The organism is Pseudomonas sp. NUPR-002, assembly GCF_056322725.1.
Map to the genome: position 1 here is coordinate 507,501 of NZ_CM150476.1, position 226,236 is coordinate 733,736.

The 226,236-nt window shown below is 59.6% G+C and carries 217 protein-coding genes, 5 tRNA genes, 2 rRNA genes and 11 pseudogenes (2 of these 235 running past the window's edge); 129 read left to right on the forward strand and 106 right to left on the reverse strand.

Going from position 1 to position 226,236, the window contains the following annotated elements:
• From ACVWSC_RS02270 to bfr, 52 genes are all read left to right on the forward strand, one after another.
• A 23S ribosomal RNA gene (locus ACVWSC_RS02270) occupies window positions 1–2,243 on the forward strand; it begins 648 nt to the left of the window's first position.
• Window positions 2,244–2,372: 129 nt separating this feature from the next.
• Window positions 2,373–2,488, forward strand: a 5S ribosomal RNA gene (gene rrf, locus ACVWSC_RS02275).
• A 226-nt stretch (window positions 2,489–2,714) separates the two neighbouring features.
• Window positions 2,715–3,674 carry a bifunctional biotin--[acetyl-CoA-carboxylase] ligase/biotin operon repressor BirA gene (gene birA, locus ACVWSC_RS02280; protein ID WP_442114243.1) on the forward strand — a complete coding sequence of 320 codons (960 nt, stop codon included), beginning with the start codon at window positions 2,715–2,717 and terminating at the stop codon, window positions 3,672–3,674.
• The gene (locus ACVWSC_RS02285; protein WP_442114244.1) at window positions 3,664–4,410 is read left to right on the forward strand and encodes a pantothenate kinase; all 747 of its coding nucleotides are present in this window, start codon (window positions 3,664–3,666) and stop codon (window positions 4,408–4,410) included. Before birA ends, ACVWSC_RS02285 begins: the two co-directional genes overlap by 11 nt.
• A gap of 7 nt (window positions 4,411–4,417) precedes the next feature.
• Entirely contained in the window at window positions 4,418–4,846 is a 429-nt protein-coding gene (locus ACVWSC_RS02290; RefSeq protein ID WP_442111840.1) for a hypothetical protein, read from the forward strand.
• Window positions 4,847–4,989: 143 nt separating this feature from the next.
• Window positions 4,990–5,074: transfer RNA gene (locus ACVWSC_RS02295), tRNA-Tyr, on the forward strand.
• A gap of 23 nt (window positions 5,075–5,097) precedes the next feature.
• A tRNA-Gly gene (locus tag ACVWSC_RS02300) sits at window positions 5,098–5,171 on the forward strand.
• A 26-nt stretch (window positions 5,172–5,197) separates the two neighbouring features.
• Window positions 5,198–5,273, forward strand: a tRNA-Thr gene (locus tag ACVWSC_RS02305).
• Between the two features lie 85 nt (window positions 5,274–5,358).
• The gene (gene tuf, locus ACVWSC_RS02310) at window positions 5,359–6,552 is read left to right on the forward strand and encodes an elongation factor Tu (protein WP_442111841.1); all 1,194 of its coding nucleotides are present in this window, start codon (window positions 5,359–5,361) and stop codon (window positions 6,550–6,552) included.
• 53 nt (window positions 6,553–6,605) lie between these two features.
• Window positions 6,606–6,681: transfer RNA gene (locus ACVWSC_RS02315), tRNA-Trp, on the forward strand.
• Between the two features lie 45 nt (window positions 6,682–6,726).
• Entirely contained in the window at window positions 6,727–7,095 is a 369-nt protein-coding gene (secE, locus tag ACVWSC_RS02320; RefSeq protein WP_442111843.1) for a preprotein translocase subunit SecE, read from the forward strand.
• Between the two features lie 9 nt (window positions 7,096–7,104).
• Window positions 7,105–7,638: a transcription termination/antitermination protein NusG gene (gene nusG / locus ACVWSC_RS02325; protein WP_010220294.1), complete on the forward strand. Its 534-nt coding sequence runs from the start codon at window positions 7,105–7,107 to the stop codon at window positions 7,636–7,638.
• 119 nt (window positions 7,639–7,757) lie between these two features.
• Complete coding sequence (gene rplK / locus ACVWSC_RS02330; protein WP_442111845.1) at window positions 7,758–8,189, forward strand: 50S ribosomal protein L11; 432 nt, start codon at window positions 7,758–7,760, stop codon at window positions 8,187–8,189.
• Complete coding sequence (rplA, locus tag ACVWSC_RS02335; protein ID WP_442111847.1) at window positions 8,189–8,884, forward strand: 50S ribosomal protein L1; 696 nt, start codon at window positions 8,189–8,191, stop codon at window positions 8,882–8,884. The genes rplK and rplA overlap by 1 nt, the downstream gene beginning before the upstream one ends.
• A 199-nt stretch (window positions 8,885–9,083) precedes the next feature.
• Window positions 9,084–9,584, forward strand: coding sequence for a 50S ribosomal protein L10 (rplJ, locus tag ACVWSC_RS02340; RefSeq protein WP_442111849.1), 501 nt, complete (start codon window positions 9,084–9,086; stop codon window positions 9,582–9,584).
• A gap of 78 nt (window positions 9,585–9,662) precedes the next feature.
• Window positions 9,663–10,028: a 50S ribosomal protein L7/L12 gene (rplL, locus tag ACVWSC_RS02345; protein ID WP_442111851.1), complete on the forward strand. Its 366-nt coding sequence runs from the start codon at window positions 9,663–9,665 to the stop codon at window positions 10,026–10,028.
• A gap of 218 nt (window positions 10,029–10,246) precedes the next feature.
• Window positions 10,247–14,320 (forward strand): DNA-directed RNA polymerase subunit beta, encoded by a 4,074-nt coding sequence (gene rpoB / locus ACVWSC_RS02350; protein WP_442111853.1) that lies wholly within the window; start codon window positions 10,247–10,249, stop codon window positions 14,318–14,320.
• Between the two features lie 64 nt (window positions 14,321–14,384).
• Window positions 14,385–18,584, forward strand: a complete 4,200-nt coding sequence (gene rpoC, locus ACVWSC_RS02355) for a DNA-directed RNA polymerase subunit beta' (RefSeq protein WP_442111855.1) — start codon at window positions 14,385–14,387, stop codon at window positions 18,582–18,584.
• 210 nt (window positions 18,585–18,794) lie between these two features.
• Complete coding sequence (gene rpsL / locus ACVWSC_RS02360; RefSeq protein ID WP_003186084.1) at window positions 18,795–19,166, forward strand: 30S ribosomal protein S12; 372 nt, start codon at window positions 18,795–18,797, stop codon at window positions 19,164–19,166.
• 121 nt (window positions 19,167–19,287) lie between these two features.
• Complete coding sequence (rpsG, locus tag ACVWSC_RS02365) at window positions 19,288–19,758, forward strand: 30S ribosomal protein S7 (protein ID WP_008089143.1); 471 nt, start codon at window positions 19,288–19,290, stop codon at window positions 19,756–19,758.
• A gap of 30 nt (window positions 19,759–19,788) precedes the next feature.
• Window positions 19,789–21,936 (forward strand): elongation factor G, encoded by a 2,148-nt coding sequence (gene fusA, locus ACVWSC_RS02370; protein ID WP_442111858.1) that lies wholly within the window; start codon window positions 19,789–19,791, stop codon window positions 21,934–21,936.
• Window positions 21,937–21,966: 30 nt separating this feature from the next.
• Entirely contained in the window at window positions 21,967–23,160 is a 1,194-nt protein-coding gene (gene tuf / locus ACVWSC_RS02375; protein WP_442111841.1) for an elongation factor Tu, read from the forward strand.
• Window positions 23,161–23,303: 143 nt separating this feature from the next.
• Window positions 23,304–23,615, forward strand: a complete 312-nt coding sequence (rpsJ, locus tag ACVWSC_RS02380; protein WP_003186070.1) for a 30S ribosomal protein S10 — start codon at window positions 23,304–23,306, stop codon at window positions 23,613–23,615.
• An 80-nt stretch (window positions 23,616–23,695) separates the two neighbouring features.
• Window positions 23,696–24,331 carry a 50S ribosomal protein L3 gene (gene rplC / locus ACVWSC_RS02385; RefSeq protein WP_133210707.1) on the forward strand — a complete coding sequence of 212 codons (636 nt, stop codon included), beginning with the start codon at window positions 23,696–23,698 and terminating at the stop codon, window positions 24,329–24,331.
• Window positions 24,332–24,343: 12 nt separating this feature from the next.
• Window positions 24,344–24,946 (forward strand): 50S ribosomal protein L4, encoded by a 603-nt coding sequence (rplD, locus tag ACVWSC_RS02390; RefSeq protein ID WP_442111860.1) that lies wholly within the window; start codon window positions 24,344–24,346, stop codon window positions 24,944–24,946.
• Window positions 24,943–25,242: a 50S ribosomal protein L23 gene (gene rplW, locus ACVWSC_RS02395; protein ID WP_010220306.1), complete on the forward strand. Its 300-nt coding sequence runs from the start codon at window positions 24,943–24,945 to the stop codon at window positions 25,240–25,242. The genes rplD and rplW overlap by 4 nt, the downstream gene beginning before the upstream one ends.
• A 14-nt stretch (window positions 25,243–25,256) precedes the next feature.
• A complete protein-coding gene (gene rplB, locus ACVWSC_RS02400; RefSeq protein WP_133210703.1) occupies window positions 25,257–26,081 on the forward strand; it encodes a 50S ribosomal protein L2 in 825 nt (274 codons plus the stop codon).
• A gap of 16 nt (window positions 26,082–26,097) precedes the next feature.
• A complete protein-coding gene (rpsS, locus tag ACVWSC_RS02405; protein WP_442111863.1) occupies window positions 26,098–26,373 on the forward strand; it encodes a 30S ribosomal protein S19 in 276 nt (91 codons plus the stop codon).
• Window positions 26,374–26,384: 11 nt separating this feature from the next.
• Window positions 26,385–26,717: a 50S ribosomal protein L22 gene (gene rplV, locus ACVWSC_RS02410; protein WP_003103908.1), complete on the forward strand. Its 333-nt coding sequence runs from the start codon at window positions 26,385–26,387 to the stop codon at window positions 26,715–26,717.
• Window positions 26,718–26,730: 13 nt separating this feature from the next.
• The gene (gene rpsC / locus ACVWSC_RS02415; protein ID WP_010220308.1) at window positions 26,731–27,417 is read left to right on the forward strand and encodes a 30S ribosomal protein S3; all 687 of its coding nucleotides are present in this window, start codon (window positions 26,731–26,733) and stop codon (window positions 27,415–27,417) included.
• Window positions 27,418–27,429: 12 nt separating this feature from the next.
• A complete protein-coding gene (gene rplP / locus ACVWSC_RS02420) occupies window positions 27,430–27,843 on the forward strand; it encodes a 50S ribosomal protein L16 (protein WP_003255479.1) in 414 nt (137 codons plus the stop codon).
• Window positions 27,843–28,034 carry a 50S ribosomal protein L29 gene (gene rpmC / locus ACVWSC_RS02425; protein ID WP_002555481.1) on the forward strand — a complete coding sequence of 64 codons (192 nt, stop codon included), beginning with the start codon at window positions 27,843–27,845 and terminating at the stop codon, window positions 28,032–28,034. The genes rplP and rpmC overlap by 1 nt, the downstream gene beginning before the upstream one ends.
• A gap of 2 nt (window positions 28,035–28,036) precedes the next feature.
• A complete protein-coding gene (gene rpsQ, locus ACVWSC_RS02430) occupies window positions 28,037–28,303 on the forward strand; it encodes a 30S ribosomal protein S17 (RefSeq protein ID WP_133210701.1) in 267 nt (88 codons plus the stop codon).
• 23 nt (window positions 28,304–28,326) lie between these two features.
• Window positions 28,327–28,695, forward strand: coding sequence for a 50S ribosomal protein L14 (rplN, locus tag ACVWSC_RS02435; RefSeq protein WP_002555479.1), 369 nt, complete (start codon window positions 28,327–28,329; stop codon window positions 28,693–28,695).
• A gap of 11 nt (window positions 28,696–28,706) precedes the next feature.
• Window positions 28,707–29,021, forward strand: a complete 315-nt coding sequence (gene rplX, locus ACVWSC_RS02440; RefSeq protein ID WP_009397501.1) for a 50S ribosomal protein L24 — start codon at window positions 28,707–28,709, stop codon at window positions 29,019–29,021.
• Between the two features lie 20 nt (window positions 29,022–29,041).
• A complete protein-coding gene (gene rplE, locus ACVWSC_RS02445) occupies window positions 29,042–29,581 on the forward strand; it encodes a 50S ribosomal protein L5 (protein WP_028944480.1) in 540 nt (179 codons plus the stop codon).
• A gap of 13 nt (window positions 29,582–29,594) precedes the next feature.
• Window positions 29,595–29,900, forward strand: a complete 306-nt coding sequence (gene rpsN, locus ACVWSC_RS02450; RefSeq protein WP_010220312.1) for a 30S ribosomal protein S14 — start codon at window positions 29,595–29,597, stop codon at window positions 29,898–29,900.
• A gap of 208 nt (window positions 29,901–30,108) precedes the next feature.
• Window positions 30,109–30,501 carry a 30S ribosomal protein S8 gene (gene rpsH / locus ACVWSC_RS02455; protein ID WP_045182484.1) on the forward strand — a complete coding sequence of 131 codons (393 nt, stop codon included), beginning with the start codon at window positions 30,109–30,111 and terminating at the stop codon, window positions 30,499–30,501.
• 12 nt (window positions 30,502–30,513) lie between these two features.
• Entirely contained in the window at window positions 30,514–31,047 is a 534-nt protein-coding gene (gene rplF, locus ACVWSC_RS02460) for a 50S ribosomal protein L6 (protein WP_442111867.1), read from the forward strand.
• 10 nt (window positions 31,048–31,057) lie between these two features.
• Window positions 31,058–31,408, forward strand: a complete 351-nt coding sequence (gene rplR, locus ACVWSC_RS02465) for a 50S ribosomal protein L18 (protein WP_038606178.1) — start codon at window positions 31,058–31,060, stop codon at window positions 31,406–31,408.
• Between the two features lie 3 nt (window positions 31,409–31,411).
• Window positions 31,412–31,912, forward strand: a complete 501-nt coding sequence (gene rpsE / locus ACVWSC_RS02470; protein WP_010220316.1) for a 30S ribosomal protein S5 — start codon at window positions 31,412–31,414, stop codon at window positions 31,910–31,912.
• 2 nt (window positions 31,913–31,914) lie between these two features.
• Window positions 31,915–32,091: a 50S ribosomal protein L30 gene (gene rpmD / locus ACVWSC_RS02475; protein WP_009397493.1), complete on the forward strand. Its 177-nt coding sequence runs from the start codon at window positions 31,915–31,917 to the stop codon at window positions 32,089–32,091.
• Window positions 32,092–32,094: 3 nt separating this feature from the next.
• Window positions 32,095–32,529, forward strand: coding sequence for a 50S ribosomal protein L15 (rplO, locus tag ACVWSC_RS02480; protein WP_010220318.1), 435 nt, complete (start codon window positions 32,095–32,097; stop codon window positions 32,527–32,529).
• Window positions 32,530–33,861 (forward strand): preprotein translocase subunit SecY, encoded by a 1,332-nt coding sequence (gene secY / locus ACVWSC_RS02485; RefSeq protein ID WP_133210696.1) that lies wholly within the window; start codon window positions 32,530–32,532, stop codon window positions 33,859–33,861. It abuts the gene before it with no gap.
• Window positions 33,862–33,889: 28 nt separating this feature from the next.
• Complete coding sequence (rpmJ, locus tag ACVWSC_RS02490; protein WP_002555468.1) at window positions 33,890–34,006, forward strand: 50S ribosomal protein L36; 117 nt, start codon at window positions 33,890–33,892, stop codon at window positions 34,004–34,006.
• A gap of 131 nt (window positions 34,007–34,137) precedes the next feature.
• Entirely contained in the window at window positions 34,138–34,494 is a 357-nt protein-coding gene (gene rpsM / locus ACVWSC_RS02495) for a 30S ribosomal protein S13 (protein ID WP_133210694.1), read from the forward strand.
• 30 nt (window positions 34,495–34,524) lie between these two features.
• Window positions 34,525–34,914 (forward strand): 30S ribosomal protein S11, encoded by a 390-nt coding sequence (gene rpsK, locus ACVWSC_RS02500; RefSeq protein WP_002555466.1) that lies wholly within the window; start codon window positions 34,525–34,527, stop codon window positions 34,912–34,914.
• A 15-nt stretch (window positions 34,915–34,929) separates the two neighbouring features.
• Window positions 34,930–35,550 (forward strand): 30S ribosomal protein S4, encoded by a 621-nt coding sequence (gene rpsD / locus ACVWSC_RS02505; RefSeq protein ID WP_133210692.1) that lies wholly within the window; start codon window positions 34,930–34,932, stop codon window positions 35,548–35,550.
• A gap of 22 nt (window positions 35,551–35,572) precedes the next feature.
• Complete coding sequence (locus ACVWSC_RS02510) at window positions 35,573–36,574, forward strand: DNA-directed RNA polymerase subunit alpha (RefSeq protein WP_003186012.1); 1,002 nt, start codon at window positions 35,573–35,575, stop codon at window positions 36,572–36,574.
• Between the two features lie 42 nt (window positions 36,575–36,616).
• Window positions 36,617–37,003, forward strand: coding sequence for a 50S ribosomal protein L17 (gene rplQ, locus ACVWSC_RS02515; protein WP_133210690.1), 387 nt, complete (start codon window positions 36,617–36,619; stop codon window positions 37,001–37,003).
• A 172-nt stretch (window positions 37,004–37,175) separates the two neighbouring features.
• Window positions 37,176–38,624: a catalase gene (locus ACVWSC_RS02520; protein WP_442111872.1), complete on the forward strand. Its 1,449-nt coding sequence runs from the start codon at window positions 37,176–37,178 to the stop codon at window positions 38,622–38,624.
• 155 nt (window positions 38,625–38,779) lie between these two features.
• Window positions 38,780–39,244: a bacterioferritin gene (gene bfr / locus ACVWSC_RS02525; RefSeq protein WP_442111874.1), complete on the forward strand. Its 465-nt coding sequence runs from the start codon at window positions 38,780–38,782 to the stop codon at window positions 39,242–39,244.
• Window positions 39,245–39,378: 134 nt separating this feature from the next.
• On the opposite strand, the gene uvrA is transcribed toward bfr, so the two are convergent.
• Window positions 39,379–42,213, reverse strand: coding sequence for an excinuclease ABC subunit UvrA (gene uvrA / locus ACVWSC_RS02530; protein WP_442111876.1), 2,835 nt, complete (start codon window positions 42,211–42,213; stop codon window positions 39,379–39,381).
• A gap of 134 nt (window positions 42,214–42,347) precedes the next feature.
• On the opposite strand from uvrA, the gene ACVWSC_RS02535 reads away from it, so the two are divergent.
• From ACVWSC_RS02535 to ACVWSC_RS02550, 4 genes are all read left to right on the forward strand, one after another.
• Window positions 42,348–43,742 carry an MFS transporter gene (locus ACVWSC_RS02535; RefSeq protein WP_442111878.1) on the forward strand — a complete coding sequence of 465 codons (1,395 nt, stop codon included), beginning with the start codon at window positions 42,348–42,350 and terminating at the stop codon, window positions 43,740–43,742.
• Between the two features lie 9 nt (window positions 43,743–43,751).
• A complete protein-coding gene (locus ACVWSC_RS02540) occupies window positions 43,752–44,279 on the forward strand; it encodes a single-stranded DNA-binding protein (protein WP_133210680.1) in 528 nt (175 codons plus the stop codon).
• Between the two features lie 328 nt (window positions 44,280–44,607).
• Window positions 44,608–45,078, forward strand: a complete 471-nt coding sequence (locus ACVWSC_RS02545) for a hypothetical protein (RefSeq protein ID WP_442111880.1) — start codon at window positions 44,608–44,610, stop codon at window positions 45,076–45,078.
• 33 nt (window positions 45,079–45,111) lie between these two features.
• Complete coding sequence (locus ACVWSC_RS02550; RefSeq protein WP_442111882.1) at window positions 45,112–45,579, forward strand: hypothetical protein; 468 nt, start codon at window positions 45,112–45,114, stop codon at window positions 45,577–45,579.
• Between the two features lie 106 nt (window positions 45,580–45,685).
• Here the strand turns inward: ACVWSC_RS02550 and ACVWSC_RS02555 are convergent, their stop codons facing one another.
• The gene (locus ACVWSC_RS02555; protein WP_442111884.1) at window positions 45,686–46,129 is read right to left on the reverse strand and encodes a TM2 domain-containing protein; all 444 of its coding nucleotides are present in this window, start codon (window positions 46,127–46,129) and stop codon (window positions 45,686–45,688) included.
• Between the two features lie 323 nt (window positions 46,130–46,452).
• On the opposite strand from ACVWSC_RS02555, the gene fdnG reads away from it, so the two are divergent.
• The 7 genes from fdnG (at window position 46,453) to ACVWSC_RS02590 (ending at window position 55,578) form a co-directional block, all read left to right on the forward strand.
• Window positions 46,453–49,518, forward strand: a complete 3,066-nt coding sequence (gene fdnG / locus ACVWSC_RS02560) for a formate dehydrogenase-N subunit alpha (protein ID WP_442111886.1) — start codon at window positions 46,453–46,455, stop codon at window positions 49,516–49,518.
• Window positions 49,518–50,468 (forward strand): formate dehydrogenase subunit beta, encoded by a 951-nt coding sequence (fdxH, locus tag ACVWSC_RS02565; protein WP_442111888.1) that lies wholly within the window; start codon window positions 49,518–49,520, stop codon window positions 50,466–50,468. Before fdnG ends, fdxH begins: the two co-directional genes overlap by 1 nt.
• Entirely contained in the window at window positions 50,465–51,118 is a 654-nt protein-coding gene (locus ACVWSC_RS02570; protein ID WP_442111890.1) for a formate dehydrogenase subunit gamma, read from the forward strand. Before fdxH ends, ACVWSC_RS02570 begins: the two co-directional genes overlap by 4 nt.
• A gap of 4 nt (window positions 51,119–51,122) precedes the next feature.
• A complete protein-coding gene (fdhE, locus tag ACVWSC_RS02575; RefSeq protein ID WP_442111892.1) occupies window positions 51,123–52,049 on the forward strand; it encodes a formate dehydrogenase accessory protein FdhE in 927 nt (308 codons plus the stop codon).
• 80 nt (window positions 52,050–52,129) lie between these two features.
• Window positions 52,130–53,560, forward strand: coding sequence for an L-seryl-tRNA(Sec) selenium transferase (gene selA / locus ACVWSC_RS02580; protein WP_442111894.1), 1,431 nt, complete (start codon window positions 52,130–52,132; stop codon window positions 53,558–53,560).
• Window positions 53,557–55,476 carry a selenocysteine-specific translation elongation factor gene (gene selB, locus ACVWSC_RS02585; RefSeq protein ID WP_442111896.1) on the forward strand — a complete coding sequence of 640 codons (1,920 nt, stop codon included), beginning with the start codon at window positions 53,557–53,559 and terminating at the stop codon, window positions 55,474–55,476. Before selA ends, selB begins: the two co-directional genes overlap by 4 nt.
• A gap of 6 nt (window positions 55,477–55,482) precedes the next feature.
• Window positions 55,483–55,578, forward strand: a tRNA-Sec gene (locus ACVWSC_RS02590).
• A 3-nt stretch (window positions 55,579–55,581) separates the two neighbouring features.
• Here ACVWSC_RS02590 and ACVWSC_RS02595 read toward each other — a convergent pair.
• Both ACVWSC_RS02595 and ACVWSC_RS02600 read right to left on the reverse strand, forming a co-directional pair.
• A complete protein-coding gene (locus ACVWSC_RS02595; protein ID WP_442111898.1) occupies window positions 55,582–56,574 on the reverse strand; it encodes an asparaginase in 993 nt (330 codons plus the stop codon).
• Between the two features lies 1 nt (window position 56,575).
• Entirely contained in the window at window positions 56,576–58,021 is a 1,446-nt protein-coding gene (locus ACVWSC_RS02600) for an alanine/glycine:cation symporter family protein (RefSeq protein WP_442111900.1), read from the reverse strand.
• 177 nt (window positions 58,022–58,198) lie between these two features.
• Between ACVWSC_RS02600 and ACVWSC_RS02605 the strand changes: the two genes are divergently transcribed.
• Complete coding sequence (locus tag ACVWSC_RS02605) at window positions 58,199–59,017, forward strand: helix-turn-helix domain-containing protein (protein ID WP_442111902.1); 819 nt, start codon at window positions 58,199–58,201, stop codon at window positions 59,015–59,017.
• Here the strand turns inward: ACVWSC_RS02605 and ACVWSC_RS02610 are convergent, their stop codons facing one another.
• From ACVWSC_RS02610 to ACVWSC_RS02695, 18 genes and pseudogenes are all read right to left on the reverse strand, one after another.
• Window positions 59,018–59,863: an alpha/beta hydrolase gene (locus ACVWSC_RS02610; protein ID WP_442111904.1), complete on the reverse strand. Its 846-nt coding sequence runs from the start codon at window positions 59,861–59,863 to the stop codon at window positions 59,018–59,020.
• A gap of 9 nt (window positions 59,864–59,872) precedes the next feature.
• Window positions 59,873–60,607: pseudogene (locus ACVWSC_RS02615) on the reverse strand (TSUP family transporter); the annotation flags it as partial.
• Between the two features lie 285 nt (window positions 60,608–60,892).
• A complete protein-coding gene (locus ACVWSC_RS02620; protein ID WP_033990732.1) occupies window positions 60,893–61,138 on the reverse strand; it encodes a DUF2274 domain-containing protein in 246 nt (81 codons plus the stop codon).
• Window positions 61,135–62,412: a TraB/TrbI/VirB10 family type IV secretion system protein gene (locus ACVWSC_RS02625; protein WP_442111906.1), complete on the reverse strand. Its 1,278-nt coding sequence runs from the start codon at window positions 62,410–62,412 to the stop codon at window positions 61,135–61,137. Before ACVWSC_RS02625 ends, ACVWSC_RS02620 begins: the two co-directional genes overlap by 4 nt.
• 2 nt (window positions 62,413–62,414) lie before the next feature.
• Window positions 62,415–63,419, reverse strand: coding sequence for a P-type conjugative transfer protein TrbG (gene trbG, locus ACVWSC_RS02630; protein WP_023127270.1), 1,005 nt, complete (start codon window positions 63,417–63,419; stop codon window positions 62,415–62,417).
• Complete coding sequence (gene trbF, locus ACVWSC_RS02635) at window positions 63,416–64,120, reverse strand: conjugal transfer protein TrbF (RefSeq protein WP_023127269.1); 705 nt, start codon at window positions 64,118–64,120, stop codon at window positions 63,416–63,418. Before trbF ends, trbG begins: the two co-directional genes overlap by 4 nt.
• Before the next feature lie 30 nt (window positions 64,121–64,150).
• Window positions 64,151–65,524: a P-type conjugative transfer protein TrbL gene (trbL, locus tag ACVWSC_RS02640; RefSeq protein ID WP_023127268.1), complete on the reverse strand. Its 1,374-nt coding sequence runs from the start codon at window positions 65,522–65,524 to the stop codon at window positions 64,151–64,153.
• A complete protein-coding gene (locus ACVWSC_RS02645) occupies window positions 65,521–65,847 on the reverse strand; it encodes a hypothetical protein (RefSeq protein ID WP_023127267.1) in 327 nt (108 codons plus the stop codon). The genes trbL and ACVWSC_RS02645 overlap by 4 nt, the downstream gene beginning before the upstream one ends.
• A 12-nt stretch (window positions 65,848–65,859) precedes the next feature.
• Window positions 65,860–66,597: a P-type conjugative transfer protein TrbJ gene (gene trbJ, locus ACVWSC_RS02650; protein ID WP_442111909.1), complete on the reverse strand. Its 738-nt coding sequence runs from the start codon at window positions 66,595–66,597 to the stop codon at window positions 65,860–65,862.
• Complete coding sequence (gene trbE / locus ACVWSC_RS02655; RefSeq protein ID WP_023127265.1) at window positions 66,594–69,044, reverse strand: conjugal transfer protein TrbE; 2,451 nt, start codon at window positions 69,042–69,044, stop codon at window positions 66,594–66,596. Before trbE ends, trbJ begins: the two co-directional genes overlap by 4 nt.
• A gap of 15 nt (window positions 69,045–69,059) precedes the next feature.
• Complete coding sequence (locus ACVWSC_RS02660; protein WP_034028659.1) at window positions 69,060–69,332, reverse strand: VirB3 family type IV secretion system protein; 273 nt, start codon at window positions 69,330–69,332, stop codon at window positions 69,060–69,062.
• A complete protein-coding gene (locus ACVWSC_RS02665; protein ID WP_004883090.1) occupies window positions 69,329–69,712 on the reverse strand; it encodes a TrbC/VirB2 family type IV secretion system protein in 384 nt (127 codons plus the stop codon). Before ACVWSC_RS02665 ends, ACVWSC_RS02660 begins: the two co-directional genes overlap by 4 nt.
• Window positions 69,709–70,776, reverse strand: coding sequence for a P-type conjugative transfer ATPase TrbB (gene trbB, locus ACVWSC_RS02670; RefSeq protein WP_004883088.1), 1,068 nt, complete (start codon window positions 70,774–70,776; stop codon window positions 69,709–69,711). Before trbB ends, ACVWSC_RS02665 begins: the two co-directional genes overlap by 4 nt.
• Complete coding sequence (locus ACVWSC_RS02675) at window positions 70,773–71,237, reverse strand: ribbon-helix-helix protein, CopG family (RefSeq protein WP_004883086.1); 465 nt, start codon at window positions 71,235–71,237, stop codon at window positions 70,773–70,775. The genes trbB and ACVWSC_RS02675 overlap by 4 nt, the downstream gene beginning before the upstream one ends.
• Window positions 71,234–73,237, reverse strand: coding sequence for a conjugal transfer protein TraG (locus tag ACVWSC_RS02680; protein ID WP_442111912.1), 2,004 nt, complete (start codon window positions 73,235–73,237; stop codon window positions 71,234–71,236). The genes ACVWSC_RS02675 and ACVWSC_RS02680 overlap by 4 nt, the downstream gene beginning before the upstream one ends.
• Window positions 73,238–73,473: 236 nt before the next feature.
• A complete protein-coding gene (locus ACVWSC_RS02685) occupies window positions 73,474–73,752 on the reverse strand; it encodes an EexN family lipoprotein (protein ID WP_023127262.1) in 279 nt (92 codons plus the stop codon).
• A complete protein-coding gene (locus tag ACVWSC_RS02690; protein WP_023127261.1) occupies window positions 73,749–74,693 on the reverse strand; it encodes a LysR family transcriptional regulator in 945 nt (314 codons plus the stop codon). The genes ACVWSC_RS02685 and ACVWSC_RS02690 overlap by 4 nt, the downstream gene beginning before the upstream one ends.
• Window positions 74,694–74,724: 31 nt before the next feature.
• Window positions 74,725–76,278 (reverse strand): MFS transporter, encoded by a 1,554-nt coding sequence (locus ACVWSC_RS02695; protein WP_021018496.1) that lies wholly within the window; start codon window positions 76,276–76,278, stop codon window positions 74,725–74,727.
• Between the two features lie 102 nt (window positions 76,279–76,380).
• Here ACVWSC_RS02695 and ACVWSC_RS02700 point away from each other — a divergent pair, with 102 nt between their 5' ends.
• Window positions 76,381–77,175 carry a helix-turn-helix transcriptional regulator gene (locus ACVWSC_RS02700; RefSeq protein ID WP_021018495.1) on the forward strand — a complete coding sequence of 265 codons (795 nt, stop codon included), beginning with the start codon at window positions 76,381–76,383 and terminating at the stop codon, window positions 77,173–77,175.
• A gap of 30 nt (window positions 77,176–77,205) precedes the next feature.
• Here the strand turns inward: ACVWSC_RS02700 and ACVWSC_RS02705 are convergent.
• From ACVWSC_RS02705 to ACVWSC_RS02730, 6 genes and pseudogenes are all read right to left on the reverse strand, one after another.
• A pseudogene (locus tag ACVWSC_RS02705) lies at window positions 77,206–77,867 on the reverse strand (DUF3363 domain-containing protein); the annotation flags it as partial.
• Window positions 77,868–77,908: 41 nt separating this feature from the next.
• Window positions 77,909–78,697 carry an aminoglycoside O-phosphotransferase APH(6)-Ic gene (gene aph(6)-Ic / locus ACVWSC_RS02710; protein ID WP_031759052.1) on the reverse strand — a complete coding sequence of 263 codons (789 nt, stop codon included), beginning with the start codon at window positions 78,695–78,697 and terminating at the stop codon, window positions 77,909–77,911.
• 38 nt (window positions 78,698–78,735) lie between these two features.
• Window positions 78,736–79,116, reverse strand: a complete 381-nt coding sequence (locus ACVWSC_RS02715) for a bleomycin binding protein BLMT (RefSeq protein WP_000131935.1) — start codon at window positions 79,114–79,116, stop codon at window positions 78,736–78,738.
• A 20-nt stretch (window positions 79,117–79,136) separates the two neighbouring features.
• Window positions 79,137–79,931, reverse strand: coding sequence for an aminoglycoside O-phosphotransferase APH(3')-IIa (locus ACVWSC_RS02720; RefSeq protein ID WP_000572405.1), 795 nt, complete (start codon window positions 79,929–79,931; stop codon window positions 79,137–79,139).
• A gap of 342 nt (window positions 79,932–80,273) precedes the next feature.
• Window positions 80,274–80,552 carry an EexN family lipoprotein gene (locus ACVWSC_RS02725; protein WP_012076320.1) on the reverse strand — a complete coding sequence of 93 codons (279 nt, stop codon included), beginning with the start codon at window positions 80,550–80,552 and terminating at the stop codon, window positions 80,274–80,276.
• A gap of 200 nt (window positions 80,553–80,752) precedes the next feature.
• Window positions 80,753–81,178, reverse strand: a pseudogene (locus ACVWSC_RS02730) (IS91 family transposase); the annotation flags it as partial.
• A gap of 164 nt (window positions 81,179–81,342) precedes the next feature.
• On the opposite strand from ACVWSC_RS02730, the gene ACVWSC_RS02735 reads away from it, so the two are divergent.
• Window positions 81,343–83,043, forward strand: a complete 1,701-nt coding sequence (locus ACVWSC_RS02735; protein ID WP_442111918.1) for an IS1634 family transposase — start codon at window positions 81,343–81,345, stop codon at window positions 83,041–83,043.
• A 63-nt stretch (window positions 83,044–83,106) separates the two neighbouring features.
• Here the strand turns inward: ACVWSC_RS02735 and ACVWSC_RS02740 are convergent.
• Window positions 83,107–83,460 (reverse strand): annotated as a pseudogene (locus tag ACVWSC_RS02740) (transposase); the annotation flags it as partial.
• Window positions 83,461–83,568: 108 nt separating this feature from the next.
• A complete protein-coding gene (locus ACVWSC_RS02745; RefSeq protein ID WP_442111920.1) occupies window positions 83,569–84,228 on the reverse strand; it encodes a hypothetical protein in 660 nt (219 codons plus the stop codon).
• A 382-nt stretch (window positions 84,229–84,610) separates the two neighbouring features.
• Between ACVWSC_RS02745 and ACVWSC_RS02750 the strand changes: the two genes are divergently transcribed.
• Window positions 84,611–84,757: a hypothetical protein gene (locus ACVWSC_RS02750; RefSeq protein WP_442111922.1), complete on the forward strand. Its 147-nt coding sequence runs from the start codon at window positions 84,611–84,613 to the stop codon at window positions 84,755–84,757.
• Window positions 84,758–84,781: 24 nt separating this feature from the next.
• Here ACVWSC_RS02750 and ACVWSC_RS02755 read toward each other — a convergent pair whose 3' ends face one another.
• On the reverse strand, window positions 84,782–85,639 hold the full coding sequence (locus tag ACVWSC_RS02755; RefSeq protein WP_442111924.1) for a LysR family transcriptional regulator: 858 nt from the start codon (window positions 85,637–85,639) through the stop codon (window positions 84,782–84,784).
• Between the two features lie 104 nt (window positions 85,640–85,743).
• Between ACVWSC_RS02755 and bla the strand changes: the two genes are divergently transcribed.
• Window positions 85,744–86,661 carry a class A beta-lactamase gene (gene bla, locus ACVWSC_RS02760; RefSeq protein WP_442111926.1) on the forward strand — a complete coding sequence of 306 codons (918 nt, stop codon included), beginning with the start codon at window positions 85,744–85,746 and terminating at the stop codon, window positions 86,659–86,661.
• Window positions 86,662–86,699: 38 nt separating this feature from the next.
• Here bla and ACVWSC_RS02765 read toward each other — a convergent pair whose 3' ends face one another.
• The 7 genes and pseudogenes from ACVWSC_RS02765 to ACVWSC_RS02795 all read right to left on the reverse strand — a co-directional run.
• A complete protein-coding gene (locus ACVWSC_RS02765; RefSeq protein ID WP_442111928.1) occupies window positions 86,700–87,749 on the reverse strand; it encodes a GGDEF domain-containing protein in 1,050 nt (349 codons plus the stop codon).
• 32 nt (window positions 87,750–87,781) lie between these two features.
• Entirely contained in the window at window positions 87,782–88,027 is a 246-nt protein-coding gene (gene trmB / locus ACVWSC_RS02770) for a tRNA (guanine(46)-N(7))-methyltransferase TrmB (RefSeq protein WP_442114245.1), read from the reverse strand.
• 196 nt (window positions 88,028–88,223) lie between these two features.
• Window positions 88,224–89,012: pseudogene (locus tag ACVWSC_RS02775) on the reverse strand (IS91-like element ISCR8/ISPps1 family transposase); the annotation flags it as partial.
• Window positions 89,013–89,143: 131 nt separating this feature from the next.
• Window positions 89,144–89,524, reverse strand: coding sequence for a bleomycin binding protein BLMT (locus tag ACVWSC_RS02780; protein ID WP_000131935.1), 381 nt, complete (start codon window positions 89,522–89,524; stop codon window positions 89,144–89,146).
• Window positions 89,525–89,544: 20 nt separating this feature from the next.
• Window positions 89,545–90,339, reverse strand: a complete 795-nt coding sequence (locus tag ACVWSC_RS02785; protein ID WP_000572405.1) for an aminoglycoside O-phosphotransferase APH(3')-IIa — start codon at window positions 90,337–90,339, stop codon at window positions 89,545–89,547.
• A gap of 342 nt (window positions 90,340–90,681) precedes the next feature.
• Window positions 90,682–90,960, reverse strand: coding sequence for an EexN family lipoprotein (locus ACVWSC_RS02790; protein ID WP_012076320.1), 279 nt, complete (start codon window positions 90,958–90,960; stop codon window positions 90,682–90,684).
• Window positions 90,961–91,160: 200 nt separating this feature from the next.
• Window positions 91,161–91,586: pseudogene (locus ACVWSC_RS02795) on the reverse strand (IS91 family transposase); the annotation flags it as partial.
• A 164-nt stretch (window positions 91,587–91,750) separates the two neighbouring features.
• Between ACVWSC_RS02795 and ACVWSC_RS02800 the strand changes: the two are divergent.
• The 4 genes and pseudogenes from ACVWSC_RS02800 to ACVWSC_RS02815 form a co-directional block, all read left to right on the forward strand.
• Window positions 91,751–93,451 (forward strand): IS1634 family transposase, encoded by a 1,701-nt coding sequence (locus ACVWSC_RS02800; RefSeq protein ID WP_442111918.1) that lies wholly within the window; start codon window positions 91,751–91,753, stop codon window positions 93,449–93,451.
• Window positions 93,452–93,539: 88 nt separating this feature from the next.
• Window positions 93,540–95,015 (forward strand): ABC-F type ribosomal protection protein Msr(E), encoded by a 1,476-nt coding sequence (gene msr(E) / locus ACVWSC_RS02805; RefSeq protein ID WP_000052512.1) that lies wholly within the window; start codon window positions 93,540–93,542, stop codon window positions 95,013–95,015.
• Window positions 95,016–95,070: 55 nt separating this feature from the next.
• Window positions 95,071–95,955, forward strand: coding sequence for an Mph(E) family macrolide 2'-phosphotransferase (locus tag ACVWSC_RS02810; RefSeq protein WP_000155092.1), 885 nt, complete (start codon window positions 95,071–95,073; stop codon window positions 95,953–95,955).
• Between the two features lie 83 nt (window positions 95,956–96,038).
• Window positions 96,039–96,317, forward strand: a pseudogene (locus ACVWSC_RS02815) (IS6 family transposase); the annotation flags it as partial.
• Between the two features lie 179 nt (window positions 96,318–96,496).
• Here ACVWSC_RS02815 and ACVWSC_RS02820 read toward each other — a convergent pair.
• The 6 genes and pseudogenes from ACVWSC_RS02820 to ACVWSC_RS02845 form a co-directional block, all read right to left on the reverse strand.
• Window positions 96,497–97,286, reverse strand: a pseudogene (locus ACVWSC_RS02820) (IS91-like element ISCR8/ISPps1 family transposase); the annotation flags it as partial.
• Between the two features lie 131 nt (window positions 97,287–97,417).
• A complete protein-coding gene (locus ACVWSC_RS02825) occupies window positions 97,418–97,798 on the reverse strand; it encodes a bleomycin binding protein BLMT (protein ID WP_000131935.1) in 381 nt (126 codons plus the stop codon).
• A gap of 20 nt (window positions 97,799–97,818) precedes the next feature.
• The gene (locus ACVWSC_RS02830) at window positions 97,819–98,613 is read right to left on the reverse strand and encodes an APH(3')-II family aminoglycoside O-phosphotransferase (RefSeq protein WP_476461722.1); all 795 of its coding nucleotides are present in this window, start codon (window positions 98,611–98,613) and stop codon (window positions 97,819–97,821) included.
• Between the two features lie 342 nt (window positions 98,614–98,955).
• Window positions 98,956–99,234, reverse strand: coding sequence for an EexN family lipoprotein (locus tag ACVWSC_RS02835; protein ID WP_012076320.1), 279 nt, complete (start codon window positions 99,232–99,234; stop codon window positions 98,956–98,958).
• Window positions 99,231–100,163, reverse strand: a complete 933-nt coding sequence (locus ACVWSC_RS02840; RefSeq protein ID WP_442111935.1) for a LysR family transcriptional regulator — start codon at window positions 100,161–100,163, stop codon at window positions 99,231–99,233. Before ACVWSC_RS02840 ends, ACVWSC_RS02835 begins: the two co-directional genes overlap by 4 nt.
• 3 nt (window positions 100,164–100,166) lie before the next feature.
• Window positions 100,167–101,027: a DMT family transporter gene (locus ACVWSC_RS02845; protein ID WP_232108967.1), complete on the reverse strand. Its 861-nt coding sequence runs from the start codon at window positions 101,025–101,027 to the stop codon at window positions 100,167–100,169.
• On the opposite strand from ACVWSC_RS02845, the gene ACVWSC_RS02850 reads away from it, so the two are divergent.
• Window positions 101,008–101,739, forward strand: coding sequence for a helix-turn-helix domain-containing protein (locus ACVWSC_RS02850; RefSeq protein ID WP_198421454.1), 732 nt, complete (start codon window positions 101,008–101,010; stop codon window positions 101,737–101,739). The two genes, ACVWSC_RS02845 and ACVWSC_RS02850, sit on opposite strands and share 20 nt — an antisense overlap.
• A gap of 43 nt (window positions 101,740–101,782) precedes the next feature.
• On the opposite strand, the gene ACVWSC_RS02855 is transcribed toward ACVWSC_RS02850, so the two are convergent.
• From ACVWSC_RS02855 to ACVWSC_RS02895, 9 genes are all read right to left on the reverse strand, one after another.
• The gene (locus ACVWSC_RS02855; protein WP_442111938.1) at window positions 101,783–103,756 is read right to left on the reverse strand and encodes a relaxase/mobilization nuclease domain-containing protein; all 1,974 of its coding nucleotides are present in this window, start codon (window positions 103,754–103,756) and stop codon (window positions 101,783–101,785) included.
• Window positions 103,757–104,204: 448 nt separating this feature from the next.
• Complete coding sequence (locus tag ACVWSC_RS02860) at window positions 104,205–104,792, reverse strand: S26 family signal peptidase (RefSeq protein WP_003092304.1); 588 nt, start codon at window positions 104,790–104,792, stop codon at window positions 104,205–104,207.
• Window positions 104,789–105,346, reverse strand: a complete 558-nt coding sequence (locus ACVWSC_RS02865) for a DUF2840 domain-containing protein (RefSeq protein WP_023093372.1) — start codon at window positions 105,344–105,346, stop codon at window positions 104,789–104,791. Before ACVWSC_RS02865 ends, ACVWSC_RS02860 begins: the two co-directional genes overlap by 4 nt.
• Entirely contained in the window at window positions 105,343–105,606 is a 264-nt protein-coding gene (locus ACVWSC_RS02870) for a hypothetical protein (protein ID WP_000147048.1), read from the reverse strand. Before ACVWSC_RS02870 ends, ACVWSC_RS02865 begins: the two co-directional genes overlap by 4 nt.
• Complete coding sequence (gene parA / locus ACVWSC_RS02875; protein WP_003092312.1) at window positions 105,603–106,241, reverse strand: ParA family partition ATPase; 639 nt, start codon at window positions 106,239–106,241, stop codon at window positions 105,603–105,605. Before parA ends, ACVWSC_RS02870 begins: the two co-directional genes overlap by 4 nt.
• Before the next feature lie 241 nt (window positions 106,242–106,482).
• Entirely contained in the window at window positions 106,483–107,328 is an 846-nt protein-coding gene (locus ACVWSC_RS02880) for a replication initiator protein A (RefSeq protein ID WP_022652188.1), read from the reverse strand.
• Window positions 107,329–107,354: 26 nt separating this feature from the next.
• Window positions 107,355–107,639, reverse strand: coding sequence for a helix-turn-helix transcriptional regulator (locus tag ACVWSC_RS02885; RefSeq protein WP_001247107.1), 285 nt, complete (start codon window positions 107,637–107,639; stop codon window positions 107,355–107,357).
• Window positions 107,640–107,750: 111 nt separating this feature from the next.
• A complete protein-coding gene (locus ACVWSC_RS02890) occupies window positions 107,751–108,521 on the reverse strand; it encodes a DUF2285 domain-containing protein (RefSeq protein ID WP_003092318.1) in 771 nt (256 codons plus the stop codon).
• Between the two features lie 342 nt (window positions 108,522–108,863).
• Complete coding sequence (locus ACVWSC_RS02895) at window positions 108,864–109,211, reverse strand: DUF2958 domain-containing protein (protein WP_016487838.1); 348 nt, start codon at window positions 109,209–109,211, stop codon at window positions 108,864–108,866.
• Between the two features lie 287 nt (window positions 109,212–109,498).
• Between ACVWSC_RS02895 and ACVWSC_RS02900 the strand changes: the two genes are divergently transcribed.
• Window positions 109,499–109,792 (forward strand): helix-turn-helix domain-containing protein, encoded by a 294-nt coding sequence (locus ACVWSC_RS02900; protein ID WP_006379425.1) that lies wholly within the window; start codon window positions 109,499–109,501, stop codon window positions 109,790–109,792.
• 312 nt (window positions 109,793–110,104) lie between these two features.
• On the opposite strand, the gene ACVWSC_RS02905 is transcribed toward ACVWSC_RS02900, so the two are convergent.
• From ACVWSC_RS02905 to ACVWSC_RS02920, 4 genes are all read right to left on the reverse strand, one after another.
• A complete protein-coding gene (locus ACVWSC_RS02905) occupies window positions 110,105–110,419 on the reverse strand; it encodes a DUF736 domain-containing protein (RefSeq protein ID WP_001273857.1) in 315 nt (104 codons plus the stop codon).
• A gap of 775 nt (window positions 110,420–111,194) precedes the next feature.
• Window positions 111,195–111,404, reverse strand: a complete 210-nt coding sequence (locus ACVWSC_RS02910) for a hypothetical protein (RefSeq protein WP_022580212.1) — start codon at window positions 111,402–111,404, stop codon at window positions 111,195–111,197.
• Between the two features lie 61 nt (window positions 111,405–111,465).
• Window positions 111,466–113,535: a ParB/RepB/Spo0J family partition protein gene (locus ACVWSC_RS02915; protein ID WP_000994919.1), complete on the reverse strand. Its 2,070-nt coding sequence runs from the start codon at window positions 113,533–113,535 to the stop codon at window positions 111,466–111,468.
• 80 nt (window positions 113,536–113,615) lie between these two features.
• Window positions 113,616–114,443: a DUF932 domain-containing protein gene (locus ACVWSC_RS02920; protein WP_003092327.1), complete on the reverse strand. Its 828-nt coding sequence runs from the start codon at window positions 114,441–114,443 to the stop codon at window positions 113,616–113,618.
• 392 nt (window positions 114,444–114,835) lie between these two features.
• Here ACVWSC_RS02920 and ACVWSC_RS02925 point away from each other — a divergent pair, with 392 nt between their 5' ends.
• Window positions 114,836–117,292: an ATP-binding protein gene (locus ACVWSC_RS02925; protein WP_001223964.1), complete on the forward strand. Its 2,457-nt coding sequence runs from the start codon at window positions 114,836–114,838 to the stop codon at window positions 117,290–117,292.
• Window positions 117,293–117,358: 66 nt separating this feature from the next.
• Here the strand turns inward: ACVWSC_RS02925 and radC (ACVWSC_RS02930) are convergent, their stop codons facing one another.
• From radC (ACVWSC_RS02930) to ACVWSC_RS02945, 4 genes are all read right to left on the reverse strand, one after another.
• Entirely contained in the window at window positions 117,359–117,868 is a 510-nt protein-coding gene (gene radC / locus ACVWSC_RS02930; RefSeq protein ID WP_003092330.1) for a RadC family protein, read from the reverse strand.
• A gap of 351 nt (window positions 117,869–118,219) precedes the next feature.
• Window positions 118,220–119,284 carry a PDDEXK nuclease domain-containing protein gene (locus tag ACVWSC_RS02935; protein WP_003092331.1) on the reverse strand — a complete coding sequence of 355 codons (1,065 nt, stop codon included), beginning with the start codon at window positions 119,282–119,284 and terminating at the stop codon, window positions 118,220–118,222.
• On the reverse strand, window positions 119,281–120,480 hold the full coding sequence (locus ACVWSC_RS02940; RefSeq protein ID WP_001062689.1) for a tyrosine-type recombinase/integrase: 1,200 nt from the start codon (window positions 120,478–120,480) through the stop codon (window positions 119,281–119,283). Before ACVWSC_RS02940 ends, ACVWSC_RS02935 begins: the two co-directional genes overlap by 4 nt.
• 261 nt (window positions 120,481–120,741) lie before the next feature.
• Window positions 120,742–121,785, reverse strand: a complete 1,044-nt coding sequence (locus ACVWSC_RS02945) for a TauD/TfdA family dioxygenase (protein WP_442111941.1) — start codon at window positions 121,783–121,785, stop codon at window positions 120,742–120,744.
• Between the two features lie 296 nt (window positions 121,786–122,081).
• Between ACVWSC_RS02945 and ACVWSC_RS02950 the strand changes: the two genes are divergently transcribed.
• Window positions 122,082–122,966: a sugar nucleotide-binding protein gene (locus ACVWSC_RS02950; RefSeq protein WP_442111943.1), complete on the forward strand. Its 885-nt coding sequence runs from the start codon at window positions 122,082–122,084 to the stop codon at window positions 122,964–122,966.
• Window positions 122,959–123,888 carry an NAD-dependent epimerase/dehydratase family protein gene (locus ACVWSC_RS02955; protein ID WP_442111945.1) on the forward strand — a complete coding sequence of 310 codons (930 nt, stop codon included), beginning with the start codon at window positions 122,959–122,961 and terminating at the stop codon, window positions 123,886–123,888. The genes ACVWSC_RS02950 and ACVWSC_RS02955 overlap by 8 nt, the downstream gene beginning before the upstream one ends.
• 73 nt (window positions 123,889–123,961) lie before the next feature.
• Here ACVWSC_RS02955 and ACVWSC_RS02960 read toward each other — a convergent pair whose 3' ends face one another.
• The 5 genes from ACVWSC_RS02960 to ACVWSC_RS02980 form a co-directional block, all read right to left on the reverse strand.
• Window positions 123,962–124,645, reverse strand: a complete 684-nt coding sequence (locus tag ACVWSC_RS02960; protein WP_442111947.1) for an OmpW/AlkL family protein — start codon at window positions 124,643–124,645, stop codon at window positions 123,962–123,964.
• A gap of 109 nt (window positions 124,646–124,754) precedes the next feature.
• Window positions 124,755–125,270 carry a DUF3299 domain-containing protein gene (locus ACVWSC_RS02965; RefSeq protein WP_442111949.1) on the reverse strand — a complete coding sequence of 172 codons (516 nt, stop codon included), beginning with the start codon at window positions 125,268–125,270 and terminating at the stop codon, window positions 124,755–124,757.
• A gap of 8 nt (window positions 125,271–125,278) precedes the next feature.
• Complete coding sequence (locus tag ACVWSC_RS02970; RefSeq protein WP_442111951.1) at window positions 125,279–126,544, reverse strand: ABC transporter permease; 1,266 nt, start codon at window positions 126,542–126,544, stop codon at window positions 125,279–125,281.
• Entirely contained in the window at window positions 126,544–127,263 is a 720-nt protein-coding gene (locus tag ACVWSC_RS02975; protein ID WP_442111953.1) for an ABC transporter ATP-binding protein, read from the reverse strand. The genes ACVWSC_RS02970 and ACVWSC_RS02975 overlap by 1 nt, the downstream gene beginning before the upstream one ends.
• Before the next feature lie 46 nt (window positions 127,264–127,309).
• Complete coding sequence (locus tag ACVWSC_RS02980; protein WP_442111955.1) at window positions 127,310–127,873, reverse strand: DUF2796 domain-containing protein; 564 nt, start codon at window positions 127,871–127,873, stop codon at window positions 127,310–127,312.
• Window positions 127,874–128,005: 132 nt separating this feature from the next.
• Here ACVWSC_RS02980 and ACVWSC_RS02985 point away from each other — a divergent pair, with 132 nt between their 5' ends.
• Window positions 128,006–128,353, forward strand: coding sequence for a hypothetical protein (locus ACVWSC_RS02985; RefSeq protein WP_442111957.1), 348 nt, complete (start codon window positions 128,006–128,008; stop codon window positions 128,351–128,353).
• A 75-nt stretch (window positions 128,354–128,428) separates the two neighbouring features.
• Here ACVWSC_RS02985 and trxA read toward each other — a convergent pair whose 3' ends face one another.
• Genes trxA through ACVWSC_RS03000 form a run of 3 tightly spaced genes read right to left on the reverse strand, consistent with a single transcriptional unit; the run spans window position 128,429 to window position 130,438 of the window.
• Window positions 128,429–129,301, reverse strand: a complete 873-nt coding sequence (gene trxA, locus ACVWSC_RS02990) for a thioredoxin (RefSeq protein ID WP_442111959.1) — start codon at window positions 129,299–129,301, stop codon at window positions 128,429–128,431.
• A gap of 31 nt (window positions 129,302–129,332) precedes the next feature.
• Window positions 129,333–129,992 (reverse strand): class I SAM-dependent methyltransferase, encoded by a 660-nt coding sequence (locus ACVWSC_RS02995; protein WP_442114246.1) that lies wholly within the window; start codon window positions 129,990–129,992, stop codon window positions 129,333–129,335.
• On the reverse strand, window positions 129,992–130,438 hold the full coding sequence (locus ACVWSC_RS03000; protein WP_442111961.1) for a hypothetical protein: 447 nt from the start codon (window positions 130,436–130,438) through the stop codon (window positions 129,992–129,994). The genes ACVWSC_RS02995 and ACVWSC_RS03000 overlap by 1 nt, the downstream gene beginning before the upstream one ends.
• 107 nt (window positions 130,439–130,545) lie before the next feature.
• On the opposite strand from ACVWSC_RS03000, the gene nrdR reads away from it, so the two are divergent.
• From nrdR to ACVWSC_RS03060, 12 genes are all read left to right on the forward strand, one after another.
• On the forward strand, window positions 130,546–131,010 hold the full coding sequence (gene nrdR, locus ACVWSC_RS03005) for a transcriptional regulator NrdR (protein ID WP_442111962.1): 465 nt from the start codon (window positions 130,546–130,548) through the stop codon (window positions 131,008–131,010).
• Window positions 131,011–131,012: 2 nt separating this feature from the next.
• Entirely contained in the window at window positions 131,013–132,143 is a 1,131-nt protein-coding gene (gene ribD, locus ACVWSC_RS03010; RefSeq protein WP_442111964.1) for a bifunctional diaminohydroxyphosphoribosylaminopyrimidine deaminase/5-amino-6-(5-phosphoribosylamino)uracil reductase RibD, read from the forward strand.
• A gap of 42 nt (window positions 132,144–132,185) precedes the next feature.
• Entirely contained in the window at window positions 132,186–132,851 is a 666-nt protein-coding gene (locus tag ACVWSC_RS03015) for a riboflavin synthase (RefSeq protein ID WP_442111966.1), read from the forward strand.
• Between the two features lie 18 nt (window positions 132,852–132,869).
• A complete protein-coding gene (gene ribBA, locus ACVWSC_RS03020; RefSeq protein WP_442111968.1) occupies window positions 132,870–133,961 on the forward strand; it encodes a bifunctional 3,4-dihydroxy-2-butanone-4-phosphate synthase/GTP cyclohydrolase II in 1,092 nt (363 codons plus the stop codon).
• An 88-nt stretch (window positions 133,962–134,049) separates the two neighbouring features.
• On the forward strand, window positions 134,050–134,526 hold the full coding sequence (gene ribH / locus ACVWSC_RS03025; RefSeq protein WP_442111970.1) for a 6,7-dimethyl-8-ribityllumazine synthase: 477 nt from the start codon (window positions 134,050–134,052) through the stop codon (window positions 134,524–134,526).
• Window positions 134,523–135,023 carry a transcription antitermination factor NusB gene (gene nusB, locus ACVWSC_RS03030; RefSeq protein WP_442111972.1) on the forward strand — a complete coding sequence of 167 codons (501 nt, stop codon included), beginning with the start codon at window positions 134,523–134,525 and terminating at the stop codon, window positions 135,021–135,023. The genes ribH and nusB overlap by 4 nt, the downstream gene beginning before the upstream one ends.
• Window positions 135,024–135,041: 18 nt before the next feature.
• Window positions 135,042–136,007 carry a thiamine-phosphate kinase gene (thiL, locus tag ACVWSC_RS03035; RefSeq protein WP_442111974.1) on the forward strand — a complete coding sequence of 322 codons (966 nt, stop codon included), beginning with the start codon at window positions 135,042–135,044 and terminating at the stop codon, window positions 136,005–136,007.
• Window positions 136,004–136,507, forward strand: a complete 504-nt coding sequence (locus ACVWSC_RS03040; RefSeq protein ID WP_038606274.1) for a phosphatidylglycerophosphatase A family protein — start codon at window positions 136,004–136,006, stop codon at window positions 136,505–136,507. The genes thiL and ACVWSC_RS03040 overlap by 4 nt, the downstream gene beginning before the upstream one ends.
• A gap of 12 nt (window positions 136,508–136,519) precedes the next feature.
• Complete coding sequence (locus ACVWSC_RS03045; protein WP_442111976.1) at window positions 136,520–137,275, forward strand: substrate-binding periplasmic protein; 756 nt, start codon at window positions 136,520–136,522, stop codon at window positions 137,273–137,275.
• 112 nt (window positions 137,276–137,387) lie between these two features.
• Complete coding sequence (gene ribA / locus ACVWSC_RS03050) at window positions 137,388–138,005, forward strand: GTP cyclohydrolase II (RefSeq protein WP_442111978.1); 618 nt, start codon at window positions 137,388–137,390, stop codon at window positions 138,003–138,005.
• Window positions 138,002–138,421 (forward strand): MFS transporter, encoded by a 420-nt coding sequence (locus ACVWSC_RS03055; RefSeq protein ID WP_442111980.1) that lies wholly within the window; start codon window positions 138,002–138,004, stop codon window positions 138,419–138,421. Before ribA ends, ACVWSC_RS03055 begins: the two co-directional genes overlap by 4 nt.
• Window positions 138,421–139,230 carry a cobalamin-binding protein gene (locus tag ACVWSC_RS03060; RefSeq protein WP_442111982.1) on the forward strand — a complete coding sequence of 270 codons (810 nt, stop codon included), beginning with the start codon at window positions 138,421–138,423 and terminating at the stop codon, window positions 139,228–139,230. The genes ACVWSC_RS03055 and ACVWSC_RS03060 overlap by 1 nt, the downstream gene beginning before the upstream one ends.
• Here the strand turns inward: ACVWSC_RS03060 and ACVWSC_RS03065 are convergent.
• Window positions 139,208–140,425: pseudogene (locus ACVWSC_RS03065) on the reverse strand (TonB-dependent receptor domain-containing protein); the annotation flags it as partial. The gene ACVWSC_RS03060 and the pseudogene ACVWSC_RS03065 overlap by 23 nt on opposite strands.
• 98 nt (window positions 140,426–140,523) lie before the next feature.
• On the opposite strand from ACVWSC_RS03065, the gene ACVWSC_RS03070 reads away from it, so the two are divergent.
• Complete coding sequence (locus ACVWSC_RS03070; protein ID WP_442107591.1) at window positions 140,524–141,486, forward strand: IS30-like element ISPsme1 family transposase; 963 nt, start codon at window positions 140,524–140,526, stop codon at window positions 141,484–141,486.
• An 11-nt stretch (window positions 141,487–141,497) separates the two neighbouring features.
• Here the strand turns inward: ACVWSC_RS03070 and ACVWSC_RS03075 are convergent.
• From ACVWSC_RS03075 to ACVWSC_RS03090, 4 genes and pseudogenes are all read right to left on the reverse strand, one after another.
• Window positions 141,498–142,124 (reverse strand): annotated as a pseudogene (locus tag ACVWSC_RS03075) (TonB-dependent receptor); the annotation flags it as partial.
• A gap of 93 nt (window positions 142,125–142,217) precedes the next feature.
• Window positions 142,218–144,116 carry a 1-deoxy-D-xylulose-5-phosphate synthase gene (dxs, locus tag ACVWSC_RS03080; protein ID WP_442111984.1) on the reverse strand — a complete coding sequence of 633 codons (1,899 nt, stop codon included), beginning with the start codon at window positions 144,114–144,116 and terminating at the stop codon, window positions 142,218–142,220.
• A 133-nt stretch (window positions 144,117–144,249) separates the two neighbouring features.
• Complete coding sequence (gene ispA, locus ACVWSC_RS03085) at window positions 144,250–145,137, reverse strand: (2E,6E)-farnesyl diphosphate synthase (protein WP_442111986.1); 888 nt, start codon at window positions 145,135–145,137, stop codon at window positions 144,250–144,252.
• A complete protein-coding gene (locus ACVWSC_RS03090; protein ID WP_133210502.1) occupies window positions 145,134–145,376 on the reverse strand; it encodes an exodeoxyribonuclease VII small subunit in 243 nt (80 codons plus the stop codon). The genes ispA and ACVWSC_RS03090 overlap by 4 nt, the downstream gene beginning before the upstream one ends.
• Window positions 145,377–145,619: 243 nt before the next feature.
• On the opposite strand from ACVWSC_RS03090, the gene ACVWSC_RS03095 reads away from it, so the two are divergent.
• From ACVWSC_RS03095 to ACVWSC_RS03110, 4 genes are all read left to right on the forward strand, one after another.
• Window positions 145,620–147,023 (forward strand): MBOAT family O-acyltransferase, encoded by a 1,404-nt coding sequence (locus tag ACVWSC_RS03095; RefSeq protein ID WP_442111988.1) that lies wholly within the window; start codon window positions 145,620–145,622, stop codon window positions 147,021–147,023.
• A complete protein-coding gene (locus ACVWSC_RS03100; RefSeq protein WP_442111990.1) occupies window positions 147,010–148,116 on the forward strand; it encodes an SGNH/GDSL hydrolase family protein in 1,107 nt (368 codons plus the stop codon). Before ACVWSC_RS03095 ends, ACVWSC_RS03100 begins: the two co-directional genes overlap by 14 nt.
• A complete protein-coding gene (locus tag ACVWSC_RS03105) occupies window positions 148,116–149,321 on the forward strand; it encodes an SGNH/GDSL hydrolase family protein (protein WP_442111992.1) in 1,206 nt (401 codons plus the stop codon). Before ACVWSC_RS03100 ends, ACVWSC_RS03105 begins: the two co-directional genes overlap by 1 nt.
• A 254-nt stretch (window positions 149,322–149,575) precedes the next feature.
• The gene (locus ACVWSC_RS03110; RefSeq protein WP_442111993.1) at window positions 149,576–150,781 is read left to right on the forward strand and encodes an RtcB family protein; all 1,206 of its coding nucleotides are present in this window, start codon (window positions 149,576–149,578) and stop codon (window positions 150,779–150,781) included.
• A 54-nt stretch (window positions 150,782–150,835) separates the two neighbouring features.
• On the opposite strand, the gene ACVWSC_RS03115 is transcribed toward ACVWSC_RS03110, so the two are convergent.
• Together ACVWSC_RS03115 and ACVWSC_RS03120 are read right to left on the reverse strand one after the other, a co-directional pair.
• Window positions 150,836–151,927, reverse strand: coding sequence for a toxin-antitoxin system YwqK family antitoxin (locus tag ACVWSC_RS03115; protein WP_442111994.1), 1,092 nt, complete (start codon window positions 151,925–151,927; stop codon window positions 150,836–150,838).
• Window positions 151,928–152,018: 91 nt separating this feature from the next.
• Window positions 152,019–152,960 (reverse strand): LysR family transcriptional regulator, encoded by a 942-nt coding sequence (locus ACVWSC_RS03120; protein ID WP_442111995.1) that lies wholly within the window; start codon window positions 152,958–152,960, stop codon window positions 152,019–152,021.
• A gap of 87 nt (window positions 152,961–153,047) precedes the next feature.
• On the opposite strand from ACVWSC_RS03120, the gene ACVWSC_RS03125 reads away from it, so the two are divergent.
• From ACVWSC_RS03125 to ACVWSC_RS03140, 4 genes are all read left to right on the forward strand, one after another.
• Window positions 153,048–154,373, forward strand: coding sequence for an MFS transporter (locus tag ACVWSC_RS03125; protein WP_442111996.1), 1,326 nt, complete (start codon window positions 153,048–153,050; stop codon window positions 154,371–154,373).
• A 32-nt stretch (window positions 154,374–154,405) separates the two neighbouring features.
• A complete protein-coding gene (locus ACVWSC_RS03130; protein ID WP_442111997.1) occupies window positions 154,406–155,338 on the forward strand; it encodes a carbon-nitrogen hydrolase family protein in 933 nt (310 codons plus the stop codon).
• A gap of 162 nt (window positions 155,339–155,500) precedes the next feature.
• Entirely contained in the window at window positions 155,501–156,964 is a 1,464-nt protein-coding gene (locus ACVWSC_RS03135; RefSeq protein WP_442111998.1) for a DUF1254 domain-containing protein, read from the forward strand.
• Between the two features lie 64 nt (window positions 156,965–157,028).
• Window positions 157,029–158,516: a DUF1254 domain-containing protein gene (locus ACVWSC_RS03140; RefSeq protein ID WP_442111999.1), complete on the forward strand. Its 1,488-nt coding sequence runs from the start codon at window positions 157,029–157,031 to the stop codon at window positions 158,514–158,516.
• Window positions 158,517–158,667: 151 nt separating this feature from the next.
• Here the strand turns inward: ACVWSC_RS03140 and ACVWSC_RS03145 are convergent, their stop codons facing one another.
• The gene (locus ACVWSC_RS03145; protein ID WP_442112000.1) at window positions 158,668–159,342 is read right to left on the reverse strand and encodes a hypothetical protein; all 675 of its coding nucleotides are present in this window, start codon (window positions 159,340–159,342) and stop codon (window positions 158,668–158,670) included.
• A gap of 323 nt (window positions 159,343–159,665) precedes the next feature.
• Here ACVWSC_RS03145 and ACVWSC_RS03150 point away from each other — a divergent pair, with 323 nt between their 5' ends.
• From ACVWSC_RS03150 to ACVWSC_RS03180, 7 genes and pseudogenes are all read left to right on the forward strand, one after another.
• Window positions 159,666–160,877: a hypothetical protein gene (locus ACVWSC_RS03150; RefSeq protein WP_442112001.1), complete on the forward strand. Its 1,212-nt coding sequence runs from the start codon at window positions 159,666–159,668 to the stop codon at window positions 160,875–160,877.
• A 67-nt stretch (window positions 160,878–160,944) separates the two neighbouring features.
• Window positions 160,945–161,175 carry a helix-turn-helix transcriptional regulator gene (locus ACVWSC_RS03155; RefSeq protein WP_442112002.1) on the forward strand — a complete coding sequence of 77 codons (231 nt, stop codon included), beginning with the start codon at window positions 160,945–160,947 and terminating at the stop codon, window positions 161,173–161,175.
• A gap of 337 nt (window positions 161,176–161,512) precedes the next feature.
• The gene (locus ACVWSC_RS03160) at window positions 161,513–162,484 is read left to right on the forward strand and encodes a hypothetical protein (protein WP_442112003.1); all 972 of its coding nucleotides are present in this window, start codon (window positions 161,513–161,515) and stop codon (window positions 162,482–162,484) included.
• 248 nt (window positions 162,485–162,732) lie between these two features.
• A pseudogene (locus ACVWSC_RS03165) lies at window positions 162,733–165,375 on the forward strand (class I SAM-dependent DNA methyltransferase); the annotation flags it as partial.
• Window positions 165,376–165,472: 97 nt separating this feature from the next.
• Complete coding sequence (locus tag ACVWSC_RS03170) at window positions 165,473–166,435, forward strand: IS30-like element ISPsme1 family transposase (protein WP_442107591.1); 963 nt, start codon at window positions 165,473–165,475, stop codon at window positions 166,433–166,435.
• A 187-nt stretch (window positions 166,436–166,622) separates the two neighbouring features.
• On the forward strand, window positions 166,623–168,692 hold the full coding sequence (locus ACVWSC_RS03175; RefSeq protein WP_442112005.1) for a DEAD/DEAH box helicase: 2,070 nt from the start codon (window positions 166,623–166,625) through the stop codon (window positions 168,690–168,692).
• A complete protein-coding gene (locus ACVWSC_RS03180; protein ID WP_442112006.1) occupies window positions 168,682–169,866 on the forward strand; it encodes a GIY-YIG nuclease family protein in 1,185 nt (394 codons plus the stop codon). Before ACVWSC_RS03175 ends, ACVWSC_RS03180 begins: the two co-directional genes overlap by 11 nt.
• 533 nt (window positions 169,867–170,399) lie before the next feature.
• Here ACVWSC_RS03180 and ACVWSC_RS03185 read toward each other — a convergent pair.
• Complete coding sequence (locus tag ACVWSC_RS03185) at window positions 170,400–170,780, reverse strand: hypothetical protein (protein WP_442112007.1); 381 nt, start codon at window positions 170,778–170,780, stop codon at window positions 170,400–170,402.
• Window positions 170,781–171,048: 268 nt separating this feature from the next.
• Between ACVWSC_RS03185 and ACVWSC_RS03190 the strand changes: the two genes are divergently transcribed.
• A complete protein-coding gene (locus tag ACVWSC_RS03190) occupies window positions 171,049–172,479 on the forward strand; it encodes an IS1182-like element ISPa7 family transposase (RefSeq protein ID WP_023098450.1) in 1,431 nt (476 codons plus the stop codon).
• 327 nt (window positions 172,480–172,806) lie between these two features.
• On the opposite strand, the gene ACVWSC_RS03195 is transcribed toward ACVWSC_RS03190, so the two are convergent.
• Both ACVWSC_RS03195 and ACVWSC_RS03200 read right to left on the reverse strand, forming a co-directional pair.
• Entirely contained in the window at window positions 172,807–173,598 is a 792-nt protein-coding gene (locus ACVWSC_RS03195; protein ID WP_442112008.1) for a hypothetical protein, read from the reverse strand.
• A gap of 132 nt (window positions 173,599–173,730) precedes the next feature.
• Window positions 173,731–174,084, reverse strand: a complete 354-nt coding sequence (locus ACVWSC_RS03200; RefSeq protein ID WP_442112009.1) for a hypothetical protein — start codon at window positions 174,082–174,084, stop codon at window positions 173,731–173,733.
• A 138-nt stretch (window positions 174,085–174,222) separates the two neighbouring features.
• On the opposite strand from ACVWSC_RS03200, the gene ACVWSC_RS03205 reads away from it, so the two are divergent.
• Entirely contained in the window at window positions 174,223–174,570 is a 348-nt protein-coding gene (locus tag ACVWSC_RS03205; protein ID WP_442112010.1) for a helix-turn-helix domain-containing protein, read from the forward strand.
• Here ACVWSC_RS03205 and ACVWSC_RS03210 read toward each other — a convergent pair.
• The 7 genes from ACVWSC_RS03210 to ACVWSC_RS03240 all read right to left on the reverse strand — a co-directional run bounded on the left by ACVWSC_RS03210 (window position 174,557) and on the right by ACVWSC_RS03240 (window position 179,114).
• On the reverse strand, window positions 174,557–174,862 hold the full coding sequence (locus ACVWSC_RS03210) for a hypothetical protein (RefSeq protein ID WP_442112011.1): 306 nt from the start codon (window positions 174,860–174,862) through the stop codon (window positions 174,557–174,559). The two genes, ACVWSC_RS03205 and ACVWSC_RS03210, sit on opposite strands and share 14 nt — an antisense overlap.
• Window positions 174,863–174,912: 50 nt before the next feature.
• On the reverse strand, window positions 174,913–175,122 hold the full coding sequence (locus ACVWSC_RS03215; protein WP_442112012.1) for a hypothetical protein: 210 nt from the start codon (window positions 175,120–175,122) through the stop codon (window positions 174,913–174,915).
• A 13-nt stretch (window positions 175,123–175,135) separates the two neighbouring features.
• On the reverse strand, window positions 175,136–175,633 hold the full coding sequence (gene radC, locus ACVWSC_RS03220; protein ID WP_442112013.1) for a RadC family protein: 498 nt from the start codon (window positions 175,631–175,633) through the stop codon (window positions 175,136–175,138).
• Complete coding sequence (locus ACVWSC_RS03225; RefSeq protein ID WP_442112014.1) at window positions 175,605–176,555, reverse strand: recombination directionality factor; 951 nt, start codon at window positions 176,553–176,555, stop codon at window positions 175,605–175,607. The genes radC (ACVWSC_RS03220) and ACVWSC_RS03225 overlap by 29 nt, the downstream gene beginning before the upstream one ends.
• Window positions 176,556–176,644: 89 nt before the next feature.
• Window positions 176,645–177,649 carry a YqaJ viral recombinase family nuclease gene (locus ACVWSC_RS03230; RefSeq protein ID WP_442114247.1) on the reverse strand — a complete coding sequence of 335 codons (1,005 nt, stop codon included), beginning with the start codon at window positions 177,647–177,649 and terminating at the stop codon, window positions 176,645–176,647.
• A 74-nt stretch (window positions 177,650–177,723) separates the two neighbouring features.
• Window positions 177,724–178,692, reverse strand: a complete 969-nt coding sequence (locus tag ACVWSC_RS03235) for a DUF932 domain-containing protein (RefSeq protein WP_442112015.1) — start codon at window positions 178,690–178,692, stop codon at window positions 177,724–177,726.
• Window positions 178,693–178,784: 92 nt separating this feature from the next.
• Window positions 178,785–179,114 (reverse strand): hypothetical protein, encoded by a 330-nt coding sequence (locus ACVWSC_RS03240; RefSeq protein WP_442112016.1) that lies wholly within the window; start codon window positions 179,112–179,114, stop codon window positions 178,785–178,787.
• A gap of 775 nt (window positions 179,115–179,889) precedes the next feature.
• Here ACVWSC_RS03240 and ACVWSC_RS03245 point away from each other — a divergent pair.
• On the forward strand, window positions 179,890–182,784 hold the full coding sequence (locus ACVWSC_RS03245; RefSeq protein ID WP_442112017.1) for an N-6 DNA methylase: 2,895 nt from the start codon (window positions 179,890–179,892) through the stop codon (window positions 182,782–182,784).
• Entirely contained in the window at window positions 182,781–183,554 is a 774-nt protein-coding gene (locus ACVWSC_RS03250; RefSeq protein ID WP_442112018.1) for a hypothetical protein, read from the forward strand. The genes ACVWSC_RS03245 and ACVWSC_RS03250 overlap by 4 nt, the downstream gene beginning before the upstream one ends.
• A gap of 119 nt (window positions 183,555–183,673) precedes the next feature.
• On the opposite strand, the gene ACVWSC_RS03255 is transcribed toward ACVWSC_RS03250, so the two are convergent.
• The gene (locus tag ACVWSC_RS03255) at window positions 183,674–184,549 is read right to left on the reverse strand and encodes a BrxR family helix-turn-helix transcriptional regulator (RefSeq protein WP_442112019.1); all 876 of its coding nucleotides are present in this window, start codon (window positions 184,547–184,549) and stop codon (window positions 183,674–183,676) included.
• Between the two features lie 119 nt (window positions 184,550–184,668).
• Here ACVWSC_RS03255 and ACVWSC_RS03260 point away from each other — a divergent pair, with 119 nt between their 5' ends.
• The 3 genes from ACVWSC_RS03260 to ACVWSC_RS03270 all read left to right on the forward strand — a co-directional run bounded on the left by ACVWSC_RS03260 (window position 184,669) and on the right by ACVWSC_RS03270 (window position 186,234).
• A complete protein-coding gene (locus ACVWSC_RS03260) occupies window positions 184,669–184,926 on the forward strand; it encodes a hypothetical protein (protein ID WP_442112020.1) in 258 nt (85 codons plus the stop codon).
• Window positions 184,927–185,003: 77 nt separating this feature from the next.
• Window positions 185,004–185,987: an ADP-ribosylglycohydrolase family protein gene (locus ACVWSC_RS03265; RefSeq protein ID WP_442112021.1), complete on the forward strand. Its 984-nt coding sequence runs from the start codon at window positions 185,004–185,006 to the stop codon at window positions 185,985–185,987.
• Between the two features lie 46 nt (window positions 185,988–186,033).
• Entirely contained in the window at window positions 186,034–186,234 is a 201-nt protein-coding gene (locus ACVWSC_RS03270) for a hypothetical protein (RefSeq protein ID WP_442112022.1), read from the forward strand.
• An 85-nt stretch (window positions 186,235–186,319) separates the two neighbouring features.
• Here the strand turns inward: ACVWSC_RS03270 and ACVWSC_RS03275 are convergent, their stop codons facing one another.
• From ACVWSC_RS03275 to ACVWSC_RS03285, 3 genes are read right to left on the reverse strand one after another with little or no spacing between them, the layout of a single operon-like run.
• Complete coding sequence (locus ACVWSC_RS03275; RefSeq protein WP_442112023.1) at window positions 186,320–188,665, reverse strand: dynamin family protein; 2,346 nt, start codon at window positions 188,663–188,665, stop codon at window positions 186,320–186,322.
• Window positions 188,662–190,905 carry a dynamin family protein gene (locus ACVWSC_RS03280; protein ID WP_442112024.1) on the reverse strand — a complete coding sequence of 748 codons (2,244 nt, stop codon included), beginning with the start codon at window positions 190,903–190,905 and terminating at the stop codon, window positions 188,662–188,664. The genes ACVWSC_RS03275 and ACVWSC_RS03280 overlap by 4 nt, the downstream gene beginning before the upstream one ends.
• A 13-nt stretch (window positions 190,906–190,918) precedes the next feature.
• On the reverse strand, window positions 190,919–192,625 hold the full coding sequence (locus ACVWSC_RS03285) for a dynamin family protein (RefSeq protein WP_442112025.1): 1,707 nt from the start codon (window positions 192,623–192,625) through the stop codon (window positions 190,919–190,921).
• Between the two features lie 703 nt (window positions 192,626–193,328).
• On the opposite strand from ACVWSC_RS03285, the gene ACVWSC_RS03290 reads away from it, so the two are divergent.
• Both ACVWSC_RS03290 and ACVWSC_RS03295 read left to right on the forward strand, forming a co-directional pair.
• Window positions 193,329–193,595: a hypothetical protein gene (locus ACVWSC_RS03290; RefSeq protein WP_442112026.1), complete on the forward strand. Its 267-nt coding sequence runs from the start codon at window positions 193,329–193,331 to the stop codon at window positions 193,593–193,595.
• An 83-nt stretch (window positions 193,596–193,678) separates the two neighbouring features.
• Complete coding sequence (locus ACVWSC_RS03295; RefSeq protein ID WP_442112027.1) at window positions 193,679–195,361, forward strand: DUF262 domain-containing protein; 1,683 nt, start codon at window positions 193,679–193,681, stop codon at window positions 195,359–195,361.
• 433 nt (window positions 195,362–195,794) lie between these two features.
• Here the strand turns inward: ACVWSC_RS03295 and ACVWSC_RS03300 are convergent, their stop codons facing one another.
• Both ACVWSC_RS03300 and ACVWSC_RS03305 read right to left on the reverse strand, forming a co-directional pair.
• Complete coding sequence (locus tag ACVWSC_RS03300; protein ID WP_442112028.1) at window positions 195,795–197,000, reverse strand: tyrosine-type recombinase/integrase; 1,206 nt, start codon at window positions 196,998–197,000, stop codon at window positions 195,795–195,797.
• Window positions 197,001–197,376: 376 nt separating this feature from the next.
• Entirely contained in the window at window positions 197,377–198,087 is a 711-nt protein-coding gene (locus ACVWSC_RS03305) for a LexA family transcriptional regulator (protein ID WP_442112029.1), read from the reverse strand.
• A gap of 366 nt (window positions 198,088–198,453) precedes the next feature.
• Between ACVWSC_RS03305 and ACVWSC_RS03310 the strand changes: the two genes are divergently transcribed.
• Window positions 198,454–200,619, forward strand: coding sequence for a M48 family metallopeptidase (locus tag ACVWSC_RS03310; RefSeq protein WP_442112030.1), 2,166 nt, complete (start codon window positions 198,454–198,456; stop codon window positions 200,617–200,619).
• Between the two features lie 57 nt (window positions 200,620–200,676).
• Here ACVWSC_RS03310 and ppa read toward each other — a convergent pair whose 3' ends face one another.
• The 8 genes from ppa to exaC all read right to left on the reverse strand — a co-directional run bounded on the left by ppa (window position 200,677) and on the right by exaC (window position 208,938).
• A complete protein-coding gene (ppa, locus tag ACVWSC_RS03315) occupies window positions 200,677–201,204 on the reverse strand; it encodes an inorganic diphosphatase (protein WP_107024756.1) in 528 nt (175 codons plus the stop codon).
• A gap of 90 nt (window positions 201,205–201,294) precedes the next feature.
• On the reverse strand, window positions 201,295–202,110 hold the full coding sequence (locus ACVWSC_RS03320; protein ID WP_442112031.1) for a M90 family metallopeptidase: 816 nt from the start codon (window positions 202,108–202,110) through the stop codon (window positions 201,295–201,297).
• Window positions 202,111–202,119: 9 nt separating this feature from the next.
• Window positions 202,120–202,767: a DedA family protein gene (locus ACVWSC_RS03325; RefSeq protein ID WP_442112032.1), complete on the reverse strand. Its 648-nt coding sequence runs from the start codon at window positions 202,765–202,767 to the stop codon at window positions 202,120–202,122.
• Between the two features lie 251 nt (window positions 202,768–203,018).
• Window positions 203,019–203,477, reverse strand: a complete 459-nt coding sequence (locus ACVWSC_RS03330; RefSeq protein WP_442112033.1) for a GNAT family N-acetyltransferase — start codon at window positions 203,475–203,477, stop codon at window positions 203,019–203,021.
• A gap of 105 nt (window positions 203,478–203,582) precedes the next feature.
• On the reverse strand, window positions 203,583–204,401 hold the full coding sequence (eutC, locus tag ACVWSC_RS03335; RefSeq protein WP_442112034.1) for an ethanolamine ammonia-lyase subunit EutC: 819 nt from the start codon (window positions 204,399–204,401) through the stop codon (window positions 203,583–203,585).
• A gap of 11 nt (window positions 204,402–204,412) precedes the next feature.
• Window positions 204,413–205,807, reverse strand: coding sequence for an ethanolamine ammonia-lyase subunit EutB (locus ACVWSC_RS03340; RefSeq protein WP_442112035.1), 1,395 nt, complete (start codon window positions 205,805–205,807; stop codon window positions 204,413–204,415).
• A 51-nt stretch (window positions 205,808–205,858) separates the two neighbouring features.
• On the reverse strand, window positions 205,859–207,307 hold the full coding sequence (gene eat, locus ACVWSC_RS03345) for an ethanolamine permease (protein ID WP_442112036.1): 1,449 nt from the start codon (window positions 207,305–207,307) through the stop codon (window positions 205,859–205,861).
• Window positions 207,308–207,417: 110 nt separating this feature from the next.
• Window positions 207,418–208,938, reverse strand: coding sequence for an acetaldehyde dehydrogenase ExaC (gene exaC / locus ACVWSC_RS03350; protein WP_442112037.1), 1,521 nt, complete (start codon window positions 208,936–208,938; stop codon window positions 207,418–207,420).
• Window positions 208,939–209,206: 268 nt separating this feature from the next.
• Between exaC and ACVWSC_RS03355 the strand changes: the two genes are divergently transcribed.
• The 4 genes from ACVWSC_RS03355 to ACVWSC_RS03370 all read left to right on the forward strand — a co-directional run bounded on the left by ACVWSC_RS03355 (window position 209,207) and on the right by ACVWSC_RS03370 (window position 213,455).
• Complete coding sequence (locus ACVWSC_RS03355) at window positions 209,207–211,129, forward strand: sigma-54-dependent Fis family transcriptional regulator (RefSeq protein WP_442112038.1); 1,923 nt, start codon at window positions 209,207–209,209, stop codon at window positions 211,127–211,129.
• A gap of 66 nt (window positions 211,130–211,195) precedes the next feature.
• A complete protein-coding gene (gene mpl, locus ACVWSC_RS03360) occupies window positions 211,196–212,545 on the forward strand; it encodes a UDP-N-acetylmuramate:L-alanyl-gamma-D-glutamyl-meso-diaminopimelate ligase (protein WP_442112039.1) in 1,350 nt (449 codons plus the stop codon).
• Window positions 212,542–213,171, forward strand: a complete 630-nt coding sequence (gene ubiX / locus ACVWSC_RS03365) for a flavin prenyltransferase UbiX (protein WP_442112040.1) — start codon at window positions 212,542–212,544, stop codon at window positions 213,169–213,171. The genes mpl and ubiX overlap by 4 nt, the downstream gene beginning before the upstream one ends.
• Window positions 213,168–213,455, forward strand: coding sequence for a YceK/YidQ family lipoprotein (locus ACVWSC_RS03370; RefSeq protein WP_442112041.1), 288 nt, complete (start codon window positions 213,168–213,170; stop codon window positions 213,453–213,455). Before ubiX ends, ACVWSC_RS03370 begins: the two co-directional genes overlap by 4 nt.
• A 25-nt stretch (window positions 213,456–213,480) precedes the next feature.
• On the opposite strand, the gene ACVWSC_RS03375 is transcribed toward ACVWSC_RS03370, so the two are convergent.
• The 3 genes from ACVWSC_RS03375 to ACVWSC_RS03385 all read right to left on the reverse strand — a co-directional run bounded on the left by ACVWSC_RS03375 (window position 213,481) and on the right by ACVWSC_RS03385 (window position 216,425).
• The gene (locus tag ACVWSC_RS03375; RefSeq protein ID WP_442112042.1) at window positions 213,481–214,122 is read right to left on the reverse strand and encodes an oxidoreductase; all 642 of its coding nucleotides are present in this window, start codon (window positions 214,120–214,122) and stop codon (window positions 213,481–213,483) included.
• A 27-nt stretch (window positions 214,123–214,149) separates the two neighbouring features.
• A complete protein-coding gene (locus ACVWSC_RS03380; RefSeq protein WP_442112043.1) occupies window positions 214,150–215,880 on the reverse strand; it encodes a C13 family peptidase in 1,731 nt (576 codons plus the stop codon).
• An 89-nt stretch (window positions 215,881–215,969) separates the two neighbouring features.
• Window positions 215,970–216,425 (reverse strand): MaoC family dehydratase, encoded by a 456-nt coding sequence (locus ACVWSC_RS03385; RefSeq protein ID WP_442112044.1) that lies wholly within the window; start codon window positions 216,423–216,425, stop codon window positions 215,970–215,972.
• 168 nt (window positions 216,426–216,593) lie between these two features.
• On the opposite strand from ACVWSC_RS03385, the gene ACVWSC_RS03390 reads away from it, so the two are divergent.
• From ACVWSC_RS03390 to ACVWSC_RS03400, 3 genes are read left to right on the forward strand one after another with little or no spacing between them, the layout of a single operon-like run.
• Window positions 216,594–216,956, forward strand: coding sequence for a CidA/LrgA family protein (locus ACVWSC_RS03390; protein WP_442112045.1), 363 nt, complete (start codon window positions 216,594–216,596; stop codon window positions 216,954–216,956).
• Window positions 216,957–216,958: 2 nt separating this feature from the next.
• Window positions 216,959–217,669 (forward strand): LrgB family protein, encoded by a 711-nt coding sequence (locus ACVWSC_RS03395; protein WP_442114248.1) that lies wholly within the window; start codon window positions 216,959–216,961, stop codon window positions 217,667–217,669.
• Window positions 217,670–217,678: 9 nt separating this feature from the next.
• A complete protein-coding gene (locus ACVWSC_RS03400) occupies window positions 217,679–218,269 on the forward strand; it encodes an LON peptidase substrate-binding domain-containing protein (protein ID WP_442112046.1) in 591 nt (196 codons plus the stop codon).
• Between the two features lie 4 nt (window positions 218,270–218,273).
• Here the strand turns inward: ACVWSC_RS03400 and ACVWSC_RS03405 are convergent, their stop codons facing one another.
• A complete protein-coding gene (locus ACVWSC_RS03405; RefSeq protein WP_442112047.1) occupies window positions 218,274–219,590 on the reverse strand; it encodes a bifunctional DedA family/phosphatase PAP2 family protein in 1,317 nt (438 codons plus the stop codon).
• A gap of 4 nt (window positions 219,591–219,594) precedes the next feature.
• On the reverse strand, window positions 219,595–220,287 hold the full coding sequence (locus ACVWSC_RS03410; RefSeq protein WP_442112048.1) for a DNA-3-methyladenine glycosylase: 693 nt from the start codon (window positions 220,285–220,287) through the stop codon (window positions 219,595–219,597).
• Between the two features lie 232 nt (window positions 220,288–220,519).
• Here ACVWSC_RS03410 and ACVWSC_RS03415 point away from each other — a divergent pair, with 232 nt between their 5' ends.
• The 6 genes in view from ACVWSC_RS03415 to rodA are tightly spaced (at most 45 nt apart) and all read left to right on the forward strand, a layout consistent with a single transcriptional unit that may run on beyond the window.
• Entirely contained in the window at window positions 220,520–221,791 is a 1,272-nt protein-coding gene (locus tag ACVWSC_RS03415; protein WP_442112049.1) for a glutamate-5-semialdehyde dehydrogenase, read from the forward strand.
• Between the two features lie 31 nt (window positions 221,792–221,822).
• On the forward strand, window positions 221,823–222,479 hold the full coding sequence (gene nadD / locus ACVWSC_RS03420; RefSeq protein WP_442114249.1) for a nicotinate-nucleotide adenylyltransferase: 657 nt from the start codon (window positions 221,823–221,825) through the stop codon (window positions 222,477–222,479).
• 45 nt (window positions 222,480–222,524) lie between these two features.
• Window positions 222,525–222,953, forward strand: coding sequence for a ribosome silencing factor (rsfS, locus tag ACVWSC_RS03425; RefSeq protein WP_442112050.1), 429 nt, complete (start codon window positions 222,525–222,527; stop codon window positions 222,951–222,953).
• Window positions 222,954–222,962: 9 nt separating this feature from the next.
• Window positions 222,963–223,430 (forward strand): 23S rRNA (pseudouridine(1915)-N(3))-methyltransferase RlmH, encoded by a 468-nt coding sequence (rlmH, locus tag ACVWSC_RS03430; RefSeq protein ID WP_010222895.1) that lies wholly within the window; start codon window positions 222,963–222,965, stop codon window positions 223,428–223,430.
• A 16-nt stretch (window positions 223,431–223,446) separates the two neighbouring features.
• A complete protein-coding gene (gene mrdA, locus ACVWSC_RS03435) occupies window positions 223,447–225,336 on the forward strand; it encodes a penicillin-binding protein 2 (protein ID WP_442112051.1) in 1,890 nt (629 codons plus the stop codon).
• Window positions 225,337–225,374: 38 nt separating this feature from the next.
• Window positions 225,375–226,236, forward strand: partial view of a rod shape-determining protein RodA gene (rodA, locus tag ACVWSC_RS03440; RefSeq protein ID WP_442114250.1) — the 5' portion only. It continues 242 nt past the right edge of the window; only the first 862 of its 1,104 coding nucleotides appear in the window; it begins with the start codon at window positions 225,375–225,377; its stop codon lies beyond the right edge, outside the window.

The window sequence follows — 226,236 nt, forward strand, 5'->3', positions numbered from 1 at the left end:
CGCTGGGTATAGACCCGAAACCGGGCGATCTATCCATGGGCAGGTTGAAGGTTAGGTAACACTGACTGGAGGACCGAACCGACTACCGTTGAAAAGTTAGCGGATGACCTGTGGATCGGAGTGAAAGGCTAATCAAGCTCGGAGATAGCTGGTTCTCCTCGAAAGCTATTTAGGTAGCGCCTCATGTATCACTGTAGGGGGTAGAGCACTGTTTCGGCTAGGGGGTCATCCCGACTTACCAAACCGATGCAAACTCCGAATACCTACAAGTGCCGAGCATGGGAGACACACGGCGGGTGCTAACGTCCGTCGTGAAAAGGGAAACAACCCAGACCGTCAGCTAAGGTCCCAAAGTCATGGTTAAGTGGGAAACGATGTGGGAAGGCTTAGACAGCTAGGAGGTTGGCTTAGAAGCAGCCACCCTTTAAAGAAAGCGTAATAGCTCACTAGTCGAGTCGGCCTGCGCGGAAGATGTAACGGGGCTCAAACCATGCACCGAAGCTACGGGTGTCACTTAGGTGACGCGGTAGAGGAGCGTTCTGTAAGCCTGTGAAGGTGAGTTGAGAAGCTTGCTGGAGGTATCAGAAGTGCGAATGCTGACATGAGTAACGACAATGGGAGTGAAAAACTCCCACGCCGAAAGACCAAGGTTTCCTGCGCAACGTTAATCGACGCAGGGTTAGTCGGTCCCTAAGGCGAGGCTGAAAAGCGTAGTCGATGGAAAACAGGTTAATATTCCTGTACTTCTAGTTATTGCGATGGAGGGACGGAGAAGGCTAGGCCAGCTTGGCGTTGGTTGTCCAAGTTTAAGGTGGTAGGCTGAGATCTTAGGTAAATCCGGGATCTTAAGGCCGAGAGCTGATGACGAGTTGCCTTTAGGCGACGAAGTGGTTGATGCCATGCTTCCAAGAAAAGCTTCTAAGCTTCAGATAACTAGGAACCGTACCCCAAACCGACACAGGTGGTTGGGTAGAGAATACCAAGGCGCTTGAGAGAACTCGGGTGAAGGAACTAGGCAAAATGGCACCGTAACTTCGGGAGAAGGTGCGCCGGTGAGGGTGAAGGACTTGCTCCGTAAGCCCATGCCGGTCGAAGATACCAGGCCGCTGCGACTGTTTATTAAAAACACAGCACTCTGCAAACACGAAAGTGGACGTATAGGGTGTGACGCCTGCCCGGTGCCGGAAGGTTAATTGATGGGGTTAGCTAACGCGAAGCTCTTGATCGAAGCCCCGGTAAACGGCGGCCGTAACTATAACGGTCCTAAGGTAGCGAAATTCCTTGTCGGGTAAGTTCCGACCTGCACGAATGGCGTAACGATGGCGGCGCTGTCTCCACCCGAGACTCAGTGAAATTGAAATCGCTGTGAAGATGCAGTGTATCCGCGGCTAGACGGAAAGACCCCGTGAACCTTTACTATAGCTTTGCACTGGACTTTGAATTTGCTTGTGTAGGATAGGTGGGAGGCTTTGAAGCGTGGACGCCAGTTCGCGTGGAGCCATCCTTGAAATACCACCCTGGCAACTTTGAGGTTCTAACTCAGGTCCGTTATCCGGATCGAGGACAGTGTATGGTGGGTAGTTTGACTGGGGCGGTCTCCTCCTAAAGAGTAACGGAGGAGTACGAAGGTGCGCTCAGACCGGTCGGAAATCGGTCGTAGAGTATAAAGGCAAAAGCGCGCTTGACTGCGAGACAGACACGTCGAGCAGGTACGAAAGTAGGTCTTAGTGATCCGGTGGTTCTGTATGGAAGGGCCATCGCTCAACGGATAAAAGGTACTCCGGGGATAACAGGCTGATACCGCCCAAGAGTTCATATCGACGGCGGTGTTTGGCACCTCGATGTCGGCTCATCACATCCTGGGGCTGAAGCCGGTCCCAAGGGTATGGCTGTTCGCCATTTAAAGTGGTACGCGAGCTGGGTTTAGAACGTCGTGAGACAGTTCGGTCCCTATCTGCCGTGGACGTTTGAGATTTGAGAGGGGCTGCTCCTAGTACGAGAGGACCGGAGTGGACGAACCTCTGGTGTTCCGGTTGTCACGCCAGTGGCATTGCCGGGTAGCTATGTTCGGGAGAGATAACCGCTGAAAGCATCTAAGCGGGAAACTTGCCTCAAGATGAGATCTCACTGGAGCCTTGAGCTCCCTGAAGGGCCGTCGAAGACTACGACGTTGATAGGTTGGGTGTGTAAGCGCTGTGAGGCGTTGAGCTAACCAATACTAATTGCCCGTGAGGCTTGACCATATAACACCCAAGCAATCTGCAGCGCAGATTGTGGTGGTGAAGACGAAAGTCACCGAAAGTTTGCAAAACCACAGAGTCACATACCCAATTCGCTGGAGTGTCTAACAAGACCTTCTGGCAACAGAATTTCTTGACGACCATAGAGCATTGGAACCACCTGATCCCATCCCGAACTCAGCAGTGAAACGATGCATCGCCGATGGTAGTGTGGGGTTTCCCCATGTGAGAGTAGGTCATCGTCAAGATTAAATTCCGAAACCCCTATCTGCGCATGCAGGTAGGGGTTTTGTCTTTCCGCCGACCAAAATCTGCTGGGATGGGCTTCTTCTTGTGGGAGCGGGCTTGCCCCGCGATCTCAATCTGCCTGACACACCGCATCGCGGCTCCAGCCAGGCCGCCGAGCCTACTGTTTTCTATGCAATCCCCGCCTGCATGGCTATCATGCCAGCCTCATTACGATTCGAGATTGGCATGCTGAAGTTGTTGAAGCTCCTCGCGGATGGTCGGTTCCATTCCGGGCAGGACCTGGGGGTCGCCCTTGGCGTCAGTCGTAGTGCTGTCTGGAAGCAGTTGCAGCACCTCGAGGCCGAGCTGAATCTACCTATTCATAAGGTCCGTGGTCGTGGCTATCAGTTGGCGAAGCCGCTGGCCTTGCTGGAGGAGTCGGCAATCGTCGAGCACTCGCAAGGTGAGTGTTGGCCAGCACTTATCTTTGACAGCATCGATTCGACCAACGCCCAGGCCTTGCGCGCAATTGCTGAAGGCCAGGTTGCCCCCTTCCTGGTGCTGGCCGAGCGCCAGACTGCAGGTCGCGGACGCCGTGGGCGGCAGTGGGCCAGTCCTTTTGCTGAAAACCTCTACTACAGTCTGGTGCTGCGTATCGATGGCGGTATGCGCCAGCTCGAAGGGTTGAGTCTGGTTGTGGGGCTTGCGGTCTTGCGTACGTTGCAATCATTTGCAGTCGCTGAAGCCGGCTTGAAGTGGCCGAACGACATCTTGGTCAACAACCATAAGATTGCTGGCATCCTCCTGGAGCTCGTCGGTGATCCAGCAGATGTTTGTCATGTTGTGCTGGGGATCGGCATTAACGTGAATATGTTGGCTACCGAGGAGGTCGATCAGCAGTGGACTTCTGTATGCCGTGAGACGGGTGCCGCAATCGATCGCAACCTATTGGTCGCCAGGCTCAATGACAGCTTGCAGGTTTACCTGGAGAAGCATCGGCAATCCGGTTTCGGCGGGTTACAGCAAGAATGGGAGCAGGCACATGTTTGGCAGGGTAGGCCGGTGTCCTTGATTGCTGGCGTCAATAAGATCGATGGTGTGGTATTGGGTATCGACGGGCAGGGTGCATTACGTCTTGCGGTCGATGGAGTAGAGAAGAGCTTCAGTGGTGGTGAGCTCAGTTTGAGGTTGCGTGATGATTCTTGAGCTCGATTGCGGTAACAGCTTTATAAAGTGGCGTGTTATCCGCAGCGCTGATGCGTCTATCGTTGCGGGTGGGGTAGTGGCCTCTGATCAGGCCCTATTGGCAGAAATCAGCGCTCTTCCTGAGGCCCCTCGACGTGGCCGCCTCGTCAGTGTTCGCAGTGAGGAGGAGACAAGCAGTCTTTCGGCGCTATTGTTCGAGCGCTTTGGGCTGCAGATATTGGTTGCCCAGCCAGCCAAAGAGGTTGGCGGTGTGCGCAACGGATATGAGGACTACCAGCGTCTTGGTCTGGATCGCTGGCTGGCAGTGCTGGGGGCATATCGCCTGGCGGCCGGTGCGTGTCTGGTCATGGACTTTGGCACGGCGGCCAAGGCTGATTTTGTCGCTGCTGATGGCGAGCACCTGGGGGGCTTCATCTGCCCGGGGATGCCATTGATGCGCAGTCAGTTGCGCACTCACACCCGACGGATTCGCTACGACGATGCGTCCGCTGAGCGAGCGTTGTCGAGTATGGCGCCCGGACGCTCAACGGTTGAAGCGGTTGAGCGGGGTTGTGTGCATATGCTGCAGGGTTTTGTGCGCTCTCAGTTGGAGCACGCGCAGGCTTTGTGGGGCAATGACTTCACCGTATTGCTGACGGGGGGCGATGCGCCTCTGGTGCAAGAGGCTGCGCCGCAGGCTCGGGTGGTGCCTGACCTGGTGTTTGTTGGTCTGGCAATGGCTTGTCCCCTGGACTGAGGTGATTATGCGCTGGTTGTTTCTGTTGTTGGTGGTGCTCAATGGCGTCTATTACGTCTGGCATCAGCAGGAGGCGCCCTTGAAGGTTAAAGAGGTAGCGCCGCTATCGCTGTATAAGGGCAGTCAGCAGGATATTCATCTGCTCAGCGAGTCGCAGCAGGGTAAACCGTCTTCCAAGCGGGGGGCGGAGTGCCTCTATATAGGTGGCTTGGACACCCAGGAGCAGCTCAATGCCTTGCGTCAGCGACTCCTTACTCTGGATGTGGTCGCGCGGCAGGTGTCTGGTCGGCTGGGTGATGCGACGGGTTTGTGGCTGCAAATTTCACCTCGGAGCCAGCGTTTGCTGGACCAAACCCTGCTTTCCAGTCTTTCCAACGATTTCAAAGACTTAAAACATAAAATAATGTTGTGCGAGGGTGTTGCAACCGTCGAATAGTTTGCATAGAATGGCGCCCGCTCCACAGGGAACACCACTAGATGGATATCTGTGAAGCGCTGTCAAATTAGCTAACCTCAAGATTTTAATGAGAAAAAGCTTGACAGAAGGACGGCAAGAGTTGAAAATGCCGCCCACGTTCAGGAGGGGTTCCCGAGCGGCCAAAGGGATCAGACTGTAAATCTGACGTCTACGACTTCGAAGGTTCGAATCCTTCCCCCTCCACCAGTTTAGCGAGAGCAGCTAGCTCCGCGGGTATAGTTTAGTGGTAGAACCTCAGCCTTCCAAGCTGATGATGCGGGTTCGATTCCCGCTACCCGCTCCAAGTTTGCTGTTGTTGCACAGTGTTACGCTCTTGTAGCTCAGTTGGTAGAGCACACCCTTGGTAAGGGTGAGGTCAGCGGTTCAAATCCGCTCAAGAGCTCCATATAACAAGGCAGATATGAAAATATCTGCCTTTGTTTTAATGGCTGTACCAACCTGCTTATTTCTTCTTGTTGAGGACTGTCTCGATGGCTAAGGAAAAGTTTGATCGTAGTCTGCCGCACGTTAACGTCGGCACCATTGGTCACGTTGACCATGGCAAGACCACGCTGACCGCAGCGCTTACTCGCGTCTGCTCCGAAGTTTTCGGTTCGGCTGTTGTTGAATTCGACAAGATCGACAGCGCTCCAGAAGAGAAGGCTCGCGGCATTACCATTAATACCGCGCACGTTGAGTACAACTCGAATATTCGTCACTACGCTCACGTTGACTGCCCAGGTCACGCTGACTACGTGAAGAACATGATCACCGGTGCTGCCCAGATGGACGGCGCGATCCTGGTTTGCTCGGCCGCCGATGGTCCGATGCCGCAAACCCGTGAGCACATCCTGCTGTCCCGTCAGGTTGGCGTTCCGTACATCGTGGTCTTCCTGAACAAGGCTGACCTGGTAGACGACGCTGAGCTGCTGGAACTGGTCGAGATGGAAGTTCGCGACCTGCTGTCCACCTACGACTTCCCAGGCGACGACACCCCGATCATCATCGGTTCGGCTCGTATGGCGCTGGAAGGCAAAGACGACAACGAAATGGGCACCACCGCTGTCAAGCGTCTGGTTGAAACTCTGGACAGCTACATCCCAGAGCCAGAGCGTGCTATCGACAAGCCGTTCCTGATGCCAATCGAAGACGTATTCTCGATCTCGGGTCGTGGTACCGTTGTTACCGGTCGTATCGAGCGTGGTATCGTCCGCGTTCAAGACGCTCTGGAAATCGTTGGTCTGCGTGACACCTCCACCACCACCTGCACCGGTGTTGAGATGTTCCGTAAGCTGCTGGACGAAGGCCGTGCTGGCGAGAACTGCGGCGTTCTGCTGCGTGGCACCAAGCGTGACGACGTTGAGCGTGGTCAGGTTCTGGTCAAGCCAGGTTCGGTTAAGCCGCACACCAAGTTCACCGCAGAAGTTTACGTTCTGAGCAAGGAAGAAGGCGGCCGTCACACTCCGTTCTTCAAAGGCTACCGTCCACAGTTCTACTTCCGTACTACTGACGTGACTGGTAACTGCGAGCTGCCAGAAGGCGTTGAAATGGTAATGCCAGGTGACAACATCCAGATGACTGTCACTCTGATCAAAACCATCGCAATGGAAGATGGTCTGCGTTTCGCTATCCGTGAAGGCGGTCGTACCGTCGGCGCTGGCGTCGTAGCAAAGATTATCGAATAAGTAGTTGATTTCTCTCGATCAGGTCGGCATAATGGCCGGCCTGATAAGCTTTTAGGTCAGTAGCTCAATTGGCAGAGCGACGGTCTCCAAAACCGTAGGTTGGGGGTTCGATTCCCTCCTGACCTGCCAGATTCACCTCGTGTGTCTGGCTTTCTTTTCACAGGATCTTCCTAGATGACTCCCAAGGCTGAAGCCCAAGACTCTCGTTTTGATCTGCTCAAGTGGCTGGCTGTTGTCGCTTTGGTAGTTGTTGGTGTTGTAGGTAATCTTTATTACTCTGCTTCGCCGATTCTGTATCGCGTACTCGCTCTGCTTGTTCTTGCTGCGGCTGCTGGCTTTATCGCCTTGCAGACCGTCAAGGGTAAGTCGTTCTTTACGCTGGTGAAGGAAGCTCGCACCGAGATTCGTAAAGTCGTATGGCCAACCCGCCAAGAAACCACGCAAACCACGCTCATCGTAGTGGCGGTTGTTCTGGTGATGGCGCTGCTGCTGTGGGGTCTTGACTCCCTGCTGGGTTGGTTGATTTCCTTGATTGTTGGCTAAGGGTGTCCCGTGGCTAAGCGTTGGTACGTTGTGCATGCTTACTCGGGTTACGAGAAGCATGTAATGCGCTCGCTGATCGAGCGCGTAAAGCTGGCTGGCATGGAAGACGGTTTCGGCGAAATTCTGGTCCCGACTGAAGAAGTCGTTGAGATGCGCAATGGCCAGAAGCGCAAGAGCGAGCGTAAGTTCTTCCCAGGTTACGTGCTGGTTCAGATGGACATGAACGAAGGTACTTGGCACTTGGTCAAAGATACCCCTCGTGTCATGGGCTTCATTGGTGGTACCGCAGACAAGCCTGCGCCGATCACCGACAAAGAAGCTGAGGCTATCTTGCGTCGTGTTGCTGATGGCAGCGACAAGCCTAAGCCGAAGACCTTGTTCGAGCCGGGCGAAGTGGTCCGCGTAATTGACGGTCCGTTTGCCGATTTCAACGGTACTGTTGAAGAAGTTAACTACGAAAAGAGCCGGATCCAAGTGGCCGTGCTTATTTTCGGACGCTCTACCCCGGTAGAGCTCGAGTTCAGCCAGGTCGAAAAGGTCTAGCAGAACAACGCATCCCATACCCCGCAGCCCTATGTGCTGCGGGGTTTTGTCGTCACTGGGATAAAACGCAAGTAATCCGGGGAGCCTTCAGGCGTTCGTACCCGATATTGGAGTAGCTCATGGCTAAGAAGATTCAGGCTTACATCAAGCTGCAAGTAAAGGCCGGCCAGGCCAACCCAAGCCCACCCGTTGGTCCAGCACTGGGTCAACACGGTGTGAACATCATGGAATTCTGCAAGGCCTTCAACGCCCGTACTCAGGGTCAAGAAGCCGGCCTGCCGACTCCTGTGATCATCACTGTTTACAGTGACCGCAGCTTCACCTTCGAAACCAAAAGCACCCCTGCTTCGGTTCTGCTGAAGAAAGCAGCTGGCCTGACCAGCGGTTCTGCACGTCCGAACACCGTTAAAGTCGGTACTGTGACCCGTGCTCAGCTGGAAGAGATCGCAAAAACCAAAAGTGCTGATCTGACTGCCGCTGACCTGGATGCAGCCGTGCGTACTATCGCCGGTTCTGCTCGCAGCATGGGCCTCAACGTGGAGGGTGTGTAATGGCTAAGCTGACCAAGCGCCAAAAGGCCATTGCTTCGAAGCTCGAAGCTGGCAAAGTCTACAACTTCGAAGAAGCAGCAAACCTGCTGGCCGAACTGTCCACCGTGAAGTTCAGCGAATCCTTCGACGTTGCCGTCAACCTCGGCGTTGACCCACGTAAATCCGACCAAGTCGTTCGTAGCGCTACTGTGCTGCCACACGGCACTGGCAAGACTGTACGTGTAGCTGTCTTCACCCAGGGTCCAGCTGCTGAGGCCGCTCTGGCTGCCGGCGCTGACCGTGTAGGTATGGACGATCTGGCTGCCGAAATGAAAGGCGGCGACCTGAACTATGACGTCGTTATTGCTTCCCCGGACGCAATGCGTGTTGTAGGTCAGCTGGGTCAGGTTCTGGGTCCACGCGGCCTGATGCCTAACCCGAAAGTCGGCACCGTAACTCCAGACGTAGCCACCGCGGTTAAAAACGCCAAGGCTGGTCAGGTTCGCTACCGTACCGACAAAAACGGCATCATCCACACCTCCGTTGGCAAAGTCGGCTTTGAAGCTGGCAAGCTGAAGGAAAACGTTGAAGCCCTGATCGCTGATCTGAAGCGTATCAAGCCAGCTTCCTCGAAAGGTATCTACGTCAAGCGCGTTACCCTGAGCACCACCATGGGTCCAGGCCTGGTCATCGACCAGGGCTCGCTGAGCGCGTAAGACAAAACCGGCGCGAGCGATCGCGCCAGTTTGAAAAAATTGGGGTCCCTGCCTGGCGGGGGCTATCCAAGACCGTAGGCGGCGCAAGCCTTAAACCTTAAGCCTACGCAGATGGTGCTCCCGATTCCTTACCGAATCAGACACCAAAACGACATCCGGCTTCGGCCAGATGAAACGGTAACAAGCAGGAGTTTTACCCGTGGCAATTAGACTCGAAGACAAGAAGGCCATCGTCGCTGAAGTCAACGAGGCTGCCAAAGTCGCTCTGTCCGCTGTTGTGGCTGATGCCCGTGGCGTGACTGTAGGCGCAATGACCGGACTCCGTAAAGAGGCTCGTGAAGCTGGCGTATACGTACGTGTCGTACGTAACACCCTGCTCAAGCGCGCTGTTGCTGACACTGAATTCAGTGTCCTCAACGACGCCTTCACTGGCCCGACCCTGATCGCTTTCTCCAACGAGCACCCGGGCGCTGCTGCCCGTCTGTTCAAAGAGTTCGCCAAGGGTCAGAGCAAGTTCGAGATCAAGGCAGCTGCGTTTGACGGCAAGTTCATTGCCGCTAACGAAATCGACGTGTTGGCTACCCTGCCAACTCGCGACGAGGCTATCGCGAAGCTGATGAGCGTCATCCAGGGCGCTACCAGCAAGCTGGCTCGTACTCTGGCAGCTATTCGCGACCAGAAAGAAGCTACTGCTGCCTAAGGCACAGAAAGCGCTTTCTAAATCACATGTTTAATTTGATGGCTGCATAAGCTGTCACCCCAATACAGGATTCAAGTCATGTCTCTGACTAACGAACAAATCATCGAAGCAATCGGCCAGAAAACCGTTCTGGAAGTTGTTGAGCTGATCAAAGCGATGGAAGAAACCTTCGGTGTTACCGCTGCTGTTGCCGCTGCTGGCCCAGCTGCTGCCGCTGCCGTTGTTGAAGAGCAAACCGAGTTCAACGTTGTTCTGGCCGCTGCTGGCGAGAAGAAAGTCAACGTGATCAAGGCTGTTCGTGAAATCACCGGTCTGGGCCTGAAAGAAGCCAAAGAGAAAGTTGACGGCGCTCCTGCTGTCATCGCTGAAGGCGTTTCGAAAGAAGCCGCTGAAGACGCGAAGAAGAAGCTGGAAGAAGCAGGCGCTACTGTCGAGCTGAAGTAATCTCGACTTTGCGACTCCAGCCGGAGCGTTAAGCAAACGGCTGACGGCTGGTGGCTTTTGCCACCGGCCTTTTTCCGTTATTGGTGGTCGATCAGGTCGGCCCCGATAACGAGCGGTAACCACCGAATGGGTGGCGCAAACCATGGGGTTTGCACGATTTTCTGGCTGCTCCCGTCGGGAGAAGCCAAACAAGCAGGTGACCAAGCTGGGGAACGCTGATGGCTTACTCATACACTGAGAAAAAACGTATCCGCAAGGACTTTAGCAAGTTGCCGGACGTCATGGATGTGCCTTACCTCCTGGCCATCCAGCTGGATTCGTATCGTGAATTCTTGCAAGCGGGAGCGACCAAAGATCAGTTCCGCGACGTGGGCCTGCATGCGGCCTTCAAATCGGTTTTCCCGATCATCAGCTACTCCGGCAATGCTGCCCTGGAGTACGTTGGCTATCGTCTGGGCGAACCGGCTTTTGATGTCAAAGAATGCGTCCTGCGCGGCGTGACCTACGCGGTTCCGCTGCGGGTAAAAGTGCGCCTGATCATTTTCGACAAAGAATCGTCGAACAAAGCGATCAAGGACATCAAAGAGCAAGAAGTCTACATGGGTGAAATCCCCCTGATGACTGAAAACGGTACCTTCGTTATCAACGGTACCGAGCGTGTAATCGTTTCCCAGCTGCACCGTTCGCCAGGTGTGTTCTTCGACCACGACCGTGGCAAGACGCACAGCTCGGGCAAGCTGCTGTACTCGGCACGTATCATTCCTTACCGCGGTTCCTGGCTGGACTTCGAGTTCGATCCGAAAGACTGTGTATTCGTCCGTATCGACCGTCGTCGTAAGCTGCCTGCTTCGGTACTGTTGCGTGCTTTGGGCTACAGCACTGAAGAAGTGCTGGACGCTTTCTACACCACCAACGTATTCCACATCTCCGGCGAGAAACTGAGCCTGGAGCTGGTGCCTCAGCGCCTGCGTGGTGAAGTTGCAGTCATGGACATCCATGACGAAACCGGTAAGGTGATTGTCGAGCAGGGTCGTCGTATTACCGCTCGTCACATCAACCAGCTGGAAAAAGCTGGCGTGAAGCAGCTCGACGTTCCAATGGAATACGTCCTGGGCCGTACCACTGCCAAGGCTATCGTTCACCCGGCGACTGGCGAAATCCTGGCCGAGTGCAACACCGAGCTGAACACCGAACTGCTGATCAAGATCGCCAAGGCGCAGGTTGTCCGTATCGAGACCCTGTACACCAACGATATCGATTGCGGTCCGTTCATCTCCGATACTCTGAAGATCGATTCCACCAGCAACCAACTGGAAGCGCTGGTCGAGATCTATCGCATGATGCGTCCTGGCGAGCCGCCAACCAAGGATGCTGCCGAGACCCTGTTCAACAACCTGTTCTTCAGCGCCGAGCGTTACGACCTGTCGGCCGTTGGCCGCATGAAGTTCAACCGTCGTATCGGTCGTACCGAGATCGAAGGTTCGGGCGTGCTGAGCAAGGAAGATATCGTCGAGGTCCTCAAGACCCTGGTTGATATCCGTAACGGCAAAGGCATCGTCGACGACATCGACCACTTGGGTAACCGTCGCGTCCGTTGTGTTGGCGAGATGGCCGAGAACCAGTTCCGCGTTGGCCTGGTGCGTGTTGAGCGCGCGGTCAAAGAGCGTCTGTCGATGGCCGAAAGCGAAGGCCTGATGCCTCAGGACCTGATCAACGCCAAGCCGGTAGCGGCCGCGGTGAAAGAGTTCTTCGGCTCCAGCCAGCTCTCGCAGTTCATGGACCAGAACAACCCGCTCTCGGAAATTACCCACAAGCGTCGTGTCTCCGCACTCGGCCCTGGTGGTCTGACCCGTGAGCGCGCAGGCTTTGAAGTCCGTGACGTACACCCGACCCACTACGGCCGTGTGTGCCCGATCGAGACCCCTGAAGGTCCGAACATCGGTCTGATCAACTCCCTGGCAGCCTATGCCCGCACCAACCAGTACGGCTTCCTGGAAAGCCCGTACCGCGTAGTGAAAGAGGGCGTGGTTACCGACGACATCGTGTTCCTGTCGGCGATTGAAGAAGCTGATCACGTTATCGCTCAGGCTTCGGCTGCGATGAACGAGAAGAAGCAACTGATCGACGAGCTGGTAGCCGTTCGTCACCTGAACGAATTCACCGTCAAGGCGCCGGAAGACGTCACCTTGATGGACGTATCGCCGAAGCAGGTAGTTTCGGTTGCTGCGTCGCTGATTCCGTTCCTCGAGCACGACGACGCCAACCGTGCGTTGATGGGTTCGAACATGCAGCGTCAGGCTGTACCTACTCTGCGTGCTGACAAGCCGCTGGTTGGTACCGGCATGGAGCGTAACGTTGCCCGTGACTCCGGCGTTTGCGTCGTGGCTCGTCGTGGCGGCGTGATCGACTCTGTCGACGCCAGCCGTATCGTGGTTCGCGTTGCTGATGACGAAGTTGAGACCGGTGAAGCCGGTGTCGACATCTACAACCTGACCAAATACACCCGTTCGAACCAGAACACCTGCATCAACCAGCGTCCGCTAGTGAGCAAAGGTGACGTGGTTCAGCGTAGCGACATCATGGCCGACGGTCCGTCCACCGATATGGGTGAGCTGGCACTGGGTCAGAACATGCGCATCGCGTTCATGGCGTGGAACGGCTTCAACTTCGAAGACTCCATCTGCCTGTCCGAGCGTGTGGTTCAGGAAGACCGCTTCACCACGATCCACATTCAGGAACTGACCTGTGTGGCCCGTGACACCAAGCTTGGCCCAGAGGAAATCACCGCGGACATCCCGAACGTCGGTGAAGCTGCGCTGAACAAGCTGGACGAAGCCGGTATCGTTTACGTAGGTGCTGAAGTTGGCGCTGGCGACATTCTGGTTGGCAAGGTCACGCCAAAAGGCGAAACCCAGCTGACGCCAGAAGAGAAGCTGCTGCGTGCAATCTTCGGTGAGAAGGCCAGCGACGTTAAAGACACCTCCCTGCGCGTGCCTACTGGCACCAAAGGTACTGTCATTGACGTACAGGTCTTCACCCGTGACGGCGTTGAGCGCGATAGCCGTGCGCTGTCCATCGAGAAGATGCAGCTCGACGAAATCCGCAAGGACCTGAACGAAGAGTTCCGTATCGTTGAAGGCGCAACCTTCGAGCGTCTGCGTTCTGCCCTGAACGGCCAGGTCGTCGACGGTGGTGCAGGCCTGAAGAAAGGCACTGTCATCACCGACGAAGTACTGGACGGTCTGGAGCACGGCCAGTGGTTCAAACTGCGTATGGCCGAAGATGCGCTGAACGAGCAACTCGAGAAGGCTCAGGCCTACATCGTTGATCGTCGCCGTCTGCTCGACGACAAGTTCGAAGACAAGAAGCGCAAGCTGCAGCAGGGCGATGACCTGGCACCGGGCGTACTGAAGATCGTCAAGGTCTACCTGGCAATCCGTCGTCGCATCCAGCCGGGCGACAAGATGGCCGGTCGTCACGGTAACAAAGGTGTGGTCTCTGTGATCATGCCGGTCGAAGACATGCCGCACGACGCCAACGGTACGCCAGTTGACGTGGTACTCAACCCTCTGGGTGTACCATCGCGTATGAACGTTGGTCAGATCCTCGAAACCCACCTTGGCCTGGCGGCTAAAGGTCTGGGCGAGAAGATCAACCGCATGCTAGAAGAGCAGCGCAAGGTTATTGAACTGCGTAAGTTCCTCACCGAGATCTACAACGAGATCGGTGGTCGTCAGGAAAGCCTGGAAGACTTCTCCGACCAGGAAATCCTGGATCTGGCGAAGAACCTCAAAGGCGGTGTGCCAATGGCCACTCCAGTCTTCGACGGTGCCAAGGAGCGCGAGATCAAGGCCATGCTGAAACTGGCAGACATGCCAGAAAGCGGTCAGATGCAGCTGTTCGACGGCCGTACCGGTAACAAGTTCGAGCGTCCAGTGACCGTTGGTTACATGTACATGCTCAAGCTGAACCACTTGGTGGACGACAAGATGCACGCGCGTTCCACTGGTTCTTATAGCCTGGTTACCCAGCAGCCGCTGGGTGGTAAGGCGCAGTTCGGTGGTCAGCGTTTCGGGGAGATGGAAGTGTGGGCGCTGGAAGCATACGGCGCGGCATACACCCTGCAAGAAATGCTCACAGTGAAGTCGGACGACGTGAACGGTCGGACCAAGATGTACAAAAACATCGTGGACGGCGATCACCGTATGGAGCCGGGCATGCCCGAGTCCTTCAACGTGTTGATCAAAGAGATCCGTTCGCTCGGTATCGATATCGATCTGGAAACCGAATAACACGTGACGCGAATCGGGAGTGTGGCTGAAAAGCCCACTCCCTGCTCCGCCAGGAGGAAAGGCCTTGAAAGACCTACTGAATTTGCTGAAAAACCAGGGTCAAGTCGAAGAGTTCGACGCCATCCGTATCGGATTGGCCTCGCCTGAGATGATCCGTTCGTGGTCGTTCGGTGAAGTTAAAAAGCCGGAAACCATCAACTACCGTACGTTCAAGCCTGAGCGTGACGGCCTGTTCTGCGCCAAGATCTTTGGCCCAGTCAAGGACTACGAGTGCCTGTGCGGTAAGTACAAGCGCCTGAAACACCGTGGCGTCATCTGTGAGAAGTGCGGCGTTGAAGTCGCCCTGGCCAAGGTTCGTCGTGAGCGCATGGCGCACATCGAACTGGCCTCTCCAGTTGCTCACATCTGGTTCCTGAAATCGCTGCCGTCCCGTATCGGCCTGCTGATGGACATGACCCTGCGTGATATCGAGCGCGTTCTCTACTTCGAGAGCTATGTCGTTATCGATCCGGGCATGACCACGCTGGAAAAAGGTCAACTGCTCAACGACGAGCAGTATTTCGAAGCGCTGGAAGAGTTCGGTGATGACTTCGACGCCCGCATGGGTGCCGAGGCTGTCCGCGAGCTGCTGCACGCTATCGACCTGGAGCACGAGATCGGCCGCCTGCGCGAAGAGATTCCGCAGACCAACTCGGAAACCAAGATCAAGAAGCTGTCCAAGCGTCTGAAACTGATGGAAGCCTTCCAGGGCTCGGGCAACCTGCCTGAGTGGATGGTCCTGACCGTTCTGCCGGTTCTGCCGCCAGACCTGCGTCCATTGGTTCCGCTTGATGGCGGTCGCTTCGCGACTTCTGACCTGAACGATCTGTATCGTCGGGTGATCAACCGTAACAACCGTCTGAAGCGCCTGCTCGACCTGTCCGCGCCGGACATCATCGTGCGCAACGAAAAGCGCATGCTGCAGGAAGCTGTCGATGCCTTGCTGGATAACGGCCGTCGCGGCCGTGCCATCACCGGTTCGAACAAGCGTCCTCTGAAGTCCCTGGCCGACATGATCAAGGGTAAGCAAGGTCGTTTCCGTCAGAACTTGCTCGGTAAGCGTGTTGACTACTCTGGCCGTTCGGTAATTACCGTAGGTCCGACCCTGCGTCTGCATCAGTGCGGTCTGCCGAAGAAGATGGCTCTGGAGCTGTTCAAACCGTTCATTTTCGGCAAGCTGGAAATGCGTGGTCTGGCGACCACCATCAAAGCTGCCAAGAAGATGGTCGAGCGCGAGCTGCCAGAGGTGTGGGACGTTCTCGCTGAAGTGATTCGCGAACACCCCGTACTGCTCAACCGTGCACCGACCCTTCACCGTCTGGGTATCCAGGCCTTTGAACCGGTACTGATCGAAGGTAAAGCTATTCAGCTGCACCCGCTGGTCTGTGCTGCGTACAACGCCGACTTCGACGGTGACCAAATGGCCGTTCACGTGCCGCTGACGCTGGAAGCCCAGCTCGAAGCGCGCGCGCTGATGATGTCGACCAACAACATTCTGTCGCCAGCTAACGGTGAGCCAATCATCGTTCCGTCGCAGGACGTTGTATTGGGTCTGTACTACATGACCCGTGAAGCCATCAATGCCAAGGGCGAAGGTCGCGTATTTGCTGACCTGCAGGAAGTCGACCGCGTATTCCGCGCCGGCGAAGCTGCCCTGCACGCCAAGATCAAGGTTCGTATCAACGAAACCGTTAATGATCGTGATGGCGGCAGCGTCAAGAACACCCGTATTGTCGACACCACTGTCGGCCGTGCACTGCTGTTCCAGGTTGTACCACCAGGTCTGTCGTACGACGTGGTCAACCAGCCAATGAAGAAAAAGGCGATCTCCAAACTGATCAACCAGTGCTACCGCGTGGTTGGTTTGAAAGAGACCGTGATCTTCGCTGACCAGCTGATGTACACCGGTTTTGCCTACTCGACCATCTCCGGCGTCTCCATCGGCGTTAACGACTTCGTTATCCCGGACGAGAAAGCCCGCATCATCGGTACCGCTACCGACGAAGTGAAAGAGATCGAGAGCCAGTACGCCTCCGGCCTGGTAACCCAGGGCGAGAAGTACAACAAAGTAATCGACTTGTGGTCCAAGGCGAACGACGAAGTTTCCAAGGCGATGATGGCCAACCTCTCGAAAGAGAAAGTCATCGACCGTCATGGCGACGAAGTCGAGCAAGAGTCCTTCAACTCGATGTACATGATGGCTGACTCCGGTGCCCGGGGTTCGGCAGCTCAGATTCGTCAGCTGGCCGGTATGCGTGGTCTGATGGCCAAGCCGGACGGCTCGATCATCGAGACGCCGATCACCGCGAACTTCCGTGAAGGTCTGAGCGTACTTCAGTACTTCATCTCGACTCACGGTGCTCGTAAAGGTCTGGCGGATACCGCGTTGAAAACCGCGAACTCCGGTTACCTGACCCGTCGTCTGGTAGACGTTGCCCAGGATCTGGTTGTTACCGAGATCGACTGTGGCACCGAGCAAGGCCTGCTGATGACGCCGCACATTGAAGGCGGTGATGTAGTAGAGCCGCTGGGTGAGCGTGTACTGGGTCGTGTTATCGCCCGTGACGTGTTCAAGCCAGGCACCGACGATGTCATCGTTCCGGCCGGTACCCTGGTCGACGAGAAGTGGGTTGAGTTCATCGAGCTGAACAGCATCGACGAAGTGATCGTGCGTTCGCCGATCAGCTGCGAAACTCGCTACGGCATCTGCGCCAAGTGCTACGGCCGTGACCTGGCTCGCGGTCACCAGGTGAACATCGGTGAAGCTGTCGGCGTTATCGCTGCTCAGTCGATCGGTGAGCCGGGTACTCAGCTGACCATGCGTACGTTCCACATCGGTGGTGCTGCAAGCCGTACCTCGGCTGCCGACAGCGTCCAGGTGAAGAACGGCGGTATGGTGCGTCTGCACAACCTGAAGCAGGTTGAGCGTGCTGACGGTAACCTGGTTGCCGTATCGCGTTCCGGTGAGTTGGCGATTGCCGACGAATTCGGTCGTGAGCGTGAGCGCTACAAGCTGCCTTACGGTGCGGTAATTTCGGTGAAGGAAGGCGACAAGGTCGACGCTGGCGCAATCGTCGCCAAGTGGGACCCGCACACCCACCCGATCGTTACCGAAATGAAAGGTACCGTGACCTTCGTGGGCATGGAAGAAGGCATCACCATCAAGCGTCAGACTGACGAATTGACTGGTTTGACCAACATTGAAGTTCTGGACGTCAAAGACCGTCCGGCTGCAGGTAAGGAAATCCGTCCTGCAATCAAGATGGTCGACGCCAATGGCAAAGACTTGCTGCTGCCAGGTACCGACGTACCGGCTCAGTACTTCCTGCCGGCGAACGCTCTGGTTGGTGTGGCTGACGGTGCTCAGATCGGCGTTGGTGACGTTATTGCGCGTATTCCGCAAGAAACGTCGAAAACCCGTGACATCACCGGTGGTCTGCCGCGCGTTGCTGACCTGTTCGAAGCGCGCCGTCCGAAAGAAGCGTCGATTCTGGCTGAAGTCAGCGGCACCATCGCCTTCGGTAAAGAGACCAAGGGCAAGCGCCGTCTGGTCATTACCCCGAACGATGGTAGCGATCCGTACGAAGAGCTGATTCCGAAGTGGCGTCACCTGAACGTCTTCGAAGGCGAACAAGTGAACCGCGGCGAAGTTATCTCCGACGGTCCTAGCGATCCGCACGACATCCTGCGTCTGCTGGGTGTGAGCGCGCTGGCCAAGTACATCGTCAACGAGATTCAGGACGTTTACCGTCTGCAAGGCGTGAAGATCAACGATAAGCACATCGAGACCATCCTGCGTCAGATGCTGCGTAAAGTTGAGATCACCGAGTCGGGTGACTCCAGCTTCATCAAGGGCGACCAGATGGAACTGACCCAGGTACTGGTAGAGAACGAGCGTCTGGCGACTGAAGATAAGTTCATCTCCAAGTTCTCGCGCGTACTGCTGGGTATCACCAAGGCCTCGCTGTCCACCGAGTCGTTCATCTCGGCGGCCTCCTTCCAGGAGACCACCCGTGTTCTGACCGAAGCGGCGGTAACTGGCAAGCGCGACTACCTGCGCGGCCTGAAAGAAAACGTGGTCGTGGGTCGTCTGATCCCGGCCGGTACCGGTCTGGCCTACCACAGCGAGCGTAAGCGTCGCCGTGATGCCGACAAACCGCTGCGCGTAAGTGCCAGTGAGGTGGAAGCCGCACTGACCGAAGCGCTGAATTCCAGCGGTAACTGAAAGTAGGACAGGGCCCTGGCTGACCCGATCTGGTCATTGGCAACATAAATTGTTGCCGATGACTGGAGGGGGGAGGCTGGGGCCTTGTCTTGACTGGGCGCAAGATCCTCTTTAGACTCTTGTACCCCTAAATTTGGTGGGACTTCGTCCTGCCAATTTTTGCTTTTCTTGCAAGACAATAGCGTCGCAAGACAACAGTGGAGCTAGTAGATGGCAACTATCAACCAGCTGGTACGTCAGCCGCGTAAGCGTATCGTCGAGAAATCCGACGTTCCTGCGCTGCAGAACTGCCCGCAACGTCGTGGCGTGTGCACCCGTGTGTACACCACTACGCCGAAAAAACCTAACTCGGCACTGCGTAAAGTATGCCGTGTGCGTCTGACCAACGGTTTCGAGGTTTCCTCGTACATCGGTGGTGAAGGCCACAACCTGCAAGAGCACAGCGTCGTACTGATCCGTGGCGGCCGTGTAAAAGACTTGCCAGGTGTTCGTTACCACACCGTTCGCGGTTCCCTGGATACTTCCGGTGTTAAAGGTCGTAACCAAGGCCGTTCGAAGTACGGTACCAAGCGTCCGAAGTAATCGGTCGTTTGTAGCAGTTTGCAGCAATTCATTTTATTGAGTCGATAAGAGTAAGGTCGGGCACGCACCCCTTGGGGGCACCTGTCCCGGGCTAACCTGAAGACCGTTTGAGGGCTTATCAATGCCAAGACGTCGTGTAGCAGCCAAGCGTGAGATTCTGGACGATCCAAAATACGGAAGCCAGATCCTCGCCAAGTTCATGAACCACGTAATGGAAAGCGGCAAGAAAGCCGTTGCCGAGCGTATCGTTTACGGTGCACTGGACAAGGTTAAAGAACGCAAGAACAGCGATCCCCTGGAAATCTTCGAGAAAGCTCTCGACGCCATCGCTCCGCTGGTCGAAGTTAAGTCGCGCCGTGTTGGCGGTGCTACCTACCAGGTTCCTGTAGAAGTTCGTCCATCCCGTCGTAACGCCCTGGCAATGCGCTGGTTGGTAGACTACGCCCGTAAGCGTGGCGAGAAGTCTATGGCTCTGCGCCTGGCTGGCGAGCTGCTGGATGCCGCTGAAGGCAAAGGTGCTGCAGTCAAGAAGCGTGAAGACGTGCACCGTATGGCTGAAGCCAACAAAGCGTTCTCGCACTACCGCTTCTAATTCAGGCATCACTATTTTTGCGAGGGCTCTATGGCTCGTACCACACCAATTAACCGCTACCGTAACATTGGTATTTGCGCGCACGTTGACGCGGGCAAAACTACCACTACCGAGCGGATCCTGTTCTACACAGGTCTGAGCCACAAAATGGGCGAGGTGCACGACGGCGCCGCGACCACCGACTGGATGGTGCAGGAGCAGGAGCGGGGTATTACCATTACCTCCGCTGCTGTAACCACTTTCTGGGAAGGTTCCCGTGGCCAGTACGGCAAATACCGCGTAAACGTCATCGATACCCCAGGCCACGTTGACTTCACTATTGAAGTAGAGCGTTCGCTGCGTGTACTCGACGGCGCGGTCGTTGTGTTCTGCGGTACTTCCGGCGTTGAGCCGCAGTCCGAAACCGTATGGCGTCAGGCTAACAAGTACGGCGTTCCACGTGTTGTTTACGTGAACAAGATGGACCGTGCTGGTGCCAACTTCCTGCGCGTTGTAGGTCAGATCAAAAACCGTCTGGGTCACACCCCGGTTCCGGTTCAGCTGGCTATCGGCTCGGAAGACAACTTCCAGGGTCAGGTCGACCTGATCAAGATGAAGGCGATCTACTGGAACGAAGACGACAAGGGCACCACTTATCGTGAGGAAGAGATTCCTGCCGATATGCTGGACCTGGCTGAAGAGTGGCGCGCCAACATGGTCGAAGCCGCTGCAGAAGCCACCGAAGAGCTGATGAACAAGTACCTTGAAGAAGGTGAGCTGACCGTCGAAGAAATCAAAGCCGGTCTGCGCGCGCGCACCCTGGCCAGCGAGATCGTTCCGGCTGTCTGCGGTTCTTCCTTCAAGAACAAGGGCGTTCCTCTGGTTCTCGATGCTGTCATCGACTTCCTGCCTGCTCCTACCGAGATTCCTGCGATCAAGGGTATCCACCCTGACCTGATCGAGATTCCGAAGGATGAGCTGAAGCCTGAGCAGTATGACGAGCGTCATGCTGACGACGCTGAGCCGTTCTCGGCTCTGGCGTTCAAGATTGCCACCGACCCGTTCGTTGGTACTCTGACTTTCGTCCGCGTTTACTCGGGTATGCTGCAGTCTGGCGACTCCGTGATCAACTCGGTCAAGGGCAAGAAAGAGCGCGTTGGTCGTATGGTGCAGATGCACGCCAACCAGCGTGAAGAGATCAAAGAAGTACTGGCAGGCGATATCGCTGCTCTGATCGGCATGAAGGACGTCACCACTGGTGACACCCTGTGCAACGCCGACAAGCCGATCATCCTTGAGCGTATGGACTTCCCAGAGCCTGTGATCTCGGTAGCTGTTGAGCCGAAGACCAAGCAGGACCAGGAAAAAATGGGTATCGCACTGGGCAAGCTGGCTCAGGAAGACCCATCGTTCCGCGTCAAGACCGACGAAGAAACCGGCCAGACCATCATCTCCGGTATGGGTGAGCTTCACCTGGACATCCTCGTTGACCGTATGAAGCGCGAGTTCAACGTCGAAGCCAACATCGGTAAGCCACAGGTTTCCTACCGTGAGCAGATCACCAAGGACAATGTCGAGATCGAAGGTAAATTCGTTCGTCAGTCCGGTGGTCGTGGTCAGTTCGGTCACTGCTGGATTCGCTTCTCGCAGCCAACAGTGGACGCGCAAGGCAACATCACCGAAGGTCTGGAATTCCACAACGAAGTTGTAGGCGGTGTGGTTCCTAAGGAATACATCCCGGCGATCCAGAAGGGTATCGAAGAGCAGATGAAGAACGGCATCGTTGCCGGCTATCCGCTGATCGGCCTGAAGGCAACCGTGTTTGATGGTTCCTACCACGACGTCGACTCCAACGAGATGGCGTTCAAGGTGGCGGCCTCCATGGCGACCAAGCAGCTGGCCCAGAAGGGTGGCGGTAAAGTGCTTGAGCCGATCATGAAGGTAGAAGTTGTGACCCCTGAGGACTACATGGGTGACGTGATGGGTGACCTGAACCGTCGTCGTGGTCTGATCCAGGGTATGGAAGATTCGGTGTCCGGCAAGGTTGTCCGTGCTGAAGTTCCGCTCGGAGAGATGTTCGGTTATGCGACCGACGTTCGTTCCATGTCTCAGGGTCGCGCGAGCTACTCCATGGAATTCTCCAAATACGCCGAAGCTCCGTCGAATATCGTCGAAGCACTCGTTAAAAAACAAGGCTAATCCAGCCCTTTAGGCAAGAGGTTCACTGTCGTGGCTAAAGAAAAATTTGATCGTTCCCTTCCGCACGTCAACGTTGGCACCATCGGTCACGTTGACCACGGTAAAACCACTCTGACCGCAGCTCTGACTCGCGTCTGCTCCGAAGTTTTCGGTTCGGCCGTTGTTGAGTTCGACAAAATCGACTCGGCTCCAGAAGAAAAAGCTCGTGGTATCACCATCAACACCGCGCACGTCGAGTACAACTCGAACATTCGTCACTACGCTCACGTTGACTGCCCAGGTCACGCTGACTACGTGAAGAACATGATCACCGGTGCTGCCCAGATGGACGGCGCGATCCTGGTTTGCTCGGCCGCCGATGGTCCGATGCCGCAAACCCGTGAGCACATCCTGCTGTCCCGTCAGGTTGGCGTTCCGTACATCGTGGTCTTCCTGAACAAGGCTGACCTGGTAGACGACGCTGAGCTGCTGGAACTGGTCGAGATGGAAGTTCGCGACCTGCTGTCCACCTACGACTTCCCAGGCGACGACACCCCGATCATCATCGGTTCGGCTCGTATGGCGCTGGAAGGCAAAGACGACAACGAAATGGGCACCACCGCTGTCAAGCGTCTGGTTGAAACTCTGGACAGCTACATCCCAGAGCCAGAGCGTGCTATCGACAAGCCGTTCCTGATGCCAATCGAAGACGTATTCTCGATCTCGGGTCGTGGTACCGTTGTTACCGGTCGTATCGAGCGTGGTATCGTCCGCGTTCAAGACGCTCTGGAAATCGTTGGTCTGCGTGACACCTCCACCACCACCTGCACCGGTGTTGAGATGTTCCGTAAGCTGCTGGACGAAGGCCGTGCTGGCGAGAACTGCGGCGTTCTGCTGCGTGGCACCAAGCGTGACGACGTTGAGCGTGGTCAGGTTCTGGTCAAGCCAGGTTCGGTTAAGCCGCACACCAAGTTCACCGCAGAAGTTTACGTTCTGAGCAAGGAAGAAGGCGGCCGTCACACTCCGTTCTTCAAAGGCTACCGTCCACAGTTCTACTTCCGTACTACTGACGTGACTGGTAACTGCGAGCTGCCAGAAGGCGTTGAAATGGTAATGCCAGGTGACAACATCCAGATGACTGTCACTCTGATCAAAACCATCGCAATGGAAGATGGTCTGCGTTTCGCTATCCGTGAAGGCGGTCGTACCGTCGGCGCTGGCGTCGTAGCCAAAATCATCGAGTAATACTCGATAGGTTGAAAAAGCCCCCGCTCAGCGGGGGCTTTTTTTATTGGGTTGACACCCAATAGGGGCGTCTATAGAATCACGCCTCCTTTTAACGGGCGTAGTGCGCCCGGTGGGAATAGCAGCCTGGAGTCTGAAATCCAATGCAAAATCAGCAAATCCGTATCAGGTTGAAGGCTTTTGACCATCGCCTGATCGACCAATCCACCCAGGAAATCGTGGAAACCGCGAAACGTACTGGTGCTCAAGTGCGTGGTCCAATTCCACTGCCTACTCGCAAAGAGCGGTTCACCGTTCTGGTCTCCCCGCACGTCAACAAAGACGCGCGTGACCAGTACGAGATCCGTACTCATAAGCGCGTTCTGGACATCGTCCAGCCAACGGATAAAACCGTTGATGCGCTGATGAAGCTTGATCTTGCAGCAGGTGTGGAAGTGCAGATCAGCCTCGGCTAAGACCTGGTCTTAGTCGTGTAACGCTCTGAAATGGGCGGCCATAGCGGGTGAAAGCCCCGTACACTCATGAGGTTTACAACATGACTATTGGTGTAGTCGGTCGTAAAGCGGGTATGACCCGTATTTTCACCGAAGAAGGTGTCTCCATTCCGGTCACGGTCATTGAGATCGAGCCGAATCGTGTCACCCAGTTCAAAACTGAAGAAACCGATGGCTACCGTGCAGTGCAAGTCACTGTAGGTGAGCGTCGTGCTTCGCGCGTGACTGCTGCTCAAGCAGGTCACTTCGCTAAGGCGAACGTTGCCGCTGGTCGTCTGGTCCAGGAATTCCGTCTTGAAGAAGGCGAGTTCAAGGCTGGCGACTCGATCAACGCTGAAATCTTCGCTGCAGGTCAGCTGGTAGACGTTACCGGTCAGTCCAAAGGTAAAGGCTTCGCCGGTACTATCAAGCGCTGGAATTTCCGTGGTCAAGATAACACCCACGGTAACTCCGTTTCCCACCGCGTCCCGGGCTCTATCGGCCAGTGCCAGACTCCTGGTCGTGTATTCAAGGGCAAGAAAATGTCCGGTCATATGGGCGCCGAGCGCGTGACCGTTCAGTCCCTGGAAGTAGTGCGCGTCGACGCTGAACGCAATCTGTTGCTGGTCAAGGGTGCCGTTCCAGGCGCTACTGGCGGTAACGTGGTTGTGCGTCCGGCTGCCAAGGCTCGCGGTTAAGGGGAAGCTGACATGCAACTTAATGTAAATGACGCTCAAGCGATCGAAGTTTCCGAACTGACTTTCGGTGGCGAATTCAACGAGACGCTGGTTCACCAAGCAGTCGTGGCCTACATGGCCGGCGGCCGTCAGGGCACCAAGCAGCAGAAAACCCGTTCCGACGTCGCTGGTGGCGGTAAGCGCCCATGGCGTCAGAAAGGTACTGGTCGCGCTCGTGCCGGTACTATCCGTAGCCCAATCTGGCGTGGCGGCGGTACCACTTTCGCAGCTCGTCCTCAAGACCACTCGCAAAAGCTCAACAAGAAGATGTACCGCGCAGCTCTGCGCTCCATCCTCGCTGAGCTGGTGCGTACCGACCGTCTGGTCGTGGTTCAGGACTTCGCTGTTGAAGCACCGAAAACCAAAGACCTGCTGAACAAGCTGAACGGCATGGGTCTGAGCGACGTACTGATCGTTTCTGACGCTGTTGATCAGAATCTGTACCTGGCTGCTCGTAACCTGCCGCACGTCGACGTACGTGACGTACAGGGTTCCGATCCGGTCAGTCTGATCGCATACGACAAAGTGTTGATCACTGTGTCGGCCGTGAAGAAATTCGAGGAGCTGCTGGGATGAACCAGGAACGCGTATTTAAAGTCCTCCTTGGCCCGCACGTTTCCGAGAAGGCTACCGTTCTGGCTGAGAAAAAAGGCCAGTTCGTATTCAAGGTTGCTACTGATGCAACCAAGCTGGAAATCAAGAAAGCTGTCGAAGGCCTGTTCGGCGTAAAAGTCGAAAACGTGTCGACTGTTAACGTTCTGGGTAAAACCAAGCGTACCGCACGTGGTCTGGGCAAGCGTAATGACTGGAAGAAGGCGATCGTCTCCCTTCAGCCAGGCCAAGATCTCGATTTCAGCAGCAGTGCTGAGTAAGGAAGGGGTGCATCATGGCAATCGTTAAATGCAAACCGACTTCCGCTGGCCGCCGTTTCGTGGTCAAGGTGGTCAACAAGGAGCTGCATAAAGGCGCTCCTCACGCACCGCTGCTCGAGAAGAAGTCGAAGTCTGGTGGTCGTAACAACAATGGCCGCATCACTACGCGTCACGTAGGTGGTGGTCACAAGCAGCATTACCGTATGGTCGACTTCCGTCGCAACGACAAAGATGGCATCGTCGCCACTGTCGAGCGTATCGAATACGATCCAAACCGTACTGCTCACATCGCACTGCTGTGCTACGCAGACGGCGAGCGCCGCTACATCATCGCCCCTAAAGGCGTTGCTGCTGGCGACCAGCTGATCGCAGGCGCTCTGGCTCCAATCAAGCCAGGCAACTCCCTGCAACTGCGCAACATTCCAGTGGGTAGCACCATCCACGGCATCGAACTGAAGCCGGGTAAAGGTGCTCAGATCGCACGTTCCGCTGGTGCTTCGGCTCAGCTGATCGCTCGCGAAGGTGTCTATGTGACCCTGCGTCTGCGCTCCGGTGAAATGCGTAAAGTCCTGGCTGAATGCCGTGCGACCCTGGGCGAAGTCTCGAACTCCGAGCACAGCCTGCGTTCGCTGGGTAAAGCCGGTGCCAAACGCTGGCGTGGCGTTCGCCCAACCGTTCGTGGTGTTGCCATGAACCCGGTTGACCACCCACATGGTGGTGGTGAAGGTCGTACCTCCGGTGGTCGTCATCCGGTATCGCCATGGGGCTTCCCAACCAAGGGTGCTAAGACTCGTGGTAATAAGCGTACCGACAACATGATCGTCCGTCGTCGCAAGTAAATAGAGGGATACGACAGTGCCACGTTCTCTGAAAAAAGGTCCTTTTATCGATCTTCACCTACTGAAGAAGATCGAAGTGGCGGCGGAAAAGAACGATCGCAAACCAGTTAAAACCTGGTCGCGTCGTTCGATCATCCTGCCACAAATGGTCGGTCTGACCATCGCGGTACACAACGGTCGTCAACACGTCCCAGTTCTCGTGAACGAAGACATGGTCGGCCATAAACTGGGCGAGTTTGCCGGTACCCGCACTTATCGTGGGCACGTGGCTGACAAGAAAGCCAAGCGTTAAGGGGTAAGGAAATGGAAGTAGCCGCTAAGTTGTCGGGCGCTCGAATCTCCGCCCAGAAAGCCCGCTTGGTCGCCGACCAGATCCGCGGGAAGAAGGTGGGCGAAGCGCTCAACCTGTTGGCTTTCAGCAGCAAAAAAGCCGCTGAAATCATGAAGAAAGTCCTCGAGTCGGCCGTAGCCAACGCCGAGCATAACGAAGGCGCAGACGTTGATGACCTGAAGGTCTCCACCGTTTTCGTCAACGAAGGGCGTTCGCTGAAGCGTATCATGCCACGTGCCAAAGGCCGTGCTGATCGCATCGTCAAGCGGTCTTGCCATATCACTGTCAAGGTTGCGGACAAGTAACGGAGTCGATCAGATGGGTCAGAAAGTACATCCCACTGGCATTCGCCTGGGAATCGTCAAGGAGCACACCTCCGTCTGGTACGCAGACGGTCGGACTTATGCGGACTATTTGCTCGCAGATCTGAATGTGCGTGAGTACCTCCAAGACAAACTAAAAAGCGCGTCCGTTAGCCGTATCGATATCCATCGTCCGGCTCAAACTGCACGCATCACCATCCACACCGCTCGTCCAGGTATCGTTATCGGGAAGAAAGGTGAAGATGTTGAAAAACTGCGTCAGGACCTGACCAAGCAAATGGGTGTGCCTGTGCACATCAATATCGAAGAGATCCGCAAGCCGGAACTCGACGGTATGCTGGTAGCTCAGAGCGTAGCTCAGCAGCTGGAGCGTCGTGTGATGTTCCGTCGCGCCATGAAGCGCGCCGTACAGAACGCCATGCGCATTGGTGCCAAAGGCATCAAGATCCAAGTGAGCGGTCGTCTCGGCGGTGCTGAAATCGCACGTACTGAATGGTATCGCGAAGGTCGTGTGCCACTGCACACCCTGCGTGCTGACATTGACTATGCCACTTACGAAGCTCACACCACTTACGGTGTGATCGGTGTGAAGGTTTGGATTTTCAAAGGCGAAGTTATTGGTGGTCGCCAAGAAGAACTGAAACCACAAGCACCAGCGCCTCGTAAAAAAGCTGCTAAGTAAGGGGTACGCCAAATGTTGCAACCAAAGCGTACAAAATTCCGCAAGCAGATGACTGGCCACAACCGTGGTCTGGCACTGCGCGGTAGCAAAGTTAGCTTCGGCGAGTTTGCTCTAAAAGCTGTTGCTCGCGGTCGTCTCACCGCTCGCCAGATCGAATCGGCACGTCGTGCCCTGACCCGTCACGTGAAGCGTGGCGGTAAGATCTGGATCCGTGTATTCCCGGACAAGCCGATCTCCAAGAAGCCTCTCGAAGTGCGGATGGGTAAAGGTAAGGGTTCCGTGGAGTACTGGGTTGCCCAGATCCAGCCAGGTAAAGTCCTGTACGAGATCGAGGGTGTTTCTGAAGAGCTGGCGCGCGAAGCTTTCGCCCTGGCTGCTGCAAAGCTGCCTCTCGCCACCTCCTTTGTTAAGCGGACGGTGATGTGATGAAAGCGAATGAACTTCGTGAAAAATCCGCACAGCAACTGAACGAGCAACTGCTCGGCTTGCTGCGCGACCAGTTCAATCTGCGTATGCAGAAAGCAACTGGCCAGTTGGGGCAGTCGCACCTGCTCTCGCAAGTTAAGCGTGACATCGCTCGCGTGAAAACTGTGCTCAACCAGCAGGCAGGTAAGTAATCATGGCTGAAGTTGAAAAAACTGTCCGTACGCTGACTGGCCGTGTCGTCAGCGACAAGATGGACAAAACCATCACCGTACTGATCGAGCGTCGCGTAAAGCACCCGATCTACGGTAAATACGTTAAGCGTTCGACTAAGCTGCACGCGCACGACGAAACCAATCAGTGCCATATCGGCGACAAGGTCTCCATCCGTGAGACCCGTCCGCTGGCCAAGACCAAGTCCTGGGCACTGGTTGAAGTTCTCGAACGCGCTGTTGAAGTCTAAGGGCTAAGGGTCGGAGAAATTTTATGATTCAGACTCAATCCATGCTCGATGTGGCCGATAACAGCGGCGCTCGTCGCGTCATGTGCATCAAGGTGCTCGGCGGTTCCCACCGCCGTTACGCCGGTATCGGTGACATCATCAAGGTAACCGTCAAGGAAGCAATTCCGCGCGGTAAAGTGAAGAAAGGCCAAGTGATGACTGCTGTTGTAGTCCGCACTCGCCACGGTGTCCGTCGTGCTGACGGCTCCATCATCCGCTTTGATGGCAACGCTGCTGTTCTGTTGAACAACAAGCAAGAGCCGATCGGCACCCGTATCTTTGGGCCAGTGACCCGTGAACTTCGTACCGAGAAGTTCATGAAGATCGTCTCGCTCGCCCCAGAAGTGCTGTAAGGAGATCCGACATGCAAAAGATTCGTCGTGACGACGAGATCATCGTGATCGCCGGCAAAGACAAAGGTAAGCGCGGTAAGGTGCTCAAGGTTCTCGCTGACGACCGTCTGGTCGTTGGTGGGATCAACCTGGTGAAGCGTCATACCAAGCCTAACCCGATGTCGGGCGTACAAGGCGGTATCGTCGAGAAAGAAGCGCCACTGCACGCTTCCAACGTCGCCATTTTCAACGGCGAAACCAACAAGGCTGACCGCGTTGGTTTCAAAGTAGAAGACGGCAAGAAAATTCGTGTCTTCAAGTCGACCCAAAAAGCGGTTGATGCTTGAACACTGCTAGGTAGAAGACCATGGCACGACTGAAAGAGATTTACCGGAAGGAAATTGCTCCGAAGCTTAAGGAAGAACTTAAGCTGGCGAACGTGATGGAAGTTCCGCGCGTTACCAAGATCACCCTGAACATGGGTCTGGGCGAAGCTGTCGGCGACAAAAAAGTCATCGAACACGCTGTTGCTGACCTGGAAAAGATCACCGGTCAAAAAGCCGTTGTGACTTTCGCTCGGAAATCCATCGCGGGCTTCAAAGTCCGTGAGGGCTGGCCGATCGGCGTTAAAGTTACTCTGCGCCGTGATCGTATGTACGAATTCCTGGACCGCCTGCTGGCGATCTCCCTGCCTCGGGTTCGCGACTTCCGCGGCCTGAATGCCAAGTCCTTCGATGGTCGTGGCAACTACAGCATGGGTGTCAAAGAGCAGATCATTTTCCCGGAAATCGACTACGACAAGATCGATGCTCTGCGCGGTCTGGACATTACCCTGACCACCACTGCTAAGAACGATGACGAAGGCCGCGCTCTGCTGCGTGCTTTCAAATTCCCGTTCCGCAACTGATTGGAGTAGGAAAATGGCCAAGAAGAGCATGAAAAACCGTGAGCTGAAGCGTCAGCTCACTGTTGCCAAGTACGCCAAGAAGCGTGCCGAGCTGAAAGCGACCATCGTGAACCTGGAAGCAACTCCAGAAGAGCGTTTTGCCGCCGTCGTAGCTCTGCAGAAGCAACCGCGTGACGCCAGCGCTTCGCGCCTGCGTAACCGTTGCCGCATCACCGGTCGTCCACACGGCGTTTACCGCAAGTTCGGCCTCGGCCGTAACAAGCTGCGTGAAGCAGCAATGCGCGGTGACGTTCCAGGTCTGGTTAAAGCCAGCTGGTAAGACGTACCGGCAGCGTCCAGGTGGCGGAGGAGCAATCTTCCGACCACCGGTGACTTTGCAACGAAACAAGCCCCTTCTGGGGCTTGTTTCGTTTCTGGGATCTGTCTAGAATGACCGGCTCTCCTGAGCCCGGGTTTTTTGACCTGGCCGCTCAGGCGACTGTAGTAGCCGAGAGGCTAATTTTTCTTGTATCAGGAGCGTCTAGCCCATGAGTATGCAGGACCCGTTAGCGGACATGCTAACTCGCATCCGTAATGCCCAGATGGCTGAAAAGTCCGTCGTAAGCATGCCTTCGTCGACTCTGAAGGTTGCGGTCGCCAAAGTTCTGAAAGACGAAGGTTACATCGCTGGCTACCAAGTCAGCAGCGAAGTAAAACCATCGCTTTCCATCGAGCTGAAATACTTCGAAGGCCGTCCGGTTATCGAAGAAGTCAAGCGCGTAAGTCGTCCAGGCCTGCGTCAGTACAAGTCCGTCGAAGATCTGCCGAAAGTACGTGGCGGTCTGGGCGTGTCTATCGTCTCCACCAACAAAGGTGTGATGACTGATCGTGCTGCGCGCGCTGCCGGTGTCGGCGGCGAAGTTCTCTGCACAGTGTTCTAAGGGGGGATAAGCATGTCTCGCGTCGCTAAGAACCCCGTTAAGCTGCCAGCTGGTGTCGAAGTCAAATTCGCCGGCCAACAGCTTTCGGTGAAGGGTGCCAAGGGCACTCTCGAACTGAACGTTCACTCGTCCGTAGAAGTAGTTGAAGAAGCTGGTGAGCTGCGTTTCGCTGCTCGCAATGGCGATCAACAAACTCGCGCTATGGCCGGTACTACCCGTGCTCTGGTTAACAACATGGTCCAAGGCGTAAGCCAAGGCTTCGAGCGTAAGCTCCAGCTGGTCGGTGTTGGTTACAAAGCACAAGCCAAAGGCACTGTGCTGAACCTGGCGCTCGGCTTCTCGCATCCAGTGGATTACGAACTGCCGGCCGGTATCACCGCTGAGACCCCAAGCCAGACCGATATCCTGATCAAGGGTATCGACAAGCAGCTGGTAGGTCAGGTGGCCGCTGAAATCCGCGGTTTCCGTCCACCAGAGCCATACAAAGGCAAGGGTGTGCGTTACGCGGACGAAGTCGTCCGTCGTAAAGAAGCCAAGAAGAAGTAGGGCCTAGCAAATGACCGACAAAAAAGTTACTCGACTGCGTCGCGCTCGCAAAGCACGCCTGAAAATGCACGAACTCGAAGTCGTGCGTCTCTGCGTGTTCCGCTCCTCGCAGCACATCTACGCCCAGGTCCTTTCGGCCGACGGCAGCAAAGTCCTGGCCAGCGCCTCGACTTTGGACAAAGAACTGCGTGATGGCGCCACCGGCAACATCGACGCGGCCACTAAGGTTGGCAAGCTGGTAGCTGAGCGCGCGAAAGCCGCCGGTGTATCTCAAGTTGCCTTTGACCGTTCCGGCTTCAAGTACCACGGCCGCGTCAAGGCGCTGGCTGATGCTGCTCGTGAAGGCGGGCTGGAGTTCTAAGTTATGGCAAATAACGATCAAAAGCGCGACGAAGGCTACATCGAGAAGCTGGTTCAAGTTAACCGCGTTGCCAAAACCGTAAAAGGCGGCCGTATCTTCACTTTCACCGCGTTGACCGTGGTTGGTGATGGTAAAGGTCGTGTTGGTTTCGGCCGTGGCAAATCGCGCGAAGTACCTGCTGCGATCCAGAAAGCTATGGAAGCTGCTCGTCGCAACATGATTCAGGTTGACCTGAACGGCACCACCCTGCAGTACGCTACCAAGTCCGCCCATGGCGCGTCGAAGGTGTACATGCAGCCTGCCTCGGAAGGTACCGGTATCATCGCCGGTGGCGCAATGCGTGCCGTCCTGGAAGTTGCTGGCGTTCAGAACGTCCTGGCCAAGTGCTATGGCTCGACTAACCCGGTAAACGTGGTTCACGCCACTTTCAAGGGTCTGAAAGCTATGCAATCTCCTGAGTCCATTGCTGCCAAGCGCGGCAAGAGCGTTGAGGAGATCCGCTGATCATGGCTACCGTTAAAGTAACGCTGATCAAAAGCACCGCCGGCCGTCTCCCTAACCACAAACTGTGCGTTAAGGGTCTGGGTCTGCGCCGCATCGGTCACACTGTAGAAGTCCAAGATACTCCTGAGAACCGCGGGATGATCAACAAGGCTTACTACATGCTGCGCGTCGAGGGTTAATCGATGAAACTCAATGATCTGAGTCCAGCGCCGGGTTCCCGTCGCGAGAAGCATCGTCCGGGTCGTGGTATCGGTAGTGGTTTGGGTAAGACTGGTGGCCGTGGTCACAAAGGTCAAACCTCCCGCTCCGGTGGCACCATCGCTCCAGGCTTTGAAGGCGGTCAACAGCCGCTGCACCGTCGTCTGCCGAAGTTCGGCTTCGTTTCCCTGAAAGCCATGGACCGCGCCGAAGTGCGTCTGTCCGAGCTGGCCAAAGTGGAAGGCGACGTTGTCACCGTGCAATCCCTGAAGGATGCCAACGTGATTAACCAGAACGTACAGCGTGTGAAAATCATGCTGTCGGGCGAAGTTACTCGCGCAGTCACCATCAAGGGTATCGCAGCCACCAAAGGTGCGCGTGCGGCTATCGAAGCAGCTGGCGGCAAGTTCGAGGAATAAATGGCTAAGCAAGGTGCTCTCTCTTCGCTCGGCAAAGGCGGGATGTCTGAACTTTGGGCTCGTCTGCGTTTTCTGTTTCTGGCGATCATCGTCTATCGGATAGGCGCACACATCCCAGTTCCAGGTATTAACCCGGACCGGCTGGCGGAACTGTTTCGACAGAATGAGGGGACCATTCTTAGCTTGTTCAACATGTTTTCCGGCGGCGCGCTGGAACGGATGAGCATCTTTGCATTGGGGATCATGCCGTACATCTCGGCATCGATCATCATGCAACTGATGACCGCCGTCAGCCCGCAGCTGGAGCAGTTGAAGAAGGAAGGTGAAGCTGGCCGTCGCAAGATCAGCCAGTACACCCGCTACGGCACCGTAGTCCTGGCGTTGGTCCAGGCCATTGGCATGTCCATTGGTCTGGCCGGTCAGGGCGTGGCGTTTTCTGCTGACTTTGGCTTCCATTTCGTTGCGGTGTCCACGTTTGTGGCCGGCGCGATGTTCATGATGTGGCTGGGTGAGCAGATCACTGAGCGCGGTGTAGGCAACGGTATCTCGATGTTGATCTTCGCAGGTATCGTCGCCGGTCTTCCGAGAGCAATCGGGCAGTCTTTCGAGTCTGCGCGTACAGGCGATATCAACATTTTCGCCCTGGTCGCTATCGGTTTGCTGGCAGTAGCGATTATCGGTTTTGTGGTGTTCATTGAGCGTGGTCAGCGTCGTATCGCCGTTCACTACGCCAAGCGTCAGCAGGGTCGTAAGGTCTTTGCTGCGCAGACCAGCCACTTGCCGCTGAAAGTGAACATGGCGGGTGTTATCCCTGCCATTTTCGCGAGCAGCATCTTGCTGTTCCCGGCTTCGCTGGGTGCCTGGTTCGGTCAGTCCGAAGGTATGGGCTGGTTGCAGGACATCTCGCAGTCGATCGCTCCTGGTCAGCCGTTGAATATTCTGCTGTTTAGTGCAGGGATCATTTTCTTCTGCTTCTTCTATACGGCGTTGATGTTCAATCCGAAAGACGTAGCGGAGAACCTGAAGAAGTCCGGTGCCTTTATTCCGGGCATCCGTCCAGGTGAGCAGTCTGCGCGCTACATTGATGGCGTTCTGACCCGCTTGACCATGTTCGGTGCTCTTTATATGACGGCCGTCTGCTTGCTTCCCCAGTTCCTGGTGGTTGCTGCAAACGTTCCGTTCTACCTTGGCGGGACCTCGTTGCTGATTGTGGTAGTGGTTGTGATGGACTTCATGTCCCAAGTACAATCGCACCTCGTTTCGCACCAGTACGAATCCCTGATGAAGAAAGCCAACCTGAAAGGCTACGGTGGCAGCGGTTTGCTGCGCTGAGAGACCCTTAAGGTTCGAGGAGTTGGTGATGAAAGTTCGTGCATCGGTGAAAAAGCTGTGCCGTAACTGCAAAATTATTCGCCGCGAAGGTGTTGTTCGAGTAATTTGCAGTGCGGAACCACGTCACAAGCAGCGCCAAGGCTGAGTGTGATCTGCGCTTCAAACCCAGCAGCTAGTGTGCTGCTGGGTTGATTAATTGTTTCTACAGCGATATTATCTCGCGCCCTATTTCTTGGCTTCCGGGGCGTAGGTAGCTGTCAATTGGAGTCCCACTGAATGGCCCGTATTGCAGGCGTCAACATTCCAGATAACAAGCATACTGTTATCTCGCTGACCTACATCTATGGTGTTGGTCGCACTACTGCGCAGAACATCTGCGTAGCTACTGGGGTCAACCCAGCCGCAAAGATCAAGGATCTGAGCGACGAGCAGGTTGAATCGCTGCGTACTGAAGTTGCGAAGTACATCACCGAAGGTGATCTGCGTCGTGACATCAACATGAAAATCAAGCGTTTGATGGACCTGGGTTGCTACCGCGGCCTGCGTCATCGTCGGGGTCTGCCAGTACGCGGTCAGCGTACCAAGACCAACGCGCGTACCCGTAAAGGTCCGCGTAAGCCGATCCGCAAGTAATCGCACCAGCGAATCGACAGGAATTTAGAAATGGCAAAACCTGCTGCTCGTCCTCGTAAAAAAGTCAAAAAGACAGTGGTTGATGGCATCGCCCACATCCATGCGTCTTTTAACAACACCATCGTGACCATCACCGATCGTCAAGGTAACGCTCTGTCCTGGGCTACCTCCGGCGGTTCGGGTTTCCGCGGTTCCCGCAAGTCCACCCCGTTCGCTGCTCAAGTAGCTGCTGAGCGTGCTGGTCAAGCTGCGCTGGAATATGGTCTGAAGAACCTCGACGTTAACGTCAAGGGTCCAGGTCCAGGTCGTGAGTCCGCTGTTCGTGCTTTGAACGGTTGTGGCTATAAGATCGCCAGCATCACCGACGTGACGCCAATCCCGCACAACGGGTGCCGTCCGCCGAAGAAGCGCCGCGTGTAATCAGGAGACAGATAAATGGCACGTTACATTGGTCCAAAATGCAAACTGTCTCGTCGTGAAGGCACCGATCTGTTCCTGAAGAGCGGCGTTCGCGCTCTGGAATCGAAGTGCAACATCGAAGCAGCCCCAGGTATCCACGGTCAGCGCCGTGGCCGTCAGTCCGACTACGGCACCCAGCTGCGTGAGAAACAAAAAGTACGTCGCATCTATGGCGTTCTCGAGCGTCAGTTCAGCGGTTACTACAAGCAAGCAGCTGCCTCCAAAGGCGCTACTGGCGAAAACCTGCTGCAACTGCTCGAATGCCGTCTGGATAACGTCGTTTATCGTATGGGCTTCGGCGCTACTCGTGCTGAATCCCGTCAGCTGGTTTCGCACAAAGCGATCAGCGTTAACGGCAAGACTGTAAACATTCCGTCCTACCAAGTTCGTCCGGGTGACGTGGTCGCAGTTCGCGAGAAATCGCTGAACCAGCTGCGCATTGTTCAAGCCCTTGAACTGTGCGCCCAGCGTGGCCGCGTTGAGTGGGTAGATGTGGATGCTGCTAAGAAGTCGGGCGTTTTCAAGAACGTTCCAGCTCGCAGCGACCTGTCCGCCGACATCAACGAAAGCCTGATTGTCGAGCTCTACTCCAAGTAAGGGCTAGAAAATAGGTGCATCCATGCAGATTTCGGTAAATGAGTTCCTGACGCCCCGCCACATTGATGTGCAGGTCGTCAGTCCAACCCGCGCTAAAATCACGCTCGAGCCTCTCGAGCGTGGCTTTGGCCATACCCTGGGCAACGCGCTGCGCCGCATCCTGTTGTCCTCTATGCCTGGCTGTGCAGTAGTCGAGGCCGAGATTGACGGTGTACTCCATGAGTACTCGGCAATCGAAGGTGTACAGGAAGACGTCATTGAAATCCTGTTGAACCTGAAAGGCCTGGCTATCAAACTGCACGGTCGTGACGAAGTTACGCTGACCTTGTCGAAAAAGGGTTCGGGGGTGGTTACCGCTGCCGATATTCAGCTGGATCATGATGTCGAGATCGTTAACCCCGATCACGTAATCGCTAACCTGGCGTCTAACGGCGCCCTGAACATGAAGCTCACCGTAGCTCGTGGTCGTGGTTATGAGCCGGCCGATTCGCGTCAGAGCGATGAAGACGAAAGCCGCAGCATTGGTCGCTTGCAGCTCGACTCTTCGTTCAGCCCGGTTCGCCGTATCGCATACGTGGTGGAAAACGCCCGTGTCGAGCAGCGTACCAACCTGGACAAGCTGGTTATTGATCTGGAAACCAACGGTACCCTGGATCCTGAAGAGGCTATCCGTCGTGCTGCAACCATCCTGCAACAGCAGTTGGCTGCGTTCGTCGACCTCAAAGGTGACAGTGAGCCAGTGGTAGTCGAACAGGAAGACGAGATCGATCCGATCCTGCTTCGTCCGGTTGACGATCTGGAATTGACCGTGCGTTCGGCCAACTGCCTTAAGGCGGAGAACATTTACTACATCGGCGATCTGATTCAGCGCACCGAAGTAGAACTGTTGAAGACTCCGAACCTGGGCAAGAAGTCCCTGACTGAAATCAAGGACGTTCTGGCCTCCCGTGGTCTGTCCCTCGGCATGCGCCTCGACAACTGGCCGCCTGCAAGTCTTAAGAAAGACGACAAGGCGACTGCCTGATCGTCGTAATCACCGAACGTAGTGTTTGGTAAGGAATGAATCATGCGTCATCGTAAAAGTGGACGTCACCTGAGCCGTACCAGCTCTCACCGCAAAGCCATGTTCCAGAACATGGCGGTGTCGCTGTTCGAGCACGAGCTGATCAAAACTACCCTGCCAAAAGCCAAGGAACTGCGCCGCGTTGCCGAGCCGCTGATCACCCTGGCCAAGGAAGACAGCGTAGCTAACCGTCGTCTGGCTTTCGACCGTACTCGTTCGAAAGAAGCCGTTGGTAAGCTGTTCAACGATCTGGGCAAGCGCTATGCCACCCGTCAGGGCGGCTACCTGCGTATCCTCAAGTGCGGCTTCCGCGCTGGCGATAACGCACCAATGGCGTACGTCGAGCTGGTTGATCGTCCTGTCGGTGGCTCGGTAGAAGCTGCTGAATAAGACGTCAGTCTGAAACAAAAAACCGGGCCTTGTGCCCGGTTTTTTGTATCTATATGTATTGAAACAATCTATTGATCTAAGTCATCTAATGAATTTGTTGCTGTCATAGTTCTGGTCGATACTCATTCCACGCCGATTAGCCGGCCGTTTGAGACCGATAAGGAGATAGCGCATGAGCCAGACCAAGATTCTCACCACCGCCAGTGGTGCCCCGGTTGCCGACAACCAGAACTCTCGATCTGCAGGGCCACGAGGGCCACTGCTGCTGGATGACTTCCACCTGATTGAAAAGCTCGCACACTTCAACCGTGAGAACATCCCGGAGCGCCGTGTTCACGCCAAGGGCTCGGGTGCCTACGGTACCTTTACCGTCACCCGGGATATCACTCAGTACACCAGTGCCAAGCTGTTCAGCAATGTCGGCAAGCAAACCGAGACGTTCCTGCGTTTCTCAACCGTTGGTGGCGAGCGTGGCTCAGCGGATACCGAACGTGACCCGCGCGGCTTTGCCGTGAAGTTCTACACCGAGGAAGGTAACTGGGACATCGTTGGCAACAACACGCCGGTTTTCTTCATTCGTGACCCTTTGAAATTCCCCGATTTCATCCACACCCAGAAGCGCCTGCCGCAAAGCAACCTGAAAAGCGCGCAGATGATGTGGGACTTCTGGTCGCATTCGCCTGAAGCGTTGCATCAGGTCACCATTCTGTTTTCCGACCGTGGCATTCCTGACGGTTACCGCCACATGCACGGCTTCGGTAGCCACACCTACAGCTTGATCAATGCGGAGGGCCAGCGCACCTGGGTCAAGTGGCACTTCAAGACCAAACAGGGCATCAAGAACCTGGCGCCGGCTGAGGCTGCCCGCCTGGCAGGTACTGACCCGGACTACGCCCAGCGTGATCTGTTTGAGGCCATCGAGCGCGGTCACTATCCGAAGTGGGCTGTTTGCATCCAGGTCATGAGCGAAGAAGAAGCCGACAGCCGCGACGAGAACCCGTTTGACGTGACCAAGACCTGGTCGCAGAAAGACTACCCGTTGATTGAAGTGGGGGAGCTGGAACTGAACCGTAACCCGCTCAACTACTTCGCTGAAGTCGAGCAAGCTGCGTTCGGGCCGAGCAACATGGTTCCAGGCGTCGGCTTGTCGCCGGATCGTATGCTTCAGGGGCGCGTGTTTGCCTACGCTGACGCGCATCGTTACCGCGTGGGTACCAACCATCAGCAATTACCGGTAAACGCCCCACGTAGCCCGGTGAACAGCTACCAGCGTGATGGCGCCATGGCGTTTGGCAGTAATGGCGGCGCAGCACCGAACTATGAACCCAACAGCTACGCCAATGCGCCAAAACAGGCCCCGCAGTTTGCTGAGCCAGCACTGGCCCTTAACGGTGTGGCTGATCGTTACGACCACCGTGAAGACACCGACTACTACAGCCATGCCGGCGCGCTGTTCCGTTTGATGAACGCTGAGCAGAAGGCCTTGCTGATCAGCAACATTGCCGGTGCCATGACTGGGGTTTCCGATGATGTGGTGCGGCGCCAGTTGCAGCACTTCTTTAAGGCCGATCCGGCCTATGGAGAAGGCATTGCCAAGGCTTTGGACATAAATCTCGCCTAAGTCGAAGTGATAAGAAGAACCGCCCTCATTTGGGCGGTTTTTCAATGAATATCACTACCGTTTACCGGCTTTTTTGCACTTTTTTGCCTGATTCCAAGTGACCTTCCGGGCATCCTGGTTCAAACTATAACTTTCACACAGGGAGAGGCAGGGCGATGCAAGGTCACCCGGACGTAATCGATTATCTCAACACGTTGCTAACGGGCGAACTGGCGGCACGTGACCAATATTTCATCCACTCGCGGATGTACGAAGACTGGGGCTTGAGCAAGCTCTATGAGCGTATCAACCACGAGATGGAAGAAGAGACCCAACACGCCGATGCCCTGGTGCGTCGTATCCTGATGTTGGAAGGTACTCCGCGCATGCGTCCGGACGACCTCGACGTTGGTGCTACAGTGCCAGACATGATCGCTGCTGACCTACGCCTGGAGTACAAGGTTCGTGCCGCGCTGTGCAAGGGCATTGAACTGTGCGAACTGCACAAGGACTACATCAGCCGCGATATCCTGCGTCTGCAACTGGCCGATACTGAAGAAGATCACGCCTACTGGCTGGAAAAGCAGCAGGGGCTGATCAAGTCCATTGGCCTGGAGAATTACCTGCAATCGCAGATGTAAATTCCCCCAACAAAAAGCCCCGCACTTGCGGGGCTTTTTGTTGTGTGTAGGAGCGGGCTTGCCCCGCGAGGCGATGTGACTGACAGGTTGCTATCGCGGGTCAAGCCCGCTCCCACAACAAGCCCGCGCCTACATCAGGCGCGGTCGCGTTCCAGGAGCGGCTTGAGGTAGTAGCCGGTGTACGACTGCTTCATCTCGGCGACTTCTTCTGGTGTGCCGCAGCCGATGATCTGGCCACCTTTGGAGCCGCCCTCAGGGCCGAGGTCGACGATCCAGTCAGCGGTCTTGATCACGTCCAGGTTGTGCTCGATCACCACCACGGTATTACCGTGGTCGCGCAGGCGGTGCAGAACATCAAGCAATTGCTGGATATCCGCGAAATGCAGACCTGTGGTCGGCTCATCGAGGATGTACAGGGTTTTGCCGGTATCGCGCTTGGACAGCTCACGAGACAACTTCACTCGCTGTGCCTCGCCACCGGACAGGGTGGTTGCTGACTGTCCCAGCTTGATGTAGGACAGGCCAACATCCATCAAGGTCTGCAGCTTGCGCGCCAGTGCCGGTACGGCGTCGAAGAACTCACGGGCCTCCTCGATGGTCATCTCAAGGACTTCGTGGATGTTCTTGCCCTTGTACTTGATCTCCAGGGTTTCGCGGTTGTAACGCTTGCTCTTGCAGACATCGCAAGGCACGTAGATGTCCGGCAAGAAGTGCATTTCGACTTTGATCAAGCCGTCGCCCTGGCAAGCCTCGCAGCGTCCACCTTTGACGTTGAAGGAGAAACGCCCCGGGCCGTAACCGCGCGAGCGCGACTCGGGAACGCCGGAGAACAGTTCGCGGATCGGTGTGAACAGGCCGGTGTAGGTCGCCGGGTTCGAACGCGGGGTGCGTCCGATCGGGCTCTGATCGATATCCACCACCTTGTCCAGATGCTGCAGACCATCACAGCTGTCGTGCGCAGCGGCTTCCAGGGTACTGGCGCCGTTGAGGGCAGTTGCGCTGAGCGGGAACAGGGTGTTGTTGATCAGGGTCGATTTGCCTGAACCCGACACGCCCGTTACGCAGGTCAGCAGGCCGATCGGGATGTCGAGGTCGACGTTCTGCAAGTTGTTGCCGCGAGCGCCTTTGAGCTTGAGCGAAAGCTTTTTGTTGCGTGGCGTGCGTTTGGCCGGGACGGCGATCTTCACGCGCCCGGACAGGTACTTGCCGGTCAGCGAGTCGGGGTGGGCCATGACGTCGGCGGGCGAACCCTCGGCAACGATCTGCCCGCCATGCACACCGGCACCCGGGCCGATGTCCACCACGTAGTCGGCCAAGCGGATGGCGTCTTCGTCGTGCTCGACGACGATCACCGTGTTACCGATGTCGCGCAGGTGATTGAGGGTTGCCAGCAAACGGTCGTTATCGCGTTGGTGCAAGCCGATCGAAGGCTCGTCGAGGATGTACATCACTCCGACCAGGCCGGCGCCAATCTGGCTGGCCAGGCGGATGCGCTGCGCTTCACCGCCGGAGAGAGTGTCGGCGCTGCGATCGAGGGTCAGGTAGTCGAGGCCGACATTGACCAGGAACTGCAGGCGCTCACAGATTTCCTTGAGAATCTTGTCGGCAATTTCGCCGCGTCGCCCCGTCAGCTTGAGGCCGCCAAAGTATTCGCTGGCATCACCGATCGGCAGGTTGGTCACTGCTGGCAGGGTCTTTTCACCGACCCAGACGTGACGGGCCTCGCGGCGCAAACGCGTGCCACGGCAATCCGGGCATGGCTGGGTGCTGAGGAACTTGGCCAGCTCCTCGCGAACGGTGGCAGATTCGGTCTCGCGGTAGCGCCGTTCAAGGTTTGGCACGATGCCTTCGAACGGGTGCGAGCGCTTGACGATGTCGCCGCGGTCATTGAGGTACTTGAAGTCGACGTTTTGCTTGCCGCTACCGTGCAGAATCACTTTCTGCTGTTCAGCGGGCAGTTCGCCGAAGGGCACTTCAAGGCTGAAGTCATAATGCGCAGCCAACGAGCCGAGCATCTGGAAGTAGTAGACGTTACGCCGGTCCCAGCCACGAATCGCACCTTCGGCCAGGGTCAGTTCACTGTTGACCAGGCGTTTGGTATCGAAGAACTGTTTAACCCCCAGGCCATCGCAGGTCGGGCAGGCGCCGGCCGGGTTGTTGAAGGAGAACAGCTTGGGCTCCAACTCGCTGATCGCATGGCCGCAGATCGGGCAGGCGAAACGCGCGGAGAAAATCATTTCTTCGAACGGCTCGTCATCCATCGCGGCAACCAGAGCGATACCGTCGGCCAGCTTCAGCGCGGTCTCGAACGATTCAGCCAGACGCTGCTGGAGGTCCTCACGGACTTTGAAGCGGTCGACCACCACTTCAATGGTGTGCTTTTTCTGTTTGTCGAGCTTTGGCAGCTCATCGAGTTCGAACAGCTTGCCGTTTACCCGGGCACGGACGAAACCTTGCGCGCGCAGCTCATCGAACACCGCCAGATGCTCGCCTTTGCGTTCGCGAATCACCGGGGCCAGCAGCATCAACTTGCTGCCTTCAGGCTGGGCCAGCACCAGATCGACCATCTGGCTGACCGTTTGCGCCTCCAGCGGGATGTCGTGGTCCGGGCAGCGTGGCGTACCTACGCGGGCGTAGAGCAGACGCAGGTAGTCGTAGATTTCGGTAATGGTGCCGACGGTCGAACGCGGGTTGTGCGAGGTCGATTTCTGCTCGATAGAAATCGCCGGTGACAGCCCTTCAATGGTGTCGACGTCAGGCTTTTCCATCATCGACAGGAATTGCCGGGCATAGGCCGACAGCGACTCGACGTAGCGGCGTTGGCCTTCTGCGTACAGCGTGTCGAAGGCCAGCGAAGACTTGCCGGACCCGGACAAACCGGTGATGACGATGAGTTTGTCCCGGGGCAGGGTCAGGTCGATATTCTTCAGGTTGTGGGTTCGTGCCCCACGAATCAGGATCTTGTCCACTGCGGCCTCGCTTGGCGGGCATAACATAAACGATTGAGTATACGGCTCCCTGCCATTACGCGGCAAAGCGTCACGTATATGCCGTTACGCGGTGGGACTGATAGAATCGCCGCCGGTTCACACGAGGTTTATCCATGCACGATTCCCACAGCGAACGCATGAGTGGCAGCGAAACCCGCGCCGCAAGCGGCCTGGCCCTGGTGTTCGCCTTCCGTATGCTCGGCATGTTCATGGTTTTGCCAGTGCTGGCGACCTATGGCATGGACCTGGCTGGCGCGACGCCTGCGTTGATTGGCCTGGCTATTGGTGCCTATGGCCTGACCCAGGCATTCCTGCAAATCCCGTTTGGGATCATCTCTGATCGCATCGGCCGGCGCCCAGTGATCTATCTCGGGCTGGTGATTTTTGCCCTGGGTAGCGTGCTGGCGGCCCAGGCGGATTCGATTTGGGGCGTGATCGCCGGGCGCATCCTGCAAGGTGCCGGGGCGATCTCGGCTGCCGTCATGGCGTTGCTGTCAGACCTGACCCGTGAGCAACACCGCACCAAGGCCATGGCCATGATCGGCATGAGCATCGGCCTGTCGTTTGCCGTGGCCATGGTGGTTGGCCCGCTGCTGACCCGTGCCTTTGGCTTGTCCGGTCTGTTCCTGGCCACTGCAGCCATGGCCGTGGTGGGTATCGCCCTGATTGCCTTCGTCGTGCCGGCGTCACACGGCGCTTTGCAGCACCGTGAGTCAGGCGTCGCCAAGCAGGCCCTGGGGCCGACCTTGCGCCACCCTGATCTGTTGCGCCTGGACGTGGGTATCTTCGTTCTGCATGCGATCCTGATGGCCAGCTTTGTTGCCTTGCCGCTGGCGTTCGTCGAGCGTGGCGGCCTGCCCAAGGAAGAGCATTGGTGGGTGTACCTGACCGCCTTGCTGGTCTCATTTTTTGCAATGATCCCGTTTATCATTTACGGCGAAAAAAAGCGCAAGATGAAACGTGTCCTGCTGGGCGCGGTCAGTGTTTTGATGCTTACCGAGGTGTACTTCTGGCTGTCGGCTGACAACTTGCACGAACTGGTGATCGGCACCGTGATATTCTTTACTGCCTTCAACCTGCTGGAGGCATCCTTGCCTTCGCTGGTGAGCAAGGTGTCGCCTGCTGGCGGCAAGGGCACGGCGATGGGGGTGTACTCCACCAGCCAGTTCCTCGGTGCTGCACTGGGAGGCATTCTCGGTGGCTGGTTGTTCCAGCACGGTGGCTTGAGCACAGTGTTCCTGGGCTGCGCCGCCTTGTGTGCCGTGTGGTGGATTGTTGCGCTGAGCATGCGTGAGCCGCCGTACGTGACCAGCCTGCGCATGCCGTTGTCGGCCGAGGCGGTCCGCGAAGCGGGACTGACCGAACGGCTGTTGGCCGTACCGGGTGTGACCGACGCAGTGGTGGTAGCCGATGAAGCTGCCATCTATATCAAACTTGATACACAAATTTTGGATCGCACGACCCTGGAGCGCCTGGTAAACCCGGCCTCCGAAGCGTGCGAAGCCTAGGAGAACGTTATGGCCCGTGGGGTTAACAAAGTCATTCTGGTCGGTACGTGCGGCCAGGATCCAGAAGTCCGCTACCTGCCCAACGGTAACGCCGTGACCAACCTGAGCCTGGCTACCAGCGAGCAGTGGACCGACAAGCAGACCGGCCAGAAGGTCGAGCGCACCGAGTGGCACCGTGTGTCGATGTTCGGCAAGGTCGCCGAGATCGCCGGTGAGTACCTGCGTAAAGGTTCGCAGGTGTACATCGAAGGCAAGCTGCAAACCCGCGAGTGGGAAAAAGACGGCATCAAGCGTTACACCACTGAAATCATCGTCGACATGCAGGGCACCATGCAGCTGCTCGGCGGCCGTCCACAGAACCAGGACGGTGGCAATCAGTACAACCAGGGTGGCAACCAGGGCGGTAACTACAACCAGGCGCCACGCCAGCAGGCTCCACGTCCGCAGCAAGCGCCACAGCAGCGCCCGGCGCCGCAACAGGCGGCACCACAGCCAGCTCCGGATTTCGACAGCTTTGATGACGATATTCCGTTCTGACGAGCACCTGAGCGAAAACTGTATAGTTTTCCTTGAAGAACCCCGCACTTGCGGGGTTTCTTTTTTTTTGGGGAGTGATAGCTGCTGGGCTGTTTACGGCCTTTCGGTATTTCAAGCGGGTACCGCGCCTCGCCGAGCAGGCGACTGGGCAAACTGACTCATAGCACTATGAAGGTTGTTTAGAAATCTGACCTATAAATTCGGGGTTTTTTCTTATTGTGCAGTAAGAATTTTCCCAAGTTTATTTTTTTGCAATGTCTTAGGTTTTTCAGCGCTATGGCGCTCGTTAGAATTCACAAGGAAATTATTTCTGGTGAATGAAATGCGAATGAGTGAGAGTGAAAGGCTGAAGTGGACAGTTATGGTGGGTTCCTTGCCAGGGGAGTACGTGGTTGAAACGTTTTCTGATCACTACGCTGCACATATAAAGTCGAAAGAAGTGGGGGAGCCGGCAGGCTTTCTCAGCTTTATCGGGCTGCTGATTGGCGCGGTGATTTGCTTGGTTGGTTTTTTGATGGCCATCTTCGGGCCGTCCACGGTAAAGGTCAGTATGTTAAGTGGTCCAACATTTTTCCAGTTTATACAACTCAATCCAGGGCCGATATTTAGTCTTGGCGCTATTATTATTGGTGTTTGCAACTGGGTGTTGAGTCCCGGCGTGGTGATGGCTCCCGACGAGTATTTGCTGAAGTACTATTCAGTTGAATGCCAGGGTGCCACTGAATTTAACGGCAATGTAGTAGCTGAATATAGGGGTGAGAACACCTTCATGATTTCCCCTAAAGACACACTCTCCTAGCTAACGTACACGAAGCTTTGTTGGGCGGATTGAATGCAAGAGCATGAAAGTGTGGCGCCGAAGTGGCAAGTCCTTGTAGACACCCTGCCTGGGGAATATGTAGTTGAAACCTTCGACGATGACTACGCTGATTACCTGGAGTCAACGCTGGACAGAGACCCCGTTGATGTTTTCTTCTCCAGGCTCGCTACGTGTCTGGGGATAGCAATTTGTCTGGTCGGTTTTTTTACCATTATCTTCGGGCCTCCGACGGTAATGGTCAGCAGATTTAATGGCCCCACGTTGATCCAGTATATTCAACTTCATCCTGGTCCTGTATTCAGCTTTGGCAGCCTTGTTATTGCCATCACCGAGTGGGCGTCGAGGGAAGAAATACTGACTCGCGAAAAATATTTGCTCCATTACTACTCGGTTCTGGGGGCGGATGCCATAGAGTTGAATGAAAAGGTTTCTGCTGAGTATTTAGGCGAAGGGGCTTTTCGCATTTTCAGCAAAGACTGATCTGTTCGCTCTGGGCAATCTGCCGTATTCAACGATGGAGGCTGAAGCTGGCCGAAAATACGGGCGACTTCAGACCATCCTTCGCTCGAGGCAATGTTAAGGCCGATTAGAACCAGCTTTTCTTGCCGACGACGTAAGTCTGCTCGAAGTCTTCTTCAGACTTGATCAGGTAAATAATGAATTCGATGAAGGCAATGATGCCGATGATCATCGACGGGATGCCGAGCAGCAACCAGCCGAACAGGAACACCAACAGCATGATCACGCCCTGAGCGGTGTAGCCCAGGTAAAATTTGTGCGCGCCGAACGCACCGAGAAAGAATGCCAGCAGGGCAGCCGGGATTTTTTTCGAGTTACCCACCAGTGTAGTGCTGTCGGCGTAAATCGCTTCAGCGGCGCTACCAGTGTTGGTGAAGTCTACACGGCTACCAGCTTTCGGCAGAACGGCGCTTTTCCATTGGCCGACTTCAAAGCTGTAACGGTTGCCATCGTCGCCAGAGATAACGCCATTGCGAGTGTTTGAGTCAAAACTCAGAATCTTGCCTTTCATTTGAAGCTCCTTGGACATTCACGTGCCGACTGTGGCGCGTTTCTTTCTTTGCGGTATAGAGTGGGACTACCTTCCCATGGCCATCATATTGCCATGGTTCTTGCTTGAAGTGTTACACGAGGTAAATGTCCGCGATCTGGCTAATGACCGCGTTCACAGCCCTGTGATAGGGCCTGTCCAAAGTGCCAGTAGTCTCCTGCCATCGCGCTTCCTGAAATCTTGACTACAGTATCAACTGGTGACTGCTGCAAAAGTCGCCACCGTGATCGTTCAAGAGACGCCGGCAACGTCCCGTGCGTCCACCACCTGATCAGGAGTGCACGATGGATCTCAACCGTCGGCAGTTCTTCAAGGTCGCAGCTGTAGGCCTTGGAGGCTCGAGCCTGGCGGCGTTGGGCATGGCCCCGACACCCGCTTTCGCCGAGCAGGTGCGTCACTTCAAGCTGGCGCATACCAAAGAAGCCCGTAACACCTGTCCTTATTGCTCAGTCGGCTGTGGTTTGATCATGTACAGCCAGGGGGATGGGGCCAAGAACGTGGCGCAGAACATCATCCATATCGAGGGTGACGCCGACCATCCGGTGAACCGCGGCACGCTGTGCCCGAAAGGCGCCGGCCTGCTCGACTTTATCCACAGCCCCAACCGCCTGCAGTACCCTCAGGTGCGCAAGCCGGGCAGCAAGGAGTGGACCCGGGTCTCCTGGGATGAGGCGCTGGATCGGATCGCCGATTTGATGAAGGCTGACCGTGACGCCAACTTCATCGAGAAGAACGCCCAGGGGCAGACGGTCAACCGCTGGCTGAGCGTCGGCTTTCTGGCCGCTTCAGCTTCGTCCAACGAAGCTGGCTACATGACCCACAAGGTTATTCGCAGTCTTGGCATGCTGGGGTTCGACAACCAGGCACGTGTCTGACATGGCCCGACGGTGGCAAGTCTTGCCCCGACGTACGGCCGTGGAGCCATGACCAACCACTGGACCGATATCGCCAACGCGAATCTGATCCTGGTGATGGGTGGCAACGCTGCAGAAGCCCATCCGTGTGGCTTCAAATGGGTGACCGAGGCCAAGGCGCATAACCAGGCCCGGCTGATCGTGGTCGATCCGCGTTTTACCCGAACCGCTTCGGTGGCCGACTATTACGCGCCGATCCGTACCGGTACCGACATCGCTTTCATGGGCGGGTTGATCAATTACCTGCTGACTGAAAACAAGATTCAGCACGAGTACGTGCGCAACTACACCGACGTCTCGTTCATCGTCAAAGCCGGTTTCAGCTTTGAGGATGGCTTGTTCAGTGGTTACGACGCTGACAAGCGTAGTTACACCGACAAGTCAGGCTGGGGTTACGAGTTGGGTGAAGACGGTTTTGCCAAGGTCGATCCGACCCTGCAAGACCCGCGCTGCGTCTATCAGTTGATGAAGCAGCACTACAGCCGCTACACCCCAGAGTTGGCCAGCCAGATTTGCGGTATGCCAGTAGACAGCATGCGCAAGGTCTGGGAAGAGATCGCCACCTGCTCGCAACCGGGCAAGACCATGACGATTCTCTATGCCTTGGGCTGGACCCAGCACTCCATCGGTTCGCAGATCATCCGCAGTGCGGCCATGGTCCAACTGTTGCTGGGCAACGTCGGCATGCCGGGTGGCGGGGTGAACGCCTTGCGCGGGCACTCGAACATCCAGGGGCTGACCGACTTGGGGCTGTTGTCCAACTTGCTGCCGGGTTACCTCACCTTGCCTTCGGATGCCGAGCAGGACTACGACGCCTATATCGCCAAGCGCGCCCTCAAGCCGCTGCGACCTGGGCAGATGTCCTACTGGCAGAACTACGGCAAGTTCCATGTCAGCCTGATGAAGGCCTGGTACGGCGCCAATGCCACGGCTGAGAACCGCTGGGGCTACGACTACCTGCCGAAGCTCGACATCCCGGGTTATGACGTCCTGAAGATGTTCGACATGATGGCCAAGGAACAGGTCAACGGTTACTTCTGCCAGGGCTTCAACCCGATTGCTGCCTTGCCCGACAAGAACCGCGTCACCGCAGCGCTGAGTAAACTCAAGTGGTTGGTGGTGATGGATCCGCTGGCCACCGAAACTTCCGAGTTCTGGCGCAACGCCGGGCCGTTCAACGATGTCGATTCGGCGAACGTGCAGACCGAAGTGATTCGCCTGCCCACCACCTGTTTTGCCGAAGAGGACGGCTCGCTGGTCAACAGCAGCCGCTGGCTGCAATGGCACTGGAAAGGTGCTGAAGGCCCGGGCCAGGCCCGTACCGACGTGTGGATCATGAGTGCCCTGTTCCTGCGTCTGCGCGAGCGCTATCAGCGTGAAGGCGGCGCCTGGGCCGAGTCGATCCTCAAACTCAACTGGCCGTACAAGGTGGCGCACGAACCGACGCCGGAAGAAATCGCCAAGGAGTTCAACGGTTACGCCGTCGCCGATGTCACCGATGCGACCGGGGCGACGATCAAGGCCGGGCAGCAATTGGCGGGATTCGCCCAACTCAAAGACGATGGCAGTACTGCGTCTGGTTGCTGGATCTTCTGTGGCAGTTGGACCGAGCAGGGCAACCAGATGGCCCGGCGCGACAATGCCGATCCGTTTGGCATGAAGCAGAACCTGGCCTGGGCCTGGGCCTGGCCGGCGAACCGGCGGATTCTCTACAACCGGGCGTCGGCGGATGTCCAGGGCAAGCCCTGGTCGCCGAACAAGCGCTTGGTGTGGTGGAACGGCAAGGCCTGGGGCGGTACTGACGTGCCGGACTTCAAGGTCGATGTTGCGCCAGAAGCCGGAATGAACCCGTTCATCATGAACCCCGAAGGCGTGGCGCGTTTCTTCGCCCTCGACAAGATGGCCGAAGGGCCGTTCCCGGAGCATTACGAACCGTTCGAAACACCGATCGGGGTCAACCCGTTGCATCCGGACAACAAAAAGGCGATCAGCAACCCGGCTGGTCGGGTGTTCGATTCGGTGTGGGACAGCCTCGGGCAAGCCAAGGACTTCCCCTATGCCGCCACCACTTACCGGCTGACTGAGCACTTCCATTTCTGGACCAAGCATTGCCCGATCAACGCCGTGACCCAGCCGGAGCAGTTCGTCGAAATCGGTGAAGCGCTGGCCAAGGAGAAGGGTATCGCTGCGGGCGACCGGGTGCGTGTTTCCTGCAAACGCGGGCATATCGAGGCGGTGGCGGTGGTCACCAAGCGGATTCGGCCGTTGCAGGTCAACAACCAGACCGTGCATCAGATCGGTATTCCGCTGCATTGGGGCTTTACCGGGGTAACCCGGCACGGCTACCTGACCAACACCCTGGTGCCGTTCCTCGGTGACGGCAATACGCAAACGCCGGAATCGAAGTCGTTCCTGGTCAACGTGGAGAAAATCTGATGGCTAGCCAAGACATCATCGCCCGTTCGGCCACCACCACGGCGCCGTCGTCGATCCGTCACCAGGAGGAAGTCGCCAAGCTGATCGACACCACCAAGTGCATCGGTTGCAAGGCCTGTCAGGTGGCGTGTTCGGAATGGAATGAGCTGCGGGACGAGGTGGGGCACAACTACGGGACCTACGATAACCCCCACGACCTGAGCGCTGAAACCTGGACCCTGATGCGCTTCACCGAGCATGAGAACACCGAGGGCAATCTGGAATGGCTGATCCGCAAGGACGGCTGTATGCACTGTGCTGACCCAGGTTGCCTGAAGGCGTGCCCAAGCCCCGGGGCGATCATTAAGCATGCCAACGGCATCGTCGACTTCAATCAGGACCACTGCATCGGCTGCGGTTACTGCATTACCGGCTGCCCGTTCAACATTCCGCGGATTTCGCAGAAGGACCACAAGGCGTACAAGTGCACCTTGTGTTCCGACCGCGTCGCGGTAGGGCTGGAACCGGCGTGCGTAAAAACCTGCCCGACGGGTGCCATCGTGTTCGGCAGCAAAGAAGACATGAAGGAGCATGCTGCCGAACGCATCGTCGACCTCAAGTCGCGCGGCTTTGAGCACGCTGGCCTCTATGACCCGGATGGCGTGGGTGGTACTCACGTGATGTACGTGCTACACCACGCCGATCAGCCAAAACTCTACGCCGGCCTGCCGGACCAGCCGGTGATCAGCCCGTTGGTGGGGCTGTGGAAAGGCGTGAGCAAGCCGCTGGCGTTGCTGGCGATGGGCGCCGCAGTGCTGGCCGGGTTCTTCCACTATGTGCGCATCGGCCCGAACCGGGTCGAGGAGGACGAGCACCCGAGCGCGCCAGACACCAGTGTGCACGTGGTTGACCCGACCGTGCATGTGTACGACCCGAACAAGCCAGGTGCGCAAGGGGAGGAGCGGCCATGAAAGACAAACCCATCCTGCGCTACAACGCTAACGAACGTACCAACCATTGGGTGGTGGCGATCCTGTTCATCATGGCGGCATTGTCGGGGCTGGCGCTGTTTCACCCGGCGCTGTTCTGGCTCAGTCACCTGTTTGGCGGTGGGCCGTGGACGCGCATCCTGCACCCGTTCATGGGCGTATTGATGTTCGTGTTCTTCCTCGGCCTGGTGCTGCGTTTCTGGCGGGCGAATTACTTCATCGCCAATGACCGCCAGTGGCTCAAGGGTATTGGCCGGGTGATGCGCAATGAAGAGGAGGGCGTGCCGCCAATCGGCAAGTACAACCCCGGGCAGAAGCTGCTGTTCTGGACCTTGCTGCTGTGCATGCTGGTGCTGTTGCTCAGTGGCGTGGTGATCTGGCGTGCCTGGTTCAGCCAGTACTTCAGTATTGGCTCGATTCGCCTGGCGACACTGCTGCATGCGCTGGCGGCGTTTGTGCTGGTGCTGAGCATCATTGTGCACATCTATGCCGGGATCTGGATCAAAGGCTCGGTCAGCGCCATGCTGCATGGCTGGGTCAGCCGCGCCTGGGCGAAGAAGCACCATGAACTGTGGTACCGGGAAGTGACCCGGGAAGATCCACCCGACTCGCAGATCAGCAAAAAAGGATGATCATTTGAGCACCATTCTCGAGCCCGGACAGATCGAAGCGGCGGCCAGCACGCCGCCGTTTCTCTACCTGCCACCGGTCAATCTGTTTGCCTTGCGCGCGGCGCGGCTGGACACCCTCGCAGTGGGAAATGCGCTGGGAGACTACCTGCGTCTGGTGGCCGAACTGTGCCGCATCCAGCAAAGCCTGCTAGACCAGCCGCCTGTCGCGGCACCCGAGCAGACGCAGCGCCAACGCCTGTGCCTGGAACACGGCTTGCCACCATTGGCTGCCGATAGCCTGGTGCGCGAGGGGCACTGGTTGGCGTACCTCGATGCGCTGTTGCAGCGCTATGTGGCGCCCGCCAATGCCGAACTGCTTGCGGCAGTGGGCCGACTGCGTGAGGCCAGTGACGAGCAACGCAAACTCTGGGGGATTGCCTTGTTGACCGGGCAATTCAGCGCCGTGCCCGCCGCGCTGGTGCCGTTTTTGGGGGCTGCGCTGCAGGCAGCGTGGAGTCATTGGCTGCTGAACGTGCCGAGCGCCGATCTCAAGGCCGCTGATAGTCTGTGCCAGTGTCCGGCGTGTGGATCACCGGCGATGGCCGGGGTGATCCGCCATCGCGGTAAGTACAACGGTTTGCGCTACCTGGTGTGCTCGCTGTGCGCCTGCGAATGGCATGTGGTGCGGGTCAAGTGCATTTACTGCGAGCAGAGCAAGGGGTTGACCTATTTCAACCTTGACGATGACCGCTATGCCGCAGGTAAAGCACCGTTGCGTGCCGAGTGTTGTCCCGGCTGCAAAAGCTACCTGAAGCAGTTGTATCTGGAGTGCGATGCCGAGGCAGAGGCGCTGTCGGCAGACTTGGCGAGCCTGGCGCTGGACATGCGTCTGGATCAGGAGGGTTTCCAACGGTTGGCGCCGAACCTGATGCTGGCGCCGGGAGGGGAGTGAGGCTAGGGTCTACACTATCGCGCCTGTGGGAGCGGGCTTGCCCCGCGATCTGCACCATACCGTCGAAGGTACCCTCCAGAATGTCTTCCAACCTTGCCAAACTACCGACACGCCTGCCCTCCATCGACACCCTGTTGCGCCACCCCGCCTGCCAGCCGCTCACAGACCGCTACGGCCGCGATGCGCTACTGGCCAGCTTGCGCCAGCTCCTCGACGACTTGCGCGAACCTACCAGGCTTGGCCAGCTGGAGGCTGCCGAGTTGTCACCGGCGGTACTCGCCGGTCGTGCGGGTGAACGGCTCGCGGCCCAGCACCGCAGCCAGGTCCGGCGGGTGTTCAATCTGACCGGCACGGTGTTGCACACCAACCTGGGGCGGGCGCTGTTGCCACAGGAGGCCATCGATGCGGTGCAGATGGCCGCGCGTTACCCGCTGAACCTCGAATTCGATTTGGCCACCGGCAAGCGCGGCGACCGCGATGACCTGATCGAAGGCTTGATCCGCGAACTGACTGGCGCCGAGGCGGTGACCGTGGTCAACAACAACGCCGCTGCCGTACTGCTGGCGCTCAACAGCCTGGGCGCGCGCAAGGAAGGCATCATCTCCCGCGGTGAGCTGATCGAAATCGGCGGTGCCTTTCGTATTCCCGACATCATGGCCCGCGCCGGGGTCAAACTGCATGAAGTCGGCACTACCAACCGCACCCATGCCCGCGACTACGAAGCGGCCATCAGTCCACGCAGTGGCCTGCTGATGCGTGTGCATTGCAGCAACTACAGCATTCAGGGCTTTACCACTCAGGTCGAAACCAAGGCGCTGGCGCAGCTGGCGCATCAGCATGGCTTGCCACTGCTTGAAGACCTCGGCAGCGGCAGCTTGCTTGATCTGACGCGCTGGGGGCTGCCTGCCGAGCCGACCGTGCGCCAGGCGCTGGCTGACGGCGCCGATATCGTCACCTTCAGTGGCGACAAGCTGCTCGGCGGCCCGCAAGCGGGCATCATCGTTGGTCGCAAGGAGCTGATTGCCAAGATCAAGAAGAACCCGCTCAAGCGTGCCCTGCGGGTCGACAAACTGACCCTCGCCGCGCTGGAAGCCGTGCTGGGCCTGTACCGCAACCCCGACCAGTTGGCTGAGCGCTTGCCCAGCCTGCGTTTGCTCACCCGCCCACAGCCAGAGATCCTTGCTCAGGCTCAGCGTCTGGCGCCGGTACTCGGGCAGGTATTGGGCGCTGACTGGGACGTTGCCGCAGTGCCAGCGTTGAGCATGATCGGCAGTGGCAGCCAGCCGGTGGCCCGTCTGCCCAGTGCCGCCTTGTGCCTGCGACCGCAACAGACCAGGCGCTTGCGTGGGCGTAGCCTGCGTGGCCTTGAAGAGGCGCTGCGGCATTTACCGATTCCAGTGCTAGGGCGCATTGATGATGACGCCTTGTGGCTAGACCTGCGGCAACTGGATGACGAAGCCGGCTGGCTGGCGCAATTGCCTGAGCTGCAGCGGCTGGAGGCGGTGAGGTGATTGTCGGTACGGCAGGCCATATCGACCACGGCAAAACCTCATTGCTCGCTGCCCTGACCGGGCAAGTAGGTGACCATCGTCGTGAAGAGCGCGAGCGTGGCATGACCATCGACCTGGGCTATCGCTATGCGAGCCTCGAAGCCGATGCGCCGTTGACCGGCTTTATTGACGTGCCGGGCCATGAACGGTTTATCCACAACATGCTGGCCGGTGCGCAGGGTGTTGATCTGGTGGTGTTGGTGATTGCCGCCGATGACGGGGTTATGCCGCAAACCCGAGAGCACCTGGCGATCGTGCAGTTGCTCGGTATTCCCCGGCTGGTGGTCGCTATCAGCAAGTGCGATCGCGTCGAGCTGCGCAGAGTCCAGCAGGTGCACGCGCAAGTCAGTGATCTGCTGGCCGCCGGGCCCTATGCTGGCGCCGAGCAATTTCCCCTGTCCAGCGTCACCGGTGAGGGTGTCGATGCCTTGCGTCAGGCGTTGATCGCGGCTCAGCGCACGGTACGTGAACGCAGCCGCCGGGGCGGCTTTCGTCTGGCCATCGACCGCGCTTTTGCGGTGGCCGGGGCTGGCATTGTGGTAACTGGCACCGCGCTGGAGGGGCAGGTGCAGTTGGGCGACACGCTCTCGCTGGGCAAGGCGGGAAAATCGGTGCGGGTGCGCGGGCTGCATGCGCAGAACCAGCGGGTGGCCGAGGCCTGGGCAGGCCAGCGGGTGGCGCTGAACATCAGTGCCGAGCGCCTGGAACTTGAGCAGATTCATCGCGGCGACTGGTTGCTCGCCGAGTGGCTGCACGGGCCGACGCAGCGGGTGGATATCGAGCTGCACTTGCTGGCCAGTGAAACCCGCAGCTTTGCCCATTTCAGCCCGGTCCATGTGCACCTGGGAACCCAGGATGTCAGTGCCCGTGTGGCACTGTTGCAGGGCGAGCTGCTGTTGCCAGGTGAGCGCATGTTCGCCCAGTTACAGCTCAATGCGCCGTTGCAGGCGGTGCATGGCGATCGCTTGGTGCTGCGCGATCACAGCGCACAACGCACCCTCGGCGGTGGCCGGGTGCTTGATCCGTATGCGCCGGCGCGGCAACGTCGAAGTGAGGCGCGGCTGGCGCAGTTACACGCACTGGCCGAAGCCGACGGCCTGGAGCAGGCCTTGTCGGCACTGTTGGCCAACGACGACGTTGGCCTCGACCCGCAGCGCCTGGAGCGTCAGTTCAACCGTCTGCGTAGTAGCTGGGTGTTGCCAACGGATGTTCAGGTGATCGCCACACGCCAGGGCCCGTTGATGTTCACCACGGCGCGTTGGCAGACATTGAAGCAACGCGTGCTGGAGCAGTTGGCACGCTTTCATCAGCAAGAGCCCGACCAGCTCGGCCCCGACCGTGATCGGTTGCGTCGTTTTGTTGCCCTGGCGCTGGAGCGCCCGGCGTTTATCAGCCTGCTGGATGAACTGCTCGCCAGCGGGGCGATTGTTGGCAATGGGCCCTGGCTGCATTTGCCTGAACATCAGATACGCCTGAGCGAAGCTGACGAGGCCTTGTGGCTACAGCTACAACCGCTGCTCGAACAAGGACAATTCGACCCGCCGTGGGTGCGTGATCTGGCCAAGGCGCTGGGGCAAGAGGAAGCGCCAGTTCGACTGTTGCTGCGCAAACTGGCGCGCCTGGGACAGGTGCACCAGGTGGTGCGTGATCTGTTCTATCCCCAGGCCACAATCCGACAAATGGCAGCTATGCTGTTGCAGCTGGCCAGCGACGATCCGGTGGTGCAAGCGGCGGCGTTCCGTGATGTGCTGGGTATCGGCCGCAAGCGCAGCATTCAGGTGTTGGAGTATTTTGACCGGATCGGCCTGACCAGACGCGTCGGTGACCGGCGTCAGGTTCGTACCGACAGCGCCCTGGCACAATCGCCAGGGCTTTGAGTTCAAGGAAGGCAATCGCGCCCGGTGGCGCGGCCGGGCTTCAAACCCGGTTGGGGACGGCAGCCGTTCCCGGGCAGGTTCGACTCCCGCTGCCTTCCGCCATTTTTACTGCACCCGTTCGCCGCACAGGTCCAGTGCGAACCAGTGCTGCGCCGTGGCGATGTCCAACCCGGCACCGAGCAGCGAAAACAGTTTGCCCAGCGCTGCTTCACGGGTCATGCCGCCCGCCGAGACCAGCCCGGCATCGCGTAGCCGGCTACCTGCTGCGTAAGTGTCGAACCGCACACTGCCTTGCGGGCACTGGCTGATCGCGACCATTAGCACGCCGCGCTGGCGCGCTTCGGCCAAGGCCTGGAGCAAGGCCTCGTCATCGGAGGGGCCGGTGCCGCTGCCGTAGCATTCCAGCAGCAAGCCTTTGACCCCGCTGTTGATCAACGCACGCACATGAGCGGCCTGCAGCCCCGGGTAGATCGGCAACACCGCGAGGTTTACTGGCACACGCGGCTGGCAGTAGCTGAGCACCGCTGGCAGCTGTTCAGCGCGCCGGCCCTCGCGATGCCGTGGGAGTGCAGCAAAGGCATCGAAGGCTTCGCTGCGCTGCTTGCTGGCGCGGGCGCCGTGCAACAGTTGACCGGCAAAATACAGCTGCACGCCGTTGTCGATCCCTGCCTCGAACAAGCGCAGGGCACCGCACAGGTTGTCCCAGGCATCGCTGTCTGGGGCACCGGCGGGCAGCATCGAACCGGTCAGCACCACCGGCACTTCCAGTTCGAGCAACAGAAACGACAACGCTGCGGCGCTATAGGCCAGGGTGTCGGTGCCATGCAGCACCAGGACGCCGTCGTGCCCCTCTTGTTTCACCGCCTCGACAATCACGTCGCGCATCGCCAGCCAGTTGGCTTGCTGCATGTTGGCGCTGTCCAGCAACGGTGACAGTTCACGCAACGTCCAGTCGATGCTCGGTGAGTGCGGATCGCTGGCCAGGTAGTCGCGCATACGCGGCTCGAAACCACCGGCAGGCGCCAGGCCTTGCGGGGTTTCGAGCATGCCGATGGTGCCTCCGGTATAGAGGACCAGCAGGTTTTTCACGCTGCGCATATCAGTGCTGCGGCTGCGCGGTAGCTGTTGCAGTGGCCTGTGCATCGGCTGCGGCTGCCGGCTTGGTTGGCCAGGCTTGCAGATCCAGATCCAGGTCGCTGAACTTCGCGGCGTCGAACACCGGCTGCTGGATACCGGCTTTGCGTTGTTCGTCGTAGTCACGCATGACCCGCAGGCCGACCTTGAACAGCAGGGCCAGGGCAATCAGGTTAACGAAGGCCAGGCAGGTCATGGTGATGTCAGCGAAGGCAAACACGGTGGACAGGTTCTGCACCGAACCCCAGACGATCAGCGCCAGTACCAGGGCGCGATAGCCCAGCAGCACCAGACGGTTACGGGTGAGGAACTGCAGGCTGGTTTCGCCCAGGTAGTAGTTGTACAGAATGCAGGTGAAGACAAACAGCGACAGTGCCACGCTGACGAACAAGCGGCCCCAGTCACCCACGACGGCTGCCAGCGAGTTCTGGGTCAGGACAATGCCATCCCCTTCAAAACCCGGGGTGTAGAAGCCGGACAGCAGGATCAGCAGCGCTGTGCAGGTGCAGATAACGAAGGTGTCGAGGAACACACTGAACGCCTGTACCACACCTTGTGCGCCGGGGTGACGCACGGCCGCCACGGCGGCGACGTTCGGCGCGCTGCCAAGGCCGGCTTCGTTAGCGAACACACCACGCTTCACGCCCATGACAATGGCGCTGCCGAGCAGGCCGCCAAAGGCTGGATCAAGGCCGAAGGCACTCTTGAAGATGGTTTCCAGCATGGCTGGAACGTGCTCGATCTGGCTGCCGATCACGTACAGGGTCACGCCGATATAGGCCAGGGTCTTGACCGGGACCAGCAGGTCGGACACCGAGGCAATACGCTTGATACCACCGAGGAAGACGATGGCCAGCAACACGGCCAGGGCGATGCCGGTGTGCTGTGGATCGAAGCCGAAAGCGTTCTGCAGCGAGTGGGTCACGGTGTACGACTGCAGGCCGTTGAAGGCAAAGCCGTAGGTCACCAGCAATAGCAGCGAGAACACAACGGCCATGGTTTTCAGCTTCAGGCCGTGCTGAATGTAGTAAGCCGGGCCGCCACGGTACAGACCATCACCGTCGCTGCGCTTGTAGACCTGAGCCAGGGTGCATTCAAAGAAGCTGCTGGACATCCCCACCAGGGCCGTGACCCACATCCAGAACACCGCACCTGGGCCGCCCAAGGTGACGGCGATGCCGACACCGGCAATGTTGCCCGCACCGACACGACCGGCCAAGCTCAGCATCAGTGCCTGGAACGAACTCAGTTGGCCTGCCTGGCCGCGCAACGACTCCTTGAACACACCGAACATGTGGCCGAAATGGCGGAATTGGACAAAGCGGGAGCGGATGGTGAAATAGCTGCCGAGTCCGACGATGAGCACGATGAGGAGTTTCCCCGAAAGGAAATCGTTGAGCGCTTCGAGCATGGAGTAACCTCGATTCTTGTTTTTTTGCGTGAAAGACGAGGGCGCCGACGTCGATGCGCCGTGCCCCAGGCGCGCATAGTTGGCCAAGATAAACGTTGTTACAATTTCGCATGTTGCTCTGAGTTGATGCGACTTGATGCTAAACTGGCGCCTGTCGCATCACCTGGAACGGATCGCATGAGCGAAAATCTCGGTATCAACCTTAAACTCGCCTGCAGTCACTACCGCTCTATCTCAGAGGTTTGCCGACAGCTGTCGATCAATCGCGCGCAGTTCAACAAGTACTTGAGCGGGCAGAGTCAGCCGACGCCTTTCAACCTCAAGCGCATCGGTGATTTCTTTGGCGTGGAAGATTACGAACTGGGGCTGCCGCCTGAGCAGTTCGCTCGGTTGATCGGCGCACGTAATCCGGCCAGCGTCGCCACCTCCCAGGCAGATCCGCTCAGCGAATTGCTCAGGCCCCTGCGCGAGCAGAGCGGCAATCTTTCGCGTTACTGCGGTTATTACTTCGAATACTCCAACTGCATGTCGGTGCCGGGTTTGATCCTGCTGTCGCTGGTGCATTTGCGCGAAGAGCGGGGCACTTTTCTGTTCGAGCGCCAGGAGCGTCAGGAGCGCTCCAGCAGTACCGATGTACAAGCCGAAGACTGGGTGCGTTGCCGTTATCTGGGGGCGGCGTTCCAGTTGCAGGATCGCCTGTTTCTCATGGACTACGAGTCGCTGACGGTCAATGAAATGAGCCAGACCATCCTGATCCCGAGCTTCAAAAGCCGCATCACCCGCCTCAATGGCCTGAAAACCGGGGTGTCCAGCGGCGATCGGCGCACCCCCGCCTGCACCCGGGTGGTGTGGGAGTACCTGGGGACGGAGATCAACCGCATCAATGCCTACCGCCAGGTCAAGCTGTACCGCCCCGATGACCCGCGTATCGACGACGATGTACGCGAGCGGCTCAGCGTCGGGCCCGGCAGCAACGGGCTGTTCGAGATCGAGTGATCAGCGCTCGCCGATAATGAACTCCGCTACGGTTTGCGCCACCTGGTCGGCGACCATGGGCGTGCTGCGCAAATGGGCGGCGATACTGTGATCACAGTTTGCGAGCAGCAAGCACTCCAGATGCGGCGGTGGCACCGACTTGAGCAGCGTGCGGGTGACCTCTTCCGGGATCGGGCTGTAACGCTGAGCGCCTGCCAGCCACAGGGTGCCCGCCGAAGTGCCTGCACCTTGGCCGTGCGCCTGGGAGTTAAGCCCATCGAACTCACCCATTACCAACAGCACACGGCCCTGGAACTGGCGCAAAAATTCAAAGCTGTCGCAGTCGAGAAATCCATAGGGCTTGCTGATCGCAGCCTTGAATGCCGGGCCGAAGGGCGCGTCATGAGCGTTGTCTGGGTAGACGGCAGGGCAGATCAACACCAACTTATCCACAGCCGGTTGCTGCGCCGCCAGCTTCAGCGCGATAGAGGCCCCCAGGCTGTGACCCACCACTGTTTCACAGCGCGCCGCGATATGCCGGTGAAAACGCAGTGCTTCTTCACGGTTGGTGCTGAGCGATGGTTGAGCCGCACCGGGTTCGCTGGCAAGACTGTGCCCAGACAGGTTGGCAGTCAGCGAACCGATACCTAATGTTTGCAAGCGATAGAGCAGGGGATTGAGGCGGGTAAAATCCGATTGCGCGCCACCCACCACGAACATTGGCGGTGCGCACTCTTCGTCGGGTACCAGCCAGCGGGCCTGTTGCTGATAATTGTCGAAAGTCTCGGTGATAAACCGCTCCTCGCCGGGGCTGGGTTCATCGTATTGCCAGGTAGAACGCTGCGAGGAAGTTGCTTCAAGTTGCATGAACACCACCTAGAGAAACAGAAGATGCAGCCGCTCAGCGAGCGGGTTTCCGGTGCTGAACAATAGCTTGAGCGCCATGATGCAACACACGCAAACCAACAGCGGGCGGATCAGCCTAGGGCCAAAATGCACCGCACACCGCGCACCTGCCTGGGCACCGAGAAACGCAACGCAGGCCATTGCCAGCGCTAGCGGCCAGATAATAGCGCCGCTCAGCGAGAATACCGATAGCGCTCCGAGGTTGCATGCCGCGTTCAACAGTTTGCTGTTGCAGACGGCCTGGAGCAGCGGTTGTCCGAGCAGAATCACGCAGGCGAGCATGAAAAATGAGCCCACCCCAGGGCCAAACACACCATCGTAGAAACCAATGATCGGTGCTACCAGCAGGCAAAACAGGCTGATGGACAGCTTCGCCTTGCGTTGCTGGTTGTCCAATTTGGGGCTGAAGGCGAAGTAAGCCGCTACCAGAATCAGCAGCACGGGCACGCAGGCCTGCAGCAGGGCTTTGGGCACCAGGCTTACCGACAACGCACCAACAGCGCCACCCGCAAATGCCATACAGGCCATGGGCAGGCCGCTTTTCCAGTCGATCATGCCTTTGCGGGCGAATGCACAGGTGGCGGACACGGTGGCCGAGGCAGCTTGGAATTTGTTGGTGGCAATTGCAGCCAACGGGTCAATGCCTGCGACGAACATCACAGGCAACGTGATTAGGCCTCCACCGCCGGCAATGGCGTCAAAAAAGTGCCGGTGTCAAGTCTTTCGCGCAAATCACGCAGGGCTTGAAACCGTATATGGGACAGTAGGTTAGCTCTTTTCGGGGCCGCTTTGCAGAACCGCGGCTTCGTCGGCTAGGAGCCACATAAGAGCGTCGGGAGAGAAAGCCGCATCGCACCGTGTCGTGCTGGATTGCCGAGGAACGGCGGGCCTGTCGCGTCATCATAGCCCAAGAGGCTTGGCGGCATCCAGAATGAAGAACGCGCAGCCGGTGGCTGCGCGTTCGATGGATGCCGTTGGTATGTGACGCCATCATGTCGGCTTCGATGGCGCGCTCCGGGTCGCCGTGCCCTTCCTGAATCCCCGATCCCCCGCCATGAACGCCTCCAGCATGTGCGGGATCAATTTCTCTGCATCGACCGCCTCGCCATACGCCTGCGCGTGCAGCGAGGCGTAGCGGTCGAGGTCGGCTTTCAGGCTTGCCGGGCAGGCGAAGGTCAGCTTGACACTCTCGGTCTTGGGCAGAGGCCCGAGCCGCAGCTTCTTGGTCGTGGTCATTGCGAAGCTCCCCGGTTAAAGAACAGGGGCTGGTACGGCCGCAGCACCAGATCCCGGTTGACGATGATCCGCACCGGCAACCCTGGCCGCGCCGTCAGTGTCGGCTGGATGTTCATGTTGCGGCGGGTGATCTCCTGGCCGACCTGGTTGATGCTGTCTTGCGCGCTATCGCGCCCGGCGATCACGATGCGGTTGCCATCCTGGCGATTCTCCGGCGCGGCCAGCTCGGCGCCTACGCCCAGCAGCGTCGTCAGCACCGCGCCCGAGACGATGCGCTTCCAATGCCAGTCCACGTCGTCCTCCAGGCCGGCGTAGCCCGCTGAATCGGTGCCCACAAGGTTGTCGAGCGTCAGCGATGAGGTATCCGGCAGGATGACCCGGTTCCACACTATCTGCACGCGGCTCTGCCCGTAGCTGACCTGGCTGTTGTAGCGCCCGAGGATGCGCGACCCCTGCGGGATCAGCAGGAACTTGCCGGTGGCCGTGTCATAGACCGGCTCCGTCACCGTGGCGATCACGTCGCCCGGCAGATCGGACTTGATGCCTGTCACCAAGGCACCTGCGACCACGGTTCCGGCCATGACCTGATACGGCGAGGCCGGCAGGGTCAGGTTGCCGGAATTACGGGTTTCCGTGGTTCCGGCTTTCTGGAAAGCCTCTTTCTGGTCTTGCCGGTTCTGTACGGCGGTCGGGTCGGCAGGCTGGGCCGCCGTCGAGGCCGGGCCAGCCGCCAGTGGGTCGAAGGCCGCATTGGCGGCGAAGCCCGGCGCGGCGGCCACCTGCGTCTGCGCCACTGGCGCGGCCTGCGACCCTGAGCGGAAGAACACCGACGATGCCGCCGCCGCTTCGGCTTCCTTGCGCAGCGCATCGTTGGGGTCGTGGCCGGGGGCCGCATAGGCGGCCGTCACCGGCTGCTGCGACTTCACGATGGCCGGGCCAAGATCGCCCGGCAGCGGCGGCCCCAGCTCCGGCACGGATGCCGGCAAAGGGGGCGGCAGCTTCGAGTAGTCCGCCGGCAGCGCGTCCAGCCCTTCGGACTTCGAGACACGATCGACGTTGTAAAGCTCGGTCTGCTCGCCTGCGCCGCGTCGCTGCGGTTGCAGCGACCACATCAGCGCGCCGAGCACGGCGACCGACAGGGTGCCTGCGAGGATGGCCAGCGTGCGCCGGTTCAGGCGCGTGACCGGGCGCGGCTGGGCGCGCAGCGCCACCGCCTCGGGCGTGACTTTGCCCGCCTGTGGCGTGGCGAGGTCGGGAGTGTCGTCCTGGCTCATGGTCAGTTCCTCCGCACCGCGCCATCCGTGCGTTCGATCCGCACCACGTCGCCGCCATCACCACCGAGGCGCAGTTCGGCCGCGCCGAACAGCCGATCCACGATGTAGTACGGCGAGCGGAAACGGTAGTTCACCAGTTGCCCGTCGCCCTGCGCGCCGATGACGAACAGCGGCGGCAGCTCGCCTTGCGCGATGCCCGGCGGGAACTGGATATAGACCTTCTCGCCATCGTCGAAGGCACGCAGCGGCTTCCACGGCGGATTACTGCCGCTGACCGCGTAGCGGAAGCGGATCTTCTCCAGCGACAGGCCGGTATCGACCGGCGCTGCGGCGCTGGCCGCCTGTGCCTGGCGCTGCAAGGCCAGCATCCGGTCTTTCGGATAGTCCCAGGACACTGAGGCCATCCACGCCTTTTCCGTCGAGGTCAGCTCCAGCAGGTACGTCCGGCGGCTGGTAGTAATGACCAGATTGGTTCTCAGGCCAGAGCGGATCGGCTTGACCAGCACATTGACGCGCAGGTCGGCGCCGCTGCCGCTGGACGTGTCGCCCACGATCCAGCGCACGGTATCGCCGGCGGCGACAGTGACAAGCTCCTCGCCTGGCTGGAGCGAAACCACGGTCACGCGCCCCGGCGCGGCATAGACCTGATACAGCGCGCCATCGGTGAAAGGCCACACCTGAATCGCATTGACGTAACCCTCGCGGGTCGGCGCGATACGCGCCTCGGCATTCGCACGCGAAACACGCACCTTCTCGTCGGCCGGCTCCGGCGCGGCCGGGGCCGCGTCCACCTCGGGCAACGGCTTCAACTGTGCCGGGAGTGCCAGCGGCTCGGGCACGGCGACCACTTCCACCGGCGCGGGCGGCTCCGGCAGCGGCTGCGCCTGCACCGGCTCATCGAGCGAAATGGACGGCGGCGGCTTGCCCTGCGAGGCGCAGCCCGAGAACAGAACAGTCGAGGCCAGCAGGATCGACGGCAAAACGGATTTACGGAAAAGTGCATTCATGGCTTGGCTCCTTCGGAAGAATCCAGTTCGCGGCTCCACGCCAGGCCATTGACGTAGATGCCCAGGGGGTTGCGGCGCAGGCGTTCTTCGGTGCGCGGGGTTTGCAGGACGATGGACACCACGGCCGTCCACCGCTCCAGCCCGGCGGCCGCGCCATTGACGTAGCGGCGTTCCGTCCAGCGCACGTTGAAAGACGTGTCGCTGGCGCGGACGACACTGGTGATCTGCACCGTCACCGACTCCTTGCCGATGCGCACGAATGGGTCATTTGTGCGGGCGTAGTCGTTGAGCACGGCCGCGCCCTTGTCGGTGGTGTAGTCGTAGGCATCCAGCCAGTTCTGCCGCACAACGATGGGATCGACAGACAGCGATCGCACCAGGCCGACGAAGCGCGCCAGGTGGTGCGCGATATGCGCATCGGCGGGCCGGTACGGCGTAGCCGCTTCGCCCACGGCGCGCACCTGCCCCGACTGATCGACCTCGATGACGTAAGGCGTGACGATGGACTGCGCCGAGCGCCACACCAGGCCGCCAGCCATCAGAAGCGCGAGCGTGAGGCAGCCGAAGGCCATGAATCGCCAGTTCTTGGCCTGGACGCGGGCCGAGCCGATACGGTCGTCCCACACCTGCGCGGCTGATTGGTAAGGGGTTGCAGGCTGCGGCGTGTCGGCATAGCGCACCTGCGGGCGTTTGAATCGCATGGGTGTTCTCCTTGAGGGTCAGGTATCGGTTCACTCATCGGCGCGCAGGCTCGGGCCTTGCCCCGAACCTCCGCCGTCGCCACCGCGCAGCGTGTGGGCGGCGGTGGTTGCGGCATGGGTGATCTGCTGGCGGCGGTGCATCCGCTTGGCCCAGGCGGGTTGCTCCTGCTTCGGTGCGCTGGCGGCGCTGCCCGCGCCTTCGCCTGCGGCGGCCTGGCCGGAGCCGGCAGCGCCGGCATCCGCGCCGTTCCAGCCAGCCCGGAAGGAATCGGCCACCTTCTGCCCGGCAGCGGAAGCACCGGACGCAGCTCGGCGGCCTGCCGCCTGCGCGCCGGTCTTGGCGACGTTGCCGAGGCCCGCAGCAGCGCCCTTGGCCCCGCCGCCCGCAGCGGCGGAACCGGCCTGGAATGCCGACTTGGCGCTGCTGGCCGCCGACGTGGCGGCGCGCGCACCAGCGCCGGCCAACTTCGCGGCAGCGGGAGCCATGCGTGCTCCAGCAGCGACGGCACCACCCACGCCGGTTGCGGCGGCACCGATGGCAACGCCCGTGCCGACCGCGCCGACGGCCGCGCCCGCCATCGCGCCCGCGCCGAGCTGCGGCGCACCGGACACGAGGCCGGTGGCGATACCGGGGCCAAAGATGCCCAGCGCCAGCAGCGCGAGCGAGGCAAGCATCACGACCAGCGCGTGGTCGATGGAAGGCTCGTCGGGATGAACCTGGAACTCCGCGAACAGGCCCGAGCCGATACCGACGATGACGGCCAGCACCAGCACCTTGATGCCCGACGACACCACGTTGCCGAGCACCTTTTCCGCAAGGAAGCTCGTCTTGTTCCAGAGTGCGAACGGAATCAAGACGAAGCCGGCAAGCGTGGTCAGCTTGAACTCGATCAGCGTGATGAAAAGCTGTACCGCGAGCACGAAGAAGCAGAGGATCACCACCAGCCAGGCGATGAACAGCACCACGATGGGGTCGAGATTCACGAACACTTCGGGGAAGCCTGCCATGTCCCCAATCTGGTCGAGAATCGGCGCCCCAGCGTCGATGCCCGTCTTCGCCAGCCGTCCCGGCTGGAGAAAGTTCTCCATGCTCAACGTCGAGCCGGTGGCCATCAGGCCCAGGCCGGCGAACGACCGGAACACGATGCCCGACAGCCAGTTGAAGTTGTTGATGATGTAGGCGAAGGCACCGACGTAGAGCACCTTGCGCAGCAGCTTTGCGATCACGTCCTCGCCCTGGCCGGTGGCGTGGCTCATGGCCCAATACAGGCCGGCGATGGTCATGTCGATGACGATCAGCGTGGCCGTCAGGAACGCCACTTCGCCTTGCAACAGCCCGAAACCCGAGTCGATGTAGCGCGAGAACGTATCGAGGAAGCGGTCGATGATGGTCACGTCGTTCATGGCGTGTCCTCCGCAGCGGCGAGCGGCGCATCGCCTTCCGGCGCGTCGTCGGTGGGCGTGTCGAAGCTCGCCGGGATCGGCGGCAGTTCGGTCAGCGTCCGGTATTCGTCCGGCCCGGTCTGGCCGGCGAAGAACCGCCGCCGGAAGGCTTCGGCGGCGGCGCGGCAGGTGTCTTCGCCTGCGGCGTGCCGGTCGGCCGCGCATTGGGCGCGCAGCGCCTTGAGCCGCACGGGATCGGCGGCCAAGGTCGCGGCCAGGTCTTCGGCCGGCTGCTGGCCACACGCGGCCAGCAGCACGGCCAGCAGGACAGGAACGCATCGCATGGCCGCCCCCTTTCAGTTGTTGTAGAAGTTGACGGACTGCGGCGTGTACGGCGTGCCGGTGCCGAGGAAGCGCCGCCGCACTTCGCGGGCGCGCTCGGTCGCCGCCGCCTGCCGCGCCAGTTCCAGCGAGGCCGCCCGGTCTTGCGTGATCTGGAGCTGCTGGGCCTGGATGGACTGCTTGGCCTGCAAGGCAAGAAGCTGGTTCGTCGCCTGCATGGCTTGTAGCGCGCCGGTGGCCGACTGGCTCTGGCTTACGAGATCGGCCAGTGCGCTTTCGTCTTGCGCCAGGTTCTGCGACACCTGCGCCTGCATCCGCATCGCGGTGTGCAGGCCGTTCAGCGTGTTTTTCCAGCGTTCCTGCGCATCACGCAGCATCTGGTCGCCGCTGATGGTGGTGGCGTACTGCTCCGGGTACAGGCGCAAAAACGTGGCATCCATGTTCTGTACGTCGTAGGCCAGTCCCTGCGCCTCGGCGATCAGGCGCTCGGTGGTGGCGAGCGTCGAGCGCAGGCGGTTGACGATATCGAAATCCAGCTTCGTCAGGTTGCGCGCCTGGTTCATCAGCATCTGCGCTTCGTTTTGAAGCTGGTTGATCTGGTTGTTGATCTGCTCCAGCGTGCGAACGGCGGTCAGCGTGTTCTGCACGAAGTTGGACGGGTCGAACACCGTCAGCGCTGCTGCGGACTGCACGGCCAGCAGCGACACCGACAGCGCGGCGGCCAGCGTTACGGAAAGCACACGGGTCTTCATGGCAGGTTCTCCTGTCGTGGTTGGGAAAGAAAAGAAGCCGCCGCCGGTGACGACGGCAGCAGGTCGGCGGCCCAATCAAGGCCGCGATGGCGCAGCCACGCGCCAGCGAAGCCGGGAGCACCGGCCTGCGTCAGCACGCGGTCGATGTCGCGTTGGTCTTGCGGTGTGGATGCGCCCGCGAAGGCGAGCGCGGCCGGCCCCAGGTCGAGGTCGAACAGGCGATTGCCGAGGCGCGATTGGTAGTAGTAGTCCTGCTTGGGCTGCGCGGTGGCGACGATCTCGATTTGCCGGCTGTTGAGGCCGAAGCCCTCGTACATCGTGCGAATCTGCGGCTCGGTGGCCTGCGGGTTAGGGAGAAAGATCCTGCTCGCGCAGCTTTCGATGACTGCCGGTGCGATGGATGACTCTTTGACGTCGGCGAGCGACTGCGTATCGAAGACGACGGAAACCTGCTTTTTCCGCAAGGTCTTGAGCCACTGCCGAAGCCGGGCCGCAAATATGGGGTCGTCCAGAAAAACCCACGCCTCCCCGAGAAAAAGCATCGTGGGCGAGCCATCGAATCGTTCTTCCAGGCGGGCAAAGAGGTAGTTCAGAACGGCCAGCACGGCGGCCTTGCTGTGCATGAGTTCTTCCATCTCGAAGCACTGCACATCCGCGCTACCCAGCCGGTCGTGGTCGGCATCCAGCAACTTGCCGTGCGCGCCGCCGAGCACATAGGGCGCAAGCGCCTGGCGCATCACGTTCGATTGCAGCAGGACGGACAGGCAGGTCAGCGTGCGCTGCTCCACGGGTGCACCAGCCAGGCTGCCGAGCGCCGACCAGATAGCGGCCTTCTCGTCGGGGCCGACGACCACGCCTTCGTGCAGCAAGCGCCCTTCGATCCATTCGGCGGCCCAGGTGCGGTAGCCCTCGCGGTCGATGCGGGCGAGCGGCTGAAAGGCAATCTCGCCATCGGCACTGAGGTCGTAGTGCTCGCCACCAAGGCCCAGGGTCGCGGCGCGTATGGATCGCCCTACGTCAAAGATAAAGACGCGCGAGCCGCGATAGCGGCGGAACTGCATGGCCATCATGGCGACCAAGACCGACTTGCCCATGCCGGTCGGGCCGACGATCATCGTGTGCCCCACGTCACCGATGTGCGTCACCAGCCGGAACGGCGTCGCGCCATCGGTGCGGGTGACGATCAGCGGCGGGCCGTCCAGATGCTTGTTGCGTTCGGGGCCGGCCCACACCGCCGACACCGGCATCATGTGCGCCAGGTTCAACGTCGAGACGATGGGCTGGCGCACGTTGGCATAGGCGTTGCCAGGGATAGACGAAAGCCACGCATCCACGGCATTGAGCGTTTCGGGGATGGTGACAAAGCCGCGTCCTTGGATGACCCGCTCGACCATGCGCAGCTTTTCGTCGGCCACGGTTGGGTCGGCATCGAGCACCGTCACCGTGGCGGTGAGGTAGCCGAAGGCGACTTGATCGCTGCCCAGTTCCTGCAAGGCGGCATCAGCATCGGCTGCCTTGTTGCTGGCGTCGGTATCGACCAGCGGGCTTTCCTGTTGGAAGATCGTTTCGCGCAGCAGCGCGATGACGTTCTTGCGCTTGGCGAACCATTGGCGGCGCAGGCGGCGCAGCTCCTTTTCCGCCTCCGCTTTGTCGAGGCAGAGAAAGCGCGTACTCCAGCGATAGGCAAAGCCCAGGCGGTTGAGGTCGTCCAGCAGGCCCGGCCAGGTCGAGGTCGGGAAACCCCGCACCGACACCACGCGCAGGTGCTGGTCGCCCAGCATGGGCGCCAGGCCGCCGACCAGCGCGGAGTCGTCCAGCAGCGCATCCAGATGGAAAGGCACCTCGGGGACGCCGATGCGATAGCGCCGCGTCGAGACGGTTGCGTGCAGGTAGGTCAGCGTCTGTGCGTCATCGAGCCAGGCGATTTCCGGCATCACGCCATCGAGCAGGTCGAACACGCGATCGGTTTCCGCCACGAAGGCATCGAGCCGGCCGCGCCAGTCCACGCCATCGCCCGGCGCGTGCTCGTAGAGCAGCTTGGCCGCACGGGCGCGGGATTCCTCGGGCGGCAGGTAGGCCAGCGTCAGGTGATAGGCGCTCTCGAAGTGGTTGCCCGATTCCTCGAAGGCGGCGCGGCGTTCTTCATCGACGAGCCAGGACAACGGTTCGGGAAACTCGGAGTGCGGGTAGTCTGCGGCCGGTCGGCGCTCGGCTTCCACGAACAGCGCCCAGCCTGAACCCAGCCGGCGCAGCGCGTTGTTCAGCCGCGCCGTGGTGGCGACCAACTCGCCTTGCGTGGCGCTGTCCAGATCAGGCCCGCGAAAGCGCGCCGTGCGCTGGAACGAACCATCCTTGTTCAGCACCACGCCTGGCGCGATCAGCCCGGCCCAGGGAAGCCAGTCGGCCAACAAGGCGGGCCGCTGGCGGTATTCGGCGAGGTTCAGCATCGCGGCGTCCTCCCCTCACACGTCCAGCAGCGGGCGATGCTTGATGTGCCGGGCGAAGACTTGCATGAACTGCGGATCGACGCGCGCACCCCACACCGCCAAAGAATGGCCGACGATCCAGAGCACTACGCCAGGAATCCAGAGTTGCAGGCCCAGCCCGACGGCAGCGGCTAGCGTGCCGTTGGCAATCGCCACCGTGCGCGGTGCGCCGCCCATCAAGAGCGGCTCGGTCAGCGAGCGATGTAGCGGCACCTCGAAGCCGGCCGCGAAGCTATCCGGGCCACTCATACGACAGCCCCGCCGGAGAAGCTGAAGAACGACAGGAAGAACGAGGACGCGGCGAACGCGATGCTCAAACCGAACACGATCTGGATCAGCTTGCGAAAGCCGCCCGACGTGTCGCCGAAGGCGAGCGCGAGGCCCGTGGCGATGATGATGATGACCGCGACGATGCGTGCCACCGGCCCCTGAATCGACTCCAGAATGGATTGCAGCGGGCCTTCCCACGGCATCGAGGAGCCGGATGCCTTCGCCGTGCCCGCCGTCATCAGCATGACTGCGGCCAGCAGCAGGCCGTGGTGCGCGGGGCCGGCCAGCCGCCGCAGGCGTGCGATGGTTGAAACCGGATTTACGGAATTACGGAAAGCGTGAACGTGCATCTGCGTCATGGCAGTTCTCCAGGTAGGTCAAGGGACGAGGAAGGCGCAGCGGCATCGGCTGCGAGAGGAACCGGCATCAGCTCGGGAAACGGTGTTTCCAGCGCGTCCGCCAGGCGATAGCCGGTGCCGTCGAAACCGACGACACGGGCGATGCTTTCGACGCGGCGCTTGCGGCCACGCCCGGCGATGTGGATCACGACGTTGACCGCCTCGGCGATCAGCGCACGCGGTGGGTTCACCGCCACTTCAAGAATCAACTGTTCGAGGCGCAGCAGCGCGCCCAGCGCGGAACCGGCGTGGATGGTGGCGATGCCGCCGGGGTGGCCGGTGCCCCACACCTTAACCAAGTCCAGGGCTTCGCCGCCGCGTACCTCGCCGACGATCACGCGGTCGGGGCGCAGGCGCATCGTGGCCCGCACCAGCTCGGTCATAGACACGACGCCAGCGCGGGTGCGCAGCGGCACATGGTCGCGGGCTGCGCATTGCAGCTCGATGGTGTCTTCGAGCACAAGCACGCGGTCGCCCGTGGCGGCGATCTCCGCAAGCAAGGCATTGGCGAGTGTGGTTTTGCCGCTGCTCGTCGCCCCGGCGATCAGGATGTTCTGGCGCTCACGCACGGCGCGGCGCAGGAACTCGGCCTGGCCTGTGGTCAAGATGCCGTCGGCCACATAGCGATCCAGCCCGATGATGCTCACGGCGCGCTTGCGCAGCGCGAAGGCTGGGCCGGGCGCTGCGGGCGGCAAGATGCCCTCGAACCGCTCGCCGGTTTCGGGCAGCTCGGCGGTCAGCAGCGGCCGCCCGCGATGCACCTCTGCGCCGACGTGCGCAGCCACCAGCCGGATGATGCGTTCGCCATCGTCTTGGGACAGCTCCACGCCCAGCGGCATGCGGCCCGATGACAACCGATCCACCCATAGGGTGCGGTCGGGGTTGAGCATGATTTCCACCACGTCGGGGTCGGCCAGCGCAGCGGCGATGACTGGCCCCATTGCCGTGCGCAGCATCTGGATACGGCGATCCAGAGAGGTTGCGGCGGATGAGAGTTCGGGCGGGGTTTGCGGAATGGCGCTCATGAGGCACGCTCCTGCGCTTCAGCCAGTGCCTCCGCGTCATCCATTCGCGCCGGGTCTGGGTGCAGTTCTTCCACAACGTCGCGCACCAGGCTGCGGCCACGCAGCAGGTGGCGGCCGAGCCGCTCCACGAATTGCTCGAAACGCGCTTTGCCTTGGGCGCGAGCTGCGTCCTGATGGGCTTCGGGAATCGGGGTGCTGACGGTCAGGAAGTAGCGGATGAACAGCGCCAGTGTTTCGATCTGGATGTTCTGGTCGCGCTCCATGCGCTCGGCCTGCCGCGACAGGCGATCAAGCCGCTTGGCGATGGCCGCCTCGCGCTGGTCGCCGGCATCGGGCGAGAGCCACGATGCGAGCGCCGCCGCGACGATGGACGACTTGGACACGCCTTTCTTGGCGGCCAGTTCTTCGAGACGCTTGGCGTGCTCAGGCTGGATGAACAGATTGAGGCGGTATTGGCTCATAGGTCGATTCCGTCGTTGGGGTCGAGGGAAGCCAGCCGGGCCGTGCGCTGCATGGCCGGGTCGAGCTGGCCGGGAAGCGGCAGCGGCAGGTCGTCGTCGTCATCGAGCAGCGCCAGGTCGTTGCCGGTGGGCGGCGCCTCGGGGCTGTATTCGGTGACTTCGGATAGCTCTGGCTGGCGGCGCGGGCCACCGTCGTCGGCGGTGCCTGCGGCGTCGCTGGACAGGCCCGCAGCCGGGGCCGTTGGCACGGCTGGGATCGCTAGGCCGCTCCAGTCGTCAGGCCGGGCTGGTGGCGCATCGGCGTACTGCCCGGCCGTGAGCGCGGGCGGCGGCAATACGCGGCTCTTGAAATTCGCGTCGGCGTAGTAGCGCAGCTTTTTCGCCTTGATCGGTGCCACGCTGGAAACCATCACCACGGCTTCGTCGGTCGGAAGCTGCATCACTTCGCCCGGCGTCAGCAGCGGCCGTGCGGTTTCCTGCCGCGACACCATGAGGTGCCCGAGCCACGGGGCCAATCGGTGCCCGGCATAGTTGCGCTGCGCGCGCAGTTCGGTAGCGGTGCCAAGCGTTTCGGAGATCCGTTTGGCCGTGCGTTCATCGTTGGTGGCGAACGTCACGCGGACATGGCAGTTATCCAGAATCGAATGGTTCTGGCCGTAGGCCTTGTCGATCTGGTTGAGCGACTGTGCGATCAGGAAGCTGCGGATGCCGTAGCCCGCCATGAAGGCAAGCGCCGTCTCGAAGAAGTCCAGGCGGCCCAACGCCGGGAACTCGTCGAGCATCAGCAGCAGCTTGTGGCGGCGCTCGATGCCATCACTGCCGTCGAGCGATTCGGTGAGCCGCCGACCTATCTGGTTGAGGATCAGGCGAATGAGCGGCTTCGTCCGCGAAATGTCCGAAGGCGGCACTACGAGATACAGGGAGACGGGATGCTCGGATGCGATCAGGTCGGCGATGCGCCAGTCGCAGCGCGACGTGACTTCGGCCACCGTCGGGTCGCGGTACAGGCCGAGGAACGACATGGCCGTGGACAGCACGCCCGACCGCTCGTTGTCCGACTTGTTGAGCACTTCGCGGGCAGCGGACGCGACAACCGGGTGCGGTGCATCGCCCAGGTGCTTCGTCGTCATCATCCGGTGCAAGGTCAGCTCGAACGGGCTGGCCGGATCGGACAGGAAGTTGGCGACGCCGCGCAGCGTCTTGTCTTCGCCCGCGTAGAGCACATGCAGGATGGCCCCGACCAGCAGCGCGTGCGAAGTCTTCTCCCAATGGTTGCGCTTCTCCAGCGCACCTTCGGGGTCAACGAGAATGTCCGCGATGTTCTGCACATCGCGCACTTCATGCGCGCCGTGCCGTACTTCCAGCAGCGGGTTGTAGGCCGCCGAGTTTGCATCCGTGGGGTTGAACAGCAGGCAATGGCTGAATCGGCTGCGCCAGCCTGCGGTGATCTGCCAGTTCTCCCCCTTGATGTCGTGGATGACCGCCGAGGCAGGCCAGCTCAACAAGGTGGGCACCACCAAGCCGACGCCCTTGCCGCTGCGCGTCGGCGCGAAGGTCAGGACGTGTTCCGGGCCTTCGTGGCGCAGGTATTGGCGGTCGTGCTGGCCGAGGAACACTCCGACCGGCTGCGTGAGGCCCGCCTTGCGAATGTCCTCCGCATTCGCCCAACGGGCCGAACCGTAGGTCGTGACCAGGCGTGCCTGCCGCGAACGCCAGACCGACATGGCAATGGCGACGGCCACGGCGACCATGCCGCTGGCACCGGCAATGGCGCCGCCGGTGTCGAAGACCTCCGGCGCATAGGCGCCGTAGAAGAACCACCACTCGAACAGCCGCCACGGGTGATAGACCGGCGTGCCAAGAAAATCGAACCAGGGCGAGCCAAGGCGTAGCTGATAGCCAAGGGCGGCTGCTGTCCATTGTGTGGCGCCCCACACGCCGGCGATCACGATGCCGAATACCACGGCGATCTGACCGAACAGCACGTTCGTCCCTTGCATGACCTGGCCTCCGATTTCTCCTGCGCTGATTCCTCATGGAAAAAGCGGCACATGGACGTGCCGCAGGCGTCAGGATGGGTGCCGAGTCAGTGCCGGTCAAAGACCGTTTAGAGCAGAAAGATCGAGCAAAAAGAAAGAATTAGCGCGGTGGCGAGCTAACGAAAAACGCCGCAAGCGCGGGCGCGTTGCGGCGTGTCGAACAGAAGAATGAAGGCTATGTGGCGATCAGTCAGCAATCAGAACTTGGGGGATTCTTCTGGCGACGTGTACGGGGTTTCGCCATCGCCATAGAACCGCTTGCGCGTGGCTTCGGCCACCCGATTGCAGAGCAGATCACCCAGCTTGGCGCGGTCGGTCTTGCATTGCTGCCGTAGTTCCTTGAGCCGTTCGGGGTTGGCCGCCAGTTCTTCCACCGTCGGGATGTTGGCTTCCGAATCGGCGGGCTTCTGTGGCGTTTCAGACTGGCCGCAGGCAGTCAACGCGGCCACCAGCAAGAACGGAATGATCTTCTTCATGGCGTCAGTTCCTCCGATTGATCGGGATTGCGGCCTCGTATGGGCCTGGGAGGCTCCAGCGATTCGATGGTCTGCACGCGCTCAATGAAGCGGGTCAGTTCGTCGGACGGATCACCGTCGAGGTGGAGCAAGTAGGTTGTCAACGGCGGCACGCGCAACGCGAGCGGTCGGGCCACGACACCTGATTCACGGCTGGAGGCAATGTGCGCGGCGCCAGCCAGCCCGAGCGCGAAGCCGGCCGACACCAAGGCCATCATCAGATCGAAGGATGCGACGCGCTCTGCGATCAGAGGCTCCATTTCGGTACGACGCAGCACCCGTTCGACATGCTTGGCATGGCCTTCGCACACTTGCGGATCGCACAAGACCAGCGGATAGCGAAGCAACTCATCCAACGGGATGCGCTTGTGGGCCAGCAGCGGGTGTCGGGCAGGCACGGCCACCATCAGTGGATCGTGCCAGACGGGCGAGGCCACAATGCCATCGCCGGAATCATCGGAGCAGGCAAAGCCCACGTCGTACAGGTCATCATGCAGACCCTTGATCTGCTGCGACAGGGGCACTTCGGTCAGGCGGATTTCGACTTCGGGCTCTTCCTGTCGGCACAGCGCCAGCAAAGCCGGCAAGCGTGACGGCGTGATGCCGTCGGACAGGGCGATACGCAACTGGCCGTGGAAGCCATTGGCTGCGGCCTTCACGCTGTCGCGGGCCTGATGCAAGGCAGTGAACACGCGCGGTACGTGATTGAGGAACAGCTTGCCTGCGCGAGTCAGTCGCGTGCTGCGCGTGGTGCGTGCGAACAGCACCACGCCTAGCTCTTCTTCCAGCTCCTTGATGGCGCGTGACAGCGGGGACTGCTCGATATGCAGTTTCTCGGCCGCGCGAGCGAAATGCAGTTCTTCAGCTACCGCGAGGAAGCAGCGCAAATGACGTAGCTCCATAGCCAGGGCCTCCCGTTTTCAGTCTGGATAGTCAGACCTTGCGGGCATTCGCGCCCACATGACGCAACGCCACGGCGGAAAGCACGGCCAGCACAGCAACGCTTACTGCGTTGAAGATGGCGGCGCCTTGGAGTCCCGCGATGAATGCCGCCTGCGCCTGTTCCATCAAACCGGCCGGCAACTCCGACGCGACGGAAGATGCGGCCCACAAGCTGTCGCTGACGGCTTCGCGCGCAGTGGTCTTGAGACCATCCGGCAAATGGCCCAGCACCTCTTGGTGATAAACCGCGCCAGCAATGCTTCCAAGCAAAGCGATGCCCAGCGAAATCCCCAAGTCTTGCACCATCTCGGTCATCGCAGAGGCCGATCCGGCCTTCTCGGGCGGTGCAGAACCGACCACGAGGTCTGTTCCCAGCGCGGCAATGGTGCCGTTGCCCAGATAGGCCAGCGCCAGAGCGGCAACGCTCAGTGTTACGCCGGCGGTGCCGTGGCTCAATTGCGTCAGCATCAGATAACCCAACACGGACAGAGCCAGCGAACCGGCGACCACGAACCCCGGTCGGATCACTCGTGCCACGAGCGGAGCGCCGGTGCCGCCAACGATCATGGCGAGCGCCGCGAGGCCCATCCACAAACCCGCGACCGCGGGTGAGTAGCCGACCACCAGTTGCAGATACTGTGCGACCAGCAGCATCGTGCCGCCCACCGCCACCAGGCCGAACAACAGCACGACCAGTGCGACCGAGAAGGCCCGGTTGGCAAACAGGCTCAAATCGAGCAACGGATCAGCCAGCCGTCGCTGACGCCTGACGAATATCCACGCAAACAGAACGCCGGCCAGAATGGCGACAACAGCATCGGGCGCAAGGCTGGATTTGGCGATCTGCTTGATGCCGTAGACGAAGGGCAACATAGCGGCGAGCGACAGCGCCACGCTGGTCAGGTCTACACGTTCGCTTTTGGGCGCGCGATACTCGGGCAACAGAAACGGGGCGAGGATCAGCAGCAGGATCACGACAGGCACCGCGATCAGGAAGGCCGCGCCCCACCAGAACCATTCCAGCAACAGGCCGCCCACGACCGGCCCCAGGGCATAGCCGATGCCCCACATCGTTGCCCAGATGCCAATACCAAGGGCGCGCTGGCGGGGATGAGGGAACAGATTGCTGATCAACGCCAGTGTCGAAGGCATCAACGTGGCGCCTGCCACGCCGAGGGCGGCCCGCGCCGCGATAAGCATGTTGGCGCTGGTCGAGAACGCGGCCGCCACCGAGGCCACGGCAAAAGCAACCGCGCCGATCAGCAGCAATTTGCGGCGACCGATGCGGTCGCCCAGCGTTCCCATCGTGATGAGAAAACCCGCGATCAGGAAGCCATAGGCGTCCATGATCCAGAGCGCCTGCGTGCTGGTCGGCTGCAAATCGAGCGCGAGTGCCGGCAAGGTCAGATGCAGCAACGACAGATCCAGCCCCAGCATGACCGTGGGTAGGGACAAGATGGCAAGCCCCGCCCAAGCACGGGCGCCGGCACGCTCGGATATGTGATCCTCGGGCACTGCGATAGGGACAGATTCGTGATGTGTCATGGATGCGGGTCTCGGGCAATTCGGATTGCTAAAACCACATCTTCCAGGCAATATCATCACATGACAATTTAAGTACTTATCCTATTACCAATAGCAACAGCCATGCAGGATCGAAGCCTCAGCCGTACTCGAAACGAACTGTCGGAGTTCCTGACCCGCCATCGGAAGAAGCTGACGCCGGGCGCTGTCGGCTTGCCTGCCACCGAACGGCGCCGCACGCCCGGCCTGCGTAGGGAAGAAGTGGCGGCCTTGGCTGGCGTGGGTCTGACTTGGTACACATGGTTTGAGCAAGGGCGCGATATCCAGGTGTCGGAGAAATTCCTGTTGAGCGTGGCTTATGCCCTCAAGCTCGACGATGCCGAATGCAGCCATCTGTTCCTGCTGGCGCACAGACGCCCTCCGCCGCCAGAAGCACATCAATGGGATTCGGTGACAGCGGACATCCAGCAATTGCTGGACGACTTGCCCAGGCCGGCCTACGTGCAGAACCTGCGCTGGGATGTGGTGGGTTGGAATGCGTCGGCTGATGCGTTGTTCGGATTTGCCGACAAGCAGCGAGAAGACCGCAACCTGCTGCGCATGACATTTGCCGACCCCGACATGCGGCGACGGCTTACCGACTGGCCCAACGACGCGCCCAGGCTGCTGGCGCAGTTCCGCTATGACGTTGCCATTGCACCGGAAGACCCGGCGATGCTGGCTTTGATCGAGGATTTGAAAGTGCTCTCTCCCAGCTTTCGCCGTGGGTGGGAAGTGCCGGACGGCGGGATTGCAATACGCGGCATTGGTTCAGTTGCGGACACCAAGGGTGAGCAACGAAATTTTCGTCATGAGACGCTGATAGTGGACGAGCATAGGCATTTGAGAATGGTGGTGTACTTTGCGGCTCAGGCTTAACGATTGACTGCGATACAAGTATCCGGGACGTTAAGCACCGAACCCGCGCTGCCGCCCAATCTCCCACGACACTCCACCACCGCGCACCGTCGCGGCGATCTGCTGCCCCAGTCGCTGTTCGATCACCGCCCGCCACGGCACCAGGCTGAACCCCATGCCGTCATCGAGCATCACGTAGCGCCCACTGGCGAGCATGACGGAACGCCGGTAAATGCCTGCGGCACGCTGGCCGTCTGTGACGGGGCGATGCTCCAGGCCGGTTTCCGCCGCAATGTCCTTGGCGGTCTGCGCCAGCTCCCGATTGCGCAGCGTGCCCAGCAGGTTGCGTGCAAGGATGACGCGCTGCCCGCGACGCTCTGCCACCCCCTGTTCCGCCAGGAAGTCGGCACGCTGCTGCATGGCTTGCCTTGCATCGCTGCCAAAGCCCAGGTCGCCCAGGCCCGAGCCACCGCCGATCAACTGCTGGTCGAGCCAGGTGGCCCCAACCGCGCGAGCCTGTCGCTCGATAGGCAGGTGCGATTTCAGCTCCACGGCCACACCACCCAGGCGCTGCGCGTCGTACTGGCGGCCACGCTCGGCCAAGTCGTCCGGCACCTTCCATAGCCCCTCAGCCACGCGCTCCACAATGCTGGCCCGGTGCATGGCTTCGAGTCGGCGGATGTATCCCGTAACGACTTCAACGGATCACGGCCCAGCCTGGGCTAGCTCGACGACCAGGTGATCGGTGACCGCGCTAATCGAGCATGCGGCGTGCCATGGCGTTGATGACCAGATCAATCGCCGCGCACTCGCCATCGTCAATGAACCAGGCTGCCGACAAGCCGGTCCATGCAACGATCCAGCGCAGAAGCCGTTCGGGCTCAAGCCCGGTCTCGGCGACCACAATGCGGAGCCGGGCCTCCAGCCTGCCCGGCAGGACCGCAAGCGGCCGATCGGGGTCGCTGAGGTCTGGATTCGTGAAGATGTTGGCATAGTCGAAGGTGCGCTCGCCCAGCAGCCCGTGCGGGTCGATGGCGAGCCACCCGCGGTCGCCGAAGTCGAGCACGTTCTCGTGGTGCAGGTCACCGTGGAGCGGGCACACCTCGCGCGGTGCCGCCAGGAGTTGGCGCGCCACGCTGGCGGCGGGCGCAAGTGCCGCGTGCTCAGCGGCCAGCCGGAAAAGCGGCTGGAACCATTCCTGCAGCGGATGGAGGTCGGGCAGCGGTCCGGACCGCGGAGCGTGCAGGCGCGCAGCCGTGCGGCAGAGGATCCTGCAGGCCTCGTCGTCCTGGCCGGACCACGCCATCTGTGCAAGGTCGCCCGCCCCGAACGCGCGCTCCATAAGCAGAGCGCCCGCCGCCGAGGCGAAGACCCGTGCGGCGCCCTGCCCGTCCCACCAGGTTAACAGGCGATAACCCGCCTCTTCATCTGGAATGCGCGCGACCTTCAGCATCGCTGGCGTGTCCCCCTGGCGGACGGCAAGCACCCAGCTCGAGTGGGTCGTGAGCAGCGCACCGTCGCGCTGCAGGCGCCAGCGCTCCATCCACGCAGTGACCTCAGGCGGAAAACGGGAAGACACACTCATGAGATGCCTGCAAGCAATTCGTTCTGTATCAGGCGCAGGAGCGTCCCGTCCGGGTCGACCAAAGCGGCCATCGTGCCTCCCCACTCCTGCAGTTCGGGGGCATGGATGCGCGGATAGCCGCTGCTGGTTTCCTGGATGCCGACGGATTTGCACTGCCGGTAGAACTCCGCGAGGTCGTCCAGCCTCAGGCAGCAGCTGAACCAACTCGCGAGGGGATCGAGCCCGGGGTGGGCGAAGAACTCCAGCATGAGATCCCCGCGCTGGAGGATCATCCAGCCGGCGTCCCGGAAAACGATTCCGAAGCCCAACCTTTCATAGAAGGCGGCGGTGGAATCGAAATCTCGTGATGGCAGGTTGGGCGTCGCTTGGTCGGTCATTTCGAACCCCAGAGTCCCGCTCAGAAGAACTCGTCAAGAAGGCGATAGAAGGCGATGCGCTGCGAATCGGGAGCGGCGATACCGTAAAGCACGAGGAAGCGGTCAGCCCATTCGCCGCCAAGCTCTTCAGCAATATCACGGGTAGCCAACGCTATGTCCTGATAGCGGTCCGCCACACCCAGCCGGCCACAGTCGATGAATCCAGAAAAGCGGCCATTTTCCACCATGATATTCGGCAAGCAGGCATCGCCATGGGTCACGACGAGATCCTCGCCGTCGGGCATGCGCGCCTTGAGCCTGGCGAACAGTTCGGCTGGCGCGAGCCCCTGATGCTCTTCGTCCAGATCATCCTGATCGACAAGACCGGCTTCCATCCGAGTACGTGCTCGCTCGATGCGATGTTTCGCTTGGTGGTCGAATGGGCAGGTAGCCGGATCAAGCGTATGCAGCCGCCGCATTGCATCAGCCATGATGGATACTTTCTCGGCAGGAGCAAGGTGAGATGACAGGAGATCCTGCCCCGGCACTTCGCCCAATAGCAGCCAGTCCCTTCCCGCTTCAGTGACAACGTCGAGCACAGCTGCGCAAGGAACGCCCGTCGTGGCCAGCCACGATAGCCGCGCTGCCTCGTCCTGCAGTTCATTCAGGGCACCGGACAGGTCGGTCTTGACAAAAAGAACCGGGCGCCCCTGCGCTGACAGCCGGAACACGGCGGCATCAGAGCAGCCGATTGTCTGTTGTGCCCAGTCATAGCCGAATAGCCTCTCCACCCAAGCGGCCGGAGAACCTGCGTGCAATCCATCTTGTTCAATCATGCGAAACGATCCTCATCTGGCTCATATATCTTCGGTCAGCGCCGGATGGGCAAAATACCAGGCAACCCGACTGGCGAGGAATCTGATTGCAGGGGGGAAGATATGGTCATTACGTAAATTACTCGCTCAGTCTCTCGCCAAAACAAGAGATCTTGAACCTCCAGGCTTCGCAGTCCCTCGTACAACCGGAGACAACATCCAAGCGATAGCGCGGCTCGGTTTGAGGGCATGCAGGCGGTGGACCAAACGCAAGTTCACCAGCCTGACATGCATCTCCGCATTCTCTTATTGGCAGGACGCTGATCATAGTCACGATCCTTGAAACGCTCAACCACGTAATGCTCAAAATTTTGGTGGTTCCTTCGGCGGATTGTATGGCGTTGCACCGTCGCCATAGAACCGCTTGCGTGTGGCTTCGGCGACCCGGTTGCACAACACGTCGCCCAGCCTGGGGCGATCGGTCTTGCACTGCTGGCGCAGTTCCTTGAGTCGTTCAGGGTTGGCGGCCAGTTCCTCCACCGTCGGAATATTCGCCTCCGAAATGTTGGCCTTCTGAGGCGCCTCGGACTGGCCGCAGGCAGTCATCGCGGCGAACAGTAAAAGCGGGATGATTCTTTTCATGGCGCAGGTGCAACGGATAGGAAATTCAACCGCATGAGGCCAAGTATGGCGCGAGTTTTGGGCCTCGAAACACGTTCGGCCAAGGAAGGTTGAGCGCTCGCTTGCCGCTCAATGGCAAGAGCTTGGGAGGCAGTATGCATTTGGGCCTGGCGCGCGCGCAGCTGCTTCCCCGCAGCGATGGATACCGCCGCTTCACTGGGTCACCAATTGACGCGCTGGTCTACCTCGTCGGGTTGAGCTGCCAGATCCCAATCCGGCTCGCCTTGCGCACCATCATCCACCGGCGCGTCGCAGCCCTCCCACAGCGGTGGCCCGCGTGCCGGGGTGATGTGCGGGGGGGCAGACTCCACCCCGATGTGGTTCAGGATGTGGCGGATTTCGGCGCTGTGGGTGATGAAGGCAATGATGCGCATCTGCCCACCGCACATGGGGCACAGCAGCGGAAATGCCTCGTAGATGCGGGCAATCAGCACCGCCCACAAGTAATGCGCCGCTCGCTTCGGGCGTGCTTCAGGTTCGGGTGTGGGTGTGGCCGCGTTGCCCGGCGCCGCCACCCCAGGTACGCCCGCGCCAGGTTGTGCAGCCTCCACCGTGGCTGGTTGCGACGCAGCAGGCTGAGCCAGCGCCCCGGGGTTCGACACTTAACCGCAATTTTCGCCCCTTTTCGGAAAGTGCCTCCAGCGCCGGCGCGGGTTTGACGGCCGCAATTGCAAAAGCGCTGTGGTGGCACGTTTGTAACAGACGACCTCAAGCTTGACGCGAACTTGTAGGTGGTTAAAGTGGCGGCATCATGCACGTCAAGCTCACCACCTCCGGCGGTCGCCGCTACGTCCAGCTCGTCGAGTCCTACCGCGACGAGGCTGGGCGGGTAAAGAAGCGCACCGTCGCCACGCTCGGCCGCGCCGAGCAGGTCGATGGGTCGCTCGACGCGGTGATCAACGGTCTGCTGAAGATCACTGGCCGCGCGCCGATGGGCGCCAAACCGCCGGCGCCCACGGTGTCGTTCGAGTCCGCGCGCGCGCTCGGTAACGTATGGGCGCTGACCGAGCTGTGGAAGTCGCTCGGCTTCTCGGGGCTGCGCCGGGTGTTCCGGCGCACGCGCCGGACCACGGATGTAGAAGCGCTGATCCGGCTGATGGTGCTCAACCGCCTGTGCGACCCCGAGTCCAAGCTCGGCGTGTTGCGCTGGGTGCAGACCGTGGCGCTGCCCGACTTCGGGCCTAAGGCGGTGACGCACCAGCAGTTGCTGCGCAGCCTCGATGCGCTGATGGATCACCAGGACGAGGTCGATGCCGTGGTCGCCGGGCTGCTGCGCCCGCTGATCGACCAGGATCTGTCGATGGTGTTCTACGACCTCACCACGATCCGCAGCGAAGGACTCAGCCAGCAGACCGGTGACGTGCGCCAGTACGGCATGGCCAAGGAAGGGCTGATTGCCCGCCAGTTCATGCTCGGCGTGGTGCAGACCGCCGAGGGGCTGCCGATCTACCACGAGGTGTTCGACGGCAACACGGCCGAGACGCGTACCTTGCTGCCCACACTCTCCAAGGTGCTCGAGCGCTTCCCGTCGGTGCAGCGCCTGGTGCTGGTCGCTGACCGGGGGCTGCTCAGCCTGGACAATCTGGAGGCGCTGAAGGCCGTGCGCCTGGCCAGCGGCAAGCCGCTCGAATTCATCGTCGCGGTGCCGGGCCGCCGATACAACGAGTTCATCGAGCTGCTCGAACCCTTCCACGAACAGCAGTGCGCAGCCGCCACGCAGGAAGTGATCTCGGAGCACGCCTGGAACGACCTGCGGCTGGTGGTCGCGCACGATCCGGTGACGGCAACCACGAAGACCGAGCAGCGCAATGCGCGTATCGACGCGCTGATCCGCCAGGCAGACCAATGGACCGGCAAGCTCACCGAGCAGGACGAAGGCGTGAAGCACCGGGGGCGCAAACTCTCGGATAGCGGCGCCAAGGCGCGCTTCTACCATGCGGTCAGCGAAGCGCACCTGTCGCGCATTCTCAAGGTGGATCTGGGCGAGGAGCTCTTCAGCTACCACATCGACGACAAGGCGAAGCGTCTTGCCGAAATGATGGACGGCAAGCTGCTGCTGGTGACCAACGCCGAGGGGCTCGCCGCGCAGAACGTGCTTCAGCGCTACAAGTCGCTCGCCGACATCGAGCGCGGCTTCAAGGTGCTCAAGTCCGAGATCGAGATTGGCCCGGTGTATCACCGCCTGCCCGAGCGGATTCGCGCCCACGCGTCGATCTGCTTCATGGCGCTGATCCTGCATCGGGTGATGCGCAGCCGACTCAAGGCGGCGGACGCGGGCTACACGCCCGAGCGGGCGCTCGAGCAACTACAGCGCATCCAGCATCACCGCGTGCGCCTGAACGGCGGCGAGCCGGTGGTCGGGGTGTCGACGCCCAGCACGGAACAGAACGAGGTGTTTCATGCATTAGGAATCGAAAAACCAGCGGCGCCGGAGCAGTTGGCGCTGTTGTAGTGGCATTTTTGAAAGTGCGCTCTAGCAAAAACAAGCACTTGCGAGCGTAACTGTCGAACTCGGGAGCGCCGTTACCGCCGCTCTCAGCGGCGAGTTTGGTGCCAGCACACCAAAGTAGCGGTGCCGGTGGGTGCGTGGCGGTGGCACCAGCGCGGCGATGCGGTCGATCAGTTCCAGCGGTGTGAGGTGCAGCTCATCTGCCTTGGCACCACGCTTGTCACTGGTGCCGCACTCCAGATATGTGGCAAACGCTTTGCGCACGAAGGGCTTGGGGGTGTGGTGGTCGCCCTGGCCGTCGAACTGACCCGCGCTGGCCAACTCTAGCCAGGTCTCGTAGTGCTCGGCTACCGTTTGGTAGAGCAGCGTGCGTTCGGGGTGGCGTGGGTTGTAGAGCTTGGGCTTGGAAGTGGCTGACATGAATACTGTACAACTGCACAGTATTCTGCGGCGATTGTTTGGGTACGCAAAGCACAAGGCCCGAACCGTCGCCAGTTCGGGCCTTGTCAGGGTAGCTTGGCTGCGGACTTACTTGCGCGCAGGCGGCACATCCGTGCAGCTGCCATGCGCCACTTCCGCCGCCATGCCGATGCTCTCGCCCAGCGTGGGGTGGGGGTGGATGGTCTTGCCGATGTCCACCGCATCGGCGCCCATCTCGATGGCCAGGGCAGCTGTGTTTTTAGTTTCAATTTCGGCGTATTTTTTTTCTGTATTTTTAATGCCCCAACCGATTTTAGCTAAATCTTCGGTTTCAAAATATTTAAGTGTATTTCCGAATATTATGATATTAGGTTGTAAACTTTCAATTTGTTTTAAAAGTTTATCTTTACCTTCATCATATGCTTTTTTAATTTCCCAATCATTAGAGGATGAATCAGCTGGTAATTTGTTAATATTTATATATGCAATTTGCTGAACTACTTCATAAGCTTCTTGATTTGCATAAGGTACATTTTCCCATTCAACAGTTGGATTTAAAATACCATAAGTTGCGTATATCATTTTTCGAAATGTAGGTACAGATAACGCATTTTTTTTATGCCAATCATTACGAAAACCTTCACAGACATCAATTTCTTTTTCTTTGTCTTCTGCTGAAATGTTAGCTTCTTTCAAAATCCACAGAATTTTACACGACGCATTATCGTATTCAATATCATTTATTTTCCCGTCAATTATTTCTTTCATTTAATTTGTTGAATTTACGTTTTCTGCGGTAAAGTGACGCCCAACGGTTTGGGTATTGCCGAAGGCGGGGATTTTTTTGCACAGAACTTCAATAGAAATACCGCAGTTCAAATATTACAGAAAAGTTGATTAGAATTCCTTCAGCCCCGCTTTTGGCAATACCTTGTTAGTGGCAGTGCATTTGATTTAAAGCGTTATAGGCATTATATCCCATTCGCTATTTAACAAACGGTGGATATAACAACGGTCGGCTTGTTTTATCAATTCTTCTTTCTGCTCTTCGGAAAGGACCACCTGGCGGGCCAGGGAACATCGGTTTTCAAGCAAAAAATGGGTATAGAGCCCGCCGGATAAACGCAGGCAGCTATGTTTTTAATAGCTATTGAGCCTCTCGCAAGCGCTGGACATCATGGTCAAGATGCGCAACGGCGGCCACATCGCCCCCGATTTGTTCGACGTGTTTGTGAGCCAGGGCGTGCCCCAACGCTATGCGCAAGAGTTCCTGGACCCAGCCCAGATCGACGTTTGACCGTACTGTCGAGATTGGCTGCCGTCACTGGGTCTGCTCCAGAAGCCACTGCCCAAATGCCTGCATGGCGGCGGTGGGCGTGCGCGACTGCAGGTGGGTCAGCCAGTAGGCGCTCCGGTGCAATTCCAGGGCAAAGGGCTGCACCAGCCGCCCCTGTTGCAGCTCGCGCGTGAACAAAGCCACTGGCAACAGAGCCACCCCTGCGCCCTGCGCTGCAGCCTCGGCGAGGGTGAGGGAGGAGTCAAACACCGCGCCCCGTAGCACCGGGCAGGGCAGGCCCGCTGCCGCAAACCATGCCGTCCACTCATCGGTACGGTAGCTGCGCAGCAAGGGCAGCCTGGCCAGGTCACTCGGCTGCTGCAGCCCCTGGGCCAAGGCGGGTGTGCACATGGGCGAGAGTGGTGCCTGAAAAATCTGCTGGGCGTGGGTGCCATGCCAGGCCCCGTCTCCAAAGCGGATGGCATAGTCCAGCCCCTCTCCGGCCATGTCCACCCGGTTGTTGTGGGTAAGCAGGCGCAGGTCCACAAACGGGTGGGTCTGCTGAAAGTGTCGCAGCCGAGGCAGCAGCCAGCCCACGGCGAACGTGCCCACCACGCCCACGGTCAGCACTTCGCGCGGCCGGTTTTCGCGAATCTGTTCCAGTGCCGTCTCCATGCGTGCGAAGGCATCGCTCAATGTGGGCAGCAGCGCCAGCCCCTCGTCCGTCAATGCCAGGCCTCGGGGTAATCGCCGAAAAAGCGGCTTACCCAGGTGATCTTCCAGCTTGCGAATGTGCTGGCTCACCGCGGTTTGGGTGACGTGCAGCTCCAGCGCTGCGCGGGTGAGGCTCAGGTGCCGTGCGGAGGCTTCAAACGCTCGCAGGGCATTGAGAGGCAAGTGCATGGTGATCCATTAGTTTTTCTTGGGTCTGCTCTCAATTATTGCCATTGGCGCAACGCGCAGCGGCGTTATATCATCGCGATCTTTCAAAAGGATGGAGTTTCAGAATGCAAAGGCGAGAGTTTTCCTTGGGGTTGGCCGCGCTGGGGCTTTCCCCGTTGGCGGGTTGCGCAGTGCCGGCCGCCCCTGGCGCAGACATCTCCAAAAGTTGGAGCAGCGCGATGGAGGGGATTGAGCACAACGCGCAGGGTCGCCTGGGCGTGTCCATGCTGGATACCGAAACCGGCCTGGCTTTGGGCTGGCGTCAGGACGAACGTTTTGCCATGTGCAGCACCTTCAAGCTACTGCTGGCGGGGTGGATGCTGTCGCTGGTGGACCAGGGCCGCGAAGAGCTTGATGCGCGTGTGCACTACGCGCCTGCCGATGTGGTCGACTACTCGCCCGTCAGCGGGCCGCGCGCAGGCACAGGCGGGGGCTTGACGGTGGGTGAACTGTGCTCTGCCACGGTGAGCCTGAGCGACAACACTGCAGCCAACGTCTTGCTGGAACGCCACGGCGGCCCGGCTGCGCTCACCCGCTACCTGCGTATGCTGGGCGACCCCATCACGCGCCTGGACCGCAATGAGCCCACCCTGAACGAAGCCGCCATTGGCGATGTGCGCGACACCACCACCCCGCTGGCCATGCTCCAGACCATGCAAAAGCTGGTGTTGGGCGAATCACTGTCTGCCTCGTCCCGCGCGTGGCTGCAGCGTTGGCTCATTGAAACCAGCACCGGCGACAAGCGCTTGCGCGCGGGGGCCCCGGGCTGGAAGGTGGGGGACAAGACAGGCACTGCCGGCAGCAGTGGTACTGCCAACGATGTGGCCGTGCTTTGGCCGCCAGGCGCCAGCGGTCACCGCGGGGCAGTGCTGGTGACCTGCTATCTCACCCGATCTGCGGTAGCGCCAGAGCAGCGAGATGCCGCGATTGCTGCTGTAGGCCGCGCGGTGGTGAGGGCAAGCTTGGCATCGCGCGGAACCTGATCGCTGGCGTTCAGGCTGCCTGCAGCCGCCTGAAGCGCTTAAAAAAGCTCTACGTCGTCGTTGGCCACTTTGGTGGCCAGCTCGCCAGAGGCGACCAGATCTTCGTAGAAGCGCACCTGGTTGCGACCATGTTCCTTGGCGTAATAAAGCGCCTGGTCTGCCTGGCCCAGAATTTCCACCGGCGACCCGCGCGAGGTGCCGACAAAACCCAGGCTCACCGTGACGTTGCCAACCTGCGGGAAGTGGTATTCCTGCACCGCTTCGCGGAAGCGGTTGAACACCTTGTGGGCTTTGGAAAGCGTGGTGTTGCGCAGCAGCACCACGAACTCTTCACCACCAAAACGGAAGATGCGGTCGTGCGAGCGGAAAGAGCTGCGCAGAATGTTGGCGACCAGAATCAGCACTTCGTCGCCATACAGGTGCCCAAAGCGGTCATTGACTTGCTTGAAGTGGTCAATGTCCACTACCGCCAGCCAGTTCTGCACGGGCTCACTGGTGGGGCTGACTTCTTCTGAAATCATCGACTCCGCGGCCTGGGGCTTGCTGCTACTCAGGCCGGGCAGTGCGTTGCGAGCAAATTGCTCATCGAAGGTTTTGCGGTTGAACAGCCCGGTCAGTGCATCGCGCTCGGAATAGTCCAGCAGGCTCTGGTAGTTCTGGTAGACGAGGAACACGCCTTTGAGCACATCCAGCTTGTGGGCCGAGAAGGGGCGCGACTGCGTGATCTCCAGGCAGGTGCTGACTTTTTCGTGCATCCACACCGGCAGCCACAGCGTGTGCCGACCAGGGCGCGGGTGCGCCAGGGCGCTGTCGCCCTGCGTGGTCACGCACTGCATCAGTTCGGGGTAATGCTCCAGCGGTTCCTTGCGCGGGTCTGCGGCGGCCTCGGAGTCGGTAGACACCAGCTGGCCGTCCTGCACCCAGGTGCGTGGGCGGATATGGGGCTGGCCGTTGTCGGTGAACAGCTCCAGCGCCCGCACCTCCTTGATACCGCTGAGCTTTTGCAGGGTCGAGAGCACCGACACTTCCAGCCGCAAGTGGTCGCGGTGGCCAGTCATCTCGACCAAGTGTTGCAATATGGGCTTCATAGGCGGGGAAGTGCGTGCGGCTCAGGCAGAGGTCAACGGCGCTTGAAAACGATGTCCCACACCCCGTGGCCCAACCGCAAACCGCGGTTTTCGAACTTGGTGAGAGGGCGATAGTCCGGCTGGGGCGCGTAGCCTTCAGCCGTATTGGCCAGCAAGGGCTCCTGGCCCAGCACTTCAAGCATCTGCTCTGCATAGGGCTGCCAGTCGGTGGCGCAGTGCAGATACCCGCCGGGCTTGAGGCGTGCCGCCAGCTTGGCGACCAGCGGGCTCTGGATCAGGCGGCGCTACGGATAGGAAATTCAACCGCATGAGGCCAAGTATGGCGCGAGTTTTGGGCCTCGAAACACGTTCGGCCAAGGAAGGTTGAGCGCTCGCTTGCCGCTCAATGGCAAGAGCTTGGGAGGCAGTATGCATTTGGGCCTGGCGCGCGCGCAGCTGCTTCCCCGCAGCGATGGATACCGCCGCTTCACTGGGTCACCAATTGACGCGCTGGTCTACCTCGTCGGGTTGAGCTGCCAGATCCCAATCCGGCTCGCCTTGCGCACCATCATCCACCGGCGCGTCGCAGCCCTCCCACAGCGGTGGCCCGCGTGCCGGGGTGATGTGCGGGGGGGCAGACTCCACCCCGATGTGGTTCAGGATGTGGCGGATTTCGGCGCTGTGGGTGATGAAGGCAATGATGCGCATCTGCCCATCGCACATGGGGCACAGCAGCGGAAATGCCTCGTAGATGCGGGCAATCAGCACCGCCCACAAGTAATGCGCCGCTCGCTTCGGGCGTGCTTCAGGTTCGGGTGTGGGTGTGGCCGCGTTGCCCGGCGCCGCCACCCCAGGTACGCCCGCGCCAGGTTGTGCAGTCTCCACCGTGGCTGGTTGCGACGCAGCAGGCTGAGCCAGCGCCGTTACCGCCGCTCTCAGCGGCGAGTTTGGTGCCAGCACACCAAAGTAGCGGTGCCGGTGGGTGCGTGGCGGTGGCACCAGCGCGGCGATGCGGTCGATCAGTTCCAGCGGTGTGAGGTGCAGCTCATCTGCCTTGGCACCACGCTTGTCACTGGTGGGCTCGCTGCGCTGTTTGGCACAGCGGTACACCAGTTTGCTTCCCTCTTTGCGTAGGCGCTCCATGGAAAACGGTGGACGCGCGCAATAGCGCAGCAGCCGCTCCAGCGCAGCGCGGTCGTGGGCTTCGATGCACACCCCCGCATCCACCGAGAAGCCGCTGTGTTTGTAGCCCAGCATGTCTTTGGCGTCACAGTTCTCCAGCAGCATCGCCGGCATGTCCCCCTGGCGGACGGGAAGTATCCAGCTCGAGTGGGTGGTGAGCAGCTCGCCGTCGCGCAGCAGGCGCCAGCGCTCCATCCACGCAGTGACCTCAGGCGGAAAACGGGAAGACACACTCATGAGATGCCTGCAAGCAATTCGTTCTGTATCAGGCGCAGGAGCGTCCCGTCCGGGTCGACCAAAGCGGCCATCGTGCCTCCCCACTCCTGCAGTTCGGGGGCATGGATGCGCGGATAGCCGCTGCTGGTTTCCTGGATGCCGACGGATTTGCACTGCCGGTAGAACTCCGCGAGGTCGTCCAGCCTCAGGCAGCAGCTGAACCAACTCGCGAGGGGATCGAGCCCGGGGTGGGCGAAGAACTCCAGCATGAGATCCCCGCGCTGGAGGATCATCCAGCCGGCGTCCCGGAAAACGATTCCGAAGCCCAACCTTTCATAGAAGGCGGCGGTGGAATCGAAATCTCGTGATGGCAGGTTGGGCGTCGCTTGGTCGGTCATTTCGAACCCCAGAGTCCCGCTCAGAAGAACTCGTCAAGAAGGCGATAGAAGGCGATGCGCTGCGAATCGGGAGCGGCGATACCGTAAAGCACGAGGAAGCGGTCAGCCCATTCGCCGCCAAGCTCTTCAGCAATATCACGGGTAGCCAACGCTATGTCCTGATAGCGGTCCGCCACACCCAGCCGGCCACAGTCGATGAATCCAGAAAAGCGGCCATTTTCCACCATGATATTCGGCAAGCAGGCATCGCCATGGGTCACGACGAGATCCTCGCCGTCGGGCATGCGCGCCTTGAGCCTGGCGAACAGTTCGGCTGGCGCGAGCCCCTGATGCTCTTCGTCCAGATCATCCTGATCGACAAGACCGGCTTCCATCCGAGTACGTGCTCGCTCGATGCGATGTTTCGCTTGGTGGTCGAATGGGCAGGTAGCCGGATCAAGCGTATGCAGCCGCCGCATTGCATCAGCCATGATGGATACTTTCTCGGCAGGAGCAAGGTGAGATGACAGGAGATCCTGCCCCGGCACTTCGCCCAATAGCAGCCAGTCCCTTCCCGCTTCAGTGACAACGTCGAGCACAGCTGCGCAAGGAACGCCCGTCGTGGCCAGCCACGATAGCCGCGCTGCCTCGTCCTGCAGTTCATTCAGGGCACCGGACAGGTCGGTCTTGACAAAAAGAACCGGGCGCCCCTGCGCTGACAGCCGGAACACGGCGGCATCAGAGCAGCCGATTGTCTGTTGTGCCCAGTCATAGCCGAATAGCCTCTCCACCCAAGCGGCCGGAGAACCTGCGTGCAATCCATCTTGTTCAATCATGCGAAACGATCCTCATCTGGCTCATATATCTTCGGTCAGCGCCGGATGGGCAAAATACCAGGCAACCCGACTGGCGAGGAATCTGATTGCAGGGGGGAAGATATGGTCATTACGTAAATTACTCGCTCAGTCTCTCGCCAAAACAAGAGATCTTGAACCTCCAGGCTTCGCAGTCCCTCGTACAACCGGAGACAACATCCAAGCGATAGCGCGGCTCGGTTTGAGGGCATGCAGGCGGTGGACCAAACGCAAGTTCACCAGCCTGACATGCATCTCCGCATTCTCTTATTGGCAGGACGCTGATCATAGTCACGATCCTTGAAACGCTCAACCACGTAATGCTCAAAATTTTGGTGGTTCCTTCGGCGGATTGTATGGCGTTGCACCGTCGCCATAGAACCGCTTGCGTGTGGCTTCGGCGACCCGGTTGCACAACACGTCGCCCAGCCTGGGGCGATCGGTCTTGCACTGCTGGCGCAGTTCCTTGAGTCGTTCAGGGTTGGCGGCCAGTTCCTCCACCGTCGGAATATTCGCCTCCGAAATGTTGGCCTTCTGAGGCGCCTCGGACTGGCCGCAGGCAGTCATCGCGGCGAACAGTAAAAGCGGGATGATTCTTTTCATGGCGCAGGTGCAACGGATAGGAAATTCAACCGCATGAGGCCAAGTATGGCGCGAGTTTTGGGCCTCGAAACACGTTCGGCCAAGGAAGGTTGAGCGCTCGCTTGCCGCTCAATGGCAAGAGCTTGGGAGGCAGTATGCATTTGGGCCTGGCGCGCGCGCAGCTGCTTCCCCGCAGCGATGGATACCGCCGCTTCACTGGGTCACCAATTGACGCGCTGGTCTACCTCGTCGGGTTGAGCTGCCAGATCCCAATCCGGCTCGCCTTGCGCACCATCATCCACCGGCGCGTCGCAGCCCTCCCACAGCGGTGGCCCGCGTGCCGGGGTGATGTGCGGGGGGGCAGACTCCACCCCGATGTGGTTCAGGATGTGGCGGATTTCGGCGCTGTGGGTGATGAAGGCAATGATGCGCATCTGCCCACCGCACATGGGGCACAGCAGCGGAAATGCCTCGTAGATGCGGGCAATCAGCACCGCCCACAAGTAATGCGCCGCTCGCTTCGGGCGTGCTTCAGGTTCGGGTGTGGGTGTGGCCGCGTTGCCCGGCGCCGCCACCCCAGGTACGCCCGCGCCAGGTTGTGCAGCCTCCACCGTGGCTGGTTGCGACGCAGCAGGCTGAGCCAGCGCCCCGGGGTTCGACACTTAACCGCAATTTTCGCCCCTTTTCGGAAAGTGCCTCCAGCGCCGGCGCGGGTTTGACGGCCGCAATTGCAAAAGCGCTGTGGTGGCACGTTTGTAACAGACGACCTCAAGCTTGACGCGAACTTGTAGGTGGTTAAAGTGGCGGCATCATGCACGTCAAGCTCACCACCTCCGGCGGTCGCCGCTACGTCCAGCTCGTCGAGTCCTACCGCGACGAGGCTGGGCGGGTAAAGAAGCGCACCGTCGCCACGCTCGGCCGCGCCGAGCAGGTCGATGGGTCGCTCGACGCGGTGATCAACGGTCTGCTGAAGATCACTGGCCGCGCGCCGATGGGCGCCAAACCGCCGGCGCCCACGGTGTCGTTCGAGTCCGCGCGCGCGCTCGGTAACGTATGGGCGCTGACCGAGCTGTGGAAGTCGCTCGGCTTCTCGGGGCTGCGCCGGGTGTTCCGGCGCACGCGCCGGACCACGGATGTAGAAGCGCTGATCCGGCTGATGGTGCTCAACCGCCTGTGCGACCCCGAGTCCAAGCTCGGCGTGTTGCGCTGGGTGCAGACCGTGGCGCTGCCCGACTTCGGGCCTAAGGCGGTGACGCACCAGCAGTTGCTGCGCAGCCTCGATGCGCTGATGGATCACCAGGACGAGGTCGATGCCGTGGTCGCCGGGCTGCTGCGCCCGCTGATCGACCAGGATCTGTCGATGGTGTTCTACGACCTCACCACGATCCGCAGCGAAGGACTCAGCCAGCAGACCGGTGACGTGCGCCAGTACGGCATGGCCAAGGAAGGGCTGATTGCCCGCCAGTTCATGCTCGGCGTGGTGCAGACCGCCGAGGGGCTGCCGATCTACCACGAGGTGTTCGACGGCAACACGGCCGAGACGCGTACCTTGCTGCCCACACTCTCCAAGGTGCTCGAGCGCTTCCCGTCGGTGCAGCGCCTGGTGCTGGTCGCTGACCGGGGGCTGCTCAGCCTGGACAATCTGGAGGCGCTGAAGGCCGTGCGCCTGGCCAGCGGCAAGCCGCTCGAATTCATCGTCGCGGTGCCGGGCCGCCGATACAACGAGTTCATCGAGCTGCTCGAACCCTTCCACGAACAGCAGTGCGCAGCCGCCACGCAGGAAGTGATCTCGGAGCACGCCTGGAACGACCTGCGGCTGGTGGTCGCGCACGATCCGGTGACGGCAACCACGAAGACCGAGCAGCGCAATGCGCGTATCGACGCGCTGATCCGCCAGGCAGACCAATGGACCGGCAAGCTCACCGAGCAGGACGAAGGCGTGAAGCACCGGGGGCGCAAACTCTCGGATAGCGGCGCCAAGGCGCGCTTCTACCATGCGGTCAGCGAAGCGCACCTGTCGCGCATTCTCAAGGTGGATCTGGGCGAGGAGCTCTTCAGCTACCACATCGACGACAAGGCGAAGCGTCTTGCCGAAATGATGGACGGCAAGCTGCTGCTGGTGACCAACGCCGAGGGGCTCGCCGCGCAGAACGTGCTTCAGCGCTACAAGTCGCTCGCCGACATCGAGCGCGGCTTCAAGGTGCTCAAGTCCGAGATCGAGATTGGCCCGGTGTATCACCGCCTGCCCGAGCGGATTCGCGCCCACGCGTCGATCTGCTTCATGGCGCTGATCCTGCATCGGGTGATGCGCAGCCGACTCAAGGCGGCGGACGCGGGCTACACGCCCGAGCGGGCGCTCGAGCAACTACAGCGCATCCAGCATCACCGCGTGCGCCTGAACGGCGGCGAGCCGGTGGTCGGGGTGTCGACGCCCAGCACGGAACAGAACGAGGTGTTTCATGCATTAGGAATCGAAAAACCAGCGGCGCCGGAGCAGTTGGCGCTGTTGTAGTGGCATTTTTGAAAGTGCGCTCTAGCAAAAACAAGCACTTGCGAGCGTAACTGTCGAACTCGGGAGAGCTAAACAGGAGTAAATAAAAATGAGTTTAATTATTAAAGCGAGAAACATACGCTTGGATTATGCTGGGCGTGATGTTTTGGATATTGATGAATTGGAAATTCACTCTTATGACCGTATTGGTCTTGTGGGTGATAACGGAGCAGGAAAGAGTAGTTTACTCAAAGTACTTAATGGCGAAATTGTTTTAGCCGAAGCGACATTACAGCGTTTTGGTGATTTTGCACATATCAGCCAACTGGGCGGAATCGAAATAGAAACGGTCGAAGACCGGGCAATGTTATCTCGCCTTGGTGTTTCCAATGTACAAAACGACACAATGAGTGGCGGAGAGGAAACTCGTGCAAAAATTGCTGCCGCATTTTCCCAACAAGTACATGGCATTCTAGCGGATGAACCAACCAGCCACCTTGATCTCAATGGAATAGATCTACTTATTGGTCAACTTAAAGCATTTGATGGAGCATTACTTGTTATCAGTCATGACCGATATTTTCTTGATATGGTTGTAGACAAGATATGGGAGTTAAAAGACGGTAAAATTACGGAATATTGGGGTGGTTACTCGGATTACTTGCGTCAAAAAGAAGAAGAGCGACAACACCAAGCCGTAGAATATGAGCTGATGATGAAGGAACGGGAGCGATTAGAATCTGCTGTGCAAGAAAAACGCCAGCAAGCTAATCGATTAGACAATAAGAAAAAAGGAGAAAAATCCAAAAACTCTACCGAAAGTGCTGGACGACTTGGGCATGCAAAAATGACTGGCACCAAGCAAAGAAAACTGTATCAGGCAGCTAAGAGTATGGAAAAGCGTTTGGCTGCATTAGAAGATATTCAAGCACCAGAGCATTTGCGTTCTATTCGTTTTCGTCAAAGTTCAGCCCTAGAACTGCACAATAAGTTCCCGATTACGGCAGATGGTCTGAGCTTAAAATTTGGTAGCCGTACTATCTTTGATGACGCTAACTTTATAATACCGCTTGGCGCTAAAGTCGCTATAACTGGATCGAATGGAACAGGGAAAACGTCCTTGTTAAAAATGATATCAGAACGTGCTGATGGATTAACCATATCTCCAAAAGCTGAAATTGGCTACTTTACACAAACAGGATATAAATTTAACACGCATAAATCTGTGCTCTCCTTTATGCAGGAAGAGTGCGAGTACACAGTTGCGGAAATTCGTGCAGTATTGGCTTCAATGGGGATCGGAGCGAATGATATTCAAAAAAACTTATCCGACTTATCGGGAGGTGAAATCATCAAACTGCTTTTATCCAAAATGCTTTTAGGAAAATATAATATTTTGCTTATGGATGAACCAGGAAACTATCTTGACCTAAAAAGTATTGCCGCATTAGAAACAATGATGAAGTCCTATGCAGGAACTATTATCTTCGTATCTCATGACAAGCAATTGGTCGATAATATTGCTGACATTATCTACGAGATCAAAGACCACAAAATCATCAAGACTTTTGAGAGAGATTGTTAATGATAGCCAATCTAATCCGAACATTAATTATTGAACTCTTTAAAGGAAATTAAAAATGACAATTCAAGATATTCAATCACTTGCTGAAGCACACGGCTTGTTGCTTACGGACAAAATGAATTTCAATGAAATGGGCATTGATTTTAAGGTCGTTTTTGCTCTTGATACAAAGGGGCAACAATGGTTGCTGCGTATTCCTCGTCGTGATGGCATGAGGGAACAAATCAAGAAAGAAAAACGCATTTTAGAATTGGTAAAAAAACATCTTTCTGTAGAGGTTCCTGATTGGAGAATTTCATCTACAGAATTAGTGGCTTATCCCATACTTAAAGATAATCCTGTTTTAAATTTGGATGCTGAAACCTATGAAATAATTTGGAATATGGACAAAGATAGCCCGAAATACATAACATCTTTGGCAAAAACCTTATTTGAAATCCATAGTATTCCTGAAAAAGAAGTTCGGGAAAATGATTTGAAAATTATGAAACCTTCAGATTTAAGACCTGAAATAGCAAACAATTTGCAGTTAGTAAAATCTGAAATTGGTATAAGTGAGCAATTGGAAACCCGCTACAGAAAATGGTTGGATAATGATGTTCTATGGGCAGATTTCACCCAATTTATACATGGCGATTTATATGCTGGGCATGTACTAGCTTCAAAGGATGGAGCTGTTTCAGGCGTTATTGATTGGTCAACAGCCCATATAGATGACCCAGCGATTGATTTTGCTGGGCATGTAACTTTGTTTGGAGAAGAAAGCCTCAAAACTCTAATCATCGAGTATGAAAAACTAGGGGGTAAAGTTTGGAATAAACTATATGAACAGACTTTAGAAAGAGCAGCGGCCTCTCCTTTGATGTATGGTTTATTTGCCTTAGAAACTCAAAATGAAAGCCTTATCGTTGGAGCAAAAGCTCAGTTGGGAGTTATATAATTTAAAAATATGATTGCTGAGGCACTGTTGCAAATAGTCGGTGGTGATAAACTTATCATCCCCTTTTGCTGATGGAGCTGCACATGAACCCATTCAAAGGCCGGCATTTTCAGCGTGACATCATTCTGTGGGCCGTACGCTGGTACTGCAAATACGGCATCAGTTACCGTGAGCTGCAGGAGATGCTGGCTGAACGCGGAGTGAATGTCGATCACTCCACGATTTACCGCTGGGTTCAGCGTTATGCGCCTGAAATGGAAAAACGGCTGCGCTGGTACTGGCGTAACCCTTCCGATCTTTGCCCGTGGCACATGGATGAAACCTACGTGAAGGTCAATGGCCGCTGGGCGTATACGGATAGGAAATTCAACCGCATGAGGCCAAGTATGGCGCGAGTTTTGGGCCTCGAAACACGTTCGGCCAAGGAAGGTTGAGCGCTCGCTTGCCGCTCAATGGCAAGAGCTTGGGAGGCAGTATGCATTTGGGCCTGGCGCGCGCGCAGCTGCTTCCCCGCAGCGATGGATACCGCCGCTTCACTGGGTCACCAATTGACGCGCTGGTCTACCTCGTCGGGTTGAGCTGCCAGATCCCAATCCGGCTCGCCTTGCGCACCATCATCCACCGGCGCGTCGCAGCCCTCCCACAGCGGTGGCCCGCGTGCCGGGGTGATGTGCGGGGGGGGCAGACTCCACCCCGATGTGGTTCAGGATGTGGCGGATTTCGGCGCTGTGGGTGATGAAGGCAATGATGCGCATCTGCCCACCGCACATGGGGCACAGCAGCGGAAATGCCTCGTAGATGCGGGCAATCAGCACCGCCCACAAGTAATGCGCCGCTCGCTTCGGGCGTGCTTCAGGTTCGGGTGTGGGTGTGGCCGCGTTGCCCGGCGCCGCCACCCCAGGTACGCCCGCGCCAGGTTGTGCAGTCTCCACCGTGGCTGGTTGCGACGCAGCAGGCTGAGCCAGCGCCGTTACCGCCGCTCTCAGCGGCGAGTTTGGTGCCAGCACACCAAAGTAGCGGTGCCGGTGGGTGCGTGGCGGTGGCACCAGCGCGGCGATGCGGTCGATCAGTTCCAGCGGTGTGAGGTGCAGCTCATCTGCCTTGGCACCACGCTTGTCACTGGTGGGCTCGCTGCGCTGTTTGGCACAGCGGTACACCAGTTTGCTTCCCTCTTTGCGTAGGCGCTCCATGGAAAACGGTGGACGCGCGCAATAGCGCAGCAGCCGCTCCAGCGCAGCGCGGTCGTGGGCTTCGATGCACACCCCCGCATCCACCGAGAAGCCGCTGTGTTTGTAGCCCAGCATGTCTTTGGCGTCACAGTTCTCCAGCAGCATCGCCGGCATGTCCCCCTGGCGGACGGGAAGTATCCAGCTCGAGTGGGTGGTGAGCAGCTCGCCGTCGCGCAGCAGGCGCCAGCGCTCCATCCACGCAGTGACCTCAGGCGGAAAACGGGAAGACACACTCATGAGATGCCTGCAAGCAATTCGTTCTGTATCAGGCGCAGGAGCGTCCCGTCCGGGTCGACCAAAGCGGCCATCGTGCCTCCCCACTCCTGCAGTTCGGGGGCATGGATGCGCGGATAGCCGCTGCTGGTTTCCTGGATGCCGACGGATTTGCACTGCCGGTAGAACTCCGCGAGGTCGTCCAGCCTCAGGCAGCAGCTGAACCAACTCGCGAGGGGATCGAGCCCGGGGTGGGCGAAGAACTCCAGCATGAGATCCCCGCGCTGGAGGATCATCCAGCCGGCGTCCCGGAAAACGATTCCGAAGCCCAACCTTTCATAGAAGGCGGCGGTGGAATCGAAATCTCGTGATGGCAGGTTGGGCGTCGCTTGGTCGGTCATTTCGAACCCCAGAGTCCCGCTCAGAAGAACTCGTCAAGAAGGCGATAGAAGGCGATGCGCTGCGAATCGGGAGCGGCGATACCGTAAAGCACGAGGAAGCGGTCAGCCCATTCGCCGCCAAGCTCTTCAGCAATATCACGGGTAGCCAACGCTATGTCCTGATAGCGGTCCGCCACACCCAGCCGGCCACAGTCGATGAATCCAGAAAAGCGGCCATTTTCCACCATGATATTCGGCAAGCAGGCATCGCCATGGGTCACGACGAGATCCTCGCCGTCGGGCATGCGCGCCTTGAGCCTGGCGAACAGTTCGGCTGGCGCGAGCCCCTGATGCTCTTCGTCCAGATCATCCTGATCGACAAGACCGGCTTCCATCCGAGTACGTGCTCGCTCGATGCGATGTTTCGCTTGGTGGTCGAATGGGCAGGTAGCCGGATCAAGCGTATGCAGCCGCCGCATTGCATCAGCCATGATGGATACTTTCTCGGCAGGAGCAAGGTGAGATGACAGGAGATCCTGCCCCGGCACTTCGCCCAATAGCAGCCAGTCCCTTCCCGCTTCAGTGACAACGTCGAGCACAGCTGCGCAAGGAACGCCCGTCGTGGCCAGCCACGATAGCCGCGCTGCCTCGTCCTGCAGTTCATTCAGGGCACCGGACAGGTCGGTCTTGACAAAAAGAACCGGGCGCCCCTGCGCTGACAGCCGGAACACGTCGGCATCAGAGCAGCCGATTGTCTGTTGTGCCCAGTCATAGCCGAATAGCCTCTCCACCCAAGCGGCCGGAGAACCTGCGTGCAATCCATCTTGTTCAATCATGCGAAACGATCCTCATCTGGCTCATATATCTTCGGTCAGCGCCGGATGGGCAATATACCAGGCAACCCGACTGGCGAGGAATCTGATTGCAGGGGGGAAGATATGGTCATTACGTAAATTACTCGCTCAGTCTCTCGCCAAAACAAGAGATCTTGAACCTCCAGGCTTCGCAGTCCCTCGTACAACCGGAGACAACATCCAAGCGATAGCGCGGCTCGGTTTGAGGGCATGCAGGCGGTGGACCAAACGCAAGTTCACCAGCCTGACATGCATCTCCGCATTCTCTTATTGGCAGGACGCTGATCATTGTCACGATCCTTGAAACGCTCAACCACGTAATGCTCAAAATTTTGGTGGTTCCTTCGGCGGATTGTATGGCGTTGCACCGTCGCCATAGAACCGCTTGCGTGTGGCTTCGGCGACCCGGTTGCACAACACGTCGCCCAGCCTGGGGCGATCGGTCTTGCACTGCTGGCGCAGTTCCTTGAGTCGTTCAGGGTTGGCGGCCAGTTCCTCCACCGTCGGAATATTCGCCTCCGAAATGTTGGCCTTCTGAGGCGCCTCGGACTGGCCGCAGGCAGTCATCGCGGCGAACAGTAAAAGCGGGATGATTCTTTTCATGGCGCAGGTGCATCCGGGGAATCAGGGCAATGCTTGGGAGCTTCCGGCGATTCGATGGCCTGCACGCGCTCGATGAAGCGCGCCAGCTCATTGGACGGATCGCCCTCAAGGCGCAGCAAGTAGGTCGTCAACGGCGGCACACGCGATGCTAGTGGCCGGGCCACCACGCCCGGCTCGCGGCTGGCGGCAATGTGCGCCTCACCAGTCAGGCCCAGCGCGAAACCTGCGGAGACCAGCGCCATCATCAGATCGCAGGAGGCCACCCGCTCGGCAATCAATGGCTCCATGTCTGTCCGGCGCAGCACCCGTTCGACGTGCTTGGCAAGACCCTCGCATACCTGTGGGTCGCACAGCACCAGCGGGTAGCGCAGCAGTTCATCCAAAGGGATGCGTTTGTGGGCCAGTAACGGATGCCGCGCGGGCACCGCCACCATGAGCGCATCGCTCCATGCGGGCGCGGTGACGATGCCGTCGCCCACTTCATCGGACTGCGCAAACCCCACGTCGTACAGATCGTCATGTAGACCTTTGATCTGCTGAGACAATGGCACCTCGAAGAACCGGAGTTCAACTTCGGGTTCTTCTTGGCGGCACAGCGCCAGCAAGGCAGGTAGCCGCGACGGCGTGATGCCGTCGGACAAGGCGATACGCAACTGGCCGTGGAAGCCGTTGGCGGCCGCCTTCACGCTGTCGCGCGCCTGCTGCAAGGCGGCGAAGACGCGCGGCACATGATCCAGGAACAGCTTGCCCGCACGGGTCAGGCGCGTGCTTCGCGTGGTACGGGCAAACAGCACCACGCCCAGTTCTTCTTCTAGCTCCTTGATGGCACGCGACAGCGGTGACTGCTCGATGTGCAGCCGCTCGGCCGCACGGGCGAAGTGAAGTTCTTCGGCGACCGCAAAGAAGCAGCGCAAGTGGCGTAGTTCCATAGGCTAAGCGTTTCTACGATCCAGATGGAAAAGGTTCCATCCGAGATTCATCCCCGCCACGGCAGCCAGGATGGCGACGGCCCCGACGATCTGCATCGCGCCCAGCAGGTGGTCGAATGCCCAGGCATCGACCACGATGGCGACGATCGGATAGACGAACGAAAGCACCCCCACCAGCGCGGTCGATATCTTCTGGATCGCGCCGTACAGCAGTGTGGACATCAGGCCGGTGTGGATGAAGCCGATGGCCAGCAGGAGGCCCCAGGCATGGGGCGAGGATGCGCCATCGGGCCAGAGGGCAAACGGCGCCAGAAGCACGCTGCCCACGATCATCTGAATCACGACGATCACGTGCGGTGGAACGCCCTTGAGACTCTTGGTGATGGCCGCGGCGATGGCATAGAAGAACGCGGCCGCCAGTGCCAAGCCGATGCCGGCCAGGTAACCCGGAGCGTGCGAGCCGGCCTGCTGGCCGCCGATGACGATCAGCACGACGCCACCGAAGGCCACACCCAACCATCCGAGCTTGTTCGCCGTCAGCTTTTCGCCGAAGAACAGCGCCCCCAACGCCACCAGCATGAAGGGCTGAGTGTGGTAGGTCACGGTGGCGACAGAGATGGAGGCGTGCGAGTAGGCGGTGAACAGCAAGACCCAGTTGGCGATCAAGGCCACGCCGCCCAGCGCAGCCAGTCCCGCCTGCCTGGCGTCGAGTACGCCCCGGCGCAGCAGGCCCAGGCCAGCGCAGGCCAACAGCATGGCAACCGCCCCGAATGCACAGCGCCAGAACACGACGGAAGCGGCCGGCATCCGTGTTTCGAGCACGAACCAGCCGACCGTGCCGGATATGACCATCGCCGTGGTCATCTCCATGATTCCCCGAGTTTTGGTGTTCATTGGCGGTGAAGAAAAATCAAATCGATCGACGAATAGAACAATTGACCGATATGATGATCAGAAGCATATCGTTCGTCAAGTCGAACGATCGTTTGTTCTGGAGAACACAATGACGCCCCCTTCCCAAACCTCCCCGCCCTCGCCAATCGGCCTGCTGGCGGCGTCAATCAAACGTGAACGAGAGCGTTTGGGCCTTTCCATTTCCGAGTTGGCCAAGCGGGCCGGCATCGCCAAGTCCACGCTGTCGCAGCTTGAAGCGGGTGTCGGCAACCCGAGCTTGGAAACGCTCTGGGCCTTGGCTATGGCGCTGGACGTCCAGGTGACCCGGTTGATCGCCCAACCGAGAAGCCGCGTTCAGGTCATCCGCGCCGATGAAGGGGCCACCGTGGCTTCGGAACAGGCCCACTACGCGGCCACCCTGCTGGCGGTCTGCCCGGCCGGCGTTCAGCGTGATCTCTACCGGCTCGTGGTCGAGCCTGGAGCGCCACGGCTGTCCGATCCGCATCTCCCGGGAACGCTCGAACATGTCGTCATTTGTCACGGACGTGCCAGGTTGGGGCCGGTCGGGCACCCGGTAGAGCTGTCCGCAGGCGACTATGCGAGCTATTCGGCTGACGAGGCCCACATGTTCGAGGCGCTCGAAGCCAGAACCACCGCCGTCATGTTGATCGAGCACACGTGATGCCCGACAGCCGATCCCGTGCGGCTAACTGAATAAATGAGGTTCAGGAAATGGCCGACCCTCTCTGTCGTCCCACCTCCCACGACACCCCGCCGCCGCGCACCGCTGCGGCGATCTGCTGCCCCAGCCGTTGTTCGATCACCGGCCTCCACGGCACCAGGCTGAAACCCATGCCGTCATCGAGCATGGCGTAGCGTCCGCTGGCGAGCATGACAGAGCGCCGGTAGATGCCGGCCACGCGCTGCCCATCGGCCACCGGGCGATGTTCCAGGCCGGTTTCGGCAGCAATGTCCTTCGCAGCCTGCGCCAGTTCCCGGTTGCGCAACGTGCCCAGCAGGTTGCGCGCCAGGATCACGCGCTGCCCGCGACGCTCTGCCAATCCCTGTTCCGCCAGGAAGTCGGCGCGCTGCTGCATCGCCTGCTTGGCCTCGCCACCAAAGCCCAGGTCGCCCAGGCCCGAGCCGCCGCCGATCAACTGCTGGTCAAGCCAGGTGGCCCCGATCACGCGGGCCTGCCGCTCTATGGGCAGGTGCGATTTCAGTTCAACGGCCACGCCGCCCAGGCGCTGCGCGTCGTAGCGGCGGCCCTGCTCGGCCAGGTCGTCCGGCACCTTCCATAGCCCTTCGGCCACGCGCTCCACGATGCCGGCCCGGCGCAGGGCTTCGAGCCGGCGGACGTGGACCGCGACGACTTCCTGCGGATCGCGGCCCGGTACGGCCTGACCCTGCGCGATGGCGAGGTGATGATCGGTGCGGTACAGGCCACCGCTCGCCAGTGCGGCGATGTTCTTGTCGGCGGCGCGCAGGTCGGCCGATCCCTTCACCTCCACCACGGCACCGGCTGGGTAGTTCGCCAGCTCGTCGCGGGCGTTGAGCGCGACGTAGTGGGCCTTGCCATCCACCCCGTCGATGACCAGATAGCCCCGGTCTCGCAGCTCGTCGGCCAGCCCCTTCGCGGCCACGCGGCCGAGGATGGTTCGGCCGTCGTCTCCCGGCTCGAACACCGCCAGCTCGCGCGGCTCGCCGCGCATGGCCCGCTGCATGGTGCGGATGATGTCGCCACGCTCGCCCAGGACGCGCAGGGTCTTTTCCGCGTCGGCATGGACGGCCCAGGTGCCGGGCTGCATTTCGTCGGCCAGGCCCAGGCGCTGCAAGCGTTGTAGGCGGCCGATCAGCAACAGGCGCTGGCGTTGCAGCCGCGGTTTGTTGAAGCGTTCGATCTGCACCCAGCCATCCTCGCCGGCCTCGCGTTGCAGGGTGCGATCCAGGCTCGTCCATCGCTCCTGTTCCACCTCGCGCTGCAAGGTCTGCTGGATCTCCAGCTCGGTGCGTGGCCCTAGCCATTCGGTCGCCAGTTCGGCGGCGCGATGGCGGAAACCGTGCGCGATGTAGTCGCCCGCGATGATGAGGTCTTTGCCGGTGTCGTCGCGCCCGCGCACGACGATGTGCGTGTGCGGGTTGTCGGTATTCCAGTGGTTGACCGCCACCCAATCGAGGCCCGTGCCCAGGTCGGCCTCCATGCGGCCCATGAGGTGCCGCGTGTAGGTGCGCAGGTCTTCGAGTTCCGCGCCATCCTCGGGCGAGAGGATGAAGCGGAAATGGTGTCGGTCGTCGGCACAGCGTTCCTTGAAGACGTCGAGGTCGGCCGCATCGGTCTGCGGCCCGTAGGATTGGCCCGGCTCGCCATCGCGGCCCACGCCATCGCGCTCGATGTAGCGCAGGTGCTTGGCGAGCGACTGCGGGCTGGCCTGGCGCTGGTTGACCAGCAGCGTCTTGATGGTCACGCGCCGCGACATGGGCGTGAGCTTCGCCCCCGCGAAGCGCGCCGCCGTATGGCCCCGCCCGAGGCGCGAGCCGGGCCGCTGGCCGGTGCCACGCGCCGACGCCGGACGGCGCACCGAGGACTTGCCTCCGCTGGCCTTGCCCGCCTGCTTGAGCACCTTGGAGACGAAGCCCTGGCCCCGGTTCTTCGGGGCACTGGGGCGGATGCGGAAATCGTCGTCGCGGCGGTCGGTCATGGTTATGCCCTCTGCAAGCTCCGGCGTGTCTGGTCGTGCAAAGCACGCGGACATGCCTGCATTGGCGCGGGCCTCGCGCCACAAGCGGCACGGCGGCAAAACCGTTCCGTGCCGCGCAACCCCCATGTGCAGACTGGCTTTCGACGCGGCCCGGTGCCGCGTCCTTTTGTCTTGCCTTCCGCCTTTGCCCCTCGCTCCCGCTCCGGGCATCGGCGGCCCGGCGGCGCTGCTGCACGAGCAGCCAGCCCGCCGGCGAACACGCCAATGGCCGCAGGCCAGGCGCGTTCGAGGCAAGACGCCTGCACGTTGGGCGGCTGCGCCGAAGGCAGCGCGAAGTGCGGTGCGAATGCACCCGCACTGCACGCGCGACGACACGGCGACGAACAGTAGAACGACATGCCCGATGGCACGATGAGAGGCGCGGCAAAGTGCAGCGAATCGGCGGCCATCATGGACGTGTCTCCAGCCAGATCGGATGCGCAACGCCGATCACGGCGAACGCGCTGACCGGCCCGAAATAGCGGCTGTCGAACGACGCCGGGTTGGTCGCGCTCAACAGGAACAGTTCGCCCGGTTGGAGACGGCGGCAAAGCTGCAAGGATGGCAGCGGCCGGCCCAGCCGGTCGGCAGGCAGGGCGGCGGCCACCGGCACGCCGTCGATGCGAACCTGGCCGGCGACGATGCAAACGTGTTGTGGCGCGACTGCGCCCACACGTTTGAGCAGCGGAACGCGGGTCGGCAGGTAGCCGCGCTGCGCAGCCAGCATGGCGGCCCTGTCGGGCAGCGGCATCAGCACGATGCTGTCCACGGACAGCGGACGTGGCCGCGAGGCGGTGCGCGGGTCGAACGGTTCGATGCGATACCAACCGACCGCCACGCTGTCGGACGGGTTGTAGGCCATTCGCGGCAGGGGCTGCACGAACGCCGCCCAGGCCAGCGCAGCGAGGCCGACGGTGGCGAAGCCTGCCAGCACGAGGCGAGCGCGCAGGCGCGAGCGAGGATGCGGCACGGGGCCGGTCGTGGAAATCGTGGTCATGGCAATGCCCTCCCGGCCAGCCAGGCGGCGTGCCGTTCTGCGGTGTATGTGGGTAGCGCCGAGCGCGCTGCGAGCCGGTTCGCGAGCGTGCGCCAGTACGCGGGCGATGTGTCTGCGGCTGCGATGCCCAGCGCCTCGATGCCGTCGATGCGTTCCAGCACGGCGCGCACGTTGGCATCGCCTTCGGCGTGCAGCAGCAGACGCGCGCCCGGCTGCACGCCGGGGATGCGCTGCACGGCGTCCAGCGGCGTGGCGGTCTGCATCACCATGAGCTGCCAGCGGATCGTGCCGTAGTCGTTGGCCTGCCAACGGATGCGGCACAGAACCGCGTTCGGCAGGAACACGGCGCAGCGCCGCCAGCGGTCGAGCTGGAGCGTGCGCGCCGGTTCGCCGAAGCGCAGGTAGAGCTTGAAGCGCGGTTCGATGTAGGCCAGCGCCACGCGCGTCAGCGGCACGTTGCCGGCCTGGCCGGCGAGTGTCGAAGGCGCCGGCGGCGGCGCAGCCGTGGGCGCACTTGCTTTGGGGGTGTGGGCGGTCGAAGCGGATGCGTTCACGGCGTGCCCTCCGGGGGAAACTCCCGCTCCAGCAGGTCGCGCAGCAGTTCGGCTACGGTCACGCCTCGCGTGAAGGCCGACACCTTGATGCGCGCCCGCATGGCGGGCGTGATGTCGAGCGTCAGTCGAGCGGTGTAGAGGTCGCCTTTCTGCACGGCATCTGCGTCGCCCTGGCGAATCCACGCTTCGGCGTGCGGATTCGCTGGGGGACGCGCACCGATGCCGACGCGCTTGCTGCGTGGTGGTGGCTTCCCAGTCATGTCGGCCACCGCAGCAGTTCGTCGGTGAGCGCGGCGATCTCGCGGGCAGCGGCGCTGTCGGGCGCGGTTTCGCGGGCGAGCCGGCCAGCGGCTACGCTGTCGGCAAAGACGATGCGCTGGTGGATCTCCGAGCGCAGCGCGGGCAGCGGCTGTTCGGCCAGCGATTGCCGTGCCTCCCTGCCGATGATGGTGGTGCTGACGCGCCGGTTGATGACGAAGGCCGCGCGCAGCGCTGGCCGGAACACCTGTGCTTCGCGGATCAGTGCGACCATCTCGGCAGAAGCCCATACGTCGTAGGGGCTGGGCTGCACGGGGATCAGCACGCGCTCGGCCGCCAGCAGCGCGGAACGCGCGAGGGCGGCGATGCGCGGCGGGCCGTCGATGATGATGTGATCGGCCCGCCTGGCGAGTTCTGGCGCTTCCTGATGCAGCGTTTCGCGGGCAAGGCCCACGGCGCTGAACAGACGGGGCAGGCCCTGCTGGCTACGCCGCTGCGTCCAGTCGAGCGATGACCCCTGCGGGTCGGCATCCAGCAGGATGACATGCAGGCCGCGCATCGCCAGTTCGCCGGCGATGTGCGTGGCGAGCGTGGTCTTGCCGACGCCGCCTTTCTGGTTGAGAAACGCGAAGATCATGGCGCGGCCCTCCGAGCTGGAAAGCCGGCCTGGCCGTGCCGTTTCGTGGTTGTCCACCGAAACGGCGCGCTTCTACTAAAAGTTATGTATTTCTTGTTAGGTAAGTTAGAGGGAACGCAAACCCGCGCCGTTGTTGGCTTTCCGGCGTTTTCGTACTCCTGATAGCACGAGGGTCGTACTCCTGATAGCACGATACCCGGTACTCCTGATAGCACGAGGCCGTCCACAGGTTCTCCCGCAGTTATCCCCGTGCCGCGTGCGGCACGGGCCGGAAGGTCAGCAGCTCGGTGTTGTCGTCCGGCATCCGCTCGATGCCGAGGACGTAGCCGGGCAACGACTGCCGCGCCACCAGGGCGCGCACGTCGTAGGCGAAGTCCGAGAAGCGGGCCGCGCTGCCGGATTTGCGGTACAGGTGTCGGAAGTCGAATTGCCAGCCGTGCTCCTGCCGCCCGCCATGCTTGCGCACCAGGCGGTACAGCCAGCGTTCGATACCGCCCTTCAAGCGGAAATAGGCCGGGTCGATGGTCAGCACCAGGGCGGCGTCGAGCACGCCGGCATAGAACCAGTCCGGCAAGATCAGCTCGATGCCCAGCGGGGTGCCGCTGGCGTCGGCGAGTTCCTTCCACTCGTTGATCCACGAGAAGCGATGCAAGCGCCTTCCCGTGGTTTCGCGGATGGACGTGGCCACCGTGGTCGATTGCAGCCGGTCGAGGGCGGCCTTCAGGCGCTGGTAGTCGTTGAGGGACGTGCCGCGCCCGATGAAGCGCAAAATCTCGTAAGGCGTGGCGCGTATCCAGCGCGACGGGCGCAGGCCCGCGTCGCGCGCCTCCACGATCTGCGAGGCGGCCCATATCAGCACGTCGGCATCCCATATCGTTGCGATGCCGTGCTCCTGCGTGCCTTCCACGCGAATGGTGACGTTCCCGCTGCGGAAGTCGATCGGCGCCGTGCGCCGCGACTTGGCAAGCGAGAAGAACGGAAAGGCCATCAAGTCCTGGGAATCGCGTGGCGCCATGTCGCCCGGCAGCGCGCGGAACAGATCGAGCTGTTCGCGCTGCGGCAAGGCTTGCCCTGGCGGGCTGGACATGGCGAAGGCCACCCACGCGCCGACGATCAGCGGCCATCACGGTAGTCGCCCGCGTGGCGCTCGGCGTATTCGGGATCGGACGTGGCCTCGTAGCTGCGCTGGTCGGCCCAGGCATCGAGGTCGGACACCGCGTACATGACGCGGCGGCCGAACTTGCGGAACTTGGGGCCGCCGCCGATCACCCGCTGCTTCTCCAGCGTGCGCGGCGACAGCCGCAGGTAGTCGGCGGCTTCGTCGTTTGTCAGGTAGCGTTGAGGCTGCGAGGTCGCAGTGACGGCAGCGGCGGCAGGCCGCGAGGGAGCAGGTCGCATGGGATGTACCTCCATCAAGCCCGGCCACACCACGCGGCCGGATAGAGGCACTCTCAAGAAAGCAAGGCTTCTTGCTAAGGGACGATTCGCACGGGTCGAGAAACGTCCCCCCTAATGCGACGGGAACATTGGAAGCTGCGCTAGTCGGCGGTAGCCGCCGTGCATCAGCTCATCGCCGCGGCGTACCAGCCGCCGTACGCGGGCACGCAATGCACTGTCTTTGTGCCAGTCGGCCGCGACGGCATCCGCGCCGAACAGACCTTCGCCCACCTCGCGCAAGGAGGCTCCCGCGAGGGTCGCGTCGAGCGCTTGCAAGGTATGCAGTTCCAGCAGCGCGGCGGGCGTGGGGCGGGAGCGGGCTGTTGCCACAGGCGTGGCCACGGTTGCGGCAGATAGCGCATCCAGCTTCGCAGCGAGCGTGCGGTAGCGCGCACAGGGCGTGGCGCAGGCGCGTGTGGCGTAGAGATAGGCCGAACCATCTTCCAGGTCGGGTGCGAGTGCCAGCCGAACGCAGCAGCCTGGCCAATGCGATACGAGCACCAGGCGCTTGCCGTCGTGGGTCAGTTGCTTGCGCCCAGGAATGCGCCAGAACTCGAAGGTATGCGCATCGGGTGGTGGGTCGGCGTCGGGGTATAGCTGCACCACGGCATCGTGATCGGGGAACCAAGCAGGATGTGCGTCGCGCGCATCCAGGCCGGGATCTTCCAGCAGGCGCAGGCCCCAGGCCTGCGCCGCATCAGGCTTGCGACGCCGGCGTAGCCAGTCGCGCCGGTAGCTTGGATTCCTGCGCAAATACTCCCAAGCCAGCGCTGGGCCATCGAGGTGCAGCGTGTAGAGATACGCGGCCGTGGGATACCAGTGTTGGCTGCTGCGGTCAGTCATGGCGAAACCTCCCTGTTTCTGGGAACGTCGCCACAATTCCGCTGTGCGGGAGCTATCGAATCGCCATCAAGTGGTCATCAAACTCGGGTTACGCTTTAACTGCTGGTGTCAAGACAGATTCGCTCCAGTGCATTGCCGAAATCGTCTAAATGCGACGACTGCACCGCCCGGAAATGGGGTGCAGCATTGAACACCGTGCCGAATCTCGCGCCTGGCATCATGACTGTTTTGGTCAGGAGCGCACCACCCTGGTGCAAGCATGCGGATCAAGACTTGCCAGGTCTTGGCTAAGACCGAAATAGTCACAATGCGATACTTTTTGCCTGGTCGCGCTGGAATGCGTCAATCGGTGATCGAACCGTTTTCCTGAGCCAGTCGAACGTATTCCGACAGCGGCCGCGTCGGCTGGAAATACCGATCTCGTATCACGGGCTGCTTGAGCGGCCCGACGATGGACGCCAGATCGGACAGCTTCACCGTCGCCAGGGCAGGCATCCCGATCCCGAGGTCGATCAGGCCGTAGGCCGTATCGCCATCGGTCGGATCGAGCGCGGCCAATAGCCAGGTCGCATGTGCGTCCGGTGTGAACAGGCGCACCACGGGCAGCGGGTCACATTCCTGGCCTGCGGCGCGGGTGAGGCCGTGGGCCAGTAGGTGCACCCGGTCTTCCTCGGTGACAAGCGTGGTCAAGGCCGCGCCCCTTCCACGAACACACGCAATCGCCGAGGCGCATCTGTGCCTGCGGACGGATGCACGTATGCGCAAGCGCACGAAGCCGCAAAAGCGGAGAGGCACGAAGGCGTATTGGTGGAAGTCAGGAAAGACACGGATGCGGTTCCCTGGGTCTGAGGAAATCCGCAGATGCGGATCTCCGTAAAAGCACGGAAAAGGAAAACATCACCACCAAATGAACACTATAGATTGTAGTCCTATAGGGCGCAATGGGCTGTCATCTTGGTTTTTTGGGGAAACCATAGGTGGCAGCGAAGAACTCATTGGCAGCGGCGATTCGGACGGTAAGGAAGGCGCGTGGTTTGAGCCAGGAAGCGTTCTCCAACGTGTCCAGTCGCACCTACATGAGCACGCTGGAGCGCGACCTGAAAAGCCCAACCATCCAGAAGCTGGCCGATCTGTGCGAGGTCATGGAAGTGCATCCGCTCACGCTGCTCACATTGGCTTATGCCGGTGACAGCACCCGCGAAGCTGATGAATTGCTGGCACAGGTGCGCCAGGAACTCAGGGCGATATTGGAAGAGCCCGACACGCCTTAGCGCGTTGGCGTGTGGTACTGAATTGCAGCAAGCGGAGCGCGCAGCGCCGCAGGCGCGAAGGCGTGAGGGATTGAAGCCGGATGGCCGTGACGGCTTGCCGGCACGGGGCGAAGCCCGAAAGCCCGGCGGCGCTTACAGCGCCGACACGCCACACACCGCTCGTTGACACGGATTGCGAGCCACAAGGCACGCATGCAGGCCCGCCGTGACGGGCGTATCCAGCACGCGGCAGCAGCAGAAATCCTGCGCGTGCGGTGCTGCGATCAGCAGCATCGCGCCCCGCCGCAGTGGGCGGGACGCGGTAAGCGGCTGTCAGGCCGCCTTCGGCTTGTTGCGCGACCAGATCAGGTCGTGCGTGCCGTCCTCGTTCTCGATCAGGCGGGCATAGACCGTCGCCGGGAACGAAGGGTCGTCGATGGATACGGACAGGTATTCCCGCCCGGCCTCGCTGGTCTTCTTCCACGCTGCGCCGACTTCGTGGCCAGCCGCTTGCAGGTGGAAGTCGGGGGCGTTCTCGGTGTCGCCCTTGTCGTTGGGAACCAGCTTGACCTTGACGTTGAGCGTCAGGGTGCGAAGCGTGCCGGTGAAGCCGTCTTTCTCTGCGGTGAAGGTGCCGATGTTAGCCATGATGTTTCTCCTTTCGGGTTGAACAAGGTCGCGCCAGTGCGTCCTTGTTGTGATCCGGCCGGCGGGGGATGGGCTGGTCGCACCGCACAGCGGTCGCAACAACGTGGAGAACCTGGAAGCGAAAAGAATTTGTCCCGCGAGGAATGCGCGCAGCGCAGGGGAAATTGTTTTCGCTGCAAGGTTGCGGCCATCAAGCACAAGGCGCAGCCGCGCCACCGCCAGGATTCACAACAAGACAAGGACGCACAGGCCGCCCGCTCCCGAATGGAGACGTGGCCAACTCGGCATCCCCGCGTGACGGCTGCACCGGCTTGCGCCCTGACGCGGGCCAGGTCAATGCCCCGACGACAAGGCCAGAGCGCCCCTGCCGCAGCTCACGGCCACATACTGAGGCGTGGTGTGGAAGCTCCATAGAAGCGAGGCTGGGCGGCGTGTCGGTGAACCGTCTTTCGTGACGTACAGACAACGAACCGCCAGCGTCGGGGACGGCACGCTTTCGTGCAACCTGCCGCAGCAAGCCGGGGCGTAGCCACACCAGCCCCGCCCATTGCGGCGGGGCTCGGTCGAATCGTTGGCGGCGCGATGCGCCGCCACACTTGCTGGCTTCGTGGATTTCGCGCACGAGCGCCCTTGTGCGTGGCCCCATCGCCGCCTGTCCGAAGGCGGCGATGGGGCGTTTTGGCTTTGAGCAGTGAAACCGGGCGCGGCCACCGCCGCGCCCGGAGTTTTCGACCACCGGCCCCAAGGCGGCACGGCTTGGGGCCGGTGCGGCTCGTTATTCCTTGGTTTCGATGATCCACCACACGGCGCGCGGCAAGGCGCGGCCCGTGAGGGGATGCAGATCGGTCAGGTCGGCGCGGGCCGTCCAGCCACGCGGCGGACGGTAGCCGCGCACGTCGCCGTCGCCGTGCCAGCGGCGGGCGCGCACCGTGCCGGAGGCATAGGTCGCAGCTATGCGGGGGCGGTTTGCGGGTTGGTGGGTCATGGCAGGCATCCTCAACATGAAGCGCCCCGGCCGGAACCGGGGCGCTATCTACGGTGCGAAGTCACGCGGCCAAAGCCTCGGCCTGCGGCTGGTCATCCGCCACGGCGGCCACTTCTTCCTGTGCTTCGGCTTCGCCATCCGCCGGCGCGTCCTGCCCGGTCTGCTGCGGGCCTTCGGAGCGGAAGATGGCGGGCATCCAGCCGGTGCCAGCGGCCAGCCGTTCGGCTTCGCTGGCAATGTCGCCCTTCTTCAACTTCGCCAGTCGGGTGACGTGCGAGGGCGCGAACCCGCCAACGGCTTCCAGAATCGCGGCCTTCGGCACATGCCGGAAGTAACCCTCATTGGTGGGCTGCCACCACGCGGCCATATCCAGCCCCACGGCCTGCGCCAGTTCCGCGCCGGGCTGGTGCGGCGTGGCGCGAGGCGTCACCACGTCCACCGTGGAAGCTAAGCACACGGCCAACAGCCGCACCAGTTCATCCTGTGATTTCGCCAGCAGCGCGGCGAACAGTTCGGCGCTGTCCTCCGGCAAGGTTTCGCCTGCCACCTGTTGCAGTTCGCGCAGCGCCACGGCGGCGGGTGATTCCGGCCAGTCCGGGGCCATGCCTTCCAGCCGGTCTTGCACCGTGAGGCGCACACCCAGCGGCAGGTCGTGCCCGTAGTGCCTTTCCTGCAAGACGGTCTGCACCATGCCATGCACCACGGCGGCCAGCGCTGCTTGCGGATGCCGTGCAACTTCGATTTGCAGCGCAGCGGTACGGTGCGCGCTCAACCGCTGCGCCAGTCGGTCAGACATGGCGGCGGTCTTGGGCTGCTCGTCGTCCTCGCCTGCGTCCTCGTTCGCGGCTTCGCCTTCGCTGCCGAAACCCTGCCGCAGCCGCTCCAGCGTGCGCAGTGCCTTGGCCTCCGCTTCGCGCAGCAGCCCGCGATGAATCGCGGCCTGCCCGTCGCGGTCGATGGTGACAATGGCACCGGCTGCGGCCTTCACGTTGGCCGCATAGTCCAGCAAGCCATCTTCCAGCGCCTGCAACTGCTCGCCCAGGCGTTCGCCTTCTTCCTGCAAGGCATCGGCCTTTTCCTCGTCCTCGTCGTCCAGCGCGGCATCCACCGCCTCGGCCAGTTCGTGCAGCTTGGTTTGCAGCTTCTCGATGCGCTGCGCGTCGCGCTTGTTCGGACTGCGGCGTTCCCTTGGCGCACGCTGGAAGGCTTGCAGATCGGCATGGGTCATGCCCGGCGTGGCATCCACCCACGCCCAGCCCTCGGCCTGCACCTTGGCGGCGATACCTGCCAGCTTGTCCTGCGCCAGCCGTTCCAGCAGTGCGGCATCGGTCAGATACACGCCTTTGTCGCCCTCCGCGAACAGGTCGCGGCGGATGCCACCGCCTTCCTGCTCGTAGCCGTCCAGCCCGACAAAGCGCACCAGCGGATGCCGGTAGGCGTCGATTTCGCGTTCGGTCAGGCGGTCGCGCAGGTTGTGCGGGCCGCGCTGCCATGTGGGCGCATCGTAGAACGCGGCTTCCTGCGCAGCATGGTCGTCGGTGATGGCGAGGGCCATCAACTGGTCAAGGCTCACGGCCTCGGCCCGGTAGTCGGCCAGCAGGCGCGGCGACACGTTGGCGAGTTTCAGACGGCGCTGCACCACCAGCGGCGTGACGCTGAAATCCGCTGCAATGTCCTCGATGCTGCGGCCTTCGGCCACGAGCGCGGCGAACGCCTCGAACTGGTCGGCGGGGTGCATGGCTTCGCGCTGCACGTTCTCGGTGAGGCTGGCCGTGCGGGCGGTGCCATCGGCCACCAGCAGGCAAGGCACCTCCCATTCCTTGCTAATGCGGTGCTTTTTCGCCAGCAGCTTCAACGCTGCGAGGCGACGGTCACCGGCCACGACCTCGTAATGCTCGCCATCGGCGGCGGCAATCACGATGAGGTTTTGCAGCAGGCCGACACGCTGGATGCTGGCGGCGAGTTCGGGAATGGACATGCGCGGGGTCTTGCGCACGTTGCGGCCAGTGGGACGCGACACCAGCCGCGACAGCGGAACCAGAATCAGGTTCTTGGTCGGATCAGCGGCTTCCAGCGGGATAGCGGCGGCGGTGTTGATGGCGCGGGCTTCGGTTTGGGTAACGGCGTTCATGGTGATAACTCCTATCGGTTCAGGGATGCAGCAGCGAAGAAAGCGACAAGGGCTGCTGCCTGCCCCTGCCGCGTGGGGATTCAGGCTTTCAACTGGCGCATGCCATCGGCCAGCAGCCAGAGGGCGCGATTTAGTCGGATGTTTTGGTCGATGCCCTGCACCGGGCGGGTTTGCTGTCGGCGCCCGTTGGCGCTGCGGCCACGCAGCCCGCCTTGGGTCAGGTTTTCTTGGGTGCGGTTGAACACGCTCCACAGGTCGGGGCGGCGGTCGTCGAAGCGGCGCGGCATCAGGATTTGCGATTCCGTGATGGGCGCGGGCTTGTCGGGGTCGTCGTACTTGAGGGCGAGCGCGGCGCGGGCGAACACTTCGGATTCGCCATCGTCCAAGGTGATGCCGCGCATGGCATCGCGCGATTCCTTCACCCGATCGAAACCGCTCAAGACTTCGTAAGCCCCCTCAATGACCAGACCGGCCACGTCGCCTTTATGGGGCACTCGCACATCGGCCACGGTGTTGCCGCAGACAAGGCCATTGCTGCACACGAACCGGAACATTCCGGCCAGCATCTGATAGCTGCTGGTGCCGTCGTGCGAGTTCAGCAGCACGATTTCGTTGGCCTCCGCGCCGTTGATCTGGCTGGCATGGCGCAAGCGAATCATGTGTTTGGTGTGCTCGCGCTTGCCTTCGTCGCGCACGCGGGTTTGCGTCACCATGAAAGGCTGGAAGCCTTCTTTGCGAAGCTCGGTCAGCACGGCGGCGGTGGGGATATAGGCGTACCGCTGCGAACGGCTCTCGTGCGGGGCATCCGCGAAGATGGACGGGGCCACGCGGTGAATCTGGTCGTCGGACAGCGGGTAATCGCTGCGCAGCGAGGGGGAGCGGAAAGCGAAACGGGATGCGAGTTGCATGGTCTTTCTCCTGACAAAAGAGGTTTGCTGTTCACACCGCACACCGGATTTCTAGATTCGGAGCCCAGCCTTTCGGCTGTTTGGTGCGGTCGGCACGAGGAACCCGGTTGGCCCTGTTGCCACCGTCTTTCCTGAGTTCATCGCCCGCGCCCAAAGGAGCGCGCGGACGGGGGCCGTCAAGGAGCCAAGCGCAGGGTTGGTGCGGCCCGCAGGCGCAGCCGAGGACACGGCCCTGCGCGCCTTGACGGCACACGGTCGCGGGCTACGGTCGCGGGTAAGGTGATGAAGTCAGGGGAGACGGCTGGACAAGGCAACGGCCATCCCTTTGTGCTGACCGCACGCAAGCGAAGCGCGCAGGCCCGAAGCTGGAAGCCGGGCCGTAGGCGTCAGCGATGCGGAAGGCTGGCGAAGCCAGTCCCGCCAGGGATGAGCGACTAGCGAACCTGGAGCAGCGCGATCCGCGAAGCGGAGACGCAAGAGGACTCTTCGTTTACCATTTGTTTCGCAAGCAAATGATGGGAAAGCAAGAACACGGAGATATAGAGATGATTGTCTGCATCAACCGCCTCAAACAGTTCGGAATCTTCAGCGACTTCAATGGAACGAAGATCCAAAAGTTCGGCCGGTACAACCTGGTCTATGGTTGGAATGGAACAGGCAAGTCAACGTTATCGAATCTATTCTCTTGCTTTGAGCTTCGCTCGATGGTTCCCCGCTTCAGCACGGGCCAATTTTCAGTAGTTCTGGAGGATGGCTCAACGATCACGGAATCCACACTCCACTCATCCCAATTGAATATTCATGTTTTCAATCAACGCTTCGTGCATGAGAACATTGATTGGGACAAATCCGTAAAGAGCATCCTTCTTATTGCGAAAGAGAAGATTGATGACTTGCAGAAGCTGGAGAAGCTGAAGAGCGAGCTTCAGTCGAAAAAGAAGGCTCACGACGACAAGCAAAGCGATATCAAGAAGCAGCGTGAGGCATTAGAGAAGTTCCTGACCAATGCTGCCAAGAAAATGAAGCTTGGACTTCAGGCGATTGATACGAGCGACAGTTATTACTTGAATTACGACCGCCGCAAGCTCTTCAACTTCATACAGAATAACGGCGAGACAATTATCAAGGCGGAGTCGGTTCTTCCAGATGAGAGGGTTATCGACCTTACGAATGCCGCCAAGCCAGATCAGCTTCCAAGCATTGCTTTCGCCTCAACGGCCATTGAGCCGGACTACTTTAAGAAAGCGGCGGGCCGCATCAGAGATTTGATTGGGACTACGGCGGTCAATCAAGCAATCCAGCGGCTGACCGATAACCCGGAAATCCGCGAATGGGTTCAAGCAGGCTTGGAAATCCATAAAAACCACGACTCGCAATCCTGCGAGTTCTGCGGCTCTCCGTTCGCCCAGCTTCGTGCCGAGGCGCTTGCTGCCCACTTCAGCAAGGAGTTCACGGAGTTTCAGAGCCGACTTCAGAACGCGGCGACATGGATTGAATCTCAAGGCGCTCCAGCTAATCAGTTTCCCGCATCGACCGAGTTTTATAAAGAACTATCGGCCGAGGCAGAGAAGCTTCAAAAGGACTACGCAACTGCTGCTGAAAAGATCGACCAGCAAATCGACGCCTGGCGGGAAGCCCTGAAGGCCAAGATCACAGACCCTGGGAAGACAGACATTCAGATCTCGGATGTGGTTGAAGACGATGTCACCAATTTCAATGACATCCTGAAATCGATTGTTGCTCTCGTTGGAAAGCACAACAATAAGACTTCAAATTTCAAATCTGAGACCTCAAAAAGCAAGGTGGCACTGGAGCTTCACTTTGCTGCGGCTGAGGTGCAAGAGTTTGACTATGCTGGAAGTGAGAAGAAGTGCAATGACCTTGAGTCAGAAGCAAAGAACGACCATAAGGAAATTGAAAAAATTAGTCTAGAGGTCGGAGCCATAGAAGCGGCGCTCTCGAATGAAACGGTCGGGGCAAAGGAGTTCAATGACATCCTGCATCGCTTCATTGGCCGCTCTGAGCTTTGCCTGAACTTCAATCAGAAGAAGAAAGGCTATGAGATCATCAGAAACGGGGTTGGTGAGCACGATGGGAATTTGAGCGAAGGTGAGAAAACTGCGATTGCATTTGTCTATTTCATCACGAAGCTCAAAGAAAATGGAAATAACATCAAGGATACGATCGTCGTCGTTGACGATCCGGTCTCAAGCTTTGATTCTAATCACTTGTTTCACGCCTACTCGTTTTTGAGAACGCAATGCACTGAAGCCAAGCAACTTTTTGTGCTGACTCACAACTTCACTTACTTTAAGCTAGTGAGAGACTGGTTCACTGGCACCAATAGGAATCGAGTCAAAAAAGGCAACGCCGAGAATTGCTTCTTTTATCGCCTGGATGCGCCACCTGGCTCCCCTCGTCACTCCCTACTTGTGGATGCCGACGACTCACTCAAGAACTACGGTTCCGAGTACCACTATATCTTCAAGAAGCTCTACGAATATAGGGCGCACACAACACTCAATCGAGATGAGGCGTTCTTGACCGCCAACCTCGCCCGAAAGCTTGTTGAATCGTTTTTCACCTTCAAATATCCAAGGCGTCGAAGCGACATTAGTCAATTGATGGAGGCTGGCCTAAAAGATTGCACCATCACGACACCAGAGCTTAAAGAAAAAATCTACCGCTTTATCAATAAGTATTCACATAGCGACGTTATTGAGATAACAGAGGAATCCGCAGAAAACTTGGCAGGCGAAAGCCACAGCGTCATCGGGAACATCTTCCAGTGGCTGGAAGAGGTGGACAAGAAACATTACGACGAGATGATTCAGGTTGCGACGGCCTGAGCATCAGGCCGCGAGGGCCATAGCTATGCCACCAGGCGCAGCAAAAAGGGGCCGAAGCCCCTTGGGCTAGATCAGCCCATGCTCGGCGAACGATGCCGTTTCGTTGCCCGCAACGATGATGTGATCGAGCACGCGCACGTCCACCAGACCCAACGCTTCCTTGAGCCGCTGGGTCAGCGCCCGGTCAGCCGCGCTCGGCTCGGGGTTTCCGCTCGGATGGTTGTGCGAAACGACGACCGCCGCCGCATTGAGCCGCAGCGCCTCCTTGACCACTTCGCGCGGATACACCGACGCACCGTCAATAGTGCCGTGGAACATCTCCCTGTATTCGATCAGACGATGGCGCGTATCCATGAACAGCACTACGAACACCTCATGCTCGAAGCTGGCCAACTTTGTACGCAAGTATTCCTTGACCGCCGCCGGCGAAGTGAACTCTGCTCCGCGCCGCATTTTCCGGTCAATGACCTGGCGCGCAGCTTCCAGAATGTCGTCGGCCGATGCCGGTAGATAGCGCCCGTGCGCGTCGCGCACCAGCAGACAGGAATCGAACGAGGGAAAGGACAGTTGCGACATGATCGTGCTCCGGTTGCTCGGGCGGAATTGCCCGGAACCGGCGGCAGCACGGCGCAGCGCAAGCAGTCAGGGGTCGCAGACGGCCGCCAGGACGCAAGCGCGCATGGCGCGCGCCGCCCTTGACGGCGAGAACGCCGTGATACGGTGAAGGGAACAGCAAGACCGCCCACACCCGCCCACTGCACAGAGTCGATTTTTGGCAAGCGGAGCGCGCAGGCCCGGATCAACGAGCCGGGACGGAGGCGTCAGTGATGGAAGCCCGACAGGGGCGAGACTCGCGCAGCGAAGCTCGATGCGCAGCACGACAGCGCGACGGCGGCACGCCGGGACGCCCGACTGCTTGGGACAGGACTACTCGTTGTCCGTCTTGCGCTGCTCGATTTGCAACTGCGCCCGTTGCGTTGCCTGTTGCAGCCGCTCCACCAGCACGCCCCTCGGCGGCAAGGCGGTCAGATACTCGGCAACGTGGATGCCGGACTTGTCCAGCTCCAGCAATTCGATCTGCTCGCGCTTCTTGCCGGTGCAAAGGATGATCCCGAGCGGCGAGGCTTCCTCCGGCTCCCGTTCGTGCTTGTCTAGCCACCGAAGGTAAAGCTCCATCTGCCCTTTGTAGGCCGCCTTGAAGTCACCTACCTTCAACTCCACCGCAACCAGCCGCCGCAGCTTGCGGTTGTAGAACAGAAGGTCAAGGTGGAAATCCTCGTCGTCGATCGGAATGCGCTTCTGCCGGGCGACGAATGAGAAGCCCGCGCCCAGCTCCAGCAGGAAGGACTCCATTTCACGGATGATCGCCGCTTCCAAGTCGCCTTCCTGCCAAGTGTCCCGCAGGCCCAGGAAGTCGAGGATGTACGGGTCGCGCATGACCAGGGCCGGCGACATGCGCTGCGCATCGCGCAGGGTCGCCAACTCCTGCGCTATGGTTTCTTCCGGCTTTTGGGAAAGCGCCGTGCGCTCGTACAGCATCGAGTCGATACGCTCGCGCAGCGTCCGCACGCTCCAGCGTTGGGTGCTGGCCATCTGTGCGTAGTAGTCCCGCTGGAGCGGGTCTTTCAGCGGCATCAGGGCGATGAAGTGCGTCCAGCTCAATTCTCGTATCAGTGATACGAGAATTCGCTCGTCGGGGAAGGTGGCGGCGAACTGCACCATGCGGCGCAAGTTCTGCTCTGCAAAGCTGCTGCCGTACTCCTCCACCAACTGCGCAGCCAAGGTGGGCAGAACTTCCTTGCCGTAGGCGCCCCGGCGCCTGTCCAAGACCTGCGTGTGGATGCGTTGGCCGATGCGCCAGTAGAGCATCGTAAGCTCGCTATTCACCGTCGAGGCGGCGCGCAAGCGCGCCGCCTCGATCAGTGCCCGAATGTCGCCCAGCAGCGCCGCGGGCGCTGCGAGCGATGCTGCTGATGGCCGGCGCCCGTTCATGCCACCGCCTCCGCAAGCTGCCGCGCGCCCGTGATGGCTTGGCGGCGGCTGGCCACCAGCTCGGCCGCCTCGCGCACCGGCTTGTCCTCGGTGTGGACGTAGTGCATGAACATCGCCACGGTCTTGTGGCCCGTCAGCTTCATTCCCACTTTGGTCGGCACACCGGAATTGGCAATGTCGGTGGTCGAGCGATGACGGATGCCGTGCGTGCCTACGTGCGGCACGCTGGCGGCCTTGAGCGTCCGGCACCAGCCGCCATAGTGCTCGCCAAAGGTCAGGTGCTTGGCCGGGTCGTTCGGCGACGGCAGGACGTAAGGGCAGCCTTCCAGACGCGGCGCCGTCGAAAGCAGCCGATAGGCTTCCTCGCTCATGGGCTTGGAAATGCCGCCAACCTTGCTGTCGGGCCACACCACGCGCCGGTTCTCGAAGTCCAGCCAGCTCCATTCGAGCGGGCAGATTTCGGAGCGCCGCGCCGCAAACTCGAATTGCAGCCGGATCGCCAACGGGATGACGTAGTTCTCCAGCCCCTCCGCCTCCAGTTTCTCCAACTGGCGGAAGATCCGCACCATTTCCTCGTCCACGATGAGCCGGGTTTCCTTGCCCGGCGGGTACATCGGGACGTGGCGGCACGGATTCGTGCCGTCCGGGCGGAAGCCCCAGACTTCGGCCAAGTTGAACATCTTGCGCAGCACGCCGAAGGTCTTGTTGGCCTCGGTCGGCTTGTAGGCCAGCTTTTCCATGAGCCCCGCAATGTCGGGCCGCTTCACGTCATGCACCTTCTTGCGGCCCAGCAGCGGGATGATGTTGCGGTCGATGACGCCCTGGTAGCCGTCCTGCGTGCTGACCTTGTTGCGCTTCTTGGAGTAGTCCTCCATGAACTTTTTGCACAACTCGGCCATCGTGGGCGCCTTGCGCGCCTCGGCCTTGGCACCGCCGGGATCACCACCCCGGCGAACCTCGGCCAGCCAGTCCTGCGCTTTGACCCGCGCCTGTTCGACGGTTAGCTCCCCGTAGAGTCCCAGCGAGGGCTTGCGGGGCTGGCCAGAGTTCGTGCGGTACTGGAGCATGAACACCCGGCGTCCCGTCGAGGTAATCTTGCAAAGGAAGCCGGGCACGACGGTATCCCGTAGTTCGATGTCCTTCGCCTGGGGTTGCGCCGACTCTACGGCGGTCTTGGTGAGCTTGATCTTTGCCATGATGACTCCTTGGAACGACCCGGATTCCAGGAGCCAGATAGGAGCGGCGCGAGGGAGAACCGGGTCAAGTTTCAGAAAGCACCGGCATATGATGGAAGCGCGTAAGCTATTGATAAACCTGCTGTATCGGGCTACGTCGCAGTCCAGCGAACTACCGGGCTGGAGTCATCGTGAAACAAAAAAACCGGCCATCAACGCCACGCCAGCCAACGTCAGCAACAGGGCAACATCTACTTCGATCATCTGAGTGTGTTCCTCGGGTCAGCCTTGAACCAGCAAAGGGTCGGGGCGGATGACAATGGGTTGGGCGAAGCGCGAGTAGCCGAACAGGCGAATCAGCAGGCGCCGGTTGTCTACCAGCGTGTCCCGGCCGTGCAGTGTTCGGGCGTTGTTTATCAACAACGCTGAGTCAGGCTGCAGTTCGAAAGACAGCGGCCTGGTGGCTTGAACCAGCGCTACAAATGCATCAAAGGCTCGGCTTGCAGCCTCACTGGCATGGCTGTTGAGCGAGAAGCGATAGGCGTTGTAGCGCAGTGCAAAGCCACCATTGGCGTCGAACTGCAGCATCGATATCGCAGTGCCCGCGTCGCCTTGGCCTGCGACAAAGCATTCACTGCGGGTGAAGTCGAACGATGCTGACGTCAGGGCCAGCGCGTGCAGGGTGCCGAGGCGCTCAATGATGTTGGCCAGCGGCAAGATCCTGGTTGCCTGGCTGGCCGGGTTCCAGCGTGCGGTCAGGATCAGTGCCGAAGGCGCTGGAGAGTGCCCGGCATGGGCGAGTACCGCGCAGTTGTAAGGCGCTTCGGTGTGTAACCCCAGTTTCAAGCCTGAGTGGGAACTGAGCTCCACCGCTGCGCCTGTTGGTTCATTTTCCAGCGATACGCGGCCACCGCCTTTGAAATTGCCGACCAGGCGCATCTGCTTGCCGTCATTGTCGATATCGAAGGCAAAGGATCGGTAGCGAACCAGTTCAAGCAACAGCTGGTTGCGTGCCGCCAGATACAGGCAGCGTGGGCATTGTTCGAGGGTAGAAAGGCCAGGTAGCTGCTCAGGGGCCGGGTCTGCCCCCGGATGCGGCAGGTGTGAAAACATCAGGGCAGATAACCGCCCATCGGCAAAACGCTGGACAACGGCCTTCTGTTCTGGCGTCAGCGTGGATTCGAAGGACTTGATCCATTGTCGGGCAGTGCTGGCAACACCTGGCGACTCTGGGCCTCCTGTGCTGGCGAGACGCTGGCTGGCAGCAGCAAGTTCACGACCTTGATGACTATCAAAGTTCAGGTGTGCAACGTCCGGATCCTGCATGGGGAACATTCCTTGTTATTGATTTTCTTGGCAAATCCGTATTGGCCGAATTTCAGCTGACGTTTCAGATGGGCTGATTACGCCAGATCGGCTAGTTCAACGCAGATTGCTAATGCGGAGGAAGTCAGACATTTCCGTATGGCGTGTAAGCCGATTCCCGGTTTGTGAAAACGGTAACGGCAACGCTGGATCGAGACGCCAGATAAATGCTGTAGCGGCCTCAGGTTGGACTTCCCAGGCCGGAAAACGCAAAATGTGCCTTTTCCTCAATCAATCTGACCGGACCTGCTGACTCTATGCGAATGCGCCTGATGCTGTTGGGTGGTGGAAATGCCCTAGGGCAAGCGCTGATTCGTCTTGGGGCCGAGGAAGACATCGGCTTTCTGGCGCCGCGCCCACCTGAGCATGGTTGGGATCCGGCCAGTCTGACTCAGCTGCTGGACGACACCCGCCCCGACGCGGTGGTTAACCTCGCGTACTACTTCGACTGGTTTCAGGCCGAGTCGGTCAGCGAACAGCGCTTGGCGCTGCAAGAGCGCTCGGTGGAGCGGCTGGCCGAGTTGTGCCAACACCACAACATCATCCTGATTCAGCCTTCTAGCTACCGTGTGTTCGATGGCTCGCGCGCCACCGCCTACAGCGAAAAGGATGAGCCGGTACCGCTCGGCCTGCGTGGCCAGGCGCTGTGGCGGATCGAGCAGAGCGTACGGGCAACCTGCCCACAACATGTGCTGCTGCGTTTTGGCTGGTTGCTCGACGAAAGCATCGATGGCGTACTCGGGCGTTTTCTGACCCGTGCCGAGCAACCACAGGAGCTGCTCCTGGCCGATGACCGTCGCGGCAACCCGACCCCGGTGGATGATGCCGCGCGGGTGATTCTCTCGGTGCTCAAGCAACTGGATTGCGCCGCGCCGCTGTGGGGCACCTACCACTACGCGGGTAACGAAGCCACCACGCCGCTGGCGCTGGGTCAGGCTATCCTCAGTGAAGCGGCGCAGCTGCACAAACTGGCCGTCACCGCACCGACCGCGCAGGCGCATGCGGCACGAGCTGATGCGAGCGAAGAGCCGCAACATGCGGTGTTGGCCTGCAAAAAAATTCTGCACACTTTCGGTATCAAACCACGGGCCTGGCGCTCGGGTTTGCCACCTCTACTGGATCGATTCTACCGTCATGGCTGATGCCCCAATTCTGATCACCGGTGGCGCGGGCTTCATCGGCTCTCACTTGAGCGATGCGTTGCTGGAAAAAGGCTATGCGGTACGGATCCTCGATGATCTGTCCACTGGCAAGCCCGACAACCTGCAAATGGCCAACCCCAGGCTTGAGCTGATCAAGGGCGATGTCGCCGACGCCGAACTGGTCAAGCAAGCTGCCGCAGGCTGCCAGGCTGTTGTGCATCTGGCTGCCGTTGCATCGGTGCAGGCCTCGGTGGATGACCCGGTGAAAACCCACCAGAGCAACTTTATCGGCACGTTGAATGTGTGCGAGGCCATGCGCCTCAATGGCATCAAGCGTGTGCTGTTTGCCTCCAGTGCGGCGGTGTATGGCAACAATGGTGAAGGCCTGGCGATCGAAGAAGATGCGCCGAAAGCCCCGCTGACACCGTATGCCGTAGACAAACTGGCCAGCGAGCAATACCTGGACTTCTATCACCGCCAGCATGCGCTGGAGCCGGTGGTGTTCCGCTTCTTCAACATCTTCGGGCCGCGCCAGGATCCATCCTCGCCGTACTCGGGGGTGATCAGCATTTTCTGCGAGCGCGCCCTGAGCGGTCAGCCGATCACCCTGTTCGGGGATGGTGAACAGACTCGGGACTTTCTCTATGTGGGTGACCTGGTCAGCGTCATGGTCCAGGCCCTGGAGCAAGCGCAGGTTGAGGAAGGAGCGGTGAATATCGGCTTGAACCAGGCCACTTCGCTGAACCAATTGCTGGACGCGCTGAAGTCGGTACTGGGTGATTTGCCGGCAATCAAGCATGGGCCTGCGCGTTCCGGCGACATTCGCCATTCGCGGGCGAACAACCAGCGCTTGCTGGCGCGTTTTAACTTTCCTGAGCCGACGCCTATCGCCGAAGGGTTGGCGCGGTTGTTGGGGCGCTAAATGCATCGCGGGGCAAGCCCGCTCCTACAGCTGTAGGAGCGGGCTTGCCCCGCGATCGACCTGAACCCTCAGATCAGAACTTGTAACCTACACCGACCATGTAAACCCATGGATCGACATCGACGTCGACCTTGGTCTTGCCAATCCCCAGGGCGCTTGGGCCGTCCATGGTGGCCTTGGTGTCGATATCGACGTACCAGACTGCGGCGTTGACCAGGAAGTGGTCGGTGATCATGTAGTCCATACCCAGCTGACCAGCCAGACCCCACGAATCTTTGAGTTTCAGGTTGCTGAAGCCTTGTGCCTTACGGTTGCTGCTCAGGTCTTCGTCAAAGAACATGGTGTAGTTCAGACCGATACCGGCGTACGGCTGGAACTTCGAAGTAGGCTCCATCGGGTAGTACTGCAGCGACAGGGTCGGTGGCAGTTGTTTGATGTCGCCGAGTTTGCCGTCCAGGCCCGCACCCAGGCCCTTGACGCCAACGGTGTGTTGGAATGGGGTGGCTGCCAGCAGTTCCAGGCCGATGTGGTCGGTCAGCATGTAGGCGAACGTCAGACCGAGTTGGGTGTCGCTGTCCAGAGTGGCCTTGGTGCCCGAGGCTTTGCTGCCATCGAGTTTGATTTCACCGCTGTCTTCATTGGGAGCGGTAGTGATCGCGCCAGCACGCAGGATAATGTCGCCTGCCTGGTGTGCATGGGCAACAGGGGCTGCGAGCGCCAAGGTAATGAGCGAGGCGCTGAGCAAGGACTTGTTCATGGAAGCTCCCAAAGGACGTTTAGAATTAAGTACGTCCAATGGTAAAGAGCCACCAGTTTTGCAATTTGACCCAGCTCAAGAAAACCGCTGAAGCCTCGGCATGGGGCATTTATTCTAGTTCGTAAGCGTAGATTTTCTCGGCGTCCATCTGATAACCGGCATCGGCCAGCTCACTGCTGGTGTTTTTTACCTGCATCCGCCCCTCGATCCAGTACGGCTGATAGAGGTCTTCGACCCTGACGCCCATCTCGCTGACGATATGCACGATCTGGTTCGACGGCGGTGGCGGCACGTGGATGCAGGCGCCGTAATAGGGCACCAGCAAAAATTCGGTGGTGCGACCTTCTTCGCTGACTTCCAGCGGCACGATATAGCCCGGCAACTTTACCTGTTGGCCATCGAGCGCTTTTACCACCGGGGCGTTTGGCGCCGACTGGCGGGCCGCCGGTGCAGATTCTGCGGCCAGGGCATCGCCCAGTTGCGAGAGATCGTGCATCGGCGCCAGCTGCGGCTGGATGATCGGCGCGCCCGCTGGGATCAACTGCGGCCACTCCAGTGTGCGGGGTTCGCTGGCCCACAACGGCGTGGTTACCAGCAACAATAACGACAGCAGAACACGTGGCATTGAATGTCTCACAGGTGAATGGACAGGCCGTCGGCCAACGACTGCCGATAAGCGCGCCAGGCGGGCACACTGCCCATCAGCAGGGCGGCGCCCAGAATCAGTGCCAGCAAGTTCCATTCGTGGGCGCTCGGCCAGGCCAGCGGCAGGTACAGCCCATAGTTGGCTTGCACATAGCCCTGCGCCAGGGCAATACCGATGTACAGCAAGCCCAGGCCAGCGGCAATCCCGACCAGCGCCAGCGCCAGCGCTTCAAGCACCAGCAGCCCGGCAATGTGCCAGGGGCGCGCGCCCACCGAGCGCAGGATCGCCATCTCCCGGCGCCGCTCGTTGAGGCTGGTGAGGATGGCGGTGAGCATACCGATCAGGCCGGTCAGCACAACAAACAGAGAGACAACAAACAAGGCTTGCTCGGCCGTGCTCATCAAGCTCCAGAGTTCCTGCAGCGCGACCCCGGGCAGAATCGCCAGTAGCGGCTCGTTGCGGTACTCGTTGATCTCACGTTGCAGGCTGAAGGTCGAAATCTTGTTGTTCAGGCCCAACATGAAGGCGGTAATGGCGGCGGGCTTGAGGTCCATCTCACGCGCTTGTTCGGCACTGATGCGCCCGGCGCCGCGGGCTGGTACGCCGTTGTGCCAGTCGATGTGGATCGCCTCCATGCCGCCCAGGCTGATGTGCAGGGTGCGGTCTACCGGCGTGCCGGTGCGTTGTAGCACCCCGACCACAGTGAACGGTTTGTCGTCATGCTTGACCAGGCTGATAGCTGCCACGCCGTGGGCCAGCACCAGCTTGTCGCCAAGTTTGTAGTGCAGGGCCTGGGCAACTTCGGCACCCAGCACCACCTCGAACGGGTCTGTGGCAAATGCCCGGCCTTCGGCCAGTTGCAGGTTCTGTTTGCGTGCGTACTGGTAGTGCTCGAAGTAGCTGCTGGTGGTGCCCATCACGCGATAGCCGCGATGCGAGTCGCCGAGGGAAATGGGGATTGCCCATTTCACCCGCTTGTCGTTGGCGAAGTGCTCGTAGCTGTCCCAGCGGATGTTGTTGGTGGCATTGCCGATGCGAAACACCGAGTACAGCAGCAGGTTCACCGAGCCGGAGCGGGCGCCGACGATCAGATCGGTGCCGCTGATGGTGCTGGCAAAGCTGGCGCGGGCCTCGGTGCGCACACGCTCCACGGCCAGCAGCAGGCATACCGACAGGGCGATGGCAAAGGCCGTGAGCAATGCGGTGAAACGGCGGTTGGCGAGGCTCGCCAAGGCAAGACGGAGCAGGTACATCAGGCCTCCAGATCGTTGGCAGGCTGGGCCGCGCGGTTGAGTTCGGCCAGGGATAGCTGGCGGTCGAACAGGGCTGCCAGGCTCTGGTCGTGGCTGACGAACAACAGGCTTGAACCGGCGTCACGGCATTCGGCGAACAGCAGGCGAATGAAGGCTTCACGGGTATCGGCGTCGAGCGCCGAAGTGGGTTCGTCTGCAATCACCAGCTCGGGTTGGCCGATCAGCGCGCGGGCCGCCGCTACCCGTTGTTGTTGGCCGATCGACAGGCTGTCGGCGCGCCGGGCGAGCAAGGTGGGGTCTTTCAAACCCAGGTGGGCCAGCAGGCTGGCAGCCGCCTGATCGATGCTGCCGTGGCGCTGCGCAGCACGCTGTGCGCGGCTGCGGGAAAAGCGGCAAGGCAATTCGACGTTTTCCCGTACCGAAAGGAACGGCAGCAAATTGAATTGCTGGAAAATGTAGCCGGTGTGGTCAACCCGAAAGCGGTCTCGGGCGGCCATTTTCAGCGTGCTCAGGTCTTGGCCAAGCAAGCGAATGCTGCCGCGCTCAGGCGTGTGTACACCGCCAAGCAGGCCGAGCAGGGTGGTTTTGCCACTGCCACTGGGGCCTTTGAGGAACAGTGATTCACCGGCCTCAAGGCGCAAGGCGGGGATATCCAGCAGAGGGGCTTGGCCCGGCCAGGCAAAGCCCAGGTCGGTCAGTTCAATCAGTGCCTGGCTCATAAATGAACGCCCGGGTTACCCCGGGCGTTTCGCTGCAAAAGGGCTATCAGAAAGTGAGGGTGGCCGTGGCCGGGGTCGCTTCGACACCTTGCTGGCCGCTCGGCCCGATCAGTTGTAGCTGAATTTTCTGCGTGGCGGGGAAGGCTTTGAACAGTGGGGTCAGGTCGAGCGTTTTGAGCTGATCAGGCTTCTCGCAATTGAATCGGTAGTGCGCATGGATGTCGCTGTGCTCGTGGGTGTGGCCGTCTTCATCTGCCGCCGGTTTGTCGCCGAACAGCGGGCTGTGCAGTTCCTGGTCGCTCACTTCGCAGTGGGCCGACGCGGGCAGGGCGAACAGTGCCAGAGGTTTTTCAAGCTGGCTGCGTACGGCGGCTACCTTGGCTTTGTCGGCGTCGCTGCTGGCGGCGTGCTCGAAGCCGACCAGGTTCATCGCCGGGCTGTCCAGCTCCAGTTCCAGTGTCTTGCCATCGAGCACGGCGTTGAGTTGAGCCACGCCATGCTCATGGGCGGCGAGGCTGCCGTGACTATGGTCGTGATCGTGGTCCTCGTGGGCATGAGCGATGGCCAGGGGCAACAAGGCGAACGGCAAGGCGAGTAACAGGCGACGCATGGGCAAGACTTCACGAGGGCACGGAATATGTTTGGTTATGTTATAACAAATTATTCTGCGCAGGCTAGCGTGCTTGGCGACGGGGCGTTGGCGTGGGAGCATGGAGCCCGTTAGTGAGCAGAGGATACGACCGTGCGAATTCGTGGACATATCGGTGACTGGCCGGTGGATCTGACCCTGGAACTGGACCCGGCGGAGTGGGCGCAGTTGGGAGGGCAACTGACGGCAGTGGCGCCGGTTGCGACGGCGGCGGCAGTGGCCTCGTTACCGAGCGCTCGGCCCGATGACGCGCTGTGGCAAGCAGCACGAGACGTTCTGCGCACAGCGGGACAGTTGAGTGGTCCTGCGTTGCTGGAGCATCTGGAAGCGCTGGCGGGCAGTACGGCAGCAGGTAAGCGCCTGTTGGTGCGCTTGCGTCACAGTGCCGAGGTCAAGGTGGAAAGCGGCGCGGATGCACCGCTTTATCACTGGATCGGCTAGCGTGTAGGAGCGGGCTTGCCCCGCGATGCGATGTGACGGGTACACCGCAATCGCGGGGCAAGCCCGCTCCTACCGTCAGTACAGCGCGGCAAACAGCTTGCGGCGGTACGTTCCTACCAGTGGATGGTCATTGCCCAGCAGATCGAACACTTGCAGCAGCGTCTTGTGCGGCAACCCGCCTTCGTAGCCACGATTGCGCATGAACAGTTTGAGCATGCCATCCAACGCCGCTTCGTACTGCTGGCGCGACAGCTGCTGAATGCACAGCTGATAGGCAGCCTCATCGTCCTCGCTGTTTTGCGCCAAGCGCGCTTTGAGGTCAGCGACTTCCGGCAGGCTGGCCGCCTGACGCAGGAAGGTCAGTTGCGCCTTGGCACCGGCCAGGGCGGCTTTATGCTCATCGCTCTTGACTGCATCCAGTACGGTTTGTGCCTCGCCCAGTTCACCCCGTTCGGCCAGGCAACGGGCATACAGAATCAATGCAGCAGCGTTGCTGTTGTCTTCAGTCAGCAGGGCTTTGAGGGTTGCTTCGGCTTCGCTGAAGCGCCCTTCGGCAAACGCCGTCTGGGCCAGTTCGAACGGGTCGGCAGCTGACGGTGGCGGCATTTGCACATGCGGTTCGAGCAGCGCGCGGATCGCCGACTCAGGCTGAGCCCCGGCAAAACCATCGACCGGCTGGCCGTCTTTGAACAACACCACGGTGGGCAGGCTGCGAATGCCGAAACGGGCGACGATGTCTTGCTCGATATCGCAGTTCACCTTGGCCAGCAGCAATTCACCCTGATAGCTCTCGGTGATTTGCGCGAGCAGTGGCATCAGTGCCTTGCAGGGGGCACACCACTCGGCCCAGAAGTCGACGAGGACGGGCTTGTGGAAGGAGTTCTGAATCACCGACTGGTCGAAGTCAGCAGCAGTGGCGTCGAAAATGTACGGGGTAGCAGGGCTCATCGCGACTCTCGAAAATCCGTGAATGACATCACTATAAAGGCTGGCGGCTGGCGTGGTACAGGCTGACCCGGCGGAATTCGTGGGGTTCGGCCAGGTCAGGCAGGGTCAGGGCTTCAAGCACGCCCATCGGTTGGTACAGCGGGTGGCTGAAATCGCGCACCCGTGAGTCGGCCACCAGGGCTTGCTGGCCGCGGCTGAGGAAGGCGTCGAGCAGTGGCAGGTTGGCGCGGTCATACAGCACATCGGCCACCAGAATCAGGTCGAAGCGGTCGGCTTCCTGGAAGAAGTCATCGGAATAGCTCAGCTCCACGCCGTTGAGTTCGGCATTTGCCCGGCAGGCCTGCAGAGCCAAAGGATCAAGGTCGCAAGCAACCACTTCCAGAGCGCCAGCGCGGGCAGCAGCGATGCCTGCGATGCCCGAACCTGCGCCAAAGTCCAGCACGCGCTTACCTGCTACCCAGTGCGGGTGCTGCTCCAGGTAGCGAGCCATGGCCAAACCGCTGGCCCAGCAAAAGCTCCAGTAGGGCGGTTCATGGAGGATGCGCCGGGTTTCATCGGCGCTGAATTCGCGGTCCATGTTCTGCGCATCGATCAGCCACAGCTTGAGCGCGCACTCAGGCAAGTCGCTGACCACCAGGCGAGCATCGCCGAGCAGTTCACCCAAGGCCTGTTGTAACGACGCCGGTGCCATCATGGCGCCTTTTCAAATCGCAGCGGGCCGGTGGCCTGGGTTTGCGCCTGGAAAATCCGTACTGGCGGCAGGTGCAGGATCAGTTGCCCGGACTGGCTGGCCCGTCCACGCAACTCGACCCGGGCACCGGCCGGGAAGGCCTCGGGGCTGAAGCGCAGCTGATAGGGCAAGTCCAGGCCATTGCCACTGAGGGTACTGCTGGCCAGCAGGTTTTGCGGGCGGCCGCGTTCATCGATAACCAGCAAGGCCAGTTCGACTTCAGCACCTGATGGCACATTGAGCAAGGTGCCGCTCAATTCACGTTGGTAGGCCGGCAAAGGGCCGAGCGGCTTCGCGGTTTTGCTGGCAACCGGGGCTTTTGGCGCCGGGGCAGTCTGGGGTTGATCGCTGCTACAGGCGGCCAGCAAGGCGGCAAAACTGAGCACAACAAGCGCTCGAAATGGCATGGGGAATTCCTTCGCGACATATTTCCTCAGTGGATGGTAACCCCTTTGGCTTGTCTTGCCAGTGGGATGCGCTACCATGGCCCTCCCTTTTTTTGTTGCCTGCCACCATGCACTGTCCCTTCTGCGGTGCCAACGACACCAAAGTCATCGACTCGCGACTGGTTGCCGAGGGCGAGCAAGTGCGCCGTCGGCGCGAATGCGTAGCCTGCGGTGAGCGGTTCACCACCTTCGAAACCGCCGAGCTGGTGCTGCCCCGTCTGATCAAGCAAGACGGCAGCCGCCAACCCTTCGACGAAGAAAAACTGCGCGCCGGTATGCAGCGCGCCCTGGAAAAGCGACCGGTCAGCGTCGAGCGACTGGAAGCGGCCCTGGCCCACATCAAGCACCAGTTGCGCGCCACGGGTGAGCGTGAGGTCAAGTCGCTGGTGGTAGGAGAGCTGGTGATGAACGAGCTGCAGAAGCTCGATGAAGTCGCCTATATCCGTTTCGCTTCGGTGTACCGACGCTTTCAGGACCTCAACGAGTTCCGCGAAGAAATCGACCGTCTGGCCCGAGAGCCGGCTAAAGAATGACCATGACCAACGAACGCGCGATGCTTGATGCCCATTACATGGCCCGGGCTTTGGAACTGGCCCGTAAGGGTCTGTATTCGACCCATCCGAATCCGCGTGTCGGCTGTGTGATCGTTCGCGACGGCAAGGTGGTGGGCGAAGGCTGGCATGTCCGTGCAGGCGAGCCGCATGCCGAAGTACACGCCTTGCGTCAGGCTGGCGAGCTGGCCCGTGGCGCCTGTGCCTATGTCACCCTTGAGCCTTGCAGCCATCACGGACGTACTCCGCCGTGTGCCGAGGCGTTGGTCAAGGCCGGTGTGGCGCGGGTAGTGGCAGCCATGCAAGACCCCAATCCGCAAGTTGCCGGGCAGGGCCTCAAGCGCCTGGCCGAGGCGGGTATCGAGGTCGCCAGTGGCGTGCTGGAAAGCGAAGCGCGGGCACTCAACCCGGGTTTTCTCAAGCGCATGGAGTTCGGCTTGCCTTTTGTGCGGGCGAAGCTGGCAATGAGCCTGGATGGCCGTACGGCCATGGCCAATGGTGAGAGCCAATGGATCACCGGGCCGGCCGCACGCTCCGCGGTGCAGCGCCTGCGAGCACGTTCCAGCGTGGTGCTGACCAGTGCACAAAGCGTGCTGGCTGATAACGCGCGGATGACCGTGCGCGGCCAGGAGCTGGGCCTGGACCCGGAAACCACCGCGCTGGCCCTGGCGCGTCCGCCGTTGCGCGTGCTGATCGACGGCCGCCTGCGCCTGCCGCTGGATGCACCGTTCTTCACTGCCGGCCCGGCGCTGGTGGTGACTGCCGCTGCTGTCGAAGCACGCTATGCCGAGGCCGGTCATGAACTGATCAGTTTGCCGGGCGAAGGCGGGCGGGTCGACCTTCCGGCGTTGCTGCGCGAGCTGGCGGCCCGTGGTGTCAGCGAAGTGCTGCTGGAGGCGGGTGCCGGCCTGGTCGGCGCTTTTGCCCAGCATGGCCTGATCGACGAATACCAGATTTTTGTTGCTGCCAAGTTCCTCGGCTCCAGCGCCCGTCCGTTGCTGGACTGGCCGTTGAATCACATGAACGAGGCGGCACAGCTGAAAATTACTGAAATGCGCGCAGTAGGCGATGACTGGCGAGTCACTGCGGTTCCTGTGCCGGCGCCCGGCGTATAATTCCAGGCTAGCCCTGCGCAGCCCTGTTCTCGAGGAGGACTCATGTTCACCGGCATCATCGAATCCATAGGCAGCATCCGCTCGCTGACCCCAAAAGGCGGCGACGTGCGGGTGTATGTCGCAACCGGCAAGCTCGATTTGGGCGACGTCAAACTGGGTGACAGCATCGCCGTCAACGGTGTTTGCCTGACCGCAGTCGAACTGCCAGGCGACGGCTTCTGGGCCGACGTCAGCCGTGAAACCCTGGAGTGCACCGCATTTGACGACCTCAAGAGCGGCAGCCGGGTCAACCTGGAAAAGGCCTTGACCCCCACCACCCGCCTGGGTGGTCACCTGGTCAGCGGCCACGTTGACGGCGTTGGTGAAGTGGTGTCGCGCAGCGATAACGCCCGCGCTATCCAGTTCCGCATCCGTGCGCCAAAAGAGCTGGCCAAGTACATTGCCCACAAGGGCTCGATCACGGTTGATGGCACCAGCCTGACAGTGAACGTTGTCGATGGCGCCGAGTTCGAGCTGACCATCGTCCCGCATACCCTGGCCGAAACCATCATGGCCGACTACCGTCCAGGTCGTCGGGTCAACCTTGAGGTCGACCTGCTGGCCCGTTACCTGGAGCGTTTGCTGCTGGGTGACAAAGCCGCCGAGTCCAGCAATGGCGGTGGCATTACCGAAAGTTTCCTGGCCGCCAACGGCTACCTGAAATCCTGATTTGAAAGGGGGTGCCGCGTGGCGCTCAACAGCATCGAAGAACTGGTTGAAGACATCCGCCAGGGCAAAATGGTCATCCTCATGGATGACGAAGACCGCGAGAACGAAGGCGACCTGATCATGGCCGCCGAATGCTGCAAGGCTGAACACATCAACTTCATGGCCAAGCACGCCCGTGGTCTGATCTGCATGCCGATGTCGCGCGAGCGTTGCGAAACACTCAAGCTGCCACTGATGGCGCCGCGCAACGGTTCAGGTTTCGGTACCAAGTTCACCGTCTCGATCGAAGCCGCCGAAGGCGTGACCACCGGCATCTCCGCCGCTGACCGTGCACGCACGGTGCAGGCTGCAGCCGCCCGTGATGCCAAGGCTGAAGATATCGTCAGCCCGGGCCACATCTTCCCGCTGATGGCCCAGCCCGGCGGTACCCTGGCCCGTGCCGGCCACACCGAAGCGGCGTGCGACCTGGCGCGCATGGCTGGCTTCGAGCCAAGCGGGGTTATCTGCGAAGTGATGAACGACGACGGCACCATGTCGCGTCGCCCTGAGCTGGAAGCATTTGCCGCCGAGCATGGCATCAAGATCGGCACCATCGCCGACCTGATCCACTACCGGATGATCCATGAACGTACCGTTCAGCGGGTTTCCGAGCAGCCGCTGGACAGCGAACTGGGCAGTTTCAACCTCGTTACCTACCGCGACTCGGTCGAAGGTGACGTGCACATGGCCCTGACCCTGGGTCACATCTGCGCTGAAGAACCGACCCTGGTTCGCGTGCACAACATGGACCCGCTGCGCGACCTGCTGATGGTCAAGCAACCAGGCCGCTGGAGCCTGCGCGCCGCTATGGCTGCGGTTGCCGAGGCTGGCAGCGGCGTCGTGCTGCTGCTCGGTCACCCGCTGGAAGGCGATGTGTTGCTCGCGCATATCCGCGAAAGCGCCGACGCCGCCCCGGCGAAAACCCCGACCACCTACAGCACCGTCGGTGCCGGTTCGCAGATTCTGCGCGACCTCGGTGTGCGCAAAATGCGCCTGATGAGTTCGCCAATGAAGTTCAATGCGATATCCGGATTCGATCTGGAAGTTGTAGAATACGTGCCCTCCGAATAAAGCAGGCGGTTTGTCGCGCTGCCATTCGTGTCCCAAACCCCTACAGGCCGCCCTTTGCGGCCTGGCTCTTTAAGATGAGAACTGCGCAATGACCCTGAAGACCATCGAAGGTACCTTCATTGCCCCCAAAGGTCGCTATGCTTTGGTGGTTGGCCGCTTTAACAGCTTCGTTGTCGAAAGCCTGGTAAGCGGTGCCGTTGATGCCCTGGTGCGCCATGGCGTGAGCGAAAGCGACATCACTGTCATCCGTGCTCCGGGTGCTTTCGAAATCCCGCTGGTGGCACAGAAAGTCGCCCAGCAAAGCGAATACGCTGCGATCATCGCCCTGGGCGCTGTGATCCGTGGCGGTACTCCGCACTTTGAATACGTAGCGGGCGAGTGCACCAAGGGCCTGGCCCAGGTGTCCATGGAGTTCGGCGTACCGGTTGCATTCGGTGTCCTGACTGTCGACTCGATCGAACAGGCCATTGAGCGTTCCGGCACCAAGGCCGGCAACAAGGGCGCTGAAGCTGCCCTGTCCGCTCTGGAAATGGTCAGCCTGCTGGCGCAGTTGGAGGCCAAGTGATTAGCGACGAGCACGATCGTTTCAACCCGCGCGATCCAAAACCTGCGGATGCTGGCAAGCCATCGAAGAGCGCCAAGCGTCGTGAAGCCCGTCAGCTCGCGACTCAGGCCCTGTATCAATGGCACATGGCTCGGCAGTCGCTGAACGAGATCGAAGCGCAGTTCCGGGTCGATAACGATTTCACCGATGTCGACGGTGCCTATTTCCGCGAAATCCTCCATGGGGTTCCGGTGATGGTGCAGGAAATCGACAAGGCCCTGGCCCCGTGCCTGGACCTGGCCCTTGAAGAACTCGATCCGGTTGAACTGGCGGTGTTGCGCCTGTCCACCTGGGAGTTCATCAAGCGCGTCGACGTGCCTTACCGCGTTGTGATCAACGAAGGCGTCGAGCTGGCCAAAGTTTTCGGTGCTACCGACGGTCATAAATTCGTCAACGGTGTGCTCGACAAACTGGCTCCACGGCTGCGTGAAGCCGAAGTAAAGGCGTTCAAGCGCTGATTTCGGCGCTGATTGCCAATGGGTGAGTTCGAGCTGATTCGCCATTACTTCGCCGCCGCGCCGTGTGCGCAAGGCGGCGAAGCGGTTGCGTTGGGCATCGGCGATGATTGCGCCTTGCTCAGCCTGCCGCCGGGCGAACAATTGGCGATCTCCACCGATACGCTGGTGGCCGGGGTGCATTTCCCGGCTGTCTGCGATCCTTTTCTGCTCGGTCAGCGTTCGCTGGCTGTTGCCGCCAGTGATCTGGCTGCCATGGGGGCCACCCCCATCGGCTTTACCCTGGCCCTGACCCTACCCGATGTGAACGCCGAATGGCTGCAAGCTTATGCCCTGGGCCTGAACCAGATGGCGCAGGCGTGCCGCTTGAGCCTGATCGGTGGTGACACTACCCGCGGCCCGCTGAGCCTGACGATGACCGTGTTCGGCCGCGTGCCGGCTGGCCAGGCCCTGACGCGTACCGGCGCACGTGCTGGCGACCTGTTGTGTGTAGGTGGCGAGCTGGGCAATGCCGCGGGCGCCTTGCCGTTGGTGCTCGGCCAGCGCCAGGCCGATCCGGCCGTCGCCGGGCCGCTGCTTGCCCATTACTGGTCGCCGCAGCCGCAACTGGCATTGGGGCAGGCCTTGCGTGGCAAAGCCACCTCGGCGCTGGATATCTCCGATGGCTTGCTGGCCGACTGCGGGCATATTGCCAAGGCATCACAGGTGTCGCTGCAGGTCGAGCTCGAGCGCTTGCCGCTGTCTGCTGCGTTACAGGCGTTCTGTGGGCCTGAAGGTGCCCAGCAGGCTGCGCTGGCCGGTGGCGACGACTATGTCCTGGCTTTCACCTTGCCAGAGGCGCAACTGGCGCCCCTGCAGGCCGCCGGCTGGCCAATCCATGTGGTAGGGCGTGTCGGCAGCGGCAGCGGTGTTTATCTGCTCGATGGTCAAGGGCAAGACATCACCCCGCAAACCCGGGGCTATCAACATTTTAGGGAGCAACCGTGACCGATCACCCCAATCAGGTGCCTGCGGAAAACGTTCCGCCGTCGGTCTGGCGCAATCCGTGGCACTTTCTTGCATTCGGCTTCGGCTCCGGCACCTTGCCCAAGGCGCCGGGAACCTGGGGCTCGCTGGTCGCCTTGCCGTTCATCCCGTTGTGGCAAATGTTGCCCGATTGGGGATATTGGTTAATGCTGGGGCTGACCATGCTGTTCGGCTTCTGGCTGTGCGGCAAGGTTGCCGATGACTTGCGTGTGCACGACCATGAAGGCATTGTCTGGGACGAAATGGTCGGCATGTGGATCACCTTGTGGTTGGTCCCCGAAGGCTGGCAGTGGTTGCTGGCGGGCTTTTTGATGTTCCGCTTTTTTGACATCCTCAAGCCCTGGCCGATTCGCTGGGTTGACCGGCATGTGCATGGCGGCGTCGGCATCATGCTTGACGATGTGCTGGCGGGTGTCTTTGCTTGGTTGGGCATGCAAGTGCTGGTATGGAGTGTCACTTAAGGGAGTCGCACGATGCGTGGATGGCGAGTGGTCCTGTTGAGCCTGGTGCTGGCCGCCAGCGGCGTTAGCGCCAACGAGACACCCGAGGTACCCAAGCAGGTTCGATTGGCCAGTGAGCGTTGGGAGGATTACACCAACGCCGACGGCACCGGCATCGCCTGGGACATTCTGCGCAAGGTTTTCGAGCCCGCCGGCGTCAAGGTCGTGGTGTTCAGCGTCCCCTACAGCCGGGCTATCGGCCTGGTCAAACGGGGTGAAGCCGACGCCTGGGTGGGTTCTTACCACGAAGAGAGCCCCGACAACCTGTACCCGCGCTGGAACTTCGATACCGACCACATCTACGCCCTGAGCCTGGCCAGCAAACCGCTGCCAACCCCGGAAAACCTGGGTCAGTTCAAGCTTTCCTGGGTGCGTGGTTACGACTACCAGCGCTATTTGCCGAAAATCAGCGACTATCGCGAAGTACAGCGGCGTGAAGGGATTTTGCCGATGCTCGAGCGCGGACGTGTCGATTTCTATATCGATGCGCAAACCGAGGTCGAGTACGTACTGGATCAGGCGCCAGAGAGCGAACGCAGCAAATTCCGCAGTACGCACATCGCTGAATTACCGCTGTATCTGGCTTTCGGTAAAAACGATAACGGCCGCGCATTGCAGGCGTTGTTCGATCAGCGCATGGAAAAACTGGTCGCCAACGGCGAGCTGCGGGCGATCTTCAGCCATTGGTCGCAACCGTATCCGTTCGACAAAGTGAAGGGTCCGGAGTAGGTCGAATCGTACATATCGATGGATATGAGCAAACATTCGACCTAAGCAGCTCGCCCACATGCTGATACAATCGGTCCACTTTATTTCCAAGCTTTCAATTCAGGAGCACAAAGTGCCCGTCGTCTTTGTTGCCGCTTCCAAGCTGCCTACCCCGTTTGCGATTTTCACCATGCATGGTTTTCTCGATGAAGCCACTGGCCGCGAGCACGTTGTGCTCAGCCTGGGTGATGTAGCTGACGGGCAACCGGTGCTGGGGCGTTTGCATTCCGAGTGCCTGACTGGTGATGCGTTGTTCAGCCAGCGCTGTGACTGTGGTTCCCAGCTTGAGGCTGCCTTGCAGGCCATCGCCCGCGAAGGTCGCGGTGTATTGCTGTACCTGCGCCAGGAAGGCCGTGGCATCGGCCTGTTGAACAAGATTCGCGCCTACGAGTTGCAAGATGGCGGCGCCGACACCGTCGAGGCCAACGAGCGCCTGGGCTTTGCCGCCGACCAGCGTGACTACGGCATGTGCCAGCCGATGCTTGAGCACCTGGGGGTCAAGTCGCTGCGATTGATGACCAACAACCCGCGCAAAGTGAAGGCCCTGACCGGCATGGGTATTCCGGTTGCTGAGCGGGTACCGCTGCATACCGGTCACAACCCGCATAACAAACACTACCTGGCCACCAAGGCTGGCAAGCTCGGCCACATGATGGGCAATGAGCACCAAGGCGAGGCCGGCCGGGCGTGACCCGCGCGCAGGTTCGTCGTCGTCTTGAGCTTGCCTGGTGGCAGTACCTGGCGGTGGCCCTGGCGCCGCTGCTGGTGTTTGCCTGGGCCTTCGGTGGCGGTCAGGCCCTGATTCCAGTCCTGGCCATGCCGATGTTCATCGCCGGTGTGGCCTCGATGTTTCTCAGCCTGCCGCGCTTTGGCGCTTACAAGCATGCACTGATTGCCACGCAAAAAGCCCTGAACACTGACGCAGAACCGGCCGCCTGGATTGAACTGGCGCGCGTTCGCCGCCTGGGTATGCTGTTCGCCTGCCTGCCGGCGTGGATCTCGGCCCTGTCGGTGTTTGTTGGCCTGGAAGCGGTGCCGCAAATCCTTCTGGCGGTGTCCAGCCTGGTGCTGATGTACCTCTATCGTATCCCGCGTCAGCTGGGCTGATGCGCGGCGTTTTGCTGCTGGTATTGCTGATACTGGCCGCTCCGCTCACGGCGGCCACGCGAGTGGTCAGCCTGGCGCCATCTTTGTCGGAAATCGTCGTTGAACTGCAGGCGGCTGATCTGCTGGTCGGCCAGTTGGAAGGCGGTGAGCGCCTGCCTGCCCTGGAGCATGTGCCTGCGGTCGGGCGCTATGGTCAGATTGATATGGAGCGCCTGCTCAGCCTCAAACCTGATCTTTTGCTGGTGTGGCCAGGCAGCGTGCCGGCTGCGCAACGTGATCAGCTCAAGCGCCTGGGCATTCCTGTTTACAGCGCCGAACCGCACAGCCTCGATGAATTGATCGATCAGATTGAGGCCATTGCGGTGCAACTGGGGCGCGCGCAGCAAGGGCGCGAGCGAGCACGTCAGCTGCGCGAGCAGTTGCAGGCGTTACGCGTACGCTTCCACCGTGAGCAGCCGCTGCGGGCGTTCTATCAGGTTTGGGACAGGCCCCTGTACACCATTGGCGCCGAGCAGATTGTCAGCGATGCGCTGGCGGTGTGTGGCGCGCGTAATGTGTTTGCCGAACTGAAGGTGCCTGCGCCACAGGTCAGTCTGGAATCGGTGTTGTTGCGCGACCCTCAGGTGATTCTGGCCGCTAATCAGGCCCAGCTCGATGCCTGGAAGGCCTGGCCGCAGGTGGATGCGGTGCGCAACGGGCGCCTGTTGCAGGTGCCCGATAAGGGCCTGGAGCGCCCCAGCGGGCAGATGATCGCAGCAACGGCGCAGTTATGTCAGGCGCTTGCGGCTACAGCGCCGGTGTCCAGGTAACCCCCAGCAACCAGGTGCGGCCTTCTTCGCGGTAATCTGCAAAACCGCTCACGTAGCTGTACTGCGCACGGCTATAGGTTTTATCCAGCAGGTTCTCGGCCTTCAATTCCAGGCGAATCTCGTTGCTGAGGTTCCAGCTGCTGCGCAATCCAAACAAACCATAGCCACTCAGCGTGCGGGTATTGTCGGCGTCGGCATAGCTGCTGCTGACCGCCTGCCAGCTGGCACCCAGGCCAAGGCGATCGAACTGGCGGTCCAGGTCCAGGCTTAACGTGCGCCGTGCGCGGCGCTCAAGGGTGTGCCCGGACTCGCGGTCACGTGGATCGATCAGCGACAGCCCAAGGCTGCTTTGCCAACCAAACCATTGCTGCTGCAGGCTGGCCTCGAAACCGTTGATCCTCGCCGAGCCGATGTTCTGCGGAATGTAGTTGCTGTCGTAGACAATCGCGTTGTGCAGGTCTGTGCGATACAGCGAGGCTTCCAGGCGCGTGCTGTCAGTAAGCTGGCTACGCCACTGCAGTTCGTAACTCTTGGAGCGCTCGGGCTTGAGGTCAGGGTTGCTGAAGTCCGGGTAGTAGAGGTCGTTGAAGGTGGGTGCGCGGAAACCTTCGCTGTAAGACAGCAGCACATCGTTATTCGGGTTAACCGGCAGGGTCAGGCTTGCGCTCCAACTGTTCTGGCTACCGAACTGCTGGTTCTGGTCGCGGCGTACGCCCACTTCGGTAGAGAAGCTTTCGCCTTTGTAGCGATGCTGGACAAAGGCTGCACGGTTCCAGCGGCTGTCTTCGGTCAGCGAGCTGCTGGTGTGCAGACGGTCCTGATACCAATCGCCACCGACAATCAGGTTGTTGCGCTCATCGAGGCTGAAGTCGTTCTGCCAGTTGATCGCATCACGGTAGGTATTGAACTCGCTACTGCCCGGTTGCAGCGAGTCGCGCTTGGTGTCGCGGTTTTCGCTATGGCCCAGCTCCAGGCGCGAATGCCAGGCCTCGCTGAGCTGCGCGTCGGCATAGGTGCCGACACTGCTGACAGTGAAGTCGGTATAAGGCTGGCTGCCATCGCCAAACAGGTTGTCGTATTCGCTGCGCCCCCGGTTGTCGAGGAGGTTGACGCCCACTTCCAGCGCGTCGCTGGCGACATGGCTGAGGTTCAGGCTGAAGCTTTTATTGCGGTAGGCGTCGTGATCGTTGTTGGCAGCCTGAATTCATAGAATAAGTGCAACGTTTGAAACGATAGGCAGAGAGTCAGCCACCGGTAGAATCCAGGCTCTCACACCGAAGGATTCAAGCGCAGATGACTACGCATTACCGGCAGCTGACTCAGGGCCAACGTTACCAGATTGAGGCCGGTCTGAGCGCCGGAAAAAGCCAGGCAAGCATCGCGAAACAGGTTGGCGTACATCCCTCGACGATCAGTCGTGAGGTTCGCCGCAACAGCTCCCAGAAGACCTACAAAGCGGTTGCTGCGACCCATGAAAGTGATGCCCGTCGAGCGCAGGCGCGCAAGCACTGCAAGCCATTAACGTGGTTCAGCCATTATCTGCCGCTCTGGCTAAAACACGGTATGAGCCCGGAGCAGATTGCTCAGCGCCTGAAGCAAGAGCAGCCGGAGCGCGCGGTCAGTCACGAGTGGATTTATCGGTTTATCGCCACCGACAAACACGCAGGTGGCGAGTTATACAAGTATTTGCGGCACCGCAGGAAGCTGTACCGAAAACGCTACGGAAGCCACGACCGGCGCGGACAGTTGCGTAATCGCGTATCGATAACCGAGCGCCCTGCTGAGGTCGAAGCCCGCGAGCGTCTAGGTGATTGGGAGGGTGACACGGTGCATGGCGTAGGCGGCAATCTGGTCACGCTGGTTGATCGTAAAAGCGGCTACCTGAGCGCCTATCCGGTCAAGCGCAGGACGCGCCGGCAGGTAACGCGGGCGATCAATCTGTTGCTCAAGGGGCATGCTGTTCACACGCTGACGCTGGATAACGGGAAGGAGTTTGCCGGGCATGAACGCATTGCGCATCGGAGCCAGTGCCAAGTCTTTTTTGCAGAACCCTATTCATCCTGGCAGCGAGGCACTAATGAAAATACCAACGGCCTGCTCCGGCAGTATTTTCCCAAGGGCGGCGACTTCAGCAAGCTGACCGTCGAGGCGGTCAGTCGCGTGGTAACGAAGATCAATTTACGCCCGCGAAAACGCCTGGGCTGGAAGACGCCGTACGAAGTTTATGCAGGGGCGAGCGTTGCACTTATGTGTTGAATTCAGGCAGGAAAAGACTCACGGGTCGCATTGATGCCAGCGCTTTCTTCCAATCCGGCTGCGAGGTTGAATCGAGTCTGCTCATTACCGCCGGAAAGGCCAACATCACGCTGCCAGGTCTGGTTGCTGCCTGCGCCCAGGTGCAGTCTTGGCTGCAACCCTGGCTTATTGGCACGGCGGGTAAAAATCTGGATGACCCCACCAATCGCATCGCTGCCATAAATGGCCGAGCGCGAACCACGCAGCACCTCGACACGCTCGATTTGATCGATGTTGAGAAACTGCAGGCCACTGTCACCGGACGAGGTGTTGGCAATACGTACGCCATCGACCAGCACCAGGCTTTGTGCGGATTTGGTACCGCGAATGAAAATTCCCGGCAGGCTGCCGCGACCGCCAGTACGCGCTACCTGAACCCCGGGCACACGGGTCAGCAGGTCGGTGACGCTGGATGGCTGCAGGCGGTCGATGTCGTCGCGGGTGAATACGCTGTTGGCGGCAGTGGATTGCGTGCGGTCTTCAACCTGGCGGTTGGCGCTGATCAGGGTGTCGGGTAGCTTCAGGGCGCTGTCACGGTCGATGGGGGCGGCGAGCAGCGTGGTGGGCAGGCAGAACAGGAGTGGAGTCAGGCGTCGCATGGGTGTATCCGGTGTTATCGCGGGGCAAGCCCGCTCCCACAGAAGGGTTAATCAACCTACCTGTAGGAGCGGGCTTGCCCCGCGATAGAAGTCTCAAAGACCAAGCAATTGCATGCGCTGACGCACCGAGGCTTCAATACCGCTAGCATCCAGCCCGCACTCAGCCAGCATTTGCGCAGGCTTGGCGTGCTCGACATAGACATCTGGCAGGCCCAGGTGCAGCACCGGCTTGAGCACGGCTTCGCGGGCGAGGAACTCGCTGACCGCAGCACCGGCACCGCCCATGATGGCGTTCTCTTCGATGGTCACCAGCAGCTCGTGGCTTGCCGCCATGTCGCGCACCAAGGCTTCATCCAGGGGTTTGACGAAGCGCATATCCACCACAGTGGCATCCAGGTTTTCAGCAACCTTCAGTGCTTCTGTCAGCTGTACACCGAACACCAGCAGGGCGACTTTGCTGCCCTGGCGGCGCACCACACCCTTGCCGATTTCCAGCGGTGCGAGGTCGTTGTCGATGGTCGCGTTCGGGCCGCTGCCGCGTGGGTAGCGGACCGCCGCCGGGCCGTTGTAGAGGTGGCCGGTGCTGAGCATCTTGCGCAGTTCGTTCTCGTCGCTTGGGGTCATCACCAGCATGCCGGGGATGCAGCGCAAGAACGACAGGTCAAAACTGCCGGCGTGGGTCGGGCCGTCTTCGCCAACCAGGCCAGCACGGTCGATGGCGAACAGCACATCGAGGTTCTGCACGGCAACGTCGTGGATCAGTTGATCGTAGGCGCGCTGCAGGAACGTCGAGTAGATCGCCACCACCGGCTTGGCGCCTTCGCAGGCCATGCCCGCCGCCAGGGTAACCGCGTGCTGTTCAGCGATGGCTACGTCGAAGTAGCGCGCTGGGTAGCGTTCGCTGAAGGCCACCAGGTCGGAGCCTTCTTTCATCGCCGGGGTGATGCCGACCAGGCGCTCGTCAGCCGCAGCCATGTCACACAGCCACTGGCCGAACACCGCCGAATACTTCGGACCGCCAGCCTTTTTCGGCGCGGCAACCGGGGCATCGACAGGTTCGAGCTTGGTAATCGCATGGTAGCCAATCGGGTCGACTTCAGCCGGTGCGAAGCCTTTACCCTTCTTGGTGACCACGTGCAGGAACTGCGGCCCCTTTAGGTCGCGCATGTTGCGCAAAGTGGTGACCAGGGTCGGCAGGTCGTGACCGTCGATTGGGCCGATGTAGTTCCAGCCCAGTTCTTCGAACAGGGTGCCGGGTACCAGCATGCCCTTGGCGTACTCTTCGGTACGACGGGCGATTTCCCAGGCGCCAGGCAGACGCGAGAGCACCTTCTTGCTGCCTTCGCGCATGCTCGAATAGGTGCGGCTGGAGAGGATCTTGGCCAGGTAATTGGACAAGCCGCCGACATTGCGCGAAATCGACATGTCGTTGTCGTTGAGGATCACCAGCATGTCGGCATCCACTTCCTGAGCGTGGTTCAACGCTTCGAAAGCCATGCCGGCGGTCAGCGCGCCGTCACCGATTACCGCGATGGATTTGCGCGGATCGTTCTGCAGGCGGGCGGCAATTGCCATGCCCAGGGCGGCACTGATCGAGGTGCTGGAGTGGCCAACGCCAAAGGTGTCGTACTCGCTCTCGGCACGGCGCGGGAAGGCAGCAAGGCCGTCCTTCTGACGCAGGGTGTGCATGCGCTGGCGGCGGCCGGTGAGGATCTTGTGCGGATAGGCCTGGTGACCGACGTCCCACACCAGCCGGTCGTCCGGGGTGTCGAAAACGTAGTGCAGGGCAATCGTCAATTCGATAACGCCCAGGCCGGCACCGAAATGCCCGCCGGTCTGACCAACGGTATAGAGCAGCTCCTGGCGCAGTTCGTCAGCCAGGTTCTCCAGGTCGGCTTCAGCCAGCCGACGCAGGCCGGCAGGCGTATCGGCACGGTCGAGCAGCGGCGTGACCGGGCGTTCGCGGGGGATCTCTTGAAACGTCGTGGGCATCAGGCGAATCGTTATAGATATGAAGTGGCGGCAGTTTACCTTATTGCGGTAATGGCTGCCCGTTTGCGCTGATCGCTTCGCGGGGCAAGGCCGCTCTCACAGGAGCGGGTTTGTCCCGCGAAACGATCAGCGTTTAATTACGGCGTTCGACGATATAGCGAGCCAGTTCGCGCAACGGTTCGGCCGCTGCGTCGAATGGCCGCAGGGCGTCCAGGGCCTGATCGCGCAATTCCAAAGCATAGACCTTGGCGGCCTCCAGCCCGAGCAGGGCTGGGTAGGTTGGCTTGTCGCGAGCGATATCGGCGCCCTGGCGTTTGCCCAGGGTTTCAGTATCGCTTTCGACATCGAGAATGTCGTCTTGCACCTGGAAGGCCAGGCCAATGGCCTGCGCGTAGGTTTGCAGGGCATCGAGCTGCGCCTGGCTGGCGCGGGCGCTGGCCAGGGCGCCGAGGCGCACGCTGGCTTCAATCAGTGCACCGGTTTTGTGCCGGTGCATGAACTCAAGCGCAGTCTGATCCAGCTTGACCCCCACCGAACCGAGGTCGATGGCCTGACCGCCGACCATACCGGCCGGACCGGCCGCCAGGGCCAGGGTCTGGACCATGGCCAGGCGGATGCTGTCGGCCTGAGGGCTCAGCTGTGGGTCGAGCAGGGCGTTGAAGGCCAGGCTCTGCAAGCCGTCACCGGCAAGAATGGCGCAGGCTTCGTCAAAGGCTTTGTGCGTGGTTGGCTGACCGCGGCGCAGGTCGTCATCGTCCATGGCCGGCAGGTCGTCGTGTACCAGCGAATAGGCATGGATCAACTCGACAGCGCAGGCGGCGCCATTGGCTTGCTCAGGGGCAACGCCCAAGGCTTCGCAAGCGGCATAGGCCAGCAGCGGGCGTACGCGCTTGCCACCGTTCATCACGCTGTAGCGCATGGCGGCGTAGAGGCGGGTCAACTCCGCCGAAGGCGCAATGAACAACTGCTCAAGGGCGGCATCGACCCGAGCCTGAGAGCTGGCTTGGTACTGGGCAATCATTCTGCCGATTCCGCGTCGAAAGGTTCGGCCTTCAGTTCGCCATCGCGCTCCAGCAGCACCTGAACCTTCTGTTCGGCCTGAACCAGTGCGCTCTGGCAGTCGCGGGTCAGGCTGATGCCTTGTTCAAAGGCGGCCAGCGAGTCTTCCAGTGACAGCTCACCGTTCTCCAGGCGCTCGACCAAAGCTTGCAGGTCGGCGAGGGATTGCTCGAAATCAATAGTGGCTTTTTTTCGGGCCATGGCGGCTGTCTCGGTGGCAGTATAAACGGCGCGACACTAGCAGAGCGGGGCGGGGGGAGCAAATCGATAGGTCGGATCTTTCGTCGCATTCTGTTGCATAAACGCCGATGGCTAAGCCTTGATTTTCCTGCATGGCTCGCGTTGTGAGGGCTTGCAGCTCTCTGACATAATCGCGACCGCTTTATCTCGCGCCCTTCGCGCAGGTGCAGCCTTTTTCTCTGACGTCACGTAATGGACTACGTTGTGAGCTTCCTTTCGATCGAGTTTGGCCTCAGCTTCATTCTGTTTTTCGTCATTTACTGGAGTTTGTGCTGGAGCGTTCGCCTGCAGAACGTGTTGTTGCTGGCGGCTAGTTACGCGCTGGTGGCCAGTTTCAGCCTCAACTCCCTGTACGTTCTGCTGGGCTACACCGTGCTGGTGTACCTGCTCGGCCTGTTAGGCGAACGCTACCCCGGGCGACGCTTCAGTTATCTGCTGGTGTTGCTGCTGGTGCTGGGGTGTTTCTACCTGTTCAAGTATCAGGAATTCTTTGTCGGCAGCCTGCAGGGCGCGCTGGCCAGTGCCGGTTTCGATGTGTCGCTGCCGGTGCTGGAAGTGCTGGCGCCAATCGGGCTGTCGTTCTACGCCTTTCACTCGGTCAGTTACCTGGTGTCGATCAATCGCCGCCAGATGACCTCGGCAACCCCGCTGGATTTGGCGCTGTACCTGGCATTCTTCCCTAGCCTGATTGCCGGCCCGGTCAATCGTGCCGAGCACATGCTGGCGCAGATTCGCCCGCAGCGCCTGCGTCAGGTGCTGGAGCCGCAGCGGGCGCTGGGGCTGATTGCCCTGGCGGTGGTAAAGCTGTTTTTCTGCAGTGCCTGGCTGGCCAGCGAATGGGTTGACCCGGTGTTCGAGACCCCGGGCGCTTTTTCGCCCGAGCAGGTGCTGCTGAGCGTCTATGGCTACAGCTTCCTGATCTATTTCAACTTCAGTGGCTACACCAACCTGGTTACCGGGATTGCGCTGTTGCTGGGCTTTCGCTTGCCCGACAACTTCAACGCACCGTATGCCGCGCGCAATCTCAAGGAATTCTGGGCGCGTTGGCACATCAGCCTGTCGTTGTTCATTCGTGACTACGTGTACATCCCGCTAGGCGGTAACCGCCGCGGCGTTTGGCGCGGCAACCTGAACATGCTGCTGGCCATGCTGATTTCCGGGCTGTGGCATGGCGCGAGCGTGAACTTCATTATCTGGGGCGCACTGCATGGTGTTGGCCTGGCCCTGTACAAGGCTTCTACCTATGTACTGCCGCAGCCGATGCGCTGGCCGGGCGCCGGGTTGGCAGCGCGCTTGCTGACCTTCCATTACGTGGCCTTTGCCTGGATTTTCTTTCGCAGCGCCAACCTGGATGACGCCATGGACATGCTCGCCGGCATCGGCAGCTTGAGCCTGAGCGGGCTGTTCTCGGCTACTGGCCTGCTGCTGCTCGCTTGCGTGGCCTATGTTGCGCTGTATCCACAACTGCTGGCCTTGTTGCGGCCATTGTTTGCCGCCAGTACCCGCTTGCCCTGGCAGTTCTATCCGGTTCCGCTCGGGGTGTTTGTATCGTTGGTGATTTTTGCTTCGCAGTCAGGCGTGCCGGGGTTCATCTATGCCAGCTTCTAACTCGGCTCAACTGTTGCGTGCGCACCTGGGCGCGGCCAAGGCGCTCTACGGCATTGTGCTGACCACGGTGCTGCTGTTCTGGTTGAACCAGGACTCGATCAGTCTCTACTGCCAGCAGAAATACCATCAGAGCTGCGAGTTGCCGGTACTCGGTCAAAGCCCGGCCTGGCGCCTGGGCGCTAACCTGACGCAGGCCTTGGGTGCGGCCCGCGACAGCTTTGTCGACAGCCTGAGCCAAAGCGGCACGGCAGTCGCTCAAGTTGAAACCGTCGAGTTGCCAGCGCCGATTCCAGTGGTGCCGGTGCTGCTCGATACGCCTCCTGCGCCGCCTGCTGTCGTGAGCAAGCCGCCAGTTGCCAAAGTAGCGGCGGCGCCAATGGCGGTGGTCAGCAAGCCTGCCGCCGTTGCCCCGCCTTCTGTTCCAGCCGCCACGGTAGTCTCTCTCGCAGCAGGCGACGAAGTGTTCCTGGTGGGGGATTCGTTGATGCAAGGCGTAGCACCGCACCTGTCCAACAGCCTGCGCAAACGCTACCAGATCAAGAGCGTCAACCTCAGCCGGCAGAGCACCGGGCTGGCCTACCCAGGCTTTTTCAACTGGCCGCAAACCGTGGCCCGCACCCTGGACAGTTCGCCCAACATTCGCCTGATGGTGATTTTCCTTGGCCCCAACGATCCCTGGGATATGCCTCAGGGTAAGGGCAAGCCGTTCCTGCGCTTCAAGTCGCCAGACTGGGAAAGCGCCTACCGCCAGCGTATCGACGCCATTCTCGAACAGGCGCGTGAACATCAGGTGCAGGTGATCTGGGTCGGGCCACCGAATATGCAGAAACCGCGGTTGTCCAGTGCCATGGCCTACCTCAGCGGCTTGTACCAGGAGCAGGTCGGTCTGTATCAGCAACACTACCTCTCGGCCAACCCGGTGCTAGGTTACAAGGACGACACCTTCTCCTACACCTTGCAGAACAGCCAGGGTAAGCGGGTCAAGACCCGGGTCGATGACGGCATCCATTTCACCATTACCGGGCAGAAGCTGATTGCCGAACAGATACTGTCGATGATCGCCTTCCCGGGCCTCACTGTAACGGGACACTGATGCGTCAATTGCACAACATGCTCGGGCTCGCCCTAGTGATCCTGCTGTTGCCGGGCTGTAGCCCGGTGGCGGCAGTCAATAGCGCAGGCAAACCGGTCACCACTGCGGCCAGGCCACAGGTAAACCAGAGCGATGGCAACCTGGCGATATTGGCGGGCAAGTTCAAGGCCGCCAACCGTGCGCCGGTGACCATCGTTCAGTTCGGCGATTCCCACACCGCTGCCGATCTGTTCAGTGGCGAGATGCGCCGCTTGCTGCAAGCGCAGTATGGTGATGGCGGCATCGGCCTGGTGGCGGCCACGCCAGTGCCGGGCACGCGCTATGAGCAGGTCATTCTGAAAACTGCCAAGCGCCAGTGGGAACTGGTGTCGGCGCGCAACCAGCAAAGCAGCCAGTTCCCGCTGGGCGGCTACCTTTCGGTGCCGTTGGCGGCAAAGCCCAGCGTGCGCATCGAAGCCCGCGAACCGAGCGCCCAGCGTTACCGGGTGTCGGCGTTGTACCAGGCACGCGAGAGCACCTCGCTGCTGCTCAGTGATGGCCGTGGCCAGAACCGCCGACTGCTGGCGGCCACTGCCGGGCAATGGCGTTTCGGCCCGGTGGTCAACAACGTCGGCCTGCCGTTGGACCTGACCCTCGACAGCCGTCCCGGTACGGTGCTGGGTGGCTGGTACCTGCAAGGGCAGAAAAATGCCGGTGTCATCTACTCGGCCCTGGGTATCAATGGCGCACGGCTGGACGTGCAGAACAAATGGCAGCCCGGTTGGGACACCACGCTGAAATCGCTGCGCCCGGATCTGGTGATCCTCGCCTACGGCACCAATGAAGCCTTCGATGACACCCTGGACCTGAACCTGTACCAGGCTCAACTTCAGCAAACCCTTGAGCAGCTGCGCCGCAACCTGCCGCGTACGGTGCTGTTGCTGGTTGGCCCGCCTGACTCGATCAAACAGCGCAAGGCGCACAGTTGCGCGGCGCGCCAGCCGCAGCAGTTGGCGGCCATCGTGCGCATCCAGCGTGACACCGCCAGGCAAGCCAACGCCCTGTTCTGGGACTGGCAAGCCTATATGGGCGGGCCGTGCTCGATTGTCGCCTGGCAGGCGCAAGGCCTGGCGCGCGGCGATCTGGTGCACCTGAGCGCCGATGGCTATCGCAAGAGTGCGGCAGGGCTGTACGACTATCTGCGTACCCAGCTGAAATTGAAGTAAGGGCGGGGAAAAGGAGAGGCGGGGACAACTCCGGGTTGGCTTGCGGCGCCCCGTGGAGTTGTCTACCCGGCCCTCAAAAAGAGGCAAATCCAGATGCCCACAGGCACCTGCTCAGCACGTGTCGGTTGGCGTCATGCCAGCCGCGATTCGCTCCTCTGAAATACACCTTAGTTGCTGTCTGCTGTACTGTAAAATTTCTCGAACGCATGTATGTATCTGCGTGTAAATACAAGCCTGTCTAGCCGAGGTGGGACATGAACCTGCTCGAAGTGGCCGGTGGCAAACCGATCAAACTCTGGACCGAGGGTGTTCCCGTCGAAGACGAGGCCCGCCGGCAACTGATCAACACCGCGAAGATGCCGTTCATCTTCAAGCATCTGGCCGTCATGCCGGATGTGCATCTGGGCAAAGGTTCGACCATCGGCAGCGTCATTCCTACATTGGGTGCGATCATTCCGGCAGCGGTCGGGGTGGATATCGGCTGCGGCATGATCGCTGCGCGTACCTCGCTGCTGGCCCGCGACCTGCCTGACAACCTGCACCGCTTGCGCAGCGCCATCGAGCACGCCGTGCCCCATGGCAAAACCTTTGGCCGTCACGATCAAGGCGCCTGGGACAATGTCCCGGCACAAGCCGACCATGCCTGGAAAGCGCTGGCGGGACGCTTCAAGGCGATCACCGCCAAGTACCCGCGGCTGGAAAAAACCAACAACCGTCAGCACCTGGGCACCCTGGGCGGCGGCAATCATTTCATCGAAGTCTGTCTGGATGAGGCCGACCGCGTCTGGTTCATGCTGCACAGCGGATCGCGCGGGGTGGGTAATGCCATTGGCAACCTGTTCATCGAGCTGGCCCAGGCCGATATGCGTCAGCACATCGCCAACCTGCCGGATAAAGACCTGGCCTATTTCGCCGAGGGCAGCCGCCACTTTGCCGACTATGTCGAGGCGGTCGAGTGGGCCCAGGACTTTGCCCGGCAGAATCGCGCCTTGATGATGCAGGCGGTGATCAGTGCGGCTCGTCAGGTACTTGGGCGAGCGTTCGAAGCCGACTTGGAAGCGGTCAACTGCCACCACAATTACGTACAGCGCGAGCGCCACTTCGGCCACGACATTCTGGTCACCCGCAAAGGCGCAGTGTCGGCGCAGAAAGGCCAGTTGGGCATCATTCCCGGTTCGATGGGGGCCAAGAGTTTTATCGTGCGGGGCTTGGGCAACGAAGAATCATTCTGCTCGTGCAGCCACGGCGCCGGGCGAACCATGAGCCGTACCCAGGCGAAAAGGCAGTTCACCGTGCAGGATCAGGTGCGTGCGACAGCCCATGTCGAGTGCCGCAAAGACAAAGACGTCATCGATGAAATTCCCATGGCCTACAAGGACATCGACGCGGTGATGCAGGCCCAGCGGGAGCTGGTGGAGGTGGTGCATACCTTGCGCCAGGTGGTGTGCGTCAAGGGTTGAAGTGAGGGCAGCTATGGAGCTGCCCTCAACGTTCGTGGGTAGTGCAAATACCGGTTAAGGCATCTTCCCTTCGGCGCACCAGTCTTCCCACTCACCGATCTGCCCGCTGGTGACCATGGCGTCCTCACCCACTTCATTGCGGTAGGCACTGACCCAGCTGTCCAGGCAGGTTTCGGCAGACACCACGGCGGCAGTGTTCAGCAGCGACGATGCCGACTCGCGTACGCCATTGGCCCAGCGCTCTTCGCCTTCAAGCTGGCCCGTCTGGGCGTTGTACGACTGGATTACGCCATCCGGTACCAGGTTGCCTGGGTAGCCGCTGTGGAAGTCTTCATCCTCAGCCTCTTGAGTGCGCACCAGCTTTATTTCCTGAAGCATCTTTCCATCTGGCGTACTGAACTGGCGGAACCAGCCGGAAACAGCAGTACCGTTTTGGTAAACAACTTCGGACTCTTGCTGCACAATTTCGGTGTGCAGCATGTTCTTGAACTGCTTCTGCACGCCATCCAGCTTGCCGTTGTTGTAGTTACCTTCTGCCGCCACATATTGCTTCATGCCGCCGACAAAGTAGCCATAAGCGGTTTGTGCACCGTGCAGTTGACCGTTGGCATAGTTCTGCTTGCCATTGGAGTCGGTTTCGAAGCCGCTGAACTTGTTGCCGTTGCTCCAGGTCAGCTCAGTGATCACCTTGCTACCGTCGGTGGTCCAGCGAGTTTCCTTGCCGTCTGGCTGGCCATTTTTAAACACTTGCTGGTACGTCAGCACACCGTTCTGGTATTCCTCGGTAACTCCGTCCTGGCGGCCGTCTTTCCAGTTTTTCACCGACACCTTGGCACCCGACTTGGCGTCGTACACGGTTTCTACACCGCTCTTTTTGCCAGCGGCATATTCAACTTCGTAGACCTTGCGCGAATCGTAGAAACATTCGCTTTTACCGTTGTAGCGACCCTTCTCTACTTCCGAGTTGCACAGTGCCGAAACACCGGGCAGGCCAGCTGGTGTGTTAACCACGCGGCCGCTGAACGGGTCGGTGTCGCCGTACTTGTAGATCAGACCGTTTCTCGTCACAACTTCCGCGTTGTCGATTTCGGCGCTGCAGCCTGTCAGCACAACAGCGGCCAAAGTGACTGCAAGTAGATTTCTCATGTTGCGTTCCATATCAATGAGCACCTTGAAGAGGCGGGAAGTCTCGAGGTTCAGAGGGGCGGATGTCAATATGATGGCGCCAGCGCGCCGCTCAGATCGCTGTGAGCGAATCACGCTGCTGCTCTTGTGTGGTGTCGATGATGAAATTGCGCAGCCAGCAGTTGTGCGGATCGTCGTTATGCTCGACATCCCAGACCATGAACACGCGAAAGGCCGGAACGAAAATCGGCACCGGGCTGACGGTCAAACGCGCGATCCGCGCATAGGACAGGGCCGCAAAGGTCGGCAAGGTGGCGATCACGTCGCTTTGCGCCAGGGTCGCCAAGGCGCCACTGAAATGAGTGAACGAAGCCGAGACGCGGCGGGCAACGCCTTCGCTTTCCAACAGGTCGTCGACGAACCCCCGACGCCCATCGAAGGAAATCCTCACATGCTCGTGCTTGAGGTATTCATCACGGGTGAGCGGGCTTTTCAGGCCAAGGCGTGGGCCGTCGTACAAGCACGAGTAAGACGAAGAAAACAGCACCTGTGAGCTGTAATGCGAGGTCAGCTCCTTGGGTTCGGAGCACAAGACCAGATCGATGTCCGGATCCGCCAATGAGGTTTTCCACAGCGAACTGTTGCTCTGATGGAAGGCAAATTTCACCGAAAGCCCACGCGCCTTTGCCTCGTTGACCAGCCTGGGCGAAAGGTAGCTTTCGATATCGTCCGACAGGGCAATGTTGAACACCCGATTCGACGATTCGGCGGAGAACTGTGGGCGTTGCTCGACGATTGATGCGACGGCGGTCAGGGCTTCGGTGATCTTCGGCGCAATCTCCATTGCCCGCCGCGTTGGCACCATGCCCGTGCCGGTGCGGCTGAACAACTCATCCTGAAATTGTTCGCGCAGACGTTTGAGCGAAGAGCTCACTGCGCCTTGAGTGACATGCAGTACCGCTGCCGCACGGGTCACGCTGCGCTCATTCATCAAACACTGAAAAACGATGAGCAGGTTGAGGTCGACCCTGCTGATATTAGCAACACTAATCATGGCTATCTCTTATATTCGTTTGATTAATTTGCCTTGGCATTCTTAATCTCACTGCGCTTAAACACAACAATAAACGGGTGACCCGGAATGCAAGATTCGATAGCGCAGGCACAGCACGCTGAACGTGCAGCCTCATCAAACGACGCGGCAGAGCTGCGCAAACGCGCCATCGCCGTGGGTATTGGCAACTTCATGGAGTGGTTTGACTTTGCCATCTACGGCTACTTCGCCGCAGTGATCGGGCAGCTGTTCTTTCCTTCCACAGCGCCTGGCGTGTCACTGCTGTCGTCGTTGGCGGTGTTTGCCGTGGGCTTTCTCTCACGCCCGTTGGGCGCCGTGGTGCTCGGGCCGATCGGCGACAAACTGGGGCGGCGTGCGGTGCTGATCATTACCGTGTTCGGCATGGGCCTGGCCACCACCTTGATCGGCCTGTTACCCGACTATGCGGCCATTGGCATCGCCGCGCCGATCCTCCTGGTTGCGCTGCGCTTTCTGCAGGGGATGATGGTCGGTGGCGAGTGGTCCAGCGCCGGGATCTACATCGTTGAAAGCGCCCCCGCCAATCGCCGGGCCACCGCCGCCAGTGTCATCACCGGCACCGCGGGCGCAGCCTTTCTGTGTGGTACTGCAATCGCCGCCATCATCACCGCGACACTCTCGGATGCAGACCTGATGCAGTGGGGCTGGCGCGTACCGTTCGTGGCCTCGATCGTCATGGCCGCTGTGGCCATGTACATCCGACGCAAACTGGGTGACACCCCCGTTTACGAAGCGCTGCAGCACAAGCGCGCCACCCATGCCCTGGAGCCGGTGTCGCGCCAGGCCAAACAGCGCGCTTTCGTAATCTCGTTCGCTTTTTCCGCGTTGTTTGGGGTGTCGCTGTATTACTTCATCACCTACGCCAACACCCACCTGACCCAAACGGTGGGCCTGGGCAAATCGACCGCCCTGCTGCTGTGCAGCGTGGCCCTGGCGCTCTATACCCTGTTCAACCCACTGGTTGGCCGCTTGAGTGATCGCTTCGGCCGCCGTCCGTTCGTATTGGCCGCCGCCGCAGGCCTGACCCTGCTGGCGTACCCGGTGTTCCTGCTGATGAACACCGGCAGTTTCGCCGCGATCCTGTTGGGACTGGTGATCATGGCCGTGCTGGTGGCGATCACCGCGGTGATGGATGTGGTGCTGCTGGTTGAAGTGTTTCCGGCATCGATTCGTTCGACTGGCGCAGCCGTCGGCCATAACGTCGCCCTGGCGTTGCTGGCCGGGCCTGGGCCGTTCATTGCCGTCGCCCTGATCCAGGCCACGCACAACCCGAACATTCCCGCAGCCTACCTGGCGGCGGTGTCGCTGATCTGTTTCATCGTGCTGTGGTTCCTGCTCCCGGAAACCAAAGACCGCGACATCACTCGCGGTTAAGACCCTCTTCAACATCCATCAAGGGAAGACTCATGATCAAGGTTGCCGTTGTTCAAGCTTCAGCTATCCCCTTCGAACCGCAACTGAGCGCCGAGAAAGCCGCCGGGCTGATTCGCGACGCTGCTGCGCAAGGCACGGCACTGGCGGTGTTTCCCGAGGCGTTTCTCGGTGGTTACCCCAAAGGCGCTGCGTTCGGCACCGTCGTCGGTAGCCGCAGCGACCTTGGCCGGGCCCAGTACCTGCGTTATCTGCAAGGCGCGGTGAGCCTGGACGGGCTGGAGCTGGCCAGGCTGTGTGAAGTGGTCAATGAAACCGGCGTCCATGTGGTGATGGGCATCATTGAGCGCCTGGGCCGGACCTTGTACTGCACCGCCGTGACCCTGGCGCCGGGGCAGGGCGTGGCGGGCTATCACCGCAAGCTTATGCCAACCGGGCAGGAGCGAATCATCTGGGGCTTTGGCGATGGCTCGAGCATCGCCCCGGTGGATACCCCATTCGGCCGGCTTGGCACCGTGATCTGCTGGGAAAACTACATGCCGGCACTGCGTCAGGCAATGTATGCCCAAGGCACGGAAATCTACTGTGCGCCGACGGCCGACGATCGTCCTACCTGGGCGTCGTCGATGATCCACATCGCTCTGGAAGGACGCGTTCCGGTGCTGTCGGCGTGCCAGGCGATCACCTTGGGCGAATACCCGGCGGCCTATCGGGAAGACTTCGGCCTGGCCGCTGCAGAAGACGACTACATCATGCACGGCGGCAGCATGATCGTCAGTGCCACCGGGCAAGTACTGGCCGGGCCGGTGTTTGATCAGGAAACCATTCTGTATGCCGACATTGACCTGAGCGTGGGGCAAGCCAGCAACCTGGACTTTGACGTCTGCGGGCATTACTCACGGCCGGACGTGTTCACGCTCAAGGTCAATACCGCGGCGATGAAGCCGGTGGTGTTCGAGGGCGATTGAAGTGGGGTAATCGTCCAGGGTGGCACAGGCGGCTTGCCGTCTCCCTCTCGCGATCTAGACTCACACAGTCTTTTATTGCGAAGCATTGATGGGCACAGCTGGCTGTCCATCGTCATGCGCAGTTTCGCCCTCTATCCCGATGTCTGTGCAAGGACGTTGAATATGGCTGACCCGAAGAAACTGTTCTGTGCTGCTCTTTTGACCTTCCCACTTGCTGGCGCCTTGCAGGCGGCTGAACCTGCCAAGGCACCAGCGGAGCAGCTTACCCAGCCTGCCAGCGGGGTGCTGATGCACCCCGAATACGCCAAGACAATTGCGCGGATGGCGTACCTGTGGGGTTGGCCGATGGTCAACATGATCAATCGCTATGATCGCATCACCAAGGCGCCGCACCCAGGTTTGCTGGGAGGCATCCTGCCCGCCGCGCCGCGCGGCCAGCTCGGCATGCTGCACGACTACATTACCCCGGCTGAAACCTTCGTCACCTGCCCGAACCAGGACGTTGTCTACGGCCTGGGCTTCTTCTCGCTGGATGAGGAACCGGTAATTGCTCAGGTGCCGGACTTCGGTGATCGTTTCTGGGTCTACGCGATGTACGACCAGCGCACCGATCAGTTCGGCCAGTTGGGCAAACCCTACGCCAGCAAGCCCGGCTTCTACCTGCTGGTAGGGCCGAACTGGAAAGGGGAAAAACCCGATGGCGTGGAGGCCATCATTCGCAGCCCCACGGCGTTGGCCAACACCATTCCGCGGGTGTTCATGGACGATACCGCCGAGGACCGTGCGGCCATCCAAGACAAGCTCAACCAGGTGGTTTTCTACCCGCTGAAGGATTACGACGGGAAGATGAAAACCATCGACTGGAAGAAAACCCCAGACATCCCGGTACCCAATGCCGACAGTGCGAGTCAGGGCGAAACCAAGTGGGTGATTCCGGAGAAGTTCTTCGACCAGTTCCCGCAGGTGCTCGATACCGTGGCACCGCTGCCGGGCGAGGAAGCCCTTTACGCACAGTTCCGTCAACTGATGGCCATCGCCGCCAAGGATCCAGAGATCAAGAAACTGCTGGTTGAAGAGGCCAAGCTGGCAGACAAGGAGCTGATCGCACCGTTCTTCCAGTGGAAGCACAATGGTCACCCGGCAGGCAACGGCTGGAACCGCTCTACCAATAATGCGCAGTGGGGCGTGGACTATTTCAACCGCACCGGTACGTCCAAGTCGAACATGTTCGACAACCGCCCCAATGAAACCCAGTACTTCTATACCGACTTTGACGGCAGTGGCGCGCAGCTCAACGGTGCTCACAGCTACGAAGTGACCTTTGCCAAAGGCGAGGAGCCGCCGGTGCAAGGTTTCTGGTCGCTGACCCTGTACAACCAGCACCATTTATTCAGCGCCAACGATCTCAAACGTTACTCGCTTGGCACCAAAAACAAGGACCTCAAGCGCAATGCCGATGGCTCGCTGACGATTTACGTTGGCCCGGTTTCCCCAGGCAAGGACAAGGAGAGCAACTGGCTGCCATCGCCGAAGGAGCCGATCTCGTTGTACATCCGCGCCTACTGGGGTAAGGCGCCGATCCTCGATGGAAGCTGGAAGCCGCCAGTTATCCAGAAGATCAAATAGGCCTTGCACTGCGCTTGCTCTGGCGGTGCATGGGCACCGCCACTTATTTTCAGGAGATCGGTCCATGGGTTCCATGCAACGTGTGTTTACGCTGTCGGTTCTGGCGGCTTCGCTGATGGGCCTGCCGCTGGCTCAGGCGGCGGAGCAGGCGCCGGCTTCACCGTTGATCAAGCAGATCAACAATGGCAACTGGCTCGACCCGAAAGAGGCCGAAAGTCTGCGTGATGAGCTGTACTACCAGCGCGCTGTGTTCGCTTACATGACCATGCTGCCGGCGCTCAACACCATCGGCATGAAGGACGGTTCAGAGAAGGCTTTCGGAGCGGGCTACAACATTCTGCCGATCTGGAAACAGCGCATGGACTCGCGGACCATGGTGCCCACGCCAAACGCCGACGTGATTTACTCGATGAGCTACCTAGACCTCAAGCAGACCGGCCCTCTGGTAGTGAAGGCACCGGCCAACGTGATCGGCATGTTCACCGACTTCTTCCAGCGCACGCTAACCGACGTTGGCGCCATTGGGCCTGATCGTGCGCGCGGGGGGCTTTATCTGCTGCTGCCGCCGGACTACAACGGCCCGGTGCCGGGCGGTTACTTCGCGGTCAAGTCGCGTACTTACAACGTGTTTCTGTTCTTCCGCACCGTCATGGCCAAAGGTGAGGGCAAGCCTGACCCGGCACCAGCGGTGAAGAACGCCGAAACCACCCGCGTCTATCCACTCTGGGCGACCGAAAAAGACGCCACACCCATGCAATTCCCCGATGCCAGCGGCAAGTCGCTGGACATGATGTATCCGGTCGACAGCAACTACTGGAGCAAGCTCAAAGCCTTTGTTGATTACGAGCCGGTCGAAGCGATTGATCCGGAGCTGCGTGGCGTTCTGGCCTCCATCGGCATCATCAAGGGGCATCCCTTCGAACCAAACCAGAAACAACAGGAACTGCTGAAAAAGGCGGTGGAAACTGCGCCGAAGATGATCCTCGCCAATCGCCAACTGGGGCGCGACGACAAGCGCAACCTCTATTACAAAGACCGCCAATACGAGAACACCTGGGCGGGCGGCACCAATGACTGGATGCAGGAAAGCTACCTGGACGTGAATCAGCGGGCCAACTTCTTCCAGTTCGCCTACTCGTCGGCACCGGCGATGGTGATGCACACCACAGGCGCGGGTTCGAAGTACCCCTTCACCGGGCGTGACAAAGACGGCAAGTTCCTCGAAGGCGGCAGCACCTACAAGTTGCGCCTGCCGCCAAATCCACCCGCCGCGCTGTTCTGGGCGGTGACGGCATACAACATCACCGACGGCACCATGCCGCAGACCGAGCAATTGCTGCCCTCCACCAACGGCTACTACGACATACCCAAGCAGTCGGACGGGTCTATCGAGATTTGGTTCGGTCCGGAAAAACCTCAGGATGTAGCCGACGCGGCGTTTATCCAGACCATTCCCGGGCGCAACTTCCTGGTCGCCTTGCGCCTGTATGGCAGCGAAGACCCGTTCTACGACCAGACTTGGAAGCCAGATGATGTGGTGAAGGTGAAGTAGGATTCTGAAAATCCTAGGGGCATTAAAAAGCCGGCTTGTGGCCGGCTTCATATTTTTTTAACATGTTGATTTTTATAGAATAAATATTTTATTTCTCTTATGACCCACACATTGACCCACATTCTGGCGCGTGGCTTTGGTTGGAGTGGGGCTAGATCACCCTAGGGCTCAGCATTTCATGCTTGGCTACGGCTGCGTCGATAGCTTCCTGGACTACACGCATTCGGCGTTCTGCAAGAGCTGTAGCAGCTGCTTCGTCTTCGGAGGATAACTCTGGCAGGTCTTCCTTCAGAAAGGTTTCCCAGCGCGTGAGCTGCTTCATGCAGTGGTGCAACTGTTTTCTGGCCTGATCAATCCGAATCTTGTCCAGCTCCAGTGCAAGCTTGTGCGAGTTGCGTATGACCTTGGCCTCTTGAGCATCCCGACGCATCACCTCTTTCTGCGCTGAGGCTACTTGGGCGGCGTCTTCGATCAAGCGCTCAAGTAGAGCCGTCTCTGTTGTTCTTTGACTTTTCGCGAGTCTCTTGAGTGTGGTCTTGGTTTCGAGTGGGAGCGTAAAAGAGCAGGTTTTCCTGCCGCCTTCCGCCAGTCGATAGCGCCTTTGTCTGATAGCGTTTCTTAGTCGCTCAATGAGCTTTACACCTTCAGCCTCATTTTCGAGAGCATGGATCGACCTGACGAGGTAGCTGAAGTTGCTATCGGCAAGGGCGCTCAGGCTGTTTTGCAGCGAAGAAGAGCATCGGCGCAATAGGTAGCGTGCCGCCCACTCCCACTCGTTCCTGTCCTTCTCGTTCAACCAGCCAGGTGCTGCTTCGATCTCGCTCATTTTCAAATCTCCTTTTTGCCCGCCCTATTCGGGAAGCGCCACTCTTCCACTGCTGGACGGTGTTGCAGGACCTAGCATCGGGGCCTGTAGAAAACGCTATTGCGTTGGAAATAAATATAATGTTAACAGCCTTGTTAAAATATTTGTTATCAGAAGCGTTATATGAAGTTGATAAGCTGAATTTATAGGGTGTAAAACGTCATCTAAATTTTCATTTTTCTGTGGATAATATGGCTAGAATGCTATTTTTTTATGAAGATCTAGAGATTGGTGCAGAGTCTAGATTTTTCCTGCAAGCCTTGATATGCCGAGAGCAGGTACTCTTGGCCGCCCCATTCAAGATCAAGTCGATTGCGAGGCTTCTGTGCCTGACAGAAAGGTTGGTCAGAGAGGCTTCGCGGGAGCTGGCCGACGCTGGGCTATTGGTGATCAAAAAGCAGGCAGACAAGGTGGGGCGTCCGGGGCAGGAATATGAGGCGTCGCGGTACCTCCTGGATCTGATGGCCAAGCCAGAAGAGCGTGCGTTTGTTCATCAGGACCTGATCCAGCGTCTCTTCAGTGAGCCGGAGATTTTTGCCGAGGGTCCTCTATCTGAAACAGATGCGGGGAACGAAAAGGCTGCGCGTCAGCCGGTACGCAAGGATGGGCGACCGGCCGCCCCGGGGGCTTGTGGGCGTCTGGGGGCGTCCACGAGAGTGTTTTTGGCTGCCCTTTTAAGCTTTGCCGATCAGTGTGGGGTTGTGGCTGGGGTGGGGGAGGCGAGGCTCCGAGCAATGACGGGCTTGAACCCGACTGCACTCAAGCATCAGGTGGCACGGCTAGTCAGCCTGGGCTTCGTACGTGGTCATGTGCCTGGCGTATCCAATGGCATCTTCGTTGGGGCAAGAGTTCCCAGTACCTATTACCTGAACCTCAATCATCCGCAGCTAGGTGAGCAGAGTTTCCGTTGCGCCGTGCTGGTTTATGCAGAGGATGGACTGTCCTGTAGCGAAAGGTTGACCAGCGGGTTGTCGCTTGATGTAGCACGAGCTCTTCTCGCTCTGGGACCTGCAGCGCTGGATGTCCTGTATCACAAGCTGGCCGGGTATACGTCGCATCTGCTGTCCCAGACATGGGGAGGGCCAGGCGAAAGATACGGCAAAGTTCCTGCGTCTCTAGAGGGCGTGATCGGTCGAGAGTTGGCGCAGCTAAAGGTGGGAAGGCCGGGGCAGGACGAGGCAGGCTACTACTGGCCTGGAGTGCTCGATCACTTCTTTGAGGTGGCGTTCGAGTGGGCTGAACACTTGAAGCAGAAGTTAAATGGCAAGGCGTGGTCGGGGTACCAGCCTCAGGTGATTAGGCTGATACCTGCGCCGGAGTCAGAAGAGGGCGATAGTGACTTGAGGGTCGTTTCCCTGATCGTCTATCCGGCTCCCGAGAATCAGAAAGGCTGTATTGTGTTCAAGGATGTCCATGGTGGATTCCTTCGTGAGTTCGACTGCGAGGCTGACCTGAATGTGCGGAACCGCTACGAGTTTGGCTTGCTAACCGAGTAGGTGCCCGAGCCTTCGAGTTATTTCTTACCACCCCTGCAGATCCTCTGAGCCACAGAGGAGCCTGCTCATGCGAATCATCCGTCTGAAAGAAGTCATCGACTCGACCGGCCTTGCTCGGTCGACCATCTACAGATACATCGCGGAAGGCACCTTCCCGAAACCGGTGTCACTGGGCGACCGTTGCGTCGGCTGGGTTGACAGTGAGGTGCACGACTGGATCCTAGCTAGGATCGAGGAGCGTGACTTGGCAGAAGGTACTGCGGTGCGCACCACTGGCCACCTGAGCATGGTCAGCTAGAAACCACCATTTACGCCATGACCGGTCGGTAGCTGGTCATGGCGTTTATGCCGCATGGAAGAGTTCGGAATTCTCAGCTAACTCTCCCAGGATGCGATTCGGCAAATCTCTCGGCAGGCAGGGCAATGTTGCTCCCCTTTGCCAGGTCTCGCTGGGAGGGTTGGTGATGGGTTGGGCTGCTTCTAGTGATATAGCTATTTGCTATCAGTAACTAATCATTCAATAGCCATTTGAACTTATTCAGTACGACACTTACTGCACAGGTAGGGATAGGTCGTTGGTTAAAAAATACACAACACGTGCCTGTTATGCACAACAAGCAACCAGGTACCCATCCATGACCGATCGCAAGACTTACACCCACCTTTCCCAGGCCGATATTGCCCTACAGATCGAGCGACTTGTCCAGGCCATCGAAGATTCCGATTCACCGGCATTCCGAATCAAGCAAGCCCGGACAGGGTACGAACGCGTCCAAGAGACCAAGCTCTCTCGGTACCTCGATCACATCCAGCAGATGGTCGACCTATTCGAAGGCCCTATCGAATACAGCTACAGCGAACACCTGCAAGCGTTCAGGGCTGCATGTCAGGACATCGGGCTGGAGCGCCACCCTGATGGCCCTGCCTGTCTGAATGAGGAGGGTACGGCCTACCTGGATCATCATCACAGCATGAACGTCTTGGTCGCCCGGATCCGTGAGTTGACTCGTGAGCGGTGGTATCTCCGCAGGAAGCATGACCTCCGCCACCAGGCCAAGGAGCAGGAGATCCAAGTCTGCGACTACGCCGATGCCTTATGTGAGCTCTACTCGCGCATCACCATCATCAGGGTCGACTTCCACTACCGTTCTGAGGCGCAGGCCAGGCTACGCGTCGAGCATGTGTTCGAAGACTTGGATGAGCTGATTGCGAAGCACAAGCGCAATGCGATCTTTGACCAGCTCATCGGCCACATTTATTCGGTGGAGCAGGGAGACAGGAGTGATGGCGGGGGCTACCACATCCATGCAGCCTATTTTTTCAATGGCAACGAGGTGCGTGGAGATGTCTTCAAGGCTATCCAGCTCGGCGAGTTATGGGAAGATATCACGCATGGCCAGGGCTACGTGCACAGCTGTAACTACGACAAGGAGAAATACGGTGACGAGTGTGGTATTGGTCGTATCCTGAGGAGTGATCGAGCAATTCGTGGCCATATTCACAAGGCAGTGAAGTATCTTGTCAAAGACGCTCAGCACCTGCGCTTGAGGCCCGAGGGAGCTCGATGCCTGCGGCCGGGCCAACTGAAACGCCTCCGTGGAAGATAAAACTCCGAAGAGCTAACTGTCGGAGGAAAGCAGCCTTGAAGTCCTGCGGGTATCACGATCACGCATCTCTTCAATGCAATAGTGGGGGTAAGTAGTCGGCCGCGCGGCAATGCTCATGTCCGACGAGCGCGTGGATCTCTTTCACCTGCACCCTGCTCATTCCTTTATCATCCCATCATTTTGCAAGGACGGCAGGCCCCGCGCCTGCCTGAGCCGCTTCTTCGCAGTAGCGACCGGGATAGCCTCATATGAACGCCGTAGAAATCGAACAAGCCATCACCGACCTAGCGGAACAGCCGTTTGACCGGGTCGAGTTCCCTTATGCCTTCCTACAGGCTTTCGGCAACAAGGACACCACCCTGAAGCGTCTGCGCTCGGGGGCAACCAACAAATCCGATCTGGGCGGTGTGCTGCAAACCAGCAATATCCACCTGGCTGTGTGTGAACCAGGCACGGTCACCGAGACCTTGGCGGCGCTCAAGGCCAGTCCGGCCACGGCGCGGGCCAAGGCCAAGTACGTACTCGCCACTGATGGCGAGACACTGGAGGCGGAGGAGCTGGAAAGCGGCGAAACCGTCGCCTGCGACTACCCGCAGTTCCCTGACCATTTCGGCTTTTTCCTGCCGCTGGCAGGCATTTCCACGGTCAAGCAGATTCGCGAGAACTCCTTCGACATTCGCGCTACCAGCCGCCTGAACCGGCTCTATGTGGAATTGCTCAAGGACAACCCGACCTGGGGCACCGCCGAGCGCCGCCATGAGATGAACCACTTCATGGCGCGCCTGATTTTCTGCTTCTTCGCCGAAGACACCGACATTTTCAACGGCACCGGTCTGTTCACTGACACCCTCACGCAGATGAGCGACCGCGATGCCAGCAATTTGCATGAGGTGATGGGCGAGATCTTCCGCGCCATGAACACGCCAATTGCTCAGCGCGCTTCGGCGAGCCTGCCGCGCTGGGCGGATGCTTTCCCTTACGTTAACGGTGGGCTGTTCTCCGGCGAGCCGGACGTGCCGCGTTTTTCCCGGATTGCACGTAGCTACCTGGTGCATATCGGCGTGCTGGACTGGAAGCAGATCAATCCCGATATCTTCGGCTCCATGATCCAGGCTGTCGCCGACGACGAAGAGCGCGGCGCCCTGGGCATGCACTACACCAGCGTGCCCAACATCCTCAAGGTGCTGAACCCGCTGTTTCTCGATGAACTGCGCGCCAAGCTGGAAGAGGCCGGCGACAACCCGCGGATGTTGCTCAACCTACGCAAGCGTCTGGCGCGTATTCGTGTATTTGACCCGGCCTGCGGCTCGGGCAACTTCCTGGTCATCGCCTACAAGCAATTGCGCGAGATTGAGAACACGATCAATGAGCGCCGGGGTGAGCTGGGGCGCAAAAGCGATATTCCCCTGACCAACTTCCGAGGCATTGAGCTGCGAGACTTCTCTGCAGAAATTGCGCGCCTGGCATTGGTTATCGCCGAATATCAGTGCGATGTGCACTACCGTGGGCAGCGGGAAGCGCTAGCTGTCTTTTTGCCACTGTCTAGCCAGAACTGGATTACTTGCGGTAATGCCTTGCGGCTCGACTGGCTGGCTATCTGCCCTCCGACCGGAACAGGGGTAAAACTACTAGCTGATGACCTGTTTGAAGTACCGTTGGAACAGGCACAGATCGATTTTGAGAATGAAGGTGGGGAGACCTATATCTGTGGGAACCCACCATATCTTGGTTCGACCTGGCAGAGTGATGAGCAAAAGGCTGATCTAGAAGCAATCTTCAGCAAACGCGCAAAAAACTGGAAGTCGCTGGACTATGTGGCCGGTTGGTTCATGAAAGCAGCCGATTACGGCAAACAAAGCAATTCTTTCGCAGCTTTCGTATCCACTAACTCCATATGCCAAGGTGCGCAGGTGCCGATCCTTTGGCCGCTGATTTTCGCCAGTGGTCACCAAATTACATTTGCACATACCTCGTTCAAGTGGGCCAATCTTGCCAGCCAAAATGCAGGTGTCACGGTAGTAATCGTTGCCATAAGTAATCATCCAACCAAACTAAAGAGGTTATTTTCGGTCACCGAGGATGGCTCGACCATCGAAAAACAAGTCGAGTTCATTAATGCCTACCTAGTACCAGGTCGAGATGTCATCGTCTCACCATTGTCTCGGCCGACTGATGGGCGAGGCTTGATGGAGTGGGGTAACAAACCAACGGATGGAGGCAATCTCTTTCTATCACCTGATGAGCGGGATGCTGTTCTGCGCGAGAACCCGGAAGCTGCACGCTTCATCAAACGGTTCCTTGGTGCACAAGAATTTATTCGGGGCGAACAACGATATTGTCTCTGGATTGAGGATGCCGAGCGCGCGGACGCTGAAGCCATACCCGAGCTGAAAAGGCGTATCGATGCTGTTGCAAAGATGCGAGCCGAAAGCAAGGCAGCCGAAACGCGGCCTGCTGCAGCTTTCCCGCATCGCTTTCGGCAAATCCAATCAGTCGCCCAGAATTACTCTCTTGTTGTTGCTCGCGTCAGTTCAGAAGGCCGCGAATATCTGCCTATCGGCCTGGAGGACAGTCGTACCACCATCGGTGATCGAAACTTCGCGCTCTATGATGCTTCTCTGTGGAATTTGGCGCTAATTGCTTCGCGTATGCATTGGGTTTGGATCGCGAGCGTCTGTGTTCGCCTAGAAATGCGTTTCTCTTACTCAAATACTCTGGGTTGGAACGCTTTCCCTGTACCTACACTGACCGAAAAAAACAAAGTCGACCTCACCCGCTGCGCCGAAGGCATACTGCTGGCGCGCGAAGCTCATTTTCCTGCCACCATTGCGAATCTCTACGACCCAGAGACCATGCCGGATAATTTGCGTGCTGCTCACGAGCGTAATGACGCCTGAATTCATAGAATAAGTGCAACGTTTGAAACGATAGGCAGAGAGTCAGCCACCGGTAGAATCCAGGCTCTCACACCGAAGGATTCAAGCGCAGATGACTACGCATTACCGGCAGCTGACTCAGGGCCAACGTTACCAGATTGAGGCCGGTCTGAGCGCCGGAAAAAGCCAGGCAAGCATCGCGAAACAGGTTGGCGTACATCCCTCGACGATCAGTCGTGAGGTTCGCCGCAACAGCTCCCAGAAGACCTACAAAGCGGTTGCTGCGACCCATGAAAGTGATGCCCGTCGAGCGCAGGCGCGCAAGCACTGCAAGCCATTAACGTGGTTCAGCCATTATCTGCCGCTCTGGCTAAAACACGGTATGAGCCCGGAGCAGATTGCTCAGCGCCTGAAGCAAGAGCAGCCGGAGCGCGCGGTCAGTCACGAGTGGATTTATCGGTTTATCGCCACCGACAAACACGCAGGTGGCGAGTTATACAAGTATTTGCGGCACCGCAGGAAGCTGTACCGAAAACGCTACGGAAGCCACGACCGGCGCGGACAGTTGCGTAATCGCGTATCGATAACCGAGCGCCCTGCTGAGGTCGAAGCCCGCGAGCGTCTAGGTGATTGGGAGGGTGACACGGTGCATGGCGTAGGCGGCAATCTGGTCACGCTGGTTGATCGTAAAAGCGGCTACCTGAGCGCCTATCCGGTCAAGCGCAGGACGCGCCGGCAGGTAACGCGGGCGATCAATCTGTTGCTCAAGGGGCATGCTGTTCACACGCTGACGCTGGATAACGGGAAGGAGTTTGCCGGGCATGAACGCATTGCGCATCGGAGCCAGTGCCAAGTCTTTTTTGCAGAACCCTATTCATCCTGGCAGCGAGGCACTAATGAAAATACCAACGGCCTGCTCCGGCAGTATTTTCCCAAGGGCGGCGACTTCAGCAAGCTGACCGTCGAGGCGGTCAGTCGCGTGGTAACGAAGATCAATTTACGCCCGCGAAAACGCCTGGGCTGGAAGACGCCGTACGAAGTTTATGCAGGGGCGAGCGTTGCACTTATGTGTTGAATTCAGGACGAAGTGCTGGAGCGCATCTACATTGGCCGTCGTTTCAAGAATGACACTGAGCGCCTGGAAAAGCTGTTCGAGTTGTATACCGAAATGACCCCCGTCCAGAAGACGCGGAAGGCCAAGTGATGCATGACCTTTTCCTTATCAAACGCGCGGGCATGAAGCCCGGAATGGAAGCGTAGCCATGACCCAAACCGTTCCATCCGTTTCAGTTTCCTATGCCCAGAACGGACAATCCACCAAGGCCAACGAACTGGGCATGCGCCCCATGCAGGAGCGCGTCTTTGAGCGGCGTGGCGAGCAATACCTGCTGATCAAGTCGCCGCCTGCTTCCGGTAAAAGCCGGGCCTTGATGTTCATCGCCTTGGACAAGCTGGCTCACCAGAACATCAAGCAGGCCATCATTGTGGTGCCGGAAAAGTCGATTGGCTCGAGCTTTCACGATGAGCCACTTAGCCGCCACGGTTTCTGGGCCGACTGGCATGTGGAGCCGCGTTGGAACCTATGTGATGCCCCGGGCACCGATGATGGTGGCAAGGTCAATGCGGTGGGTGCGTTCCTTGAAAGCAGTGACCAGGTGCTGGTTTGTACCCATGCCACCTTCCGTTTTGCGGTAGAAAAATTCGGGGTGGCGGCGTTCGATGATCGGTTGATCGCCGTGGACGAGTTCCACCACGTTTCCGCCAACCCGGAGAACAGACTGGGCACGTATCTGGGCCAACTGATCGCCCGCGATAAGGTGCACATCGTGGCCATGACCGGCTCCTACTTCCGGGGCGATGCCGAGGCAGTGCTGTCACCCGCCGACGAAGCCCGCTTCGATACTGTGACCTACACCTACTACGAGCAGCTCAACGGCTACGAGCACTTGAAGAAGCTGGACATTGGTTACTACTTCTACTCAGGTGCCTACTCCGACAGCATCCTCGATGTGCTCGATCCGCGCGAAAAAACCATCGTACACATCCCCAACGTGAACTCCCGTGAGAGCACCAGGGACAAGATCCGCGAGGTGGAGCACATCATCGAAGAGTTGGGCGAGTGGCGAGGCGCCGACCTGGTGACGGGTTTCCAACTGGTGGAAACCGCCAATGGGCGCGTACTGCGTATTGCCGACTTGGTGGATGACGACCCGGCCAAGCGCGACAAAGTCTCGGCCGCCTTGAAAGATCCTGCTCAGAAGAACAACCGCGATCATGTCGATATCATTATCGCGTTGGGCATGGCCAAAGAAGGCTTCGACTGGATCTGGTGTGAGCATGCACTCACAGTGGGCTACCGCTCCAGCCTAACCGAGATCGTGCAGATCATCGGGCGTGCGACCCGCGATGCCCCCGGCAAAGCACGGGCGCGTTTCACCAACCTAATCGCCGAGCCGGATGCCAGCGAGAAGGTGGTGACCGAGGCCGTAAACGACACGCTCAAGGCAATTGCCGCCAGCCTATTGATGGAACAGGTTCTGGCGCCACGCTTCGAATTCACGCCGAAATCACTCACCAGTGGGCCCCAGGAAGGCTTTGACTACGGAGACGCAGGCTATCAGCCGGACAAGTGCAATGTGGGCTTCAACCACGAAACCGGCCACCTGCAGATCGAAATCAAAGGGCTGGCTGAACCCAAGAGCCCTGAAGCCAATCGTATTTGCCAGGAAGACCTGAACGAAGTCATTGCCAGCTTCGTACAGGATAAAGCCAACATCGAGCGTGGCCTGTTCGATGATGAGCTGGTGCCCGAGGAGCTGACTCAACTGCGAATGGGCAAGATCATCCGCGACAAGTATCCCGAGCTGGATGCCGAGGATCAGGAAGCCGTTCGCCAGCACGCCATTGCTGCTCTGAACCTGACCCAGCAAGCCAAGCAACTGGTACTAGGTGATGATCCGCAAGGTACGCTTGCCGGAGGGAATGGCGCCCCCAGCACGGCTCTGATTGATGGTGTGCGCAAGTTTGCGATGGATGTGCGCGAATTGGATATCGACTTGATCGACCAAATCAATCCGTTCAGCGAAGCATACGCCATTCTGGCCAAGACCATGAGCGAGGAAAGTCTCAAGCAGGTCGCTGCGGTGATCGGTGCCAAGCGCACCCGTCTGACGCCAGATGAGGCCAAAGACCTCGCCGTCCGGGCAGTAAAATTCAAGAAGGATCATGGCCGGGTACCTTCCCTGACTGCTCAAGACCCTTGGGAACGGAGCATGGCGGAAGGCGCAGTAGCCTTTGTGCGTTTCAAGAAAGAGGGCCGTTATGTCAAATGAATTAGATCTGGATGAGTTGGAAGCAGAGCTTTCCGATTTCGCCACGTCAGACAAGAAGACCGGTCGCACTCCTCGTGAGGAGCGCATCATCGCTGGCTTCGAGGACATTCAACGTTTTGTTGAGCAGCATGGCCGCGTGCCACGCCACGGCGATGAAAAGGATATCTTCGAGCGCCTGTATGCCGTACGCCTGGATCGCCTGCGCGATCAGGATGAATGCCGCGCGTTGCTGCAGCCGATAGACCATCAAGGCCTGCTGAATGCCTTCGAGGTACGGGAGCCGCAAGGCGACTATACGATGACGGACGATGAGCTGTTGGCAGAACTGGCTGGGGAAGACGGCGGTGCTGACATCCAGAACCTCCGCCACGTTCGCAGCAATGCAGAGAAGCGTGAAGCCGAGGAGATTGCCCAGCGCGAGCGTTGCGAGGACTTCGAGCGTTTCCAGCCGCTGTTTGAGCTAGTACAGCGTGAGCTGCAATCGGGCACCCGAGTGACCCGCACCTTCATCCGGGATGCCAGCATCGAGGAAGGGCAGTTCTTCATCCTCGGCGGACAGACGGTTTATGTGGCTGGGGTCGGCGAGACCATTAAGGCCCCCAATGGTGAGAGCGATGCCCGCTTGAGGGTGATCTACTCCAACGGCACAGAAAGCAATCTACTGCGAAGATCCCTGCAACGTGCGCTGTACAAGGATGATGCCGGTCGCCGTATTACCGATGCGGATGCTGGCCCTCTGTTTGGCGAAACACTTGAGCCCGACGACATCGAGAGTGGCACGATTTACGTGCTGCGCAGCCACTCAACCCATCCCTTCGTAGCTGAGCATCGAGGGCTGATCCACAAGATCGGTGTCACGGGCGGTAAGGTAGAAACACGTATTGCCGGTGCCGACAAGGACGCCACCTACCTGCTGGCGGACGTTGAGGTTGTGGCCACCTACAAGCTGCACAACATCAATCGTACTCGGATGGAAAACTTGTTCCACCGGCTGTTCAGCCCAGCCCAAATAGAGCTGACCATCCCAGACCGCTTCGGCAACCCGGTAAAGCCCAGAGAGTGGTTTCTGGTGCCGCTACATGTGATTGACGAGGCGGTGGAGCGTATTCGCGATGGCTCAATCACTGGCGTGATATACGACCCACAATCGGCTCGGCTCATCACGGAGAAATAGCCCTACTGGAGGGCGCGAGGCCAAGAAAGCCCGCGCCCTATCGTCTTGTCGACTGTCCTAGTCGGCATCGCTTTTAGAGGCACCATTGCGAAATTACACCACACTCTACCACCTGTTTGCATTCGACCTGACCAGACATTTGCACTCCTTCTGACCACCGATTGCATCGGATCTGACCATCACGCTGCCTCACAATGAACGGCAGAAAACGGCCGAGGCTATGTAAAAACGTTTTAGAACGGAGTTTACGGTCAGAGGCGAACCGAAAATCGCGCGCCTACGCAAATTTTTGGTCTGCTGATTAACCAAACGCTGGCAGATTTTACGTAGCAACGCAGACTTTAAAACGATGGCTGCGTTTTTACACAGCCTGGGCCAAGAGCTGCCCGTGACGACGGCAGGGACTTCAGGCTAGGCTGTAAGCACAGTGACAGTATCAAGCGGAGTCTTTTACTTTGGTGTGGCGAAACTGTCACTGTAAAAATGGGAGTGCCCTTTGAATTTTTAACGCAGAGAAATTATTAAGGCGGGCGTTATTTAGTCTTCGTTTTGAACACGCTCTTATAAATAATGATAAACACTGTCTGAGCCCCTATCATTGCAAGTGCCCATTTTCCAATCAGTCCCGTCTGCTCAAGATCAATTTCAAAGCCTAGCCATCCTTGCCTGATCGAGATGGCAGAAATTAAAAAAATGGCTATTGACGGAAGAGTTCCGACAGAAAGAAAGGTCTTTTTAAAATCTTCATCAACATATTTGAGGCAAGCAGTCAAAGCCAAAACCCCAGCGATCAGTAATAAAAGCAAGCTTGGAACTCTCTTTGGATCCCCTCCCCACAGCTCAAATGCCCACAAAGCAATCGCACCTCCCAACGTGCCGCTGAACGTCTGCAAGAACCTCGCAATCAACTTCAAAATAAACTCCATAACGGTTATTGGCGCCCTGCGACGCTTATGATCTGTCAATTAAGTCGAATTAACTAATCTAATCAGAAATACCTTAAATAAGACAGACCATGTCTTCGAGCGACCAAATGCTATGGTCGGAAGCTATCGCTCACGAGCGACTGCTGTTGGCCGCTCTCTGCCGGTCACGACAGGCGGGATACGGCCCAGACCGTGTAAAAACGTTGGCATCGTCCTTGCTGTGATTTGATGGATTCAAAATCAGCGGGGGACGCCAATGAAGCGCTTTATCCAGGGAGAGCACCGAGGGCAAAGCACACTGCTTCCCGAGAGCTTGGATGACTACGTGGCGGACACCAACCCGGTGCGGGTGGTCGATGTTTTCGTCGATGAACTCGACCTTGGCCTACTGGGTTTCGAGGGTGTCGTCCCGGCGGAAACCGGCAGACCCGCCTACCATCCTGCTGACCTGCTGAAGATCTACATCTACGGTTACCTCAACCGTATCCAGTCCAGTCGACGTCTCGAACGCGAGAGTCAGCGCAACGTTGAGTTGATGTGGCTGACCGGACGTTTGATGCCGGACTTCAAGACCATCGCCAACTTCCGCAAGGATAACGGCAAGGCAATCCGCGGCGTCTGTCGGCAGTTCGTGGTGCTGTGCCAGCAACTTGGCCTGTTCTCTGAAGCGCTGGTAGCCATTGATGGCAGCAAGTTCAAGGCGGTCAACAACCGTGACCGCAATTTCACCAGCGCCAAGCTTCAGCGGCGAATGGAGGAGATCGAGTCCAGCATCAACCGTTACCTGACCGCACTGGATACCGCTGATCGCCAGGAACCGGCCGTGGCGCAGGTCAAAGCCGAACGCCTCCACGACAAGATTGCGACCTTGAAAACTAAGCTGCGGGAGCTCAAGGAAGTCGAGGTACAGCTCAACGAAACACCGGATAAACAGATCTCCCTGACCGATCCCGATGCCCGCTCAATGAAGACCCGGGGCAGCGGAATAGTCGGCTACAACGTGCAGGCGGCGGTCGACGCGAAGCACCACCTGATCGTGACCCACGAGGTCACGAACGACGGGGTCGATCGAGACCAACTGAGCTCCATGGCCAAGCAAGCGCGAGAGGCCATGGGTGTCGAGGAACTCTCGGCGGTCGCAGACAGAGGGTATTTCAAAGGCGAAGAAATCCTGGCGTGCCATGAGGCTGGAATCACCGTTTTCGTGCCCAAGACGCTGACCTCGGGAGCGACAGCGGCTGGTCGCTTCGGCAAAGGTGATTTCATCTATGACGCAGCCAAGAACGAGTATCGATGCCCGGCTGGGCAAAGCCTGATCTGGCGGTTCTCAAGCGTCGAAAAAGGGCTGAAACTGCACCGCTACTGGAGTTCGCATTGCCAGGGTTGTGCGTTGAAAGAGCACTGTACGCCTAGCTCAGAGCGCCGAGTGAGCCGATGGGAGCATGAGGCAGTGCTCGAAGCGATGCAGAGTCGCCTGGATCAAGCGCCTGAAATGATGCGAATCCGCCGTCAGACGGTCGAGCACCCGTTCGGCACGCTGAAGAGCTGGATGGGCGCCACCCACTTCCTCACCAAGACTCTCGACCGAGTGAGTACCGAGATGAGCCTGCATGTGCTCGCCTACAATCTCAAACGCGTGTTGAACGTGCTGGGCAGCGGTGCCCTGATGGCAGCGATGAAGGCCTGAGGCCTGTTCTACGACTCGTACCGCCCTCCAGCAGGCGTACTGAAGCCGAAAGTGCCATAGCAACCAGAATTATCGATTGCGCCTGATTGGGCCTCCGACGGCCTCCTAGACGCTGAGAAAATCCCCGGAAGTTGATGGTCATCGTTTGCTGCGTTTTTACACGGTCTGGGCCAGAAGCAGACGTTTGGCCTTTACCTCATTCAGTCATCAGCTGATTGCGCCATTTGAGAGCAAAAAAAGAAAGAGCCGTGGCTCCCTCTATATAGTACGCGGCTGCCGATGCAGGTGGGTGAAATAGCAGCTGTGGTCCAGTGGCGCTTGGGGCCGTTACTGCAACAGGTAACCGACGGGTTGATTGTCCTTATCGAAACAGAGGATTGTCTCGCAGAAGCCGCCGATCTGGTCGATGTTCGCTTCAGCAACTGCCGGCAACCACTTGCCAAGGTCTGTGATCGGGACCTTCTTCTCGTTGATGTAACAGTCGTCATCCATGCGTGGATTGCACCAGGCACTTTTCACTTCCGGCCATTCTGATTGGGGCGAGATGGCAGGTGACTGCAGTGCCGATGCTTGTACACCACCTTTCAGTGCTTGCCACGCTGCGTAACCACCTTCATAACGCCCGTTGAATGTGACAACGAGCTGATCATCGGGGACGCCAATATCCAGATAGAACTGGTACAGGAGAGAGCCTGCCTCGGCATACGACACCTGACGGGAGGAGTCGATGCGGTAGGCCACCGGCTTGCCATCGGTGCTGGTGCCGAGGCGGTACCAGATCGACAGCGCGAAGAAGACATCCTGATTCCATTCACCCACGATGCTGGTGTTCGTCCGGCACTTGCCGCGCAGGCATGTGCCACTGACCTGGTTGACATAGCGCATGTCCTGCTGGCGTTGGGCATCCCAGATGAGCACCTCGCGGGAGGTCTCCAGCCAGGTGCACTTGATCATGGGTTGGCCGTTGAAGGCTTTCTTCGTGATACACGGAATAGCTTCGGGGAGGCCATTGGTGGAGGTCTCGTCTGGGAAGGCGATACTGCCCCAGGCGTAATGGTCGATGACGGCGTTAGCGTTGGCACAGAAGACGAGTAGCAGGACGCTGAGTATCCGTTTCATGGGGTTATTCCAGTGTGTTGATGCTGTCGGGTATGAAATAGGAGCCGGTCGCTGAACGACCGGTGGCGGAGCAAGCGGACCCCGCAGCTCAGCAGGATCTTTCGCTGTTGGTAGCAGTGGGGATGGGCGGGACTACTTTTTGTAGATGACCCTGAGCCGCTTGTTCACGTAGTCCTTCAGGATTTCGTAGTCGGGATCGTAGGTGGCGAGTGTGTGGCCTACACCGGCGGCGGTTGCGATGGTTGCTGCTGCCAATGTTACTGGCATGGACGCGATGCTCAGCATGCCCCCCAAGATGCCGCCTTGTATGGCGGCACTTTTCACGTCGCTCTTGACGCGGCATTTCATCCCAAGTCTTTCAATCTTGGTTTCGACCAGTTTGATGCCGGCTGTGAAGTTGCCCCTGAGGCCATTGATCTCGAAGGACGCTCGGCTGCGCACGAGGCTTTCGATCTGCGCTTCGTTCAGTCCAGTAATGACGTTCATGCTGTTCGGTGCTCCTTGCTAGGGCATTGGTGGTAAAGAAAAAGTCGTATATCAACCTTTTGGGTTGAGTCTCGGTTTATGAAGTCCTTCATGTCAATGGGGTGATCCTCAACCATCCAGGTTGACCTGGAGGGTGGCATGTCGAAAAGCGATTCAAAGCAGTTGGCGGAGCTGGTGGGGCAGGCGATTGCACGTCAGCGCGCGCGTTGCGAGCTGAGCCAGGAGCAGGTCGCGGAGAAGCTTGGGATCGGTAGTGAGGCTGTATCCCGTATCGAGCGTGGGGTCGTCATGCCCAACGTGGAGCGTCTGGTCGAGCTCGCTTCGGTCTTCGGCTGCGAGACGGCCGATCTGCTGACCGAGGGGAGTTCTCGACCGGAAGACCAGGCGCGCCGCCTGCAGAATTTACTGTCTACTCTGAAGGCGGATGATCGGACGCTGGTACTGGAGATGGTGGAGCGTCTGGTGGAACGTCTCAGCTGCTGTTGAGGCTCTCCTGGTCCGCGATAGCCGCGTCGAATAGCGCGCCACAGCGCAGGCACAGGCAATCGAAGCCCCGGAAGTGGAAGCGGGCGACATCCTCAGCCGCATCCAAGGCGGCAGGGTAGGTCGGGGTAATCGCGGCCAGCCCGCTCATGAGCATGTCGCGATTGCATGCTCCGGGTGCGCTTCGAGCTCTCTGAGCCGCACCATCGATCAGCCCGACCAACAGCGCAAGGCCCTTGGCGGCGTCACGGGGCATTACGGCCCTGGACTCGCAGATCAAACATTGTCTGTTCATCTTCATGCTTCCTGGGGACCAGGGTTTACCTGGCTGCTTACGGGGGATGGTCACTGCAAGGAGGTGGGGGGCTTTGTCGGTGCTGCCTCTGACGTCTGGAACAGTTTCAGCAGTCGGCAGAGGATCCAGCACGCCAGCAGCACGGCGATCAGCAGTGGCGGAAAGCGCACCAGCAGAATCACCAACAGCAGGAGCGCCAGGCAGCCGGCGAGAATGCCAACGAACATAAACACGGCAGCCAAGATCCGTAGTAGCGTCATCTTCGTCTTCTCCTCACAGGTGGCCCTGTTCTGCCAGCGACAGGCAGCCTTCGCGACCGACGATGATGTGGTCCAGCGTCCGCACCCCGACCATGCTCAGTGCCTCCTTCAGTTTGTGGGTCAGGTTGCGGTCCGCCTGGCTGGGTTCGGGGTCCCCGGAGGGATGGTTGTGCACCAGGACCATGGCGGCGGCGTTGTGCTCCAAGGCTGCCTTGACGACCTCGCGTGGATAGATGCTGGCACCGTCGAGCGTGCCTCGGAACATTTCCTGGAAGGCGATGACTCGATGGCGGCTATCAAGGTGGAGAAGGGCAAAAACTTCATGCTCGTAATCGGCCAACAGTGCCTGCAGGTGGCTGAACACCGCTTTCGGTGAGGTCAGTGCTCGTCCCCGGCGTAGACGCAGGTTCGCCAACTGCCGGGCCATCAGCAGGATGTCGGTTTCGGTTACCGGCGACTCGACCAGGTAGGTGCCGGTCGAGTCACTGGCCTTCAGCTTGTGCAGGCGCATACTGGGCTCCTTGGTGGTAATCAGTTGGTGGGGTATGGCGCTGGGCTTGCGCCTCCAGCTTCTCGGTCAGGCTGTTTTTCGCGGATCGCTGGGGAGTGTTGGCGATAGGGAATTGACTTTCCTCGACGGGGTAGAACTCCTCGACGATGGTGCCGGCATCCTCCTCGCTGTCCTCGAACGCGCCATTGGCGAAGCCACGCTGCGCCGCTTCATCCAGCGCAGCTTGATCGAAGCCTGCTGCTTGCCGCTGCGCATCGAGCTCATTGGCGGCCTGCAGCGCCTCGGCCATGTCCATACCGCCACGTACTGTGAGGTCGACGTAGAAGATCGGCGTTCCGTGGCTCTGCCGCGTCGATTTTCCGCGCAGTCGCAGTTCCAGCGGCAGGCACGCCAGGCGGTTGCCGGAGATGGCTTGGAAGTAATGCAGCCGGGCGGCGAGGGTGCGGATGCTGTTGAAGCCGGTGGTGCGAAACATGAAGCTACCGAGCGGATCCTCATCGCCAATGACCACGTTCAGCCGTCCATAGGGCCTGCAGGCATTACCCTTGGCCAACGGGCAGGCATCAGGCGAAGGGCAGGGTAGGGACTGCATACCCTCCTGGGTGACGCGCCTGCAGGTCTCACCGTTGCCCACGCACAGCGGTCGTCCGGACTGCCGATCAAACAGCGTGTAGTCGGCACGAAAGTTCAACTCCGGCTCGTTGAACAGCAGACGTACCGGAATGCTGCGTAGCTTGTCGTCCTTGCCCTGGCGCAGTCCGTCGTTGAGTGGGTGCAGCAGCCAGCCGTCCTTGCCTTGCACCTGGGAGGTGATGGTGAACTGGTCATCCTTCTCCGGCAGGCGCTTGCCGTTCTTCTCGATGACCTTACCGATGGAGATGCGCCCGAGCACTGGGGGCGTCAGGGCTAAGCCTTTCAGCATGGTGGTACTCCTAGAAATGAAAAAAGGCCAGCCACGCAGCGCGAACTGCATGGACTGGCCAAGGGGGAAGCGAATGAGGAAAGTGAAAATCAGCCGACCAGGAAGCGCCGCGCACCGGGTTTCAGTAGAGGGTATTTGGCCTGCAAGTAGGGCTTGTCCTGGAGTAACTGAGCGACATCGAGGCCGAGGCTGTCCTTGGCTTTGCGCCAGCTGACGTAGCCACTGGTGAACTCCGCCCGGCTGGCATCGCCCATGGCCTGCTGCAGCATCTGCTTGAGTTCGGCCTCGCGCTTTTCCTTGTCGGCAATCGACTGGCGGACGGCCTTGAGCTCGATGTAGGTCGCCGTCAGTCCGGCATGACTGCTGAAGTCGACGACCTGACCGTTGTCTTTTGGATAAAGGCAGCGCAATGCGAATTCAGCAGAGGCGGTGCCATCGGCTGGCGGTGGCGTATCGGTCTTCACGTATTGCCAGAAAATGCGCTCCAGCTCGATCAGGCGCGCGATCATCTGTTCGTCCCGTTCGATACGGTGCACCTCCAGTATCTGGCCACCGAGCAGCACCGCCACATCTGCAGCCTGCTTGCCGGTGACGGCGAGTTGGTGCATCACTTGAAGCTGAACATACTCGGGGACGCCGTCCCTCCAAAGGCGTGCCCCGTTTATGCCAGCCGTCTTACATTCGAGGATCTGTACGTCGTCGGCCCCGATCACCTCGCGGTCGATGTTGGCCAGCATCCAAGGCAGCTCTGGATCCGGATGCTGCAGCACGGCGTTGATGCGACGGACCCTGTTCTTGGTGCGTTTGCTGTAGTGCCAAGCCACGATGGGCTCTAGGACATTGCCCCAGTACATTGGACTTTCCTCATCGTGAGGATCAACCTTTGGTAGCCCAGCATCGCGACCAGTTTTCTCCAGCCACAGTTCCAGCTGTGACTTGTACGGATTCAGCCCCACCGCTGCGGCGGCATCTGAACTGCCGATGCCTTGCTTGCGGATCTGCAGCCAGTCCTCGCGCGGCAGCTCCTTGGTGCTGACCAGGCGCAGGGCAGGGCGTTTCTTGCGGGTGCTGCCGTTCAATGACGTTGCTTGCATGGTATTCACCTGCAGACATAAAAACGCCCAGCCAGCACAAGGCTGACCGGGCGCGAGGTTGAGGTAAGTGCGGGTTAAGCGGCGAGCTGCAGTGCAGCATCCAGGGCGCGTTGCTTGATCTGCGCCCCCTGGCCGAACCAGGCCGAGTCCATGCGGTACTCGTTGCTACGCGCACGACGCTCGTGGTCAACGTACTCGGTCACGGCATTGAGCAGGCCCCAGGCAGTGCCTCGTGCCGAGTCCAGCTGACTGCCCCGACCCCGGCCCTCGTACAACTCCTGGACCTTACGCAGGGCGCGCTCGTTGGGCAGTTGCTCCGGCAGCGCGCCGGTCGGGCTGGTCTCGCACAGCACGTTCATGAAGAAGCTCATAGCCTCAGGCCACTGCACCTTGCGCTCGGACAGCGTGCGCATGCGGTACATAAACTCGTCCCAGCCAGAGACGGCGATACCCAGTTGCTTTTTCACCGCCTTGGGATCGAAACGGGTGTTGTGCGGCACCTTGATCGCCCGACTGGTGCCGTCCAGGGCAATGGTCAGGGTGTTGTTGCACACGACGCGAACCGTGGTTGGTGTGGCTGTGGTGGCCAGGGTGCCGTCGCAGGAGGTTGCCAGCAGCAGATAGCCATTCACCTGGTCGTTGCCCTTGAGCGCCGCGCCTTGCCCGGTACGCGCCAGCGCCCAGAACTTGCGCCCACCCTTGAGCACGCCGGCCGTTTCCAACTCGTAGCCGGAAACCTCGGTGAGGTCACGATAAAACTCCAGAACTTCCCGAGGTTGCACAGTGTGGTAGCGCTGGGAGACCACCGATAGCGGTGCCTTGGTGTCCGAACGGAACAGCACCTTCTGTTCGGGAAAGGAGTGGATCGCACCCAAGTGGCCGACTGCATCCGACTTGAAGTGCACGGGGCTTTCAAGGATCTGCCAGTCCATGCCGGCTTCGCGTTGCCAGACTTCGATGGGTTGTTTCTGAGTGAGTTGATTGCCCAGGCCGTGCCACGGAGTAGCGCCAGCGTAGGCCATGGTTTCGACGAGATGTGCCATGTGAACGATTCCTTTGGGTGCAGGCCGGCATAGAGCGCTGCGCGAGGCGCAGCACCGACCGGAGGTAATAAATAGAAGGGGAGTTGACTTGGTTAGGTCGGGAGGTTGAAGCGGTGACCGCAGAGTAGGCAGAGGTTGTGGGCCAGGACGTGGCGGTCGAGCGACTCGCCGAGCTGAGCGCCGAGTGCGCAGCCACCGACACCTCCGGCCAGGCCGCCGAGGATGGCGCCCGATACGGAGCCGAGGGTGATGCCAACTGGCCCGGCGATAGCGCCGATAGCTGCTCCGGCCTGCCCACCAGCCAGGGCAGCACTGACGCCACGCGCAACACCGCCAACGGTGCCGATGGCCGCGCCGACTTTCATGGCGTGATGGAAGGAAGCGACTTTGGGGGAGTGACAGTGAGGGCACTGCAATGACATGGGGTGAATCTCCTTGGGGGTGATGTCATTGCAGTAATGTGTGGTTGAGATTATTTTGAAACGAATATGCTGCCCGATTGTCCGCTCAGTTGGGGTGGGTCGAAAAATGGATATGGGCTGCCGCTATAGTCAGATGGGCAGGAAGCTTGCATCAGGTAACGTGAGCTGTTGGGTTAGAGGGCCTTCAACCCCGGGCAGCAGAGTCCGATTGGAGGCTGAGGCACAGGCAGGAGGGACCTATACGTGCAAATAGAGGTCAGACTCTTTGCACGCTTGGGCTTGCCGATCAAGTCAATAGACAACAAAGCTTGCACAGTGAGTTTTGACACCAGTAGGGGCACCAGGCGCCCAGCAGCTAAGCAGCGCTTTACAGTCTGGCAGGACTGTCATAGGATGGTCGGATTTGCTTAGGTGAATCAGTGCGTTACGCTGGTTTTCGACGCCATCTCGGTAATACATGGATGACAATCAATGACTTCGCAGCGCACCATTGCATTCAGCTCGCGTCTGCGAGCTATTCGAAGTCGTCTTGGCTTTTTACATCTACGCCATCATCGCCATCCTTCGCGGCGAGGCCACTGGCTGTGGCGTCACTAAAACCCAGTGGCTTTTTTGTGAGGGCGGTGCTATCCCTCGCTCCGAATCAACCAGAAGTAAGAGCAAGCAACTTGTCATATCCCTGTGCGCCTTCTAGGGTAGTGAAAGAGCACAAGAATTGGTCTGATACTGGCAATAATTACGGAGCTGTTGAGACTCATCAGGTCGAGGAGCTTTTATGAGCACTTACATCGATCTACTTGTCGATATGCTCGGCTACTCCGGCGATGATGGTTTACTTCAAGGTCCTTCAGACTATGCCCGCGCAATTGGCAGTGCCCATGCATTGCACGCTGCTGCGGATGCGATCAAGTTGAAAGCCTGCTTCGGCGCATGGGAGCCAGGGTTTGGTGACCGACTCACTAGTCGATTTGTTCCCATTGTTTATCTTGCTCACGCGGATAGCATTGAGGAAGCACGGCGACACCATCGGTGGGTATGGAGCCAGGGTCTAGCGCCGTGGCTAATTATTGCGGTAGAAGAGCGCTTCATTATCTGCCCAGGCTTTGATTTTGCTCCTGAAGCCGACTGGGCAAGACTCGTAGTTTTTGCCGACTCCGATGACTTGAAGAAGGAGGAGGCAGGCTCAGTCTTCAAAGATTTTGTTGCTGTGCGCTTGCGATCATCACTGCAATGGCGAGATTTTAGGCTGCAGTCAGCAGGTACAGTGGACAAGCGCTTACTCCGAGCCTTGGAGCACCTGCATAAACGCTTAGCCTCTACGATAAAGGGTGGCGAGCTTCCCGCAGCGATCGTCAACCGGCTGATTGGGCGTGTCCTATATACGTTCCTTCTGTTGGATAGGAAGGTGGTACCAAGTGAATGGGCTCAAGGGTTAGTCGTAGACGATAGCTCGTTACACTTCACTCGACCGGCGATTTCTCTTGTTCAATTCTGGGCGCTGCAGGACAGGATTGACGATATCTTCAATGGCGCGGTTTTTTTACTGGATTCCAATCAGCGGCTCAAGATCCAGCAAGACCATCTTGATCTTGCGATCGATTATCTGCGCGGGGGAACAACGCTGCACGAAGGGGGGGAGCAGACTGAACTCTTCGAAATAGATCTCACAGCGATCCAGATCGAGACACTGTCGGCTGTTTACGAAGAGTTTCTAAGGAGTGAGAGTCCGACCAGCGTACGCAACGATGGTGTTGTCTATACGCCACCTTTTCTTGTGGACTTTGTCATCAATCGACTTAGCGATGAGTGTGAATTTTCAAAAGCCTCTCGTGTTCTGGACCCAACTGCGGGATCCGGTGTCTTCCTCGTGGCTGCCTTCCGGCGGATCGTTGAGCACGTTCTTGTCGAGCATCGTCTGCAGCGCCTTCCCATGGAGGAGTTGCGTCAAATCCTGGTGGAGTGCATTTACGGAGTCGAGAAGGCAGCATCTGCAGCGGCAGTTGCTGCTTTCAGCCTTTATTTGAATCTCCTTGAGTACGCTGACCCAGCCGAGTTGCAGGCCATTGTCACTGAGAGGAGGCGCCCGAAGGTCTTCCCTTCTCTCATCGGTAAGAACATCTTAGTGGCTGACTTCTTTAGTGCGCCGAGACATTTCGAAGGGATCGAGTTCACCTGTGTGGCGGGCAACCCACCCTGGAAACCACTAGAGCGAGTCACAACCTACAAGATCGTCAGCGATGATCCGGTTGATGGTCAGGAAGCATCTGAATATATAACGTGGATGAGTTTAAGGCGCTACCTGAAAGCGGGTGGCGTGCTTGGCCTTGTCATGCCGTCGAAATCGATTTCAAGTCCTTCCGCGAAGACATTCATAACGGGATTAGGGCAGGAATTTCATGTTCGGGCCATCGTCAATTTATCGCAATGGCGCCGACATCTTTTCGAGAATGCTGAGCAGCCCGCTGCTTTGCTGTTCGTCTCTGCGCGTACAATTACATATTCCAGCCGCACTGCATTCTATTCGCCTGCAATGTGGACTCAACCTTTCACTCCCAAGGCGATGTGGACGTTGGCGATCGATTGTTCCGACGTACAATGGATGCCCAGTATTCTTGTCTTTCGAGATAGGGAGCATGTCTTTGAGGCGTATGCTCTTCGTCCGCTGGATCGTGCCGCGAAGAACAGGTTGCGACAAGCCGTGTCACGAGGAGCAGCGACTACATTTGGTGAGCTACTGGTGCAATTGGGACTGGTGTCTGCGGGAGGTAGTACGCCGGCAAGAACTCTTTTACGCGCCGATGAGATCTGCAGTATTAGCGATTTTGCCAAATATGGTGACGGGTTTAGTGTACTAGCCAGCCATCCTAAGCAGTTGTCCGAGCAGCGGCTCGAGGACTGCAGTATGCAGCACCGTAAAAAGTTTCAGGGCGAGAGACTGCTAGTCTCACGAAGCTTAGCCCAGGCCTTGTCGGTAGACTTTCCTCTTGCGGTTAATTCTTCAATGAACGTGATCCACTGGAAGGACAACCCAACTCACTTGACGCCCGCTAAACGCGCGGCCGTGCTGTCTAAGTTGGGACGCTTTTTGATGGGCGACTTTGCCCGTTTTCAATTCGCACTGTTCGGCCAGCTGTGGCAGGTGGACCGCACTCGCGTTGAGAGACGTGACTTAGATGGAATTGTGGTGCCTCGACCGGAATATTTTCTGCAGCCTGAGGATTATACCTCGGATACGCCTGATCTTTTGGCGGCGATGCAAGTTGAGGATGTCGCTGCTGCCATGCAAGATTACCTCGACATGCGCCTTCAATTCGAAAATGGTCTCACTCCTACCAATGCAAACGAGCGCATTGACAAGGTGCCGGGCGACTATCTGGAGGTGCTAAGTACTTCCTTGAGCAGCAGTTTTGGCGCACTCTTCCAGGGCTGCGATGCGAGTTACATTAGCGATTCTTCAATACGAATCGTTATTGACATGACTGACCCGCTGCCGAAGTCGCCGGTGACCCACTTAGCTGCGTTTCAGTTTTATGACTCAGCGCATGTCATGTGGATTGAAGGTGAGCGGCAAATAGTAGTCGACAAGCCAGCCGGGCGTCTTAATTTCTCGCTTGACCGTGCATACGGCGATGCACTGCGAATTGCGAACCTTCTCTTGGCTGCTCAATGACATCCTCCGAAAATTTTTCAGTGAAGCTCAAACAGTCCTTGGTCGAAGCGGGCATCAACCCGTATCGTGCATTAGCAGTAGCAACTTTCGTTACCCAATGCTATGACCTTCTCCTGACTGCACATCACGCTTTGGTGCAGCCTGCTAGGTGGAGCCAATTCTGCGCGACACGAGGAGCCACAACAAGAAGAAGGCGCGTAACCGCAGCGCCAGCAAACATCTCGGAAACAGCTATCACAGCCCATCTCTCAAGCGAGGCTCAGCGGCTCCTACAAGAGCGTGGAGGAGTAGGAGCGCTGGTTCCGGGAATCAGTATTGCTTGTGTAATCGCTGATCATACGGCTCCCAGTGACATTGCTACTGGGTCGAGTTCTAAGCGTCCAGATCTTGTGTTTTTCCCTGCTGATCCAGCGCTGCAGCTCCAATTTGCTATGGAGGCCAAGATCATTCGTTTGGCAGCGGACATAGCAAATGAACTGCTTGGTGAGGCGGGCTACGGGTGTTTTGTTCGTAGTATCGATCCGTATGAAACTAATGGTGTGGTTGGTCTGCTGGGCTACGTGGAGCCGGCGCAATCCATTGCCATGATGGGCGAAACTGAACGTTGTATGAAGGCAGATGCCCGCTTCAGGCAAGTGAAGGCGCAGGAATTGATCGTGAGCGAAAGGGGGCTCAACCATCGGCCTCATACTGTAGTCGGCCACATAGCCGGTGCTGGGCCAAAGGTGTGTATCGCCAACATGCTTGCGGTCGAACTCACAGCACAGTAATCATTGAGCTACCAGTTGGAGCGACCGAAGCGTAAGCCGCCTAAGACTGACCCGTGTGAGCTACCGCTCCGATGATGGGCCTCGGCCCACCATCGGAGCGGTGCATCGAGCTGGTGGCATCAGTCGATCATCAGCCAGGGCCGCAGTTCCTTGAGGTTTTTCACCACGATCTGCTGCGCCTCGGGGCTGGTCGCTAGGTTACGCGGGTCGATGTGGAAGCGCTGCAGCACGTATTTCACCAAGGCCTTACGGCTCGGCACCACCAGTTGTTCGTGCTGCATGCCGAAGTCGGCTTCTATGATGGCCTTCTGCGCCTCGTTCAGTCGCCCGTCGGGCTCGAAGATGACCGGCACTTCGGAGTTCCATTCCTCGTCTAGCTCCCGTGTGTTCGGCGACTCGTCGAGCAGGTCCGGCTGCCCGCGCAGGCGGCTGAGCACGAAGTCGCGGTACTGGCCGTTCTTTTCGCAGTAGGCCCGCACATGCCAACGCATGCCGGTGTAGACCAGCGTGTGAGGGGCGATGAGGCGAATCTCTACGTTCGGGGTATTGAACGACACGTACTCGGTTTCCAGGCGCAGGCCTTCGCGGCAAGCCTTGAGCAAGGGGCGCAGGATCTCCGGCCGAATGGGGCGATCCGGTACTTCCAACACTTTGGTGTGCGCATAGGCCAGTGCCAGCCCGTCGATGTGTGGGGCACGCTCATTGTTCTGATAGAGCAGGTGCAAATAGGCACTGGCACTGTCGTCGATGAACAGTGGCTTGAACTGCTTGCTCGGCACATACCCTTTGAGCTGCTTGTCATATGTCAAGTTTTTGGGCGCATGCTCGCTGATGTAGGTATTGATGTCCTTGGACGCCTGCTGGCGGCTGATGCCAAAGCTCTGCATCAAGTGCCCCGTGGTCAGTCTGCCTTCCCACCAGGCAACGGTCTCGATCAAACGATAGCGAAGTGCCAGGTCCCAGCGTACCTGTTCAATGGATTGCTTGCGTTTCATACCCTCTCCATGTGCACGAATACTTTACCTGTATAAGTCTACATTCTAGACCTGTCGTTAATCACTACATATCGTGTATCTGCCTTAGAAATAAATTGAAGTCACGAAAGGAAGTGGACATGACTATGTCTGAAGCGGTTTCGACAGGGGCGTTGGTGTTGATCGGGGTGGTCCTGACGGTGCTCCTAATGCAGTACCTGAGGTTGCGAGAAATCTGGCACATGGCGCTTGCCTGCCGCAAGGACGCACGTTGGGCGCGGATCTGGGAGATGGAAAACCGGGAGCTACGTTCGGCACTGCGTGCTGAGAAAGCGCACATCGAGCAGTTGCAAAGCAAGCTGGTGATTTTGCAGAACCTGATCTCTGCAGAGCGATAAGGGAAGTGCATGAACAGACTTGAACGGATCAAAGGCTGCCTGCTGGGTGGTGCTATCGGAGACGCGCTGGCGCCCCCGTGGAGTTTCTTGAGTGGCCTGCCATCGAAGCCAAGTTCGGTCCGCAGGGCATCATTGATTTTGCCCCGGCTTACGGCAACACCGGCGCCATCAGCGACGAAACGCAGATGATGCTGTTCACCGCAGAAGGTTTGCTGCGCGCTTTTGTGCTTGGCAGTTTACGGCAGGCGTGCCATGTCCCGAGCATTGTTCACCAAGCGTTGCTGCGCTGGCTGATGACCCAGGATTACCCCTCTGCGATACCGATCGTCACAGATGGCTGGTTGATCAAGCAAGTCGAGCTCTGGTCTCGTCGCTCCCCAGGCACAACTTGCCTGAATGCACTAAAGGCCAGCGCGCGGTTGGGAGCGGTTGCCGAAAACAACAGCAAGGGCTGCGGCGCCTTGGTACGTGTTGCGCCCTGTGCATTCTTTGCCAATGCATTTGACTACGCGGCGCAGTCTGGGCGCCTGACGCACGGGCATCCGACGGGCTACCTGGCGGCAGGGCTATTCGCCGACATTCTTCAGCGTGTTGTCGAAAGACAAGACAGCCTGGAACACGCGGTAACTCAAAGCTTGGCCAAATATGGGCAAGTACCTGGTATGGAAGAAACGCGCAGCCTCATCGAGCGCGTGCTGTTTTTCTACTACGAGGGCTATTCACCCACCCCGCAACGCATTGGCGACCTTGGCGGTGGGTGGGTTGCCGAGCAGGCGCTGGCGATTGGACTGTGGTGTGCGCTGACAGCACGATCACTCGAAGAAGGGGTGATCACGGCGGTGAATCACAGTGGCGATAGCAACAGCACAGGGCTTGTCGCCGGGCACTTGTTGGGTGCCCAGTATGGTGCTGCTGCCATTCCTTCCCGCTGGTTCGAACGCCTGGAACTGCGCCAGGTGATCGTGCAGGTAGCCGAGGATCTTGAGCGTGTTCCACGTGATTACTGCGGGGTTGGTGGCGCGTTCGACGAGCAGATCGAATTGGCTTATCCGGGCAGTTGAATGCACCGATGGCAATACATCAGCGAAGAAACCAAGGAGCTTTAGAATGCCCATCAAACCCAGGCCCTTCACCTTTGAATGTGAAGGATGCGGTTGGACAAAGACAGTGGCACCGCAAAGTGATGCGCTGATGCCCGGCGAGTGGTTTGACCAGTGCCCGAGTTGCGGGAGCAAGGCACTGAAGATGCGCACCGCAGGGTGGCTTGAAGGGGCGTTGGCGGAGTTGCTGGCGCGGCGGCGATTTTGAGTGCACAGGCCAGGGTTCAGCGCCCTGGCCAGCAACGGCCTGCCAGCAGGCAGGCCTGGGTTAGTAACACGCTGTGTGCCGGCGTTTACCGGCGTATTCGAGTGCGAAGGAAGCCATCAGACTCGACAGAGGTTCTGGTACGAACGAGTTCGCAAACCTCCAGGGCTTTTCGAGCGGCCAGCTTGAGCGTTCGACGAAGGCCTTCGCATTCATCAACGAGTTTTTCCAGCCCGGAAGAATCGAACATTTGCTCAGAGATGGGGAATGCTCGATCAATTCTGTCAAACAGCGCCGTTCCGCCTATTTCCAGCGCATCGAGCTTGAACGCATTGAACTCGCCCTTGCGGCCTTCCAGTTGCGCAATATCGGCCTGGATGGCCTGCTTGTAGGCATCGAATACGGTATCGAGCTTGCTGTTAACCTTGCCGACTACATCCACTTTACGGTTGATCGAGCGCAGGAACTGCTCGAACGTCAGGCCTCTGGAGGGGTAGTCTTTCTTGCGCGTGGACGAATAGGCGCACATGCCGGCGTACTCGATACCCGCGAAGCTCAGGTCGTCGGCTACTTGCTCCATGATCTCAAGAATATCGTCCTGAGACTTCACATCCGCCTTGTTCAACACGATATACAGCGACTCTGCGCGGAACGGCGTGGACTCGATGAACTCGATGTCGGACTGGTCGATGGTCCCGGCCGGGTCAAGGCCGATGACCCAGACCAGCGCCGAGGCCTGATTGACCAGGGAGGCTGCAGTGCTACGGTCGGAGGCCGCGGCCCCACCCGTGGTACCCGGGTTGTAGCCGGGCGTATCGATGATGCACAGGTTGCCGAACAGCTCCGGGTCCATGGGAACTTTGACGCTGATGAAAGGCAGTATGCGCCGCAGGTCGAAGCCGAAGGCCTGAACATATTCGTGGCACATCGATGCGTACAGGCTGGGCTCAAGGTCGATGGCTCCGCCGTTGTACGAATAGCCCTTGATCCGGGTTTCTTCGGAACACACCACGTAGCTGGGCACCACGGTCACCGGATTGATGCCGGTCGCCAATTTCACGCTCGGGTTGCGGATGAAGCTGTTGACGAACGCCGATTTGCCGCTGCTGAAACCACCCGCAATGCTCAGGATGGTTTTGCCCGCAATGCTCGGGAAGTTGTTCAGCATCTGCATCTCGGCGAGGATCGCCTGCATGTCGAGCACGGCTTGGGCTTCACCGGCCAACGACGATTCCCGGCTGGCGAACTCCATGTAATCGTGGTTGATCAGGTCGGCGAATTTGGCCAGTTCTTCATTACCGGGAGGTTGCTGGGCCAGGACTTTGCTCACCAGAGAAAATTTCTCGGTGAGCGACAGGTGCTGCTTGTTGATGTCAGCGTAGTTGTCCTCCAGATGCTGCTGGGAGGCTTTCAATTGTTCGGTCAGGCTTTCCAGAAGGTCGACGTTCTGCTCCGTGGAAAGCAACTGGTTCTTATGTTCCTCCAGGTACGTCTCCAGCTCGGCAATTTGCGCCAGCGCCTGTGCCTTGCGTTCCTCCAGCTCGGCAGCATTGGCTCGTTCTGCCTGCAACTGGGCTGTTAGCGCTTCATTGTCCGACTCCAGCGAGTCGATCTGTACAGCCTGCCCGGTGCACTGTTCGGCCAACTGCTGTTTGGCGTCGTTCAGTGCTTCGATCTGCTGTTGAGCGTCCGAGAGGGTGTGCCCAAGTTCAGCGATACGCTGTTCTTTTTCCGCCAGCGCCTGCTTGCGATCTGCCAGTTGCTCTTGAAGGGTGGTGATCTCGGCAAGCGCCTGGTCCTTGCGTGCTTCCAGCTCTGTCGTATTGGCCTGTTCGGCCTGCAACTGGTCGCTGAGCGCCTCCTTGCGCGACTCCAGCGTGCGGATCTGCTCAGTCTGTTCGGCGCACTGCTCGCTCAACCGCTGTTTGACGTTGTTCAGTGCTTCGATCTGCTGTCGAGTATCGGCCAGGGTGTCCTGGAGTTCCTGAATGCACCGCTCTTTGTCGACAAGCTGCTGCCTGTGATCGGCAAGGTGCTCTTCGAGCCCGGCGATCTGGGCCAAGGCCTGAGCCTGCCGCTCTTCCAGATCCTTGGCGTACGCCTTGGCCTGAGTGAGTGCGAGCATAGCCTTCTGGAGCTTGCCCTTCTCCTGCGCCAAAGCTTCGGAGGTCGAGGCCAAATTGGCTGTTTCAAACTGCAACGCATCGACGAGCGAGCCGTTGCGCGACTTCAGCTCGCCGATTTCGTCGTTCTGGCCTGCGCACAACGCGGACAATTGCTGATTGGTGCTGAACAACGTGTCGAGCTGGCACTGGGCATCATCGAGGTGGCCCTGAAGCTCAGCTGCCAGCTTCTTGCGTTTGAACTGCCAGAAGCGGGACAGCGACTCCAGCGTCGAGCGTGCCTGTTCATGAATGGCTGGCGGGTTGCTCACAGGGTGACCTCTTCGGCCTTGCGTGCCAGGCGTTCAAGCCGGTCAATGGTTTGAGCCGCGTTGTCGACCTGATCCTTGAGCACATTGATACGGCGTTGAATCTCATCGACGAAGGAGTTAGAGATGGTGGAAGGCGCGTTGCGTTCAACATCGTTGATGAACGAACTGATCTTGCTTTTGACCTTGCTACCCAACGAGCCGATGAAGTCATCGGCGGCATCCTTGAAGCGTTCGGCCTCGTAGCCCTTGAGCGTGCCGTTGCTTTTCAGGGTGTCAGGCAACGGAATGCCCAAATCAAAGTCATCGTCAGGAATCGATTGAATGATCGAAAGAATCGCGAGCTTGATCATTTGCGCATTGGCATCCTGTTCAAGCACCTCACGGATCTTCGGCGTGAGGGTCCGGGCCAGTTCTTCGTTCAACCCGCGATGAGAGCTTTCCACCTTGGCGCCCAGCTCATCCTGGATGTCGTTCATGAACTCGTTGATGGTGGAGATGACCTGGCTACTGATGATCTTGGCGCGGACGACCGTTTTCTCGGTAGTGCCGCCGCCCCAAAGCTTGCGGGCAAACCAGCTGCCAACCCCAGGGTTGTCGACGACAATGGTTTCACTGAAAGAGCCTTCCGCGTCTTTGACAGTGGACTGCGTCTCGCGAAGCAATTGTGCAGCTGACTTGCGCATCTCGTCACGCAACTTCTGGCGGTAGTCGGCCATGGTGTATTTGAAGCTGACATCCAGTTCCAGCGAGAGATCCAGTCGCTTCGATTCCAGCGAAGCCAGTTGTTCGTCCAGCTGATCGACGTTGGCGTTCTTGATCTGGATGACCTGGTTGCGTGCCAGGGTGATGATCAGCGCCTTGAATGCCTCAAGGTTCTTTTGTTTGCGAACCATCAGGTTGGCGATTTTTTCCCGTGTGATCTCCGCTTTCTTCTCGCGCACCTGGGCAAGCATGGCGTTGATCGCATCAATGTTTGCCAGGCTGTCCAGGCTGCTCAACGACAGTACCTGGTTGTCGCGGGTGAAGTAATCCGGGTAATCAGTGGACAGGTTGTCCCACGTCACCTGCTCGTTCGAGTCCCAGGTTTCGGGTGAGTCGAAGCGGCGGTTGAGGCTGTGACACAAGCCGGAGCTGTGCAGCAGGTTACGGTGCACCGAACCGATCAGGTTGTCGAACACCGAGCCCACTTCCGGGCTGCTCAACTTGAGGTCGGTGAGGGTGCTCTGCGCCCGTGCCGACAGCTGGGCACGGATGGCTTCCACGGCATCGCTCAAGCGTGCACGTTTTTCGCTGCCGTACAGTTGTGTGTCGATCTGGCTGGCCACCAGTACCAGTTCCTGAATGCCTTCCTTCTGGGTAATACGCCCCATCACCTCAAGGTCTTGCTCATTGAGGAACTGGCCGGCCGGGCTGACGATGAACACCACGTCGCAGGTTTTCAGCAATTCGACCGTGCGCTCTTCGCGCGACTGGACCGGATCGTTCATGCCGGGGGTATCGATGATGCAGATATCGCGTAGTGCCTCCAGCGGCATGGCGACATGAACCGTCTTGGTGAACGGCATGTATGTGCCATCGGCACCGACATAGTTGTGAAGGCCAGCAGCCAGCTCTTTCGGGTTACCTGCCTGAATCTCGCTGTGCAAGTGCAGCTTGGCCGCATCGAGCCCTGACTTCTTCATGCGCTGGAACTGGTCGTATGCCGCGAACAAGCCTTCTTCGCGCTGCAGTTCGTTCAAGGCTTTTTTATCGGCCATGATCGTCAGCTGCGCCATATCGAGGGGCGCGCCATTGGCTTGGGCGTTACGACGCTTCACCAGCTCTTCCAGGCATTCGCGCTTGCGCGTGGCCAGGCGTTGCTCGAACTGGTCCGATTTGAAGCGGATCGCGGCGATGTCCGTTTCGCTGTAGAACTCAACCTTGGCCTGGAACACTTCGCCCCAGGTAATGGTGGTCAGTGCAGCGGTCATGGGAGTTGCGGCCTTGGGCAGGATCGGCTCGCCATTAAAGATCAGCGCATTGAGCAGCGATGACTTTCCGGCTTTCACGCGACCAACAATACCGATGTTCATCAGCCGGTTCTGGTCCTGCAGCGTCTGGCACGCTTGCGCGAGCTGTTGCGGTTGGTCGATGCCGTTCAGCCGCTTGAACTGCTCGATTTCGCGCTCAAACAGGTCCTGGTTGCTTGCTGCCAGCGTGTGCAGGCTTTCGCTAAAAGCGACGAGTGATTGGTAATCCATTAGGTCGTTCGCCTTACTTGTAGAGGTGTTCGTTTGCAGCGGCTTTTACTGCGGTGGCGAGGTTTTCCAGCACAGCCGTCTTCTCGCTGATCTGCGCTTCAAGCTGCAGGCTTTCCTGTGCAATTGAGTCGATCACATGCTTTTGCTTGGTGATCTGCTCTTCGAAACCGTCGCTGATCTTCTTCAGCATGGCGTTGAGTTGCTCGTCGATGATTGCTGGAATTTTCCCGCGCAGTTCCGCCTTGATGTTGGGGAACACTTCACCGGTCAGCTTCTGGCGAAACTTCTCGCGCTCGTTACCGCCACCGTTAAACATCTTGAGAATTTCGGGCAAGAAGATGATCACCAGCTCTACCAGCGGATTGACCACGGTGGTGGTGACAGCGAGCACGGTAGAGAGGCTGCGGTAGAGCATGACGCCGCTGCTCTTGTCTTCCTCGGCCCGATTGCTCAGGCGTGTCGACCAGTCGCTGAGCATTTCCGTGGTGCGCTCCAGCGAGAATTTGACCTTGTTGGAAAGTTCCTCGCTCCAGTTGCCGCTGATGTCCAGCACGGACATCTGGCTGCTGGTGGCGCTGAGGTTGCTGGCAATCCGGTCGACCATGTTGGTGGAGATGTCCTGCACTTCAGATTTGATCGTGCTGGACAGGCTGCTGCGGATGATGTCGGAGAGTGCATTCGACAGGGCACTCGGGTTCTTGCTGCTGCCCAAGGTGACCAGCTCGTCGAGGGAGTCATTAAGCGCGTTGTCCAGGCCGCGCAGGCTACGGTCGAGCATTTTTCCCGAGTAGCGATCTTTCAGGTCCGACTCGACGTCTTTGCGTTGCTCCAGCAGCTTGGCCAGGGCCTGCTCGAGTGCGCGTGCGGTTTGCTCGCTCTCGGCCTTGTCCTTTTTCAGCATGCTCAGCGCCAGGTTGATCTGCGCCAGTACTTCGAAATTCTGGTCCTTGAGGATGTCGATGAACAGGCGCGAGAACAGAACGTCAGGCTGCAATGCGGTCAGTGCATTTGTCAGTTCCTCGCCACCCCGGTTGCCGAGAGTGATGCTGCGGTAGTGTTCGCCGAAATACACCCCGAGCTGGTCGTCAATGTAGGCCTGCACGTCTTCCACCTGGTCGGCGGCGCGCAGGTTGCATTTGCTCAGCAGGAAGGTGAAATCGGTGTTGTAGGTTTTTAGCTCATCGAGTTTGCGTAGCATCGACTGCGTAATGTTGCCGTCCTCGATACTGGTCAGCACCACGAAGTGCACACCGCGTGGCAGGTAGTACGCAATGGCCTTGTTGTGGTTTTCCAGCGATGAGCCAAAGCCAGGCATGTCGACCAGCACCAGAGGTGCAATGGCTTTCAGCGCCTCGCTGTCCAGGTAAAGGCGCAAGTGCGAAAATTCGCTGGAACGACGATTGATGGTACTCAGCGCTTCAACAGGCAAACGTTCTTGCACACCGTCGGGTTTGATCGCCAGCAGATAAGGCTCGGAGGAATAACGCAGCTCGGTCGCCAGTTCAGTTTCTGGCGCAATTCCGACCGGCAAGATGTCCTTGCCCATCAGCGCGTTCAACAGCGAGCTCTTACCGGCACTGAAGGCCCCGATCACGGGCACCACAAGCTCGGTCTCCATCACTTTTGCAAGCAATGACTGATCGAATGAAAACGCCTGGCCATTGAGCAGCGACTGCATTTTCTTCAAATAAGTGGCGAACTCTTTCTGGCTTTCGAGCATGGTGATATTCCTTTAAGTGTTGATGGTCTGCGCGAAGACACGGCATAGGGTGCACAGAGGCTTATGCGCTGGGATATTCAAGTAACCGCTGGTCTTTTGTCATCGTTCGAGAAGGGGGCCTGCCCGAGAAGGTTACAACCGCAGTTGCCTCATTCGGGGCGCGTCCAGTGCCGTTCACGAGGTCGATGCGTCACTGCTTGGCGTCGGGGTCCTGTTCCAAAAGCATTGAGTGCAATTGAAGGGGAGGGGCAAAGGCATGCACACGTCCTTGTCTGTAGGGTGTTGATCGCGCATGCCCTGTAAATAACGGCATACCGCTTCCCGGATGAGATGGCATTGGGTGAAACCTATAGATCGGCACGATCTGTATCGCCTGCATGATGGCACTTTGACTTGGCAGCGTAAACTGTCAACAAAACGCCCATATCCCAGGGTTTTCTTCAGATGCAATGCGTATTTTCAAGGCCTAGCGCGGCGGTATATGTTTTAAAGTGTTACCTGTATATTTAATCAGTGCTCAGGCGCTGTACGTGTAACTGCTAGCGGTAGGGGTAGAACGAAAGCAGGCCAAGCTATTTTCTCGCCAGTAAGGATTTGGCGACGGCTCCATTTTTCTGGTGGCGGCCTATTGATACTATGCTGGTCGAGTTTTTGATGACGGATCTCGCTTGGCTATCCAGCGAACTGGCAGGAGCAGCAGTGAATGGTTGCGGTTATTGGTATTGTCGTCGCGTTGATCGGCTTTGCGATGATGTCTCGTCCTTTCAGAATTGGTTTCGCCCTCTATTTGGCCTTTCTGGCTTACTACATCTACCTGTATGGCGGTAATGTGCGTCCATCGATTACGGGAGAACGCTCGAAAACTCGCATGGTTGGTGCCTGCCTGATAGTTTCCCGAGGTTGCGTCTGGGCAGCCCACAATGCTCCCGCGTACCACGCCGGCACTCCGGCCCGGCTGCTGGCTGAATAGAAAGAACAACGCAGCGATGAAGGGATTGAGGAGTATCTATCGTGAGCACAGGTAAGAAAGGCCAGATCGACAGTGCCAAGATCGTGATCGGCGAAGTGTTTTCCCGTTTCTGGTTCCGCATTCCGGACTACCAGCGTGCCTACGTCTGGGGCAAGGATGAGATTTCCGAGCTGATCGACGATGTGAACTACGCCAGCGAGCATAATCCAGACGGGCAATACTTTCTGGGCTCGATGGTGCTGCGCAAGGCTACACGCACTACCGACGGGGTGAGTTTTGAGGAGTACGAGCTGCTGGATGGCCAGCAACGCCTGACCACCCTGATGCTGATGTTGGCCTGCATCCGTGACCGGGTTACGGACGATAAGCTCAAGGGGGCCTGTCGCGAGATGCTGTTCCAGGAGGAAAACAAATGGAAGAAGATTCCTGGACGTAACCGCATCGTCTATGACATCCGCGATAACGTGGGCAATTTCATTGAGCGCTATGTCAAGGCCGACAACGGTTCGTGTAGCGCAGACTTGCGGGGCATTGCCGCTAGCAAGAATCTGTCCTTGGCCAATATGGCAGCAGGCATGCAGACCATTCATGGTGGTTTTGATGATAGCAGACGCTTCCCCACGGAAGGGGGCTTCGACCGATTCGTTGGCTATCTGCTGAACAACGCCCTTTTCATCTATGTGGCCACCGAAGACCTGGACGATGCCTTCCGGCTTTTTACCATTCTCAACGACCGGGGTATTCCGCTGTCCAACAGCGACATTCTCAAGGCCAAAAATCTCGGGGCGGTCACCAAGGAAAGCGAACGCAGCAAGTGGGCTGAATACTGGGAGGAAGTTGAAGGCGAGATGGGGCGCGACGAGTTCGACCGCTTCCTCTCGTTGGTGCGCACCATCTATGTGAAGGACAAAGCACGGGAAGGCCTGCTCAAGGAGTTTGACGAACGCATCTACGGCACTAAGCCGCCTCTACTGGCACTGGGCAGCGAGAGCTTTGAGGCCGTGAAGGCCTACAAGGATGCCTTCGATGAGGCGATCCAGCTCGATGGCCTGCCGATCGGTCTGGGCAATGCCTATCGCAACCGTATCAACGTGATGCGTCGAGGCCTGCCATCCACCGATTGGATTCCGCCGGTACTGGCCTGGTATCGCAAGTTCAAGGCAGAGAAGTTGCTCGATCTGATCGAGCGCATCGACAACAAATTCTCGGCTGACTGGATCGTGCAACTCACGCCCACCCAGCGCATCAGCAACATGAATGAAGTGCTAAAGGTGATCGAAGCGGCCGAGACTCCGGCTGAAGTGCTTGCCAGCAAGGCTTTCGACTTTGACCGCAAGCAGTTGCAGGACTTACTGGATGACGCTATCTACGGTCGGCGTTTCGCTCGATATGTCCTACTGCGCCTGGAGTACCTGCTGGCCAGCCATGCTGCGCCGCTTAATCTGCCCGATGATATTAGTGTGGAGCACATCCTGCCGCAGAATCCGGGCGGTGCGAGCCAGTGGGTCAGAGACTTCAATGAGGAGCAGCGTGAGACGTGGCTGCACCGACTGGGTAACCTGATGCTGCTCTCGCGGCGCAAGAACACGTCCCTGGGTAATCTGGACTTTGCGAGCAAGCGGGTTCGATACTTTGAGGATCGGGTGGAAAGCTTGCCAAACTCGCAGCGCTTGTTGGCAATGGGGTGTTTTGCGCTGGCTGATCTGGAGGCGCGCCACAAAGATCTGTTGCAACGTCTGAAAGACTCCTACGCTCCGGGAAAGTGATTCGGCGCTTGGTAAGGCCTCACGCAAAGAAAAAATCCAAGTCACAGCATGAGCAGCCAATGGCTGCTCATGCTGGTTTATGCCCGATTGACTGGAGTGAGTTGTTGGTGTTCGGGATCGCCGCATGGATGGGCACCCTGACGTAGGCCGTCGTTGAGCGGGTGCAACAGCCAGGGGGCTCTAGAGGCGCTACCGTCGACAGTTTTCGGTGATGCGGTTTGTCAGTCAAAACATGATAGGGTTTTCTTACTAGAAGGCGGTTCTTCTGCAGCTGGAATTATAACGGTTCACCACTTATGGCTTTATCCGGAATAACCTTGTGAGTCGTCTCGGTGTCGTGGAGTAACTTAGGCTGGATTTGCTAGGTGGATCTTTCGGCTTTCCGTTTATGTGGCTTTTGTCGACCGTATGATCCATCTCAAGTGAAATGCTGTCACTTTATGTGAGAGCAGAATGTTGCCCAGTCCGCCATTAGGATTCTGCGCTTCTCCAGAAGATCCGAGCGTGAGTAGGCAGCTTCCGTTTGGTCGCGCTCATCGTGTGCGAGTGCGAGTTCGCAAACCTCTCGTGGATAGTGTGTGTACTCATTCGCCCAGTCCCGGAAGGTAGAGCGGAAGCCGTGTCGTGTAATATCCGCGTGGCCGAGCTTATGTAGTAGGTTGCGTATTGCGTTGGCATGGATGACTCCGCTCTTCCCTTGACCGGGGAACACATTGGGCGAGTCTGTGCGGGTCATGTCACGTAGCATGCCAACTACTGCTGAAGGGAGTGGTATTACGAATGCCTTTCTCATCTTCATTCGTGCAGCTGGCAGTGACCATACTCCTGCCTCTAGATCAAACTCTGACCATTGGGCGAAACGAATCATGTGGGCGCGGGCTCCCGTCAAAATTAGCAGGCGGGCTGCGATGGCATCTCGGCTGGGAATTTTAGCGAGCTTCTCCATCAGCTCTGGCAAGTCCTTCCAGTGCATAGCGGGGAAGTGTGTTCGCTGACGAGCTTTCTTCTTTTCTGCTTTGCTCAGGAGGTTATCTAGGTGACCTCGCCAGCGGGCGGGATTGTCGCCAGTACGTAGACCGCGGGTTCTTGCTGCATCCAATATCTGCTCGATCTGGCCGCGAACTTCGTCAGCAGTACGAGTCTTGGTGGCCCAGATTGGACGCAGCACGTTCACCACTTGCTCGGTTTGGATCGCATCTGCCGAGACAGATCCGATGGTAGGGAATGCGTAGAGCTCCAGTTTTCTAAGCCAGCCTTTGTGCCACTTCTCTGACCAGGAAGCTCCGTGTGCTTGTTGATACTGCAAAGCGAGGTCTTTGAAGGTTATACGGCGTGCGTCTGCCTGGCGCTGAGCCTCACGTTTGGCTTCTCGTTCTGCATCGCGGGTGCCCAGAGGGTCTGCTCCGCTTGCCAGTATTTTGCGTTGCTCAGCAGCAAGCTGGCGTGCCGCACTGAGAGTGATAGTGGGGAAGGGACCTAATCCCATCTCACGGCTTCGCCCCTCCAGCTTGTAGCGGAAGATCCAACTGGATGCTCCGCTTTTCGATACCTGGAAGTAAAGCCCGTCACCGTCGTTGGTTTTTCCTGGCACTGCAGCCTTGGACAGCGATTCGGCCGTCTTGCTCGTTAGCTTACCCATTCTGACTCTCCAGATCTGCCCCCTTGACCCACACTCTGACCCACACCTTGGGCTCGGATTTAGTGGTTGCTTATCGGACGCTATGGGACAGATGGTACGCAGCAGGCCATGTAAATACTAGGCTGTGGGATCTTGGTGGATTTCTTTGGACAAATAAAAAGCCGGCTTGTGGCCGGCTTCCAGGGGAAGGCTTTGGCTAATTTATGGTAAGCCGCAACCCTCTTAAAATCGTTGGACCGGCACTGGGGCCGGGAGTGGCTGCAAGCAGTGTATGCCGCGCCAGGCCCGCTGGCGTGCTAGGCAGCCGGGGCTAAATGTGCGGCGTAGCATACTGGGTATGGCGGCCGATGCCCAGCAATAATTGCATCTCAAGCGCTCAAGCCGGGCGACTGGCTCGTAGATGCCCCCACCAGAACACCCAACCCAATATGCTCAGCTTCTGACTTTTCAGCTGCGCCGGGCTGTAGGTTTCGGTGGGGTGTTCGTCGCTGTTATGGCTGTGCAGGCGCAGGCTGCCGTTGGCTTGCTGGCTGAGGCTGTTGATGCGTAAGCGTCCGTTGTGCAGCAGGGCATAGCATTCGCCTTCGACGATGCGGGTCAGGCCGCAGTCGATGGCCAGGGTACTGCCCCTCGGCAGCAATGGGCTCATGTTGCTGGTGGGCATGCTCAGGCACAGGGCCTGGCGAGGGTCGACGCCAAGGGCGTCGAGCGCGCGAGCGGGCAGGCGCAGGTAGTGGTCGGCAATGGGTTTCAGCTGCCGGGATTGCATGCTGTAGAACGGCAACTGGATGTCGCTGGATGTGTGAGCGGCCAGCAGGGCCGAGTCTGTGGGTTCGATGCCGGGTTTGCGCGGTGCTGCGTCAAGGCGCGGTAATGGAGTGGGGTGCTTGGGGCCTTCGCCGGTGCGCAACCACTTGCTGCGAACACACAGTAGCTCGGCGATTTCCTCGAGCCGGGCCAAAGGCACTCCGCGTTTGAACCAGTTATTGACGTGCTGCGGAGTGACCTTGCGCTGTGCGGCAAAATCCGAAGGCGAGAGGTTGCACTCGTGCAGCAGTGTTTTGAGACGATCACCTGACGTATTCATAAAACCGAGTCTAGTGGGCTTGTACGGGCAGGGATATAAACGCGAAGTTCATTTTTGAAGGCGATAAATAGCTAGGTTTACAGGCATTTCCTAGATGGCTGTAAGAGATTTCCTGGCAAAAAATCAGCCTGACCTGCGCAGCACCTGAATCAGGTGCGACCCGGCGCACATTCCTTGAAATCGGCGCAGGATGATGGCCAATTGATGGTTACCTGTTCAGGAATATCGCTGTATAAGGCAGTCAGCGCGAGAGGGTCCGTTCAGACGGGCCGCGCCTGCACGCAAGCGTCCATGAGGGCGGTTGGTAAAAATGGAATTTGTGCTCGCTTTGGATAGCCTGCGGCGACGCACCTTTGGGCCTGCCTTATGAAAACCTACAAGCTCATTGCAGTACTGATCCTGCTGCCTTTATGTCTGAACCTGTTCGGCGTCTGGGAGCTGAATCGCAGCACCGAAACCAATTCGGAGCTGGTCAGTATTCAAGCCAACATCAACGAAATCCTTCCCGAACTTGAAGCGCTGGTCTCCCAGAGCGGCGCACGCGCGCCGATGGTCGAGATCGACGGGGAACGCCTTTCCGCCAGTCTGGCCTTGTCCCGGCTGAGCACCGCTAAAAGTGACATAGAAACGCTGATACCCCTGGGTGAATTGAAGAGCTGGCTGGCCAAGGCGGTGATTGCCTTGGGGCTGCTCGCCGCGCTGGTCGGCGGAATCGGCATGTGGGGGTTGAACTGGGCAGGGGCGCGCGCCCTGCATTCCCGTGAGCGATTGCTTCACACGTTCACCCGCGTCAGCCGGATTCTGCCCTACGTGCTTGTGGGGCATATCATTTTGATGGGCGCCGCGGTTGCCTCGATTCTCGCCTTTGAAGGCTTGGGGATCTGGCACGCGGGGAAAATGAACACCGGCGAAATCAAGTTGATGCTGGTCACGCTTTTGATCATGGCGGGCTGCCTGTATTCAATGTGGCAAATGGCCAAGCAGTTGCGGGTCATGCTGCACATGTTCGAGCCTACCGCCATGCCGGTGTTGGGGCAGGACGTTAGCGAAGCACAAGCGCCGGTGCTGTGGGCGCATGTGCGCGAGCTGGCCGGGCGACTTGGTGCGCTGGCACCCGATCACATCGTACTGGGCATGTCCGAGGGCTTTTACGTCACCTCCAGCGACGTCGACCTGTTGCCCGCCGGCAGCACGCTACAGGGCCGTACGTTGCATGTGCCGCTGATGTACCTGGGGCTGCTCGATACCGGGGAGATCGATGCGGTCATCGGGCATGAACTGGCGCACTTCGCCGGTGCCGACACCGAGTACAGTCTGCGCTTCGTACCGATTTACGATGGCATCGGCCGCAGCCTCGGGGTGATTGCCGAAACCATGCTGGCCAGCGATATGCTGCAGCGCACGATCTTGCGTCCGGCATTCATGCTGGGCGTCTATTTCATGGAGAGCTTCGACCACGCCGTCAATCACTGGAGCCGTGTGCGCGAGCTGGCGGCCGACGCTGCAGGCGCACAATTGGCGGGCAATCTGGCTATGGCTTCGGCACTGGTGCGTATCTCCGCCATCGATCCTGTACTGCTGGAGCGGATGCACACGCATATCGCCAGCGCGGTCCAACAGACGCCCGAGCATCCGCCGGTTGCCGACTTGCCGACCTGTGTCACCCAGGAGTTGGCGGTGCAAGCATTGCACCTTCCGGAAGAGGAGATGGCGACGCAGTTGCCGCACCCTTCTGACACTCACCCCTCCAATGGCGAGCGCGTAGCCGCATTGCAGATTGCTGTCGATGATGCCGTCCGTAGCGGCACCCGCGCCTTGGACGCCGGGCAGGCCTGCGCTGCGATGGATCGCTACTTTGCCGACCCGCAGGCGTTGCGCACGCGCATCACCCAGGATTACATCAACCACTATGTGGCCCAGGATGCCGCAGCGGTTGAAGCGTTACGTGATCATGCCAGCAAGGTCAGCGGCAATGTCAGCCTGCATGAAGGCTCGCAGCTGCGTGGTTTGCTGTTGCTGGTGTTTTGCGCGGTGCTCACGCTTGCAGCGTTTGCTGTGCTGGCCGTGCCGTTCCTGTCTCCGACGGCGGGGGAGAAGTTCCCGCGCATCTTGATTGTGACCTTCAGCGTTTTGATTTTCACGGTGGTGTGCATTGTGCCGTTTGCGTTGCGCATGCGTGCCCGCGCCGACAAAACGGCCTTGTTGCTTACGCCGGACCATCTGGTTTTCAGCAACTTCAAAGCGCCATTGCCGATTCAACACATTGCCGACTTCGGTTTGCAGACGGGTCAGGGCATGATTCTGAACATTCAGCTTGAAGAGGACGCGCCATTGCCGGAGTTGGCGTCGCGGTCGTTCTTTGCCCCAAATGCCAAAGTGTTCAAGAAAAAACGCTGGATACAGTTGCAGTTGACGCAGTTCTGTCGCGATGGCAAAGCGCTCAAGGCTCAGGAACTCGCCGACCTGATCGGTAGCTACCTGAACGCCGGCGCCGCGCGGCACTTGCTGCAACAGCGTTTCGAACAGGCATAACGAGCCCTCTGCAAACAAAAAGCCCCGCAAATGCGGGGCTCTTTGTTAAGCGGTGGCTTAGCCTTTGTAGGCAGCAACCGATTTGGTGATCGCAGCGCGGGCGGCGTCAGCGCCGTCCCAACCTTCGATCTTGACCCACTTGCCCTTCTCCAGATCCTTGTAGTTGGCGAAGAAGTGCTCGATCTGCTGGATCAGCAGCGCTGGCAGGTCGGTGTATTCTTTGACGTCGACGTACAGTTGCGACAGTTTGTCGTGCGGTACGGCAACCACTTTGGCGTCGCCGCCGCCGTCGTCGGTCATGTTCAGGATGCCGACCGGACGAGCACGGATCACCGAGCCTGGGGCGACTGGGTACGGGGTAACAACCAGGACGTCCAGCGGATCACCGTCGTCAGCCAGGGTGTTCGGGATGTAACCGTAGTTGGCCGGGTAGAACATCGGGGTGGCCATGAAACGGTCAACGAACAGGCAATCGCTGTCTTTGTCGATCTCGTACTTGATCGGGGCGTGGTTGGCTGGAATTTCGATGGCGACGTAGATGTCGTTCGGCAGGTCTTTGCCAGCCGGAATCTTGCTGTAGCTCATTGGGCAGTGCCCCCATGTTTGGCCAAAAATTGGTCGCGATTATAGGCACATTCCGCACTGCTTGCCACGTCCGCCCTGATGTCCGGCGTATCAGCCTTGTGTCTGCTGGTAATGCGGGTGGCTGTGCTGCAACTGATGCAGGCGGGCCAGCGGGTCCTGGCGGTAAAAGCCGCGCAATTGCTGGTATACAGCGGGGTAGGCGTCGTTGAGCAGGTCGGGGGCGCTGAAGAAGTATTCGCTGGTGACAGCGAAAAACTCCGCGGGGTTTTCCGCCGCGTAAGGGTCGATGGCGGTCTCGGCGTCCGGGTCGCGGTCCAGCTGGCGATTGAGGTCGTCGTAGGCGTCTTGCATGGCCTTGGCCCAGTCGCTGACGCGCATGTCGTTGTGCAGCGGCGGCAGGCCGTTGGCGTCGCCGTTGAGCATGTCGAGTTTGTGCGCCAGTTCGTGGATGACCAGGTTGTAGCCTTCCCAGCCACCGCTGGCCAATACGCCGGGCCAGGCCAGAATCACCGGGCCTTGCTGCCAGGCTTCGCCGCTGTGCTCACCGTTCCATTCATGCTCCACGCCACTGGCGTCGCGGTGGCGCTGAGGGCTGAGGAAATCATCGGGGTACAGCACGATTTCATGGAAGCCCTGGTACCAGTTCAACTCGCCCAGATGCAGCAAAGGTAGCTGGGCCTGGGCAGCCAGGAACAGGCGTTGCTCGCCGTCGAGTTCAACACCGGGCAGGGCGCTCAGGTGTTTGTCATGCAGAAACAGTACACAGGCTTCGCGTAGCCAGTGGTCTTCGTCGGCACTCAGCCCGTCGAGCATCGGCAGGCGCTCGCGAACCCGCTGCCAGCGCTGCGGGTCGATGGGGTGACGTGCCAGGGTGCGGCGACGGCGCCAGGCGCTCAGCGACCACATGGCCCGGGCTTAATGAACCTTGGCAGCGCGGTGCATGCGGCTGCGCACTACGCCAATGATCATCGGCACCAGCGACAGCAGGATGATCGCGACGATCATCAACGACAGGTTCTGCTTGATGAACGGTACGTTGCCGAAGAAGTAGCCGAGGGTGACCAGGCCGCCGACCCACAGCACAGTGCCGGCGACGCTGAAACCGAGAAAACGTGGGTAGTGCATTTTCGCAATGCCGGCGACGAACGGTGCAAAGGTGCGCAGGATCGGCAGAAAGCGCGCCAGGGTGACGGTTTTGCCGCCATGACGCTCGTAGAAGTCGTGGGTTTGCTGCAGGTAGTCGCGGCGGAAGATTTTCGAATTGGGATTGCGAAATAGCCGTTCACCGGCGGTTCGGCCGACCACATAGTTGGTGCTGTCACCCAGAATCGCCGCAGCCATCAGCAGGCCACCCAGCAGTACCGGGTCCATGCCACCGCCAGCGGCCACGGCACCGGCAATGAACAGCAAAGAGTCACCCGGCAGGAATGGCATCACTACCAGGCCGGTCTCGCAGAAGATCACCAGGAACAGGATCGCGTAGATCCACGGGCCATAGTTGTTGACCAGCAAATCGAGGTAGGCGTCGAGATGCAGAATGAGGTCCAGCGGGTTGAAATCCATGTACAGCACCTGTGTTCTTTGACCCGGTCGAGGGGCATGCGAGGACTGGCAGTGCGAATGCGAGCAGCCGCTACCCGAGAGATGGGTAAAGTTTCACACATTTTGAGAGGGTGCATTATACGGAGGCGATAAGAATGTGCCCGTGCAGTTTGTAGCGACGGATTTCTAAAATTGTGGGAGCGGGCTTGCCCCGCGATAGCGATATACCTGACACACCGCTATCGCGGGGCAAGCCCGCTCCTACCGGGGGATCAATCTGATTTGATTGGCAGGATGTAGCTTTTGAACTCGGTGTCTTCACGAAAGCCGATGGATTCGTAGGTTTTCATCGCCACTTCGTTGTCGCTGCTGGTCGATACCCGCAGGCGTACGGCGTTGGTCTCCTTGGCCATTTTCTTGGCTTCCTGCATGAGGTGGTCAGCGACCAGCATGCGTCGGGAATCTTCCGCTACAAAGATGTCGTTGAGAATCCACACGCGCTTGAGCGACAGCGACGAGAAACTGGGGTAGAGCTGGCAAAAGCCCATCAGCTTGGTGTCGTCATCGTCTGGCAAGGCCAGGTAGATAATCGATTCGCCGCGCTCAAGGCGCTTTTGCAAGAAATTGCGCGACGAGTCGGGGTAGGGCAGTTGTCCGTAGAATTCGCGGTAACGGACGAACAGAGGGGCAAGCAGGTCCAGATGTTCCAGGGTTGCTTTGATGATTCGCATAAGCAGGCCTCAGGGTCCATGGAAGTGTGCGGCGAATCGCCGGCAGCCGCGGTAAATGCTGCCTGAAGGCAATTAGAAAGTGCAATCTACGAAACCGCCACCGCTTCAGGATTTGCTTAGCAAGAAGTTTCCTTTGTTCGGCGCATCCGCTGCTGACTCAAGTGTGTGCACCTGCGCTTCATCTTTGAGGTTGACCCCGGACAGTTGGCGTCGGCACGCCTCGCGCATCAGGTACAACAAACGATGGGCGGCCATGCCGTAGCTGAGGCCTTCAAGGCGGACATTGGAAATGCAGTTGCGGTAGGCGTCGGTCAGGCCGACTTTGGGGTTGTAGGTGAAGTACAGGCCGAGGCTGTCGGGAGAACTCAGGCCAGGGCGCTCACCGATGAGGATCACGGTCATTTTCGCCCCGAGCAATTCGCCGACTTCGTCCGCCACCGCCACGCGCCCTTGTTCCACCAGGATCACCGGCGACTTCGACCAGCCTTCGGCAGCAGATTGCTCTTCAAAGCGCGTGAGGAAGGGCAGGGTGTGGCGATGCACGGCCAGGGCCGAAAGGCCATCGGCGACGACGATGGCCAGGTCTACGCCCCCGGGATTGGCTTCGGCATGCGCGCGCAGCTGTTGCGCCGAGTCCGGGTGCAGGCGGCGGCCCAGGTCGGGGCGTTGCAGGTAGCTGTGGCGGTCGGCAGCGGCGCTGTGCAGCAGCAGGCTCTGTTGTTGGCGTTCATCCAGCTGTGCACGCAGCCCCTGGTGATCGAAGGCCAGATGCACGGCATCACGGGCCTGGGCGTGGGCAAACTGGAAGTCCAGCTGGGCGCTGGTCGGCAGGCTGGTGCCGGTACGGCCCAGGGCAATCCGGGCCGGGGTCAGGCGGCGCAGTTCCAGCCAGGGGTTGCTGCTGTGGTCGGGGGTGTTGTCCATGTTCGCCTCGCTTATCCCAATTGCGCCAAGGCCTGGCGGAACGCCGGTGGCAGGTTGTCACCGAAGCGCACGCGGCCATCGGCCTGGGTGAAAATACCGGTGCGTGCCAGCCAGGCTTCGAATTCCGGTGCCGGTTTCAAGCCCAGGGTCTGGCGGGCATACAGGGCATCGTGGAATGAGGTGGTCTGGTAATTGAGCATGATGTCGTCGGAGCCGGGGATGCCCATGATGAAGTTGATCCCGGCAACGCCAAGCAGGGTCAGAAGCATGTCCATGTCATCCTGGTCGGCTTCGGCATGGTTGGTGTAGCAAATGTCGCACCCCATCGGCACGCCAAGCAACTTGCCGCAGAAGTGATCCTCCAGACCGGCACGGATGATCTGCTTGCCGTTGTACAGGTACTCCGGGCCGATGAATCCGACCACGGTGTTGACCAGAAACGGCTTGAAGTGGCGGGCCACGGCGTAGGCGCGGGTTTCGCAGGTTTGCTGGTCGACGCCATGGTGGGCGTTGGCCGACAGCGCACTGCCCTGGCCGGTTTCGAAGTACATCAGGTTTTGCCCGAGGGTGCCGCGATTGAGGCTCAGGCCGGCTTCGTAACCTTCTTTGAGCACATTGAGGTTGATGCCGAAGCTGGCGTTGGCCGCTTCAGTACCGGCAATCGACTGGAACACCAGATCCAGCGGCACGCCACGGTTGATCGCTTCGATCGAGGTGGTGACGTGGGTGAGTACGCAGGCCTGGGTCGGGATGTCGTAGCGCTGGATGATGGCGTCGAGCATTTCCAGTAGCGCGCAGATCGAGGCGATGCTGTCGGTGGCCGGGTTGATGCCGATCATGGCGTCGCCGTTGCCATACAGCAGGCCATCGAGAATGCTTGCGGCGATACCGGCCGGTTCATCGGTCGGGTGGTTGGGCTGCAAGCGGGTCGAGAGGCGTCCACGCAGGCCCATGGTGCCGCGAAAGCGGGTTACTACACGGATTTTCTGCGCCACCAGCACCAGGTCTTGCACGCGCATGATCTTCGACACGGCAGCAGCCATTTCCGGCGTTAGACCGGGCGCCAGGGCACGCAGGCGGGCTTCATCAGCCTGATCGCTGAGCAGCCAGTCGCGCAGGCCGCCCACGGTCAGGTGGCTGACCGGGGCGAAGGCGGCGGCATCGTGGGTGTCGATGATCAGGCGGGTGACTTCATCGGCTTCGTAGGGAATCAGCGCTTCGTTGAGAAAGTGTTTGAGGGGGATATCGGCCAGGGCCATCTGCGCGGCAACCCGTTCGCCATCGTTGCTGGCCGCCACCCCGGCGAGAAAGTCGCCCGAGCGGGCCGGGCTGGCTTTGGCCATGACTTCTTTGAGACTTTCAAAGCGGTAGGTCTGCTGACCTGCCGTGTGTACAAAACTTGCCATACAGACTCTCCAGAACGCCGCAGGTCTGGCCTGCGGCGCAGGTGGCGTTGATCAGTGCAGGGCCTCTTCGGCCTTTTGGATCGCGGCGAACTCTTCTTCCGGTGTGCCCGCTACCAGGTGGTGGCGGCTGTAAAACGCAAAGTAGGCAATCAGTACGCCGTAGATTATGGCGGCGCCAATCACTACACGCGGGTCTACCAGAAAACCGGCGACGACGGCGATGCAGGCCAGCACCAGAGCCACACCCGACGTGAAGATCCCGCCCGGCGTGCGGTATGGGCGCTCCATTTTGGGGCGTTTGATGCGCAGGGTGATGTGCGCGGCCATCATCAGTACATAAGACAGCGTAGCGCCGAACACCGCAACCAGGATCAGCAGGTCGCCCTGGCCGGTCAACGACAGAGCAAAACCGATGATGCCGGGGATCACCAGGGCCAGCACGGGCGCTTTACTCTTGTTGGTTTCCGAGAGTTTGCGTGGCAGGTAGCCGGCCCGCGACAAGGCGAAGATCTGCCGGGAGTAGGCGTAGATGATCGAGAAGAAACTGGCGATCAGCCCGGCCAGGCCGACCAGGTTGACGAAGCCGCCCATCCAGGTCGAGCCGCCGTAGGCTTTGGCCAGTGCTTCGACCAGCGGGTTACCCGAGCTTTTCAGCGCTTCTGCGCCTGCCCCCCCCGGCCCAACCACCAGAATCAGCAGGGCGAAGGCCAGCAATACCAGCATGGCGCCGATCAGCCCGCGGGGCAGGTCGCGCTTGGGGTTTTTGGTTTCTTCGGCAGCCAGTGGTACGCCTTCAACCGCAAGGAAGAACCAGATGGCGTAAGGGATCGCCGCCCACACGCCGACATAACCGAACGGCAGGAAACTGCTGGCGCCCACGGCGTCGGTCTGGGCGATGTCGAACAGGTTGCTCACTTCGAAGTGCGGCACCATCGCGACCAGGAACACGCCCAGTGCAATAGCGGCCACGGCCGTGATGATGAACATCAGTTTCAGTGCTTCACCGACCCCGAAGATGTGGATGCCGATAAAGATGATGTAGAAGGCCAGGTAGATCATCCAGCCGCCAATGCCGAACAACGATTGGCAGTAGGCACCGATGAACACGGCAATGGCCGCCGGGGCGATGGCGTATTCGATGAGGATGGCGGTGCCGGTCAGAAAGCCGCCCCAGGGCCCGAACGCGCTGCGGGCAAAGCCGTAGCCGCCGCCTGCGGTGGGGATCATCGAAGACAGTTCAGCCAGGGAAAAGCACATGCACAGGTACATGGTGGCCATCAGCAAGGTGGCGAGGAACATGCCACCCCAGCCGCCTTGGGCCAGGCCGAAGTTCCAGCCGGCGTAGTCGCCGGAAATCACGTAGGCAACGCCAAGGCCGACCAGCAACACCCAGCCTGCTGCGCCTTTTTTCAGTTCACGTTGTTGGAAGTAGTCGCTGCCGACCTTTTCGAAGTCGACGGAAGAACCGGCCGGCACACTGCCGGAATGATCGCTTGGCATAGGGTTCACCTGTTTTTTTCTTTTTCAACCGGCGGCTGCCAGCTGTTGGTGATGGTCTTGCAGGAAGCGAGCCAGCGCGGCCCCGGGGTGGGGCCGCGCTGTTTTGCGGGTTAGAAGAAGCCCAGCGGATTGATGTCGTAGCTAACCAGCAGGTTTTTGGTTTGCTGGTAGTGGTCGAGCATCATTTTGTGCGTTTCGCGGCCAACGCCGGACTTTTTGTAGCCACCGAACGCGGCGTGCGCCGGGTACAGGTGGTAGCAGTTGGTCCACACGCGGCCAGCCTTGATACCGCGGCCCATGCGGTAGGCGCGGTTGATGTCGCGGGTCCATACGCCAGCGCCGAGGCCGAACTCGGTGTCGTTGGCGATCGCCAGTGCTTCGGCTTCGTCTTTGAAGGTGGTGACGCTGACCACCGGGCCAAAGATTTCTTCCTGGAACACGCGCATCTGGTTGGTGCCCTTGAGCAGGGTCGGCTGGATGTAATAGCCGGTCGACAGGCTGCCTTCGAGTTTTTCCACTTTGCCGCCGGTCAGCAGTTCAGCACCTTCCTTCTCGGCGATTTCCAGGTAGGAGAGGATCTTGTCGAACTGCTGCTCGGACGCCTGGGCGCCGACCATGGTGTCGGTGTCGAGGGGATCGCCGCGCTTGATCTGTTTGATCTTCTTCATGACCTCCTGCATGAACGCTGGGTAGATCGACTCTTGCACCAGCGCACGCGATGGGCAGGTGCACACTTCGCCTTGGTTGAAGAACGCCAGTACCAGGCCTTCGGCGGCTTTTTCGATGAACGCAGGCTCGGCCTGCATGATGTCTTCGAAGAAGATGTTCGGCGATTTGCCGCCCAGTTCTACGGTCGACGGGATGATGTTCTCGGCAGCGCATTTCATGATGTGCGAGCCGACCGGGGTGGAGCCGGTGAAGGCAATCTTGGCGATGCGTTTGCTGGTGGCCAGGGCTTCACCCGCTTCGCGGCCATAGCCTTGCACCACGTTGAGCACGCCGGCTGGCAGCAGGTCACCGATCACTTCCAGCAGCACGGTGATACCCAGCGGAGTTTGCTCGGCAGGCTTGAGCACCACGCAGTTACCGGCAGCCAGGGCGGGTGCCAGTTTCCACGCGGCCATCAGGATCGGGAAGTTCCACGGGATGATCTGCCCGACCACGCCCAGTGGTTCGTGCAGGTGGTAGGCAACGGTGTTGCCGTCGATTTCTGCGGCGCCGCCTTCCTGGGCACGCAGGCAGCCGGCGAAATAGCGGAAGTGGTCGGCAGCCAGCGGGATGTCGGCGTTGAGGGTTTCACGGATGGCCTTGCCGTTGTCCCAGGTTTCGGTAATGGCCAGCAGTTCAAGGTTCTGTTCGATGCGGTCGGCGATTTTCAGCAGGATCAACGAGCGTGCCTGGGCCGAGGTGGTGCCCCAGGCGTCAGCGGCGGCATGGGCAGCGTCCAGGGCTTTCTCGACGTCTTCGGCGGTGGAGCGCGGGAACTCAGCGATCAGTTGGCCGTTAACGGGCGAGGTGTTCTCGAAGTATTGCCCTTTGACCGGCGCAACGAATTCGCCACCAATGTAGTTCCCATAACGGCTCTTGAAGGAAACCTTGGCGCCTTCGGTACCGGGGTGTGCGTAACGCATGGTGTGTCTCCTGGCTTTTGTGCTTGTTGGGGAGGTTACTTAAGCATAGAGCAAGGCTTGGGCCAGTGTGGCCGGGGTCAAGTAAATCAAGGGCTTGCGAGGTTTTGCCAGGGCAGGGCGCGGAGGTGCTGTGGCAGCCTCGGCACAGTACAGGTGACACTTTGTACCGTTTCTGGCACAGGCGGTGACTTGCCGGTCAAGCCAGCATTGCATTGCGCGGACGGGTAGAGGATGCTGAGGCCATCTCGTCTGCGGAGAACAATAAAAAGTGCAGAACAATCACCTCAGCCGGCACGCCCGGCAAGTGCTTACGGTGACTCAGGGACAGGCACAGATGCAGGGGCCCGGCAGTGATCCTTCGATTGCCCGCTCATGGCTGCGCTGCCTTGAGGATTACCACCTGGACCCGGCCCTGAGCGTGGCGCCCACCGTGCTTGAGCACGGGCGCGTGCTGGAGAGCCGTGAGCGCCTGCAGCAGGTCTTGCAAATCGCCGGCAACGAGATGAACAGCCTGCATCAGCAGTTGTCGGGCGCAGGCCATGCGGTGCTGCTCACCGATGCCCGCGGGGTGATCCTCAACTGTGTCACCGCCGCCACTGAACGGCGGATTTTCGAGCGTGCCGGGCTATGGCTGGGGGCCGACTGGAGCGAAGCTCGCGAGGGTACCAATGGCATTGGTACCTGTCTGGTCGAGCGTCAGGCGCTGACTATCCATCAAGATGAACATTTTCGCGGCCGCCACACTGGCCTGACGTGCTCGGCCAGCCCGGTGTTCGATCCGCACGGCGAGCTGATGGCCGTGCTCGATGTCTCTTCGGCGCGCCCGGATGTGTCGCGCCAGAGTCAGTTCCATACCATGGCGTTGGTCAACCTCTCGGCGCGGATGATCGAGAGCTGCTATTTCCTGCGTTACTTCGAGAACCAGTGGCTGCTGCGTTTTCACCTGCAGGCGGAATCGATCGGCCTGTTCAGTGAGGGCCTGCTGGCGTTCGATGGTGAGGGGCGAATCAGTGCGGTCAACCAGAGCGCGCTGAACTTGCTCGGCACCATCCGCGGCGGCGTGCTGGGCAAACCGGTGGAGATGTTTTTCGATTGCTCCCAGGACGAGCTGTTCAGCCGGGCAATGGCGGAAGGCAGCACTCGCTGGCCGCTGCGCACCCGTGATGGGCGGCAGCTGTTTGCCAGCCTGCGGGGGCAAGCGCGCTCGGTGCCGTCAGTGGCGGTGCCGGCTGTACCTGCACAGGCGTGCAGCCCCGCGAGTATCTGCCTGGTCGATCCGGCGCTGCAGAATGATTTTCGCCGTGCCGTGCGGGTGTTCGAGCGTGATGTGCCGTTGCTGCTCAATGGCGAAACCGGTTGTGGCAAGGAGGCGTTTGCCAAGGCGGTTCATCAGGCCAGTCAGCGCAGCGGCAAGGCTTTCGTGGCACTCAACTGTGCTTCGATCCCTGAAAGCCTGATCGAGAGTGAGCTGTTCGGTTATCGCGGCGGCAGCTTCACCGGCGCACGCAAAGAGGGCATGCGCGGCAAGTTGCAGCAAGCTGATGGCGGCACGCTGCTGCTGGACGAGATAGGCGACATGCCGCTGGCCTTGCAGACCCGCCTGCTGCGTGTGCTGGAAGAGCGCATGGTGGTGCCGATTGGCGGCGAGCCGCAGGCGGTGAACGTGCGCATCATCAGCGCCACGCACCGCAATCTGCTTGAGCGGGTCGAAGACGGCAGTTTCCGTGAAGACCTTTATTACCGTCTCAATGGTCTGGAAATTCAGTTGCCAGCGCTGCGTGAGCGCAGTGACAAGTCGCAGTTGCTGGATTTCATCCTGGCCGAGGAGGCCGGTGAGCAAACAGTGGTGCTGGAGCCTGAGGCGCGCCAGGCGTTGCTTGAATTTGCCTGGCCCGGCAACGTGCGTCAGTTGCGTAACGTGTTGCGCACGCTGTCTGCGCTGTGCGATGACGGCTGCATCCGCCTCCCCGACCTGGTAGGCGCGGGCTTGCCCCGCGATGCGGTGTGTCAGGCAGAACGCAATCGCGGGGCAAGCCCGCTCCCACTGTTAGTCGATGCGGAGCGCAGTGCATTGCTCAGTGTGCTGGAGCAACACCGCTGGCATATGACGCATGTGGCCGCGCAGTTGGGGGTCAGCCGCAATACCTTGTATCGAAAACTTCGCAAACACGGCATCGCCCGCGACGCATGAGCGAAACACAGGGTGCGAATTCCGACGCCCTGGGCTACCCTGCCTCGACGTTTTACGAGGTCGATCATGCATATTCATATTCTTGGTATTTGCGGCACTTTCATGGGCTCTCTGGCGGTGCTGGCCAAAGAGCTCGGGCATCGGGTTACCGGCTCCGACGCCAATGTCTATCCGCCGATGAGCACTCAGCTCGAGGCGCAGGGCATCGAACTGACCCAGGGTTATGATGCCGCCCAGCTGGATCCGGCTCCCGATCTGGTCGTGATCGGCAACGCCCTGTCGCGCGGCAACCCGGCGGTCGAGTATGTGCTCAACAAGGGCTTGCCGTATGTCTCGGGCCCGCAGTGGTTGGCTGACCATGTACTGCAGGGGCGCTGGGTGCTGGCAGTGGCCGGTACGCACGGTAAAACCACCACCAGCAGCATGCTGGCCTGGGTGCTGGAACATGCCGGTATGAGCCCGGGCTTCCTGATCGGTGGCGTACCGCAGAACTTTGCCGTGTCGGCCCGACTGGGCGGCACGCCGTTCTTTGTGGTGGAGGCCGATGAATACGACAGTGCCTTCTTCGACAAGCGCTCGAAATTCGTGCACTACCGTCCGCGCACCGCGATCCTCAATAACCTTGAGTTCGATCATGCGGACATTTTCCCTGATCTGGCCGCCATTGAGCGACAGTTCCACCACTTGGTGCGAACCATTCCAAGCGAAGGCCTGGTGATTCATCCCACCACTGAACCGGCGTTGGAGCGGGTGATCAAGATGGGCTGCTGGACGCCGGTACAAACCACCGGTGAAGGCGGGCAGTGGCAGGTCAAATTGCTCAGCGCGGACGGCTCGCGTTTTGAAGTCAGCTTCGAAGGCGAAAGCCAGGGCGTGGTTGAGTGGGAACTGACCGGCCAGCATAACGTCGCCAACGCCTTGGCGACGCTGGCGGCGGCCCGTCATGTGGGCGTGGTACCGGCCATGGGCATCGCTGCGCTGAGTGCCTTCAAAAGCGTAAAACGGCGTATGGAAAAAGTCGCGGAAGTGCAGGGCGTGACCATTTACGACGACTTTGCCCATCACCCGACCGCCATTGCCACCACCCTCGATGGACTGCGAAAACGCGTTGGCGATGCACCACTGATTGCCGTGATCGAGCCGCGCTCCAACTCGATGAAGCTTGGCGCCCACCGCGATGGTTTGCCGGAAAGCGTCAACGATGCGGATCAGGTGATCTGGTACGCACCACCGAACCTGGGCTGGGATCTGGCTGCCACTGCGGCTGAGTGCACAGTGCCGTCGATGGTCGCCGACAGCCTTGAGGCGATCATTGCCCAAGTCAAGGGCCAGGCCAAGCCCGGCACCCAGGTGGTGATCATGAGCAACGGCGGCTTTGGCGGCCTGCATGGCAAATTGGCAGAGGCGCTGAAATGAACGGGCCGGAACGCATCACACTGGCGATGACCGGCGCTTCGGGGGCGCAGTATGGGCTGCGCCTGCTCGATTGCCTGGTGCGCGAAGACCGCGAGGTGCATTTCCTGATTTCCAAGGCGGCGCAACTGGTGATGTCGACCGAGACCGATGTGGTGCTTCCGGCCAAACCTCAGGCAATCCAGGCGTTTCTGACCGAATACACAGGGGCTGCTGACGGGCAGATTCGCGTGTATGGCAAGGAAGACTGGATGTCGCCGGTGGCCTCCGGTTCGGGCGCGCCAGCGGCGATGGTGGTGGTACCGTGCTCCACGGGGACCTTGTCGGCAATTGCCACGGGCGCCTGCAATAACCTGATCGAACGCGCTGCCGATGTGACCTTGAAAGAGCGTCGGCAATTGATTCTGGTACCACGTGAAGCGCCATTTTCGACCATTCACCTGGAAAACATGCTCAAGTTGTCGAACATGGGCGCGGTGATTTTGCCGGCGGCGCCGGGGTTTTATCATCAGCCGCAGACCATCGACGATCTGATCGACTTTGTCGTGGCGCGGATTCTCAATCTGTTGAACATCCCTCAGGACATGCTGCCGCGTTGGGGTGAGCATCACTTCGGCGCTGATGAATGAGGCGTTTGCTCGGGGTAGCGCTGCTGGGGTTGTTGGTCAGCGGCTGCGCTACCGTGCGCACGCTGGATGCAGCCAAGCCGGGGGCACCGTTGGTGTATAGCGGCACGCGCCTGGACATGTATGCGTTGCAAGGTGGGTGTTGTGCTATGGATCGGTTCGGTGCCGAAGCGCCGAAGTACCCGGGGTATGACCTGCCGGGCAGCGTTTTGCTCGACACCTTGTTGCTGCCGTTGTCGGTTTTGACGGCTATAGGCGTGAGTTTTCAGGCGACGGGTGGATTGTGAATCGCGGGGCTTGCCCCGCGATCATTCATTTCCCCAGCCTGCGCAGCTCGTCAGACTCGACAACACGAATCCCGTCCTGCTCTTCCAGTGCCAGGCGCCACAACGCACGCGCCAGCTGGCAGGCTTCAATGCCTCGATACTTTCCTGGAATCAGCTTCGACAGCGGCCCGGCAACCCGTTCGGCCAGGCGTGGCTCTTGCCGATCGCCCAGCAGCAGGGAAGGGCGGGCAATGGTCAGTTGCGGCCAGTCCTGCGCTTTCAGCGCTTCTTCCATCTCACCTTTGACCCGGTTGTAGAAGATCGGTGATTTTGGATCGGCGCCCAAGGCACTGATGACAATCAGGTGACGCGCACCCATCTCCCGCGCGCGTTTGCCGAAGGCCACCACCATGTCCAGGTCAACGGCCCGGAACGCCGGTTCAGAACCTGCCTGTTTGATGGTGGTACCCAGGCAGCAGAAGGCGATATCGACGCGACCGCCCAACTGCGGCAAGAACAGCGCAGGGTCGCCCACCGGGTTTTCCAGGTGCGGGTGTTCCGCCAGTGGCCGACGCGTTGGCGCCAGTACACGGCTGACGGTCGGCTCGTTGAGCAGCCGGTCAAGTAGATGTTCACCGGTAAGACCGGTGGCTCCAGCAAGCAGGATGTGTTGAGGCGTCAAGTACATGATGTCTCTCCCTTGATACACTCAAGCTTAGTGGTTGCTGGCATTTTTTGCATGTCCTGCCTCGTTTGGCGCACTGCTCTGCAGGGCTTTACGCGCCTGCTGTTGGCGCAGTTGCTGCCAGCGCGACAAGACCTCGCCTGGGGCCCATATCTGCGGCTCGGACGCTTCGAAACCTTCCACCGCCTCCCGCTCGGCAACCAGGGTGTTGGCCAAGTCAAATGCCTGACGCAAATCGTCGGTCTGGTTCAGTGCCTGGGCGAACAAGGCATCACCAAAATAGGTGAAGTCGGCTTCTTCCGAGCAGCCAAACGACACGCGGTCGGCGCGTGCGGCGGTCATGATCAGGGTCTTGTTGTCTTTGAGGGCATCGATGAAACCGCCGGAATAGCACGCCGAGATGACGATGACTTTGTTGCGATCTTTTAATGGCGCCAAAGCACTGGCCAGCGCTTCGGCGGGCAGGTCGGCCAGTTGCAGGCGCGGCAGGTCCAGCACCAGTTCGTGTTCCGCGCTGCCATGGCTGGTCAGGTAGATGAACAGCAGGTCTTCCGGGCCGCTGCGTTCGGCCAGGGTGCGTGCGGCGCGCGCGAGGTTCTCGCGGGTGGCCAGCGGCCGGTCGTCGAGGTGGTCACGGTGGTTGATCAGATTGATCTGCCCTACGGCGCCAAAGCGGCTTTTGAGCAGGGCGCTGACATACTCGGCTTCGCGCATGAATACGCTTTGCTTGCCGTCACCCGCCAACACCAGGCTGTACAGTTCGATCTCGGGTGTCGATGGCGCGACCTTGGCCAGGGAGTGCTCCAGTAGAGTGCCCTGGTTGAGCAGCGCCAGCTCCAGCGGGTCGGGCAGTAGCCGACCGTACTCGTCGCGCACACGCTGACCATTGACCCAGTAACCACTCTGGCTGCTGCCATCGCTAGAGGTCAGGTGGCCTTGACCGTGATAGGTATCGTTGTCGAATCCGCCGACATACAGGCTGCCGTCGGCCAATTGCAGGCGGCCCTTGCCGGAAAAGTGCCAATCCTCGAAGTTGCCCTTGTAGTGGCTGCCATCGGCGGCGATCAGTTCACCTTTGCCGTTGAGCGTGCCGTCCTTGAACTGACCAATCCACACATCGCCCTCGGCGCTTTCGTAGCGGCCGCGGCCTTCCAGGCGGTTGTCACGAAAAGCGCCGATGTACTGGTCGCCCTCAGCGCTGTTGAAGGTGCCGCTGCCTTCGAGCTGGCCATTGACGAAGCGACCGCTGAACTGGTTGCCGCTGGCGTCACTGCGAATGCCTTCGCCATTGGGCTTGCCGCGGGCGAACAGACCTTGATACTGGCTGCCATCGGCCAGTTCCAGATGCCCGGCACCGCTGTATTGGTCGTCTTTGAACTGGCCTCGGTACAGCAGGCCGCTCTCTTTGAGGGTGCCCTCGCCATCGCGCCGTCCAGATTTGAAGCCGCCGCTGTAGCTGCTGCCCGGTGTTTTCAGGGTGCCTTGCCCGTGAAACAGCCCCTGTTGGAACTGGCCACGGTAGACCTCGCCATTGCTGCCATGCCATTCACCCTGGCCGTGCCATTGACCGGCCTGAAAGTTGCCGGCATACCAGCTGCCATTGGGGTAGTCGATGCGGCCTTCACCTTGCAGCAGGCCATCCACGACTTGCCCACGGAAACGACCGCCATCGGGCAGGCGCGCGTCAGGTGGCGACAGTGGTTCACCTTCACCGCAGGCGGTGAGTAGCAAGGTCAGGGCAAGCGGAACAAGTGGGCGCATGACGGGGTCCGGACGGGTAAGGCCCCGAGTATGCCGCACAATGCGCAGGCTGAAACAGCCACAGGGGCTGTTTCAGTGTAGGGCGGGGTTCAGACGAAGCAGAGGGTCAGCGGCTCGGCAATGTAAGCGGGCTTTTCCTGGCCTTCGATTTCCAGGGTTGCGGTGAGCTTGATCAGCCATTGACCAGGCTTTTTCTCAGACACTTCGGCCATATCGACTTTGAGTCGAACCTGGCTGTTGACTTTGACCGGCTGGATGAAGCGCACGCTGTCGAGGCCGTAGTTAACCACCATCTTCACGCCTTCAGGCAGCACGACGATGTCTTCCATCAGCTTGGGGATCAGCGACAGGGTGAGAAAACCGTGAGCGATAGTGCTGCCAAATGGCGTTTTTGCCGCCTTGGCCGGATCGACATGAATGAACTGAAAGTCGCCAGTGGCTTCAGCAAACAGGTTGATGCGGTCTTGATCGATGGTCAGCCATTCGGAACGTCCAAGTTCCTTACCAACGTACTGCGAAAGCTCTGCAACAGGTACTTGAGGCATCGTGACTCTCCAGATTGCTTTGGTTTTCTTATGGGGGCGGCAGAATCGAAAGGCTAAGATCATCACGCCTTCCCAAAGCGGTCAAGTCGCTATGTTTTCGGCGAATATCAGCTTATAGCGCGGTCGTTAGCATGCTTATAATGGCCGCCAGGCCCGAAGGAGAAAGTTATGCTGTTGCGTGGTTTGACCTGGCTGGTGTTGTTTCAATTGCTTGGGACGGCGATTAATCATTTATTTGTACCCATCTTGCCGGGGCCGATCATTGGCCTTCTGCTGCTGTTGGTGTTTCTGATGCTGCGCGGCGAAGTCGGCGCACCGCTGAGCGAAGCGGCCAATAGCCTGTTGCGCTACCTGCCGTTGCTGCTGGTGCCGCCAGCGGTGGGGGTGATGGTGTACGCCGCCGATATTGCCGCAGATTTCTGGGCCATTGTCGGCGCGCTGGTGATCTCGGCGTTGGTGACCATGGCCTTTGTCGGTGTGCTCATGCAAAAGCTCATCGCCCGCCAGAGCAAGCGTGAGGAGCAGCCATGAGCCTGGACTGGAACGGCGCGCTGAACGCGGTGATTCACCATCCCTTGTTCGGCATCGGCATTACCCTGGGCGCCTACCAGCTGGTGCTGGCGGCCTACGAAAAGACGCGCTGGATCTTTCTGCAGCCGGTGCTGGTGTCGATGCTTGTAGTCATTGGCGTACTGCTCACTTGTGGCCTGACTTACAACGAGTACCGCAAAAGCACCGAGATCATGAGCATTCTGCTCGGACCTGCGACGGTGGCGCTGGCCGTTCCGCTTTATCTCAATCTGCGGCGCATTCGCCAGCTGTTCTGGCCGACCTTTACTACGCTGGTAATCGGAGGGGTCGTGGCAACCGGTGCTTGCGTGTTGCTGGGCTGGTGGTTTGGTGCCGAGCATATGATTCTGATGACCATGGCCCCCAAGTCGGTGACCTCGCCTATCGCCATGCTGGTGGCCGAGCAGATCGGTGGTGTGGCCGCATTGGCAGCGGTGTTTGTGCTGATTACCGGCGTCATCGGCGCGATCTTTGGTCCGCAGCTGCTGTCGCGTTGCGGTGTACACAGCCCGGAAGCGCGGGGCATGGCCCTTGGCGTGACCGCGCACGCAGTGGGCACTTCGGTGGCGCTGCAGGAAAGTGATGAATGTGGGGCTTTTGCGGCCCTGGCGATGAGCTTGATGGGGGTGGCTACCGCGGTGTTCCTGCCGCTGGCGGTCAGCCTGGTTGCGTGAGGAATTGCAATGACGTTACCGCTGTTTCCACTCAATACCGTGCTGTTTCCAGGGTGCTTCCTTGATCTGCAGATCTTTGAGGCGCGCTACCTGGACATGATCGGCCGCTGCATGAAGCAGGGCGGCGGCTTTGGTGTGGTTTGCATTCTGGAAGGCGAGCAGGTCGGCAAGGCGCCTGAAGGCTATGCCTCGATCGGCTGTGAAGCGGTGATTCGCGATTTCCAGCAGCAGGACAATGGCCTGCTGGGCATTCGGGTCGAGGGTACCCGGCGGTTCCGGGTGCAGAGCGCCCAGGTGCAGAAAGATCAGCTGTTGCTGGCCGACGTGCAGTGGTTACAGGAACGCCCGGACACGCCATTGAGCGAGCAGGATGACGATCTGCTGGCCCTGCTCACCGCACTGGGTGAGCACCCCATGGTCGCGGCATTGAGCATGCCGACTGAGGTGCTTGGCCAGCAGGCGTTGGCCAACCAGTTAGCCTACCTGCTGCCGTTCGTCGAAGAAGACAAGCTCGACCTGCTGGCCATCGACTCCGCTCAGCAGCGCCTGAATGCAATTCAGGCACTGCTTGATCGTCTGCAAGGCGAGCTGTTCGCCTGAGCCCTCAATACTGATAACGCAGCAGCGCATGCGGCAGCGAGTGCAGGCTGAAGAACGCCAGCAGGGCGACGCACGCCGGCAGAATCAACCACCAGACCTTCAACGGCAGGGCGGTAAGCGGTTCGCGGTGCTGGATCAGGGTCAGACTGGTGGCGCAGATGCAGCAGGCGAGCATGGCCCCGGCCAGAATGTCGGTTGGCCAGTGTGCGCCCAGATAAACCCGCGACAGGGCAATGGCCAGCGCCGGCAAACAGCCGAGCATGATCCAGGTCAGGCGCATACGTGCCGGTTGGCCGCGCCCGGCCAGTACCGCCAACACCAGGAAGAAGGCGAAGGCTGCCGAACTGTGGCCACTGGGCATGCTGTAGGTGGTGAGCGGGTCGGTCAGGACTTCCGGGCGGGCGCGGGCGAACAGCCATTTCAGGCCACCATTTGCCAGCGCGGTGCCGATCAGGGTGGTACCGGCAAACAGCGCAGGGCGCCACTGGCGTGCCAGCAGCAACAGCGCGGTCAGCAGGCCGCCGAGGAAAAACTGGGTGCGAAAGTCGCCCATGCGCGTGATCAATACCACGCTGCCATCGATGACGTTGCTGCGATGTTCCTGGATCAGGGTCATCAAGCCTTGATCGAACTCATGCAGATACGGCCAGCCAACGAACAGTGCGGTCAGCGCCAGTAGGCTGAGCCCGGCAATTACCCGGGTGCCGCGACGCATGCTGCGCAGGCTGCAATTGATACTGACGCCCACCAGCAACGCCAGGCCTGCAGCGATCAGCCCGGCATCCAGCCAGAAGCCTTCGGGTAATGGCAAGCGCATGGCGGCGCCGGTAGCCCAGCCGGGCAACAGGTACGCCACCGACCACCCCGCACCGGCGACCAGGCTGACGGCGATAAAGCGTGGCAGAGGCATGTCGAACATGCCGGCGACCATCGGCAGCATCGGCCGCAGTGGCCCGATGAAACGGCCTACCAGCAGGCTGGCGATGCCATAGCGTTGGAAATAGGTTTCGGCGCCGCCGATCCATTCCGGGTGATGGCGCAATATTGGCAAGCGGCGGATGTTTTGATGGAACTTGCGCCCCAGGGTGTAAGAGATCGCATCACCCAGCAGGCCACCGAAAAAACCCAGCAGCAGGGTTTCGCCCAGCGACAGGGCGCCGCTGCCGGCCAGCACGGCGACGGCAAACAGCAGAACCGTGCCCGGCACGATAATCCCGGCGATGGCCAGGCATTCCACGCAGGCCACCAGAAATATTGCCAAGCCTAGCCATTGCGGGTTGGCGCCAAGCCAACCAGTCAGGCTGTCGAGCCATTGGCCCATCGTGTCAGTTTCCTTGTGTCAGTAAAAAATAGTCGCGGCCTTCGACTTGGCCACGACGCAACGGGTTCCGTGTGCAGAGGTGGGCAAATTCGGCGTCGACAAAACGATAGGGCAGATGTTCGTCGCGGCCTGCGGGGATGCCTAGACGAGTGGTCTGAATAATGTGTTTCACGTTAATACCGCAGTCTTCCACGAACAACCGCTCAGGGTCGAAGCGTTTGGCATCCCAGTGCGGCACTTTCAGGCCCAGCGCCTTGCACAGTAGCGTCTGGCCGGAGCAGAGGCGTTGGCTATCGCGCAATTGGCCATTGGCGGCGGGGTTGTTCAGTTGCATCTGGGCCAGGCTGTTGGCGTCGGAGATGGCGTCAACGAAGGCAACGGCAGATTTGATCAGCACCGCATTGCCGGGGCCGTGGGCACTGAAGTTCAGCGAGTCGCCGCCGCGTGCGTAGTACATGTAGATGTGTCCGCCATTGAGAAACAGCGCCTTGCGTTTTTCGGTGTAGCCCAGCGAGGCGTGGCTGCCTTTGTCGCTCAGGTAGTAGGCCTCGGTCTCGATAATGCGTGCTGCCAGCCAGTAGGGGCCCTGGCGGTGGCGGATGATCTTGCCCAGCAGCGCCTTGGCCAGTTCCTGCGCATCACGGTCGAAGAAACAGTCGGCTAGCGCTTGGGTCGGGCAGGGGGCTGAGTCGGGCATGCGCACGGATTCGTGGTGGACGGGCGGCGATAATAGCAATTTCTACCTTAACCGAACCTGTAGGAGCGGGCTTGCCCCGCGATAGCGATTTGTTTGTCACATCGTATCGCGGGGCAAGCCCGCTCCTACGGGGAATTGAAACTGTTTTTGACCATCCGCCTGTCACCGCTGGGCGCGGGGCGGCGCGACAGTTATAATCAGCCGATTTCCCCTTCGCCAAGACACTGAGCCCATGACTGAGTCTGTTCTTGACTATATGACCCGCTTGGGTCGCGCCGCCCGTGAGGCTGCCCGCGTTATCGCCTGTGCCAGCACCGCGCAGAAAAACCGCGCGCTGCAGGCTGCCGCCAATGCTCTGGACGCTGCCCGTGCCGAGCTGACTGCCGCCAACGAGCTGGACCTGGCCGCCGGCCGCGCCAATGGTCTGGAACCGGCCATGCTCGAGCGCCTGGCGCTGACTCCTGCACGTATCGACAGCATGATCGTCGGCCTGCGGCAAGTGGCCAGCCTGCCCGATCCGGTCGGTGCCATTCGTGACATGAGCTACCGGCCATCGGGTATTCAGGTCGGCAAGATGCGTGTTCCGCTGGGCGTCATCGGCATCATCTACGAGTCGCGCCCGAACGTGACCATCGATGCGGCCAGCCTGTGTCTGAAGTCGGGCAATGCCACAATTCTGCGCGGCGGCTCGGAGGCCATTCACTCCAACCGCGCCATCGCCGAGTGCATCCAGCGCGGTCTGGCTGAAGCCGGGTTGCCAGCAGCGGTGGTTCAGGTGGTCGAAACCACGGATCGCGAGGCGGTCGGTGCGTTGATCAGCATGCCGGAGTATGTCGATGTGATCGTGCCGCGTGGCGGCAAAGGCCTGATCGAGCGTATCAGTCGTGATGCGCGGGTCCCGGTGATCAAGCACCTCGACGGTATCTGTCACGTGTATGTGGCCGAGCATGCCGAGCTGGACAAGGCGCGGCGTATTGCCTTCAATGCCAAGACCTACCGCTATGGCATCTGCGGGGCGATGGAAACCCTGCTGGTCGATCAATCGGTAGCTGCAGACTTCCTGCCGGAAATGGCCGGTCAATTTCGGGAAAAAGGCGTCGAACTTCGCGGTTGCGAGCGTACCCGTGCGATCATCGATGCGCTGCCGGCCAGTGAAGAAGACTGGAACACCGAGTACCTGGCGGCGATTTTGTCGATCCGCGTGGTCGATGGTCTGGATCAGGCGATCGAGCACATCAACCATTACGGCTCGCACCACACCGATTCCATCGTCACCGAACACCAGGGCCAGGCCCGGCGCTTCACGGCTGAGGTCGATTCATCCTCGGTGATGATCAACACGCCAACCTGCTTTGCCGACGGTTTCGAGTATGGCCTGGGGGCGGAAATCGGTATTTCCACCGACAAGCTGCACGCCCGCGGCCCGGTCGGTCTGGAAGGCCTGACCTGCGAAAAATACGTAGTGATCGGCGACGGTCAACTGCGTGGTCAGGAGTCGCTCTGACTTGGCTGAGCGCAAACCGCTCGCTACAGTCATGACGATGACGCCCGGCCGGCGCATCGGCGTGCTCGGCGGGACATTCGACCCGGTTCACATCGGTCACCTGCGCAGCGCGCTGGAGGTGGCCGAAGTGCTGGCGCTGGACGAGCTGCGGCTGATGCCCAACGCCCGCCCGCCACACCGGGACACGCCGCAGGTGTCGGCACAGGACCGTCTGGCGATGGTCCGTTGCGCCGTTGAAGGTGTGCCGAACCTGTCGGTGGATGCGCGTGAGCTGGAACGTGACACGCCGTCGTATACCATTGAAACACTTGAGCTGATGCGCGCCGAAATGGCCGCCGCTGATCAACTGTTTCTGCTGCTGGGCTGGGACGCGTTCTGCGGCCTGCCCAGTTGGCACCGTTGGGAAGAATTGCTGCAACACTGTCACATCCTGGTGCTGCAACGCCCGGATGCCGACGTCGAGCCACCGGATGCCCTGCGCAACCTGTTGGCCGCACGCTCAGTCAGTGATCCGCAGGCCCTGGTTGGGCCGGCGGGACATATTGCATTCGTCTGGCAGACGCCGCTTGCGGTGTCAGCCACGCAGATCCGACAGCTGCTGGCCAGCGGCAAGTCGGTGCGGTTTCTGGTGCCGGACGCAGTACTGGCCTACATCGATGCGCACAACCTGTACCGTGCGCCGAACTGAAGGTGCTGTGAAGCGCCTCATACTATTGAGTTGAATGAGTTTTATATGACCAAGCAAAAAATCAGTGCCATCAGTGGCGAAGAACTGGTCGAACTGACCAAGGCCGCCCTGGCAGACGTCAAGGCCCAGGACATCCAGGTCATCGACGTGCGTGACAAGCACAGCCTGACCGACTACATGATCATCGCCACCGGTACCTCCAACCGCCAGATCAACGCGATGCTGGAAAAGGTCCGTGAAGCCGTCAAGGCCAAGGGCGCGCAGCCACTGGGCGAAGAAGGCAAGGGCGAGAGCGATTGGGTGCTGCTCGACCTCAACGACGTCATCGTTCACATGATGACCGCTGCTGCCCGTCAGTTCTACGACCTCGAGCGTCTGTGGCTCGGTGCCGAGCAGAGCCGTGCCGCCGATGGCAAGCACCACAGCCCGGAAAACACCCACGCCTATTCCGACAATCTCAAAGACCGGGAATAAGGAAGGCTTGTGCGTCTGCGTCTGATCGCGGTCGGCTCGCGCATGCCCAAGTGGGTCGAGGATGGCTGGCATGAATATGCCAAGCGTCTGCCCTCGGAGCTGTCGCTGGAGCTGGTGGAAATTCCGCTCAATACCCGGGGCAAGAATGCCGATGTCGCCCGCCTGATTCGTCAGGAGGGTGAAGCCATGCTCGCCAAGGTCCAGCCAGGGGAACGGATTGTCACCCTGGAGGTCCATGGCAAGCCCTGGAGCACCGAGCAACTGGCTGTTGAGCTGGACCGCTGGCGCCTGGATTCGCGTACCGTGAACTTCATGGTCGGTGGCCCGGAAGGGCTGGCGCCGGAAGTCTGCGCGCGCGCCGAACAGCGCTGGTCGCTGTCGCCGCTGACCCTGCCGCACCCATTGGTAAGGATACTGATCGGCGAACAGCTGTACCGCGCCTGGACGGTATTGTCCGGGCACCCTTACCACAAATGAACCTGTAAGCCTTTCAATGACGCAGCCGATTCGTCTCAAGGATCACGAGAAAGACGCCCGTTTGGTGCGCAGTCGCGTCGTGGTCGGTGCCGTGGCGATCGTCCTGCTGATCTGCGTGCTGATCGCTCGCCTGTATTACCTGCAGGTGATCCAGTACGACTATCACTCGACCCTGTCGGAAAACAATCGGGTGCACGTGCAACCGATTCCACCGACCCGCGGGCTGATTTTCGACCGTAATGGCGTGATCATCGCCGATAACCGGCCCAGCTTCAGCTTGAGCATGACCCGGGAGCGTTCCGGCGACTGGCAGCAGGTGCTCGACGTGATTGTCGAGGTGCTGGAGCTGACCCCGGACGACCGCACGCTGTTCGAGAAGCGCATGCGTCAGGGGCGGCGGCCGTTCGAGCCGGTACCGATTCTATTCGAGCTGACCGAAGAGCAGATCGCCCGGATTGCGGTGAACCAGTTCCGCCTGCCCGGTGTTGAAGTGGTCGCCCAGTTGGTGCGCCACTATCCGCAGGGCGCGCACTTCGCGCATTCGGTCGGCTACGTGGGGCGGATCAACGAGAAAGAGCTCAAGACCCTCGATCCGGTCAATTACAGCGGTACCCACCACATCGGCAAGACCGGTATCGAGCGCTTCTATGAGCCTGAACTGCATGGCCAGGTGGGCTATGAAGAGGTCGAGACCAACGCCCGCGGCCGGGTACTGCGGGTGCTCAAACGCACCGACCCGATTCCTGGCAAGGACATTGTCCTGAGTCTCGACATCAAGCTGCAGGAAGCCGCCGAGGCCGCGCTGGCCGGGCGTCGTGGCGCGATTGTCGCGCTCGATCCGAACACCGGCGAAGTGTTGGCCATGGTCAGCCAGCCAAGTTTCGACCCTAACCTGTTCGTCACCGGTATCAGCTTCAAGGCCTACGCCGAGCTGCGTGATTCGATTGACCGGCCGCTGTTCAACCGGGTGCTGCGCGGCTTGTATCCGCCTGGCTCGACGATCAAACCGGCGGTAGCAATTGCCGGTCTGGACAGTGGCGTGGTGACGGCATCGAGCCGGGTGTTCGACCCTGGTTACTATCAACTGCCCAATTACGATCACAAGTACCGTAACTGGAACCGCACCGGTGACGGCTGGGTCGACCTCGACACGGCGATCATGCGTTCCAACGACACGTACTTCTACGACCTTGCACACAAGATGGGCATCGATCGCCTGTCCAGTTACATGAATCGCTTTGGTATCGGTCAGAAGGTCTCTTTGGACATGTTCGAAGAGTCGCCAGGCCTGATGCCGTCGCGTGAATGGAAACGTGCAACCCGCCGTCAGGCCTGGTTCCCGGGCGAAACCCTGATTCTCGGTATCGGCCAGGGCTACATGCAGGCCACGCCTTTGCAGTTGGCCCAGGCCACGGCGCTGATTGCCAACAAGGGCAAGTGGAACCGTCCGCACCTGGCCAAGACCATCGAAGGCCAGCCGCCGGTGGATGAGAACCCGATCGACGACATCATCTTGCGTGACAAGTCCGACTGGAACAAGGTCACCCACGGCATGGAGCAGGTGATGCATGGCGCCCGCGGTACTGCACGCAAAGCCTCGATTGGTGCGCAATATCGGATTGCCGGCAAGAGTGGTACCGCCCAGGTGGTTGCGATCAAGCAGGGTGAGAAGTACGACCGCAACAAGCTGCAGGAACGCCACCGCGACCACGCCTTGTTCGTGGGCTTCGCGCCGGCAGATAACCCCAAGATCGTGGTGTCGGTGATGGTCGAGAACGGCGAGTCCGGTTCCGGCGTTGCCGCGCCTGTGGTGCGTCAGGTCATGGATGCCTGGCTGCTTGGTCCTGACGGCCGTCTGAAACCTGAATTCGCCAACCCGTCCATTGCTCAGGAATCGGCCCCGTGATGAGTAATTTCGATCGCATGCTCTCCAGTGAGGATGTGATGCGCCGCCGCGCCAGCTTCTTGCAACGCATACATATCGATGGCCCGTTGCTGATCCTGTTGCTGACCCTGGCGGCCGGCAGTCTGTTCGTTCTGTACTCGGCCAGTGGCAAGAACTGGGACCTGCTGCTCAAACAGGCCAGCTCCTTTGGTATCGGCCTGGTGGCGATGGTCGTTATCGCCCAGCTGGAGCCGCGTTTCATGGCGCGCTGGGTGCCTCTGGCTTACGTCTGCGGGGTGGTCCTGCTGGTGGTGGTCGATGTCATGGGCCACAACGCCATGGGCGCCACGCGCTGGATCAACATTCCCGGGGTGATTCGCTTCCAGCCTTCGGAATTCATGAAAATCATCATGCCGGCCACCATCGCCTGGTACCTGGCCAAGCGCTCACTGCCGCCGCACCTCAAGCATGTGATGATCAGCCTGATCATGATCGGCGTGCCGTTCATCCTGATTGTGCGCCAGCCTGACCTCGGTACAGCGCTGCTGATTCTTGCTTCCGGCGCATTCGTGCTGTTCATGGGTGGCCTGCGTTGGCGCTGGATCCTCAGCGTGCTCGCCGCTGCGGTGCCGGTGGCGATTGCCATGTGGTTCTTCGTCATGCACGACTACCAGAAGCAACGGGTACTGACCTTCCTCGACCCGGAAAGCGATCCGCTGGGTACGGGCTGGAACATCATTCAGTCCAAGGCGGCCATCGGCTCCGGTGGCGTGTTTGGCAAAGGCTGGCTGCTCGGTACCCAGTCACACCTGGACTTCCTGCCGGAAAGTCACACCGACTTCATCATTGCCGTACTCGGTGAAGAGTTCGGCCTGGTGGGTATTTGTGCATTGCTGCTGATCTATTTGTTGCTGATCGGCC

Coding starts and splice junctions, on each gene's coding strand:
- birA (WP_442114243.1), top strand. CDS start 2,715: ATGCTGAAGTTGTTGAAGCTCCTCGCGGATGGTCGGTTCCATTCCGGG.
- ACVWSC_RS02285 (WP_442114244.1), top strand. CDS start 3,664: ATGATTCTTGAGCTCGATTGCGGTAACAGCTTTATAAAGTGGCGTGTT.
- ACVWSC_RS02290 (WP_442111840.1), top strand. CDS start 4,418: ATGCGCTGGTTGTTTCTGTTGTTGGTGGTGCTCAATGGCGTCTATTAC.
- tuf (WP_442111841.1), top strand. CDS start 5,359: ATGGCTAAGGAAAAGTTTGATCGTAGTCTGCCGCACGTTAACGTCGGC.
- secE (WP_442111843.1), top strand. CDS start 6,727: ATGACTCCCAAGGCTGAAGCCCAAGACTCTCGTTTTGATCTGCTCAAG.
- rplK (WP_442111845.1), top strand. CDS start 7,758: ATGGCTAAGAAGATTCAGGCTTACATCAAGCTGCAAGTAAAGGCCGGC.
- rplA (WP_442111847.1), top strand. CDS start 8,189: ATGGCTAAGCTGACCAAGCGCCAAAAGGCCATTGCTTCGAAGCTCGAA.
- rplL (WP_442111851.1), top strand. CDS start 9,663: ATGTCTCTGACTAACGAACAAATCATCGAAGCAATCGGCCAGAAAACC.
- rpoB (WP_442111853.1), top strand. CDS start 10,247: ATGGCTTACTCATACACTGAGAAAAAACGTATCCGCAAGGACTTTAGC.
- rpsL (WP_003186084.1), top strand. CDS start 18,795: ATGGCAACTATCAACCAGCTGGTACGTCAGCCGCGTAAGCGTATCGTC.
- rpsG (WP_008089143.1), top strand. CDS start 19,288: ATGCCAAGACGTCGTGTAGCAGCCAAGCGTGAGATTCTGGACGATCCA.
- fusA (WP_442111858.1), top strand. CDS start 19,789: ATGGCTCGTACCACACCAATTAACCGCTACCGTAACATTGGTATTTGC.
- rpsJ (WP_003186070.1), top strand. CDS start 23,304: ATGCAAAATCAGCAAATCCGTATCAGGTTGAAGGCTTTTGACCATCGC.
- rplC (WP_133210707.1), top strand. CDS start 23,696: ATGACTATTGGTGTAGTCGGTCGTAAAGCGGGTATGACCCGTATTTTC.
- rplD (WP_442111860.1), top strand. CDS start 24,344: ATGCAACTTAATGTAAATGACGCTCAAGCGATCGAAGTTTCCGAACTG.
- rplW (WP_010220306.1), top strand. CDS start 24,943: ATGAACCAGGAACGCGTATTTAAAGTCCTCCTTGGCCCGCACGTTTCC.
- rplB (WP_133210703.1), top strand. CDS start 25,257: ATGGCAATCGTTAAATGCAAACCGACTTCCGCTGGCCGCCGTTTCGTG.
- rplV (WP_003103908.1), top strand. CDS start 26,385: ATGGAAGTAGCCGCTAAGTTGTCGGGCGCTCGAATCTCCGCCCAGAAA.
- rpsC (WP_010220308.1), top strand. CDS start 26,731: ATGGGTCAGAAAGTACATCCCACTGGCATTCGCCTGGGAATCGTCAAG.
- rplP (WP_003255479.1), top strand. CDS start 27,430: ATGTTGCAACCAAAGCGTACAAAATTCCGCAAGCAGATGACTGGCCAC.
- rpmC (WP_002555481.1), top strand. CDS start 27,843: ATGAAAGCGAATGAACTTCGTGAAAAATCCGCACAGCAACTGAACGAG.
- rpsQ (WP_133210701.1), top strand. CDS start 28,037: ATGGCTGAAGTTGAAAAAACTGTCCGTACGCTGACTGGCCGTGTCGTC.
- rplN (WP_002555479.1), top strand. CDS start 28,327: ATGATTCAGACTCAATCCATGCTCGATGTGGCCGATAACAGCGGCGCT.
- rplX (WP_009397501.1), top strand. CDS start 28,707: ATGCAAAAGATTCGTCGTGACGACGAGATCATCGTGATCGCCGGCAAA.
- rplE (WP_028944480.1), top strand. CDS start 29,042: ATGGCACGACTGAAAGAGATTTACCGGAAGGAAATTGCTCCGAAGCTT.
- rpsN (WP_010220312.1), top strand. CDS start 29,595: ATGGCCAAGAAGAGCATGAAAAACCGTGAGCTGAAGCGTCAGCTCACT.
- rpsH (WP_045182484.1), top strand. CDS start 30,109: ATGAGTATGCAGGACCCGTTAGCGGACATGCTAACTCGCATCCGTAAT.
- rplF (WP_442111867.1), top strand. CDS start 30,514: ATGTCTCGCGTCGCTAAGAACCCCGTTAAGCTGCCAGCTGGTGTCGAA.
- rplR (WP_038606178.1), top strand. CDS start 31,058: ATGACCGACAAAAAAGTTACTCGACTGCGTCGCGCTCGCAAAGCACGC.
- rpsE (WP_010220316.1), top strand. CDS start 31,412: ATGGCAAATAACGATCAAAAGCGCGACGAAGGCTACATCGAGAAGCTG.
- rpmD (WP_009397493.1), top strand. CDS start 31,915: ATGGCTACCGTTAAAGTAACGCTGATCAAAAGCACCGCCGGCCGTCTC.
- rplO (WP_010220318.1), top strand. CDS start 32,095: ATGAAACTCAATGATCTGAGTCCAGCGCCGGGTTCCCGTCGCGAGAAG.
- secY (WP_133210696.1), top strand. CDS start 32,530: ATGGCTAAGCAAGGTGCTCTCTCTTCGCTCGGCAAAGGCGGGATGTCT.
- rpmJ (WP_002555468.1), top strand. CDS start 33,890: ATGAAAGTTCGTGCATCGGTGAAAAAGCTGTGCCGTAACTGCAAAATT.
- rpsM (WP_133210694.1), top strand. CDS start 34,138: ATGGCCCGTATTGCAGGCGTCAACATTCCAGATAACAAGCATACTGTT.
- rpsK (WP_002555466.1), top strand. CDS start 34,525: ATGGCAAAACCTGCTGCTCGTCCTCGTAAAAAAGTCAAAAAGACAGTG.
- rpsD (WP_133210692.1), top strand. CDS start 34,930: ATGGCACGTTACATTGGTCCAAAATGCAAACTGTCTCGTCGTGAAGGC.
- ACVWSC_RS02510 (WP_003186012.1), top strand. CDS start 35,573: ATGCAGATTTCGGTAAATGAGTTCCTGACGCCCCGCCACATTGATGTG.
- rplQ (WP_133210690.1), top strand. CDS start 36,617: ATGCGTCATCGTAAAAGTGGACGTCACCTGAGCCGTACCAGCTCTCAC.
- ACVWSC_RS02520 (WP_442111872.1), top strand. CDS start 37,176: ATGAGCCAGACCAAGATTCTCACCACCGCCAGTGGTGCCCCGGTTGCC.
- bfr (WP_442111874.1), top strand. CDS start 38,780: ATGCAAGGTCACCCGGACGTAATCGATTATCTCAACACGTTGCTAACG.
- ACVWSC_RS02535 (WP_442111878.1), top strand. CDS start 42,348: ATGCACGATTCCCACAGCGAACGCATGAGTGGCAGCGAAACCCGCGCC.
- ACVWSC_RS02540 (WP_133210680.1), top strand. CDS start 43,752: ATGGCCCGTGGGGTTAACAAAGTCATTCTGGTCGGTACGTGCGGCCAG.
- ACVWSC_RS02545 (WP_442111880.1), top strand. CDS start 44,608: ATGAGTGAGAGTGAAAGGCTGAAGTGGACAGTTATGGTGGGTTCCTTG.
- ACVWSC_RS02550 (WP_442111882.1), top strand. CDS start 45,112: ATGCAAGAGCATGAAAGTGTGGCGCCGAAGTGGCAAGTCCTTGTAGAC.
- ACVWSC_RS02555 (WP_442111884.1), bottom strand. CDS start 46,129: ATGAAAGGCAAGATTCTGAGTTTTGACTCAAACACTCGCAATGGCGTT.
- fdxH (WP_442111888.1), top strand. CDS start 49,518: ATGGCTAGCCAAGACATCATCGCCCGTTCGGCCACCACCACGGCGCCG.
- ACVWSC_RS02570 (WP_442111890.1), top strand. CDS start 50,465: ATGAAAGACAAACCCATCCTGCGCTACAACGCTAACGAACGTACCAAC.
- selA (WP_442111894.1), top strand. CDS start 52,130: ATGTCTTCCAACCTTGCCAAACTACCGACACGCCTGCCCTCCATCGAC.
- ACVWSC_RS02595 (WP_442111898.1), bottom strand. CDS start 56,574: ATGCGCAGCGTGAAAAACCTGCTGGTCCTCTATACCGGAGGCACCATC.
- ACVWSC_RS02600 (WP_442111900.1), bottom strand. CDS start 58,021: ATGCTCGAAGCGCTCAACGATTTCCTTTCGGGGAAACTCCTCATCGTG.
- ACVWSC_RS02605 (WP_442111902.1), top strand. CDS start 58,199: ATGAGCGAAAATCTCGGTATCAACCTTAAACTCGCCTGCAGTCACTAC.
- ACVWSC_RS02610 (WP_442111904.1), bottom strand. CDS start 59,863: ATGCAACTTGAAGCAACTTCCTCGCAGCGTTCTACCTGGCAATACGAT.
- ACVWSC_RS02620 (WP_033990732.1), bottom strand. CDS start 61,138: ATGACCACGACCAAGAAGCTGCGGCTCGGGCCTCTGCCCAAGACCGAG.
- ACVWSC_RS02625 (WP_442111906.1), bottom strand. CDS start 62,412: ATGAGCCAGGACGACACTCCCGACCTCGCCACGCCACAGGCGGGCAAA.
- trbG (WP_023127270.1), bottom strand. CDS start 63,419: ATGAATGCACTTTTCCGTAAATCCGTTTTGCCGTCGATCCTGCTGGCC.
- trbF (WP_023127269.1), bottom strand. CDS start 64,120: ATGCGATTCAAACGCCCGCAGGTGCGCTATGCCGACACGCCGCAGCCT.
- trbL (WP_023127268.1), bottom strand. CDS start 65,524: ATGAACGACGTGACCATCATCGACCGCTTCCTCGATACGTTCTCGCGC.
- ACVWSC_RS02645 (WP_023127267.1), bottom strand. CDS start 65,847: ATGCGATGCGTTCCTGTCCTGCTGGCCGTGCTGCTGGCCGCGTGTGGC.
- trbJ (WP_442111909.1), bottom strand. CDS start 66,597: ATGAAGACCCGTGTGCTTTCCGTAACGCTGGCCGCCGCGCTGTCGGTG.
- trbE (WP_023127265.1), bottom strand. CDS start 69,044: ATGCTGAACCTCGCCGAATACCGCCAGCGGCCCGCCTTGTTGGCCGAC.
- ACVWSC_RS02660 (WP_034028659.1), bottom strand. CDS start 69,332: ATGAGTGGCCCGGATAGCTTCGCGGCCGGCTTCGAGGTGCCGCTACAT.
- ACVWSC_RS02665 (WP_004883090.1), bottom strand. CDS start 69,712: ATGACGCAGATGCACGTTCACGCTTTCCGTAATTCCGTAAATCCGGTT.
- trbB (WP_004883088.1), bottom strand. CDS start 70,776: ATGAGCGCCATTCCGCAAACCCCGCCCGAACTCTCATCCGCCGCAACC.
- ACVWSC_RS02675 (WP_004883086.1), bottom strand. CDS start 71,237: ATGAGCCAATACCGCCTCAATCTGTTCATCCAGCCTGAGCACGCCAAG.
- ACVWSC_RS02680 (WP_442111912.1), bottom strand. CDS start 73,237: ATGCAAGGGACGAACGTGCTGTTCGGTCAGATCGCCGTGGTATTCGGC.
- ACVWSC_RS02685 (WP_023127262.1), bottom strand. CDS start 73,752: ATGAAGAAGATCATTCCGTTCTTGCTGGTGGCCGCGTTGACTGCCTGC.
- ACVWSC_RS02690 (WP_023127261.1), bottom strand. CDS start 74,693: ATGGAGCTACGTCATTTGCGCTGCTTCCTCGCGGTAGCTGAAGAACTG.
- ACVWSC_RS02695 (WP_021018496.1), bottom strand. CDS start 76,278: ATGACACATCACGAATCTGTCCCTATCGCAGTGCCCGAGGATCACATA.
- ACVWSC_RS02700 (WP_021018495.1), top strand. CDS start 76,381: ATGCAGGATCGAAGCCTCAGCCGTACTCGAAACGAACTGTCGGAGTTC.
- ACVWSC_RS02715 (WP_000131935.1), bottom strand. CDS start 79,116: ATGACCGACCAAGCGACGCCCAACCTGCCATCACGAGATTTCGATTCC.
- ACVWSC_RS02720 (WP_000572405.1), bottom strand. CDS start 79,931: ATGATTGAACAAGATGGATTGCACGCAGGTTCTCCGGCCGCTTGGGTG.
- ACVWSC_RS02725 (WP_012076320.1), bottom strand. CDS start 80,552: ATGAAAAGAATCATCCCGCTTTTACTGTTCGCCGCGATGACTGCCTGC.
- ACVWSC_RS02735 (WP_442111918.1), top strand. CDS start 81,343: ATGCACGTCAAGCTCACCACCTCCGGCGGTCGCCGCTACGTCCAGCTC.
- ACVWSC_RS02745 (WP_442111920.1), bottom strand. CDS start 84,228: ATGAAAGAAATAATTGACGGGAAAATAAATGATATTGAATACGATAAT.
- ACVWSC_RS02755 (WP_442111924.1), bottom strand. CDS start 85,639: ATGCACTTGCCTCTCAATGCCCTGCGAGCGTTTGAAGCCTCCGCACGG.
- bla (WP_442111926.1), top strand. CDS start 85,744: ATGCAAAGGCGAGAGTTTTCCTTGGGGTTGGCCGCGCTGGGGCTTTCC.
- ACVWSC_RS02765 (WP_442111928.1), bottom strand. CDS start 87,749: ATGAAGCCCATATTGCAACACTTGGTCGAGATGACTGGCCACCGCGAC.
- ACVWSC_RS02780 (WP_000131935.1), bottom strand. CDS start 89,524: ATGACCGACCAAGCGACGCCCAACCTGCCATCACGAGATTTCGATTCC.
- ACVWSC_RS02785 (WP_000572405.1), bottom strand. CDS start 90,339: ATGATTGAACAAGATGGATTGCACGCAGGTTCTCCGGCCGCTTGGGTG.
- ACVWSC_RS02790 (WP_012076320.1), bottom strand. CDS start 90,960: ATGAAAAGAATCATCCCGCTTTTACTGTTCGCCGCGATGACTGCCTGC.
- ACVWSC_RS02800 (WP_442111918.1), top strand. CDS start 91,751: ATGCACGTCAAGCTCACCACCTCCGGCGGTCGCCGCTACGTCCAGCTC.
- ACVWSC_RS02810 (WP_000155092.1), top strand. CDS start 95,071: ATGACAATTCAAGATATTCAATCACTTGCTGAAGCACACGGCTTGTTG.
- ACVWSC_RS02825 (WP_000131935.1), bottom strand. CDS start 97,798: ATGACCGACCAAGCGACGCCCAACCTGCCATCACGAGATTTCGATTCC.
- ACVWSC_RS02830 (WP_476461722.1), bottom strand. CDS start 98,613: ATGATTGAACAAGATGGATTGCACGCAGGTTCTCCGGCCGCTTGGGTG.
- ACVWSC_RS02835 (WP_012076320.1), bottom strand. CDS start 99,234: ATGAAAAGAATCATCCCGCTTTTACTGTTCGCCGCGATGACTGCCTGC.
- ACVWSC_RS02840 (WP_442111935.1), bottom strand. CDS start 100,163: ATGGAACTACGCCACTTGCGCTGCTTCTTTGCGGTCGCCGAAGAACTT.
- ACVWSC_RS02850 (WP_198421454.1), top strand. CDS start 101,008: ATGACCATCGCCGTGGTCATCTCCATGATTCCCCGAGTTTTGGTGTTC.
- ACVWSC_RS02845 (WP_232108967.1), bottom strand. CDS start 101,027: ATGACCACGGCGATGGTCATATCCGGCACGGTCGGCTGGTTCGTGCTC.
- ACVWSC_RS02855 (WP_442111938.1), bottom strand. CDS start 103,756: ATGACCGACCGCCGCGACGACGATTTCCGCATCCGCCCCAGTGCCCCG.
- ACVWSC_RS02860 (WP_003092304.1), bottom strand. CDS start 104,792: ATGACCACGATTTCCACGACCGGCCCCGTGCCGCATCCTCGCTCGCGC.
- ACVWSC_RS02870 (WP_000147048.1), bottom strand. CDS start 105,606: ATGACTGGGAAGCCACCACCACGCAGCAAGCGCGTCGGCATCGGTGCG.
- parA (WP_003092312.1), bottom strand. CDS start 106,241: ATGATCTTCGCGTTTCTCAACCAGAAAGGCGGCGTCGGCAAGACCACG.
- ACVWSC_RS02880 (WP_022652188.1), bottom strand. CDS start 107,328: ATGTCCAGCCCGCCAGGGCAAGCCTTGCCGCAGCGCGAACAGCTCGAT.
- ACVWSC_RS02885 (WP_001247107.1), bottom strand. CDS start 107,639: ATGCGACCTGCTCCCTCGCGGCCTGCCGCCGCTGCCGTCACTGCGACC.
- ACVWSC_RS02890 (WP_003092318.1), bottom strand. CDS start 108,521: ATGACTGACCGCAGCAGCCAACACTGGTATCCCACGGCCGCGTATCTC.
- ACVWSC_RS02905 (WP_001273857.1), bottom strand. CDS start 110,419: ATGGCTAACATCGGCACCTTCACCGCAGAGAAAGACGGCTTCACCGGC.
- ACVWSC_RS02910 (WP_022580212.1), bottom strand. CDS start 111,404: ATGACCCACCAACCCGCAAACCGCCCCCGCATAGCTGCGACCTATGCC.
- ACVWSC_RS02915 (WP_000994919.1), bottom strand. CDS start 113,535: ATGAACGCCGTTACCCAAACCGAAGCCCGCGCCATCAACACCGCCGCC.
- ACVWSC_RS02920 (WP_003092327.1), bottom strand. CDS start 114,443: ATGCAACTCGCATCCCGTTTCGCTTTCCGCTCCCCCTCGCTGCGCAGC.
- ACVWSC_RS02925 (WP_001223964.1), top strand. CDS start 114,836: ATGCGGAAGGCTGGCGAAGCCAGTCCCGCCAGGGATGAGCGACTAGCG.
- radC (WP_003092330.1), bottom strand. CDS start 117,868: ATGTCGCAACTGTCCTTTCCCTCGTTCGATTCCTGTCTGCTGGTGCGC.
- ACVWSC_RS02935 (WP_003092331.1), bottom strand. CDS start 119,284: ATGAACGGGCGCCGGCCATCAGCAGCATCGCTCGCAGCGCCCGCGGCG.
- ACVWSC_RS02940 (WP_001062689.1), bottom strand. CDS start 120,480: ATGGCAAAGATCAAGCTCACCAAGACCGCCGTAGAGTCGGCGCAACCC.
- ACVWSC_RS02945 (WP_442111941.1), bottom strand. CDS start 121,785: ATGCAGGATCCGGACGTTGCACACCTGAACTTTGATAGTCATCAAGGT.
- ACVWSC_RS02950 (WP_442111943.1), top strand. CDS start 122,082: ATGCGAATGCGCCTGATGCTGTTGGGTGGTGGAAATGCCCTAGGGCAA.
- ACVWSC_RS02955 (WP_442111945.1), top strand. CDS start 122,959: ATGGCTGATGCCCCAATTCTGATCACCGGTGGCGCGGGCTTCATCGGC.
- ACVWSC_RS02960 (WP_442111947.1), bottom strand. CDS start 124,645: ATGAACAAGTCCTTGCTCAGCGCCTCGCTCATTACCTTGGCGCTCGCA.
- ACVWSC_RS02965 (WP_442111949.1), bottom strand. CDS start 125,270: ATGCCACGTGTTCTGCTGTCGTTATTGTTGCTGGTAACCACGCCGTTG.
- ACVWSC_RS02970 (WP_442111951.1), bottom strand. CDS start 126,544: ATGTACCTGCTCCGTCTTGCCTTGGCGAGCCTCGCCAACCGCCGTTTC.
- ACVWSC_RS02975 (WP_442111953.1), bottom strand. CDS start 127,263: ATGAGCCAGGCACTGATTGAACTGACCGACCTGGGCTTTGCCTGGCCG.
- ACVWSC_RS02980 (WP_442111955.1), bottom strand. CDS start 127,873: ATGCGTCGCCTGTTACTCGCCTTGCCGTTCGCCTTGTTGCCCCTGGCC.
- trxA (WP_442111959.1), bottom strand. CDS start 129,301: ATGAGCCCTGCTACCCCGTACATTTTCGACGCCACTGCTGCTGACTTC.
- ACVWSC_RS02995 (WP_442114246.1), bottom strand. CDS start 129,992: ATGGCACCGGCGTCGTTACAACAGGCCTTGGGTGAACTGCTCGGCGAT.
- ACVWSC_RS03000 (WP_442111961.1), bottom strand. CDS start 130,438: ATGCCATTTCGAGCGCTTGTTGTGCTCAGTTTTGCCGCCTTGCTGGCC.
- nrdR (WP_442111962.1), top strand. CDS start 130,546: ATGCACTGTCCCTTCTGCGGTGCCAACGACACCAAAGTCATCGACTCG.
- ribD (WP_442111964.1), top strand. CDS start 131,013: ATGACCAACGAACGCGCGATGCTTGATGCCCATTACATGGCCCGGGCT.
- ACVWSC_RS03015 (WP_442111966.1), top strand. CDS start 132,186: ATGTTCACCGGCATCATCGAATCCATAGGCAGCATCCGCTCGCTGACC.
- ribH (WP_442111970.1), top strand. CDS start 134,050: ATGACCCTGAAGACCATCGAAGGTACCTTCATTGCCCCCAAAGGTCGC.
- thiL (WP_442111974.1), top strand. CDS start 135,042: ATGGGTGAGTTCGAGCTGATTCGCCATTACTTCGCCGCCGCGCCGTGT.
- ACVWSC_RS03045 (WP_442111976.1), top strand. CDS start 136,520: ATGCGTGGATGGCGAGTGGTCCTGTTGAGCCTGGTGCTGGCCGCCAGC.
- ACVWSC_RS03060 (WP_442111982.1), top strand. CDS start 138,421: ATGCGCGGCGTTTTGCTGCTGGTATTGCTGATACTGGCCGCTCCGCTC.
- ACVWSC_RS03070 (WP_442107591.1), top strand. CDS start 140,524: ATGACTACGCATTACCGGCAGCTGACTCAGGGCCAACGTTACCAGATT.
- dxs (WP_442111984.1), bottom strand. CDS start 144,116: ATGCCCACGACGTTTCAAGAGATCCCCCGCGAACGCCCGGTCACGCCG.
- ispA (WP_442111986.1), bottom strand. CDS start 145,137: ATGATTGCCCAGTACCAAGCCAGCTCTCAGGCTCGGGTCGATGCCGCC.
- ACVWSC_RS03090 (WP_133210502.1), bottom strand. CDS start 145,376: ATGGCCCGAAAAAAAGCCACTATTGATTTCGAGCAATCCCTCGCCGAC.
- ACVWSC_RS03100 (WP_442111990.1), top strand. CDS start 147,010: ATGCCAGCTTCTAACTCGGCTCAACTGTTGCGTGCGCACCTGGGCGCG.
- ACVWSC_RS03105 (WP_442111992.1), top strand. CDS start 148,116: ATGCGTCAATTGCACAACATGCTCGGGCTCGCCCTAGTGATCCTGCTG.
- ACVWSC_RS03110 (WP_442111993.1), top strand. CDS start 149,576: ATGAACCTGCTCGAAGTGGCCGGTGGCAAACCGATCAAACTCTGGACC.
- ACVWSC_RS03115 (WP_442111994.1), bottom strand. CDS start 151,927: ATGAGAAATCTACTTGCAGTCACTTTGGCCGCTGTTGTGCTGACAGGC.
- ACVWSC_RS03120 (WP_442111995.1), bottom strand. CDS start 152,960: ATGATTAGTGTTGCTAATATCAGCAGGGTCGACCTCAACCTGCTCATC.
- ACVWSC_RS03125 (WP_442111996.1), top strand. CDS start 153,048: ATGCAAGATTCGATAGCGCAGGCACAGCACGCTGAACGTGCAGCCTCA.
- ACVWSC_RS03130 (WP_442111997.1), top strand. CDS start 154,406: ATGATCAAGGTTGCCGTTGTTCAAGCTTCAGCTATCCCCTTCGAACCG.
- ACVWSC_RS03135 (WP_442111998.1), top strand. CDS start 155,501: ATGGCTGACCCGAAGAAACTGTTCTGTGCTGCTCTTTTGACCTTCCCA.
- ACVWSC_RS03140 (WP_442111999.1), top strand. CDS start 157,029: ATGGGTTCCATGCAACGTGTGTTTACGCTGTCGGTTCTGGCGGCTTCG.
- ACVWSC_RS03145 (WP_442112000.1), bottom strand. CDS start 159,342: ATGAGCGAGATCGAAGCAGCACCTGGCTGGTTGAACGAGAAGGACAGG.
- ACVWSC_RS03155 (WP_442112002.1), top strand. CDS start 160,945: ATGCGAATCATCCGTCTGAAAGAAGTCATCGACTCGACCGGCCTTGCT.
- ACVWSC_RS03160 (WP_442112003.1), top strand. CDS start 161,513: ATGACCGATCGCAAGACTTACACCCACCTTTCCCAGGCCGATATTGCC.
- ACVWSC_RS03170 (WP_442107591.1), top strand. CDS start 165,473: ATGACTACGCATTACCGGCAGCTGACTCAGGGCCAACGTTACCAGATT.
- ACVWSC_RS03175 (WP_442112005.1), top strand. CDS start 166,623: ATGACCCAAACCGTTCCATCCGTTTCAGTTTCCTATGCCCAGAACGGA.
- ACVWSC_RS03180 (WP_442112006.1), top strand. CDS start 168,682: ATGTCAAATGAATTAGATCTGGATGAGTTGGAAGCAGAGCTTTCCGAT.
- ACVWSC_RS03190 (WP_023098450.1), top strand. CDS start 171,049: ATGAAGCGCTTTATCCAGGGAGAGCACCGAGGGCAAAGCACACTGCTT.
- ACVWSC_RS03195 (WP_442112008.1), bottom strand. CDS start 173,598: ATGAAACGGATACTCAGCGTCCTGCTACTCGTCTTCTGTGCCAACGCT.
- ACVWSC_RS03200 (WP_442112009.1), bottom strand. CDS start 174,084: ATGAACGTCATTACTGGACTGAACGAAGCGCAGATCGAAAGCCTCGTG.
- ACVWSC_RS03205 (WP_442112010.1), top strand. CDS start 174,223: ATGTCGAAAAGCGATTCAAAGCAGTTGGCGGAGCTGGTGGGGCAGGCG.
- ACVWSC_RS03210 (WP_442112011.1), bottom strand. CDS start 174,862: ATGAACAGACAATGTTTGATCTGCGAGTCCAGGGCCGTAATGCCCCGT.
- ACVWSC_RS03215 (WP_442112012.1), bottom strand. CDS start 175,122: ATGACGCTACTACGGATCTTGGCTGCCGTGTTTATGTTCGTTGGCATT.
- radC (WP_442112013.1), bottom strand. CDS start 175,633: ATGCGCCTGCACAAGCTGAAGGCCAGTGACTCGACCGGCACCTACCTG.
- ACVWSC_RS03225 (WP_442112014.1), bottom strand. CDS start 176,555: ATGCTGAAAGGCTTAGCCCTGACGCCCCCAGTGCTCGGGCGCATCTCC.
- ACVWSC_RS03230 (WP_442114247.1), bottom strand. CDS start 177,649: ATGCAAGCAACGTCATTGAACGGCAGCACCCGCAAGAAACGCCCTGCC.
- ACVWSC_RS03235 (WP_442112015.1), bottom strand. CDS start 178,692: ATGGCACATCTCGTCGAAACCATGGCCTACGCTGGCGCTACTCCGTGG.
- ACVWSC_RS03240 (WP_442112016.1), bottom strand. CDS start 179,114: ATGTCATTGCAGTGCCCTCACTGTCACTCCCCCAAAGTCGCTTCCTTC.
- ACVWSC_RS03245 (WP_442112017.1), top strand. CDS start 179,890: ATGAGCACTTACATCGATCTACTTGTCGATATGCTCGGCTACTCCGGC.
- ACVWSC_RS03250 (WP_442112018.1), top strand. CDS start 182,781: ATGACATCCTCCGAAAATTTTTCAGTGAAGCTCAAACAGTCCTTGGTC.
- ACVWSC_RS03255 (WP_442112019.1), bottom strand. CDS start 184,549: ATGAAACGCAAGCAATCCATTGAACAGGTACGCTGGGACCTGGCACTT.
- ACVWSC_RS03260 (WP_442112020.1), top strand. CDS start 184,669: ATGACTATGTCTGAAGCGGTTTCGACAGGGGCGTTGGTGTTGATCGGG.
- ACVWSC_RS03270 (WP_442112022.1), top strand. CDS start 186,034: ATGCCCATCAAACCCAGGCCCTTCACCTTTGAATGTGAAGGATGCGGT.
- ACVWSC_RS03280 (WP_442112024.1), bottom strand. CDS start 190,905: ATGGATTACCAATCACTCGTCGCTTTTAGCGAAAGCCTGCACACGCTG.
- ACVWSC_RS03285 (WP_442112025.1), bottom strand. CDS start 192,625: ATGCTCGAAAGCCAGAAAGAGTTCGCCACTTATTTGAAGAAAATGCAG.
- ACVWSC_RS03290 (WP_442112026.1), top strand. CDS start 193,329: ATGGTTGCGGTTATTGGTATTGTCGTCGCGTTGATCGGCTTTGCGATG.
- ACVWSC_RS03300 (WP_442112028.1), bottom strand. CDS start 197,000: ATGGGTAAGCTAACGAGCAAGACGGCCGAATCGCTGTCCAAGGCTGCA.
- ACVWSC_RS03305 (WP_442112029.1), bottom strand. CDS start 198,087: ATGAATACGTCAGGTGATCGTCTCAAAACACTGCTGCACGAGTGCAAC.
- ACVWSC_RS03310 (WP_442112030.1), top strand. CDS start 198,454: ATGAAAACCTACAAGCTCATTGCAGTACTGATCCTGCTGCCTTTATGT.
- ppa (WP_107024756.1), bottom strand. CDS start 201,204: ATGAGCTACAGCAAGATTCCGGCTGGCAAAGACCTGCCGAACGACATC.
- ACVWSC_RS03320 (WP_442112031.1), bottom strand. CDS start 202,110: ATGTGGTCGCTGAGCGCCTGGCGCCGTCGCCGCACCCTGGCACGTCAC.
- ACVWSC_RS03325 (WP_442112032.1), bottom strand. CDS start 202,767: ATGGATTTCAACCCGCTGGACCTCATTCTGCATCTCGACGCCTACCTC.
- ACVWSC_RS03330 (WP_442112033.1), bottom strand. CDS start 203,477: ATGCGAATCATCAAAGCAACCCTGGAACATCTGGACCTGCTTGCCCCT.
- eutC (WP_442112034.1), bottom strand. CDS start 204,401: ATGGACAACACCCCCGACCACAGCAGCAACCCCTGGCTGGAACTGCGC.
- ACVWSC_RS03340 (WP_442112035.1), bottom strand. CDS start 205,807: ATGGCAAGTTTTGTACACACGGCAGGTCAGCAGACCTACCGCTTTGAA.
- eat (WP_442112036.1), bottom strand. CDS start 207,307: ATGCCAAGCGATCATTCCGGCAGTGTGCCGGCCGGTTCTTCCGTCGAC.
- exaC (WP_442112037.1), bottom strand. CDS start 208,938: ATGCGTTACGCACACCCCGGTACCGAAGGCGCCAAGGTTTCCTTCAAG.
- mpl (WP_442112039.1), top strand. CDS start 211,196: ATGCATATTCATATTCTTGGTATTTGCGGCACTTTCATGGGCTCTCTG.
- ubiX (WP_442112040.1), top strand. CDS start 212,542: ATGAACGGGCCGGAACGCATCACACTGGCGATGACCGGCGCTTCGGGG.
- ACVWSC_RS03370 (WP_442112041.1), top strand. CDS start 213,168: ATGAGGCGTTTGCTCGGGGTAGCGCTGCTGGGGTTGTTGGTCAGCGGC.
- ACVWSC_RS03375 (WP_442112042.1), bottom strand. CDS start 214,122: ATGTACTTGACGCCTCAACACATCCTGCTTGCTGGAGCCACCGGTCTT.
- ACVWSC_RS03380 (WP_442112043.1), bottom strand. CDS start 215,880: ATGCGCCCACTTGTTCCGCTTGCCCTGACCTTGCTACTCACCGCCTGC.
- ACVWSC_RS03385 (WP_442112044.1), bottom strand. CDS start 216,425: ATGCCTCAAGTACCTGTTGCAGAGCTTTCGCAGTACGTTGGTAAGGAA.
- ACVWSC_RS03390 (WP_442112045.1), top strand. CDS start 216,594: ATGCTGTTGCGTGGTTTGACCTGGCTGGTGTTGTTTCAATTGCTTGGG.
- ACVWSC_RS03400 (WP_442112046.1), top strand. CDS start 217,679: ATGACGTTACCGCTGTTTCCACTCAATACCGTGCTGTTTCCAGGGTGC.
- ACVWSC_RS03405 (WP_442112047.1), bottom strand. CDS start 219,590: ATGGGCCAATGGCTCGACAGCCTGACTGGTTGGCTTGGCGCCAACCCG.
- ACVWSC_RS03410 (WP_442112048.1), bottom strand. CDS start 220,287: ATGCCCGACTCAGCCCCCTGCCCGACCCAAGCGCTAGCCGACTGTTTC.
- ACVWSC_RS03415 (WP_442112049.1), top strand. CDS start 220,520: ATGACTGAGTCTGTTCTTGACTATATGACCCGCTTGGGTCGCGCCGCC.
- nadD (WP_442114249.1), top strand. CDS start 221,823: ATGACGATGACGCCCGGCCGGCGCATCGGCGTGCTCGGCGGGACATTC.
- rsfS (WP_442112050.1), top strand. CDS start 222,525: ATGACCAAGCAAAAAATCAGTGCCATCAGTGGCGAAGAACTGGTCGAA.
- mrdA (WP_442112051.1), top strand. CDS start 223,447: ATGACGCAGCCGATTCGTCTCAAGGATCACGAGAAAGACGCCCGTTTG.